We start from the raw sequence: 225,587 nt of genomic DNA on the forward strand, positions 1-225,587 counted from the left end.
ACAAACGCCGCCCTCAGGGGCGGCTTTTGCGTTTCCAACACCACAATAGTCCAAACAAATACGCCCGGCCTGGGACTGTTGAAACAGGGTGAGCACAGACCTTCAATTCCCGCTCGTTTTCTGCTGCTGATTCAGCCTTTCGACATTGCGATAGACATGGATTTGGCCATGATGCGCAAACCGTCCAGATCAGAAGAAAGTCGCCGTGACCACCGATCCTTTGCAGATTCTCAAGACCGTCTATGGTTACGACGCGTTTCGCGGGCAGCAGGCCGAAATCATCAGGCATGTGATGGCGGGTAACAATGCGTTCGTTTTGATGCCGACGGGTGGTGGAAAGTCACTTTGTTACCAGATTCCGGCGCTCGCCCGTAATGGCATGGGACTTGTCGTTTCGCCACTGATCGCGCTGATGGTCGATCAGGTGGCTGCCCTGCGTCAGGCCGGCGTACGGGCCGAAGCACTCAATTCAGATCTGTTGCCGGATGAGCGCAGGGCGCTGTGGCGGGAGATGCGGGCCGGCAATGTCGATATTCTCTATGCGGCGCCTGAAACCCTTCTCAAGCCGGATGTTCTGGACGCGCTTCAGCCCATTGGCCTGTCGCTGATCGCGATCGACGAGGCCCACTGCCTGTCGCAATGGGGGCATGATTTCCGCCCGCCTTACCGTCAGCTCGACACGCTGATCGAGCGCTTCCCGGATACGCCGCGCATGGCGCTGACGGCGACTGCCGATGAGCCGACCCGCGCCGAAATTCTGGGTCATCTCGGGATCGACGAAAACGACGCCTTCATCGCGGGATTCGATCGTCCCAATATCCGTTATGCGATTATGGAGAAGGATAATCCCCGCGCGCAGCTGAAACGCTTTCTCAAAGGACGGGAGCACGAAAGCGGCATCGTCTACTGCCTTTCCAAACGCAAGGTGGATGAAACGGCGGCATGGCTGCGGGAAGAGGGGCGCGACGCGCTGCCCTATCATGCCGGCATGGACAAGGCCGCCCGTGAGGTGAACCAGACCCACTTCCAGCACGGCGAGGCGGTCATTATCGTTGCGACCGTAGCCTTCGGCATGGGCATCGACAAACCGGATGTACGCTTCGTTGTCCATGTCGATCTGCCCGGCAGCATCGAGGCTTATTATCAGGAAACCGGTCGCGCCGGCCGTGATGGTCTGCCGTCCGAGGTGCTTATGCTCTACGGTTATGAAGACATCGCATTGCGTAATCGCTTTATCGAAGAGTCGGATGCCGCCGATCAGCGCAAATATATGGAGCGTCAGAAGCTCGATGCACTGCTTGGCCTTGCGGAAACCGCAGGTTGCCGCCGGCAGGTGCTGTTGTCCTATTTCGGTGACGGGTGCGAGCCCTGCGACAATTGCGACACCTGTGCGGAACCGCCGGACCTGTTTGACGGAGCCATCGCCGCGCAAAAGCTGCTCTCCTGCATTTATCGCACCGGTGAACGTTTCGGCCAGGCCTATGTCATCCGTGTATTGCTGGGCATGGAGGATGAGCGGATTTCCAGTTTCGGGCATGATCGCATCACGACCTATGGGATTGGCAAAGAGCATGACAATCGCACATGGCGGGCCATTCTGCGTCAGATGGTTGCGCTGCGCCTGATTGAAGTGGATCTGTCCGGGCATGGCGGATTGTCAATTTCCGAAGACGGAAGGCGGTTCCTGCGCGAAAAGCCTTCGCTGATGTTGCGGATACCCTCCGCACCCCGTTCGGCACGACAGCAGGCACCTCGCAGCTCCGCGTCGACGGCTTTGCCGGAGGCTGATCGCAGCCTTTTTGAGGCGCTACGCGCGAAGCGTATGGAAATTGCCCGCGCGCAAAACGTTCCGCCCTACGTGATTTTCCACGACAAGACGCTGGTTGAGCTCGCTGCGGCGAAACCGGCCACGGTGACGGAAATGGCGCGGATACCCGGAGTAGGGGACACCAAACTGGAACGTTACGGTCCGGCCTTTCTGACCGCGATCATGCAGCATGCCGCCGGCGACTGACCGATAGAAAAATTCAGAAAATAGCCGGGTAAGGAAACGGCGGCGAGGCCTTAAGCTTCACCCCGTCGTGTCCTTGAACAGAACGTTCTGGTCTATGAGATAACGGGAAAACAAGGGCAGACTTGCTCCCCCGATCGCCCGGGCCTGGCTGCCGACGACGCCCTCGACGATCTCCGGCAGCGTGACGCCCTGAAGATCGTGATGCTTGAGGGCAAGTCGGGTGGCGGAAACGATTCTCGTTCTCACCCAGTCTGGAAAACCGCCATCGATAATGACGCTGGAAAAATCGATGATGGAAGCTGCGGCGATGACGGCCTGGGCCAGGGCGGCGGCGGTTTTTCCGATCCAGCTTTCCAGTGGTTCGCCGAAATCGATCCACTCATCCGGCGAGAACCACAGGGGGCGCGGATCGATGCCGCGTTCGCGTAGCATGTTTTCCAGAACGAAGATCGAGGCAATTTTCAGAAGCTGGACCGTATTGCCGTCCTGTCCCTGAACCGGCAGGGGGCCGATTGCGCCGGCGGTGCCCGTCTTTCCGGAAAACAGTGCGGAATTCAAAACGACGCCGCCTCCAATGAAGGAACCGATGAACACGTATAGGAAATCGGGATAGTTCTGGCCCGCGCCAAAAACAAGTTCTGCACCGCAGGCGCTGGTCGCATCGTTCTGTAGAAAAACCGGGTAACTGATGCCGTCCGCAATTTCCGAACGGATATCGACGTCCCGCCACCGCTCCATTTCATTTTGCGGCGCGCCCACTTCCTGCGCCCAATTCCACAGTTCGAACGGGGCAGCGATGCCGACGCCGGCAATTTTTTGCCGTTGTGCCGGTGAGAGCTTCGATTCGAGTTCGGCTATGCCCTCGATCACGAACGGTAAAATCCACTCCGGCATGGGGTATGGATAGGTTCTGCGGAGCTTGAGCTTGATCCGGCCGACAAAATCCATCAGCACGAGATCGACGCTGCGCCGGCCAATTTTTACGCCGAAAGAGAAAACGGCATCGGGATTGAGGCGCATCGGCGTCGAAGGTTGTCCGACTTTGCCGCGCAGTCTTTCACCACGAATAAGCAGGCCGTCACTTTCCAGCGAGCGCATGATGACCGATACGGTCTGCGCCGAGAGGCCGCAAAGTCTGGATATTTCGGCTTTCGACAATCCGCCGTGGCGGCGAACGAGAGACAGCACGAGCCGCTCGTTATAAGCGCGCACGCCGATCTGGTTTGCACCGCCGCTCATATCCATAATGGTGGACGGCGCGGGCGGCGCCGTCTCGACAGATTGTGTCATAGTCTCATCCTCCCGCCCGCCATATCCGCCGCGACCGATACGTCCAGGCTTTATGGCAATCTTGCTATCGCAACGTAAACGACGCGGCGATATTCCTCCCTGCCGCATATTAGAATGCCATACGGAATTAATAATTCAATCGGATTTATTTATTGACAGCCGTTTCCTTTGATGGTTCCATCTATGCAACGGTCGTTATTCTCGGAGGAGAAGAGATCGTCGGGTAACCGTAACGGTACTCAAATATTCAATGGGAGGATTACAATGAAGACAACTGTTTCCGCTCTTCTGGGCGCGCTCGCGCTTGGCGTTTCTTTTGCGTCCGTGGCGTCCGCTGCCGATACTTCGGTTTGCCTCGTTACCAAAACCGATACCAATCCCTTTTTCGTCAAGATGAAGGAAGGCGCAACCGCCAAGGCTAAAGAACTCGGCGTGACGCTGAAGTCCTACGCCGGCAAGATCGACGGCGATTCCGAAAGCCAGGTTGCCGCCATCGAGACCTGCATCGCCGATGGCGCCAAGGGTATCCTGATTACCGCATCGGACACGAAGGGCATCGTTCCGGCCGTGCAGAAGGCGCGCGATGCCGGTCTTCTGGTCATCGCCCTCGATACGCCTCTCGAACCCGTCGATGCTGCCGATTCCACCTTCGCTACCGACAATCTTCTGGCCGGCGAGCTGATCGGAAAATGGGCGGCCGGCTCCCTCGGCGACAAGGCCAAGGATGCGAAGATCGCCTTCCTCAACCTCACGCCTTCCCAGCCAACCGTTGACGTGCTGCGCAACCAGGGCTTCATGAAGGGCTTCGGCATCGACGTGAAGGACATCAACAAGATCGGTGATGAAGACGACAAGCGTATCGTCGGTCATGATGTTACCAATGGTAACGAAGAAGGCGGCCGCTCGGCGATGGAAAATCTGCTGCAGAAGGATCCGACCATCAACGTCGTCCACACCATCAACGAGCCTGCAGCCGCCGGTGCTTACGAAGCGCTGAAAGCAGTCGGTCGCGAAAAGGACGTTCTGATAGTTTCCGTCGATGGCGGTTGCCCGGGCGTCAAGAACGTCGCGGAAGGCGTGATTGGTGCAACGTCTCAGCAATATCCGCTGCTGATGGCGGCGCTTGGCGTGGAAGCCGTCAAGAAATTCGCCGATACGGGCGAAAAGCCGAAGCCGACAGCCGGCAAGAACTTCTTCGACACCGGCGTGACGTTGGTGACGGACAAGCCGGTCAAGGGTCTCGATTCGATCGATACCAAAGAAGGCCTGAAGAAGTGCTGGGGCTGATATCTCACCGCTGAAACCCGCGGGGGCATGTTGCCCCCGCCCTTGAACCGGAATGATTTAAGGCACGATCTGGGTGATCGGACAGGAACAAAACAGCGCGCCGGGCATCCGTGGACGGAACTGAGGCACGCTTCTCAACAGTTTGAATCTACGCATTGTCCCTCTGGAGAGCGATCCCTGTTTCGGGGATGATGCGATGGAGCGATCGGGAGGAAAATCCATGAGCGATCAGCCAGTGCGGGCTCAACCGCATAATGAATTTGAAACGGTGCTGTCGGGAAGCTCGACCCAGGTCGCCGCTTTCGATACGCATAACAAGAGTTTGCTTGAGAAATTCCAGCACTTTCTGCATTCCAGCCCGGCGGCTGTGCCGTTGATCGTGCTGGTGCTGTCGTTGGCCGTCTTCGGCATGACCCTGGGCGGCAAGTTTTTCTCGGCTTTTTCGCTGACGCTTATCCTTCAGCAGGTGGCAATTGTCGGCATCGTCGGTGCGGCACAGTCGCTGGTCATTCTGACCGCAGGCATCGATCTTTCGGTCGGTGCGATTATGGTCCTGTCCTCCGTCATCATGGGGCAGTTTACCTTCCGCTATGGCTTGCCTGCGGAACTCTCGATTATTTGTGGCCTCGCCGTCGGCGCATTTTGCGGTTTTATCAATGGCGTGCTGGTGTCGCGCATGCGGCTGCCGCCCTTCATCGTCACGCTCGGCATGTGGCAGATCGTTTTGGCCACCAATTTTCTCTATTCGGCCAACGAGACGATCCGCGGGCAGGACATCGCTCAGCAGGCGCCCATCCTGCAATTCTTCGGCAACAATATCCGTATCGGCAGCGCCGTCTTCACCTATGGCGTAATCGCCATGGTTCTGCTGGTTGCCCTGCTTTGGTATGTGCTCAACCGCACCGCCTGGGGCCGCCATCTTTATGCGGTGGGTGACGATCCCGATGCTGCCGAACTAGCCGGCGTCAACGTCAAGCGTATGCTGACGACGGTTTACACGCTTTCCGGCCTTATCTGCGCCTTCGCCGGCTGGGCCCTCATCGGCCGCATTGGCTCGGTATCGCCGACTGCCGGCCAATTCGCCAATATCGAATCCATCACCGCAGTGGTCATCGGCGGCCTGTCGCTGTTCGGCGGACGCGGTTCCATAATGGGCATGATCTTCGGCGCCCTGATCGTTGGTGTCTTTTCGCTGGGCCTCAGGCTTATCGGAACAGACCCGCAATGGACCTATCTGTTGATCGGCGTCCTTATCATCTTGGCTGTCGCAATCGACCAGTGGATCAGAAAGGTAGCAGGCTGATGACAAAAGAACCTATCCTCACAGCACGCAATCTCGTCAAACGCTACGGTCGCGTGACTGCACTCGACAATACCGACTTCGACCTTTATCCGGGCGAAATCCTCGCCGTCATCGGTGATAACGGTGCTGGAAAATCCACTCTGATCAAGGCGATTTCCGGTGCGGTGACACCCGATGAGGGCGAGATCAGGCTGGAAGGCCAGACCGTGCAGTTCCGCTCGCCCATTGAGGCGCGCAAGGCGGGCATCGAGACGGTCTATCAGAACCTTGCGCTTTCCCCTGCATTGTCCATAGCTGACAATATGTTTCTCGGCCGTGAAATCCGCAAACCCGGCATTCAGGGCAGCCTGTTCCGGGCGCTGGACCGCCCGGCCATGGAAAAGTTCGCCCGCGAGAAGCTGTCGGAACTCGGCCTGATGACGATCCAGAACATCAATCAGGCGGTGGAAACTCTCTCCGGCGGTCAGCGTCAGGGCGTCGCGGTGGCGCGTGCTGCTGCTTTCGGTTCCAAGGTCGTCATTCTTGACGAGCCGACGGCGGCACTCGGCGTCAAGGAAAGCCGCCGCGTTCTCGAGCTTATTCTGGATGTGCGCTCGCGCGGTCTGCCGATCGTTCTCATCTCGCACAACATGCCGCATGTTTTCGAGGTTGCGGACCGCATCCATATCCACCGGCTAGGCAAGCGTCTGTGCGTCATCAATCCGAAGGACTACACCATGTCCGACGCCGTCGCCTTCATGACCGGCGCCAAGGAAGCGCCAAAGGAAACGCTCGCCGCATGACGCTGAAGCTTGAAACGATCGCCGAAGACGTTCTTCGGCGGGCGCAGGATAAATCCCGTTTCATTATTGCCATTGCCGGTCCCCCTGGGGCCGGCAAATCCACACTGGCGGATGCCCTGTGCGATGCCCTCGTGAAGCGGGGCGAGGCGGCAGCTGTCCTGCCGATGGACGGCTTCCATATGGACAATGGCATTCTCGAGGAACGGGGGCTTTTACCGCGAAAGGGCGCGCCTGAAACCTTCGACGTGCGCGGTTTCCTCGATATCGTCTCCGCCGTCCGTGAGGGCGGGCAGGAGGTTCTTGTCCCGGTTTTCGACCGCTCCCGCGAAATAGCCATTGCCTCTGCCCGCGCCATCGCGCCGGAGACACGCTTCATTCTTGCCGAAGGCAACTATCTGCTGCTGAACGAAGCGCCGTGGACAAAGCTCTCCACCAGTTTCGATCTCACCATCCTCGTGGGTCCATCCGTCGCAGTGCTCGAGGAGCGCCTGTTGAAAAGATGGCAGGGCTATGGCCTCGATACGACTGAGATCCATGCCAAACTTTTCGAAAACGATCTTCCCAATGGAAAACGGGTGATCGAGAACTCCCGGCCCGCCGATATTCACATCGATATCTGGGAATAAGCCAACCTTCCGCAGCGGCGGCCAGCATTTTCCGTTAAGCCTTTATTGACCATGTGTTGAATCTTTTTGATCCACGGGCAGGGCTTTCGTATGTCTATTTATTGACGAAAAAAAATCCTCATATACTATATGTGGTGTTCAAGGTTCTTCCGATTCGCAAGAGTTGGGAGCTAAGATGGGAATTCGGTGCGCAACGCCATCATGGCGGAGTAATGCCGAGACTGCCCCCGCAACTGTAAGCGGTGAGCATCGTTCCAATTTGGGTCACTGGAGCCGAAAGCTGCGGGAAGGCCGGAATAGATGTTGTGACCCGCAAGTCAGGAGACCTGCCTTGAGCGAAAACGTCCACGGGCGGGGTGTCCGGAAGGAAGGTGTATGACGCAAATGAATTGCGTGCGCCCTTTTCTGCCCCTCCAGAACAAGCTTCGGGGTGAAGTCATGCCAGTGCATTTTTTTGAGTTCCTGCGCTCGTCGGCGTAGAGAGTGAGCCTATGCGGCTGGAGCCGCACGCCTTTTCTGATGACAGAACACCATCCCCACCCGATTGCGATTGCAATCGGCAATGTGAAGCCGTGTCCGAAATCGGCTTTGAAAGAGGAAACAATGACCGTTACCGTTTACAGCAAACCCGCTTGCGTTCAGTGCACCGCCACCTATCGCGCGCTTGACCGTATCGGCGTCAGCTACGAGATCATCGACATCTCCGAAGATGCGGACGCGCTCGATCACGTTCGAGGCCTTGGTTACATGCAGGTTCCCGTGGTCGTTGCCGGCGAACGCCATTGGGCGGGTTTCCGGCCGGACATGATCGGCTCGATCTGCTGAGGAGGCAGCGCTATGGGGCTGATCGTCTATTATTCCAGCCGGTCTGAAAACACTCATCGCTTCCTTCAAAAACTTGGACGACGGGTGCTTCGCCTGCCGCTTGGCACCGAGGAGGACGTGCCGCACGTCTCGGAGCCCTATGTGCTCGTCACCCCAACCTATGGCGGGGGCGGCACAAAAGGTGCGGTACCGAAGCCGGTCATCCGGTTTTTGAACGAGCCCTCGAACCGAAATCTCATTCGCGGCGTCATCGCGGCGGGAAATACGAATTTTGGCGCAGCTTTCGCATCTGCCGGAGATATCGTGTCGCGTAAATGCGCGGTGCCGTTTCTCTATCGCTTCGAGCTTCTCGGCACGGAGGAAGATGTCGCCAACGTCAACCATGGATTGGAACGATTTTGGACACGCTGACCTCGAATGCCGCGCTTAACAAGGATGTCAAACAGCAGGCATCCGCCCCCCATAAATCCCTGGACGTGGGCGTGGACTATCACGCGCTGAACGCGATGCTGAACCTCTATGACGCTGAGGGGAAAATCCAGCTCGACAAGGACCGCCTTGCCGCGCGGCAATATTTCCTCCAGCACGTCAACCAGAATACCGTCTTTTTCCATAACCTTCGCGAAAAGCTCGATTATCTGGTGACCGAGGGATATTACGAGCGCGACGTTCTGGATCAGTATTCCTTTAATTTCGTCCGCGACCTTTACGATGAGGCCTATGCCAGAAAGTTTCGCTTTCCGACCTTTCTCGGCGCCTTCAAATATTACACCTCCTATACGCTGAAGACTTTCGACGGAAAGCGCTATCTGGAGCGTTACGAGGACCGCGTCTGCATGGTGGCGCTGGCTCTGGCGCGTGGCGATGAGCAGCTTGCCCGCGATCTGGTCGATGAGATCATCTCCGGCCGCTTCCAGCCGGCAACCCCCACATTTCTCAACGCGGGCAAAAAGAGCCGCGGTGAACTGGTCTCGTGTTTTCTGCTGCGCGTGGAAGACAATATGGAAAGCATCGGCCGGTCCATCAATTCGGCCTTGCAGCTTTCCAAGCGCGGCGGCGGCGTAGCGTTGTCGCTGACCAATATTCGTGAAGCAGGCGCACCGATCAAGCATATCGAAAACCAGTCTTCCGGCGTCATCCCTGTCATGAAGCTGTTGGAAGACAGCTTTTCCTATGCCAACCAGCTTGGCGCGCGCCAAGGTGCTGGCGCGGTCTATCTGCATGCCCACCATCCGGATATCATGCGTTTCCTCGATACGAAGCGGGAAAACGCCGACGAAAAAATCCGCATCAAGACCCTGTCGCTTGGCGTGGTGATCCCGGATATCACCTTCGAACTCGCCAGGAACAACGAGGATATGTACCTGTTTTCGCCCTATGATGTGGAGCGGGTCTATGGCGTGCCGCTTACCGAGATTTCGGTCAGCGAAAAATATCAGGAAATGGTCGCCGACAGCCGCATTCGCAAGAAGAAGATGAAGGCGCGCGAGTTCTTTCAGGTGATCGCCGAAATCCAGTTCGAAAGCGGTTATCCCTACATCATGTTCGAAGATACGGTGAACCGCGCCAATCCGATCGCCGGCCGTATCAGCATGAGCAATCTCTGCTCGGAAATCCTGCAGGTCAGCGAGGCGAGCGAGTTCAATGCCGATCTCTCCTACAGCCATATGGGCAAGGATATTTCCTGCAATCTTGGCTCGCTCAATATCGCCTCGGCGATGGATTCGGCCGATTTTGGCAAGACGATCGAAACATCCATCCGGGCGCTGACGGCGGTTTCGGATATGAGCCACATCTCCTCGGTTCCGTCAGTGGAAAAGGGCAATGACGCCAGCCACGCCATCGGCCTTGGCCAGATGAACCTGCACGGCTATCTGGCGCGCGAGCGGATTTTCTACGGTTCCGAAGAAGGCATCGATTTCACCAATATCTATTTCTACACGGTGACCTATCACGCCATCCGCGCCAGCAACCGCCTTGCCGCAGAGAGGGGCCAGAGCTTCAAGGGCTTTGAAAACTCCAAATACGCCTCGGGCGAATATTTCGACAAATATACCGACCGCGAATGGCTGCCCGCGACAGAGAAGGTCCGCGACCTGTTCGAAAAAGCCGGCATTTCCATTCCGACGCAGGAGGACTGGAAGGCGTTGAAGCAGGCCGTCATGACATCGGGTCTCTATAACCAGAACCTTCAGGCCGTTCCGCCGACCGGCTCGATCTCCTATATCAACCATTCGACCTCCTCGATCCATCCGATCGTCTCGAAGATCGAAATCCGCAAGGAAGGCAAGATCGGCCGTGTTTATTACCCGGCTTCCTATCTTTCGAACGACAATCTCGAATATTATCAGGACGCCTACGAAATCGGCCCGGAAAAGATCATCGATACCTATGCGGCGGCCACCCAGCATGTCGATCAGGGCCTGTCGCTGACGCTGTTCTTCCGCGATACGGCAACGACACGCGATATCAACCGGGCGCAGATCTACGCCTGGAAGAAGGGCATCAAGACAATCTATTACATTCGTTTGCGCCAGATGGCGCTGGAAGGCACGCAGGTTCAGGGCTGCGTCTCCTGCGCGCTCTGAATTGAGGGACTGACCATGAACATTGCCGTAAAATCCGTGTCCCGCATTCGCGCGGTTAATTGGAACCGCATCGAGGACGACAAGGATCTCGAAGTCTGGAACCGTCTGACATCGAACTTCTGGCTTCCGGAAAAGGTGCCGCTCTCCAACGATATTCCCTCCTGGGGAACGCTGAAGCCGGAAGAGCAGAAACTGACGATCCGCGTCTTCACCGGGCTGACATTGCTCGACACGATCCAGAACGGCGTCGGCGCCGTGCGCCTGATGGCGGACGCCGCCACGCCGCATGAGGAGGCGGTGCTTTCGAACATCTCCTTCATGGAGGCCGTCCACGCCCGCTCCTATTCCTCGATTTTCTCGACGCTCTGCTCCACGCCGGACGTTGACGACGCCTATCGCTGGTCGGAGGAAAACGAGTTCCTGCAACGTAAATCCGCACTCATCATGCGCGAATATGACAGCGGCGATCCGCTGAAAATGAAGGTCGCCAGCGTGTTCCTGGAGAGCTTCCTGTTCTATTCCGGCTTCTACCTGCCGATGTTCTGGTCAAGCCGTGCGAGGCTCACCAACACGGCGGATCTGATCCGCCTCATCATCCGCGACGAGGCCGTGCACGGCTATTACATCGGCTACAAGTTCCAGCGGGCGCTGGAGCGTCTGGGCGAGAGCGAAAAACAGGAGATCAAGGATTTCGCCTTCGATCTCTTGCTCGAGCTTTACGACAACGAGGCGAAATATACGCAAGACCTCTATGATAGTGTCGGCCTGACCGGGGACGTCAAGCAGTTCCTGCATTACAACGCCAACAAGGCCCTGATGAATCTGGGTTACGAGGCGCTGTTTCCCGCCGAGGCCTGCCGGGTCAATCCGGCGATCCTGTCGGCGCTCTCGCCCAATGCCGACGAGAACCACGACTTCTTCTCTGGCTCCGGCTCGTCCTATGTCATCGGCAAGGCGGTCGCGACGGAAGATGAGGATTGGGATTTCTGAAGTCGGACGCGCGTCTCTTTGTTTTTACGCATATTCCGGACGTAAAACCGCTGCGCACTTTTATTGAAAATGCTTGAGAACCCGCAAAAACTATCGCGGGTTCACCACCTGGCTCGCAAGGCGGAAGGGGCTGGATACGGTTGCCCCGATCGCATCGAAAACGAAGGCTCCCGCACTGTTGATGCCGCTTCCGCGCCTGCTTGCCTCAAGTTGCGGAACCATGGAGGCCAGTGCGGCATAGCGGTCGTGATTGAGCGGGTCCGACGCCTCCAGATTGGAGATGTCGACGAATTGCACGCCTTCTTTCAGGGCGGCTTCCTGCACCTGATGGTCGGTGACATCCAGCGCGCCGATGCGGGTAACATCCGCGCCCAGTATGGAAGATGCTTTCAGGGCGCGGTCGTCCTTGGATACCAGAACGGTGAGCGGCGGGTTGAGCCGCCCGACCACCTCGATCTGCTTGCGGAACACATCGGCATCGATATCCGGCGCGGCCAGCACCACCTGGAGCTTGGCGATCACGTCGCTCCGACCTTCGAAGCGCAATTGCCGCAGCGCCTCCATCACCAGCCAGCCGCCCATGCTGTGGCCGAAGACGATGATGCTTTTACGTGGCGTCTGCCGGGTAAGGTCGGTCAGTACCGCGGCGAGCGCGTCACGCGAATAGGTCGCAGATTCCTTGTCGGCCACGTAACCGGTGAGGTTGGCCTGCGACGGCCAGGAAAAGACCAGCGGCACGCCGTCAATATTGGCATCGGCGGCCATTTGTGCCGCGCGGAACAGGGCTTCCTGATAGCTGTAATTATAGCCATGCACAAAAAGGGCGATCTGCTTGCCGGATCGCGTGACATCTCCAAGATCGGCGTTGAAGCGCGCTTTCGTCAACATGTCGGCCTTGGTGACGACAAAATCCCTTTTCGGGTCCGGCTTGCCCTGGGACCATTCGACTTTCCCGCTTTTATGGTTGGGCGGAATGGAGACGTCGAAGCGTGCGTAATTCGGCTCGGTCGCCCGCTCGGTGCCGAACCCCTTTTTCGCTTCCTTGTTTTTTTCCCGCGTGCTCGCCACATACGCGGTCACGATTTTAGTATCGCTGGTCTTGGTGTTTATTGCCTGCAGTACGTCCGCTCCCGGCCTACCCGCGCAGGATGAAAGGAGGCCAAAAGCGAGAAGGAGCGAAAAAATCAGGCGCATGAATGGGGGCCACCGTTGCGAGGAACGGCTCATAAATAACCGGACACTAAAAAAGTTGCTACTGGAGAATGGATTGCGCCACTCTGGCGCATCTTCGATGCAGACGGGGCCTTCCCCACCTTGCCATCCATCCATCTTCGTTTTAGGCCGTAAAGATGACGAATAAGGTGTCGCTTTTACGGCTGAAACTTACGGACTTCCGCAACTATGCGGCGGCGGCGCTTACGCTCGATGACCGCCATGTGGTGCTGACGGGCGATAACGGTTCCGGCAAGACCAATCTCCTGGAGGCCGTTTCCTTTCTTTCGCCCGGAAGAGGCCTGCGCCGTGCCACCCTGTCCGATGTGACGCGGGTAGGGGCGGAGGCTGCCGGGTTCTCGATTTTTGCCGATGTTGACGGCATGGATGGTGAAGTCGCCATCGGCACCGGGATCGAAGGTGATGGCGAAGTGGTGTCGCGCCGCCTGAGGCTGAACGGGACTTCGGTGAAGTCGGTCGATGAATTGACGGATCATCTGCGGGTGCTGTGGTTGACGCCCGCCATGGACGGCCTTTTTACCGGTTCGTCTTCGGATCGCCGGCGTTTCCTCGATCGGCTGGTGCTGTCGCTCGATCCCGCCCACGGGCGGCGGGCAAGTGACTTCGATAAGGCCATGCGCGGCCGCAACCGCCTGCTTTCGGAAGGCCGCTTCGATCCGGTCTGGCTGGACGGCATCGAAAAGCAGATGGCGGAACTCGGCATCTCCATGGCGGTCGCCCGTTATGAAATGCTCGGCCTTTTGAAGAGCCTCATCGAAGGGCGAGCCGGCAATGCGGCCTTCCCGTCGGCAGCGCTTTCGCTTTCGGGTTTCATGGACGACGTGCTCAACCGGCCCGCCGTGGATCTGGAAGATGAGTACAGGCTTATGTTGCGCGAGGGCCGATATCGTGACGCTGCGGCGGGCCGCACGCTCGATGGGCCGCACCGCGTCGATCTCTTCGTGCGCCATGCGGAAAAGAACATGGAGGCTGAGCGTTGTTCCACCGGGGAGCAGAAGGCGCTTCTGGTGGGGCTGGTGCTTGCCCATGCGCAACTCACCGCCAATATGACCGGCCATGCGCCGGTTCTGCTGCTGGACGAGATTGCTGCCCATCTGGATGAGGGAAGGCGTGCCGCCCTGTTCGATCTCATTCACGCGCTTGGCGGCCAGAGTTTCATGACCGGCACGGATGTGGCGATGTTCTCCGCCCTTGGTGACCGGGCGCAATTCTTCAATGTCGCCCATGGGGGCATCACGACATGAATGCGAAAAAATGGAGTGCGATATGGATCCGTTGAACCCGGAAGAAATAGAACGCTACAAGCGCCACATTCTTTTACCGGAAATCGGCGGTGCCGGGCAGCAGCGGCTGAAAGCGGCGCGCGTGCTGGTGATCGGGGCTGGTGGTCTCGGTGCGCCGGTCCTTCATTATCTCGCAGCCGCCGGTGTCGGTACGCTTGGCCTGATCGATGACGACGTGGTCTCCCTGTCCAATCTTCAGCGGCAGGTCATCCACGATACCGGCACGGTCGGTGAATTGAAAACCGCAAGCGCCCGCGCAGCCATCACCCGGCTCAATCCGCATGTCCGCACGCTCGTTTACGAGGAGCGCTTTTCGCAGGTCTGGGCGCATGACCATCTGCCATCCTTCGATCTCCTTATCGATGGCTCGGACAATTTCGATACGCGTTATGCCGCAGCCGATGCCGCAGCGGCTGCGAAAAGGCCGTTGGTAACGGGTGCCGTCGGTCGTTTCGATGGTTCCGTAACAGTGTTGAAACCCTATGAAGCGGGTGCCGACGGCAAACTGCTGCCGGGGTATCGCGATTTGTTTCCCGAGCCGCCGCCGCAGGGGCTCATCCCGAATTGCGCGGAAACGGGTATTGTCGGCGCACTGACCGGGGTGATCGGCACCATCATGGCCATGGAGGCGATCAAGGTGATTACCGGTGCCGGTGAGCCGTTGATCGGCCGGCTGCTCCTATATGATGCCCTGGCGGCCCGTTTCGAAACTATCCGTTACAAGCGGCGTCCCGAGACAAAGAAACCATGATCGAAATCGCAAAAATTGAAGAGGGATTTGGTCGCTGGCAGGAGTTGCTTGCGCTCATCATGTCTTCCTTCGCCTATATGGATGGCGTCATCGACCCACCGTCGTCGGCCCATCGCCTGACGCTTGAAAATCTCGAGGAAAAGGCGAAGGCGGAGATCGCTTTCGTGGCGTTGGACGGCGATGAGATAATGGGCTGCCTGTTTTGCCGGCCGGAACCGCCATCCAGCCTTTATGTCGGTAAGCTGTGTGTTTCCACAAAATCGCAGGGAAAGGGCATCGGCCGGATGCTTCTGGAAAGAGCCGAAGCATCGGCCCGTGAAATGGCGTTACCGGCACTGCGGCTGGAAACACGTATCGAGCTTGTCGGCAATCATGCCAGATTCGCTTCCTGGGGTTTCGTCAGGACCGCTGAAAACGCCCATGCCGGTTATGACCGTACGACGTCGATCGAAATGACGAAATTTCTGAGTTGAGACGGCGGCGCGCCTGATTGCCTGCTCGCAGACGCAGGACGAGCCTATCGCAAAAGGCCGGACTGAAGCATTTCGGAGAGAAAGACAGCTGAAACGCGGTCAAGACCCGTCTGCGGTTGGACTTCGGCCGATCCGACCCGCCAAACGCTTTTATCCGGCCCGCTGAATAGCTGGATTTCCGTGGCGACCTTGTGCGTGAGCGGGGCCGTTTTCGTGGCGTCCACCATCTGCTTCATAAGTTTCACGGAAGGCATGCGGCTGGTATCGCCGAGGTCGTTCGCCTTCGCAACAGTCTTCAGCCGCCGGAATGCGGGCCCGACATCCGGCAGGGAGCAGTTCATCTTTATCCGGGTCACAAAGAGACCTAGGGGTGATGGCGAACCCGTACGCGCAGGTTCGGCCTGACAACGCGCCCGCTCCGAACTCGCCACCCAGAGCCGCGCGAACTGCTCCGACTGTTCTTTGGTGGTTCCCTTTGGAGCATGGCCACCCTTGTTTTTGCGCTGCCATGCGACCGGATTGGCAACCAGATCCATGTCGGTGTATCGCGGGCCGCCACCCGAAGATCCCCACTCCTTATTCAGGCGAAGCATGCTGCCGCGATCAAAATTCAACCAGGCGCGATAATAGAGTTCCGCAGTCTGCTCGGGTGAAAGCGAAGCAGCCCGGACTGGCCCATTGATTAGAACGAGCAAAACGGAAATGAGCAGGAAAAGCTTCGTCTGGACTCTCATTGAACTCTCCATCGCATATGACGATTAAACGAGGCTTGTCTGAACCGGCTCAGCTCCGCCCCGGCAGAACCCGGTTCGGCGGGCGGTGCCCGTCGAAAAGCGTGCGGATGTTGATGATGACCTTGTCGCCCATCTCGATACGGCCCTCGATTGTTGCCGAACCCATATGCGGAAGCAGCACGACCTTGCCTTCCCTGGCGAGTTTGATGAGCTTGGGATTGACCGCAGGCTCGTTCTCATAAACGTCGAGGCCGGCGCCGGCGATCCTGCCGTCGCGCAGGCACTGGATCATCGCCGCCTCATCGATGATATCGCCACGGGCCGTGTTGACGATGTAGCTGGTCGGCTGCATCAGCGCCAGCCGCCGCGCGGAGATCAGGTGATAGGTCGCAGGTGTCGAAGGGCAATTGACGGAAACGATATCCACCCGCGCCAGCATCTGATCGAGACTGTCCCAGTAGGTCGCCTCAAGCTCCGCCTCGGTGGCCGGGTTGACGCGTTTGCGGTTGTGGTAGTGAATGGAGAGGCCAAAGGCCTTGGCGCGTCGGGCAACCGCCGTTCCGATGCGTCCCATGCCGACAATGCCGATGCGTTTGCCGGAAATGCGCCGCCCCAGCATCCATGTCGGCGACCAGCCCAGCCATTCGTCCGCGCCATTGGCGAGCACTCGTGTGCCCTCGATCATGCGGCGCGGCACGGCAAGCGCCAGCGCCATGGTGATGTCGGCGGTGTCTTCGGTCAGCACATTGGGGGTGTTGGTAACGGTAATGCCCCGTCGGGCCGCCGCGTCCACATCCACATGGTCTATGCCGTTGGAAAAGCTAGCGATCAGCTTCAGCTGCGGCCCGGCCTTCTCGATCATGGCGGCGGTGATGCGGTCCGTAACGGTCGGTACCAGAACGTCGACCTGCTGCATGGCAGCCACAAGCTCTTCCTCGCTGCGTTGCCTGTCGTCGATATTCAATTCGGCATCGAAGAGTTCCCGCATTCTGGTTTCGACGACGTCAGGCAATTTGCGGGTGATATAGACTGTCGGTCTCTTCTTGTGGGTCATCGTTTGCCGCTGCCTTGTTCAGAAGTCATTAACCAGAAAGAGCGATAATTTCTTTCAATCAGGGCGTTTCTACCAGACCCACCGGCGAAGACAAATAAAACTCGCTGAAGCTTGAGGCGTGTGGAAATGAGCCTCCTCGAATATCATCCGGTTTGCAGAAGGCAGGAAACGGAAAATGGGCATGCGCAGTGTGGTTTCTATGGTTTGCATTGCATTGTCTTTGGGCCTCCCTGGCGTGGCGAACGAAGCCATGGCGCAGGGCGCTGCGAAGGGCGCAAGCGGCTTGCCCTTGCCCCGTTTTGTCAGTCTGAAATCCAAGCGCGTCAACATGCGCATCGGACCCAGCACGGATTATGCCGTATCCTGGATGTATATGAAATCCGGAATGCCGGTCGAAATCATTCAGGAATACGAAAACTGGCGTCGCATCCGCGATGCCGACGGCACGGAAGGCTGGGTCAATCAGGCGCTGCTCTCCGGCGAGCGCACGGCCGTCGCAGCCCCCTGGATGCGTGGCAAGGGCAAGGATGTTTACGTCAACATGCGCCGCGACGCGCAGTCGGGCGCCTCCGTCACTGCGCGGCTGGAGCCGGGCGTCGTCTTCAGGATCGGCGAATGCAACGGCGACTGGTGTCGCGCCGAGGCCGGTCAGGCCTCAGGCTGGGTATCGCAGGGCGAAATCTGGGGCGCTTACCCCGGCGAGGCCTTTAAATAAGGCCGTGTTTCTCGCCCAGCGCCTTCAGGGATGACATCGGGCGCGGCCCGACCTGCTGAATGACGGCCGCGGCAGCAAGGCAGCCGAGTTTGCCGCAATCTTCCAGAGACCGGTCCTGCGTGTAACCGAACAGGAAGCCGGCGGCGAAAAGATCGCCTGCACCGGTTGTGTCAACCACGTCATATACCGGATAGGCGTCTACCTTCACGCGTTCGGTGCCGCGCAGAATAACGGCGCCTTCTTCGCTCATCGTCACCGCTGCGATCTTGCAATCGGCTGCGATTTTCGTCAGCGCCAGCTCGAAATCGTCGGTTTCGTAGAGCGAAAGAGCTTCCTGCTTGTTGGCGAAAACGATGTCCACCGTGCCGGAGCGCATCAGGTCGAGGAATTCTTCGCGGTAGCGATCGACGCAGAAGCTGTCGGAAAGCGTCATGGAGACTTCGCGACCGTTTTCATGCGCAATGCGGGCGCATTCGCGAATAGCGTCCTTGGCGCGCGGCGGATCCCATAGATAACCTTCGAAATAGGTGACTTTCGTTTCCGCCACCACATTCTCTTCGACGTCTTCCGGACCGAGATCGACGCAGGCGCCGAGGTAGGTGTTCATCGAGCGTTCGCCGTCTTCCGTGACGAAGATCATCGAACGGGCGGTCGGCGGAAATGTGCCTTCCGGCTTGGTTTCGAAATAGACGCCCTGCGCGCGGATATCGTGCTGGAAGATTTCTCCGAGCTGGTCTTCCGCCACCTTGCCGAAATAAGCGGCCCTGCCGCCGAAATTCGCCACGCCTGCGGCCGTGTTGCCCGCACTTCCACCGGAAGCTTCGAGAGCCGGTCCCATCAGCGAATAAAGCAGTTCGGCTCGCTCCGCGTCGATGAGGTTCATTGCGCCTTTGGTAATGGCATTGTCATTCAAAAACTGATCATCACAGCGGGAAATGATGTCGACGATGGCATTGCCGACAGTCAATACGTCGAATTTCGTCATAGGCCCTATCCGGTTTGCAGGGATACATATTTTCGAACGGTCTTAAACATTTCTGGCGGCAAGAAAAGCCCATAGGAGAAATATGCGGTTCTCCAGGAGCGCGCGAGATGCGTCATTTGCCTGTAATATGGTTAAGCTATCACTCCGGTCAGAGCAAAAGGTGTGTGAATGCGCACCTGAATGGCGGACATGAGGTCTTCCGGCTCAACCGTTATCTCCGTCACGGATGTACTGGCGGCATATAACGGACATGACAAAAGGCGGGGGAAACCCCGCTTTTTCTTTTTGGTTCGCCGTTTCAGCCGCTCATCTCGAAATGCCACAAGTGAGATCGCTCTGGCGGGTGATGCTTTTGAGCGCCACAGCATCGTTTGATGTCGGACGATGGAGCGAGCTTTCGAGGCAGGCGTTTCGCTGGTTTCGCCAGCTATTGCATGAAAACAAAGGGGTGAAGCGTTTTCGTGATTCCCTTCCCGTGGAAAACGCTCTAAAGCTCGGTATCTCCCGCAAAAGCCGCGAAAGCTTTCCCTTCATGTCTGCCGTTGCCGCGAACGTCGCTCCGATTTTCATTCTCATCCTGATCGGCTGGCTGACCGTCAAGGCCGGTTTGTTCAGGGCCGATGTCGGCGAGATTCTCAGCGATTTCGTGTTCAAGATCGCCGTGCCGACCTTGATCTTCCGCACGCTCGCCGAAGCGAATTTTCACGGCGCATCGCCTTTCCGATTGTGGATCACCTATTTTGCCGGCGTCGCCGTCACCTGGACGGTCGGTCACATCGTCACGCGTTATGTCTTCAAGCAGGATGTCCGCATTGCAGTGATAGCGGGCATTTCTTCGGCCTTTGCCAATAATATCTTCATCGGTCTGCCGCTCGTCGGACGATCCGTGGGGGATGAAGGGCTGGTCGCCCTCTCCATTCTGCTGGCGATCCACCTGCCGGTGATGATGATCGCCGGTACCATCCTGATGGAAAACGCCACGCACAAGGCTGTCGGCGGCGAAAAGCGCGGCATGGCTGCTGTCTTTAAGCAGGTCGGCCGCAACCTCATCACCAATCCGCTGGTGATCGGACTTATCATCGGGCTTTCGACCAATGTTTCAGGCGTATCGCTGACGCCCATCCTCAAAACCGTGGTCGAGCAGATCGCCTCCATGGCGGGGCCTGCGGCGCTTATTTCGCTCGGCATGGCGCTGACGAAATACACCATTCGCGGCAATCTGGGGATCGCCGTCACCATGACGGTCTTCAAGCTGCTGCTTCTGCCCGCCTGCGTGTGGGCCGTGGGCCATGCTCTCGGCCTCAGCCGTGAATGGACAGCCGCACTTGTGCTCACCTCTTCGGTGCCGACGGGGGTGAATGCATGGCTGATCGCCAATCGCTTCGGTATTGGCCACAGCGTTGCGGCCTCCACCATCAGCATTTCCACAGCGACCGGCGTTCTTTCCGTATCGCTATGGGCATGGCTGTTGAGCTGATTATTGTGCCGAGTTGATTATTTCTGCGCGCTCAGGATCTTGAAGCGGGCGTTGCGGCACACCTCTGCGCTGGTGCGGAATTCCGCCGCCAGGACAGGCTCATAGGGCAGGCCGCGATTGGCGACCATCAGCAGCTTTCCACCACTGCGAAGCGCGCCGGCCGCCGTTTTGATGAAGGCTTGACCGAGAGCTGGCTCAGTCGCCTGTCCCGCAGCATGGAAAGGCGGGTTCATGACGATCAGGTCGTATTTTTCCTTCGGCGGCTCGTTTACCAGGTCCTGCCAGAAAAAGCGTGCCGTCAGCCGCGGATTGTTTTCGAGAAGATTGGTCTTGGCGAATTCGAGCGCGTTCCAGTCCGCTTCGAAAAGATCGATGCGGGCCGTGCGCGGCGATTTTTCCGCCAGCATGACCGAGAGATAACCCCAGCCCGCACCGAAATCGGCGGCATTGCCGTCAAAGTCGGTCGGGAGGCGCGACGCGAGAAGCTCCGAGCCGTCATCCACCCGGTCATGCGAGAACATGCCGGGCAGGGCGGTGAAACGGCCAGCAACCGTGACGGAATGTTGGGCAAGCTTCGACACGGCGGATGCGACATCATCAGGCCGTTTGAACCAGAGGGCGACGCCGTGGTACTTCGGCGTCGATTCCGCCTCGATGCCGAGCTTTGCAAGCGTCTTGCGCAGCGTCAGGATGCCGTCTTCCTTTGATCCTGCCGCGACGATCAAACCGCCCGCCTTGACGCGTGAAAGCGCTTCGGCGACGCGGTTTTCGTTCTCGCCGCGGTGTTTACCGCACAGCAGCAGCGCTGCATCGTAATCTTCGCCCGAAATATCCGGGGTGACTTCTGCGGCCTGAGCCTGCAGAGCCCGGTAAAGCGGCCGAAAGTTCTGGACCGCGACGATGTCAGCGTCAAAACCGTCAAGCCTCGGGCCGGCTTCCGCTCCCAGAAACAGCACGCGCTCGCCCTCTTTCGGCATGTCGAGCATCTCTGCGGCAAAGGGATGGAAAAGGGTTTTAACAGCGTCACGGCTCATTGGAGCGTCCTCAAGGTAGGATAGAAAAAAGGCGCGGGCAAAACCCGCGCCTCGATAGGGTCTGGCGACGCGGCCTTATTCGGCAGCGGCTTCGCCGTCTTCCTTCTTCTTGTCGGCGGCAACTTCCTTGCCGGTTGCCTGATCGACAACCTTCATGGACAGGCGAACCTTGCCACGCTCGTCGAAGCCCATCAGCTTGACCCAGACCTTGTCGCCTTCCTTGACGACGTCCGACGTCTTGGCAACGCGGTCGGAGGCGAGCTGCGAGATGTGAACCAGGCCGTCGCGCGCGCCGAAGAAGTTGACGAATGCGCCGAAGTCGGCGGTCTTGACGACCGTGCCTTCGTAGATCTGGCCGACTTCCGGTTCCGCAACGATCGAGTGGATCCACTTGCGGGCCGCTTCGATTTCCTTGCCGGAAGCAGATGCGATCTTCACGGTGCCGTCGTCTTCGATGTTGATCTTGGCGCCGGTCTTTTCAACGATTTCGCGGATAACCTTGCCGCCGGAGCCGATGACTTCACGGATCTTGTCGACCGGAATGTTCATCACTTCGATGCGCGGTGCGAATTCGCCGAGCTGGCCACGGCTTTCGGTGATGGCGTTGGCCATTTCGCCGAGGATGTGCTTGCGGCCACCCTGTGCCTGCTCCAGAGCGATCTTCATGATCTCTTCGGTGATACCGGCGATCTTGATGTCCATCTGCAGCGAGGTAATGCCATCGGCGGTGCCGGCGACCTTGAAGTCCATGTCGCCGAGGTGATCTTCGTCACCCAGGATGTCGGAGAGAACCGCAAAGCGCTCGCCTTCAAGGATGAGGCCCATGGCGATACCGGCAACCGGCTTGGCAAGCGGAACGCCGGCGTCCATCAGTGCAAGCGAGGTGCCGCAGACCGTTGCCATCGACGAGGAGCCGTTGGACTCGGTGATTTCCGAAACGACGCGTAGCGTGTAGGGGAACTGTTCCGCAGTCGGCAGCATCGGACGGATCGCGCGCCATGCGAGCTTGCCGTGACCGATTTCGCGACGGCCCGGGGAGCCCATGCGGCCTGTTTCACCGACCGAGTAGGGCGGGAAGTTGTAATGCAGCAGGAAGCGTTCTTTGTACATGCCGGTCAGGCTGTCGACATACTGCTCATCTTCGCCGGTGCCGAGCGTCGCAACGACGATCGCCTGGGTTTCACCGCGGGTAAACAGCGCAGAACCGTGCGTACGCGGCAGAATGCCGACTTCCGAAACGATCGGACGAACGGTCGACAGGTCGCGGCCGTCGATACGGCTCTTGGTGTCGAGAACGTTCCAGCGAACGATCTTGGCCTGGAGGTGCTTGAAGACGGCGCCGATTTCTTCCGGGCTGTACTTCGCTTCGCCTTCTTCCGGCAGGAAGTGAGCCTTGACCTTCGCCTTCACGGCGTCGACGGCGGTGTAACGGGCAGCCTTTTCGGTGATCTTGTAGGCAGCGCGCAGTTCGGTTTCGGCAAGGCCGAGCATTTCGGTTTCGAGCGCGGAGAAATCTTCCGGTTCGAATTCGCGCGGCTCCTTGGCGGCGACTTCAGCGAGCTTGATGATCGCGTCGATAACCGGCTGGAAACCCCGGTGGCCGAACATGACGGCGCCGAGCATGATGTCTTCGTTGAGTTCCTTGGCTTCCGATTCCACCATCAGGACGGCGTCCTGCGTGCCGGCAACAACCAGATCCAGAACCGATTCATCCATCTCATCAAGATGCGGGTTCAGAACATATTCGCCGTTGATGTAGCCAACGCGCGCGCCGCCGACCGGGCCCATGAAAGGAATGCCGGACAGTGTGAGCGCAGCGGATGCGGCAACCATCGACAGAACGTCGGGGTCATTTTCCAGATCGTGCTGAATGACCGTTACGACAACCTGCGTGTCGTTCTTGTAGCCTTCAGGAAACAGCGGGCGGATCGGACGGTCGATCAGGCGGGAAACCAGCGTTTCCTTTTCAGAAGGACGACCTTCGCGCTTGAAGTAGCCGCCGGGGATCTTGCCGGCTGCATAGGTCTTTTCCTGGTAGTTGACGGTGAGCGGGAAGAAGTCCTGTCCCGGCTTCGGAGACTTTGCGGAAACCACGGTCGCGAGAACCATTGTCTCGCCGTAGGTTGCGATGACGGCGCCGTCAGCCTGACGGGCAACCTTGCCGGTCTCGAGCTTCAGCGGGCGGCCAGCCCATTCGATTTCCACGGAGTGTTTATTGAACATATCTTGTCCTTGTTTGTGTATGCCCGCCTTGCAGGGGGCAACGAACGACGCAATCACGGGCAAGACAGCCGGAGGCTTTCAAAGTCCAAGCATCCGGCAATCCTGCCCCATGACAGGTCTGCGGTTGAAAAGGCTGCACCGGCCCATCCGGGGCTACCTTATCGTCCGGGGGCCATAGCTGCGGCAAACGCCCGGAAATTCAAGATGGCCTGCAAAAGGCCCGATATAAAAACCGGCGGGTATCTTTGCGAAACCCGCCGGATAAGGTTTTAGCGGCGAATGCCGAGAGCACCGATCAGCTTGCTGTAACGGGCTTCGTCCTTCTTCTTCAGATAGTCGAGAAGCGAACGGCGGCTCGAAACGAGCGTCAGAAGGCCACGACGGGAGTGGTTGTCCTTCTTGTGGTCCTTGAAGTGACCGGTCAGGTTATTGATCCGCTCGGTCAGAATAGCGACCTGAACTTCCGGAGAACCGGTGTCGCCTTCGTTCGTTGCATATTCCTTGATGAGGGCGGCTTTGCGCTCTGCAGTAATCGACATCGGACGATCCTTTCTATTTTAAGGAAAAAATGGGACGCCAAGAGCCGGGATGTCGTCCAGCTCTGGCCATTCGGCAGCATAGGCAAAGCCCAAGCTGGCGCTGCCTATAAACTATTCCGGGTACAATTGAAAGAGGCGATTGACTGCGCCGCTTTAGGCTCGCTTCAGCCGAAAACCCGCTTCGGCCGGAATTCGCCCTCACCGATCTCGCCGATGGCAACCAGCTTACCATGCGCGGTGGCATATGCCTCTGGATGATTGGCCGGTGCGTCACGCCCACGCAGCAGGATGGGGTTGCCCATCTTCAGCCGGTGCGCCTGATCGTCGCTGATGACGAGATGGGGAAGTGCCGAAAGCGCCTCCGCCGTGTCGGTCAGAAAGGCATCCAGCGCTTCGAGCCGCTCGTCGCGGTCTTCGATAGCTTCCAGAGCCGTCAAAGTCTCGAGCGGCACCATCATGTCCTCGCCAAATGGCGCGACCATGGTACGGCGCAATTGCGAAATATGACCGTAGCAGCCGAGATCGCGGCCCATGTCGCGCGCAAGCGCACGCACATAGGTTCCCTTGCCGCATTCCACTTCGAAATGCGCGGTGCTGGCGTCGGGGCAGGCGAGCAGCGTCAGGCGGTGAATTTCCACCTCGCGTGCCGGGATATCCACCGTCTCGCCTTCGCGCGCCAGATCATAGGCCCGTTCGCCGGCGATCTTGATCGCGGAAAACTGCGGCGGTGTCTGCATGATCACGCCGGTATAATTGGGCAGAATTTCACGGATCGCCTGTTCGTCCGGGCGCTGGTCGGAGGAATTCATCACCTCGCCTTCCAGATCGTCGGTCGTGCGTTCTTCACCCCAGGTGACGGTAAATTCGTAGATTTTCCGGCCGTCCATGACGTAGGGCACGGTCTTCGTGGCGTCGCCGAGCGCAATCGGCAGCATGCCGGAAGCCAGTGGATCGAGCGTTCCGGCGTGGCCCGCCTTCTGGGCGTTGAACAGCCATTTGATTTTGGAAACGGCTTCGGTGGAGCCGAAATCGAGCGGCTTGTCGAGGATGAGCCAGCCCGAGATCGGACGGCCCTTCGGCTTGCGGGACTGCTGTTTGCGTGGTTTGGACATGCTTCAGTTCTGTTCGTCGTCTTTTTCGTTTGAAGGTCCGAGATCGCGCTGCACCTCCGGTGACCGCAGAAGCGCGTCGATCTTTTGGTAGTTGTCGAAACTGGTATCGTCGCGAAAGCGCAGTTCCGGCATGTATTTCATTTGCCGCAGCTGGGGGCCGAGGCGACCGCGCATGAACTTCGCGTGGCGGTTCAAAGCGGTGATGATGTCGGTATGATCCGCAACGCCAAGCGGCGTCACGTAAGCGGTTGCCATCTTGAGATCGGGCGACATGCGCACTTCCGAAATGGAAATGACGGTGGCTTCAATCAGATCGTCGCGGACTTCGCCGCGCTGGAGAATTTGGGTCAGTGCGGCGCGCACCTGTTCGCCGACGCGCAGCATGCGTTGCGAAGGGGCCGATGATGTTGGTTTTGCCATTGGTAATGCCTCAAACGGAGCGAGCGCCGGTTAAGCCGGCGCCCGACAGATAAATCCTGTTTTGCGGCGAGACGCTTAGAGCGTTCTCGTGATGTGTTCGACGCGGAAGCACTCGATGGTGTCGCCAGCGCGAATGTCTTCGTAGTTCTCGAAGGCCATACCGCACTCCTGGCCAACAGGCACTTCCGAGACTTCGTCCTTGAAGCGCTTGAGGGTCTTGAGCTTGCCTTCGTGGATGACGACGTTGTCGCGCACCAGACGCACACCCGCACCACGTTCGACCTTGCCTTCGATGACGCGGCAACCCGCGACCTTGCCGACCTTGGTGATGTTGAACACCTCGAGGATTTCGGCATTGCCGAGGAATGTCTCGCGACGTTCCGGCGAAAGCAGGCCCGACATGGCCGACTTCACGTCATCCACCAGATCGTAGATGATGTTGTAGTAGCGGATTTCGATACCGGCACGTTCGGCTGCCTGACGAGCCTGCACATTGGCACGCACGTTAAAGCCGATGATGGCGGCATTGGATGCTTCGGCAAGCGAAATATCCGATTCCGTGATGCCGCCTGCGCCCGAATGGACGATGCGGGCGCGAACTTCGTCCGTACCGAGCTTGTCGAGTGCACCGGCAATGGCTTCGATCGAACCCTGCACGTCGCCTTTGACGACCAGCGGGAATTCTTTCAGGCCGGAGGTCTGAAGCTGGCTCATCATCTGTTCCAGCGAGCCGCGCTGGCCGGTCTGACGGGCGACAGCCTTGTCGCGAGCCAGACGCTGGCGGTATTCGGAGATCTCGCGGGCACGGCTTTCGTTTTCGACAACCGCGAAACGGTCACCGGCCGAAGGCGTGCCGGAAAGGCCGAGGATCTCGACAGGCATGGCCGGACCGGCTTCCTTGACATGGTCGCCGAGGTCATTGACGAGCGCGCGCACACGGCCCCACTGATCGCCGGCAACAATGATCTGGCCGGGCCTCAGTGTACCCTTCTGCACGAGAACGGTCGCGACGGCACCGCGTCCACGGTCCAGCTCGGCCTCGATGACCGTACCTTCCGCAGTGCGGCTTGGGTCTGCCTTGAGATCGAGGATTTCCGCCTGAAGCAGGATAGCTTCGAGCAGCTTGTCGAGGTTGAGCTTGTTCTTGGCCGATACTTCGACATCGAGAACTTCACCACCCATCGATTCCACGAAAACTTCGTGCTGCAACAGCTGCTGGCGTACCTTTTCAGGGTTTGCCTCATGCTTGTCGATCTTGTTGATGGCAACGACGATCGGAACGCCGGCCGCCTTGGCATGATTGATCGATTCAATCGTCTGCGGCATCACGCTGTCGTCTGCCGCAACAACCAGTACGGCAATATCGGTCGCCTGTGCGCCACGGGCACGCATTGCCGTAAAGGCGGCGTGGCCGGGGGTGTCGATGAAGGTGATCTTCTGACCGTTCTTCTCGACCTGATAGGCGCCGATATGCTGGGTGATGCCACCGGCTTCACCGGCAACCACGTTTGCCTGACGAATGGCGTCGAGCAGCGAGGTCTTGCCGTGGTCGACGTGACCCATGATCGTCACGACCGGCGGACGGGAAACCATCTCGCCTTCATCGTCGGACTTGTTGAAGAGACCCTCTTCAACGTCGGATTCGGAAACGCGCTTGACCGTGTGGCCGAATTCGACTGCGATCAGTTCCGCCAGATCGGCGTCGATCACGTCGCCCGGCTTCAACATCTGGCCTTCCTTCATCAGGAACTTGATGACGTCAACCGCGCGTTCGGACATGCGCTGCGACAGTTCCTGAATGGTGATGGTTTCCGGCAGGATGACTTCGCGCAAAACCTTTTCGCGGGTTTCCTGCATCTGGCTGCGACGGAATTTCTCCTGACGGCGGCGCATGGATGCCATTGAGCGGCCACGCGGCGTACCGTCTTCTTCCAGATTGGCGGCGGTCACGGTCAGCTTGCCACGACGGCGCTCTTCCTCTGTCTTCAGGCGTGCTGCGGGCTTGGCCGGAACCGGAGCAACGACCTTGCCGCGGGCCGGAAGGCTGCTGCCGCGACGAACTGCTCCGCGATCGTCCTCCTCGTCGCCACCGGTGCGGCGTCCGCGTGGAGCGGCGGCATCGGGCGTGGCGGGAGCGGAACGGGGTGCGGTGACGGCAGACTGCGGACGGGCGTCAGCGCGTGGCGCCGGCGTAGCGGCCGCAGCCGGCAGATCGGACTTTGCTTCCGTGGCAGGCTGGCTCGCCGCAATCTTGGCCGCAGCAGCCTCTTCGGCAGCGCGGTTTGCGGCTTCTATCTTTTCAGCAGCGATGCGGTGTTCTTCTTCGACCTTGCGACGCGCCTCGTCTTCGGCGCGCTGCTTGGCCTCGACAACGTCGCGAGCCTGCGCTTCTATCAGCGCACGGCGACGGGCTTCCATCTCGCCTGCGGAAAGGTCATGCAGAACATTGCCGCGCGGACGGTCAGGCTGGCGCTGCTGCGGCGCGGACGAGCCGGGGCGCTGCTGCGAATGGGAAGAACCCGGACGCTGCTGTTGGCCACCCGGCTGCTGAAGGCGTTGCTGCGGAGCCTGCGGACGCGGTGCCGAAGGCGCTGGGGCCGCCGGCTTAGGCGCCGGTGCCGCCACAACAGGCTGAACCGGCTTCTCGTCTTCGGGACGCAGAGGGCGGCGCTTGCGTGTTTCCACGACAACCGCGTTTGTGCGACCTCGACCCATGTCCTGCCGCACGGTACCCTGATTCATCCCGCCCGGTTTCAGGGTAAGAGTCTTCTTGGCCGGCGCATTGTGTGTCTTGTCGTCGTTGTTGTCGGTCATTCCGTTCCCGTTCCTTCGGACGAAAACCGGATGACGTCCATCAGGCCTCGTCGTTCAATTGCTGCATCGGAACGCGGCGACCGTTCTTGTTCGGTAACCGCGTCATTGTTCTGTCCGGGCAGCGTCGCGTTCCGCTTCGGGCTGACCGCCAAGGCGGTACTGCTCAAGCATCTTTGCGCGCTTCACTACACCCTCACCCGCCTGCCCCGCAAGCGCGCAAGCATGGATAAAAGCATTCTGGCCCATCAACTCGTCCATTTCGGCGCCGCTAAAGAGCCGGAAGGACGGAATCTCATTGCCGGCATTACTGCCGAACGCCCAGGCCTTGCGGGCCTGGTCCAGTTTTCTCACGCCGTCGGCCGCAGCATCGGTCGCATGGAACGCGGCTATCGCATTCCCGGAGCGGATGGCGGCATCGACCTTCGTCGCGCCACTGATGAACTGGCCCGCCTTGCGCGCCATGTTCATCATTCCGGCAACCTGCTGCGCCATCAACCGGTCCAGAAGAGCGAGAAGCTCAGGCCCGGCCTTGACGTCGCGTTTGAGTGCCCGTGCGAAAATCTTCTTCGCTATGGCTTTCTCGATCAGGGCGCGCTCCGGTTTTACCCAGCAGCCGCGTCCCGGCAATTGGCGTTTCAGATCCGGCACGACACCGCCGTCCGGCCCTGCGACGAAGCGGATCAGATCGTCTGGCGATCCGCTTTGCCTTGTTACAATGCACATACGTCCATTGACGTTGCCTTCCAGCCGCCCGTCCTCATCGGTTTCGGGCAGCTCGTCCGGCTCATGCGCCTGCGATGTCATTCCTGTTCGGCGGTATCCGCCTCCTCGGTAGCTTCGACATCGGCTTCCTCTTCGGAAGCGAGATCTTCGGCCGTGATCCAGCCTGCCAGAAGACGGGCCTGCACAACCATGTTTTCAGCCTCGACGCGCGACACGTCGAGTTTGGAGAAGATGCCTTCGAACTTCTTCGTCTCGCCGTCCTTGCGTTCGCTCCAGCCGACCAGATCGTCTGCGGCGCAACCGGCAAAGTCCTCGATAGTCTTGATGCCGTCTTCACCGAGCGCGACCATCATCTGCGATGTCAGGCCGTCGATCTGGCGCAGCTCGTCGGTAACGCCGAGTTCCTTGCGCTTGGCGTCCATTTCGGCTTCCAGGCGTTCCAGATATTCGCGGGCGCGGGTCTGGATTTCATCGGCGGTGTCGTCGTCGAAGCCGTCGATGGAGGAAATTTCGTCGAGATCGACATAGGCGAGTTCTTCGACCTGCGCGAAGCCTTCGGAGGCCAGAACCTGGCCGACCATTTCGTCGACGTCGAGGGCCTCCATGAAGAGTGCCGTGCGCTCGTTGAATTCCTTCTGGCGACGCTCGGATTCTTCCTGCTCGGTCATGATGTCGATATCCCAGCCGGTCAGCTGCGATGCCAGACGCACGTTCTGGCCGCGACGGCCGATGGCGAGCGAAAGCTGCTCGTCGGGAACCACAACTTCGATACGCTCGGATTCTTCGTCCAGAACGACCTTGGCCACTTCGGCGGGCTGCAGGGCGTTGACGATGAAGGAAGCCGGGTCCTGGCTCCACGGAATGATGTCGATCTTTTCGCCCTGCAATTCACCGACGACGGCCTGAACGCGCGAACCGCGCATACCGACGCAGGCGCCGACAGGATCGATCGACGAGTCGTTCGAGATGACGGCGATCTTGGCGCGCGAACCGGGGTCACGGGCAACCGACTTGATCTGGATGATGCCGTCGTAGATTTCCGGAACTTCCATGGTGAACAGCTTCACCATGAACTGCGGATGGGTACGCGACAGGAAAATCTGCGGACCGCGCTGTTCGCGGCGAACGTCGTAGACATAGGCGCGTACGCGGTCGCCATAACGCATGTTTTCGCGCGGAATCATCTCGTCGCGACGGATGATGCCTTCGCCACGGCCGAGATCGACGATGACGTTGCCGTATTCGACGCGCTTGACGGTGCCGTTGACGATCTCGCCGATACGATCCTTGAACTCGTCATACTGGCGGTCACGTTCGGCTTCGCGCACCTTTTGAACGATCACCTGCTTGGCGGACTGTGCGGCGATACGGCCGAAATCCATCGGCGGCAGCGGATCGGCGATGAAATCGCCGATCTTGGCGTCCGGGTTGCGGTCGCGGGCGAGTTCGAGCGGGATCTGGGTCGAATAATCCTCGGCCGTCTCGACAACTTCCAGAAGACGCTGCAGGCGGATTTCGCCGGTCTTGGAATTGATGTCGGCGCGAATGTTGGTTTCCGAACCATAGCGCGAGCGTGCGGCTTTCTGGATAGCGTCTGCCATTGCGGCAAGCACGATTTCGCGGTCGATGACCTTTTCGCGCGCCACAGCATCGGCGATCTGCAGAAGCTCAAGCCGGTTAGCACTCACTGCCATTTTTTTATCTCCGTAAGTCGCATAATTGCGGGGATCGCCCGTTTTCCGGGCTTTTACGTTGGAATTAGTCTTCGTCTGCTTCGTTTTCGTCGTTCTGGTTTGCGGCGGCGGCCTTTGCCGCCTTGTCTGCCCGCAGCGCATCACGAATAAGGTCGTCCGTCAGAATGAGCTTCGCATCGGAAAGCGCGCTGAACGGAACGGTGACTGTCGGTTCCTCGCCATAGGCGATCTGGTCGCGTTCCAGCTTGAAGCCGTCCGCATCGACCTCGACGATCTTGCCGCGAAACCGCTTGCGGTTCTCGACCAGAATGGAGGTTTCGACCTTCACCAGATGACCCTGCCAGCGGGTGAAATCCGATTTGCGAACCATCGGCCGGTCGATGCCGGGCGAGGAAACTTCGAGATGATACGCCTTATCGACCGGATCTTCCACATCAAGAACCGGTGAAATCGCCATGGAGACGGCTTCGCAGCCCTGGACGGTCATGGTGCCGTCTTCCCGCTCGGCCATGACCTGCAGGGTCATACCGTTCTGGTTGGAGAGCCGCACGCGCACCAGAAGATACCCCATGCCCGTCAAAACAGGCTCGATGATCTCGGCGATGCGCTGGTCGATGCCCGTTTCGGTTATCAGTCGCGGTTCATATACGGTGTCTGCCATCTGGCCTTCCGGTCTTTAGTTTTTTCACCGGGCACTCAAGCCCGTGGTTTCCGGTTCGCCTAACGAAAAAGAGCGGAGCCTTGCGGCCCCACTCTTCATCAAGCGATCAAGAATTTCACAGGTCATATAGACCCATCGGGGCAGGATTGCAAGGTTTTCGCGGGCAGGGCGCTTCAGTCGCGGCATCGGCCACATTTTCACCCTTCCCGTGTCGGAAAGGGTGGCATGATTTCCGGCACTGTCTATAGTTGCCGTTTGACAAATCGCAGTTGCATCAAGTGGACTGATCGTGCCTGACCGTAAATCGCCACTCGCGCCTTTAAGGCATTTGACTTACAGACGAATCTGGATCGCGAGCCTTGCGTCGAATTTCGGCGGGCTGATCCAGGCGGTTGGCGCCGCATGGATGATGACCTCGCTGTCGAGTTCCGAAAACATGATCGCGCTGGTGCAGGCCTCCACCTCGCTGCCGATCATGATGTTTTCGCTGATTTCAGGCGCGCTGGCCGATAGTTTCGACCGCCGCCGCATCATGATTTCCGCGCAGCTGCTGATGCTGACGGCTTCCGTGATGCTCACGGTTTTTGCCTGGTCCGGCTGGCTCACGCCGTGGCTTCTGCTCTTCTTCACCTTCATGATCGGCTGCGGTACTGCCCTCAACAATCCGTCCTGGCAGGCCTCCGTCGGTGAAATGGTGCCGCGCGAGGATTTGCCGGCCGCCGTGACGCTGAACAGCGTCGGCTTCAACATTACCCGCAGCGTCGGTCCCGCTATCGGCGGCATCATCGTCGCAGCGGCAGGCGCCGCTGCCGCCTTTTTCGTGAATGCGCTCAGCTACTTCACCCTGATCTACGCGTTGTTTCGCTGGCAACCGCCCAAATATGCCTCGACACTCCCACGCGAGCAGCTTCTCGCCGCCATATCGGCCGGAATGCGTTATGTGGCCATGTCGCCCAATATCGGCAAGGTCCTGGTGCGCGGTTTTCTCTTCGGGCTTTCCGCTAGCGCCATCCTGGCCCTGATGCCGATCGTTGCCCGCGATCTGGTTGAGGGCGGCCCGCTGACCTACGGTGTCATGCTGGGTGCATTTGGCGTCGGCGCAATTGGAGGTGCGCTGGTCAGCGCGAGACTGCGTGAGATCCTGTCGAGTGAATGGATCGTGCGGGTCGCCTTTTTAGGCTTCGCTTTCAGTTCCGGTGTGACGGCGATCAGCACGAGCGCCATCGTCACCTCGCTTGTCCTTGCGGTTGCCGGTGCCTGCTGGGTTCTGGCGCTTTCCCTGTTCAACACCATCGTCCAGCTTTCCGCCCCGCGCTGGGTGGTGGGCCGGGCGCTGTCGCTTTACCAGACGCTGACCTTCGGCGGCATCGCCGTCGGCAGCTGGCTGTGGGGCGAGCTGGCGGAAGATTACGGCATTTCCTATTCACTTCTCTGTTCGTGCGTGCTGATGCTGCTCGGCGTTGTCGTCGGTCTCAAGCTCGCCATGCCGGCATTCGCCTCGCTCAACCTCGATCCGCTCAACCGTTTCGTGGAGCCGCCGCTGAGGCTTGATATCAAGCCGCGCAGCGGGCCGATCGCCATCCTCATCGATTATGAAATCCATGACGAGGATCTCGGCGAATTCCTGCCACTGATGGCCGAGCGCCGCCGCATCCGTCTGCGCGATGGCGCGCGCAACTGGAACCTGATGCGCGATCTGGAAAATCCTGACATCTGGACGGAAAGTTACCACGTGCTGACATGGGTGGAATATGTCCGCCACAATCATCGCCGCACCCAGGCGGATGCGGAAGCCTGGGACCGGCTGCTTGAGCTTCATCGCGGCAAGACCCGGCCGCGCGTGCACCGGATGATCGAGCGACAGACCATTCCGCCGACCGACGATATCTTCCACAAGCCGCATACCGATCAGCACTGAGAGGTATTCGACGCCAACCCACTGGCTACCTGTCATCCCGCCGTTGCAGGATGTGTATAGTACCTCGAACGATCGGGGGACGATATGGAAGACCAGAAGGTTATTTCAAGGCGTGCGACACCTGCAGATGCCGACGATGTCGCCGCAATTTTCCGCACGTCACGCCGGCATTTTCTTCCCTATTTACCAGACTTGCACAGTTTCGAGGAAGACAAGGGCTATTTCAGCAATATTGTCTTTAACGAAACTGAAGTCTGGGTTGCGGAGGAAGACGGCGTTCTCGTCGGCTTTTGTGCCTTTCGGCAGGAATGGTTGGATCATCTTTATTGTCTGCCCGCACGTGTAGGCAGAAATCTAGGTGCGACCCTGCTGGACAGGGCGAAGCAAGAGCAACAACTCCTTCAATTGTGGGTGTTCCAGCAAAATACACGCGCCATAAGCTTTTACGAGCGCCATGGGTTCCGCAAGGTGCAGGAAACGGATGGATCCGGCTGCGAGGAAAAGTTGCCGGACGCGCTCTACGAATGGCGCAGGCAAACCGCCTGACGGATGCAGGGGAAGTCAGCGCAGGCGGCCCTTCAGCGTGGCGTCCGGAAAACACGTCGGGGAAAGGCCGTTTTTCGCCTGCCAGTCGCCGAGCGACCGCCGCGTCTTGAAGCCTGCCAGCCCGTCCGCCTTGCCGACATCATAGCCCTTGGCGACCAGCGCCTTCTGCATGGCAAGAACATCGGAGCGCAGCATCGATCCGACATTGCCCCATTCGCCCTTGAACGGCCCCGCCCCATGGGCGATGCGGTCTGCGAGGTTGCCGATGAACAGCGCGTAGAGATCGGAATTGTTGTATTCCTTGATAACGTAGAAATTCGGCGTCACCACGAATTCCGGCCCGTGCCGGCCGGCGGGAACCAGCATCATGCCGTCGGCGGAGAGGTCATTGGCCGGAAAGGCCTTTCCGGAAATGCGGGTGATCCCCATCTTCGCCCAGTCGGCGACTGGCCGGGCAAGGTCCGGACCTTCCTGTGCGCATGAAACCTTGGCCGGTATCGACACCTCGAAGCCCCAGTCGCGATCCCTCTGCCAGCCGCGCTGCGAAAGATAGTTCGCTATGGATGCCAGCGCGTCCGGCACGGAGTTCCAGATATCGCGGTGGCCGTCACCATCGAAATCCACGGCATATTTCAGGTAGCTCGACGGCATGAATTGTGGCTGGCCGAGTGCGCCGGCCCAGGAACCCATCATGCGCGATGCCGCGATATCGCCGTTCTCGACGATCTTCAGAGCGTCGATCAGCTCGGTGCGGAACATCTCCCTGCGGGTCGACATATAGGCTTTCGTCGCCAGCACATCGACCACCGGATGCGGTAGCTTCGCACGGCCGAAACCGGATTCGCGGCCCCAGATCGCCACGACGATATTGCCGGGCACGCCGTATTTCGCCTCGATGCGGCGAAGCGTGGCGGCGTGCGTCGCCGCCAGAGACCGGCCCGTGGCGGCAAGTCCCTGCAAGCGCTTTTCGGAGAAATATGCGCCTGGCGAGGAGAATTCCGCCTGGCTCTGGCTCTGTTCCTTCGGTGGTTTTTGACCCGGGATAACGAGATCGGGCAGGCTCCAGTTGATGGAAAGACCGCTGAGCGCGGCTTCCAGCGTTTTTTGCGAAATGCCCGCCTTGCGCGCTTCCGGCCAGATTTCCTTTTTCAGCCATGCATTGAAATCGGCATCGTATCGAGCCGCAGCGGCACCCGTCGGTGCGGATTGCGCCAAAGCCGTCGTTACTGAAAAAACGGAAATAATGGCGGCCAGTGCCTTGAAGCTTTTCCAGGAAAAGTGGAACCCGGTTTTCCGTCTGGAAATGCGCCAAAACAAAGAATCAAATCGGTTTTGCATTCGGTCTCCTCTTCGAGTGACGGACAAGGGAGGGGAGGCGTCAGATCGTCGTGCGCGCCCGAAGCGCGGCCGTCAATGTGCCTTCGTCGAGATAGTCCAGCTCGCCGCCCACCGGCACGCCATGCGCAAGCCGGGTGATCTTGACGCCGAGATCGGCCAGACGGTCGGTGATGTAATGGGCGGTCGCCTGTCCCTCCACCGTCGCATTGACGGCGATGATAAGCTCGCGAATACCGCCGACGCTGACACGATCGATCAATCCCTTGATGTTCAGATCTTCCGGCCCGACTCCATCCAGCGGCGACAGCGTGCCACCAAGCACATGATAGGCGGTGTTCATGGCGCTCGCCCGCTCCAGTGCCCAAAGATCCGACACATCTTCCACCACGATGATGATCGACTGGTCACGCCTGTCATCGGCGCAGACAGTGCAGGGGTCGATGGTATCGACATTGCCGCAGCAGGAGCAAATCTTCACCTTGTCATAGGCTTCACCCATCGCATGGCCGAGCGGGCCGAGAAGCTGTTCTTTCTTCTTGATGAGGTGCAGCGCCGCCCGCCGCGCCGAGCGGGGTCCCAGCCCCGGCACTTTTGCAAGCAGCTGGATCAGTTTTTCGATTTCGGGACCGGTGACTCGTTTTGCCATGAGCGCTTTCTACTGCATAAATCGGGAAACGGGAATCATGAAGCGCGAAGGGCAGTCCATGAAAATACGGGCAGTGTGCCGGGGCGAGGCGAAGACCCTGCCGGGAAAGACGGCAAGGACGGGCATTTTCAAACATGCCGTGCAGGGTCCGGTGATTGTGGATGCCGAAGGTATCGTCAGCGACGCTGTCTGCAATCGCAAACATCACGGCGGTCCGGATCAGGCGATCTACGCCATGGGTTCCGTCGATCTCGATTTCTGGTCTCGCACGCTCGGTTTTACGGTTGAGCCCGGATTTTTCGGCGAAAATCTGGTTCTGGAGGGTGTCGACAGCGCGAAGCTGCATGTGGGCGACAGGTTCTCAGCGGCAGAAGTGGTTTTGGAAGTGACCGCCGCCCGCATTCCCTGCGCGACCCTGTCAGCCCGGATCGGCGATCCCGGCTTCGCGCCGCGTTTTCGGCAGGCGGGTCAGCCGGGTTTTTATTGCCGGATCCTGAAAGGTGGAATGCTCGCCGCCGGTGAAGACGTCGCGTTCGAACCCTATCAGGGGACGAAACTGCCCATACCGATTATTCTGCAGCGCTTCCGCCCCATGCAGCTTACCGAGGTCGAACGCGCTGCCTATCTCGGCACGCCGCTTGCGAGCCGGTTCCGCGCCATGTTGGAAGTCTGAATTCGAAAGAAGATCAGAACGGCAGCTTCATGCCGGGCGGGATCGGCAGGCCAGCCGTGATTTCCTTGGTCTTTTCGGCGGTGATGGCTTCGGCGCGCTCCTTGGCGTCATTGTGGGCAGCAACAATCAGGTCTTCGAGAATTTCGACGTCGTCTTCCTTGAAAAGAGACGGATCGATCTTCAGCCCCAGCAGGTTGCCCTTGCCGTTCAGCTTAACGGTGACGAGGCCGCCGCCGGACTTGCCTTCGACTTCAAGCGCGGCGATATCCGCCTGCATCTTTTCCATCTTGGCCTGCATTTCCTTGACCTTGCCCATCATGCCCATGATGTCGCGCATGTGCCAGACTCCTGTTTTTGTTATGTATTAAAATTCGATATCGTCGCCGGGGAGGATGTCGCCTTCGCTCGATTCGGCAACTGAAGGAGATGGAGCGATCTCGTCCGCCTCGTCCTGTACTGCAACACGGATACGCACGTCGGTGATCTTCGCGCCGGGAAACTGCGCCAGAATGGCGGCAACGTCAGGGTCCTGACGCGCATCGACAAGGCGTGCGTCCCGGGCATTGCCTTCGACTTCGACAAGGGTAGGCTCGCCCTGTTCCTTGCTGAGGCTGACGATCCAGTGGATACCGGTCCACTCCTTCAGCCTCACACCAAGCTCGCCGGGGAGCGATCCGGGCGCGCCTTCGCCGAGGCGCATATCCAGCCGGCCCGGCTCCAATCGCACCAGCCGCAGGAAGTTGCGGACCTTCGCCCTCATGACGGGATCGCGATTTTTCTGGCACAGATCGGCAATATCCTGCACGGAGTTGACCGGAACTTTCGGCTCCGGCCGCTCTTCGGTTTTCGGTGCGGCGACCTGCATGTCCTGCGGGCGGCTGTCGGGAACGGCGCGCAGCATCGTGGTTGGTTGAGGTGTGGCCTGCCTGTGTGCGGGAGCATCGACGGGTCTTGCCGCAGCAACGGTCTGCGCTGACGAATAGGCCCGTGCACCACCGCCGTTGCCGCCGCCTGAGGGCGCACCGTTCGAATAGCCGCCATCGCCGGCGGAAAGTTCGAGCAGGCGTCGCGCGGCATCTTCCGGTGCCGGAAGATTGGCAGCATGCGAAAGCCTGATCAGCACCATTTCGGCCGCACCTGCCGGGCGCGAGGCATTTTCCGTTTCCGGAATGCCTTTCAGCAGCATCTGCCAGATGCGTGACAGTGCCGTCACCGCAATCGTCTCGGAAAATTCCGCGCCACGCACGCGCTCGATCTCGGAAAGCGAGGGATCTTCCGCCGCATCCGGCACATATTTCATGCGGGTGACGAGGTGGGTGAAATCGGCAAGGTCGTTGAGCACCACGACTGGGTTCGCGCCCGCCTCATATTGCCCGTTGAATTCCGAAAGTGCCGACGCGACATCGCCCTTGATGATGTGCTGGAAAAGATCGACGATGCGCGCCCGGTCGGCAAGACCAAGCATGCCGCGCACGGCTTCCGCTTCTACACGGCCGCCGCCATGGGCGATCGCCTGATCGAGCAGGGAAAGACCGTCACGGGCGGAACCTTCGGCTGCGCGGGCGATCATCGAGAGAGCCTGCGGCTCCGCTTCGAAACCTTCCTTGCCGGCAATGGCGGTGAACAGACCGACGAGGTCGGCGGCGCTGATGCGGCGCAGGTCGAAGCGCTGGCAGCGCGACAGCACGGTGATCGGTACCTTGCGGATTTCGGTGGTTGCGAAGATGAATTTCACATGCTCCGGCGGCTCTTCCAGCGTCTTCAGGAGGCCGTTGAAGGCCTGCGTCGAAAGCATGTGCACTTCGTCGATGATATAGACTTTGTAGCGCGCCGAGACCGGGCGGTAACGCACCTGCTCGATGATCTCGCGAATATCGTCGATGCCGGTATGGGAAGCGGCGTCCATCTCGATCACATCGACATGCCGGCCTTCCATGATCGCCTGGCAATGTTCGCCGGGGATGCGCAGGTCGATGGTCGGCTTGTCGATGGTGTCGGTCTTGTAATTCAGTGCTCGGGCGAGAATGCGCGCCGTGGTCGTCTTGCCCACGCCGCGAACGCCGGTCAGCATATAGGCCTGCGCGATGCGGCCGGTCTCGAACGCATTGGTCAGCGTGCGGACCATCGGCTCCTGGCCGACCATCAGATCGGAAAAGTCCTTCGGGCGATATTTGCGTGCCAGTACCCGGTAGCCGGTCCCGCTCTGGGATTCGCTTGATGTGGTGGGTACGGTGTCGTTCATCGCCTCGCCAGTTTGTTTTGCCAGTTTGTTTCGGGGCTGAACTGGCCCGGCGAAAGCTGAGCGGCATTTGAAAAGGGTGGGAGGCTGGCACGGCGACCCGTGCCTGGCTCGTTAGGGCTGCTTCCTTCCGGACCTGACCCGGTTGGCGAGTGGCTCGTCCACCACCAACCTCCCGGGGCCACATATCGGCAATATCGACAGCAAATGCAAGCCAAGCCTTCAAAAAACTGCTATCACGATGAAAACAAACATGGAGGACGCCTTGGAGACATTCCGGCTGGACGACAGGCTGGCGCGCGACAGTGTGCTTGTGACGCGTTTGGGACTATGTGAACTGCGTTTGCAGAATGACAGCCGCTGGCCCTGGCTGGTGCTGGTGCCACAGAGAGGCGGTGCCAGCGAATTGTTCGATCTCACCCCGCTCGATCAGGCCGTTCTGACGTTCGAGACCAATCTCGTCGCCTCCGCGCTGAAAGACGTCACCGGTGCCACGAAGATCAATGTGGGCGCGCTGGGCAACATCGTCCGGCAGCTTCACGTTCATATTATCGCCCGCAACGAAGGCGACACCTGCTGGCCCGGCCCCGTCTGGGGCCACGGAACGCCGGTGCCTTATGGTGCGGGCGAAAAGGAAACCTTGATGAAAAAAATCTCCGGCGCGCTCTGATGATCTCCATGACTATTTTTGAAACCACCGCCCCCCATCCCGAAGCAAGCCTGCTGACAGCCTTTTCCAAAAACGCCCTCGACCGTTTCGCCGAAAAACGAACGGAAGATTGCGTTGCCGATGCGCTGAAGGTGGATGGCACCCATATTTTCGCCTTCTCCGGCAATCGGCTTGTTCTGAAGCACGACGAGCAGGTCATCGATCCCCTGTTTTCCGCCTATGAGCTGGCCGAATTGCAGCCGGATTTCGATAATGCCGTTCTGCTTGGATATCGCGAAACCGGCGAACCCAGAATTGCGGTGCCGGTGGCTGTTGCGGAAGATCGGCTGGCGAGCCACTACAAGCTGGCCGACGCGCGGACCCTTTATCGCGACCATCTTCTCGACGAAGAATTGCTGAGCGAGGTTGCCCAGGCCGTCAGCCTCACGCATTGGAATGCCGACAATCGTTTCTGCGGACGGTGCGGCGGCACAATGGAACCACGCATCGGCGGCTACAAGCGTATCTGCGCCGCCTGCAATCACACCATTTTTCCCCGAACCGATCCCGTCGTCATCATGTTGACGATCGATGTCGAGCGCGATCTTTGCCTGCTTGGCCGTGGTGCCCATTTTGCACCCGCCATGTATTCCTGCCTCGCCGGTTTTGTGGAACCGGGTGAAACGATCGAGCAGGCCGTTCGCCGCGAGACGCATGAGGAATCCGGCGTCGAAATCGGGCGCGTGCGGTATCACGCATCCCAGCCCTGGCCGATGCCGCATACGCTGATGATCGGCTGTTATGCCGAGGCGCTGTCGTTCGATATTTCCCGCGACGAGATCGAGCTTGAGGATTGCCGCTGGTTCACACGGGCGGAAGTCGCAAAGATGCTGGAGACGGCAACGGGCGAAGGTTTTTCTGCACCTCCGGGCGGCGCCATCGCACACCGGCTGATGCGCGACTGGGTGGAATGGAGCAAATGACGCCCCTGCGGCATTTCCCGTAAAGGCGGCGGGTTTATCCCCGCCGCTTCAGGCTCAGCTCTGGTTGAGCTTGCCGCGCATGGCATGGCCCTTGTAAACGCCGAGAATATGGACCTTTTCGGAAAAGAAGCGCAACTCGTCCAGCGCATGCCGAACCGGTTCGTCATCCGGATGGCCTTCGATATCGGCATAGAACTGCGTCGCCACAAATTTTCCGCCAAGCTGATAGCTCTCGAGCTTCGTCATGTTGATACCGTTCGTCGCGAAACCGCCCATGGCCTTGTAAAGCGCGGCCGGGATATTGCGGACGTTGAAAACGAAGGTCGTGACGACGACTTCCTCGGGAGATTCGTCGCGGGACGGGCGCTCGGCCCAGTTCTCGTCACGGGACAGGATCACGAAACGCGTGACGTTGTTTTCCGAATCCTCGACATTTTCAGCCAGAATATCGAGGCCGTAGAGACCGGCGGCAAGACGCGGCGCAAGCGCCGCCATGCTGCGGTCGCCCTTTTCGGAAACCAGCCTCGCAGCACCGGCCGTATCGCCGGCCACGACAGGCTTCCAGCCATTCGAGCGGATGATTTTCCGGCACTGGCCAAGCGCGTGGATGTGGCTGTGAACGGTGCGGATCTCATCTTTCTTCACACCCGGCATCACCATCAGCTGGAAGCGGATCGGCATGAAATATTCGCCGATGATATGAAGGCGCGATTCAGGCAGCAGATGGTGAATGTCGGCAACGCGACCGGCCAGCGTGTTCTCGATCGGGATCATGCCGAGATCGGCTTCGCCGTTTTCGACGGCGTTGAAGGCGTCCTCGAATGTCGGGCACGGCAAAGGCTCCATATCCGGGAACATGTCGCGGCAGGCCATGTCGGAATTCGCGCCAAATTCGCCCTGAAAGGCAATGCGGTTTGTGCTCAAGGTCATGGAATTGTCCATTAAAGAGTTCTGCTTGCGAGAATGTTGCGGGCCTTTTCCAAGTCGTGCGGCGTATCGACACCGAGCGGCACGGAACGGACGATTTCGGCGTCGATGCGCATGCCGGCTTCCAGCGCGCGCAACTGTTCCAGCCGTTCGCGCTTCTCCAGTGGCGAGGGCTGAAGGCTGACGAACCTTTCGAGGGCGGCGCGGCGGTAGGTGTAGAGCCCGATGTGATGATAAAGCGGTCCGTCGCCATAGGGCGCGGTCGCGCGCGTAAAATAAAGCGCGCGCAATCGTGTTTCGGAAAGCGGGCTGCCAACTATTTTCACCACGTTCGGATTGGTTTTTTCTTCCTCGTCGGTGATCTCGACCGTCAGCGTGGCAATGTCGACGGCGGCATTTTCCAGCGGGCGCAAGGAGGCACGAATAGTTTCCGCCTCGATGGTTGGAAGGTCGCCCTGAACATTGATGACATATTCGGCGTTGCCATAAGGATCGGCCTTCTGCAACGCTTCGAAAATGCGATCCGAACCGGACTGATGGTCGTCCCGCGTCATCATCACGTCGAAACCGGCATTTTTCACAGCCGCAAAAACCTGTTCGTCATCGACCGCAACGACTATTCGCTCTGCGCCGGCCTCACGTGCTCTCAACGCCACTTGCACGATCATCGGCTTGCCGCCAATATCCGCAAGAGGCTTGCCGGGAAGCCGCGTTGATGCCATCCGTGCCGGTATAAGGACGACAGCTTTCTCGAAATCCCGATTCTTCATCCGACACCCTTCAAATCCCATCCGAAAAGTGTCAAAACGTCACGGAGTGGGGAACATTATTCAAGTTGCGCAGGCTGTGCAAAAGCCATAGCTTTCGAACAATTTCAAGATGCCCGATTATATGGAGCGGATGCGAGGGAGCGCATATAGATGAATTCTTATGTAAATATGGGCGTTGGGGCGTTTCTGGGTACGGTTTTCGTCCTGATGTCGGTGTCAATTGCGTCTGAGGGCATTTTTCATGCTCCCGCCCCGGAGAAGGAAGGTTACGCCATCGTTGCGGAAGCGAGCAGCGGCGACGCTGCGGGCGAACCTGCCGCAGCGGCAACACCGATCGCGCAATTGCTCGCCGGTGCGGATGCCGCCAAGGGCGAAGCGGTCTTTAAGAAATGTACGAGCTGTCATACCGGAGAGAGTGGTGGTGCAAACAAGGTCGGCCCCAATCTCTTCGATATCGTCAACCGGCCGATCGCCAGCCATGAAGGTTTCAGCTACTCCGCAGCGATGAAGGATTTCTCCAAGGGCAGTTCCGTGCATTGGGATTACGAGCATCTCAGCCACTTCCTCGAAGGCCCGAAGAAATACATCGCCGGTACGGCAATGGGTTTTGCGGGTGTGAAGAAGGAAACGGAACGAGCCGACCTCATCGCCTATCTGCGTACGCTGTCGGCAAACCCGGCACCGCTGCCGGATCCGGCTGCGGCTCCCGCGCCGACAAACTGACGGACCATCTGATTTCATAGGAAAAGCCCGGCATCGCTGCCGGGCTTTTTGATTCTGCGGTGCGTTTGCTTTTTACGAGATCAGAAACCCTTGCCGCCACGCAATTCGGAAATGACCGTTCCGATCATGATCTTGATATCCAGCCAGACCGAAAAATTGTCGACGTAATAAAGATCGGACACGATCCGTGCACGCGCCTTGTCGCTGCGGTCTGTCGGGCCGCGCAATCCCCGCATCTGGGCAAGACCGGTAATGCCCGGCCGCATCCGGTGCCGCAGGTGGTAATGGGGAACAAGTTCCTCATAAAGACGGCCGGCGGCCAACATGCCGATGGCATGGCAGCGTGGTCCGACCAGCGACATGTCGCCTTTCAATACGTTGATAAGCTGCGGCAACTCGTCGATATTCGTGCGGCGAAGAATGGCACCGATCCGCGTTATCCTCGGATCGTTCTTCACTGTTTGCGCCACCCCGGTGGCATCGCCCAGTTCGGTCCTCATCGAACGAAACTTATAGACGCGGATCTTCTGCCCGTTCATGCCCCAACGGACCTGCGAAAACAGGACCTGCCCCTTGCTGTCGAGCTTGATCAGCGCTGCGACGGTCAGCAATACGGGGGCGAGTGCGACAAGGGCGATGGACGCCCCTGCAATATCGATCGTTCTTTTGAGCGCGAACTGGCTGCGCAGGAACGCCGATGTGTTGTTTTCCAAAACGGAAGGTTGCGTTTCCGGCGCGTCGAAAGTGACGGCCGTGGGATAAGGGGCGCCGTAAAAAACGGCATGCGATGAGCCTTTAGTACCCAGCATAATATGGAGCCCTGAAAAGTTATTTTGATACAAGAAAATTAATTAATATGATCAGTTAATAATTCATTCACTATAAAAAGTCATCCGAAATGTAACCGACTTTGCGCAAATAGCAATCTACGGTTAACGTCGGCGCACGCATATGTTGTAAACGCAAGCGCCGCCCCCGCTTGTGGCTGCGATGGCCGTCGATCCGATGTCATCAAGCCTTTGGAAAACGGAGGATGTGCGGGAAAGGCGACAAGATCGCTGTCGTCTCACCGCCTGCCAGATACCCGGCCGCCCGGCCACCTGAAGACGACTAATTTCCCATCAGAATATCAAGCAGGGTCGTCTGCTTTGGCCCTGTAGTGGCAGGCGCCCGGCCGCCGATATCGGCTGGAGGCACGGGTCCGTTGCCTGCTGAATAGCCGGGTTCGATGTCGCGGGAGGGAATGTTTCCCGGGGGCATGGGCACACCCGGCTGACCGGCATTCGGCGAAACGGGTGCTTCGGGATAGGCGCGGGTATTTGGCGCTCCGCCACCGCCAAGTGCATTGGAGATGATCTCGCCGATAGAGGAGGAGGGAGCGCTCTCAGGCGCCGGCTGCTGCATTTCCCCGAGCGGCGGCACGCTGCCCGCGCCGAGACCGAAGAGCGGCGAGGGCGAGAGCCCGGAATGGGCAGCGGTCATGAAATCCTTCCAGGCCTTCGCCGGCAGCCCGCCGCCCGTGACCTTTTTCATCGACGCGCCGTCGTCGTTGCCGAACCAGACGCCGGTGGTCAGATTGCTTGTGTAGCCGACGAAAAGCGCGTCGCGAAAGGACTGCGTCGTGCCGGATTTTCCGGCCGCCTGCCAGCCTTGCAGGCGCGCGGCTTTGCCCGTTCCCTCGGTGATGACGCGGGACAGCATGCCGTTCATGGTCGCGGCGATTTCTTCGCTCAGCACGCGCGGCGGGTTGTCGTATCTGTTTTCGTAAAGAACCTTGCCGTCGGCATCGGAGATGCGTTTGACGATATGCGGCGTCGCCTTGTAGCCGCCATTCATGAAGGGAGCATAGGAGGCGGTCAGCTCCATCAGCGACACTTCGGAGGTGCCGAGCGCGATGGAGGCATTGTTCTGTAGCTCCGATTCGATGCCCATGCGATGCGCCACCTGCGTCACCCGCTCCGGCCCGACTTCCATCACCAGCTGCGCCGCGATCGTGTTGAGCGAATTGGCGAGCGCAGTGGCAAGCGTCACTTCGCCACGATATTTTTTCTCGTAATTTTCCGGTGTCCAGTTTCCAATCCGGACAGGTCCGTCATTGCGAATGGTGTAAGGGGTAAGCCCCGATTCGAGTGCAGCCACATACACGAACGGCTTGAACGCCGAGCCGGGTTGCCGTTTCGCCTTTACGGCGCGGTTGAACTGGCTTTCGGCATAATCCGCCCCGCCGACGACGGCTCGGATCGCGCCCGTGCCGTCGATGGAAACGAGGGCCGCCTGCGAGGCGCCCTGTTTTTTGCCATCGCCCTGCAGAACATGGGTCAGAGCTTTTTCGGCATCGCGTTCAAGATTGGGGTCGATGGTCGTGTCGACGACAATGTCCTGCTTGACGTCGCCAATCAGACCGCGGACCTCCTCCAGCACCATATCGGCTGCATAATGTTCGGCGCCCGACCAGAAACGTTTCGCCTTGGTCGGCGGCTGCGACATCGCGGTCTTGATCTCGTCATCGGTGATGAAGCCGACATCGCGCATGGATTTCAGCACGACCTGCGCCCGCTCCTCCGCCGCCTGCGGGTCGCGTGCCGGTGAAAGGCGCGAGGGAGCTTTGAGAAGCCCGGCGAGCGTCGCAGCTTCTCCGAGATTTACGTCGCGTGCGGATTTGTTGAAGTAGCGCCGGGACGCGGCTTCGACGCCATAGGCATTGGACCCGAAATAAACGCGGTTGAGATACATCGCAAGGATCTGGTCCTTGGTGAATTCATGTTCCAGCCAAAAGGATAGAAGCACTTCCTGAACCTTGCGTTCCAGCGTCCGGTCCGGCGAGAGAAACAGGTTTTTCGCCAGCTGCTGCGTCAGCGTCGAGCCGCCCTGCACGGTTCGCCCCGTCAGCACATTGGTGACGATAGCGCGCCCGAGACCAAGGGGATCGACCCCGAAATGAGAGTAAAACCGCCGGTCCTCGATCGCCATCACCGCCTGCGGAAGGTAAGGCGACATGTCTTCGAGTGCGAGAGCCTCGCCGCCAGTGGTGCCGCGATTGGCAAGCACGCTGCCGTTCACCGAAACGATCTTCACATTCGGCGGGCGTTCGGGAATGGTCCAGCTGCTGGCACTCGGCATGCGTGCGCCGTAATAAACGACAAGACCGGCAACGCCGATACCGCCCCAGATGCCAAGCACGACGCACCAGTAAACGAGGGAACGGACGATGCCCGTCGGGCCACGGCCGGAGCTGCGGCTGCGCTTTTCCTTCTTTTGCGGTTTGGCGCGGCCGGATGTGGGCTTCGGTTTCCTGGCGGGTTGCTTTGCGGTCCCGCTGATGCGCTCGCTGGCATCGAGGCGCAGGTCATCACCGGACTCGTGGAAATCCCCGAAGGAAGGTTCTACCCGATCGCGTGATTTACCCTTGCCTGCCATCCAGCCGAAGTCGCTCCTTATATTCGCAAAACCATGCGTAACCCCGTATGGGCTTCAGGCTTCTATGCCTGCGTGATCCTTAATCCAGGATGAAGAGTTTAAATGCGGCAATTTAAGGCGGGGTTAAGCCCTCGCCGGATCAAATCGGCGTCATTGGCAGACGTCGACCCATTCCGCTTCCGTCAGTCGCGCCATCATGTCGGGCGAAATCCGCACCGCCGCATTGGTGGCACCCGCCGCCGGAACCACTTCACTATGGTTTTTCAGGGATATGTCGCAAAACACCGGAAGCGGCGAAGGCAACCCGAAAGGGCACACGCCGCCGACGGGATGGCTGGTTACCGCGACAACCTCTTCCGGCCCGAGCATGCGCGGTTTGGCCCCGAAGCGATCGCGGAACTTGCGATTGTCGAGCCGCTTCGTGCCGGCGACAACGACGAGGAGAATGCTGTCGCCTGCCTTCAGGCAAATCGTCTTGGCAATCTGGTCGGGGTCGACGCCGTGCGCTTCGGCAGCCAGCGCGACCGTCGCCGAACTCGCTTCCGTTTCGATCACGGCAACTTCGGGCGAATTTTTGATGAAGAAGGCTCTGACGGATTCGATGGACATGCGTATTTATTAGGCGGTAAGCGAGGATCCTTCAAGGTGTCGTGAAATAGCTATGCATTTTACGCAATGCTGCGCTGCGATGAAACGCATGTTTTTTAAGCGGGGAACCTGTATGTTCAAAACATCGAAGCGACGCACTCCTCCTCCCAGCGTCGCCCGATTGGACTGACAATACTCCTCCTCCCAATTGTCAGTCAGTTTCAAGAACCCGGCGCACCTCCTCCCGCGCCGGGTTTTTGCTGTTTAAGGCCTTGTTTCTTGCAGTTTTTGTCTCCCGGACGCTCACAAAGATTGCCCGTCTTTTTCAAAGAAACTTGACTTTTAGCCCCTGCCAACCTAGGTGTTCGCGCATCGATATTTGTTTGACGACCAGAGCTTCGGTACCTTTTTTTAAGGTGCGCACGACGATCTTTCCTTCAAATTCGACCCCAAGACCGCACTGCGCGCAGTGCAAATATAATGTGCCAACGGAAGGAAATCGTTATGGCGACTGGTACAGTAAAGTGGTTCAACGCAACCAAGGGCTACGGCTTCATTCAGCCTGACGACGGTTCGCAGGACGTATTCGTTCACATCTCTGCTGTTGAGCGCGCTGGTATGACCTCCCTCAACGACGGTCAGAAGCTCTCCTACGAACTGACGCAGGACCGCCGCTCGGGCAAGATGTCCGCAGGCGACCTCGTCGCTTCCTGATAAGTGGTCTGGCCCCAACGGGTCACTCGCATGAATATGAAAGGCCGGATTTTTCCGGCCTTTTTCTTTTGGAAGACGCTCCGGAGCCGACCGATCTTGAAAAAACAGGCGCGCATACCAATATAGGGTTCAGCAGTGCTCCACACGGACTGTCAGGCTGGTGCTTTTAAAAGCGCCGCTGTTGTCGTGTTAACCAAAGATTAACCGAAACAGATGATCCTGATCGTGAAAGCAGCGTCGATATATTGGCGCGCTCTGGAGCATCAGACCGTTTCAACGCTTTGACCACGGATGTACTGGCACTGACGAAAAACGGATGGAAAGGTCGGGCTTGCCCCGGCCTTTTTGTTTTTTGATTCCCAAAAACGAAAAGAAGAGGAGGCATCGGTAACCGACGCGTCCTCTCTTTTTTGTCTATTTCACGGCCAGGGCATCAAGGATGCGGATCCAGGAGCGGATGCCCTTGTGGAAGGATTGCAGGTCGTATTTTTCATTCGGTGAATGAATGCGGTCGTCGGTAAGCCCGAAGCCGACAAGCAGCGAATCCATGCCCAGCATTTTCTGGAAATCGCCGACGATGGGGATCGAGCCTCCCATGCCGATCACGACGGCAGGTTTGGGCCATTCATCCGAAAGCGCATTTTTGGCCTTGGTCAGCACCGGTGAATCATAGGAAAGCTGGATGGCCGGAGATGCACCGTGCTCGTGAAACTCCACCGAGCAATCTGCCGGGACCTTCGAGTTGACATAGGCTCGGAAGCTCTCGCGAACCGCTTTGGGGTCCTGCTCGCCGACAAGGCGGAAGGAAACCTTGGCGGAGGCCTTGGCGGCGATCACGGTCTTGAAGCCGTCGCCGGTATAGCCGCCGATGATGCCGTTGACTTCCGCCGTCGGCCGCGCCCAGGTCTGCTCCAGCACGGAGCGGCCCTTTTCGCCCGAAGGAACCGAAAGGCCGACTTCGCCAAGAAAGGCTTCGGCGGTGCGGCCCAGCGTTTCCCAGGAGGCCTTGATGTTGGCGGGGGTTTCCTCCACGCCGTCGTAGAAGCCGACAAGTGTTACGCGGCCGGTCTCGTCATGCAGGCCGGCGAGAATATCGGTCAGAATGTGGATGGGATTTGCGGCGGCACCGCCGAAAAGGCCGGAATGCAGATCGCGGTCGGCTGCGGTGATGACGATCTCCTCGCCGACCAGGCCGCGAAGGGCGGCGGCGATGGCGGGTGTATCGCGGTCCCACATGCTCGTATCGCACACCAGCGCATAATCGGCCTTCAGCTCATCGGCATTGGCTTCGAGGAAAGGTTTCAGCGAGGGTGAACCGGATTCCTCTTCGCCTTCGAAGAGAATTGTGACGCGCACAGGCAGGCCGCCATTGACCGCCTTGTAGGCCCGGCAGGCTTCCACGAAGGTCATCAGCTGGCCTTTGTCATCAGCCGTTCCGCGTCCCGTGATCACCTGCCGGCCGGCGCCGATATCCTTGATGGCCGGCTCGAACGGATCGTTTTCCCAAAGATTGAGCGGATCGACCGGCTGCACGTCGTAGTGGCCGTAGAACAGCACATGCGGTGCGTCCTCTGTCGCCGCATCGTGATGCGCCACGACCATCGGATGACCGGCCGTATCACGAACGGAAGCCGTAAAGCCCAGTGAGGAAAGCGTTCTGACCAGCCATTCCGCCGCCTTGCGGCACTCCGCCTTGTAGGCGGGATCCGTGGAAATGGACGGGATGCGCACAAGTTCGAACAGTCGCTCGAGGCTGGAAGTAAGGTTGTCGTCGGCCGTGGAAAGAATAGGGGAAACGTCTGTCATCGCTGATCCTGTCATGTCTGTCGTGACCCGGCGGCATCGTGCATCGCATGGGAACAAGGAGCTGCGTGTCGTTCAACGGCAACAGCGCAGCCGCCGGAAAGATAGAGCAGTTCAGGAAAAGTGCGAAGCGGTTTTCCGCCCGAAACCGTATCGAAACAAAAACCTGGAGGCCTCCGGCGATGAAAGGCTCGGGAGCAAAGAAAGGGCGATTTCGGGTCGTAAATGCTATTTTGCTTTTTTTGCGCGCTCGATCGCCCGGCGCATATATTCCAGCAGAAGCTGCTTTTCGAATCGTCGGAAATCCGCCAGCAACGCGTCTTCGGTGGCCTCGGAGGCGGCGATGGCATTCGCCTCCAGATCCCTGCCGCGCGGGGTCAGTTCGATGATCTGTGCGCGACGATCGCTTGGATGGGATTTGCGGACGATCAGCCCGTCGCGTTCCATGCGGGAAAGCGTATTGGCAAGTGTGGCCTGTTCGACGTCGATCCTGTCGAGCAATTGCCGCTGCGTCAGTCCCTCCTCATGCCACAGTTCGATGAGGATGGGGAATTGCCCGGGGGAGAAACCCAGTGCGGCGGCTCTCTTCTGGAGCGCCATGGTGAATTCCCGCGCCATTTTCGCAGCGAGATAGATCACCGATTCGTCCCTGGAAAAACCCATTCGTCCATCCGTAAAAGCATCGTGGCCGGCGCGTCCGCGCAATTTCAATAGTGGGATATATATCGCATGATATGGTTAGGCCAGCCGGAAACCCGGCACAAAATAAAACCGCCATGGCCGGGAGGGGTCGGCCATGGCGGTCATATAGGAGGACAAAGGCCCGGAGAGGGGGGAAAGGCCTTTGTCCGGTCTGATGCGGCGGGGGACGAGCCTACATTCAGACTACGGCGTGATCAGGCGCCGTCCTCTAAGAAATGTGTTTGCAAATGCGGCTTTTCAAGGGAAAATCTATTACAAATCGGTAACGTTCGGGTGAATTTTCGGGGGCCGTCCAGACGCTTTGCTGCATGCGCTTTGCGGTGCGTTGTTTGAACTTTCTGTGGACGTCAAAACGGCCCCGCGCTATCCATATCGCCATGAAAAAAGGCGATCATCTCTTCCTCGTTGACGGTTCCGGTTTCATTTTCCGGGCGTTCCATGCCATTCCGCCGCTGAACCGCAAGTCGGACGGGCTGCCGGTCAACGCCGTTTCAGGCTTCTGCAACATGTTGTGGAAGCTCTTGAAGGATGCGCGCAATACCGATGTCGGCGTTACGCCGACGCATTTTGCCGTGATTTTCGACTATTCGTCGAAAACCTTCCGCAACGAGTTATACGATCTCTACAAGGCCAACCGCAACGCGCCGCCGGAAGATCTGGTTCCGCAATTCGGACTGATCCGCGAGGCGACGCGCGCCTTCAACCTGCCCTGCATCGAGACGGAAGGCTTCGAGGCGGATGACATCATCGCCACTTACGCCCGTCAGGCGGAGGCGATCGGCGCTGACGTCACCATCATCTCTTCCGACAAGGATCTGATGCAGCTCGTCACGGCCAATGTGCACATGTACGACGCCATGAAGGACAAGCAGATCGGCGTTCCTGATGTCGTCGAAAAATGGGGCGTGGCCCCGGAAAAGATGATCGACCTTCAGGCGATGACCGGCGATTCCACCGACAATGTTCCGGGCATTCCCGGCATCGGGCCGAAGACCGCCGCGCAATTGCTGGAGGAGTACGGCGATCTCGATACGTTGCTGGCGCGGGCGGGAGAAATCAAGCAGCAGAAGCGCCGCGAAAACATCATCGCCAATGCGGAGCTTGCCCGCCTTTCCAGACAGCTCGTGGCGCTCAGAACCGATGTGCCGCTGGAGCAGTCTCTGGAAGAGCTGGTACTCGAACCGCAGAACGGCCCGATGCTCATTGCCTTCCTGAAGGCGATGGAGTTCACGACGCTGACGCGCCGCGTCGCCGAAGCCACGGATAGCGATGCCTCGGCCATCGAGCCCGCCAATGTGCCGGTGCAATGGGGCGTCGATGCCCATGGTCCCGATCTCGATGCATCGCCTGCGTCCGCCGCAGCTGATGAAACGACCGTCGTATCGGCTTTACCTGTTTCGCCGTCAAGGAAGGTGACAGGGGAGGGCAATGCGCCCACCGGTCTGGCCACGGCGCGGCAAACGGTTTTCGCCGCCGCCAAGATCGACACGACCGCTTATACGACGATCAGGGATATTGCGGAACTGGGCCGCTGGGTTGCCGCCGCCCGTGAAACGGGCGTCGTCGCCTTCGACACGGAAACGACCTCGCTCGACCCCATGCAGGCTGAACTCGTCGGTTTTTCGCTGGCGATTGCCGATAACGGCAAGGACGCTTCCGGCACCGATATCCGGGCTGCCTACGTGCCCTTGACGCATAAGACCGGCTCCGGCGGCGATCTTTTCAGCGATGGTATCAAGCTTGCCGAAGGTCAGGTGCCGTTTGCGCAGGCATTGGAGCGTCTGAAGAGTCTTCTCGAGGACACGGCCGTTCTGAAAATCGCTCAGAACCTCAAATATGATTATCTGCTGATGAAGCGCCATGGTGTCGTCATGCAGAGTTTCGACGACACCATGCTGATTTCCTATGTCCTTGACGCTGGCAAGACCACGCATGGCATGGATACACTGTCCGAACGCTGGCTGGGGCATAAGTGTATCGCCTACAAGGACGTGGCGGGATCGGGCAAGTCGAGTGTCACCTTCGATTTCGTCGACATCGACAAGGCGACGGCCTATGCGGCGGAGGACGCGGATGTCACCCTGCGGCTGTGGATGGTGCTGAAGCCCCGGCTTGCCGCCGAGCGGCTGACCAGCGTCTATGAACGGCTGGAGCGCCCTCTGGTGCCGGTTCTGGCGCATATGGAGGAGCGTGGCATCACCGTGGACCGGCAGATCCTGTCGCGTCTCTCCGGCGAGCTGGCCCAGAAGGCGGCAGCCTTTGAAGAGGAGGTCTACCAGCTGGCGGGCGAGCGTTTCAATATCGGCTCGCCAAAGCAGCTGGGTGATATTCTGTTCGGCAGGATGGGTCTGCCGGGCGGCTCCAAAACCAAGACCGGCCAGTGGTCGACATCGGCGCAGGTTCTGGAGGATCTTGCGGCGGAAGGTGCCGAACTGCCGCGCAAGATCGTCGACTGGCGGCAGCTGACCAAGCTGAAATCGACCTATACGGATGCGCTGCCGGGATATGTCCATCCGCAGACGAAGCGGGTGCATACGTCCTACGCGCTTGCCTCCACCACAACGGGTCGCCTGTCGTCTTCGGAGCCTAATCTTCAGAACATTCCGGTGCGTACGGCCGAAGGCCGCAAGATCCGCACGGCTTTCATCTCAACGCCCGGCCATAAGCTGCTTTCCGCCGATTACAGCCAGATCGAGCTGCGCGTGCTTGCCCATGTCGCCGATATTCCGCAGCTTCGCAACGCGTTCGAAAACGGCATCGACATTCATGCGATGACTGCATCGGAAATGTTCGGTGTGCCGGTGGAAGGCATGCCTTCGGAAGTGCGCCGCCGCGCCAAGGCCATCAACTTCGGCATCATCTACGGTATTTCCGCTTTCGGTCTTGCCAATCAGCTCAGCATCGCCCGCTCCGAAGCGGGCGAATATATCAAGAAATATTTCGAGCGTTTTCCCGGTATCCGCGATTACATGGAAGCGACCAAGGCTTTCGCCCGCGAGAACGGTTATGTCGAAACGATTTTCGGTCGCCGCGCGCATTATCCGGAAATCCGCTCCTCCAACCCCTCTGTGAAAGCCTTTAACGAACGTGCGGCCATCAATGCGCCGATCCAGGGGTCTGCGGCCGATATCATCCGCCGCGCGATGGTCCGTATCGAGCCTGTGCTGGAGGCGGAGAAGCTTTCCGCCCGCATGCTGTTGCAGGTGCATGACGAACTCATCTTCGAAGTCGAGGAGGGGGAAATCGAAAAGACCCTGCCCATTGTCGTCTCGGTGATGGAAAACGCGGCCATGCCGGCGATTTCCATGAGGGTGCCGCTCAAGGTGGATGCGCGCGCGGCCGACAATTGGGACGAGGCGCATTGACCGGTCATTGACCGGCGGATGTCATTGCTTTGTCGTGTGCGGGAACTAGGGGAAACGTCTCACAAGGAGTTTCCCATGCACGCCCCGCTCGTTTCAAAAGATCTTGAATTTATTTCCACAGCCAATCAGGATCAGCCGCCACGCCATCTCGGCAGCCGTTACAACTCGGATGGTGAATTTTTGTCCGATCCGGGCAATACGGTTGTTTGCCATCTCGCTGAAGGGTCGCGGACGAAAAGCGCGATCGTCGCGACGCGTCAGCGCTTTCTGGATATGCCCGAAGCGCCGCAACTCGCCTTCACGCCCGTTTCGAGCCTGCACATGACGGTATTCCAGGGCATCAACGGGTTGCGGCGTGCACTGCCCTATTGGCCGAAGGAAATGCCGCTCGATACGCCGGTCGACGCGATGACGGAATATTACCTTGATCGCCTTTCGGCCTTTCCGACTCTGCCGTCTTTCAACATGCAGGTGACCGGCCTGCGTCCGGTCGGACTTATCATGAAGGGGGTCACCGCTGAGGATGATCGGATCGTGGCGCTTTGGCGGGATACTTTCGCCGATTTCTTCGGCTACCGACATCCTGCCCATGACACTTACGAGTTTCACATCACCCTGTCCTACATCATCAGCTGGTTCGAGCCGGAGTGCCTGCCGCGATGGCAGGCGATGCTGGACGAAGAACTGGAAAAACTGCGTGCGGCAGCACCGATAATCGAGATGCAGGCGCCAGCTTTCTGTGAATTCCGTGACATGAACCACTTTAGGGAACTCGTCGTTTTTGATAGTAAGTAAGGCATGATTTGCAAATGCCTGCCGCCTGCTCGTCGCCCCTGTTCCGTTGAATCGGAAAAAATGCGCGTCAGGGCTGGTCAAAGCCAGTTTTGGCATGTATAAGCGCGCCAAATTTCCAATATCGAGACACCCGACATTCGGCCTTTGGTTCTGGCCGGTTACGTTGTTTCGCCGCTAAAGTGGAGTAACAAAAATGGCTGTACCAAAAAGAAAAACAAGCCCGTCCAAGCGTGGCATGCGCCGCTCGGCTGACGGTCTCAAGTCTGCGACCTACGTTGAAGACAAGAACTCCGGCGAACTGCGCCGTCCGCACCATATCGATCTGAAGACCGGTATGTATCGCGGCCGTCAGGTTCTGACGCCGAAGGAAAGCGCATAAGCTTTCTGAAATAATCTTTACGGAAAACCGGCCCTCGTGGCCGGTTTTTTGTTTTGAGGACCGTTCTGCCGCTTTGCCCGGTCTCTTGGAAAATTCGGTCACTCCTCCTACACTCTGTTCGGGAGAGCAGGCCTGGTGCCTGCAACGGGAGGGGAGCTTCGGTGAAATATCGCTGGATTTTGGTGTTGCTTCTCAGCCTCGGCCTCGGTTACGGCGCCGTGACGAGGGGTAGCGGCATTATCGCGGAAAGCTACTTCGGTGAAGTGTCCGATCAGGGCCGCACCACCCTCAGGCTGGCTGTCTCGGCTCTCGGCGGACTTCTGAGCCGTTACGAACCGTTGCCCGCCCTGATCGCCGATCACGACGACATCGAGGAGCTTGTCGCGCATCCACAGGATGAGGCATTGCGCCAGCGCGCCAATGTCTATCTCAAATCCATCAACACCCTGCTGGAATCGTCCGATATCTATATCATCACGCTGGACGGGGAGACGATCGCCGCCAGCAACTACGATGGACCCACGAGCTTCGTTGGCGAGAATTTCAGCTACCGTCCCTATTTTCAGGACGCGGCGAAGGGCTTCCAGTCGCGCTTCTTCGCGCTCGGCACGACCTCCCACAAACGCGGCTATTATTTTTCTGCACCTATCCTTTTCGAAGAGGAGATCAAGGGCGTCATCGTCTTCAAGGTCGATATCGAAGGCATAGAGGCATCGTTCGGCGATGGTGAAAACCGTATCCTCGTATCGGATCCGGAAGGCATCATCTTCATGACCGGAACCCCGCAATGGCTTTATTCCGGCCTGATGCCGCTGACGCCAGAAAGGCTTGCGCGCACAGCGGCGTCCCGCCGTTATGCCAATGCCGATCTGAAGGAACTGCCGCTGAAAAACGGCAACTTCGGCAGCCACCGGCTGATGACGATCACCCAGAATGACGGCGAGAGAGAGTATCTCGTCCTCTCGCAGCCGATGCCCGACGCAGGCTGGACCGTCAGCGTGATGATCGATACCGGCTCGCTCAGAACGCAGGTCAAGACGGCGATGATCGCGATCATCCTCTGCCTGTGTCTTGCCGCTGCCCTGATCGCGGCCATGCTGCAAAGACGGCGGCGTCTGCGCGAACGCCTGATCCATCAGGCGGAGGCACAGGCGGAGCTGGAGCGCCGCGTGGAGGAACGTACGGCCGATCTGGCGCGTGTGAACCGGGAGATCGAACACGAGATCGCCGAGCGCCGCCAGACGGAGAAACAGCTGCGCAAGATGCAGAACGATCTGGTGCAGGCGGGCAAGCTTGCCGCACTCGGCCAGATGTCGGCGGCGCTGTCGCATGAGTTCAATCAGCCGCTCGCCGCCGCCAAAAACTACGCGGAAAACGCCTCGCTACTGGTGGAGCGGGGGCGTCTGGAGGAGGTGACGGAAAATCTCAGGCGCATCTCGGGCCTCATCGACCGCATGGCGTCGATCAGCAGGCACCTGAGGAATTTCGCGCGTAAGCCCAACGAGAAAATGGCCGCCGTCAGTTTGGACGCCGTGCTTCGCGACACGCTGGAAATTGTCGGCGCGCGGCTGAAGGCCGCCGATGCAGTGCTGGATATCGATCTCGGCCCGATGCCGCTTGCGGTGAAGGCCGGGTCGGTACGGCTGCAGCAGGTGCTCGTCAACATCATATCCAATGCCGCCGATGCGGTGGAAGGCCGCGAGGATCGCCGCATAGCGCTGCAGGCGGTGCTGCACGGTCAGACGGTGTCGATTTTTGTTCGCGACCGTGGGCCTGGCGTTCCCGAGGCGATTTCGGAGCGCATCTTCGATCCCTTCTTCACCACCAAGGGCGTGGGGCGCGGCCTCGGTCTGGGCCTTTCAATCTCCTACAATATCATCAAGGATTTCGGCGGCCAGCTGCGGGTCAGAAACCATGAAGAAGGCGGCGCGGAGTTCGAGATCGAATTGCCCGCTGCCGCTTATCGCGTGGAGGCGGCTGCGGAATGACCATGTCGCGGGTTCTGTTGATCGATGATGAGGAGGAACTGCGCTTCTCCACGGCGCAGGCGCTGGAGCTTTCCGGTTTCGCGGTCACCATGCTGGCGAGTGCGGAACATGCGCTCGAACTCATCGGCTACAGCTTCGATGGCGTCGTGGTCAGCGATATCAGAATGCCGGGCATGGATGGCATGACGCTGTTGCAGAAGGTGAGAGAGCTTGACCCGGAAATACCGGTTATCCTGATGACGGGCCATGGAGATGTGCAGCTTGCGGTCAACGCCATGCGCAACGGCGCCTATGACTTCATCGAAAAGCCGTTCACCCCGCAATATCTCGCCGGCATCATCAAAAGGGCCAATGACCGGCGGGCGCTGGTGCTGGAAAACCGCCGTCTGAAGGCGGTTGCCGGCAAGCATGACGATCTCGAAACGCGTCTGCCGGGCAGAACCCAGGTCATGGTCGATCTGCGCTACCGCATTCGCGCCATCGGTGCGACGGACGCCGATACGCTCATCGTCGGCGATACCGGTGCGGGCAAGGAGGTGGTGGCGCGGGCGCTTCACGATATCAGCGCTAGAGCCAACCGACCCTTCGTGGCGATCAATTGCGCCGCCCTTCCGCAAACGCTGATCGAAAGCGAGCTGTTCGGCCATGAGGCGGGCGCTTTTCCCGGCGCGCTCCGCCCGCGCTACGGCAAGTTCGAGCATGCCCGTGGCGGCACCATCCTGCTGGACGAGATCGGCTCCATGCCCTTCGAATTGCAGGGCCGGTTCCTGCGCGTGTTACAGGAAAGGGTTATTACCCGTCTCGGTTCCAATGAAACCGTCGAACTCGATGTCCGTTTCATCGCCACCAGCAAGGTGGATCTGGAGCAGGAAGTCGCGGCTGGGCGGTTCCGTGCCGACCTTCTCTATCGTCTGAACGTGGCGACGCTTCTGGTACCGTCCCTGTCGCAGCGCAGCGCCGATATACCGCTGCTTTTCCTGCATCTGGTGCGCGAAGCCGCCGCCCGTTATGGACGGGAAGACATGGAGGTTCCGCAGCATCTGCTTTCAGTCATTTCCCTGCGCGAATGGCCGGGCAATGTGCGTGAATTGCGCAATGCGGCGGACCGTTTCGTTCTCGGTCTGGAAAGCGATGTTTCCGAAACGTCGATGCCATTTGAGGATGACGGCAAGGCGGTACTCGCGGCACGGGTCGCCGCTTATGAAAAAAGCCTGATCGCGCGGGCGATCGCCGTTCATGGCGGGAATCTGAAGTCCGTCTACGAAGGTCTCGGCATCTCGCGCAAAACGCTTTACGAAAAAATGCAGAAACACGGGCTGCATCGGCATATGACCGAGGTGTAGTGGGTGGATTTCCACCCATGGATCAGCCTGTATGTGTCGAAATCCACCCATTGCCATCCAGGAGAGCGATAAAAGCGCATCTCGCAACAAGACTGTCGTTGCTGAACAATGATTCCGGATCGCAAATAACCCACCCCGGTCGCCATGGAGGAGCATGTGCGGCTGAAGTGGCGAACATTTTCATCCGGGAGGAATCGATGAAAATACTGAAGACAGTTACCGGCCTTGCCGCCGCCGCTGCCGTTTCCCTTTTTGCGCTTTCCGCATCCGCTCAGAACTATCCCGAGCGCAACATCACCATGGTCATACCCTTTGCCGCCGGTGGCCCGACGGATACGGTCGCGCGTCTTGTCGCCGAAGCCATGTCGAAGGATCTCGGCCGGCAGATCATCGTCGAAAATGTCGGCGGCGCGGGTGGCACGCTGGGTGCCGGGCGCGTGGCGGCGGCCGATGCGGACGGTTACACCGTTCTCCTGCACCATATCGGTATGGCGACGAGCGCCACGCTCTATCGCAAGCTCGCTTATGATACCCTGAATGCGTTCGAATATGTCGGTCTGGTCACGGAAGTGCCGATGACCATCCTGTCGCGCAAGAACCTCGAGACCAAGGACCTCAAGGATCTGATCGAATACGCCAAGGCGAACAAGGACAAGGTCACCGTTGCCAATGCCGGCATCGGCGCCGCCTCGCATCTGTGCGGCATGTTGTTCATGAGCGCCATCGAGACACCGCTCGTCACCGTTCCCTATAAGGGCACAGGCCCGGCAATGACCGATCTGCTCGGCGGACAGGTCGACATCATGTGCGACCAGACCACCAATACCACCAAGCAAATCCAGGGCGGAACCGTGAAAGCCTATGCCGTGACCACGGCCAAGCGGCTCGACGTGCTGCCCGACGTGCCGACTGCGGCAGAGGCGGGTCTGTCGAACTTTGAAGTGGGCATCTGGCACGGCATCTACACGCCGAAGGGTACGCCTGCCGAAATCAACGAGAAGCTCTCCAAGTCGCTTCAGGTGGCGCTGAAGGACAAGAATGTCGCTGCCCGTTTTGCCGAACTCGGCACCACGCCTTCGGCCGAAAACGATGCGACGCCCGCAGCTCTAAAAGCCAAGCTCGAAAGCGAAATCGCTCGCTGGAAGCCGGTAATCGAGTCCGCCGGCCAATATGCCGACTGATGGTCAAAGCATTGCCGGCGGCACCCTGCCGCCGGCCTTTGCCGTCATTTTAACGCGCGGAACGGTGTGTCACCGGCCGCAGTGGAGGGGCATCTTTCATGAAGTCGTTTTTCATTGACCCTGCCGAAGCTGCCTGCGGGGCAATTTTCATCGGTCTCGGCGCTTTTTTCGCCTTGCAGTCATTCGGGCTTGAAATCGGGACCGCCTTTCGCATGGGCCCGGGCTATTTTCCGCTTGTCCTGGCGACCGTGCTGATCCTGCTCGGCGGCGTTATATTTCTGCGGTCGACGCGCGTTCAGGGCGAGGCCATCGGCGCCATCGCCTGGCGAGGAATATTCTTCATCCTGCCGGCGCCCATCTTTTTCGGTCTGACGGTGCGAGGGCTCGGCTTCGTGCCGGCGCTGTTTTTCAGCGCGCTCATCGCAGCTTTCGCCTCGCATAAGATGAGCCCGGTCATGGCGGTGCTGCTTTCCACAGCCATCACGGTCTTTTCAGTGGCGGTATTTGAATATGGTCTCGGTCTGCCGTTCCAGCAGTTCGGCCCCTGGCTTAAATTTTGAGGTCTGCGATGGATTTGTTCAATAATCTCGCACTCGGTTTCGCCACGGCATCGTCCCTGGAAAACCTTTTTTTCTGCCTGATCGGCGTGCTGCTCGGCACCCTGATCGGCGTACTGCCCGGTATCGGCGCGACGGCGACCATCGCCATGCTGTTGCCGATCACCTTTCAACTCGAGCCCGTTTCGTCGCTCATCATGCTCGCCGGCATTTATTACGGCGCGCAATATGGCGGCTCCACCACGGCAATCCTCATCAACATGCCGGGTGAATCCTCCTCTGCCGTCACCGCCATCGACGGTTATCAGATGGCGCGCAAGGGTAAAGCGGGGGCCGCACTTGCGATTGCCGCCATCGGTTCGTTTTTTGCCGGTACGGTGTCCACTTTCCTCGTGGCGATCTTCGCACCGCCCTTGACGGCGATTGCCCTGGAGTTTGGTGCTGCGGAATATTTCTCGCTGATGGTCGTCGGCCTCGTCTCGTCCATCGCGCTTGCCCATGGCTCTATCGTCAAGGCGCTGGCCATGGTCGTGCTCGGCCTGCTGCTCGGTCTTGTTGGCACGGATATCTATAGCGGCACGCCCCGCTTCACCCTCGGCATCCGTGAATATGCCGATGGCCTGAACTTCGTGGCCGTGGCCGTCGGCGTGTTCGGTATCGCAGAAATCCTGCGCAATCTCGAAAACGAGCGCACCCGTTCGGTGCTGATCGCCAAGGTCAGCAGCCTGATGCCGACGAAGGAGGACTTCAAGCAGATGATCGGCCCCGTGCTGCGTGGCACGGCCATCGGTTCGGCGCTGGGCATCCTGCCCGGCGGTGGGGCTATCCTCGCGGCCTTCGCATCCTACACGGTGGAGAAACGCGTCTCCAAACATCCGGAGGAGTTCGGCCACGGTGCGGTTGCCGGTGTCGCTGGTCCCGAATCCGCCAACAATGCCGGTGCCCAAACCTCCTTCATCCCGCTTCTCACGCTCGGCATTCCGGCCAATCCCGTGATGGCGCTGATGATCGGAGCGATGATCATTCAGGGCATCGTGCCGGGCCCGAACGTCGCCATCGAGCAGCCGGCGCTGTTCTGGGGCATCATCGCATCCATGTGGATCGGCAATCTGATGCTCGTCATCCTCAATCTGCCCCTGATCGGGCTGTGGGTGAAGCTGCTGACGGTGCCCTATTATGTGCTTTTCCCCATCATCATGGCTTTCTGCGCCATCGGGGTCTACAGCGTCAATTCCAACGTCTTCGACCTCTATGCCGTCGCCTTCTTCGGTTTCATCGGCTATGTGCTGGTGAAGCTGCGCTGCGAGCCTGCGCCGCTGCTCTTGGGCTTCGTGCTTGGCCCGCTGCTGGAGGAAAACCTGCGGCGCGCGATGATCCTGTCGCGCGGCGATCCCAGCACCTTCGTCACCCGGCCGATCAGCGCCACCCTGCTTTTCATTGCCCTGGCCGTGCTGATCGTCGTCTTCCTGCCAAGCGTGAAGGCCAAACGCGAACAGGTCTTCGTAGAAGAGGACTGAGCGAAATCGAAAAATTCAGAACGCCGGTGACGGAAACGTCGCCGGCGTTTCTGCGTTGACGGGATCGGTGTGACGAATCCGGTTCACGAAAGCGGCATATGGTTGACTTGAGGCTTTTTAGGGCGAAGGAAGAGCGGGAAAGAGAGGTCGATATGACGTCGGAAACCGAAAAACGGATCATTGCGCTTGAGGAAACGATCGCGCATCAGGCGAAGGCCATAGAGGAACTGTCCGACCAGCTGACGGAACAGTGGAAGGTGGTGGAACAGGCCCGCGCCAAACTCGACCGGTTGACGGAGCGTTTCCTGAGCCTTGAGGAGCAATCGCTGGATGCGCCCGCAATCACCCGGCCGCCGCATTATTGATGAGGAGGACCCGATGAAAAACGACACAGCCGCGCTCGCCCCCGAAATCGTGGATTTCTGGAAGGAGGCGGGACCAGACAAATGGTTCGACAAGGACGCCGCTTTCGACAGCCACTTTCACGACCGTTTTCGCGATGCCCATTTCGCTGCCGCAAGGCGCGAGCTGGACGGCTGGCTGAGCGACGCGGAAAGCAGCCTCGCGCTGATGCTTCTTCTGGATCAGTTTCCACGTAACTGCTTTCGCGGCACAGCGCATATGTATGCGACCGATCCGCTGGCACGCCTGTTCGCCCGCGACGCCATCCGCCGTGGCCACGATCAGGCGGTGAGCGAAGATTTGCGGGTCTTCTTTTATCTGCCCTTTTCGCACGCCGAGAACATTGAGGATCAGGAGCGCGCCTGCACTCTCAACCGGCCGCTTGGCGGGCTTTACCTCCACCACGCCGAACAGCATCGCGACATTGTTGCGCGTTTCGGCCGCTTTCCGCATCGCAACGGCATATTGCTGCGTGAAACGACGGCGGAAGAACGGCAATATCTGGATGAGGGCGGTTTTACCGGCTGACCTGGAAACAGAAACGCCGCCTGTCCCGAAAGACGGCGGCGTTTTTCACGATGTGAAACGACGATGATCAGCCGTCGAAGAATTCCTTCATCCGGGCAAAGAAACCGGTCGATTCCGGATTATTCTCCTGGGAAGAGAGCTGTTCGAACTCCTGCAACAGCTCGCGCTGGCGCTTGCTGAGCTTCTGCGGCGTCTCGATCTGGATCTGGATGTAGAGATCGCCAGTCTGCGCCGAACGCAGCACCGGCATGCCCTTGCTCTTCAGACGGAACTGCTTGCCGGGCTGGGTGCCTTCCGGAACGGTGACGCGCGACTTCGTGCCGTCGAGCGTCGTGACGTCGAAAGTGCCGCCAAGTGCTGCCGTCGTCATGGAGATCGGCACGGTGCAATAAAGATCGGCGCCATCGCGCTGGAAGAACTCATGCGGACGCACGGACAGGAAGATGTAGAGATCGCCTGCCGGGCCGCCACGCATACCGGCTTCGCCTTCGCCCTGCAGGCGAATGCGGGTGCCATCCTCGATGCCCGAGGGGATGTTGACCGAAAGCGAACGCTCTTCCGTCACGCGGCCCTGGCCATGGCACTTGCCACAGGGATCGGAAATCGTCTGTCCGCGCCCGTGGCAGGTGGGGCAGGTGCGCTCCACCGAGAAGAAGCCCTGTGCTGCGCGCACGCGGCCGGAACCCTGACAGGTGCCGCAGGTCTTGGGCTGCGTGCCGGGTTTTGCGCCCGAACCGGAACAAACGTCGCAGGTGATCGAGGTCGGAACCCTGATCTGCGCCGTCTTGCCGGCGAAGGCTTCTTCCAGCGTGATTTCCATATTGTAGCGAAGGTCGGCCCCGCGCTCACGCCCGCCGGAAGAGCGGCGTGCGCGTCCTCCACCCATCATCTCGCCGAAGATGTCCTCGAATATATCCGAGAAACCGCCATTGGCGAAACCGCCGCCGCCCATGCCGCCGCCGCCCATGCCGCCATTTTCAAACGCAGCGTGGCCGAAACGGTCATAGGCCGCGCGTTTTTGCGGGTCCTTCAGCGTTTCGTAGGCTTCGTTGATTTCCTTGAACTTCCGTTCGGAATCGGCATCATCAGGGTTTTTGTCCGGATGGAATTTCATCGCGAGTTTGCGGAAGGCGCCCTTCAGCTCTTTTTCGTCCGCAGTCCTGCTGACGCCAAGGGTTTCGTAAAAGTCTGCTTTCGCCATTAAGATAACAAGCCTCGCAAATGGATTTCCGGCTGCACGTCGGCAGCCGGATGTCTTGCATATATCGACAGGAGACGGGAAGCCACGCGATTAAGCGGACTTCTTGTCGTCCTTGATTTCCTCATAGTCGGCGTCGACGACGTCGTCCTTGCCGCCTTCCGCAGAAGCATCACCGGCCTCGGCCTGCTGCGCTTCGTAGATGGCCTGACCGAGCTTCATGGAAACTTCCATGAGGGTCTGGGTCTTGGCCTGAATGTCATCTGCATCCGGTTCGGAAGCTTCAATGGCGGTCTTCAGGCTGGCAATGGCGTCTTCGATGGCCTTGCGGTCGGTTTCGGAAACCTTGTCGCCATATTCCTTCACCGATTTCTCGGTGGAGTGAACGAGGCTTTCGGCCTGGTTCTTCGCCTCGACGCCCGCACGACGCTTCTTGTCGGTCTCGGCATTGGCTTCAGCGTCCTTCACCATCTTCTCGATGTCGGCGTCAGACAGACCACCGGAGGCCTGGATGCGGATCTGCTGTTCCTTGCCGGTGCCCTTGTCTTTCGCCGAAACCTGCACGATGCCGTTGGCGTCGATATCGAAGGTCACTTCGATCTGCGGAACGCCGCGCGGTGCCGGCGGCAGGCCAACGAGGTCGAACTGGCCGAGCAGCTTGTTGTCCTGTGCCATTTCGCGCTCGCCCTGCGAGACGCGGATCGTCACGGCCGACTGGCTGTCTTCGGCGGTCGAGAAGGTCTGGCTCTTCTTCGTCGGGATCGTCGTGTTGCGATCGATCAGGCGGGTGAAGACGCCACCCAGCGTTTCGATGCCGAGCGACAGCGGGGTCACGTCGAGCAGCAGAACGTCCTTGACGTCGCCCTGCAGAACACCGGCCTGAATGGCAGCGCCCATGGCAACCACTTCATCGGGGTTCACGCCCTTATGCGGCTCCTTGCCGAACAACTGCTTGACGACTTCCTGCACCTTCGGCATGCGGCTCATGCCACCGACCAGCACGACTTCATCGATCTCGGCAGCGGTAACGCCGGCATCCTTGAGGGCTGCCTTGCACGGTGCGACAGTGCGCTGCACCAGATCGTCCACCAGGCTTTCGAACTTGGCGCGGGTCAGCTTCAGCGTCAGATGCTTCGGACCGGAAGCGTCAGCCGTGATGAACGGCAGGTTGATTTCGGTCTGCTGCGAGGACGAAAGTTCGATCTTCGCCTTTTCGGCAGCTTCCTTGAGGCGCTGCAGAGCGAGCTTGTCGTTCTTCAGGTCGATGCCCTGATCCTTCTTGAACTCACCGGCCAGATATTCGACCAGACGCATGTCGAAGTCTTCACCACCGAGGAAAGTATCGCCATTGGTGGATTTCACTTCGAAAACGCCGTCGCCGATTTCCAGAACGGAAATATCGAAGGTGCCGCCGCCAAGGTCGTAAACGGCGATGGTCTTGCCTTCCTTCTTGTCGAGGCCATAGGCGAGTGCGGCCGCAGTCGGCTCGTTGATGATGCGCAGGACTTCAAGACCGGCGATGCGGCCGGCATCCTTGGTTGCCTGGCGCTGGGCGTCATTGAAATAGGCCGGAACGGTGATGACGGCCTTCTCGACCTTTTCACCGAGATAGGATTCAGCCGTTTCCTTCATCTTCTGAAGGATCATCGCGGAAATCTGCGAAGGGGAATAGTTCTTGTCCTGCGCCTTCACCCATGCATCGCCATTGTCGCCATTGACGATTTCAAAGGGAACGAGGGCCTTGTCCTTTTCGACGGTCGGGTCTTCGTAACGACGGCCGATGAGGCGCTTGACCGCAAACAGGGTGTTGGTCGGGTTGGTGACCGCCTGGCGCTTTGCCGGCTGGCCGACAAGGCGTTCGCCATCGTCGGAAAATGCCACCATGGACGGTGTCGTGCGCGCGCCTTCCGCGTTTTCGATCACCTTAATGTCCTTGCCATCCATCACCGCCACGCAGGAATTGGTTGTGCCAAGGTCGATACCGATTACTTTTGCCATGCTCTTCTCTCCTTGAAGCGAGATGTCGGAACCCCGTGAGGCATTCCATTGACAACTCCTTGACTTGGATTTGCAGTATTCGCTGCAGTTCTGCGGCGTATATAAGGAGCGATTTTTCCTGCTGCAAGGCGCAAGAGAGGGTGAAGCGCAGCAAAAAAGCGGATGAAACCCTTGTCTGTGCAGAAGCATAGCCACCAACGCTCGCGCGAGCGGAAAAACGCGACTTTGACGGCACGTTTCGCGGGCAATGGCAAAGATTGGTTGTATCGGTGAGGATGAGGTGAAATGGCGGACAGGGTGGGATTCGAACCCACGGTACGCTTTCACGCACACACGCGTTCCAGGCGTGCGCCTTAAACCACTCGGCCACCTGTCCTTTTTTCAAATCTGCATGTTTTGAAGAATGCAAATCACTGGAACGGCGCGATATATACCGATGAATTCGCAGGGATCAACACGAATCTGACAGTTTTTTGAATTGTCGGCAATTTCCTGCGTTCCAATGCGATTGCAAACCGGTTTTCCCACCTTTATCGATGCAATATATGTTTCAGAATGTGGCCGTCGAAGCGATGGGCCTTAACCGAGGTGTCCTGATGAAAGCTTTTTTGCGGTTTTTGAGCTTTCTTCTCCTCATTGCGGCGGTTTTCCTCGGCGTGCTCGATTCGATCCGCTCGGTTTCCACATCCTCGGTCAACATCACCGGCATCCTGTCCGTCTGGAACTATCTTCTTCCTGCCTCGCGCACCATGGTGGAAGCGGCCATGGCTCACTATATTCACCCTGAAGCGTGGCGCTTCATTGAAAATGCCCTGTCGGGACTGCCCGCATTTGCTTTTTTCCTCGCGCTGTCCCTGCTTTGCTGGATGGCCGGTTACAGGAAGCGCAAAATGATGAGGCGCTCACCAGTCTGACGGGGAACGGCGCCCGCAGATGTGAAACATGACAAGCGGCGGAACTGGCCGCACGGAGGACCGAATGTTCCTGTTCGATACGCTTTCAAAAAAGACGACGATGCCGACCGAAGAAACGGCCTTGCCCGGCCGTGAAGAGGCGCTCGCGGTGCCGGAAACCCATTTCGTGAATGGCCGGCCCTTGAAAGGGCCTTATCCGGATGGTTTCGAAACCATCTATCTTGGCATGGGCTGCTTCTGGGGCGCGGAACGGCTGTTCTGGAAAACGCCGGGCGTGTGGGTGACGGCGGTGGGTTATGCCGGCGGCTTCACCCGCAACCCCACCTATCACGAGACGACGACCGGCCAAACCGGTCATGCCGAAGTGGTCAAGGTCGTCTACGATCCGGCTGTGATCTCGCTGTCGGGCCTGCTTAAAATATTCTTCGAGGAGCATGATCCGACTCAAGGGATGCGGCAGGGAAACGACGTCGGCACGACCTATCGTTCCGCTATTTATGCCAATACCGAAGGCCAGTTGCATCAGGCGCAGAAGGCGCACGACGCCTTTCAAAAGGCTTTGGACGAGGCGGGCCATGGCCGCGCCATCACCACCGAAATCGGACCGCTTGAAACGTTTTATTACGCCGAAGACTATCACCAGCAATATCTTGCCAAGAACCCAGGTGGCTACTGCGGCCTCAGGGGAACGGGCGTAAGCTGCAATATCGACTAGATTTTTTGCAGGTTGACCCGGCGGAAAGACCAAAAAAGCGCCAGAATAAAGTTTTTCCACCGGGTCAAAAAAACCGGATGAATTTTTCATTGAGCCATGCAAGGATATGCGCCAAGCACAGCCGGGGAAACGGCTGGCGGTTCCGCAGACAATCCCGGTCAACGGGTTGCGGGAGGACCCTTAAAATATCAATTGCAACAACAGGGCTGCACAATGAAAAAATCCCTTCTGACACTTTTTGCGCTTGCCGCGATGTCGGCTTCCGCGCTTGCCGCCGATATCAAGCCAGCGCTGGTCTATGGCACGGGCGGCAAGTTCGACAAGTCGTTCAACGAAGCCGCTGCGACTGGCGCTGAAAAGTTCAAGGCAGAAACGGGCATCGAGTTCCGCGATTTTGAACCGACGAGCGACACGCAGGGCGAGCAGGCCATCCGCAACTTCGCGAGCAAGGGCTTCAACCCGGTCGTTGCCGTATCCTTCGCCTGGACCTCGGCCATGGAAAAGGTTGCTGCCGAATTCCCGGACACCAAGTTCGTCATCGTCGATTCCGTCGTAGAGCTGCCGAATGTCCGCTCCGTCGTCTACAAGGAGCACGAAGGCTCTTATCTCGTCGGTCTTCTGGCAGGCATGGCCTCCAAGACCGGCAAGGTCGGCTTCATCGGCGGCATGGATATTCCGCTGATCCGCAAATTCGCCTGCGGTTATGCGCAGGGCGCCAAGGCGGCCAACGACAAGATCGAAGTTTTCCAGAACATGACCGGTACCACGGGTGCTGCCTGGAACGATCCGGTGCGCGGCGGTGAACTTACCAAGAACCAGATCGACCAGGGCGCCGACGTGATCTACGCGGCAGCCGGTGCGACCGGTATTGGCGTGTTGCAGACCGCTGCCGACAACAAGAAGTTCTCGATCGGCGTGGATTCCAACCAGAACCACCTGCATCCCGGCTCTGTTCTGACCTCGATGGTCAAGCGCGTCGATCTGGCTGTCTACAACGCCTACAAGGATGCCAAGGATGACAAGTTCACCCCCGGCGTCGTTGCACTTGGTGTCAAGGAAGACGGCGTTGCTTACGCGCTTGACGACAACAACAAGGCTCTGATCACGCCCGAGATGACTGCCGCCGTGGATAAGGCCAAGGCCGACATCATTGCCGGCACCGTCAAGGTTCACGACTACATGGCGGATAATTCCTGCCCGAAATGATATGATATGTGTCGGGGGCGCGTGGTGATTTTTCACCTTGCGCCCTTTTCATATCCAGCCTTCGGAGAGGTTTCGGTTTGAGTATGGACCCTGCAATCGAACTCGTGGGCATCGATAAGAAATTCGGTGCCGTTCACGCTAACAAGAATATCAATCTGACCGTTGCCAAGGGTACGATCCACGGCATCATCGGGGAAAACGGCGCGGGGAAATCGACCCTGATGTCGATCCTCTACGGTTTTTACCAGGCCGATGCTGGCGAAATCCGGGTGAATGGCGCGCCGATCACGATCCGCGACAGTCAGGCCGCGATCAATTCAGGCATAGGCATGGTGCATCAGCATTTCATGCTGGTGGAAAATTTCACCGTGCTGGAAAACGTCATGCTGGGCGCGGAAGGTGGCGCATCGCTTGCGAAGGGCCGGGCTTCGGCACGCAGGGAGTTGCAGCGTCTCGAGGACGATTACGGGCTGGAAGTCGATCCGGATGCGGTGATCGAGGAATTGCCGGTCGGCCTGCAACAGCGCGTCGAAATCCTGAAAGCCATGTATCGCGGCGCCGAAATCCTCATTCTCGACGAGCCGACGGGTGTTCTCACGCCTGCGGAGGCCGATCACCTTTTCAAGATCCTCGGCGTCCTGCGCGAGCAGGGCAAGACCGTCATCCTCATCACCCACAAGCTGCGCGAGATCATGGCGATCACGGACTCCGTCTCGGTCATGCGCCGCGGCGAAATGGTGGCGACCCGCAAAACCTCCGAAACCAGCGTCGAGGAACTGGCCGAACTGATGGTCGGCCGTCGTGTGCTGCTCAGGGTGGAAAAGGGCGAGACGACGCCGGGCGAGGTTCTTCTTTCCGTCCGCAATCTCACCGTCAAGGACAGCCGTGGTGTCACCATGGTGGATGATGTGTCGCTCGATGTCCGCGCCGGTGAAATCGTCGGCATCGCCGGTGTGGCGGGCAATGGCCAGTCCGAACTTCTGGAAGCGATCGCGGGCATCCGCAAGCCCCATTCGGGCGAGATATGGGTGGCCGGGCAGAAGGTGGATCGCCCGGATCCGGCGATTTTGCGCGAACTCGGCCTCGCACATATCCCGGAGGACCGCCACCATATGGGCCTGGTGCTGAAATTCGAGGAATATGAAAATTCCATCCTCGGCTATCACCACGACGAGCGTTACGGCAAGGGACCTTTCCTAAACCCCGACGCCATCCGCAGGGGTGCGGTCGAAATGATCGAGAAATACGATATCCGTCCGCCGAACCCGCAGTTGAAGACCGCCAATTTTTCCGGCGGCAACCAGCAGAAGATCGTCGTCGCCCGCGAAATCGAGCGTGACCCGAAGATGCTGATCATCGGCCAGCCCACCCGTGGCGTGGATATCGGCGCCATCGAATTCATCCATCGCCGCATCATTGAAATGCGCGATGCCGGCAAGGCGATTTTGCTGGTTTCGGTCGAGCTCGATGAAATCCGTTCCCTTTCGGACCGGATCATGGTCATGTTCTCCGGGCGTGTCGTTGGAGAAAAAACGGCGGAAGCCGAAGAACAGACGCTGGGCCTGATGATGGCCGGCATCGCCGCATGAGGCATGAATGAGTACCGCTTCCGTACCCCTACCAAACTGGATCAGCTACGGCCTGTTGCCGCTGTTGAACGTCATCACCGCATTTCTGATTTCCGGCCTTGTCGTCTGGTCGATCGGTGAAAACCCGCTGGCGGCGCTTCGTCTGCTGATCGAAGGTGCGCTCGGCCGTGGCGATGCCATCGGCTTCACGCTGTTTTACACGACGAGCTTCATCTTCACCGGCCTCTCCGTCGCGGTCGCCTTCCATGCCGGTTTGTTCAACATCGGTTCCGAGGGGCAGGCCTATATTGGCGGGCTGGGTGCGGCGCTGGTGGCGCTGGCGCTCGACCGTTATGTGCCCTGGTATGTGACGATGCCTTTTGCCGTTATCGGCGCTGCGGTTTTCGGCGCGGCCTGGGCCTTCATTCCGGCCTGGCTGCAGGCAAAACGTGGCAGCCACGTCGTCATCACCACCATCATGTTCAACTTCATTGCAGCGGCCCTGATGGTCTATCTGCTGGTGAACGTGTTGATCGTGCCGGGCAAGATGGCGCCGGAAACGCGCACTTTCCTGCCAGGCGGGCAATTGCCGAAGCTCGACTGGCTGATGGCGCTGTTTGGCCTCAAGCTCGGGCCGGCGCCGTTCAATGTGTCCTTCCTCATCGCGCTGGTGATGTGTTTTCTCGTCTGGGTGCTGATCTGGCGCACCAAGCTCGGTTATGAGATGCGCACGCTCGGCGTCAGCCCTTCCGCCGCCATCTATGCCGGCATTCCCTATGCGCGCACCGTCATCATCGCCATGCTCATTTCCGGCGGCTTGGCTGGCATGATGGCGCTGAACCCGGTCATGGGTGCTTCCGCCCGCCTGCAGGTGGAATTCGTCGGCGGTGCGGGTTTCGTCGGCATCGCCGTGTCGCTGATGGGGCGAAGTCACCCGCTCGGCATTTTGTTTTCGGCGCTGCTGTTCGGCATCCTCTATCAGGGCGGTGCGGATCTCTCTTTTGAGATGCCAAACATTACCCGCGAGATGATCGTGGTGATCCAGGGTCTGGTGATCCTGTTCGCCGGTGCGCTCGAATATATGTACCGGCCGACGATCGTCCGCATCTACCAGCGTTTGGCAAAGGGGTGAGCTGATATGGATTTTTTCGATATGCTGGTCAGCATTCTCGGCTCGACCGTCCGTCTCACCATCCCGCTTCTGTTCACGGCGCTTGCCGGACTGTTTTCCGAACGCGCGGGCGTGTTCGATATCGGGCTTGAAGGCAAGATGCTGGCGGCGGCCTTCGCCTCCGCCTGTGTCGCCTATTTGACCGCAAACCCCTGGGCAGGTCTGCTTGCGGGCATTGCCGTCTCCATCCTGTTCTCGCTGATCCATGGCTTTGCCGTCATCACCAATCGCGGTAACCAGATCGTGTCGGGCGTGGCGCTCAACTTCATCGCCGCCGGTCTGACGGTGGTTCTGGGGCAGGCCTGGTTCGGGCAGGGCGGCCGCACGCCGCAATTGCCGGGCGAGGGCCGTTTCGCACCGATCATCCTGCCCGGCGCGGATGCGATGCGTGAGGTGCCTTTCATCGGCCCACTCTATGCCAATGTCATTTCCGGCAACAATATCCTCACCTATCTCGCCTTTCTGGCGGTGCCGCTGTCCTGGTGGGTGCTTTACCGCACTCGTTTCGGCCTGCGCCTGCGCGCTGTCGGTGAAAATCCGGGCGCTGTCGATACCGCAGGCATTTCGGTGACATGGATGCGCTACCGGGCCGTCATCGTCGCCGGTTTCCTTTGCGGTTTCTCCGGCGCCTATCTTGCCGTTGCGCAATCGGCGGCCTTCATCGCCAACATGTCGGCTGGCAAGGGTTACATAGCGCTGGCTGCGCTGATCTTCGCGAAATGGAAACCGGTGCCGGTCATGTTCGCCTGCCTGCTGTTCGGTTTTCTGGATGCCTTCGCCAATTTCATGCAGGGCAAATCAGTGCCTGGAATCGGCGAGGTGCCGGTGCAGATTTTCCAGGCCATGCCCTATATTCTGACCTGCATCCTGCTTGCCGGTTTCATCGGCGTCGCCAAGCCGCCCAAGGCCGGTGGCGTTGCCTATGCGAAGGAGCGTTAAATCCATGTTCCGTGACCAGATGTCCCATCAGTTGTTCGAGGCGGCGGTTGAGGCCATGGCCTTCGCCCATGCGCCCTATTCGAAATTTCCGGTCGGTGCGGCGATCCGCGCCGAAGACGGGAAAATCTACAAGGGCGCCAATATCGAAAATATCTCCTTCCCGCAGGGCTGGTGCGCGGAGCCTTCCGCCATCAGCGCCATGATCATGGGCGGAGCAAAGAAGATCAGCGAAATCGCCGTCATCGCCGAAAAGCTGGCGCTATGCCCGCCCTGCGGCGGCTGCCGGCAGAAGATCGTCGAATTCGCCTCGCCGGATACGAAAATCTATCTCTGCGACGAAACCGGCGTCCAGAAGGTCATGACCATGGAAGAACTCCTGCCCGCCAGCTTCAAGACCGAGCTGCTTTGATGACAGATACCCTGATCGATATTCTGGTGGAGCGCCTGAACGGTCTGATGCCGCGCATCGCCATCGTTCTGGGGTCTGGTCTGGGATCGCTGGTGGACGAGGTCAGCGATCCGATCCGCGTACCCTATGCCGAGCTTCCCGGTTTCCCTGCAAGCGGCGTTTCCGGCCATGCGGGCGAACTGGTGGCCGGTTATCTCGGCGGTGAGCCGGTGATGATGCTCTCTGGCCGGGTGCATTATTACGAAAAGGGCGATCCGGCCGCCATGCGCGCGGTCATCGGAGCACTCGCTGGTCTCGGCGTGCAGTCGCTCATTCTCACCAACTCGGCAGGCTCGGTCAGGCAGGACATACCGCCCGGTTCGGTCATGCAGATCACCGATCACATCAATTACTCCGGCATGAACCCGCTGATCGGCGAGGAAAGCGACCGCCGCTTCGTCGGCATGACCACGGCTTACGATCCGGACTTGATGCTTGCCATGCGCAATGCCGCAATCCGTGCGACAGTACCTTTGTTCGGCGGTGTCTATATGTGGTTTTCCGGCCCAAGCTTTGAAACGCCGGCGGAAATCCGCATGGCGCGGCTCCTTGGCGCGGATGCCGTTGGCATGTCCACCGTGCCGGAAGTCATCCTTGCCCGCTTTTTCGGGATGCGTGTTGCCGCCGCATCGGTTATTACCAATTACGGTGCCGGCATGACCGGTGCGGAACTGAGCCATGAGGAAACCAAGGACATGGCTCCGGTGGGTGGCAAAAGGCTTGCCGCTATCTTGAAGGAAATGATTGCAGGAGGAGCGTGACCATGGAACTCCAGCGTCCGCGCGAAGCGGCTGCCTTCACATTGTCCTTGCTGGACCTGACCAACCTCAACGAAGACTGCACTCCGCAACAGATTGCCGCCCTGTGCCAACGGGCGCATACCGAATTTGGCAATACGGCTGCGATCTGCATATGGCCGCGTTTCGTGGCGCAGGCGCGGGCTGCGTTCGGCAAAGACCACACGATCCGCATCGCAACCGTCGTCAACTTTCCCTCTGGTGATCTGGATGTCGCGACCGTGGTTGCGGAAACAGAAGTGGCGATCCGCGACGGTGCCGATGAAATCGATCTGGTTATTCCCTATCGCAAATTCATAGCTGGCGATGAAACAGCGGTGTCCGAGATGGTGGCCGCCGTGCGCAGGGTCTGCGTAGCGCCTGTGCTGCTTAAGGTCATTCTTGAAACCGGTGAGCTGAAGGACAAGGCTTTTATTCGCCGCGCCTCCGAACTCGCCATTGCCGAAGGGGCCGATTTTATCAAGACCTCGACAGGCAAGGTTGCGATCAACGCCACCCTGGAGGCGGCCGACATCATGTTGCAGGCGATCCGCGACAGCAGGCAGAAGGTGGGTTTCAAGCCCGCCGGCGGCATCGGTACGGTGGAAGACGCTACGCTTTACCTGCGGCTGGCGGAAACCATCATGGCCCCCGACTGGGCCATGCCATCGACCTTTCGTTTTGGCGCTTCGGGCGTTCTCGATGACATCCTGAACGTGCTGGCCGGTGGCGAACCGGCCAAGATTGCCAGCGGGTATTGAGCTTGATCCCGCAGGAAATCATCCGCCGCAAACGCGATGGTCTGTCTCTTGAGCGGCAGGAGATTGCCGCCTTTATCGATGCGCTCTCGAAGGACGGCATATCGGAAGGGCAGGCCGCCGCTTTTGCCATGGCGGTGTTTTTCCGCGGTATGGACCGTGACGAGATGGTGGCGCTGACGCTTGCCATGCGCGACAGCGGCGATGTTTTGTCCTGGAGCGATATCGGCGGCCCCGTGGCAGACAAACATTCGACCGGCGGTGTCGGTGACAATGTTTCCCTGATGCTTGCCCCCATCGTCGCCGCGTGCGGTCTCGCCGTGCCGATGATTTCCGGCAGGGGCCTTGGCCATACCGGCGGCACGCTCGACAAACTGGAAGCGATCCCCGGCTACAATGTGATGCCGGACGAGACCTTGTTTCGACAAACCGTCAAGACGGTCGGCTGCGCCATCATCGGCCAGACGGGCGATCTCGCCCCCGCCGACAAACGCCTTTATGCCATTCGCGACGTGACCGCGACGGTGGATTCCATACCGCTGATCACCGCCTCGATCCTGTCGAAGAAGCTTGCAGCCGGGCTGCAGACACTGGTTCTGGATGTAAAGGTTGGCAACGGCGCTTTCATGCAGAGTGTGGAGGATGCCCGCAATCTGGCCCGCGCGCTGGTCGATGTGGCAAATGGTGCAGGCTTGCCGACGACGGCTCTGATAACCGACATGAACCAGCCGCTTGGCGATGCTGCCGGCAATGCGGTCGAAATCGTCGATTGCCTGGATTTTCTGGCTGGCCGCAAGGCGGGGACCCGTCTTGAAAAGGTCGTCCTGTCGTTTGCGGCGGAAATGCTGGTGCAGGCCGGTAGCGCCGCCATTCTGGATGAAGGCGAGGTTCTGGCTGTCGCCGCTCTTTCCTCCGGCCGGGCCATGGAAGTCTTTGCGAAAATGGTGGCATCGCTTGGCGGGCCTTCGGATTTCGTTGAACGCCCATTCCATTACCTGCCATCCGCACCGGTCATTCTTCCGGTTCCGGCAGAGCGCAGCGGCTGGCTTACCTCCTGCGCAACGCGGGATTTCGGCATGGTCGTCGTCGAGCTAGGCGGCGGCAGAAGAAAGCCGTCCGACAGGATCGATCCTTCCGTCGGCATCTCGGACATTCTACCGCTCGGCACGAAAGTGGAAAAGGGCGAACCTATCGCCAGCGTCCATGCGACTTCGAAGGAAGAAGCGGAACGTGCCGTCAAAAGGATTGCGGCCTGTTACGGGATTGCTGACGCTGCAACAGAGACCAGCCCTGTGGTCCTTGAGCGGATCACCTGACCAGCCGCATCTCGCCGCCCGATACCTTGAAAGACGACAATTGCTTCAGGAAGCTCATGCCGATCAGCATGTTGCTCAGCGCATTGTCCTTCAGCACCATGGCATCGACATTCTGAACGCGGATCGCGCCGATTTCTACCCGGTCGAGCTTCACATAGGCCGCCATGGTCTGGCCGTTGGCAGTCGAGATTGCATATTTGTAGTCGAGGCTGTTGACGCCGAAACCGAGCCGCCGGGCGATTGTCTCGTTGATGGCAACCATGGATGCGCCGGTATCGACAAGCCCGTCGAAAGGTTTGCCGTTGATGCGGAAGGCGGCGTTGAAGTGGCCGCGTGCGTCCGCTTTCAAATTGACGCCACCCAGCGAAACGGGTTCCGGTTTGGCTGCTTCTGGTTTCACCTGGGATTTTTCAGCCTCAGTAGCCGGGCCTGGCTGAAACCTTTCCACCAGCGCCGGAATTTGCGTGGCGCCGACCGAAAGACCGATAAGCAGAAAAATCGTGCGCGCCAGCAAGTTGTCGCTCCTGAAAAAGGCAGAGTTATCCGCGCAGAATAGACGCAAAACATGCTGAAATCTTAAAAGAAAAAGCCATTCGCCACGTTCAATACGGCGAATGGCTCAAACGGTTAAGCGATGATGAACGGTGTTATTTGGTGCCGTACATACGGTCACCGGCATCGCCGAGGCCGGGAACGATATAACCCTTTTCGTTCAGGTGGCTGTCGATTGCGGCGGTGTAGATCGGCACATCGGGATGCGCTTCACGGAAGTTCTTGATGCCCTCGGGTGCGGCCAGCAGACACAGGAAGCGGATGTTCTTCGCACCACGTTCCTTCAGCTTTTCCACAGCGGCAATGGAGGAATTGCCGGTCGCCAGCATCGGATCGACAACGATGATAAGGCGCGCGTCGAGACTTTCGGGAGCCTTGAAGTAATATTCGACGGCTTCCAGCGTATCGTGATCGCGATAGACGCCGATATGGGCAACGCGTGCCGAAGGCACGAGCTCGAGCATGCCTTCCAGCAGGCCGTTGCCGGCGCGCAGGATGGAGGCGAAAACCAGCTTCTTGCCCTCCAGCACGGGCGCCTCGATGGTTTCGAGCGGCGTATCGATGGTTTCCATCGTCATTTCAAGGTCGCGCGTCACTTCATAGCAGAGCAGCGTCGAGATTTCCCTCAGCAGGCGGCGGAAGCCGGCCGTGGAAGTTTCCTTCTTGCGCATGATGGTAAGTTTGTGCCGCACCAGCGGATGTTCGATGACTGTGACGCCGTCCATGAAACTGGCCTTCCTTTTTATCCTGTGCCCCTGTAATTCACCGAAAGTGCGCTTTTCGCAAGCCTTCTTCGCGGTTTTACCCCGCGAACCGCCGTGTCAGGCACAATCGAGTTTTGCGAGCAGCCGGTCGCGTGTTTCCTCGTCCACGAAGGCGCATTCGAGCGCAGTCCGGGTCATGCGATTGATCTCGGTATCGCTGAAACCGAATGCGTCTGATGCAAGTGCGTATTCCCGCGCAAGCGAGGTGAAGAAAAATGGCGGATCGTCGGAACTGACGCAGACGCGCACCCCGGCGTCGCGCAACGCCTTGAGCGGATGGCTGCCGAAATCGGGATAAACGCTGAGGGCAATGTTTGATCCGGGGCAGACCTCCAGAACCGTTCCCGTCTCAACCAGTCGGGCGACGAGCGCGGCGTCTTCGATGGCGCGCACTCCATGCCCGATGCGGGCCGGCTTGACGAGATCGAGCGCGTCGGCAACGCTTTCAGGCCCGCAAACCTCACCCGCATGGATGGTCAGTCCGAGGCCGGCATCGCGGGCGATGTCGAAGGCGCGCGCATAATCGGCAACACGACCCATGCGCTCCTCGCCCGCCATATTGAAGCCGGTCACCAGCGGATGCCGGGCGCGCGCCGCATATTCGGCCGCCGCGATTACCCTTTCAGGGCCGAAATGCCGCTCACCCGTGACGATGATGCGGGCCTCGATGCCGGTCTTTTCTTTTGCGATCCTGATGCCTTCGGCGATACCGGCGAGATAGGCGTCAGCACCTAGCCCGATGCGGTCGCCATGGTCGGGCGAGATGATCAGTTCGCTGTAGATCGTGTTGGCCTCGGCAAGTTCGGTCAGATAGGTTTCGGTCAGAACCGCATAATCCTCATCCGTCTTGAACACCTGCGCCACCGCATCGTAGCACTGGATGAATTGCGCGAAATCCGACCAGACATATTGGCCGTCGCGCAGGAAGCCACTGGTATCTATGCCGTATTTCTCCGCCTGTTTTGCGACAAGCGCGGGCGCTGCTGCCCCTTCGAGGTGGCAGTGAATTTCCGCTTTCAGCAAATGCGATGTCAAATGAAGCTCCTGCCGTGTGAACCGGCTTCGATGCCAAGATGGTGGGCGATGCTTTCGCCTATATCGGCGTAGCTTGAACGGACGCCGATATCGCGGGAACGGATACCCGGCCCGAATGCCATGATAGGCACCCTTTCCCGTGTATGGTCCGTACCCCGCCATGTGGGATCGCAACCATGGTCGGCGGTGAGAATGGCGATGTCGCCCGGCGCCATCTTGCGATGGATTTCGGGAATGCGCGCATCGAAGGCCTCAAGGGCCGCCGCATAACCGGCAACGTCGCGGCGGTGGCCATAAAGCATGTCGAAATCGACAAAATTGGTGAAGACGAGATCGCCGTTTTCGGCTTCATCGATGGCTTGCAGCGTCGCATCCATCAAGGCGGCGTTGCCATTTGCCTTGATGACGCGCGAGACACCCTGATGGGCGTAGATATCGCCGATCTTGCCGATCGCATGCACTTTCCGGCCCGCTTCTACGAGGCGGTCGAGCAATGTCGGTTCGGGTGGAGGAACGGAGAAGTCGCGGCGGTTGCCAGTGCGTTCGAAGGTCGCGACCGTCTCGCCGATGAAGGGTCGGGCGATGACGCGGCCGATATTGAGCGGATCGAGCAGTTTGCGCACCGTCTCGCAAAGCGCGATGAGCCGCTGCAACCCGAAATGCGTCTCGTGAGCGGCGATCTGGAATACGGAATCGGAAGAGGTGTAGCAGATCGGCTTGCCGGTCCTGATGTGCTCTTCGCCAAGCTGCGCGATGATCTCGGTGCCGGAAGCATGGCAATTGCCAAGAATGCCTGGAATATTGGCTTGTTCGCAAATGGCCTCCACCAGTTCAGGCGAAAAGGCGTCACCCTCCGTCGGGAAATATCCCCAGTCGAAGCTGACGGGCGTGCCCGCGATCTCCCAATGGCCGGAGGGCGTATCCTTACCCTTGGATATTTCGCTGGCGGAACCGTGCAGGCCGAAAATACGCTCCGGCCGCTCCATGCCGGCGGGAATATCGCCGCTTGACTGGCTGGCAATCTCGATCAGGCCAAGCGAACACATGTTCGGCAGCTTCAGGGGACCGGACCGAAGTCCGGCTTTGTCGGCGGCGCCTGCTGCGCAAAATTCGGCGATGTGGCCGAGGGTGTTGGCACCGAGGTCGCCGTAACGCTCCGCGTCAGGCGCACCGCCGACGCCGAAGGAATCCAGAACGAGAAGAAATGCTCTTGCCATAACTCACCGAAACAAAATGCGCCGACGGGCAATGTCAGGCCAAGCTATCGTTATAGATCAGCAAAACGTGAAGAAGGAAGTGATTTTATGAACCATCCGGTAAAACCGGCTGCTCACTCCGCGTCCCGTTTCGATTTCGGTGCGTTGAGATTGCGCAGGACATACCAGCCAGCCGCAACCACCATGGCCGCCAGAATGTACCATGTGATGGCATAGGACAGGTGGTTGTTGGGGAAGGTGAGCATGGTTTTGCCGCCAACCGGCAGGCCGCCCGGATTGGGCGTGGCATCGGCATCGACGTAAAAAGGCGCCACGTTGGAAAGGCCGGAGGCCTGCGATATCTGGGGGATGTTGCGGGAGTACCAGCGGCCATTTGCGGGATCGTTGGTTCGAAGGAAAAGCCCGCCGGTTTCCGGCGCACGCATCAGCCCGACGATCTCAACTTGCCCGGTTGGTTCGCCTTCCCGGCGCGATGACGGATCACGTTTGTCGGAGGGGACGAAGCCACGGTTGACGATGACGTTCGAGCCGTCGTCGCGCGCAAGCGGCGTCATCACCCAATAGCCGGGGCCGAGATCGCTGACCGTATAGACCTGGATTTCCTTGTTGTTGAGGAAGGTGCCGGAGAGTTTCACGCGGCGATATTCGTATTCCGCCGGATCGGCAAGCGTCGGCCATCCGGCCGCCGCCGGTGCATCGACGGGGGTTGCATGGGCGCGGGCTTCGACGCGTTCGATCAGACCGAGCTTCCAGGAAAGACGTTGGACCTGCCATGTTCCGAGCGCCAGCAGAAAGCCCGTCAGCACGACGGTCAGAAACAGGACGACGATTGCGGCAGGGCGAATGCGCCGGTTGCGCGGGGGTGTTTTCGACAGATCGGTCATGGTTCACAGTCCTTGCAAGGCCATGCGGCTTGCTGCAGCAGCATTGTTGGCTGCCGGCACGCGGCGTCTTCCAGCAAATAACCCCATAAATCGCGCCACGATTCATGGGGTTATGTGTTGGCGCAAAAAGCGGCCCGCCGGAGGTCCGGCAGGCCGTTGATTTATGGCTGCTCAAGGCAGGTTTTTTACATCCTCGATGTGCAGCGGCATCATGTTCTTGTTCATGTTGTACATGACCCAAAGCGAACCGGAGAGCGTGATCAGCAGCACCACGACGGTGAAGATCAGCGCCATGAAGGTCCAGCCGCCTTCCGACTTGGTGTCCATGTGCAGGAAGTAGATCATGTGCACGAAGATCTGGATGACGCCGAGACCCATGATTGCGATGACCAGCAGGGTCTTGTTTTCAAGAACGTCGCCCATGACCAGCCAGAAGGGGATCGCCGTCAGGATGACCGACAGGACGAAGCCGATCATGTAGCTTTTGAACGTGCCGTGGCTGGCGCCATCATGGTGATGATGGTCGTCGCCATGCGCGTCTTGGTGTGCGTGTGCTTCGGAACTCATCAAAGAACTCCCATGAGATAAACGAAGGAGAAGACGCCGATCCAGATGACGTCAAGGAAGTGCCAGAACATCGACAGGCACATCAGGCGACGCTTATTGGCGGCGATCAGGCCATGCTTTCCAACCTGGAACATCAACGTGACGAGCCAGATGGTGCCGAAGGTGACGTGCAGACCGTGCGTGCCAACCAGCGCGAAGAAGGCGGAAAGGAACGCCGAACGTTGCGGGCCGGCGCCTTCCTCGATCAGGTGATGGAACTCGTAAAGTTCGACGGCGAGGAAGGCGAGGCCGAAGAGGCCGGTAATTCCAAGCCACACCAGCGTGGACTTCACCTTCTGCTTTTCCATTTCCAGCATGGCAAAGCCATAGGTGATGGAGGAGAAAAGCAGGAACGCAGTGTTGATCGCCACCAGCTTGAGATCGAACAGGTCCGCACCCGAGGGGCCGGCCGCATAGTTGCGGCCGACAACGGCATAGGTGGCAAACAGCGTTGCGAAGATGAGGCAGTCGCTCATCAGATAAAGCCAGAAGCCCAGCGAGGTGCCGTTCTCCGGGTGATGATCTTCCTTCAGGTAGAAGACCGGTGTTTCCGCGCCGGCGGCGCTTTGTGCAGGTGTATGAGCCATGTTCGTTACGCCTGTTCCGCAAGCAGCTTCGTACGTTCCGTCTCCACTGTCGAAACATCGGAAGCCGGAATGTAGTAATCGCGGTTGTAGTTGAAGGTATGGGCGATCGAGACCGCGATGATGGCGATCATGGACAGAGCCGCAAGCCACCAGATGTGCCACACCAACGCAAAGCCGAGCACCACGCTGATGGCGCTGATGATGACGCCCGCACCGGTGTTCTTCGGCATATGGATCGGGATGAAGCCTTCCTTGGGACGCACGTAGCCGCGCTTCTTCATATCCGCCCACGCATCGACGTCATGCACAACCGGCGTGAAAGCGAAGTTGTAGGCCGGCGGCGGAGATGAGGTGGACCATTCCAGCGTACGGCCATGGTAGGGATCGCCGGTCACGTCACGAAGCTGATCGCGCTTCAGGAAGCTGACGATGAGCTGGATGACGAAGGAGGCGATGCCGAGCGCGATCAGGAAGGCGCCGAAGGCTGCGATCAGGAACCAGATCTGCAGCGAATTGTCCTCGAACTGGCTGATACGGCGGGTCACGCCCATCAGGCCGAGAATGTAGAGCGGCATGAAGGCGAAATAGAAGCCGATGAACCAGAACCAGAAGGACAGCTTGCCCCAGAACGGGTCGAGGCGGTAGCCGAAGGCTTTCGGGAACCAGTAGACGATACCCGCAAGCACACCGAACACCACGCCACCGATGATGGTGTTGTGGAAGTGGGCGATCAGGAACAGCGAGTTGTGGAGCACGAAATCCGCCGGCGGAACGGCGAGAAGAACGCCGGTCATGCCACCGATGACGAAGGTGATCATGAAGCCGATCGTCCACAGCATCGGAACGTCGAACTTGATGCGGCCCTTATACATGGTGAAGAGCCAGTTGAAGATCTTCGCACCCGTCGGGATCGAGATGATCATCGTGGTGATACCGAAGAAAGCGTTGACGCTTGCGCCGGAACCCATGGTGAAGAAGTGATGCAGCCACACGATATAGGCAAGGATGGTGATCACGCCTGTCGCGTAGACCATCGAGGCATAACCGAAGAGGCGCTTGTTGGAGAAGGTCGAGACGATTTCCGAGAAGACGCCGAAGGCCGGCAGCACCAGAATGTAAACTTCGGGATGACCCCAGATCCAGATGAGGTTGACATACATCATCGGATTGCCGCCGAGATCGTTGGTGAAGAAATTGGTGCCAACGTAACGGTCAAGGGTCAGAAGGGCGAGCGTGCCGGTCAGGATCGGGAACGAGGCCACGATCAGGATGTTCGAACACAGCGATGTCCAGACGAAGATCGGCAGGCGCATCATGGTCATGCCGGGCGCGCGCATCTTGATGATCGTCACGATCAGGTTGATGCCCGAAAGCGTCGTTCCCACACCGGCGATCTGCAGACCCCAGATGTAGTAATCGACGCCGACACCCGGACTGCCGTCAATGCCGGAAAGCGGCGGATAGGCGAGCCAGCCGGTCTGCGCATATTCACCGATGAACAGCGAGATCATGGTGATGATGGCGCCGGCCGTGGTCATCCAGAAGGAGAAGTTGTTGAGGAAGGGGAACGAAACGTCGCGGGCGCCGATCTGCAGCGGTACGACGAAGTTCATCAGACCGGTGATCATCGGCATGGCCATGAAGAAGATCATGATGACGCCATGGGCCGTGAAAATCTGGTCGTAATGGTGCGGCGGAAGATAACCTTCCGATCCGCCGGAGGCGATCGCCTGCTGGACGCGCATCATGACGGCGTCGGCGAAACCGCGCAGCAGCATGATCAGCGCCAGAATGATGTACATGATACCGATCTTCTTGTGATCGATGCTCGTGAACCATTCCTTCCACAGATAACCCCACAGGCGGAAATAGGTGAGGGCGCCGATAACGGCGATCCCGCCCAGAGCCACAGCCGCAAAGGTGGCGACAAGAATGGGCTCGTGAAGCGGGATGGACTCCCATGTCAGCTTCCCGAACAGGAACGACGTTTGATCGGAATTGACGATCATTTTTAGCCTCTTGCGATTCAAGAACGTGGGTCGGCGCGGACAGGCCGCGCCGCAGAAAGCCGGGACGTATCGTCAGCCAGCGACTTGTTTCGTCTCCGGCAGCGCCGCAGGTTCGAAAGTCTGTCCTTCGATCGCAGCCGGAGTGGATTGGGGTCCGCTGGCAACACCGTAAGGTGAAAGCGGTGTACAGACGACGGAGTTCAGCGCTTTGGCGATGTCGATGCCTTCCTTGCCGCCGCCGCCCTTGGCGTCGATATGCATCATGTCGCGCATGCAGAGCTTGTTGGGCTCGACGCAGCGGTTGAGGATCGCGTCGTAAAGCTGCGGATCGACGGAGGCGAAATATTGCACCGGCTCACGCTCCGAAGGCTTGGCGAAGTCGAGATATTCCTGACGGCCGAAGCCCTTGCCGCCATCCTTGATCTTCGCAACCCACTGATCGAAGCCCTGCTGGCTGAGGCCATGGAACTTGAAACGCATGTGCGAGAAACCGGGGCCGGAGAAGTTGGCCGAGAAGCCGTCATAAACGCCTTCCTTGTTGATGACGGCGTGCAGCTTGGTCTGCATGCCGCCCATGGCATAGATCTGGCCGGCGAGTGCGGGAACAAAGAAGGAGTTCATCGCGGTCGTGCCGGTGATCTTGAAGTTGATCGGAACATCGACCGGAGCGGCGAATTCGTTGACGCTGCCGATGCCGAGTTCGGGATAGAAGAACAGCCACTTCCAGTCCATGGCCACCACCTCGACCGTGAGCGGCTTGATATCGGCGGTAACCTGGCGGTTCTCGTCGATACGCTCCAGCGGGCGATAGGGATCAAGCCGGTGGGTGGAAATCCAGGTCACCGTGCCGAGCATCAGGATGATGGCGACCGGGGCCGACCAGATCACCATTTCAAGGCGCGTGGAGTGATGCCACTCGGGATCGTAATCCTCGGCTTTCGCCGATTCGCGATACTTCCAGGCGAAGAACAGCGTCAGGGCGATGACCGGGACGATGATCAGCAGCATCAGAACCGTGGACGTGATGATAAGGTCGCGCTGCTGGATGGCAACGTCACCCGAAGGATTCATGACAACGAGGTCGCAACCGCTGAGCAGCAGCAGCGACGAGATTGCCAGAAGGGCGGATGGAATTTTTTTGATCGTGCGCACGTTCTTTGAACTCGTACAGTTTGGATTATGCCGCGATTAATTGCCGAACATCATTTTTGAAATGAGGTATATTGTCGCGGTGCAGCGAAACCTTCGCGATGCACCATGGGCTGGCAGAGCTGCGTTTGAAAGCGAAGCGGCTGCATTATCGCATAGCGCGCTTCCGGGGCAAGCCTTTCTTATCAAACTTCAATTGACGTTACGTAGGGTGCGTGTGACAATCCGCCGCATAGTAACGCAACGGAAGAGGAGCCCGCGCGTTACAGGAATGGTTCGTCCATGACGCAGGAGGGATATTATGAGTTACACTGATGCTGCCCCATCTTTTGGGCAGGCGCCGGAAGCGAACGGGCATGGGGCCGATCCGGTCAAGGTTGATCCCGATCGCATTACCATTGCGGTCATTCTTGCGAGAATGACGGAGTTTTTCGACTTTTTCATTTACGCCATCGCCTCCGCGCTCGTTTTTCCGCACGTCTTCTTTTCCTTTGTGGACCCGCTGACGGCCACGCTTTATTCCTTTGCTGTCTTTTCGCTGGCCTTCATCGCAAGGCCGATCGGCTCGCTGATCTTCCTCCAGATCGACCGCAAGTTCGGCCGCGCCGTCAAGTTGATGGCGGCGCTGTTCACGCTCTGCGGGTCCACGATGGCGATCAGCTTTCTTCCCTCCTATGCGGAAGTCGGCATGCTTGCCCCCTGTCTTCTGGCGGTGTTCCGCATTGGCCAGGGTCTCGGTCTTGGCGGCGCCTGGGATGGTCTCGTCTCGCTGCTCGCCATGAATGCACCGCCGAAGCAGCGCGGCTGGTACGCCATGATGCCGCAAATCGGTGCGGCCATGGGTTTTGGTCTCGCCAGCGCCTTCTTCATCGTCTTCGTAACGCAGCTTTCCAACGCGGAATTCCTCGCCTGGGGCTGGCGTTTCCCCTTCTTCGTTGCATTGGCGCTCAATGTTCTGGCGCTCTTTGCCCGCCTGCGCATGATCGTCACACCGGAATTCCAGTCCATGCTGGCGCAGCATGAGCTGGAGCCTCGGCCAATGTTCAAGATGCTGCGCTCGCAGTTTCCGGTGGTGGTAACGGGCGCATTCGTGCCGCTGGCCAGCTTCGCGCTCTTCCATCTCGTCACGGTTTTCCCGCTGAGCTGGGTTTCGCTTAATACCACCCAGCGTGTTTCGGACTTTCTGTTCGTGCAATTCGTCAGCGCCATCATCGCCGGCGGCATGATCGTGGTGTCCGGCATTCTGGCTGACAAGATCGGTCGTCGGAAGCTTCTGGCTGTCGCGGCGGTGATGATCGGTCTTTTCAGCCTCGTTGCGCCGGTTCTCCTGAGTTCGGGCGATATTGGCCGCTATCTCTTCGTGCTCATCGGCTTCTCGTTGCTTGGCCTCTCCTTCGGTCAGGCGGGCGGTGCGCTTGCTTCCCGCTTCAGCCGTGAATACCGCTATACCGGCGCATCCATCACTTCGGATATTTCCTGGCTGATCGGCGCCGGTTTCGCGCCGCTCGTGGTACTCGGATTTTCGTCCAAATTCGGACTGTTCGCGGTCGGAATTTACCTGATGTCCGGTGCTGTGTGTACGCTGGTCGCGCTCTGGTTCAGTCGCACGCTGGAAATGCCTTCGGACTGAACAGGGCAATTTAAATATCTCTGCAGCCATTGCGCCGCGGAATCCTGTCGGATTTCGCGGCGTTTTTGTTTTTTTATTGCGTGAGGCCGATTTTAATCTTGACTCGGTCGTTCATGAAATATTATGTAAGCAATACTGACATAATTCAGTGTGTCTCATTGCCGGAAATACTGGCCATCAGGGAAAGCGATGCGAACGACGACGATCATTATTTGCGAAATAGCGGCCAATGCCGCCACGCCGTTTGACGGCCGCAAAACAACCGTTCGCGCCATTAAACGCCGATAAGCAGAAAAAGAGGAGCAGCTAGGTCGCCTGCGGCTCCGCCCGCAGAGTGCCGGCTGACGCGCCGGGTTTCGGGAAAGAGGGCGATGCCGCGCGAAATGCGCAACGAGAGGAGAGAACCTTGAGCGTGACGGAGCAAAAATTCGGCCTTTACGATGCGGCTTTTGAAAAAAGCAGCTGTGGCGTCGGTTTCATCACCCGCAAGGACGGGGTGCAAACCCATGATGTGCTGAAGCGCGGGCACGAGGCGCTCTGTGCCGTGCCGCATCGCGGCGGCATGTCGGCCGAAGGTGTGGGCGACGGTGCCGGCGTGTCCCTCGACCTGTCGCTCTCTTTTTTCCGGAAGCTGACGGGCAACGATTCCCTGCAGCCCGGCCGCTTTGGCGTCGGCAATTTTTTCCTGCCGCAGAACCCGGCTTTTCATGATCAGGCGATCGGCATCATCGGCAGCGCTCTGGAAGAACAGGGCTTCGCAATCCTGCTGGTCCGCGACGTGCCGGTGAATGACGCAGCCATCCGCGCTGCCGCCATTTCCTATCAATTGCCGATCCGGCAATGGGTCTTTTCGGCACCGGTGGAATGCGCAACTCTTGCCGAATTCGACTGGCGCATTCACAAGGCGCTTCTCGCCATCGAAGCGCTCGCCTACACCGCGCCGGAACTTGCCGGTTTTTATCCGCTGTCGCTCAGTGCCCGCACGCAGGTTCTGAAGGGTCGTCTGAACTCCCATGAGGTCATGCCCTATTTCTGCGACCTCATCGATCCGCGCCATGAAGTGCATACGATGTATTTCCACACGCGGTTCTCCACCAATACCGATCCGCATCCCTCCATGGCGCAGCCTTTCCGGCTGATGGCGCATAATGGCGAACTCAACACCGACAAGAAGAACCGGCTGTCGGAAGCGGCTGTGGCGCTGGCGAAGAACGCCAGCATCATCCGGCCGAAGGGCCAGTCGGACAGCTGCCGTCTGGACCAGACATTGCAGGCGCAGGTGATGGAAGACGGTCTCGATCTGGTGACCGCCGTGGTTTCAATGATGCCGCCGGCATGGGAAAACGACGACACGCTGTCGCCCGGCGTCAAGGCGATGCTGGAATATTTCTCGCTCTACGAAGAGAAGAACGACGGCCCGGCCGCGCTGATCTTCGGCGATGGCACCATCATCGGCGCACGTCTCGATCGGCTCGGACTGCGCCCGTTGCGCACCGTCGAGACGGAAGAGTATCTCTGCGTCATGTCCGAGGCGGGGCAGATCGCCTTTCCGGCAGAAAATGTCATCCGTCGCGGCCGCATCGAAGCTGGCGGCATGCTTTATTACGACCACACTGAGCGCCGCGCCTTTTCCACCGTCGAGGCGCTGGAGCTTCTGGCCTCGCGCCGGGATTACCCGTCGCTATTATCCGAAGCGCGGGTGATGCTTGCGGATCTGCCGGAAGTGCCGGCGGAAAAGCATGGCTCGCCGCTTCGTTACAATGGCGATCTGGAACGGCATCAGCGTTACGTCGCCTATTCGCACAATCAGGAAAGCTTCAAGTTCCTGATGGACCCGATGCTGGCCTCTGGTGCGGAAAAAATCTCGGCGATGGGTTATGGCAATGCCATCAACGCCCTTTCCGATCAGGAAGGCGGCGTCGCCAAATATTTCTCGCAACGCTTTGCGCAGGTCACCAATCCGCCGCTCGACAGTATTCGCGAGGCCGATGGCATGACGCTGCGTGTGGCGCTGGGCGCAAAACCGAACAGCGGTGCAAAGGCGGCCCGCCAGATCGTCGTGCGCTCCCCGATCCTGACCCATCTCGACATGCTGCGCATTCGCGAACAGTCCGAGACGCCCGTTCGTCGTTTCGAGATGCTTTATACGCCGATCTTTGATGCAGCGGATGCCAACGAAGCAGCCTTGCGGCAGGCGATAGATGGCCTCTGCGATGAGGTCGTGGCTTTCGCGGCCGAGCAAGGCGGCATTGCCGTCATCACTGACCGGCACGTTTCGGCAGGCCGTGCGGCTCTGCCGATGATCATGGTCGTCTCCGCCATCAACCAGCGGCTGATCGAGGAAGGTCTGCGGTTGCGCGTTTCCCTGATCGTCGAAAGCGGGCAATTTTCCTCCTCGCATCACATAGCAGCGGGCCTTGGTTTCGGAGCTTCGGCGGTCTATCCGCTCGGTGTCCAGTTCCGTGCGGAAGAAAAATTCGGTGCCGATGCCGACAAGGCGTTCAAGCGGTTTGCCAAGGCTGCTGAAAAGTCGCTGATGAAGACCATGGGCAAGGTCGGGCTGTGCACGGCGGAAAGCTATATTGGCGGCGAATTCTTCGAGCCGAACTTCCTCGATACCAACGATCCGGTGCTGAAGCGTTATTTCCCCAATGTGAAGACCCCGGTCGGCGGCGTCACCTTCGCCGTCATCGCGCAGGCTGTGGCGGACTGGCATCGCAAGGCGCTGTCGGTAAGGGGTGAAAACGACATTCCGCTGCTCGGTCTTTTCAAGGAGCGCGCTGAAGGTGCCGGTCATTCCTATGGCACGACGGCCGTTCGCGGTTTCGTTGACATGACGGAGGAAAAGATCGGTTTCGACAAGGGAACCGAAAACGAGGAAGTGCTGCGTCTCTTGCCCCTCAACCGGTTGGAGGATGCTTTCGGTCTCAACGACGCGGCCTATTATCACAACAGCTTCGATCGGCTGACGCCGGAGGCGATCGACGCATTCGAGGTGACACCGGGTTATCGAGCTTTCGCACGCATGATGTCAGAAGAAAGGTCGCGCCGCCCCGCCGCCCTGCGCGACGTTCTGGAATTGCCGGCCGATGTGACCTTTGCCAGTTCGGCGGACGAGTTTCACCGGGAAATGGGCCGCTTTTCCAGGCGTGGCAATAACAGCTTCATGGTGCGGGGGTTATCCTGTGAGAGTGCGGGCGAAGGCGCGTTCCGGCTGCAATTGACTGGTCCACACGGTCACGAACTTGCTCGCCTTGCCGCACTCGGCCAGTCGCTGCTTGATCGCTTCGGAGACGATATCGCCGGCCATTGGCTGGAAGGCGGGGCGCTTCTGGTTCAGGCGAAGGGCGAGGCATTTGCCTATCTGTCACTGATCCGCACCGCGCCGGAAAGCATTCCGCTCGACGCCGTGCAAAAGGCGAGCGACATCACCAAAACCCTCGCATCCGGCGCAATGAGCCACGGCGCGCTCGTCGCTGCCGCGCATGAGGCTGTCGCGCACGGGACCAACATGGTCGGCGGCATGTCGAATTCGGGCGAGGGCGGCGAGCATATTTCCCGTTACGGCACCATTCGCGCTTCGCGTATCAAGCAGTTTGCCTCCGGCCGTTTCGGCGTCTGGGCCGGCTATCTTGCCGATCCGATGCTGGAGGAGATCGAGATCAAGATCGGCCAGGGCGCAAAGCCCGGCGAGGGCGGGCAATTGCCGTCTCCCAAGGTGACGGTGGAAATCGCCGCTGCGCGCGGCGGCACGCCGGGCGTCGAGCTTGTCTCGCCACCGCCGCATCATGATACCTATTCGATCGAGGATCTGGCCCAGCTCATCCACGACGCCAAGGCGGCGCGCGTGCGCGTCGTCGTCAAGCTTGTTTCTTCCGAAGGCATCGGCACGATCGCGGTCGGCGTCGCCAAGGCGGGCGCAGATGTCATCAACGTCGCCGGCAATACCGGCGGCACGGGTGCGGCGGCCGTCACCAGCCTCAAATATACCGGCCGCGCGGCGGAAATAGGCATTTCCGAGGTGCATCAGGCGCTTTGCGCCACGGGCCTTCGCGCCAAGGTGCTGCTGCGTTGCTCCGGCGCGCACCAGACGGCGAGCGACGTGGTGAAATCAGCGCTCCTCGGCGGCGACAGTTTCGAGTTCGGCACCACAGCGCTGATGATGCTGAAATGCGTCATGGCGAAGAACTGCAACATCAAGTGCCCGGCCGGTCTTACCACCAATCAGGAAGCCTTCAACGGCGATCCGCGCGCACTGGCGCAATATCTCATGAATATCGCCCATGAAACGCGCGAGATTCTGGCGTCGCTCGGGCTTGCCTCGCTGCGGCAGGCACGCGGACGTTCCGATCTTCTTCACCTCCTCGATCATCCGGCGAGCGTCGGTCAGCTTGACCTCCGGGCGATGCTTACCGTGGTCGAAGAGGTGAAGATCGACAGCCCCGTCTATATGGAAAAGGATTTCGCGCTGGACGACGCCTTCATAGAACTCGTGCGCTCGGCCCTGATCGACAGCAAGCGGGAAAATATTGAGCTTGGCGGCAACCGTTTCCTCAACAATTGCAACAAGAGCGTTGGCGGGCAACTCGCGGTCGATATCGAACGCATGTTGAACCACGAGCTTTCCGACGAGCAGATGGATGTGCTTCCAGCCGTGAAGCGTGACAGTCGTGGGCGTCGTTTTCTGGAGGCGGGTTCGGTACGCATCGATACATCCGGTTCGGCCGGGCAGTCTTTCGGTGCTTTCTGCAATGACGGCATGGTCATGGTCCATACCGGCACCTGCAATGACGGTGTCGGTAAAAGCGCCTGCGGCGGCACCATCGTCGTGCGCTCTCCGGGCGGCGGCTCGGACGAGGCTGGTGGCAATGTGCTGGTCGGCAATTTCGCGCTGTTCGGCGCCACCGGTGGCCGCACCTTCGTGGAAGGGCAGGCGGGCGACCGTTTCGCGGTGCGCAACTCCGGTGCGACTGCCGTGGTAGAAGGCGTGGGCGATTTCGCCTGCGAATACATGACCAACGGCGCGGTGCTCAACCTCGGCAGTTTCGGCAAGGGCTTCGGCAACGGCATGAGCGGCGGTTTCGTTTATCAGTACGATCCCTACGGCGATTTGCCGAAGAAGGTCAGCCACGATTCGATCCTGCTCGGTTTGATCACCGGCGAGGACGAACAGGCCGGGATCCACAATCAGGCAGTTCATCAGCTTCTGACCTGGCATGCTGCGGAAACCGGCTCGGCCAAGGCGGCATGGCTTCTGGAGAACTGGGAGAGCGAACAGCACAATTTTGTCTACGGCATGCCACGCGCCCTGCTGCTCTATCAGGACAGCGACGAAATTCTGAAGGCCAAGCCCCGCAAGGAGCTTCTGGAAGAATTGGCATCTGCGCTTGCCGCCCATCAGGTGCGGAAGTTCAAGCTTGCCTATCGCGACCGCAAGGCCGTCTTGAACGGAACGGTGCCGGGTCATAGTGAGACCGATACGGAGGGCATGTACGCGCTCATCAACAATTACACGGTGTTGAGCATGGCGCAGGCCATTGCCCTGCAACGGTCGCCGCTGGCGTCCGGTCCTTCCGATCCCGCTATCGAAAAAGCCGTGCGCAACCTCATCCTCACGGAAGATTATGCGCTGATGCAGCGGCTGCTGAAATATGCGCGTGAGGCCCTTTCCAACCATAGCGACGAGCAGCTTGCGGTGATGATCGCCGCCAAGCGTCTCGAGGATTACAAGCAGGCGCTGGCGCGCCGCAACATCTGGTCGGTGGACAGCCCGGGTACCTATGGCTGGATCATTCAGCAGAACCGCAAAAACATCGAGAGGATCGGCCGTTTGCCGGGCTTCGAGGAGCTTTTCGCAGCCCGCGCCATTCCAGACCTTGCCGTCGCATCCAGCCAGAACAGGGCAGCATGATGAAGATACCTTACATTCCGCAGGATGCGCCCTTCAATGGCGATCAGCGCGCCTGGCTTTCCGGCTTTCTGGCCGGACTTCACTCCCGCACCGCCATGGGCATGGAAACATCGGTTGCCGCTGCCGCTCCGAGGGCGGCGGCCAGCGTGCTGAACATCCTCGTCGGCACCCAGACCGGCAATGCGGAGGCCTTGGCGATGGATATTGCCGACGCTGCCCGTGCGCAGGGCATGCAGCCGGTGGTGACGGCGCTGGACGATGTCTCGATGGACAGTCTCGGCGGCATGAAGCGGGTCATTGTCGTCACTTCGACCTATGGTGAAGGCGAAATGCCGGATAATGCCGAATTGTTCTGGGAAGCGCTTTCCGCTGATACTGCGCCAAGGCTGGACGATATGAATTTCGCCGTGCTTGCTTTGGGCGATACCGGCTATGACGGTTTCTGCCAGGCGGGCAAGCTCATCGATACGCGGTTCGAACAACTCGGCGGCAAGCGCATGAAGACGCGTATCGATTGCGATATCGACTTCGAGGATGCGGCCGCCGCATGGATCGGCGAGACCCTGCCGCTTGCGCTCGCCATCGATGGCGGCACTGCGGCAGTAGCTACGCCTGCAATTGCCGAGTTGCCGGCGCGGGCAAAACAGGGCTGGGGCCGCAAGAACCCCTATGCCGCGCGAGTGAGTGTCAATCGCCTTCTTTCCGGACCTGCATCGTCGAAGGAAATTCGTCACTACGAGTTCGATCTCGGCGAAAGCGGCCTCGACTACGAGGCGGGCGATGCTCTGGGTGTCGTTCCCCTCAACGATCCGAAACTGGTCGGTGCGCTGCTCGAACGCTTCGGAGCAAGCGCGGATAGTGAAGTCGCAGGGTTCGACCGGCCGATTGGCGACGCGCTTCTGAACATGTTCGAGATATCGACGCCCTCACGTGAACTGGTCACCGAAATCGGCAGGCGCGCAGGACATGATGAACTCAGCCATATCCTTGCGAATGGAGACAGGGAGCAGCTTGCCGCCTTTCTCTGGGGCAAGGATATTCTTGACCTGCTCGATCTCGGCGGCAAGCCCCTATTCGACCTTGCCGAATTCGTGACGTTCCTGAAACCGTTGCAGCACCGGGCCTATTCCATCTCCTCCAGCCCCCTGGTTGCGGAAAACAGCGTGCATCTGACAATCGCCAGCGTGCGTTATCGCGCCGAGGGGCGGGAGCGTGGCGGAGTGTGCTCCACCTACCTCGCGGACCGTGTGGAGGCCGGTCGGAATGCCGGAATTTTTGTCTCGCCCAACAAGGCGTTTCGCGTGCCGCAGGACAATGACGCGCCAATGATCATGGTTGGGCCGGGCACCGGTATCGCGCCCTTCCGGGCGTTTTTGCAGGAACGGCAGGCAAGAGGCGCGAAGGGCAAGAACTGGCTGTTCTTCGGCGACCAGCACCGGCAGGCGGATTTCATCTACGAAAACGAGCTTGGCGATATGAGCCGCGATGGTGTGTTGACCCGTCTCGATCTCGCTTTTTCACGGGACCAGGCGGAGAAGATCTATGTCCAGACCCGCATGCGGCAAAACGGCAAGGCGCTCTATCAATGGCTCGAAGAGGGCGGCCATTTCTACGTCTGCGGCGATGCCACCCGCATGGCGAAGGATGTCGATGAGGCTCTGCACCGGATCATTGTCGATGAGGCCGGTATCACTGCGGAAGCGGCAAGCGACTATGTGAACCGGTTGAAGCGGGAAAAACGCTATCTGCGCGATGTTTATTAGAGCAACGTCCGATGTGGCTCAGCAATTGGAGCAGGTGATCTCCGCGTCGCGCTGCTTGAAGAAATAATCTCGCCCGATTGTAATCGACTTCACGCCTGACGAGGCGATGTCGGGCATGAACATCAGCAATTCATGCGGAATGGAAAGCTCGACGTGGACGAGGAAAGTGTCCGCTACGAGCAGCCGGCTTGGAGCCGCTGCAGGCGATCCCACAGCATAGGGCCTCTCGTTTTTCTCGTCCCAGGACCAGGCAATTTTCGCCTGTTTCTGCTTGTCGATCGTTATGCCGCTGATTTTCAGCTTTAGTTCTTTCGTGCTGTAAGGCGCGAAGACAGCTTCCGAGACACGCAGCGTGCTTTGGAGATAGGCCTTGTCAACCGAAGCCGTTTTCGAGATCAGGTCGTTGACCGTTGCGGCGGCAATGCTTGCCCGTTTGTAGGTGTTGTAGCCGATGGTGAACTCGAAGGACGTCAGATAAAGCGCGAGCAATATCGGAAAAATGATCGCGAATTCGACCGCGCCCACGCCACGGCGATCTTTTGCGAAGCGCGTGACGAGCGCGACGAAACGAAGTCGGCCGTTCGTGACGGCGGACACCAGCCCTGCCATCATGAGCCTCCGCTTGAGATGTATTTTTCGTTCATATAGGCATCTGTCGCGACGATGAGGAAATGCGAAGGCATTGATCCGTCGGCCGGACGTATTTTTGTGAGATACGGCCGGATGATATCGGCGACCACGCCCCAGCGATAATAGACGCGCAGCATATTGATCGTTTCCGGCCCGCCCGGCTTGAAGCCGAATTGCGCTGTATCGAGATCGTAATATTCACCATAGGCTTTCAAGGGGATGGTGGTCGGAATATCCTTGAAGGCGGTGAAGGAGCGCAGATCGATATATAGTTTCTGTTCGGTTTTGATCTCGTCCGCCGAGCAGGTGATCATCACCGAAACTTCATCGCAGAAGCTCTTGCGAAAATCCTCTTTCGTAATCGAGCTGCTGATCTGCCCGGTGCGCAGGCGGCGCGCCATGGTGTCGGTGGCATTGACGACCACCTGTTCCGCCATCATGGCGATGAAGGTCTCGATGATCGCGAAAACGACGAGGAAATAGGGAAAGGCAAGGATCGCGAATTCGATCGCCGCCGTCCCGTCACGCGAGAGCCCGAATTTTTCCAGCAATGGCTTCAGTTTGGCCAGGCGCATATGGCAGTGTCGATCTTTAGAATATGCGGCAAGCGCAACCGGTGAATTTGTTGCGGACCATAACCAGCCGGTGTTTAAATTCAGTTACCCCGACGCGTTATACTTTAGCGGTTCGCAAAAATGACACAGGCTATAAATGCAAAAAGCCCGGCATATTGCCGGGTTTTTTACTAATCGGAAAACTATAGCTTATTCCGCATCCGCCTTTGAGAGAACCTCAAGGGTGGGCGTGGAGGTGATGTTGAAGCCGCAATCCACATAATGGCACTCGCCGGTGACGCCGCGCGACATGTTGGACAACAGGTAAAGCGCCGATCCGCCGATATCGTCGATATCCGCCGTCCGCCGCAGCGGTGCGTTTTTCTGGTTCCAGGCATAAATTGCACGTGCATCGGAAATGCCGGCGCCCGCCAATGTGCGAACCGGACCGGCCGAGATGGCGTTGACGCGAATATCGCGCGGGCCGTAATCGGCGGCGAGATAACGCACGGACGCCTCGAGAGCAGCCTTGGCGACGCCCATGACGTTGTAGTTAGGAATGACCCGCTGCGAACCGTTATAGGTCAGCGTCAGCATGGATCCGCCATTCGTCATCAGTTCCGCGGCACGTTTGGCAATTTCCGTGAAGGAGAAACAGGAGATGACCATGGTGCGGCTGAAATTCTCGCGGGTCGTATCGCCGTAGAGACCCTTCAGCTCGTTCTTGTCGGAAAAGCCGATGGCGTGCACGACGAAATCCAGCGAGCCCCATTTTTCGCGGATCGTCGCGAAAAGCGCGTCGACCGAGGCGATGTCCTCGACGTCGCAAGGCACGATGAAGTCGGACCCCAGTTCGGCGGCCAGCGGCTTTACGCGCTTGCCGAGCGCCTCTCCCTGGTAGGTGAAGGCGAGTTCCGCGCCCTGCGCCGCCAGCGCCTTGGAGATACCCCAGGCGATCGAGTGATTGTTTGCGACGCCCATGATGAGGCCGCGTTTACCCTGCATGATGCCGTTCATGGGCAATTATCCGTTATGACGCTGGAAGACCAGCGTGGCGTTGGTGCCGCCGAAGCCGAAGGAATTGGAAAGGATGGTGTCGATCTTGGCGTTGTCGATGCGTTTACGAACGATCGGAACGCCCGCAAATTCCGGATCAAGTTCGGAAATATGCGCGCTTTCGCCGATGAAACGTTCCTGCATCATCAGCAGGCCGTAGATCGATTCCTGAACGCCTGCAGCGCCCAGCGAGTGACCGGTAAGGGACTTTGTCGACTGGATATGCGGGATTTTGTCGCCGAAGACTTCCCGGATCGCGCCGATTTCCTTGCTGTCGCCAACCGGCGTCGAGGTGCCGTGGGTATTGATGTAGTCGATATCGCCCTTGACGGTGGCAAGAGCCTGACGCATGCAGCGGATCGCGCCCTCGCCCGAAGGTGCCACCATGTCGTAACCGTCTGAGGTCGCGCCATAACCGACAATCTCGGCGTAAATCTTGGCTCCACGCGCCTTTGCGTGTTCCAGCTCTTCGAGAACCAGTACGCCCGCGCCGCCGGCGATCACGAAACCGTCGCGGTTGACGTCATAGGCGCGGGAAGCAAGGTTTGGCGTGTCGTTATATTTGGACGACATCGCGCCCATGGCGTCGAAGAGGTTGGACATGGACCAGTCGAGGTCTTCATGGCCACCTGCGAACATCACGTCCTGCTTGCCCCACTGGATCATCTCGGCGGCGTTGCCGATGCAATGCGCCGACGTGGAGCAGGCGGAAGAGATCGAATAGTTGACGCCGTGGATCTTGAACCAGGTCGCGAGTGTGGCCGAAGCGGTCGAGGACATGGCCTTCGGCACGGCGAAGGGGCCGATGCGCTTCGGGCTGTTGTTCTTCAGCGTGATATCGGCGGCTTCAACGATGGTGCGGGTGGAAGGACCGCCCGAACCCATGATGATGCCGGTGCGCTCATTGCCGCTGATGACGCTTTCCTCAAGGCCGGAATCGGCAATCGCCTGCTTCATCGCGACATGGTTCCATGCGCCGCCCTGCGACAGGAAGCGCATGGCGCGGCGGTCGACCAGCTCCGTCGGGTCGAGAGACGGCTTGCCCCAGACCTGGCATTTGAAGCCGTGTTCGGCAAAATCCGGCGAAAATGAAATGCCGGATTTGGCATCGCGCAACGATGCGGTGACTTCGGCGGCATCACCGCCGATGGAAGAAACAATGCCGAGGCCGGTGACAACAACTCGTCTCATGAAAGGGACCTTTTCTTAAGATTTCGGCTGGACGACCGAAGCCGCCCGGCGTTTTCCAGGACTATTCCGTCTGCTTCAGGCGGTCTTTTCCTTCGACAGCCCTACACGAAGGTCCGTCGCTTGATAAATGGTTTCTCCGTCCGCCTTCAGCCATCCGTCGGCGGTTCCCAGAACGAGACGACCGCGCATCACGCGCTTGAAGTCTATGCCGTACTGGAGGAGTTTCGTCTCCGGGCGAACCATGCCCTTGAATTTGACTTCGCCGGTGGAGAGCGCCATGCCGCGGCCTTCTTCACCCAGCCAGCCGAGGAAGAAGCCGGTCAGCTGCCACATGCCGTCAAGGCCGAGGCAGCCCGGCATGATCGGGTTGCCCTGGAAATGGCAGGGGAAATACCAGTCATCGGGGCTGACATCGTATTCGGCGCGGATGAAACCCTTGTCGAACGCGCCGCCGGTTTCGGATATTTCGGTGATGCGGTGGACCATGAGCATGGGGGGCAATGGAAGCTGGGCATTTCCCGGGCCGAACAATTCGCCGCGACCGCAGGAAAGGATCTCTTCGTAATTGTAACTTGATTGCCTCGTTGCCATACCGCTTTCACTTCCCCAAACACTGGTGTTGATTGACTTCACTAGAGCAAGTTAGGTTTAAAATGAAGCGCTGCAAGGGCAGAGGCCGCTCTGCCCCCATTCTTTGTCTTCGAACCTTCCTTACAGAAGTCATTACCTCAATATGCCGTCCGCATACAGGAACCATCCGGCAGGAACCAGAGGAAATTTGCAAGAATGGCCGGTTTGCCGCCATTTGCGACACTCGGTGGCGCTGAAACTATTGAAAGCATTCCCCGCAAAAGATATATGCTATTGCAATTGGTGGGTTTCTCCCCTGTGTTTGGAATGGGATTGCATGGCATTTGACGCCACATTGGATATTGGAACGAGGCTGCGGCGCTCCGGCTTGCGCCCCACGCGCCAGCGCGTGGCTTTGGGCGATCTTCTTTTCGCAAAGGGCGACCGCCACCTGACGGTTGAGGAACTGCATGACGAGGCGGTCACCGCCGGCGTGCCGGTTTCTCTCGCCACGGTCTACAATACCCTGCATCAGTTCACCGAAGCCGGCCTGATCCGCGTTCTCGCCGTGGAAGGTGCCCGCACCTATTTCGACACCAACGTGTCCGATCACCATCACTTCTTCGTAGAGGGCGAGAACGAGGTTCTCGACATTCCCGTCAACAATCTCCAGATCGGCAATTTGCCCGCAGCGCCCGAAGGCATGGAAATCGCCCATGTGGACGTGGTCATCCGTCTTCGCCGCAAGCGCAGCTGAGGCTCTGGCGGGGTAACCTAGACAAATATGGCGCCTGTGGGCGCCATTTCTGTTTCAGGCCGTCTTTGTGTCCTATTTCAATATATCTTCCGGCCGTCTGCCGGGTTTGGTTTTGTAGGGCGGGAAAGTCCATCCGAAAATCAGCGCCCCTGACCGGACGCCGAAAGCTGTGAGGGCGCCGACGCCTGACGCGACATAAAGCGGTGCGCCGAGGAAATAAGCGCCGGTGAAGATGGAGGCCCCCAATAGCGCGCAGGTGATGTAGATTTCCGGGCGCAGGAGCACGGACGGTTCTCCTGCGACAACGTCGCGCAGCACGCCACCGAACGTTGCAGTGAGAACACCCGTGACGATGGCCACGGTTGCGGAGCCGCTGGCGGCCAGGCCCTTGGCCGCTCCCATGACGCAATAGGCGGAGAGGCCAACGGCATCGAGCCAGATCAGCACCCGATATCGGGATTCGAACAGATGCGCGGTGAAGAAGAGCAGAACCGCAACCGATACGCAGACGAGAATATAGGTCGGGTTCACCACCCAGAACACCGGCGTCCTGCCCAGCACGAGATCGCGCACCGTGCCGCCGCCGATCCCGGTCGCGGCTGCGAAAAACAGGAAGCCGATGAGGTCGAGCTGCTTGCGCGAAGCCGCCAATGCGCCGGTTGCGGCAAACACGGCGACGCCCGCATAATCGAGAAAACCCAGCAGTGTCATGAAAAAGGTCCCCCCGGAAGTTTGGATGAGCGCGCGTCAGTGTCGCGCAAGCACGGAACTCTAGGCTGGCCGCCCGGATGATCGCAACATCCATAAACGAAACGGATGCAAAGGAAAATGCCGTGCGAATCGCTATCGTTGCCGCTCTTCAGGTGCTGGTATTGTTGTTGTTTCCGGCGGCGCTCTCGGCGCAGCAGCAGCTGGTGAGCGATCCCGAGATCTATGAAAAGGATCATTTTCGCAACGAGTGCAAAGTAGCTACCTTCGGCGATGATTTCGTCACCAGGCTGGATATCAACAATGACGGCCTGATGGACGCCGTCGTCAATCACGGTGTGCTGGACTGCGATGGCGAAAAAGGCCGCAGCTGCGACGAGGAAGGTTGCCCCTACAATTTCTACGTCCAGGTAAAAGAGGGCGGATATCTGATGATCGCGACGGCCCGGATTTACGGCTACGATTTCATCAAGCGTTTCGGCAACATGGTCTTCGTGCTGAAGATGCACCCGCGTTATTGCGAACGCACCGACAAGGAAACCTGCCTGATGACCGTGCGGGTTCGCGGCACGAAATTCGTCACCATATCGCGCAAGTAACGGCGAGGTTTGTGACGGCGCGCTCCGTCAGGGCGCGATGCGCCTGATCCGGACCCTTTGATTGTAGCGGTGGCGAAGCGAACGCGGAATGACGAGCGTGGCTATGGCGACGGCGAAAACCGTTGCTGCGACCACCCATAAGGCATCGGATTGCAGCGTGGCGCCCAAGACAGCGCCGGAGATTGCCCCTGAGATCATGCCGAGCCATGGCACGATCTGTATGCTCCAGTCGAGACTTCGGTCCCCCAGAAGAAAGCGGCCGATGCCGCGGCCGAAACGGGAGAGAGCACCGGTCACATAGGTGAGGCCGATCGGCAGGCCCTCTATATGCTCGACGGCGGCGTTGACCATGCCCATGGCAAAAACGACGAGATAAAACTGCGCGAGAACGGCCTCGTTGCGCAGCAGCGCGGCAATCGCCACCAGCGACCCCACGGCCGCAAGAACCGCAAAGATGCTCCGGTCGAATTTATGCGCGACCACGATGCCCCCGGCGTTGCCCAGCACGAAGGCGACGATTGCGAAAAGCAATTTTACGGCGTGGGAGTAGATGCCCGCTTGCATCGAGACAGCTGCCCGCGTGGTGTTGCCGGTCATGAAGGAGACGAAATCTCCGGAGACATAAAGTCCTACCGCATCTGTCATGCCGGCGATGAATGAAATGGCGGCGACAAGCGCAATACCGGTGCCGGTGCGCCTTGCCCTGATGATGTTGCGACGTCTTTGTCTGGTCATAGAAAAGCTCGATATGGAAAACAGCGGGCCGATGCGCCGCGCCGTGTTATCCTATGTCTAGAATGCCCGACGGCCCATTTGCAAACTTTCCCGAAGCGCTCGAAGCGTTTCTATTTTGTCTAGACAAATGTAAAATCCCTGCCTACCATGCCCGAAATAAAGCGATAAAAAATATCGCACAAAAATAAATCAAAAGGGGTTCTGATCATGAAGAAAACATGGGTTATTGCCGCAATCGCGACGCTTGTTTCATCCGCTTCCGCCTATGCCGAGACGTCGGTAACGATCGGCATGTCCGGCTGGACCGGCTTTGCGCCGCTGACGCTTGCCAAACAGGCAGGCATTTTCGAAAAGAATGGCCTGAAGGTCGATATCAAGAAAATACCGCAGGCGAGCCGGCATCTGGCCCTTGCTTCCGGTGATATCCAGTGCGCCGCGACCACGGTCGAGACATGGATCGCCTGGAATGCCAATGGCGTGAAGTCCACCCAGATTTTCCAGATGGACAAGTCGCACGGTGCCGATGGTATCGCGGTGCGCAGTGACGTTGCAAAGGTATCGGACCTCAAGGGCAAGACGGTCGCCGCTTCCACGCCGGGCACGTCGCCCTATTTCTTTCTGGCCTGGATACTCAAGGAAAACGGCCTGACCCTCAAGGACGTGAAGGTCGTCAACCTTGAACCGGGACCAGCAGCACAGGCCTTCGTCGCCGGCCAGAATGATGCGGCGATGACCTATGAACCCTATCTGTCCACCGTGCGCGCGGCACCCGACAAGGGCAAGATCCTCGCCACGACGCTGGATTATCCCGCCGTCATGGATACGTTCGGCTGCACGCCGGATTTCCTGAAGGACAATCCGCAGGCGGCGAAAGCACTGGCGGACAGCTATTTCCAGGCTCTCGACCTTATCAAGGCCGAGCCTGAGAAGTCCTATGCGACGATGGGCGCGGATGTGAAGCAGGCGGGCGAAGCATTCGCAGCCTCGGCAAAATTCCTGGAATGGCAGGACAAGGCCGCCAACCTGAAGTTCTTCGAGGGGGAATTCAAGACATTCTCCGAAAAATCGGCTGATCTGCTTCTGGAAATCGGCGTGATAAAGTCGAAACCCGATCTTTCGACACTCGCGGATACTTCTTTCATCAAGTAACAGAAGAAAGCTGCTGTTTTCCTTTCAGGGAATATTGCAGCCAGTGAGAAGTCTTACAGCGTCTGTGCGTCATGGACGATGCACGGCGCTTTGATGGCGCGGCGATAGAGTGCCGCGCCCGTTTTCCGGACAGGCGAGATGATGCAACCTCTTCAACCCATAAAGAACAGCACCAGGATTTTTCTCGGCATTCTGTTCTTCGTGCTTTTTTTCTCCACCTGGGGTTTTGCCACGCTGGGCGGCTTCGTATCGCCCACCTTCCTGGCCGATCCAATCACCATGCTGAAGGACGGCATCTATCTGCTGACCGATCAGGGTTTTGCCGGCGATATCGGCATGACGATCTGGCGCGTGGTGGGCGGTTTCGTGCTGGCATCGGCCGTCGCCGTGCCTGTCGGCATCGCCATGGGGGCTTACAAGCCTATCGAGGCGCTGCTTGAGCCCTTCGTCTCCTTCGCGCGCTATCTGCCGGCTTCCGCCTTCGTGCCGCTGCTCATTCTGTGGGCTGGTATCGGCGAAATGCAGAAACTGCTGGTGATTTTCATCGGCGCCGTCTTCCAGATTATCCTGATGGTGGCCGTGGCGGTTGCCGGCACAAGACGCGATCTGGTGGAGGCCGCCTATACACTTGGCGCAAAAGACCGGGGCGTGGTTCGCCGTGTTCTCATTCCCGCCAATGCGCCCGATATTGCGGAAATCCTCCGTCTCGTCCTCGGCTGGGCCTGGACCTATGTCATCGTTGCGGAACTGATCGGCGCCTCCTCCGGCATCGGCTATATGATCATCAACAGCCAGGCGCTGATGGCAACCGGGCAGATCATCTTCGGCATCATCCTCATCGGCGTCATCGGCCTTATTTCGGACTTCGCGTTCAAATCGCTGAACCGGAAGCTTTTCGCCTGGAGGCTTGCCTGATGAACGAACTCGTTATCAAGGGCGTCAGCCGAACTTTCCCGGGTGTTCAGGGCGGGCAGCCGACACTGGCCTTGCAACCAACTGATCTGGAAATTCCCCGCAATGATTTCGTCACCATTCTCGGCCCATCGGGATGCGGAAAATCGACACTGCTGCGCATCATCGCCGGGCTTGATCGCCCGACAACGGGTGAGGTCCTGCTATCGGGCCGGGCGGTGACGGGACCGGGGGCGGATCGTGGCATGGTGTTCCAGTCCTACACGCTGTTTCCCTGGCTGACGATCCGTGAAAACGTCGCCTTCGGTCTGCGCGAACGCGGCGTTGTCGAGAAGGAAAAATCGGAGATCGTCGACAGCTATATCGACAAGGTCGGCCTGCGCGGCTTCGAAAACCATTGGCCAAAACAGCTTTCCGGCGGCATGCAGCAGAGAACGGCCATTGCCCGCGCTTTGGCGAACGGCCCCAAAATCCTGCTGCTCGACGAGCCTTTTGGCGCTCTCGACAACCAGACGCGCGGACTGATGCAGGAATTGCTGCTCGGCATCTGGGAGCGCGAGCAGAAGACCGTCATTTTCGTGACGCACGACATCGAGGAGGCGGTGTTCATGGCGTCGCGTGTCGTGACCATGTCCGCAAGGCCGGGGCGCATCAAGTCGATCACGCCGGTCGACCTGCCGCATCCACGTCACTACACCGTCAAGGCCAGCCCGGAGTTTTCGCAGCTGCGCGCTAGACTGACGGAGGAAATTCGCAGCGAGGCGATTGCCGCCGCTGCCCATGGATAATTGATCCAAACTGGGAGGATGGAAGCATCGGGATGGGGAGCACGGGCGTCGATCTTCAGGAAAAATCACTGCACGAGCGCATCCGCAATGATGTCGAGCGCCATATCATGTCGGGCGAATGGCCGCCGGGGCACCGTATTCCCTTCGAACACGAGATGACCCGGCTATATGGCTGTTCGCGCATGACGGTGAACAAGGCTCTCGGCGAATTGGTGCAGCGTGGCCTGATTGAAAGACGCCGGCGTCTCGGCACCTTCGTTCGCCAGCCGCATGCGCAATCGGCCGTGCTGGAAATCCATGATATCGAACGGGAGGTGCAGGCGCTCGGTCTCGTTTACGGCTACCGTCTCGACAAGCGACGCCTGCGCCCCGCGGGTGAAAAAGATGGCGCGGCGATGGCGCTCGCCATTGATGCCCAGGTTCTGGAACTCACCAGTACGCATTTTGCCGGCGGCGTTCCCTTTTGCCTCGAAGAGCGCATCATAAATGTCACCGCCGTTCCGGAGGCGGAATTCGCAGATTTTTCACAGGTCGGGCCGGGCACATGGCTGCTGAAAATGGTTCCCTGGAGCGCCGCCGAACATCGCATCAGCGCCGTTGCCGCGGACCGTAAAAATGCGGTGGCGCTGGGCATAACGTCCGGTGCGGCATGTCTCGTCATCCATCGCCGCACCTGGCATGGGGCGGATTACATCACCAGTGTCAGGGTCACCTATCCCGGTGACCGTCATGCCCTCGTGGCGCAGTTCTCGCCTTCGCAAAACGCTTAAATGCGCTCCGGCGGTCAATTTTTTGTAAAGAAGAGTTTACGGGTCGTCTTTTGACAATATAATAGTTGTCAAAAGAACTCAGGTTTATTATCGGAACGTCAAGCTTTCACGACGGTATCCGTTCATGGCCCCGGTTTTCAGGAACCGGTCAATCTGCGGATGAGTTCATCGACGGAAATCCGGGATAAAAATTATGTCAGCTGAGACCTCAACTTCTTCCGCGTCCTTCAACAAGGCAAACAAAACACGGCATATCTCACTTGCCATGACGGTCACCTTGCTGGCCGGCTTGAGTGCCGGTGCGGTTTTTGCTCAGTCGGCACCCGAGAACCAGATCCAATCAGCGCCCGCAACGGAAACGGTTCAGCCCGCACAGCAGCCGGCGACGCCGAACATTCCGGCCGCCCAGCCTGCGCCACCTTCCGCAATAGCACCGGAACAGCCCGCCCCCGCCGCGCCCGCACAGAACGCCCCGGTCCAGTCCGTGCCTGCCGCAACTAACCCCGCACCGACGAATGGTACGGCCCCTCCGAACGAAGCCTCCACCCCTATTGAGCCCGTAAGCGCCGAGCCCGCAAGCGCCGGGCATCGTGCCGACATTCCGCACAATCTGTCCCCCTGGGGCATGTTCATGGCGGCGGACTGGGTGGTGAAGGGCGTTATGATCGGCCTCGCCTTTGCATCGCTCGTGACCTGGACGGTCTGGGTCGCGAAGTCGATAGAGCTTGCCGGTGCGCGGGTGCGTGCCGGTGCGACGCTCAAGGTCATTCGCAAGGCAAAATCCTTGAACGAGGCGACCGAGGCAGTTGAAAAGAAGGGCGGACCGGCGGCGCTGATGTTGCGCATGGCGACCCACGAAATGCAGCTTTCCGATGCGGTGGTGGAGCACACGGACGGCGGCGGCATCAAGGAACGGGTATCCTCGGCGCTGTCGCGCATTGAAACCCATGCCGGTCGCCGCATGTCGCGCGGAACGGGCGCTCTGGCGACGATCGGTTCCACCGCTCCGTTCGTCGGCCTCTTCGGCACGGTCTGGGGCATCATGAACTCCTTCATCAGCATTTCGGAATCGCAAACCACCAATCTTGCTGTCGTGGCACCCGGCATTGCCGAGGCGCTGCTCGCCACCGCCATCGGCCTCGTCGCCGCTATTCCGGCCGTTGTGATCTACAACGTCTTCGCTCGCTCGATTACGGGATACCGCCATTTGCTGGCGGACGCTGCTGCAGGTGTGGAGCGTCTTGTCAGCCGCGACCTGGATTTCCGGCGCATACCACCGGGCAGCAGCAAGCCCGCAGTATCGCTGGTTGGACGGTGATCGGTCATGGCTGGCGGCATTCGCGAAAATAGCGGAGACGAGCTCTCCGAAAACCACGAGATCAACGTCACACCCTTCATCGACGTGATGCTGGTTCTGCTCATCATCTTCATGGTCGCCGCACCTCTGGCGACCGTGGATGTGAATGTCGATCTTCCGGCATCTACTGCCAAGCCGGCGGAGCGGCCGGAGGAGCCACTTTATCTGACGGTCAAGGACGATCTCTCGCTCAATCTCGGCAATGACATGGTTGCCCGCGAAGCGCTGGCGGCCGCAATCGACAGGCAGACGGGCGGCAAGAAGGATACGCGTATTTTCCTGCGCGCCGACAAGGCCGTCGACTACGGTCACTTCATGGAAATCATGAACCTGCTCAGGGATGCCGGATATCTGAAGATCGCCCTGGTGGGACTGGAAAATGCGGCGGCGGCATCGCAGCCAGCTGGTTCTGTACAACCCTCTGGCCAACCCGCAGCCCAACCTCTTGGCCAGCCCGCAGCGCCGGGAACGGCGCCATGAGCGAAAACGGCTACCCACAGTCCCGACATTCCCGTCTCGGGGAAGTGACGCTGTGGTCCATCGCAGCACTGCTTATGCTGGGCGTTCATGCCGGTTTTGCCTATTATCTGATGCAGGAACCCGAAGAACTGGAAGCCGGCGGGCCGCCGCCGGCCGCGATCATGATCGAGATGGCGGCGATACCGGAAGCTGTCAACACCGAGGAAACGACGCAGGCGCAGGACGTCGAAGATACGCCGGACGTACAGAGCGACAATAACAAGCCTGTGGAAGAAGCCGCACCGGAGGAACCGCCACCGCCTGAACCGGTTGCGGAAACACCGCCGCCTGAACCCGTGCAACCGCCGGAGCCCCCGGTTGAAGAGATCGTCGAGCCGCAGGAAATCCCCGAACCTGTAGAGCAGATCGACCCCGTTCAGCAGCAGATGATGGCTGAACTCGAAAATGTCGAGGTTCCCCTGCCGGTCATGCGGCCACCGCCGCCGCCGGTCGAAAAAAAGGTGGAAAAGAAAGAGCCTGACGACAAAAAGAAGGTCGAGCGCCAGCGCCCCAAACCGGAGCAGGCTTCGCAACTGCGCGAAACGGCGAAGGCCGAAGCCCAGCAATCGGATCGGACGGCGGCAACGCGCAGCAATGCCGGTTTCTTCTCTTCGTCGTCCGCTTCGCCGGCAAAATGGGGATCTCAGGTCCGCTCGCATATCCAGCGGCGCAAGCCTCGTTCGCTTCGCAGCGATGCGATGACGGCGACGGTGCGGTTCCGGGTCAATGATGCAGGTGCCATCAGCGGGGTCAGCGTGGTGCAGTCCACGGGCGATTCCTCTATCGACCAGCAGATCGCGGCCTGGATCCAGAGCGCCTCACCTGTGCCTGCGCCGCCGCCGGAGGCAAGCAAGACGATCACGCTGCCGATCAGCATCCGCTAGGTTGGCCGCTAGCAAGGTGGCGTCGCGAAGTCTGCCCGATATTCCCTATGCAGTACCGGTTTGCGCCTTAAATAACATTTCGCGAATGTTTTCGATGGTGTAGGTCTTGTCGACTTTACAAGCAGAGGCATCCCGGAATGAAATTCTCAATCGCAGAGGCGGAGGATCTCGTATCCTCTATCTTTGAGCGCAACGGCGTTCTGCCGCAAAATGCCCGTTCGGTGGCGAAGGCGCTCGTCGCATCCGAGGCTGCAGGCCAGGGCGGTCACGGTTTTCGCCGTATCCCCGTTTATGTCCGCCAGGCGCGGGTCGGAAAGGTCGATGGCATGGCCCGGCCGGTGGCGACGCGCGTCAAGCCGGGTGTCCTGTCGATCGACGCCAATCACGGTTATGCCTATCCGGCGATCGATTGCGCCCTGGAAGAGTTGCCCGATATGGCCCGGCAGCAGGGCATTGCGCTTGCGGCGATCCATCGCTCCCATCATGCGGGCGTCATGGCGCTTACCGTCGAACGTTTTGCGGAAATGGGCCTCGTAGCGCTCATGTTCGCCAATGCACCGGCATCCATGGCGCCCTGGGGCGGCACCAAACCGCTCTATGGCACCAATCCGATTGCATTCGCCACCCCTGTTGGCGAGGCCGATCCGCTGGTGATCGATCTGGCTTTGTCCAAGGTCGCGCGCGGAAAGATCATGGCGGCGCGCCAGAAGGGCGAAACCATTCCGGGCGACTGGGCGCTTGACAGAAATGGCCGGCCGACGACCGATCCTGAAGAAGCCATAGCCGGAACGATGGTGCCTGCGGGCGAGGCCAAGGGTGCCGCTCTGGCGCTGATGGTGGAGATCATGGCTGCCGCGCTGACCGGCGGAAACTTCGCGTTCGAGGCCTCTTCCCTTCTGGACGACAAGGGCGCACCACCCTCTCTCGGCCATACGATCATCGCGATAGACCCCGTATCGTCGGGCGGTGCGGCCTTTACCGAGCGGCTGGCGCTTATTGCCGGAGAGATAGAAAAGCAGGAGAATGTGCGTTTGCCGGGTCGACGCAGCCAGGGCATTCGCCGGCAGGCGCTGGAAAACGGCATTGTCGTCGAAAGCGATATTCTCGCCGAGATTCAGTCGCTTTGACGAGTCGAAAAATAAAAAACCGGCGGATCGGATCCGCCGGGTAAACCGTATATGGCCGCTTTGCATTCGCACCGATAGGTCGGAAATCATTTCCGATCCATCTTTTGGTCCGCCGTCCCACCATCGAAATGGTGGGTTTTTTTGACGCGGAAAGCGGCGCATCCGGTTTTCGGCTTACGGGAAGGGGACGATTTCGCGTAAGCTTTTGGTGCGGGAAAGAAGCGCTAAATATCCTGTTCGATCAGTCCACGCAGCAGGGCGGTGCTGACGGCATTCAGCAGATTGGCTGCGCCCAGCCTTTGGCGTACCCGTTCCAGAGTATCCTTCACGTCCGCTTCGTCCGCGCCGGTTATCAAGGCGATGTGAGAAGGATGTCGGCCCCGCGCCACCAGCCCCAGATATTGCCGTTCACGATCCGAAAGGACGATTTCACGCGTCTGACGATGTGCATGCGGTGTTTTTGACGACATATTGATGTTCTTTCAGCCTCAAAGCTGCATTGTTATTTACAAAAACCGGGATAGGTTTTGTCCAGAACAATGTAAAAAATTCAAAGCTTTGGAATGTTTTCCGTCATACCGGAAGCGATACGAGGCGCTCTATTAGGCGATATCCCGTATCAGGAGAATAACATCTCGCGCCAAGTTCCGCGTCTTTATTGTTATGTTTCGAGAGATAAGTTGCTTAGCGCCGACATATTCTACAATATTATCTTGGAGTTTCGAAATATTGATGCTGGATATATGCTCTATACGGCGGAATGATGCGCATGTTTCCTGCGAATATCCGTGGGCGTCGCCCCGAACCAGCGGGAAACCGAGCGGGAAAAACGCACCCGGCGTCGAATAGCCGAGCCTGTAACTGATGTCGGAGACCGGAAGATCGCTTTCCACGAGCAGCTTGAACCCGGCATTTTTGCGAATGACGTCCTTTATCTCGTTGAGATTGGTTCCAAGCTCGGCAAGCCGCCGTTGAAAACTGCGTTCCGAAAGGTTGAAATAAGGAGCGATCTCGCCCAGCGAAAGCTCCGCATCCGACAGCCGCATCTGCATGTAGCGTTTCACCTGGTCGATGAAATGCGTGGCGTCCGTCGATGTTTCCGGCCGCAGCATCCGGCATTGCAAATTCATCAGTTCGAACAGGCGCTCATCCGCGTTCGGATTGACCACATCGAGAAGTGATACCGGCAACCGCATCGTATGGATGGGCTGGGAAAAACTGACGCGCTTGGTCATTCTTTCCTTAAATAACTGAATATTATTCGGTTTCTGCCGCTCCAGGCCGATTTCAATCTGATTGATGCGCTCCCCGAGAATATCGCGAAGGCGCTGGATCAGAACGCCAAGCGATAAATCCACATATTGATCGCGCTTGGCGATGACAGGCGCAAAGGACCAAGACAGGGTTACCTGTGCGGCATCCGTGACCGTGGTGAAGTTGCTGTTGTTGGTCGCGTAATAAACGTGGTCCTGAAGAAATCGCAAAAAAGCCCGAACCGTCGGCGCACTGATCAGGCCATAACCGAAGGCGCCGGATGCGCCGGCGGGAAAGGTGGAAGCGCATTGCAGGCCGAAGGTATCGTCACCGGAGATCAGCGCGCAGGTCTCGAGCAGGCGGCACAATCTGTCGAGGCTGATGCGCTCCGTCAGGCTGTCGAATGTGGCGTGATCGATGTCGAGAGCCTTGCAGATGGGGACAATATCGATGCCGCGCGACCGTGCATAATTGGCGACGCCGGCGGCCAGGCCGGCCACCACAGTTATCTCGTCGCTGACCCTCTTTTCGGGCATCCCTCGCCTTGGCGTACCATGTTTGGAAATTGTCGCCTGATGCTAAGCTTTGCGAGGCCGTTTGTCGAGCAGCCGGGCCTGTGGATTTTAAACGCGGCCAAGGCAGGCGCTTTGTTCCAGCACCTGCATGATGGTTTTGCCCGCATCCTCCATGGCGCCGCTATTGTCCACGGTCGTCACGTCGAAATCCCCGGCGACCGTCAGCGAGCTGCGTTCCAGCCGTCGGAGGATATCCTCACGGCTCTCCCGCCCGCGCTGTTCCAGCCGCTTCGCCAGCACGTCCGGCCGTGCGACGATGTTTACGACCTTGAGATGGGAAAAGGCGGTGCCGAACTGGGGCAGAGCCGAGCGGGAGCCATTGGCGATAACCACGTCTCCCGCATTGAGATGGCGATAGACGGCGGCCGGAATGCCGTATTTCAGCCCGTGTGCGTGCCAGGAGACGGCAAAGGCGCCCTCATCTTCCAGCCGGTTGAATTCCTGCATGGAAACCGCGTCGTGATTTTCGCCGCCCGCATCACCGCTGCGGGTAATGACCCGGCGGGTGAAATGGAAGCCCGGCCGGCCGGATAATTGCGTCGCCGCATAGTCCATCAGCGTGTCCTTGCCGGCCCCGCTCGGGCCGACAATCACGATCATGGTTCCGGGCGTCCTACCCAGCGTCGCACCGTCATGGCGATTATCCTGTTCGTTGCCGGTCATGCGACACGTTTGCCCTGACGCCAGACGGAACGGGCAACGGGGACGCCATCTTCGCGGTGAACCCGGACCAGATCGGCCCGCAATCCCGTTGCGATGCGACCACGATCATGGAGACCCACCGTTCGTGCCGGCGTGGCGGTGACCATGCGGAGCGCTTCCGGCAGGGTGATGGCTTCCACCTGGTCGGCAAGCAGGAACGGTGCGTAAAGCAGGCTGAACGGCACGTAGTCGGATGAGAGAACATCCAGCACGCCCAGTTCCGCAAGATCGCGGGCGGCGATGTTGCCGGAGTGGGACATGCCGCGAACGATGTTCGGCGCACCCATCAGTACGCTCATGCCGGCGCTGTGCGAGGCTTTTGCGGCCTCGACGCTGGTGGGGAACTCCGCCAGTTTCACACCATGCCCGATCGCTTCGCCCACATGCGCTTCGGTTGCGTCGTCGTGGCTTGCAACGGTTATGCCGCGCTCGGCGCAGCGGGCGGCAAGATAGTCCCGGTGCTTTGCGGAAAATTTCGCAGATGCCGTCTGCCGGCGTCTGACGAACTCGGCGAATGCCTCGTCGCTCAGTCCGCGCTTCTTCTGATAATAGAAGACATACTGATCCATCGACTGGAACTGGCGCTGCCCCGGGGAGTGATCCATCATCGAAATCAGCCGTACGCGCGGATCGGTTTCGAAGTCCTCGAAATGCTCAAGCACATCTGATGAGGCGACTTCACAGCGCAGATGCAACATGTGGTCCGCCCGCAGGCGGTTTTGATCGGCAGCGGCTTCGATGGCATCCGCCATTTCCCGCATCTCGCCTTTCTTGAACCCGCCATCTTCATCGGAGCCAAGTCGAAGGCAATCGAAGACGGTGGTGATGCCTGATGACGCCACCTGTGCATCATGAGCCTGGATGGCCGCGATCTTGTCCCAGAGCACGCCGGGGCGTGGCGAATAGTGCTGTTCCAGATGGTCGGTGTGCAGTTCCACCAAGCCGGGAATCAGGAAATCGCCTTCGATATCCTCTCCGGTTTTTGATGCGCCTTCGCTGATATCGGCGATCTTGCCGTCACGGATCAGAACGGATCCCAGAATAATATCGTCTTCCAGAACGATACGGGCATTGGAAAGGGCGTGCTCGGTCATGGGTCAGCATCTTTCTTTGGCTGCTGGCCAAGCGGGTGCCAGCGATGAACGGTAAAGGGTTCGCCGCGCGTTTTCTCAATGAACAAAGCGAGGCCGGAAATGGTGAGAGGCCGGTCGACGAATTCGGAAAACCGGGCCGAAAGCACATCGCGGATAGCGGGCGCGTCGTTTTCATCGATACGGCCGGTCAGCGTCATATGAAAGCGAAAGTCGTCCATGACATGCGGATAACCCCAGAGCGACAGATTTTGCCGCTGGCTTTCCGTCAGGTTTTGCGGCCGCCGCCGGGCAATATCGGTCTCGGACAGCGGCGCGCGAAACCGATCGAAATAATCGACGATCTCTGCTGCGAAATCCTGTAGCGGCTGGTAGGTGCGGTCCGGTACGAGCGCGAAAAACGGGCCGAGCGCACCGACGACGATACGCGGAATATCGAAGGCGGACTGGCCGGCCGCAAACTGCTCGACGGCCGCGACGAGATCCAATTCACTGTATTTTTCGGCAAGCTCGAAGGGGGCTTTGAGGGTAGCGTGGAAGCCGTAACGGCGTGGCTCTTCCGTCATTTCAGCATAGGCGTCATGGTCGTCATGCTGCGCACCGGAAAACGCATTGCGCCCGAGCCAGCGCGATGCTGCTTCGGTCAGTGGATGATCTTTAGCCGGAGAAAAATAGATGGCGTAGCGCACGACGAGCACTCTTCAGTATCATGGGAAACCAGGATGAAAAGCTATTTGGCGTGACTCGCCCGCTTCTCGCAAGGTCAGGAGTGCGAGGTAATGGTTTTCCGTGACAGAATGATGATGCCCGCGCAAAAAAGTGCGCATGAAACACGGCGCATGTCTCGAATGTGCCGAAGACGCATCCTGACATATCGAATAGATGCATCAGGTTTTGCAAAAAGTTCCAATTTTACGACGGTGCCGAGAAGCGGCACAGCAAAACCGGGGGCTTTCTCGTGAGAAAGCCCCCGGCATTGTGATCTAGTGCTGTGTTTTCCCGATCAGACGTGAACGCAGGGCATTCGAGATGTGATCGAACAGGAATACGATGAAGAGGATGAGCAGGACCATGTAGGCGACCTTGTCCCAGTCGGCGTTCGTGCCCATCGCTTCCAGCAGTTTCAGGCCGATGCCGCCCGCACCCACCGCGCCGATGATTGTGGCGGATCGGATGTTGCTTTCCCAGAAATAAAGCGACTGGGAAATGAAGACCGGCAGAACCTGTGGCAGCACGCCGAAACGATTGACGGCTATCGGGGGCGCGCCAACGGATTTAACGCCCTCGCGCTGCTTGTCGTCCACATTCTCCAGCGCCTCGGCATAGACCTTGCCGAGCGCTCCGGTATCGGTGAAGAAGATCGCAGCTATGCCGGGTATCGGGCCGGGGCCAAAGCTGCGGGTGAAGAACAGCGCCCAGATCAGCATGTCGATCGAGCGCAGAAAGTCGAACAGGCGCTTCATGCCCCAGTTGGCAGCCCTGTTGGCGGTGATATTGCGTGCGGCGAGAAAGGCGAGCGGCAAGGCGACGAGCGTGCCGAGCAATGTACCCACGAAGGCCATCACCAGCGTCTGTATCAGCTTGGAAAAAATATCGGCGTGCTGCCAGACACCGTTATCGAGGAAATCATCGACCATGTGGCTGATATTGGAGCGTTGGGGATCGAGCCTCTCCCCCCACAGCGCCAGCGCGGCAAGGTCGCCGTAGCCCTTACCCCAGAATTCCGATTTGGTATCGAACAGGAAATTCGCCCATCCGAGGAAGCGACGCTGCACATAGACCTGGCTGGTACGGATTTCCGCCTGGCCAGCGAAACCATAATGCACGAGAACCTTGTTGCCGTCCTGCTGGATCTGTTGCGGCAGGACCTCGGGCGCCAGAGCTGCCTCGCCGTCGATGATGACGGGATAGTTCTTGCCGTCAACATAGACATCCACCCGCGCCGGCGTCACGTCGAGACGATTTTCGGTTCCTGCATAAACTACGCTGTAACCGCCGTCCGGCAAGGGTTGCAGCCAGTCGATCGGCGCATCGGCGGGATATTGCATGCGGCTTGACCACTGCGGGTTCACCTTGCCGTCTTCGAAACGAAGGCGTGGCTGGGCGCGCCAGGAATACCAGTCCTGAATATAGCTCGAAGCCCGATCCCACCGGCCCTGCATGAAAGCGGGACCAACATTGAAGAAGAAAAAGCAGGCGGTGAGATAGACGAGGACAGCGACAATACCGGTCAGAAAGCCGTATCGCTGCATGAACCCGCGATTGAAAATTGCGGGATGTGCAGCAGTCAGCCTTTCACGGTCAGCGGTGTTGAGAATGAAGCTGGAGGACATCAGGCCGCTCCCCGTCCGAATTCGAAGGATTGATGACCGATCAGCCTGCGGCGCAGCCAGCCGGAAAACTGGTCAACGGCGATGATGGTGATCAGCAGCAGGATGATGATGGCATAGGTCTTGGATGCGTGGTCGTTACCGATCGAGAGCCGGAAGACCTCGCCGATGCCGCCGCCGCCGACCGCACCGATGATGGTCGAGGCACGCACGTTGATTTCGCCGCGCAATAATGCGTAGGAAACGAAATTGGGCAGAACCTGAGGCACGATGGCGAAACGCACCCGCTCCAGCCAGTTGGCGCCGGCGGCGCGAAGGCCTTCATCCGCCTTCATATCGGCATTTTCCACGACTTCGAAGAACAGCTTGCCCAGTGCCCCGATCGTGTGAACGGAAATCGCGATGATCGCAGCGATCGGTCCGATCGATAAAATGGCGGTCAGCAATCCGGCGACGACGATCTCCGGAAAGGCGCGCAGGACTTCCATCACCCGACGCACGACCCAGCGGACGATCCCCGAACCGACAAGATTGGTGGAAGCGAAGAAGCAGAGCACGAAAGCAAAGCTCGTGCCGATGATCGTCGAGACCAGCGCGATGTTGAGGGTGATGATCAGCTGGTAAATGAAATGCGGGATGTAAAAGCTGTCGGTGACGTAAACGCGATCCGCGACATAGTTGTATTTCATCGAACCGTTGTCATACGGCGAGGGCAGGTCGAACATCGCGCGGAAGATTTCAAGCGGGCTGTCCGGCACGAAGGTTTTCAGGAAGTCGAAGAAATACGGCAGGCGCTCGAAGAATTTTCCCGAATTCGCCTCATTGGCGAAATTCAGCGACGCTGCGAGAATGATCAGAAAGACCACGAGCGAAATGACGGTATAAATCCGCCGTGTCGCAAGCTGCTGTTGATAATGACGCATGACCGTTCGGGACGATGCGCTCAACCCCTCGGGCTTGAGGTTACCGGGTTGCAGTGTGGTCGCCATGCCGCTCTTCCTTTATTGGCAAAAGCGGCGATGCCGCAAGGCACCGCCGCTTTCGGAATATGATGTCAGGATCAGCCGCCGATAACGGACTTACGGGCGTCGATGATCGTCTGGTAGAAGGACGGATCGACCTTGACGTAGCCGGTGTTCTTGCCCTGGCTGAAGCCCTGGAAGCAAGCGAGGTCCTTCTTCGGCAGTTCCATGAAGAAGTTCTCGACCTTCTGCTTCATGCTGTCGCCGATCTTGTTTGCGACCATGAGCGGACCGTTCGGGATCAGCGGGGACTTCCAGACTTCGACGAGATCGTCCATGTCGAGGTTGCCCTTCTTGACCATCTGGTAAAGGTTGCCGGCGGTGTAGCCTTCTTCCCATTTGCCTACGCCCGAACCGAACGTCGTGCCGACGTCGAACTTCTTGTCGAGAACCGCGAGAACGAGGTTCTCATGACCGCCGCCAAAGCCGGTTTCAGCGAAATATTCCTTGACCGGAACGCCGGTTTCTTTCGGGATCGCCACGTTCGGGACGAGGAAGCCCGAGGTGGAGTCAGGATCGGCAAAACCGATCTTCTTGCCCTTGGCGTCCGCCAGCTTCTTGATGCCGCTGTCCTTGCGGGCAACCATGATCGTGTAATAGCCGGTCGAACCGTCGGCGCCGGCAGTGGTGAGGATCGGATCGACAGCCTTCGGATCGGCAAGGGCGATCTTGGCGTAAGAGGAAGCGCCCATGGAAGCGATGTCGATGGTGCCGCCGAGCAGGCCCTGGATCACGCCGTTATAGTCCGGCGACGGGAAAACCTGAACTTCGGAAACGCCGGTCGCGGCTTTCAGGCCATCGGCAACGCATTTCGTGTTGCGGATCTGGTCGGCTTCGTTTTCGGAACCGTCGAGACCGATACGCAGGACCTTGACGTCCTGAGCCATGGCGGAACCGGCCAGAACGCCAAGGGCGACTGCCGAAAGAAGGATTTTCTTCAACATGGACTTTCTCCTGTTTCCCGGCGAGCCGGAGTTTGTTGTGAAGTATCGGCCCTTGACGCGGGCGCAAACGATGCTGAGCGGTTCCTCAGAGCCCGGCCAGAGCCAGCGGTTCGGGACCGGCAGATTGCTGTACCGGACGCGTGGCAAGCTGCGCGCCGGGAATATTGATGCTGGTCGAGGTCATGGTCTCGTCGATGCCGGCCCCGTGCGAATCCGTGCCGTAGATTTCCGTGACGGCCGCAGCCGTCAGCTCGGCAGGCGTTCCGTCGAAGACGACGCGGCCATGCGACATGCCGATGATGCGTTCGCAGTAATTGCGCGCGGTATCCAGCGTATGCAGATTGGTGATGACGGTGATGCCTTCACGCTCATTGATGTCGCGCAGCGCATCCATCACGATCTTTGCGTTCAGCGGATCGAGGGAGGCGATCGGCTCGTCGGCCAGAACCATCTTCGGAGACTGCATCAGCGCCCGGGCGATGGCGACGCGCTGCTGCTGGCCGCCGGAAAGCGTGCCTGCCGCCTGCATCGCCACATGTTCGATGCCGAGCCGCTCGAGGGCGGCGATCGCCATCAGACGTTCGTCATTCGTGAAGATGTTGAAGAGGCTGAGTGCCGTCGAACGGTGGTTGAGGCGGCCGAGCATGACATTGGTGAGCACGTCGAGGCGCGGCACCAGATTGAACTGCTGGAAGATCATGGCGCAATCGCGCTGCCAGTTGCGCAGGGCGGCGCCCTTCAGCGACGAGACTTCAATGTCGTTGAAATGGATGGAACCCGAGGAAGGGTCAACGAGGCGATTGATCATACGCAGCAGCGTCGATTTCCCTGCGCCCGAACGTCCGATCACGCCAACCATCTGGCCTTGCGGAATTTTCACATTCACGGCATCGACCGCAGTGTGGTTGCCGAAACGGCGCGTGACCTGCTTCAGGTGAAAGCTCATTTCCCCGTCCAATCTTCTTGTTACGGGGTTCGACCTAACAGCGGAGCATGAAGCGTGAATGTCAGTTTGATGAAGAAAATATTACAGAATCCGCAGACACGGGATCCGTGTGTTCGCCGACAAAACTTTTTGCAGCCGTGCCAATGGGTTGAAACCCACCCGACGCCTCGCAGACGTGGCTGTGCAGACCCCGGAGCATGGCCCCGGGATCTGCTATTTCTTCCGTGCGGGGTCGTTTTTACCCGGCGTATTTCGCCACGAAATCCTCGGCGGCGAGGGTGCGGAAATCATCCAGCGCACCGCGCAGCCTTGTGTGGTCCCAGTCCCACCATTTGAGATCGTCCATGCGGCTCCCAAGGTCCACCGGGAAACGTTCGCGGATCAGCCGGGCGGGCACACCACCGACGATGGTATAGGGTGCGACATCTTTCGATACGACCGCGCCGGCGCCGATCACCGCGCCGTTTCCAACGGTCACGCCGGGCAGGATTGTCGCGCCATGGCCGATCCATACATCGTGGCCGATCACCACGCGCTTGGCGCGGCGGGCGGCGAAGAAGTCCGTTTCATCCTCGGCGTCGTCCCAATAGCTGCGGGCACGGTAGGTGAAGTGGTGGAGCGTGGCGCGCGACATCGGATGATTGGTCGCGTTGATGCGGACAGCGGCGGCGATGTTGACGAATTTGCCGATGCTGGCGCACCAGATGGCGCCATCCTGCATGACATAGGAATAGTCGCCCATCTCCACTTCCTCGATGCGGCACCGTTCCGAAACTTCGGTATAACGGCCGATCGATGAATTGGTGACGCGGGCGGTTTCGTGGATGACGGGTTCGAGACCGACCTTGACACTCATGCCGCTGCCTTCCGTGGCGAAAATTTCGAAACGTCCAGAATGCGGTCGGCCACGGCTTCCCGCACTTCCTCGTCATGGAAAATGCCGAGCAGCGCGGTGCCCTTCTCTTTTTTCTCGACGATCATGTCGACAACCACGCGCCGGTTGACGGCGTCCAGCGAGGCGGTCGGCTCATCGAGAAGCAGGATTGCATGGTCGGTAATGAAGCCGCGCGCAATGTTCACGCGCTGCTGTTCACCGCCGGAAAAGGTGGCTGGTGGAAGCGACCACAATTCCCGTGGCAGGTTGAGTTTCGAAAGCAGAACGGCGGCCTGCTCGCGCGCCTCTTCTGCGGCGACCTTGCGTGCGAAAAGCGGTTCCGCGACGACGTCGATAGCCGGAACGCGCGGCACCGTGCGAAGAAACTGGCTGACATAACCGATGGTGCGGTGGCGAATATCGAGGATGGTGCGCGGCGAAGCGCTGCCCATGTCGATGACCTGACCCTCGTGACGGATGAGGATCTGCCCGCTGTCGATGGCATAATTGCCATAGAGCATTTTCAGGATCGAGCTTTTGCCGATGCCGGACGGGCCGCCGAGCACGACACATTCGCCGCCGGAAACGGAAAAACTGACATCGCGGACAACAGGCAGTTCGATGCCGTCGCGAAGATGCATGGTGAAGCTTTTGAAGACTTCCGAAACGATAAGAGGCGTCGGCATGGCATCAAACCTGCAAAATGGAGGAAACAAGCAATTGCGTGTAGGGCTCGCGCGGATCGTCCAGCACCCGGTCGGTCAGGCCGTGCTCGATGACGTCGCCGCCCTTCATCACCATCATGCGGTGAGAAAGAAGCCGCGCGACTGCCAGATCATGGGTGACGACGACGACGGCGAGGCCGAGGTCGTTGACGAGGCCGCGCACGAGATCGAGCAGGCGTGCCTGCACGGAGACATCGAGGCCGCCGGTCGGTTCATCCATGAAAACGAGACGCGGCGAGGTCACCAGGTTGCGGGCGATCTGCAGACGCTGGCGCATGCCGCCGGAAAAGGCGCGCGGCTGGTCGTCGATACGGTCGGTGCCGATTTCCACCCGCTCCAGCCACTCGCTGGCCGATTGCCGGATGTTGCCGTAGTGTCGGTTGCCGACGGCCATCAGGCGCTCGCCGACATTTGCGCCGGCCGAAACCGCCATGCGCAGCCCGTCCGCCGGATTCTGGTGCACGAAACCCCAGTCTGTCCGCATCAGGAAACGCCGTTCAGCCTCGCCCATATGATAGAGGTCGCGCACCGAGCCGTCGCGCATACGATATTCCACGCTGCCCGCCGTCGGCATCAGCCGGGTGGAAATGCAGTTGAGAAGCGTGGTCTTGCCGGAGCCGGATTCACCGACGATTGCCAGAACCTCGCCGGGAAAAAGCTCGAAGGAGACGTTGCGGCAACCGGCCCGGTCGCCGTAATATTTGGAAACGTCCCTGACTTTCAGAAGCGGTGTGTCGCTCATTCTGCGGCCTCCTTCACATCCGCCAGCAGGTGGCCCTTGTGGCCATGGGCGCGGCGGTCCTCACAATGGTCGGTATCGGAGCAGACGAACATCCGCCCGCCCTTGTCGTCCAGCACCACCTCGTCCAGATAGACGTTCTCCCCACCGCACAATGCACAGGGCTTGTCGAAGCGTTGGATTTCAAAGGGATGGTCTTCGAAATCCAGGCTGACGACATCCGTATAGGGCGGAACGGCGTAAATGCGCTTTTCGCGCCCGGCGCCGAACAATTGCAGGGCGTCCGACAGGTGCATTTTCGGATTGTCGAATTTCGGGGTCGGCGAGGGGTCCATCACGTAACGTCCGGCAACTTTCACCGGATAGGCATAGGTGGTGGAGATGCGGCCGTTGCGGGCGATGTCCTCATAAAGCTTGACGTGCATCAGGCCGTATTCCTCCAGCGCGTGCATGACGCGGGTTTCGGTCTCGCGCGGCTCGAGGAAACGCAAAGGTTCGGGAATGGGAACCTGATAGACGAGAACCTGCCCCGAATGCAGTTCTTCCTCGGGAATGCGGTGCCGCGTCTGGATGATGGTCGCGTCCCTGGTGCGGGTGGTAACGGCCACATTCGCCACCTTCTGGAAAAAGGCGCGGATGGAAACGGCATTGGTGGTGTCGTCGGCCCCCTGGTCGATCACCTTCAGCACATCGTCGGGACCGAGGATGGAGGCCGTCACCTGCACGCCGCCGGTGCCCCAGCCATAGGGCATGGGCATTTCACGGGAGGCGAAGGGAACCTGATAACCGGGAATGGCAATCGCCTTCAGGATCGCCCGGCGGATCATCCGCTTGGTCTGTTCGTCCAGATAGGCGAAGTTGTAGGCAGCCAGCCCGTCGTCGAATGAAACTTCTTCAAGCATTGCGCGTTAACCTTGCGAAAAAAGGAGTACAAGCTCATGGAGATTGGAATTCTTGCAGCCGTGTTCTTTGCTGTATTTGCAGCATCGACCGTGTTTTGCGCCTATTGGTTTGGCGAGCAGGGCAACCGCTGAGCTATTCGGCCGCATCGCCCATCCACTCCGCACCATTGGAGTTGATCGCGTCGAAATCGGCGCGCATCTTCCTCACCAGATCGAGTTCAGCCTGAAAATCCACGTAGTGCGGCAATTTCAGATGTTCGACGAAACCCGTCGCCTGCACGTTGTCGGCGTGTGAGATGACGAATTCCTCGTCCTGCGCCGGGGCAACGACATCCTCGCCGAATTCACCGGCGCGCAACGCACGGTCGACCAGCGACATGGCCATCGCCTTGCGTTCGCTCTGGCCGAACACCAAACCGTAACCGCGGGTGAATTGCGGTGGCGCCTTGGCCGAACCCTTGAACTGGTTGACCATCTGGCATTCGGTAACTTGAATATCGCCGAGGGAAACGGAAAAACCGAGTTCCGGCACATCCAACTCCACCTCCACTTCGCCGATGCGGATTTCGCCGACAAACGGATGCGTGCGGCCGTAACCGCGTTGCGTCGAATAGGCGAGCGCGAGAAGAAAACCCTCGTCACCGCGCGCGAGCGATTGCAGGCGCAGGTCACGCGGCATTGGAAACTCCATCGGTTCCCGCGTCAGATCGCCGGCAATATGGTCGTCCGCCATGTCGCCGTCGTTTTCGATCAACCCTTCTTCGGCCAGAATATCGGAAACGCGCATGACATATTCGGGCTCCCCTTCACGTCGGGCGGCAGTCTCTACGCTCTCGTCTTCGAGAAGCGAGGGATCGAGCAGGCGGTGGGTGTAGTCGAAGGTCGGTCCCAGCAATTGCCCGCCCGGCAGATCCTTGTAGGTCGCGGAAACGCGGCGGTGAACTGTCATCTTGGCGGTATCCACCGGGACCGAATAGCCGAAACGGGGCAGGGTCGTGCGGTAGGCGCGCAGCAGGAATATGGCTTCGATCATGTCGCCGCGGGACTGCTTGACGGCAAGGGCGGCAAGCGACTGATCGTAAAGCGAAGCCTCCGCCATCACCCGGTCGACGGCGAGTGAAAGCTGCGAGACGATCTGCGCCACCGTCATGGCGGGCAGGTCGCGGTCTCCGCGCCGCTTGTCGGCCAGAAGCCGGTGTGCGTTGGCGATGGCGGTTTCGCCGCCTTTGACAGCAACATACATCTTATGCCTCCACGGGTTGAATGCGCGTCGTGCGCGGCAGGCAAACGAACTTGTCGCCAGCCGTCAGAATGATGTCGATGCCGCGCGGGAAGATGGCGTTGTTCTCCGCCCACAGCCTCGGGAACATATCCGGCAGGCCGGAAGGGCTGATGACGTTGATGTGACGGATGCCGGGACCGGACAGAAGCAGTTCGCGTCCGCCGTCGAGATCGGGCAATTCGATGATGACCGTCGTGGAACGGTCAGGATATTCCTGAGTTCCCTGGGCAAAGAGACCGAAGGAGGCAATTGCGCTTCCGGCCTCGATGACGGCAAAATGCGCAGCACTCTTTTCTTCCGTCGCAACCGCCCCGGTGTGAAATCCGATCCATCCCGGTACTGCGGTTTTGCGAAGCGCGCCGCTCAGCCAGACCGGCGTATCATGGTCGCAAATTGCCAGAAGAACGGCACCGGTCGCGGTGCCAAGCGGCAGCGGTGGGGCAACCGTTGTTTCGATCGTCTGCGGCGTGCCCGGCCGGGCCATGCCATCCATGAGTTTCTTGAAAATCCGTTGTGAATCGAAGACGGCGTCGGAAAAACCGCCCGTCAATGCTTCGGCCTTGACGCTCATCAATCCTCTCCTCGAACCATGGTGAAGAAATCGACCCGGGTTGCGGCGGTTTCTTTGGCTTTTCGGTTCGTCTCTTCGGTCAGCCTTTTTTCGACCGGTGAAAGAAGCTCGGTCTCGATGAAGTCGCGGGTCGGGCTTTCCTGCCAGAGCGCGTCGAAAACCGCTGCATACCAGGCCTTCTTGCGGCCGGTGCCGAGAACATGCGCATGGCCGACGGTGCCGGATGCAAGCTTCACGGTTGCCCGGGTCACGGTCGTTTCGCCCAGATTGAAAGGCGCGCCGCCGCCGCCGATACGGCCCTTGACCATGACGAGACCCGTTTCAGGTCCGCGCACGTTTTCCGTCTGCGGGCTGGCATCCTGCCGGGTCCAGACCGTCTCAAGTTCCTGAACGGTGGCGCGGGCAAGAAGTGCTGCCACCCGCTTCCTTTCCGCATGTGAATTCGCCGCTTCGTTATTCATCGCTTGACCTCTAATGTCTATTGATATAGACAACCATACAATATAAGCTACAATTAACGTCGATGAATGACAAGCGTGTGACATGAGCCCTTCAGCAGCGATGAAAAGAAAGAACGGTGTGGCGCTGTGGCGGCAGATCGCCGACAGGATCAGGGCTGAGATCGCGGCGGGCGATCACGACGAAACCGGCATGTTGCCACCGGAAATCACGCTGGCCGAAAAATTCGGCGTCAACCGCCACACGGTCAGAAGCGCCATTGCCACGCTGGCAAGCGAAGGTATCCTCGAGCCGAGGCAGGGGCGCGGCACGATGATTGCGCGCAAGGAACGCCTGAGCTTTCCGATTTCACTGCGCACGCGGTTCACGGCGGGTATCAGCGATCAGGTGAAGGAAATGCAGGCGCTGCTTCTGTCCCATACCACCGAGCCGGCAAATGCCGATCTGGCGGCACGGCTGCAATTGCAGCCGGGCGCACCGCTTGTGCGTCTGGAAACCCTGCGCAAGGCCGACAGCCGGCCGGTTTCCCGCTCGACCACATGGTTTCCGGCGGACCGTTTTTCAGGGATAGGGGAAGCCTATCAAAAAAGCGGGTCGATCACCGCCGCCTTCGAAATGCTGGGCGTCGCGGATTATGTGCGCATCTCCACCGTCATTTCCGCCAGCCACGCGGATACGCAGGATCTGGCCGATCTCGAATTGTCGCCGGGCGCAATCCTGCTCGTCACTCAGGCGCTGAACGCGGATATGGACGGCATCCCGGTGCAATATGCCATCAGCCGGTTTTCAGCCGATACGGTCGAGTTCACGGTGGAAAATTAAGGAGCAGCCGGAGGTCCTATTCCGTCTGCGAAAGACCGAGCACATCCAGCATCGAATAGAAGCCCGGCTTTTTGTCGAGCGCCCAGACGGCTGCCGCAATCGCGCCGCGTGCGAAGATGGAGCGGTCACCGGCATAGTGGGAAAGCTCGACGCGCTCACCCTCACCGGCGAAGATCACCGAATGTTCGCCGATCACCGAACCGCCGCGCAGCGTGGCGAAACCGATGGTTCCCGTCTCACGCGCACCCGTATGCCCATCGCGCACGCGAACGGAAGAGGTTGTCAGATCGACCTTGCGGCCCGCCGCCGCCGCTTCACCGAGCAGCAATGCCGTCCCGGAAGGCGCATCCACCTTGTGTTTATGATGCATTTCAAGGATTTCGATATCCCAGTTCTGCGTATCGAGTGCTTGCGCCGCCTGCTGCGTCAGAACGCTGAGCAGATTGACACCAAGGCTCATATTGCCCGACTTGACGATGCGGGCATGGCGCGAAGCTGCCTTGAATTTCTCCTCGTCTTCCGGCGTGCAGCCCGTGGTGCCGATGACGTGCACGATGCGGGCCTGTGCGGCGAGGCCGGCGAAAGTGACGCTGGTTGCGGGCGAGGTGAAATCGATCACCCCTTCGGCATGCAGAAAGGCCTGCAGCGGATCGCTGGTGATTTCGACGCCGATAGGTCCAAGGCCTGAGATCTCGCCGGCATCGCGGCCGACAAAGGCGGACTCTTCGCGTGCGACGGCGGCATGCAATGTCACACCAGGCGTCTGGTGAATGAGGCGGATCAATGCCTGTCCCATGCGGCCCGCCGCACCAACCACGACCAGTTTCATCTCGCTGCCACCCATGCCGTCACTCACTTTTTCATGTCCTGCCGTTCAAGGCAGCCATCCATTACATCGACCTATACGTCGTCGACGTTAAAGACCGTCCGCCCGCTTCGCAACCCTATCCTGTCCCGGGACCGATCAGGCTCTCCAGCGCCGTCCGTCCAGCGAAAGGCCGAAATCCGAAGGCGTGCGGGCGTAAGTGGCTAGACCCGAAAGGGCCGCCTGCGGATGGGTGACGACGAAGGTCGGAATGCTGCGCATCAGGGCGCTGTGCGGCGCCTTGTCCTCGAACGCCGCCCGGAATTCCGGGCTTTTCAGCGCCGGAATGATTTTCTGAGAAATGCCGCCGGCCAGATAGACGCCGCCCTTGGCCATGAAGATCAAGGCAAGGTCGCCTGCCAGGCGGCCGAGATAGGTGCTGAAAAGCGAAAGCGTTTCCTTCGCCTGCGGGTTCTGGCCCGAAAGCCCATGCGAGGTGATGTCGGCCGGATCGGAAAAGATAGGTTCGATGCCATCGGCAGCGCAGATGCCCCGGTAAAGATTGACCAGTCCGCGCCCGCACAGGATCTGTTCGCCCGCAACGCGGCCCTCGATGGTTTCGATATGCGGGAAAACCGCATAGTCGCGCGCACTTCTGGGGCCGATGTCGATATGGCCGCCTTCGCCCGGCACCGGGAACCACATATGGCGGGCATAGACCAACCCGGCGACGCCAAGGCCCGTGCCCGGTCCGAGAACCACGCGCGACGCCAGCATGTCCTTCTTGCCGGAGCCGATGGACTCCCGGTTGTCGTCGTCAAGGGCGGCGATTGCCAAAGCCTGCGCCTCGAAGTCGTTGATGACGATGACGTCCTTCAGGCCAAGTTTGGCCAGCATATCCTTCGGTTTGACGACCCAGTCGCAATTGGTCAGCGGAATCTCGTCGCCCTCGATGGGACCGGCGATCGCAAGGATGGTCGAGACGGGCTGAAGCGATGTCTTGTCCAGAACCGCCTGCTGGATGGCGTCGTCGATCGTCTCGTATTCCGCCGTCTTGACACTGGTGAGATGCATGGGTTCGGCGAAGGAATCGAGCAGGATGGAAAAGCGGGCATTGGTGCCGCCGATGTCGCCAAGAAGGATCGGGAAGGAAAGATATTCGGTATCGGACGTCTTCGGCATTGCCTGTTCCATATTGGTGGGGGCTGGAGCGGGATGGCGAAAAATATGTGCGGTTTTCGCCTGAAATCCCGCGTCTTATATTTATGAATTATCCGGCGACGTTGAAGTCCACCAGTTTTTCTGCGGTGGCGCGGTTGAGCGCCATGGGAATGTCGTAGACCGTGGCAAGCCGGGTCAGCGCCTTCACATCCACATCATGCGGCATCGCCGTCAGCGGGTCCGTGAAGAAGATCAGCATGTCAACTTCGCCGGTGGCGATCATCGCGCCGATCTGCTGGTCGCCGCCAAGCGGGCCGCTTTTGAGACGAATGACGCTCAGTTCGGGACAGGCTTCCTGAACGCGACCGCCGGTCGTCCCGGTGGCGACGATTTTAAAGTTCGAAAGCACTTTTTGATGATGACGTGCGAAATCCGCCATATCGTCTTTTTTCTCGTCGTGAGCGATGAGCGCGATACAGCGTTGTCCTGCCATGTCCCTGCCTGTCTCCGGTAAAGAATTAAATCGATTTGAAGCCTTCTATAACAGCTTGCCGCCATTTGAAAAGGGAAGCTGTTTAATGCCCCATTTCTGTTTCAGTTCAATGTCGGGCGCTGGGTCGGGAGCGGAATATCCGAAGGCGGCTGAATGGCCACCGGAGCACTTTGAATGATCTGTTCCACGCCTTGCTGCCGCACGGCTTGCGCCGGGGAATATGCCTGAGCAGCAAAACCTTCCGGATTGGCGGATGGGGCGGCAGCCACGACGGCGCAGGCTGCGGGCAGATCGGAGACCATGACCGGACGGGGTTTCACCGGCTTGGCATTGGGGTCTTTCTTCGGAGGCGCCCATGGTTCCTTGGTGAACCACCAGGCAAGCGACTTGTCGCAACCGTCGCCTTTGCCGACCTCCGCCTGCGGTTTGCAGTTTGCAGCACCGGGCGGGCATTCCAGCCGGATGTGGAAATGTTCGTCGTGACCGTAGATCGGCCTGATCTTGCCCATGAAGGTGCGGTCGCCGGTCCATGTCTGGCAAAGTTTCTGCTTGATCGCCGGGTTGACGAAGACCCGCTCTACCTGCGGATAGCTTGCCGCCATCATCACCAGACGGGCATTGAGCGGCGACCATTTGCGGTCATCCACCGTCAGGAACTTGGCCTTGTCCAGCATGGAGACGAAAGGCAGCGTCTCGCGCTGCTGCACGCTCAGCCTGGGGTTCGGCATGGGCCGCCACCAGACGTCGACATCGAGGCCGATCTGGTGCGAGGCATGGCCGGTCAGCATCGGCCCGCCGCGAGGCTGGGAAATATCGCCGAGCAACAGCCCCGGCCAGCCGATTTTCTGCGCATCCTGCGAAAACCGTTCAAGGAAGGAAATCAGCTGCGGCTGGCCCCAGTTGCGATTGCGGGAAAGACGCATGGCTTGCCATGTAGGGCCATCCGGCGGCATGGCGATGGCGCCGGACTGGCATCCCTTGGCATAGGAGCCGATGGGCTGCGAAGCGTTGGCGGACGGTAGGTCGAGATGGCCGAACACTTCTTTCGCGGGCCTGTCCTCGGCAAATGCGGTTTGCGTCTGCAACTGAAGCGCGGAAACGACCGAAATCGCCAGCATGGCCGCCTTGAAAACTCTCGATGATCCCGCCGTCATATATTTGTGCCCGCTCCGACCAAATGATTCTCTCGCCCCTCAGGATAAACTGGAACGGGATTTTGTTGAAACCATGTTTCGCCGCGCTTGCGCCAAAGCATGCGGATAAAGGCGTCAATAAAGAGCTTGTGAGCCGGGGCATCTGTTTTTTGCCAATCTTTGTTTTATGCTCTCTTCAACAAACACGAAAACAGGGAACATCCCGAATGATATTGGCACCATTGAAATCCCGCCTCCTCATCGCTCTTGCGGCGTCCGCCATGCTGATACCGGTGGTGGCCTCCGCCCAGTCGGCAGATGTGTGGCGAAAGGGGATTTCGACGGTCGGGGTGCTGAAGCATCCTGATGGTTTCGATCATTTCGACTATGTGAACACTAAGGCGCCGAAGGGTGGCACGTTGCGCATGTCGACGTCGGGAACTTTCGACACGCTCAATCCGCTGCTCGCCAAGGGCGAGGTGGCGACGGGTCTTTCTCTGGTTTTCGACACTCTGATGAAATCGACGGAAGAGGAACTATCGGCCTCCTACGGTCTTCTGGCCGAGGGCGTGAGCTATCCGGATGATATCTCGAAAGCCACCTTTCGGTTACGCGCGGAGGCAAAATGGGCGGACGGCAAGCCGGTAACGCCTGAGGATGTCGTCTTCAGCTTCGAAAAGGCCAAGGATCTCAGCCCGCAGCTTGCAACCTATTACACCCACGTCACCAAGGCCGAGATCAGCGGCGAAAGGGACATCACCTTCACCTTCGATGAAAAGAACAATCGCGAATTGCCGCAGATCGTCGGGCAATTGCTGATCGTTCCCAAACACTGGTGGGAGAGCGCTGGTCCGGATGGCAAGCCGCGCGACATATCGCGCGGCACGCTGGAGCCGGTCATGGGGTCCGGTCCGTACAGGATCGCGGTCGCGTCGCCCGGCTCGACGATGACCTATGAGCGCCGCGACGACTATTGGGGCAAGGACGTCAATGTGAATGTCGGCCAGCACAATTTCAAAACAATCGCCTATACCTTCTTTGCCGATCAGGACGTCGAGTTCCAGGCTTTCAAATCCGGCACGGTCGATTTCCGGCAGGAAGCCTCATCCAGCCGCTGGGTCACCGGTTATGATTTTCCGGCCGTCAAGGAAGGCCGCGTCAGACAAGAGGAATTGCCGAACATCTACCGCTCCGTCGGCATCATGCAGGCTTTCGTGCCGAACATGCGGCGGGAAAAGTTCCAAAACCCGAAACTGCGCAAGGCGCTCAACTACGCTTTCGATTTCGAGGAGCTGAACCGGACGCTGGCTTATGGCCAGTTCCAGCGCATCAACAGCTTTTTCATGGGCAGCGAGCTGGCTTCTTCCGGCCTGCCGACCGGCCGCGAGCTGGAGATTTTGCAGGAGCTGAAGGATCAGGTTCCGCCGGAGGTCTTCACTACCGAATACCGCAACCCGGTCGCGGGTGAACCGGCCAAGCAACGTGACAATCTGCGCGAGGCGGTCAAACTCATGAAGGAGGCCGGCTACGAGCTGCGTGGCAACCGCATGGTCAATGCGGCGAGCGGGCAGCAGCTGGACATGGAATTTCTGATCGACTCCTCCGGTATGGAAAGAACCATCCTGCCCTATGTCCAGAATTTGAAGAAGATCGGCATCAATGCGACAATCCGCACGGTCGATGCCTCGCAATATACCAACCGCACCCGCAGCTTCGATTTTGACGTCACGATCAAGCTCTGGGCGACATCGGCAAACCCTGGCAACGAGCAGGCTGATTTCTGGGGTTCGGCGGCAGCCGACCGGCAGGGTTCAAACAACCTCGCCGGCATCAAGAACCCCGCCGTCGACGCTCTGGTCAGAAAGGTCATATTTGCGCCTAATCGGGATGAGCAGGTGGCCGCCGCGCGCGCGCTCGACCGGGTGCTTCTGGCAAACAGCTATGTCGTACCGCAATTCTACCGCGGCGAGATGTTCGTTGCCTACTGGAACACACTCGTCCGGCCGGAAAACCTGCCCGAATATGGCATCGGTTTTCCGGAGGCATGGTGGTCCAGCCAGGCCGCAAACTGACGCCGGCCTTGCTTTCGCGCCGAAGGCTTGATTCACATAGGGCGAAACGAATCGCTTAAAGCGCGCGCAGCGCTTTCAGGAAAGGACCGGGTTTGACAGAAACGAAGACCGCTGACGTATCGGCCGGGAGCAAGGGCTGATGGGCGCCTATATCCTCAGACGTCTGGCGCTGATGATCCCGACCATCGTCGGCATTATGGGCATTTCGTTTCTTGTCATCCAGTTCGCGCCAGGCGGGCCGGTGGAACAGGTCGTCGCGCAGCTGACGGGGCAGGGCGACAGCGCCTCCGACCGCCTCTCGGGCGGCGGCGATCTTCTTGGCCAGTCAGGCGGTTTCGATGAAAGCGGCTCGAAATATCGCGGCGCACAGGGCCTCGATCCGGAACTCATCGCCAAGCTTGAGAAACAGTTCGGTTTCGACAAGCCGCCGCTCACCCGTTTTCTCGAAATGATGTGGAATTACATCCGCTTCGATTTCGGCGACAGCTTCTTCCGCAACTCGTCGGTAATCGATCTCATCATCGACAAATTGCCGGTCTCGATGTCGCTCGGCTTCTGGATATTGATCATCTCCTACATGATCTCCATTCCACTCGGCATCAAGAAAGCCGTTTCCGACGGCTCGACCTTCGATATCTGGACATCAGGCATCATCATCATCGGTTATGCCGTGCCGAGCTTCCTGTTCGGCATTCTTCTCATCGTGCTTTTTGCCGGTGGATCGTTCTTCGACTGGTTCCCGCTGCGCGGTCTGGTGTCGGATAATTTTGCCGAGCTGAACTGGTGGCAGAAGATCATCGACTATTTCTGGCACCTGACCCTGCCATTGATCGCGCTGTCGCTCTCGGCTTTCGCGACGACGACGCTTCTGACGAAGAATTCCTTCATCGACGAGATCAAGAAGCAATATGTCATCACCGCCCGTGCCAAGGGCCTTAGCGAACGCAAGGTTCTTTATGGCCACGTCTTCCGCAATGCGATGCTGATCGTGATCGCTGGTTTTCCGGGCGCCTTCATCTCGGCCTTCTTCACCGGTTCACTGCTGATCGAGAATATCTTCTCGCTGGATGGCCTTGGCCGCCTCGGTTATCTGTCGGTCGTCAACCGTGACTATCCGATCGTGTTCGGCACGCTCTTCATCTTCTCGCTGATGGGCCTCGTGGTCAGCCTCATTTCCGACCTCATCTACACGTGGATCGATCCGCGCATCGATTTCGAGCGGAGGGACGTGTGATGACGCTTGCCCATACCGCCGCAACGGAAACGTTGGTAAAGCCGAAGCGCCCATGGTTTTCGCCGACCACCAAGCGCCGCTGGCAGAATTTCAAGGCAAACCGGCGCGGTTACTGGTCCTTCTGGCTGTTCCTGATCCTGTTTTTCCTGAGCCTGATCGCGGAATTCATCGCCAATGACAAACCCATTTTCGCCTCCTACAAGGGCGAGTTTCTGGTGCCGGTCATGGTCGATTATCCGGAAGAAAAGTTCGGCGGTTTTCTTGCCCAGACCGATTACAAATCCTCCTTCATTCAGGACGAGATCAACGCCAATGGCTGGATGATCTGGCCACCGATCCGCTATTCCTATCAAACGGTCAATTCCAATATTCCGCATTCCGCCCCCACTGCACCCTTCTGGCTGATGGACGAAAAGGACCGTTGCTCCGCCTATCCTCAGGGCAATGCCGATCCCGGCTGCACGCTCGGCAACCTCAATTGGCTCGGAACCGACAATCAGGCTCGCGACGTCACGGCGCGAATGATCTACGGATTTCGCATTTCGGTACTGTTCGGCCTGACGCTGACGATTGCGTCGGCTCTCGTCGGGGTGACCGCCGGCGCTATCCAGGGTTATTTCGGCGGCTGGACGGACCTGCTGTTGCAGCGTTTCATCGAAATCTGGTCGTCGATGCCGGTGCTTTATATTCTGCTGATCATCGCAGCCATTTTGCCGCCCGGCTTCTTCGTGCTGCTTGGCATCATGCTGCTGTTCTCATGGGTTGGGTTCGTCGGCATCGTCCGCGCGGAATTCCTGCGCGCCAGAAACTTCGAATATGTCCGCGCCGCCCGTGCCTTGGGCGTCGGCAATGGCACGATCATGTTCCGGCATCTTCTGCCCAACGCCATGGTGGCAACGCTGACCTTCCTTCCGTTCATCCTTTCCGGTTCGATCACCACTTTGACCTCGCTCGATTTCCTCGGCTTCGGCATGCCGCCGGGGTCGCCGTCGCTGGGCGAGATGATCGCGCAGGGCAAGAACAACCTTCAGGCGCCCTGGCTTGGCCTCACCGCCTTCTTCACCATGTCGATCATGCTGTCGCTCCTGATCTTCGTCGGCGAGGCGGTGCGAGACGCCTTCGACCCACGCAAGACGTTCCGGTGATCGCCATGATGGAAACAAAGACCCAGCCGCTTCTCTCCGTCCGTGACCTCTCCGTCGCCTTTCATCAGGGCGGCGCGACCAGTATCGCCGTTGATCAGGTCTCCTTCGACCTGATGCCGGGCGAGGTTGTCGCCCTTGTCGGGGAATCCGGCTCCGGCAAGTCGGTCACGGCGAACTCCATTCTCAAATTGCTGCCCTATCCGGCGGCGAGCCATCCCTCAGGCAAAATCCTGTTCGACGGCAAGGATATGCTGACGCTGCCGGAACGGGCGCTGCGTGCGGTCCGCGGCAACGACGTCACCATGATTTTTCAGGAGCCGATGACCTCGCTCAACCCGCTCCACAGCATCGAGCGGCAGATCGGCGAGATTCTGGAGTTGCATCAGGCGATCACCGGAGCGGAGGCGCGGGCGCGCACGCTGGAACTGCTGCTGCAGGTGGGTATCCGCGAGCCGGAAAAGCGTCTGAAGGCCTATCCGCACGAACTGTCCGGTGGCCAGCGGCAACGCGTGATGATTGCCATGGCGCTTGCCAACCGCCCGAAACTGCTGATCGCCGACGAACCGACGACAGCGCTCGATGTGACCGTTCAGGCGCAGATCCTCGAATTGCTGAGCGATCTCAAGAACCGGCACGGCATGTCCATGCTGTTCATCACCCACGATCTCGGCATCGTGCGCAAGTTCGCCGATCGTGTCTGCGTCATGACCAAGGGCAAGATCGTCGAGACCGGCACGGTGGAACAGGTGTTTACCGATCCGCAACACGCCTATACCCGCCATCTTCTGGCAGCCGAACCCAAGGGCGAGCCGCCGCTTTCCGATACCAGCAAGCCCGTGGTCATGCAGGGCGACGACATAAAGGTCTGGTTCCCGATCAAGGCAGGGCTGATGCGCAGGGTGGTCGATCACGTCAAGGCGGTTGACGGTATCGATATCACCCTTCGCGCCGGACAGACGGTTGGTGTCGTTGGCGAATCCGGCTCCGGCAAGACCACGCTTGGTCTGGCGCTTTCCCGGTTGATTTCCTCGCAGGGGCGGATCAGCTTCATCGGCCAGTCGATCGACAGCTATTCCTATGAAATGATGAAGCCGCTCAGAAACCGGCTTCAGGTGGTGTTTCAGGACCCCTACGGTTCGCTCAGCCCACGCATGTCAGTGGGCGAAATCGTCGCCGAGGGCCTGAAGGTGCATGAACGGTCGCTTTCGGCCGATGAGCGTGACATCCGCGTTGCCAAGGCACTCGAAGAAGTCGGCCTCGACCCGGCGACGCGCTGGCGGTATCCGCATGAATTTTCCGGCGGCCAGCGCCAGCGTATCGCCATTGCCCGCGCCATGGTGCTGAAACCCCGCTTCGTCATGCTGGACGAGCCGACATCGGCGCTCGACATGAGCGTGCAGGCGCAGGTGGTCGATCTGTTGCGCGATCTCCAGGCCAAACACGAACTCGCCTATCTCTTCATCAGCCACGACCTGAAGGTGGTCAAGGCGCTTGCCAATGACGTGATCGTCATGCGCAACGGCAAGGTGGTGGAGAGCGGCCCGGCGGCGGATATATTCGCCGATCCGCAGCAGGAATACACCAAGGCCCTGCTGGCCGCCGCTTTCAATATTGAGGCGGTCGAAACCAAAGCAGTGAGCCAGTAGCGGGCACATTGCTGTTTCTATTAAGGCGATGATTTTTCTGTTGCTTTGCTGAAAATGCCGACCCATGTTGCGGAAGACGTGATGCGGAAACGGATTGAATGCCATGGCAGCGGATGTGATCGTTTTGGGGGCGGGGATCATCGGGGTCTCCGTCGCTTTGCAACTGGCCCGCAGGGGCAAATCGGTCGTCCTGGTGGACCGGCGGGGGCCGGGTGAAGAAACTTCCTTCGGCAATGCCGGGCTGATCCAGAGAGAGGGCGTTGTGCCTTACGCCTTCCCGCAGGAGGTCAGCCGGCTGCTCCGATATTCCCTGAACAACAGCATCGATGCCCGTTATCATCTGTCGGCCCTGCCCAAGATCGCGCCCTTTCTCAGTCGTTACTGGTACAACTCTTCGGCCACACGCCACGCCACGATTGCCCGCGCCTATGCGCCGCTGATCGAACATTCGGTTTCCGAGCACAGCGTCCTGATCGACGAGGCCAAGGCCGGTGATCTGATCGTGAAAAATGGCTGGATGGAGGCCTATAGGACCGCCGAAAAGCGGGATGCCGATTATGCTTTCGCCGAGCGGCTGGCGCGCGACCACGGCATTTCCCATACGAAACTCGACGCTGAAGAACTCGCCGCTGCGGAACCGCATCTCAGCCGCGATTTCGTCGGTGGCCTGAAATGGAACGATCCCTGGTCGGTGCTCGATCCGCATGCGCTGACGCTCGCCTATCTACGACTGTTCGAAAGCCTCGCCGGAACCTTTGTCCGGGGCGATGCATCCACGCTCAGCCAGACGGTGAACGGCTGGACGGTGCGTACCGAAACCGGCGCAGTCGAGGCGGAACAGGCCGTCGTGGCACTTGGCCCGTGGGCGGATACCGTGACGGAGCGGCTGGGTTATCGCTTCCCTCTCGGCGTGAAGCGCGGCTATCACATGCACTATGCGGCGCAGGAGGGCACGAAGCTCAACAATTGGCTGATTGACGCGGAGCGCGGTTATTTTCTGGCGCCGATGCGAAAAGGCATCCGCCTGACGACCGGTGCGGAATTCGCCGAACGCGATGCGCCGAAATCCCCCGTGCAGATCGAGCGGGCGGAACGGGTCGCCCGCACCGCCTTTCCTCTCGGCGGCAGGCTGGATGCGGAACCGTGGATGGGAGCGCGCCCCTGCACACCGGATATGATGCCGATCATCGGCAAGGCGCCGCGTCATAAAACACTATGGTTCGCTTTCGGCCATGCCCATCACGGGCTGACGCTCGGGCCTATCACCGGCCGTGTGCTGGCGGAAACCATGCTGGGAGAAACGCCGGTCATCGCCATCGATGCCTACCGCCCCGAAAGGTTCAATCCCTAGATTCTGATGACCTAGAGTCATCATGATATAGATTATACGTTTGGAGCGGGATCTCAGGCGAAAACCGCGCACACTTTTCGCCATCCCGCTCTAGTGGCCGAATCCGCTGGCCTTCCTGCAGCGGGCCACGTAACATGGGCTTATCCAAGGGGAAAAAGGGCGAGCGTCATCATGACGGCGAGGTTTCTCATCTATCAGCAGCAGGACGATTTTCGTTAGCGAAGCGCTTTTGCGCGCGAAACAGAAGAGAAACGGCCTACTGGTGCATGATGTATGATATTGAAGACGCAAAGAAATTTTTCGCCGATAACCCCGATATCGAAATTCTCGAAGCCTTCGTCATAGACGCAAACGGCGTGCCGCGCGGCAAATGGATTCCGCGCGAACGGGCGATCGATGTTCTTGAAAAGGGAATGGCGATCCCGCGCTCGGTCTATGCGCTGGATATCTGGGGCCGCGATGTGCACGCCGCAGGCCTTGCCGAAGGTACGGGCGATCCGGACGGGTTCTGCTTTCCTGTTCCCGGCACGCTGTCGCGGGTGACATGGCTTGGCCGACCGACCGCGCAGGTCCTGCTCGCGATGAAAAATCCGGATGGAACAGGGTTTTACGGTGATCCGCGCAATGTTCTGGCGCGGGTTCTGGAAGCATACAAAAAGGCCGGTCTCACACCGGTCGTGGCCACCGAACTCGAATTCTATCTGATCGACCCGGTTCGTTCCGCGCTCGATCCCGTTCGTCCGCCACACAGCCGCGAAGGCCGTTGGCACACGGGCCAGACACAGGTTCTGTCGATTTCCGAATTGCAGGATTTCGAGGATGTCTTCCACGATATCGCCACCGCTTGCCGCGCGCAGGGCGTTCTTGCCGATACGACGTTGCGGGAAAACGGCCCCGGACAATATGAGATCAACCTCAATCACGTACCGGACGCATTGCGGGCCGCCGACTTTGCGGTCTTCCTGAAACGCATCGTCAAGGGTGTGGCGCGGCGGCATGAACTTGACGCCACCTTCATGGCCAAGCCCTACGGGTTGCAGGCCGGCAACGGCATGCATGTGCATTTCTCCGTTCTCGATGGTGACGGCACCAACATCTACGGTGGGGAAAATGGCCCGTCCGACGCGCTGATGCATTCGGTCGGCGGTCTCTTGGAAAATATGGGGGAAAGCATGGCGATCTTCGCTCCCCATGCCAATTCCTATCGCCGCCTGACGCCCAGCGAGCATGCGCCCACCTATGCCTCCTGGGGCATCGACAACCGTTCGGCGGCGGTGCGCGTCATCACAGCCAGTAAAGCTGCAACGCGTATCGAACATCGCGTCGCCGGTGCCGATACCAATCCCTATCTCGTCGTGGCGATGATCCTGAGTGCGGCGCTCGCCGGCATGAAGGAAAAACGCCAGCCCGGTGGCGCGATTTCCGGCGACAGCCACGCCATCAATCACGAGCCCCTGCCCACCAACTGGGATTATGCTCTTCAGCGCTTCACGCGTTCGAGCTTCGCTTATGCAACGCTCGGCCAGCGCTATCGCACGTTGTTTTCTGCCTGCAAGCAGCAGGAACTTTCCGAATTTTCCCTGCGTGTAACCGACGTCGAATATGACGCCTATATCAGGACGGTGTGAGATGGCTGAGGTGACGAATATTCCCAACCCCGGCCACGCATCCTCCTGGTATGCGGCCTCCGCCAATGTCAAATCCGTGCGGCCCTCGCTGGAAGGTGCGCTGGAAGCGGATGTCTGCGTCATCGGCGGCGGGTTTACCGGCATTTCCGCCGCCCTCGAACTCTCCGAACGCGGTTACTCCGTTATCGTGCTGGAGGGGGTGCGGGTCGGCTTCGGTGCCTCGGGCCGCAATGGTGGCCAGATCGTCAATGGCTACAGCCGCGACCTCGAAACAATCGCCAGTCGTTACGGTCATGAAAAGGCGGTGAAACTCGGGGAAATGTCGCTGGAAGGCGGCGCGATCATCCGCGAGCGCATCGCGAAATACGCCATCGATTGCGATCTCGTTGATGGCGGCTTTTTCGCTGCTTTTACGCCGAAACAGATCCGCGAGATGGAGGCTCACAACACCCATTGGGAAAAACACGGCCATGGCGGACTTGAGATGGTCGCTAAAGCCGATGTCGGAAAATACGTGCAGACCGACCGTTATGCTGGCGGCATGATTGACCGCTTCGGGGGCCACATCCATCCGCTCAATCTGGTGCAGGGGGAAGCGGCGGCGGCCGAAAGCCTCGGTGCGCGTATTTTTGAAAACTCGCGGGTCATTTCGCTGGAGCAGGGTGCGAACCCCGTTGTCCGCACGGCAACGGGCAGCGTGAAGGCGAAATATGTTCTCGTCTGCGGCAATGCCTATCTCGGTAAGCTGCTGCCGGAAATCGGTGACCGGATGATGCCGGTCTCAAGTCAGGTCATGGCGACAGAGCCGCTCGATGCCGATCTGATCGAGGAACTCCTGCCCGCCAATTATTGCGTCGAGGATGCCAATTACATTCTCGATTATTATCGCCGCACCTCCGACAATCGCCTGCTTTATGGCGGTGGCATCGGCTATGGCGGCAGCGACCCGGCGGACCTGACGGGCGTGATCCGTCCGAACATGCTGAAGACCTTCCCGCAACTGGAACAGACCAGGATAGATTTCGCCTGGAGCGGCAATTTCGCGCTGACACTGACGCGCATCCCGCATATGGGCAGGCTGTCGGATAACGTCTATTTTTCGCATGGTGATAGCGGCCACGGCGTCACCACCACGCATCTGCTCGGCAAGATACTGGGCGAGGTGGTTGCAGGCCACGCTGAGCGTTTCGATGTCTGGAGTTCCCTGCCGAACTACCCGTTCCCGGGCGGCAAGACCTTCCGTGTGCCGCTGACCGTGCTTGGCGCATGGTGGTACGGCATGCGCGACAGGCTCGGATTTTAAAACGTCACCGCTTGCAAACCGGAAAGCGCGTTTGCGGTGATATCCTCCGGCGTGGCGTCGATGCTGACGGTCACGACACCGGGTTCGCCGGTCGGCACTTCCAGCGTCGCAAGCTGGGTCTGGAGCAGCGAGAGCGGCATGAAGTGGCCCTTGCGCTCGCCCATGCGTCGGCTGAGAAGTTCCAGGCTGCCGTCCAGATAGACGAAAGCGAGCGAGCCACCTGCGGCTTTGCGAAGTCGGTCGCGATAGATTTTCTTGAGCGCCGAGCAGGAAACGACGACGCCGTTATTTTCACGGCCCTTGTGCAGTTCCGCGCCGATGAGATCGAGCCACGGCCAGCGGTCTTCGTCGGTCAGCGGAATGCCCTCCGACATTTTGTCGACATTGGATTTCGGGTGAAGCTTGTCGCCCTCAATGAAGGCAATGCCCAGTTTTTCCGCCAGTTCCTCTGCGACCGTGGACTTGCCAGAGCCGCTCACTCCCATCACGACGATTGCCTGTGTCACCCGAACCTCGAATGTTTCTGTTTCGACGGTCTGCCCCTAACATGTGCGGCGGGTGTCGGGAACATAAAAATGAGGCGCTTCCTGCCGCTAATGCCCTGTTTTCCGAGCTGCCACCCTTTCCAGCGCTGAAAAAGTAGCATGGATCAGGATCGCGAGAGCGGCGACGATCAAGCCGCCCTGGAGGATGAAGGCGAGATTGTTGGATTGCAAACCGGCGATGATGACTTCCCCGAGCGTTCGGGCGGCAACCGTGGAGCCGATGGTCGCGGTCGAAAGGCTGATGACCGCCGAAAGCCTGACGCCTGCGAGAATTGCTGGAAGGGCAAGCGGCAGTTCGACTTTGACAAGCCGTTGCCAGCCGGTCATGCCGCTGCCTCTGGCGGCATCCATCACGGCGGCGGGCAGGGTCGTCAGCCCGGTCAGCGTATTTTCGAAAACCGGCAGCAGCGCATAGAGAAACAACGCGATGAGCGTGGGTTTTTCGCCAAAACCGATCATCGGCACCGCCAGCGCCAGCACCGCCACCGGCGGAAAGGTCTGGCCGATATTGACGATGCTGCGTGACAGCGGCAGAAAATCCGCGCCGAACGGGCGGGTGACGAGAACCGCAAGAGCGCCCGCCACCAGAGTGGCCAGCCCCGTGGCGATCCCGACAATGGTCAGATGCGAAAGTGTCAGGGAAAACAGATTGGCCTGGACGTAGATCGCCGGCGCGTTGGCCTGCACGAGAGGGCGGAATACCGGCGTGAAGATTTGCGGCGCCGCGAGAAAGACGATCAGCGCCAGCACCAGAAGTCCGGGGGCGAAAAACGAAGCGGCGTTTTTCATGGGGTTCCGGCAGCACGCTGGAGGAGAACATCGCGCCGTACCCGGCCCGCCGGCTGACCATCGTCTTTGAGCACCGGCAAGGCATCGCAGCCCGCCCATAACATCGCCGACAGGGCGTCGCGCTGGCTGGTGTGCTCGTTCAGCGGTTCGCCTTCCGCATGTCCCGGCTCCACGATATCAGCGACGGACAGGACGGAAAGCAGCTTAAGCGCGCGCTCGTTTTCGCCGATCATGGTGCGGACGAAATCCGTTGCGGGTTTCAGCACTAGTTCCGCCGGCGGGCAGTCCTGAACGATACGGCCCTTGTCCATGACGGCGATGCGGTCCGCCAGGTGGAAGGCCTCGTCCATATCATGCGTGACGAGAACGATCGTGACGCCGAGCTTCTTCTGGATATCGAGAAGATCGTTCTGGGCCTTGGCACGGATAACCGGGTCCAGGGCGCCGAAAGGTTCGTCCATCAACAGGATGTTCGGTTCGGCCGCCAGCGCACGGGCCACGCCGACGCGCTGCTGCTGGCCGCCGGAAAGCTCATGCGGAAAGCGGTCGGCATAAAGCGCGGGATCAAGCTGGAAGAGATGCATCAGCGCATCGATTTTCGCATCGATGCGCTTGCGGTCCCAGCCGATCAGTTGCGGAACAGTTGCGATATTCTCCGCCACGGTGCGATGCGGAAACAGCCCATGGCCCTGAATGGCATAGCCGATCTGACGGCGCAGCTTGTAGCCCGGCATAGTGCTCACATCGTCTCCGTCGATGCGGATCGTGCCGGAGGTCGGCTCCACCAGTCGGTTTATCATGCGAAGCAGCGTAGTTTTTCCCGACCCGGAAGTGCCGACGATGACGGTGACGGTGCGGGGCGGGACGGTCAACGAGACTTGGTCGACCACGGTCGTATCGCCATACCGTTTTGTGATGGTGTCGATCTCGATCATGCTTTTTGCCTTCCGCCTGCGCTGAAGAGATTGCTGTCGATGAGGGCGTCGAGCGTGATCGCAGCGGCAAAGCCGAGCAGCACGGTCGGCACGGTGCCGAGCAGGACGAGGTCCATCGCCGTCTGCCCAATGCCCTGAAACACGAAAACACCAAATCCGCCGCCGCCGATCAGCGCCGCGATGGTCGCCAGCCCGATATTCTGCACCAAGACGATACGAATGCCGGTAAGAATGACCGGCATGGCCAGCGGAAACTCCACCCGCAGCAACCTTTGCACCGCCGTCATCCCAAGCCCACGCGCTGCTTCCCGCACCGCTTGCGAGACGCCGGAAAGGCCGACCACCGTATTGGAGACGACAGGCAGCAGCGAATAGAGAAACAGCGCCACGAAAGCGGGCGCCATACCGATGCCGGCGATGCCGATCTTCGCCGCGCCCGGCACGTTGGCCGCCATCCATCCGAGCGGCGCGATCAGAAGACCGAAAAGGGCGATGGAGGGAATGGTCTGGACGATGTTGAGAGCGTTCAGCACACCGGAGCGCAATCGCTCGACCTTGTAACAGAGAATGCCGAGTGGGATACCGGCCACGGTCGCCGCGACCAGCGAGCCGATGGCAAGCTCGACATGTCGGCGTGCCTCGGTCCAGAAGGTATCGGCCCGGCCGGTATATTCTTTGATGATGGAGAGATCGCCCCAGAGGCCGCTTGTCAGAACCGCTGCAAGCGCTGCCATGGCCATCAACAGCAGCAAAATCCGCAAGCCCGGCTTCGGCTGGAGGCGGGCGATACAATCCGTGGCGAGTAAGGCCAGCCCCGCAAACATCAGCCAGAAACCGCTCGCCGGCGAAACGCGCGCAAAGCCGTTACCATCGGGTGTCAGGGCAGACGCCGCCTGCCCGACGAAGATTGCCAGCGCCGCAAGGCTCGCCAGCGCGGCTGCGAGTTTCAGGCGCGCCGGAAAGCGGAAAAAGGCGACGAAGGCAGCGAGGAGGATGATCGCGACGAGGATGGTCGCGGCAGAAGCTGGAAGGGCTTCGAAGATCGTCCGGGTTTCGCCCTGAACGATCCGGTTGGCGCGCAATGTCATGAAGGGAGACGCGAAAAGCGCGTAGAGAAGCAGGCACGAAATCAGCACGCCCACCTTGTCAGGCCATTTCGTCAAATTTCGCTCCCTCTGGACCATGGATACGGCGGGATAACGAAACCGCGCGTGGTTTCCGCTATCCCGCTCGTTAGAGGCAATTACTTAAGGAAACCGTTCTTCGTCAGGAAGTCGGTCGCGACGGTCTTGGCCTGTTCGCCGCCCACTTGTACGCGGGCGTTCAAGTCCTGCAAGGTCGCCAGATCCAGCTTTTCAAACACGGGTTTCAGCAATTCTTCGATATTGGGGTGCTTTTTCAGAACCTCTTCGCGGATGATCGGCGCTGGCTGGTAGACGGGCTGCACATGCTTGTCGTCCTCAAGCACCACAAGACCGGAGGGGGCGATGCCGCCATCGGTGCCATAGACCATGGCGGCATTGGCATTGTTCGTCTGATTGGCGGCGGCGGCGATCGTGGCGGCGGTATCGCCGCCGGAAAGCGTGATCAACTGGTCCGGTTTCATGGTGAAGCCGTAAGTGGTCTGAAATGCCGGCAAGGCGGCGGCGGAGTTGACGAATTCCGAGGATGCGGCAAGAACCACCTCACCGCCACCGGCGATATATTTGCCGAAGTCCGAAAGCGTCTTCAGATTGTTTTTGTCGGCAACATCTTTGCGCAGCGCGATCGCCCAGGTGTTGTTTGCCGGTGATGGTGCCAGCCAGACGATCTTGTTGACGTCGTAATCGAGCGTTTTGGCTTCCTCATAACCCTTGGCGGCATCCTTCCAGAGCGGGTCGTCCGCCTTGGAGAAAAAGAAGGCGGCATTGCCGGTATATTCCGGATAGATGTCGATCTCGCCCGCCGTGATCGCCTTTCTGACGACCGGCGTTGCGCCGAGCTGGATGCGATCCGTTGTCTCGATATTGTTCTGTTTCAGAACGGCGAGGATGATGTTGCCGAGAACGCCGCCTTCCGTGTCGATTTTCGACGAGACGACCACCTGCGCCTGGGCAATGGAGCCAAAAAGTGCAAGCGCAAGTCCGGCGCCCGTCAACGTCATCAAGCGGTTCATGAAAGTTCCTCCGGTGGGTCAGCCTGCCAAACAGGTGAAAAGTCGCCGCCGCAATTGCGGCCAAGCCGTAACGGCCCGGAGGAAAAATGGTTGCAAGGAAGGCCGCATTTTTATGTGCGTGGCTCAGGCTGCTGACCCCTCGCTATGTTTCGCCGTCTTGCTTGCGCGCGCCTTTGCCCATGACGAGCGGCATGAGAACCGACAGAAACAGGAGCCTGAGGACGTGATGCGAGCCGACATAGGCGGTATCGGCATGCATCATCACGGCCATGGCCGCCATGGTTTCAAGACCGCCCGGCGAATAGGCGATCATGACGGCATTGAGCGGAACACCGGTGATGTTGGAAATCATCCAGGCGATGCTTCCGGCAATCAGCATGACGGCGATGGTGACAACGAAACCCGCCAGAAAGCCTTTCCGCACATCCATCAGCGACACATTCGAAAAGCGCGTGCCGATGAGACAGCCGATCAGCACATAGACCGGCAGGCTGAGCCAGGTCGGAACGCCGCCCTCGGTCAAGCCGGTAATGTGGGTGCCGATGGAAACGGCGACGCCGCCGAGCAGCAATGCTGCCGGAAATTTCCATCGCAGGAAGAGCCATCCCATCGCAAGCGACGCGCCGATGGTCAGCGCCAGTGTGAACAGGCCCATAGGCGGGTTGACGATGAGCGGTTCCGTGCTGACCAGATCGAAATATTCGACGATCAGCGGCACGGAAAGCGTCAACGCCAGCACCCGCACGCTTTGCACGATGCTGACGGTCGCAAGGTCGCTTTTGGTCTCGGCGCCGAGGCTGATGATATAGCTGAGGTGCCCAGGTGAAGCGCCCAGCATCGCCGTCGTCCGGTCGTATCCAAAGCCGTAATGCAGGATCCAGTAGGCGACATAGAGCATGATGACGACGGCGGCGAGCACGACGACGAAGCTCAGGGGCCACGTCTTTGCGGCATCGATCACCGAGGGCGTCACGCTCGTTCCCATCGAAATGCCGACGACGACAAAACAGGCATTGCGGATAGAGGCCGGAATTCCAAGTTTTGCGCCGGCCAGCCCCGTGATCGTTACGGCGAGCGCCGGACCGGAAAGAAAGGGTGCGGGAATATCGAGCAGGCTGGCAAGCAGCGCACCCATGCTGCCGACGAGTGCGGTAAGCGCAAATGTGTGGAATTCAGGCTTGATGATCATTGCGACGCTGGCTGATTGCTTCAAAAAAGCTCGCGACCAAATGCGCCGCTTCGTCGCGCGACGTCAACACGCGAGGCCAAAAATATTGCATTTCAGGAGTATTCCATAAAAGAAAAGCCCGTGACCTGCGGACACGGGCTATGGCAATTGCCGGTTGGGCAATGGGCCGATCAGGCGGCCGGAAGGGCGACGATCTTCGGCATTTCCGTGTCGATGCCGAGCAGGAAGTTGATCTGGGGCCGCGCCTTGACGAGATCGTCGATCGAATAGTCCGCCAGCACATCGAAGAAGGCATTAAGCGCCTTGCGAAGCGCCGTGTTCAGGCCGCAGCTGTCCACGAGCGGACATTCGACAGCGCCGTCTTCGAAACATTCGGCCATGGCAAAGCTGTCTTCGGTGACCTTCACCACGTCGAACAGGCTGATCTTCTCGGCAGGCTTGCCAAGCCGCACGCCGCCATTGCGGCCGCGCACGGTTTCCACCAGGCCGGCCTTGTTGAGCGGTTGCAGAATTTTGAAAAGGAACAGCTCAGAGACGCCGTAAGCCCTGGCAATCTCCGGAATGCGGCTCAACTTGCCTTGGTTTGCGGCGCAATACATCAACATGCGAACCGCATAGTTGGTCTGTTTGGTCAAACGCATGCTGGTCTCCTAACTCTCAATGTGGAGTTATATAGTCTCTTTTTCAGTTTAGAACAATTCCAGAAACCGAAAAAACTGGTGTCCATCAGATATTTCTCAAACAGCCTTGTTGACCGTTCTGATGATTCATGAACAAACAAGTCAAGAATTTGAATGTAATGGAGACATTCGTAATGGCAAGCTTGAAATCCTGTTTTTCCGCTGCCGTTTTTTCGGGCCTGACGATCCTCTCGGCCGCGCCCGCCGCTTTTGCGGATGGTGAGGTGAACGTCTATTCCTACCGGCAGCCTGAATTGATCCAGCCGCTGCTCGATGCCTTCACCAAAGAAACGGGCATAGAGGCCAACGTTCTTTTCCTCGACAAGGGGCTGGTGGAGCGCATTCAGGCCGAGGGCGTCAATTCGCCGGCCGACGTGCTGCTGACGGTCGATATCGCCCGGCTTGTCGAGGCGAAAGAAGGCGGCGTCACGCAGCCGGTGCTGAACGATCCCGTTATTGAAAAGGATATCCCTGCCAATCTGCGCGATCCGCAGGGCGAGTGGTTCGGCCTGACGACGCGCGGCCGTGTGGTCTATGCCTCGAAGGAACGGGTAACCCAAAAGGACATCACCTATGAGGAGCTTGCCGACCCGAAATGGAAGGGCAAGATTTGCATTCGCGACGGCCAGCACTCCTACAATATCGCGCTGATCGCCTCGATGATCGCCCATCATGGCGTCGATTATACCCGGACATGGCTGACCGGCCTCAAGAACAATCTGGCTCGCAAGCCTGATGGAACGGATCGCAGTCAGGCGAAATCGATCTTTTCCGGCGAATGCGATATCGCGCTCGGCAATACCTATTATGTCGGCCTGATGCTGACAAACGACCGTGAGCCGGAAGAACAGGAATGGGCTGGGTCGGTGCGGGTGATCTTCCCCAATGCGGGCGATCGTGGCACGCATGTGAATATTTCCGGCATGGCGCTCACGAAATACGCACCCAACAAGGACAATGCGCTGAAGCTGATGGAATTCCTGGCATCGCGCGAGGCGCAGGAAATCTACGCCAAGCAGGTCTTTGAATATCCGGTGCTGTCCGGCGCGGAGCCTTCCGATGTCGTCAAGGGTTTCGGCCCCATCAATCCCGACAAGCTGCCGCTGACGGATATTGCTGCCCATCGCAAGCAGGCATCCGAACTGGTGGATGAAGTCGGTTTCAACGACGGCCCGACCAACTGACGGCTTTCTCTACAAGGGTCAGGGTACCGGCGGGTCAGTTGCCCGCCGGCTTGTTGTTCAAAGACGCACCGCTTATTTCATCGTCGGCATGACGAATTCGGCGCCCGACTTGATGCCGGACGGCCAGCGCGAGGTGATCGTCTTGGTCTTCGTCCAGAACTTGATCGAATCCGTTCCGTGCTGGTTGAGGTCGCCGAAGCTCGAGGCCTTCCAGCCGCCGAAGGAATGGTAGGCGAGCGGAACCGGGATCGGAACGTTGATGCCGATCATGCCGATGTTGATGCGGCTGGCGAAGTCGCGGGCCGCGTCGCCGTCACGGGTGTAGATCGCGACGCCGTTGCCGTATTCGTGCTTCATCGGCAGTTCGAGCGCGTCTTCGTAATTCTTGGCGCGAACGACGGAGAGAACCGGTCCGAAGATTTCCGTCTTGTAGATGTCCATATCAGGGGTGACGTGGTCAAACAGGCAGCCGCCGACGAAATAGCCGTCTTCATAGCCCTGCAGCTTGAAGTCGCGGCCGTCGACCAGAAGCTTTGCACCCTGTTCGATACCGCTGTCGATCAGTGCCTTGACGCGCGTCTGCGCCTCCTTGGTGACGAGCGGGCCCATATCGGCCTTGTCATCGGTGTAGGGGCCGATTCTCAGGCTTTCGATCTGCGGGATAAGCTTTTCAACGAGACGGTTGGCCGTCTCTTCGCCAACCGGAACCGCAACGGAAACGGCCATGCAGCGCTCGCCTGCCGAACCGTAACCTGCGCCCATCAATGCGTTTACCGCCTGATCGAGATCGGCATCCGGCATGATGATCATGTGGTTCTTCGCGCCGCCGAAGCACTGCGCGCGCTTGCCGTTCATGGCGGCTGTGCCGTAGACGTAGCGGGCAATCGGCGTCGAGCCGACGAAGGAGACCGCGCCGATATCCGGGTCGGTCAGGATGGCGTCGACGGCACCCTTGTCGCCGTTGACGACGTTGAGGATACCGGCGGGAAGACCGGCTTCGATCATCAGTTCAGCAAGGCGGATCGGCAGCGACGGATCGCGCTCGGAGGGCTTCAGGATGAAGGCGTTGCCGCAGGCGATCGCCGGCGCGAACATCCACATCGGGATCATGCCGGGGAAGTTGAACGGCGTGATGCCCGCGCCGATACCGACCGGCTGGCGGATAGAATACATGTCGATGGCCGGACCCGCGCCCTCGGTGAACTCACCCTTTTGCAGATGCGGAATGCCGCAGACGAATTCGCAGACTTCGAGGCCGCGCACGATGTCGCCCTTGGAATCTTCGACGGTCTTGCCGTGCTCAGTCGAGAGAAGCGTCGCCAGCTCGGTCAGGTCCCGGTTCAGAAGTTCGACGAACTTGAAGAACACGCGGGCGCGGCGCTGCGGGTTGGTGGCAGCCCACTTCGGCTGTGCAGCCTTGGCACTTTCGACCGCGGCGCGCAGCTCGGCATCGCTTGCAAGTGCGACGGTTGCCTGCACTTCGCCCGTGGCCGGGTTGTAGACATTGGATGTGCGGCCGCTGGTGCCGGGCACATGCTTGCCGTTAATGAAATGACCGATTTCCTTCATGGGTGTTCCTCCAGAATGTGATAGCGCAGCATTACCTTTCGATTTGCACAAATCAATCGCCTGAAATAAGCATCCATTGTGCAGAAATAGATACAATGAGGCCGCCATGAACTGGGATGATGTGCGTTTGTTCTTAAGCGTGGCACGAAGCGGGCAATTTCTGTCGGCGGCTCGAAAGCTCGGCGTCAACCATGCCACCCTCAGCCGGCGGGTTTCCGCGTTGGAAGCCGCCATCGGCACACAGCTGTTTTTGCGAAGCACCAATGGCTGTGAACTGACGGAGGAAGGCCAGCGTCTTCTCGAGGGGGCCGAGCGCATGGAAACCGAAATGCTGAATGCGCAGGCAAATCTCGGGCGTGTCGATACGGCGGTTGCCGGAACGGTGCGCATCGGCGCGCCGGATGGTCTCGGCGTTTCCTTTCTTGCGCCACGGCTGGGCCGGCTGACCGCGCGCTATCCCGACCTGAAGATCCAGCTCGTGCCGGTACCGCGCTCCTTTTCCCTGTCACAGCGCGAGGCCGATATCGCCATCACCATCGAGCGGCCGGAACAGGGCAGGCTGATGTTTTCAAAGCTCACCGATTATTCGCTCGGGCTTTATGCCTCGGCGGAGTATCTGGCCGAATACGGAACGCCGACGGATGTCGAAGCGCTGAAGCGCCATCGCAGGATCGGTTACGTGGAGGATCTGATCTTCTCCCCCTCGCTTAATTACACCGGCGAGATCATGCGCGACTGGGATGCCGCCTTTGAAATATCCAGCGCCACCGGCCAGACCGAGGCGGTGCGCTCCGGTGCCGGCATCGGCATCCTGCACAATTACATCGCCGGGCAATATCCCGAACTTCTGCGGATCATGCCGCAAATGAGCATAAGCCGGTCCTATTGGACGGCCTATCATGAATCCGCACGCCAATTGGTTCGTGTCCGCACGGTGGTCGATTTTCTTCAGGAACTGGTTGCCGAAGAAAGGCGAATGTTCACATGACATCCGCATTGGTCGATTTATTAGTACTATTAATGCGCGAGTCCTGCGGCTCCGGGCTTGACAAGGTATGGTTGGCTGAACGACCAATGCAGCCATTGGGAGAAATCGGAATCTGACATGTCGAATATGATAAGAAAGCTTTCGCCGACCGGCCTTGGCGTGGCCGTCATGCTGCTTGGAATGCTGCTTTTCGCGTTGAACGACGCCATGGGAAAATGGCTCGTATCGACCTATAGCCAGGGTCAGGTGATCCTCATCCGAAGCGCTGCGGCTCTTGTCATCCTCGTTCCCATCGTCTGGAGAGCCGGTCTCTCCGGCCTCGTGAAAATCGAGCGGCCATCTCTTCAGGTGGCGCGCGTATTCTTCTCCACAGCCGAGCTTTTCTGCTTTTATTTCGCGGTCGCGAGCCTGCCCCTGGCCGACGTCATGACCTACTGGCTGGCAGCGCCGATCTACGTGGCGGCGCTCTCGCCGTTTCTGCTCGGCGAAAAGGTCGGCTGGCGTCGCTGGACGGCCATTGCCATCGGTTTTGTCGGCGTTCTCATCGCGCTGAGGCCAAGTTCGGCAAGCCTCACCTCCGCCGCACTGTTCTCCATTGTCGGCAGCGCCGCATTCGCCTTCATGATGTTGTCCGGGCGCCAGCTGCGCAACACGCCCGATACGGTGCTCGCCTTCTGGCAGATCATCGGCGCCGCACTTGCGGGCATTGTTGCGGTGTTCCTGACGCCGTCGGGCTGGTTGCCGGTCCAGTCCGGCTTCGATCTGGCGTTCCTCGGCCTGCTCGGCGTGGTCGCCATGGCGGCGCATGTGCTGGTCAACCGGGCTCTGAAGCTCGCAGATGCCGCCACCGTCGCGCCGCTGCAATATACATTGCTGCTCTGGGCCGTGATCTTCGGCTGGCTGTTCTTCGGCGATGTGCCGCAGAGTAGTATCGTCGTCGGTGCGGGTCTGATCGTTCTTTCCGGGCTTTATATTTTCTTCCGCGAAAATACCCTCAAACGACGCCAGGGAACTGCCGAAAACCTGGCTGCGGAACAGGTCTGATCCGTTTTACCAGACGCAGACACAATCACGGGACTTGACGAAGAGGTGATCTTCGGGGAGTAAGAGGGGGTCCTGCGATCATATGTCTCGCAAGGACAGAGGAAACAAAGGTGCCGGGCCCCTCTGGCGAGAGTTTTACGGCGCTCTCGCGATGTCGGTACCGCCTGCAAAAATTGGCCGGCGGATTAAAAACTATGAAAAACCTGAATGTGCTTCGCGCGCGTGCTTTCTGCGTGCGGCCCGACGCCCTGCGTCGTTCCGCTATCGTCTTCGTGACCGGAGGTGACCGGACATGAGCACCGCCCAGAAAACCACGCTTTCCTACTTCAAGTGGGCTTTTATCGTCACCATCATCGGTCTCATTCTCGGCGGTTATCTCGGCTGGGAAATGACCGGAACGGTCAGTGGCACAGCCACGATCTTCTTCATCTGCGCGGTGCTTGCCGTGCTGGAAATCTCGCTTTCCTTCGACAACGCCATCGTCAATGCCAACAAGCTGAAAGAGATGACGCCGGTCTGGCAACATCGCTTCCTGACCTGGGGTATCCTGATTGCCGTTTTCGGCATGCGTATCGTTTTCCCGCTGCTGATCGTGGTCGTTGCCGCCAATGTCGGCCCCTGGACGGCGCTCGTCATGGCCGCCACGCAGCCGGAACGTTATGCCGAAATCATGCGTGACGCCCATCTGCCGATCGCTGCTTTCGGCGGCACCTTCCTGATGATGGTTGGCCTGAACTTCTTCTTCGACCATGAGAAGGACGTACATTGGGTGCGCTGGATCGAGGAAAAGGCTGCGATCTATTCCTCCGTCAAGGGCATCGAGATCGCCTTCGTGCTGGTCGTCATGCTGGTCTTCTCCCGCATCATCGGTGCGAGCGACGATCCGGCACTTGGTCCGGTCGCGGCCAACACCTTCTTCCATTCGGCGATCTGGGGTCTTTTGACCTTCCTGCTGGTGGAAGTCGTCGGCGGCATTCTCGATCGTAGCCAGGAAGTGCTGGAAGGTGCTGCAAAGGGCGGCTTCGGCGCGTTTCTCTATCTCGAAGTGCTGGATGCCAGCTTCTCCTTCGATGGTGTGATCGGCGCTTTTGCACTCACCCAGAACCTGTTCATCATCGCCATCGGCCTCGGTATCGGCGCCATGTATGTGCGCTCGATGACGATCATGCTGGTCGAAAAGGGGACGCTTGCCGAATATCGCTATCTGGAGCACGGCGCTTTCTACGCGATCCTCATCCTGTCCGTCATCATGTACGTGCAGACGATGTTCCACATACCGGAGGTCATCACCGGCCTTGGCGGTGCGGCGCTGATCGGCATCTCGCTCTGGTCGTCGATCCGTTATAACCGCAAGCAAAATGCCGATGCGGTCGATGCCACACGCGGCGCGGAAATCTGATCCGCAACGATCCTTGCCTTCCGCTGTTGTGGCGGAAGGCGGTTTTTAAGCACTGAATTGCTGATTGCCTGTTTTTATTGCTGTTTCCGTCTTGCGGAAAATTTGGCCACAAAGCCGGAATCATACTCTAAGCAACTGTTTTTGCTCATATTTGTGCGCCGCAATAAAACTGGCACACTTCCTGCATGTTATGTTGCAAGTCCAGAGGGGACGTTGAAAGCCCGGAAACCGGGTCGAGAAACACCGCCGCGCCGCGCGATCTTTTATGGTCTGCGATAGCGCGGCGGTTTTCGTTTGTGCGGTATGGTTCTTGAGTTTTCCGTTCTGTTGAATGAAAACGGTAGGATAACAACTGGAAGGTTTACCGGTTTGCCTGCAGAACTTTCGCCTACGGAGGCCTTGGGGCTTTGGCATCGCGTGTCCACGGTACAGGTAATTGCCGATGCGCCGGATTTGACCTTGCGTCAGACCGCGATCCTGCTGCAGATTTATCTCGTGCCGCCACCGCATACCGTCAGGGGCCTCGCCGCAATGCTGGGCGTGACCAAACCGGTCATCACCCGCGCACTCGACAGTCTCGGCGCGCTCGGGCTGGTTGACAGGATGCGGGACGAGCGGGACAAGCGTAATGTCGTGATAAAACGCACGGTCGCAGGTGCGCTCTATCTGGAAAAATTCGGCGATCTGATTATTGATCAGGCGCGCAAGATCTAACCTCTGGATGTGAAACCATGATGCTCGACCGCCGCCTGAATGTCTTCCGCTCCGATCTGGCTGATGAGAAACTGCAGGGCGTGGTTCAGGCCGAGCGTTTCGTCAGCGGCACGCCCGCGCAAATCGCGATACCCGTTATTGGCCTTCGCCCCACGCCCGATCTTGCCACCGGCATCGATACGGAGCTTCTGTTTGGTGAAACCGTGCGTGTCTTCGATAGGGCGGATGACTGGGCATGGGTGCAGGCGGATGCGGATGGCTATGCCGGCTATGTGCCGGAGACGGCGATCGGCGATGTGGTTGCCGCCACCCATCGGGTGACTGTGCCGCGCACCTTCCTCTATCCTTCCGCCGAACTGCGCAAGCCGCCGGTCACTACCCTTTCCATGGGTAGCCTGATCCGGATTGTCGGTGAGGCGGAGACGCGCGGCACCCGTTATCTGCTGACCGAAAAAGGCGAAGGCATCATTGCCTCTCATTGCCGTGCGGTCGAGGATGCTCTTGAAGAGGACTATGTTGCGGTGGCGTTGCGCTTTATTGAAACGCCCTATCTCTGGGGCGGGCGCTCCGGCTTCGGCATCGATTGTTCGGGCCTGGTACAACTCTCCATGGCGATGACGGGCCGGCGGGTTCTGCGCGATACCGACATGCAGGTGAAATCGCTCGGTGTGGAAATAGAGCGTGACGAATTGAAGCGTGGCGATCTTGTGTTCTGGAAGGGCCATGTCGGCCTCATGGAAAACGAAGAAACGCTGCTGCACGCCAATGGCCACACGATGAATGTCGCGCGCGAAAATCTCGATGCGGCCATAGAGCGTATCGGCTGGCTTTATGAAAAGCCGACGGCTTTCCGGCGTCTCGAAGGCTGAGAAGACTGCTCTCACGAAATTGTGCCTGCCCCGCCCTTTGTACGACCGCCACCGAGAGCCTACATCGGGTAAATGATGGTACGGGACCGGCATCGATGAAGACAAAGACGGCGACACGATTGGCAGCTATCCTGGCAGCGGTTCTACTGAGCGCTTCTGCGGAGGCGCAGACCGTTTTTCAGAACGGTTTTGCCCCGGCGCCTGACGCCTATGCGAACCTGCCAGGCGTCAAGGACCCGCGAACGCTGCAACCCAAGGTCCGCTACAACTGTCATAGCGAACTTGGTACGACCGGCTATTCACGAGGTCCCCACCGGGATGTTTTCGGCAGCCGCGGGCTTCCCGTTCAGGGTTACCGGTGCACCGATGAAAACGGCGTTTCCAGCTTCGGCGGCAGAAATCCGGTCTCCAAGGATTGGTATCCCGGCATCAATCCCGTTGATCCGACCTTCTGAAGTAATATGACTTAAAGCGGCGTTTGCGCCGCCCGCACTCTGGACTTGTCGTCGCTTTTTCAGATAAATCTTTGACATGACAGGTTGATACCTGTCGAGGCGCGGGGTGACGTCGGCCCTGCCGATGTTACGGCCGATGTTAGGGAATGCGAGCATGACGAAGACCGATATAGCAACCCGTGTCCACAATCACACCTGGAAGCTCGATCCGATCGTCCGCAGCCTGATCGATACGGATTTCTACAAGCTTTTGATGTTGCAGATGATCTGGAAGCTCTATCCGGAAGTCGACGCGACATTTTCTCTTATCAATCGCACCAAGACGGTGCGGCTAGCGGAAGAGATCGACGAGATGGAACTGCGCGAGCAGCTCGATCACGCACGCACCTTGCGCCTCTCCAAGAAGGAGAACATCTGGCTTGCGGGCAACACCTTTTATGGCCGCTCACAGATATTCGAGCCGGAATTCCTCTCTTGGCTTTCGAGCTATCAATTGCCGGAATATGAGCTTTTCAAGCGCGACGGGCAGTATGAGCTGAATTTCCATGGTCGCTGGATGGACACCACGCTCTGGGAGATTCCGGCGCTTGCAATCATAAACGAGCTGCGTTCGCGCAGCGCCATGCGCTCGCTCGGTTATTTCACGCTGGATGTTCTCTATGCCCGCGCCAAGGCCAAGATGTGGGAAAAGGTTGAGCGGCTGCGGGAACTGCCGGGTCTGCGCATTTCCGATTTCGGCACCCGCCGCCGCCACAGCTTCCTGTGGCAGCGCTGGTGCGTCGAGGCTCTGAAAGAAGGCATCGGGCCTGCCTTTACCGGCACGAGCAACGTCCTTCTCGCGATGGATTCCGATCTCGAAGCCGTCGGTACCAATGCACATGAATTGCCGATGGTGGTTGCAGCGCTCGCCCAGACGAATGAGGAGCTGGCCGCAGCGCCCTATCAGGTTCTGAAGGACTGGAACCGGCTTTACGGCGGTAATCTGCTGATCGTGCTGCCCGATGCCTTTGGCACGGCGGCTTTTCTGCGCAACGCACCGGAATGGGTGGCGGACTGGACGGGCTTCCGTCCCGACAGCGCGCCGCCGATCGAAGGCGGGGAAAAGATCATCGACTGGTGGCAGAAGATGGGCCGTGACCCCCGTAAGAAGATGCTGATCTTCTCCGATGGTCTCGATGTCGATGCCATCGTCGACACCTACCGGCATTTCGAAGGCCGGGTGCGCATGAGCTTTGGCTGGGGCACCAATCTGACGAATGATTTTGCCGGATGCGCGCCGAAGACCATCGCCAGCCTCAAACCGATCTCCATCGTCTGCAAGGTCAGCGATGCCAATGGCCGGCCGGCGGTGAAACTCTCCGACAATCCGCAAAAAGCGACGGGTGAGCCGGCCGAAGTGGAGCGCTATCTGAAGTTCTTCGGCGAGGAAGACCTCAAGGAGCAGAAGGTTCTGGTTTGAGAGAAATGGAAGCGTTTCCCGTGAGGGGAAACGCTCCGTGGCAGTTCCGCTAAGAAACCATTTCTCGCTTTTTCACTTTACGAAGTGATGCGCGATGTAATGGAAGAGCGCGCGGATGCCCTGGGCTTCTCCGCCGATGGAGGAGTGATGCCTCTCGCTCAAGGACCAGCCGTAAATATCGAAATGCGCCCATTTTTTCGTGTTGGTGACGAAACGCTTGAGGAACAGGGCGGCGGTGATCGATCCGGCCATGCCGCCGGAAGGTGCATTGGTGATATCGGCGGCGCGTGAGCGAATATCCTTATCGTATCCCATGTAAAGCGGCATGCGCCACAACGGATCGTCGGTATCGATGCTGGCTTCGGCGATGTCATGGGCCAGATCGCTGTCATCGGTGTAGAACGGCGGCAGGTCCGGGCCGAGAGCGACACGGGCAGCACCCGTCAGCGTCGCCATGTCGATCATCAGGTCCGGCGCATCCTCATCGGCATAGGCCAGCGCATCGGCCAGAACGAGACGGCCTTCAGCATCCGTATTGTCGATCTGTACCGTCAGCCCCTTGCGGCTCTTGTAGATATCGCCGGGACGGAAGGCGTTGGCGGAAATGGAGTTTTCGACGGCGGGCACGAGGACGCGAAGATCGACCGGCAGCTTCGCATCCATGATCATCAACGCCAGACCGAGGACATTGGCCGCACCCCCCATATCCTTCTTCATCAGCGCCATGGAGGCGGCTGGCTTGATATCGAGACCGCCGGTATCGAAGCAGACGCCCTTACCGATGAGGGTCAGGCGCGGATTACCCTTCTTGCCCCAGTTCATCTCCAGAAGGCGCGGCGCGCTTTCGCTGGCGCGGCCGACGGCGTGGATGAGCGGGAAGTTTTCCTTCAGTAGGTCGTCGCCGGTAATGACGCTCACCTTTGCCTTGTAGTGGGCGGCAAGGCTGCGGAACGCGATTTCAAGCTCGTCCGGCCCCATGTCGTTGGCCGGGACATTGATGAGGTCGCGTGCAAGGAAGACGCCGGCCAGGACGCGTTTGATCTCGCCATCTTCGGCATCCTGCGGAATGAGAAGCTTTGCCCCGCTGGTTTTGGTGGTCTTGTATTTGTCGAAGCGGTAGCTGCCGAGGCCGAAACCGAGCGCCAGACGATTGGCCGTCAATGGTGCGGTTTCGATATGCCACTCGCCTTCGGGCAGTTCGCGGGCCAGTTTCCCGGTGATGAACGGGATTTCGGACGGATTGCCGCCGAGGCCGAGAAGAACCCCGCCCAGCGAACCATCGGAGGAGGGAACGAGCAATACGGCGCCCGCCTCTGCCTTGAAGCCCGCTTTTTTCGCCCAGTCCAGAGCAACAGGATCGATGGCGCCCTGTTCGATATGGGCTGGCGTGACGGCGAAAACCGGCAGGGTGCTGCCGGCCTTGGAGCTGAAAGGGGTCGGGCGTTCGATGAACTGATAGGGCGCCATGGTCTGCTTTCGTAACTGTCGAGAATCGGTGCGATTAACGCTCTGTTAGGGTTAACAGATTATTGCTTAAGCGAAAGTTGCGTCATGTGAGTCTGTCGTATGTCGGGCGCAAGATCGATAATTCTTGGGCGGGGGCGCTGCCATGACTGCATTTTCTTTGAGAGAGACGGGTCGGGCAGGATTGCTGCGGGGAGCATGTCTCGCGGCGCTGGTTCTAACCGTTTCCGGCTGCGCGAGCACCAACAAGCCGGATCGCATGTCGACCGGCTCCATTCCCGCTGCCACGCGCTCCTATGACCACATGAACATGGATCAGCTGCGGCAGGCGGAAGAGACGGCGGGCAAAGCCTATGAACGTAGACCCAAGGACAGGTCCGTCGGCATGAACTATGCCAACGTGCTGATGATGACCGGCAAGAACACGCAGGCGCTCGCGGTGATGCAGCAGATCGCCATCGCCAATCCGGCCGACCGTGAAGTCCTTGCCGCCTATGGCAAGGCGCAGGCAGCGTCAGGCCAGCTCGAACAGGCCCTTTCGACCATCCAGAGAGCGCAGACACCCGACCGTCCCGACTGGCGCCTTTATTCCGCCGAAGGCGCCGTGCTCGACCAGCTTGGACGGTCGAACGAGGCGCGCACCAAATACCGGCAGGCGCTTGATCTCAAGCCGAACGATCCGAGCGTGCTTTCGAACCTTGGAATGTCCTACGTCCTGTCGAGCGATCCCCGTACCGCCGAAACATATCTGCAATCGGCCATCGCCCAGCCTGGCGCCGACAGCCGCGTCCGCCAGAACCTTGCACTCGTGGTGGGTCTCCAGGGACGCTTCGCCGAAGCCGAACGCATCGCGGTTCAGGAACTCTCGCCACAGCAGGCGCAGGCAAATCTCGGTTATCTGCGTGCAATGCTTTCGCAGCAGAATTCCTGGCAGCAACTGGCGAAGAAAGACAAAAAGCCGGCAGGCTGATGAGTTTTTAGATGTCCCCCATCAATGCCGGCACGCGGATAAATTATTCACAGTTCCGCTTCGCGTTGCGCTGCCGCCTGAAATGCCGGCGCGTTTCCTGTGTCAGAACGTATCGGCAACGCGAATCCCGGCCGGCCCAAGAATGACCGCGATGAGCACCGGCAGGAAAAATATTATCATCGGCACTGTCAGTTTCGGCGGCAGGGCGGCGGCCTTCTTTTCAGCCTCGTTCATCCGCTCGTCGCGACCTTCCTGCGCGAGAACACGCAGCGCCTGAGCCAGCGGCGTGCCGTATCTTTCCGCCTGGATAAGCGCCTGTACCACGCTTTTGACGCCATCCAGCTGGGTACGCATGCCAAAATTCTCAAGGGCGATGCGCCGGTCCTGAAGGAAGGACAGTTCCGCTGTCGTCAGCATCATTTCCTCCGCCAGTTCGGGTGACTGCTCGCCCATCTCTTCCGCCACGCGACGCATGGCAGCCTCCATGGACACGCCTGATTCGATGCAGATCAGCATCAGGTCCAGCGCATCCGGCCACGCCCGCTTGATTGACGCCTGCCGCTTGTTCATGCGGTTCGAAACATAGATATTGGGTGCATAGAAACCCAGATAGCCGAAAATAAGCACCGCCATCAGCCGGACGACGAAAGCCTTGTCCGCGAGGTTTCCAAGAACGAAGACCCAGGTAAAGGCCACAACAAGAAAAACGAACGGCAACAGGAACCGGGCGGCAAGAAACGTGTTGAGTGCGTTTTGTGAACGAAAACCCGCTGCGCGCAGCTTGTTCATCGTGTTCTTGTCAGCAAGTGCTTCCTGGAGGTTGAATTTCTCGACGATACGGCGTGCGGATTTGTTGTTGTTGCCACGCAGGGAAGCCTTACCGTCTCTGGTGGCGGTGGCCAGACGTTCGCGCTCGCGGCTGCGAATGAGATCGCGCTCCGATGACACGGCTTTCATGCGCTTGGCGAAGTCTTTTCGCTCGAAGAACGGCATGATGAGCGTATAGAGGGTCGCAAAAACCGCAAGCGTGACGAGAATGGCGATGATCGTCTGCGGGTCCGTCAGGCTGGAAAAGAAGCTTCCTGTCATGGTCGTGCCCTCATATGTCGAAATTGATCATTTGGCGCATGATGAAGATCCCGATCAGCATCCATAACCCCGACGCGCCCAGAATGATGTGCCCGCGTATGTCGGTGAAGAGCACCGACAGATAGTCGGGCGAGGTGAAGTGGACCAGCATCATGACGATGAAAGGCAGTGCGCCAATGATAACGGCTGAGGCCTTCGCCTCCATCGACAGCGCGTTGACTTTCGCACGCATTTTCCTGCGGTCACGCAGGACTTTCGACAAGTTGGACAGTGCTTCCGAAAGGTTGCCGCCCGCCTGCGCCTGAATATTGATGACGGTGCTGAAGAAACTCACTTCGAAAAGCGGCATGGTCAGCATCATGCGCTCGATGCCCTGAGGAATGCCGATCCCGACCTGTTGTGCATCGACGACACGCTGAAACTCCGATTTCACCGGTTCCTGGCCGTCCGATGCGATCAGTCGCACGGCGTCGTTCAGCGGCAATCCGGATTTGATCGACCGGCACATGACATCCAGCGCATTGGGAAATTCCTCGAGGAATTTTTTCTGCCGTCGCTTGAGTATAAACGCCAAAACCCATCGCGGCAGTCCCAACGCCACGACGGCTCCTATGAGCAGAGCGATAAGCAACGACAGGCCATAAAGAAGCGCGATGAGAATGGAGAAGGCGGCCGCGCCTGCGCTCAGCAGGTGGAATTGCCGAACGGAAAGTTGCAGCCCCACCTGAACCAGCTTGTCACGCAAACCGACATTCTTTGCTTTCTTCGCCTTTTCGCTTTGTTTCTTTTCCATATCGCGCAGGTTGTCCTGCATGGACTTGCGGCGTTTGCCGAGTTCCTGGACCCGGTCCCGCGCAGCTTTGATGTTTGCGTGATCCGTTTCGGCGGCCTTGACCCGCTTGAAGCGGCTGGTGGTCTTTTTTTCGACCTCTATCTGCTGGAAAAGGAAGGCGTAAGCCAGCGCCCCTGCCGAAATTGCGACAAGTGCGGCCAGTAACAGGATTGTGGGGTCCATGGCGGTCGCCTTCCCTTAGGATGTCTTTTCCATTTCATCGAGCGCGGTCGCCAGGCGTTTTTCCTCGCCGTAATAGCGGGCGCGATCCCAGAAATGGGGTTTGCTGATGCCCGTGGAGACGTGTTTGCCGATCAGCTTGCCATGCGCGTCTTCACCGTCGATTTCGTATCGCATCAGATCCTGGGTCACGATGACGTCGCCTTCCATGCCCATCACTTCGGTGATCTGCGTTATCCGGCGCGAGCCGTCGCGCAGGCGTGCGGCCTGAATGACGATATCGATCGAGCCCGAAATGATCTCGCGCACCGTCTTTGCCGGCAGAGTGAAGCCGCCCATGGCGATCATCGATTCGATACGGCTGAGGCATTCCCGCGGCGTATTGGCGTGGAGCGTGCCCATCGAGCCGTCGTGACCGGTGTTCATCGCCTGAAGAAGGTCGAAAACCTCCGGTCCGCGGACTTCGCCGACGATGATGCGTTCGGGCCGCATGCGAAGGCAGTTCTTGATCAGATCACGCATGGTGATCTCACCTTCTCCTTCGATATTCGGCGGGCGCGTTTCCAGCCTCACCACATGCGGCTGCTGAAGTTGCAGTTCGGCGGTGTCCTCGCAGGTGATGACGCGTTCATCCTTGTCGATGAAGCTTGTCAGGCAATTGAGAAGAGTGGTCTTGCCTGAGCCGGTGCCGCCCGAGATGACGACATTGCAGCGGACGCGGCCGATGATCTTGAGCAGGGTTGCGCCTTCGGGCGTGATCGCGCCGAAACGCACGAGCTGGTCAAGCGTGAGCTTGTCCCGTTTGAATTTTCGGATCGTCAGCGCCGGACCGTCGATGGCGAGCGGCGGCGCGATGACGTTGACACGCGATCCATCCGGCAGGCGGGCGTCACATATCGGGCTCGATTCGTCCACGCGCCGGCCGACCTGACTGACGATGCGCTGGCAGATGGAAAGCAATTGATTATTGTCGCGGAAGCGGATGTCGGATTCGATGGTCTTGCCGCCGACTTCGATGAAGGTCTGGCCGGAACCGTTGACCATGATATCGGCAATGTCGTCGCGTGCCAGAAGCGGCTCCAGCGGCCCGTAACCAAGAACGTCGTTGCAGATGTCTTCGAGCAGCTCTTCCTGCTCGGCGATGGACATGGCGAAATTCTTGATCGTGATGATGTCATTGACGATATCACGAATTTCCTCGCGCGCGCTCTCCGCGTCCAGCTTGGCGAGCTGTGAAAGGTCGATCGTATCGATGAGCGCGGAAAACACCTGGCTCTTGGTATTGTAATAATCTTCCGTGCGGGCGCGTTTTTTCTGCGGCGATTGCGCCGATGCCTGCGTGTGGCGCGTTGCCGGCGATTGGCCGGGCTCCAAAGTGTCGATCGTCAGAGACCGGGGCTCGGACGTCGTCGTCGCCTGCGGCATGGCAGGCACGACAAACTCCGGCTTTATGGTTCTGACCGGGCCTTCTGGCCCCCGTTTTCCGAACATTGGCGTTTCCGTCTAAAGGCGCAAAAGGGAGCCTATTTGCGCTTGAGAATATTCTTGAGCTTGTCCAGGCCGCCGCGCCTGCTTTTGCGCAGAACGGTACGGCCTGTGATGGTATGGGCGATTTGCGAGAAAGTTTCCGCGATCTGGGATTTTTCATCCATCTCGCTGATCATGCGCCCGCTGTTGGCAGCGTTTCCGAAGAGCACGGTGTCGAATGGAATGATGGCGATCGGTTCGATTTCCAGCGGGTCGAGAAAGTCAGCCGGGGCGATTTCCGGGCGTTTCGGCATGCCGACCTGATTGAGAATGAGGTGCGGCAACTTGTCGTTGGGCCTCAGCTTTATCAGCGCATCGAACAGGTTCTTCGTGTTGCGAAGATTTGCGAGATCCGGCACTGCCGTAATGACCACCTCGTCCGCTTCCGCAAGCACTGCCCGCGTCCAGTCGCACCATTGGTGGGGAAGGTCGAGGACCGCGACGGGCGCGCTACGCTGCAAAACCTCCAGGATCGGCAGAAACGCCTGGCGATCGAGATCGTAGGTCCTGTCGAGGAGCGACGGTGCCGCCAGCAGCGACAGATGGTCGGAACATTTCGTTAGCAGACGGTCGAGGAATACCTCGTCCAGCCGTTCCGGCGAGAAGACCGCTTCCGCCATGCCCTGTGCGGGATCCTGATCGAAATCGATGTTGGCCGTGCCATAGGCAAGATCCATATCCGCCAGAATGGTTTCGGTGGAAAACAGGGTGGAGATGCCGAAGGCGCAATTATGCGCGATCGTCGACGAACCCACCCCGCCTTTTGCACCGATGAAGGCGATGTTGCGGCCAAGCGGCTCTGCCTCCGGATCAACGAAGATCGTCGTGATCGAGGCCAATAGATCGGCCATGTTGATTGGGGCGACGAGATATTCGGATATGCCGTTGCGGATGAGATCGCGATAAAGCGTTATGTCGTTGTGCCGGCCGACGATGATGACACGGGTGGTGGGGTCGCAAACTTCCGCCAGGGGTGCGAGATCATCCAGCAGCGAAGCGGGTGAACCCGCCGTTTCGAGAACGATGAGATTGGGCGTGGGTGAGGCGGAGAACATGGTCGCCGCCGCGTTGATATCGCCCTTGGTTACCCGCAGCGTGACCTTGCTCATGCGCCTGTCGCTGGACAAGGCATCCATCACGCGCTGCATGTTTTCACTGACGCAGAATGCATGGACGGAGATGCGGGGCAGGGGCCGCAGGCGATCCATATCCGCGGCACGCGCAGGCTCGGCTTCTGCGTCGCCGCCTGACTTGATATCGTATTCTACAGCGCTCATCGTCTTTCCTGCCGTGACAGTTGTTGAAACCGCATCAATCTGTTGCCGCCGGAGTCTTGCCGCGATAGGTATCGATGACGACCGCACGGCGCTCCGCATCGATCGGGCTCATGCCGCGCGGGCCAACCAGATCCATCGGATTGGCAATCTGTGCCGCGAGATTGCTTTGGGATGCGCATCCGAAATTGTACCAGTTCTTGTTGGCAGAGGTGTTGTCCGAAAGGTCTTCGGGCCACTGACCGCATTGGCCGGTCATGGCGGTCACGGCCACGTAGCTCAGGCGAATGGGGGCGGCGTCGCCGTTCGGGGATGCGGAGTAACGCGTTTCCATGATCTTGCCCGAGGGCACACCGGCGCCGGAAAGCGTGGAGCGGATTTGTTTCGCCATTCTGGATGCGGTTGCCGAATTGGCCGAACCCGATGGCGTCTGAATATTGATGATCCCCGTCGACATCGAGGCATAATTCTGGGCGAAACCTCGGACGTTATCCGCCATCGCTGTGGTCAGCCGGCCATCACCCGCCGAAACCGGAATATCCAGCGAATGCTCGGCTTCCGACAGGGTGATCGGATGGCGTGTGCGATAATCGTCGGGAATGGCGTTGGTCGTCATCGGGTCTCGCGCGCAGCCCTGCAACAGGCTGGCGGCAAGCGCGACCATGGCGACGAGACCGGCCCGTCTGCCGGACAGGTTGAGGGAAAAGGAGGAAGAGGTTTCCTGCATGACGTTTCCTGCCCGGACCGGGCTTGCTCTGAGAAAGGGATTTCGTGCGCGTGTCGTCATTTGTAGATGAACCCCACTGATCCCTGATAGGGAGCCGCCTGAACCTGATCTTTGCGGCCATAGACCTTGTTGACACGGTTCATGAAATACATGGCGGCATCGTTTTCCGGGTTGAAGTTGTCATCCGGCCGGGCGATCTGGTTGCGCGCAACGGGTCGCACCAGATAGGGCGTTGCAATGATGACGAGTTCCGTCTCGTTGCGGATGAAATCCTTGCTGCGGAAAAGCGTGCCGAAGATCGGTATCTTGGAAATGCCGGGCAGACCCGACATCGCCTGACGGACGTTATCCTGAACCAGACCCGCGATCACGATCGAGCCGCCCGACGGAAGTTCGACGGTTGTCGATGTCTCGCGTTTGCGGATGGACATATAGGTCGAACCTGGAATGGTACGGCCCGCATTTCCGGTTACAGCGTTGCCTTCATATGTCGGCTCGGAAACATTGGTCTCAATTTTAAGACTGATCCGCCCCGGCGAAAGCACCACGGGCTTGAAGTTCAGCGTGATGCCGTAGTCGACCGTGTTGGTGGTCCGAGTTATGGTCGGCTGACCTGTTTCCTTGTCGATGGTGACTTCCTGTTCCGCTGGCAGGCGGAAGTCGCCCCCGACGTAGAACTTGGCCTGTTCGCCGGAGATGGCGGTGAGGCTTGGTTCGGCAAGAGTGCGCACGACACCCGCCTGCTCCATCGCGTTCAGATAGGAAGCAAAGTTGAGCGAGCCAGAACCAATCGCGCCGCTGGCTATTTGCGAGGCGCCACTAATTGCATTTCCAAGATTGGACGGATTTGCGAATTCGAAACCGTTATTGCTCGTCGAGCTACCGATCATGCCGCTAAAGCCGAGCTGTTTCAGCACTTGCCGGCTAACTTCGGCGACGGTGACTTTCAGCGTTACCTGATCTTCGCCTTCGATCGTCAGCATATTAACGATCTGCGATGTCTGACGCCGTTCCGCAAAAATTGCCGCATCGCCGCCATTGTCGCCGCCCGTCAGCGATATGTTACGGGTGGTGGCTTCGCCGCCCTTCAGAAAAGCGTCGGCGAGCTGTACGGCGCGTGCGGAATCCTGCGGTGTACGCACCGATCCCGTGAGAACGATATTGTCGGAAACGATTTCGATCTTGATGTCGGATTCGGGAATAAACCGGCGAATATTGGCCTCAAGGCCGGCGATATCGCGCTCGACTTCGAGGTCGAGACTGACGATTTCCCGACCGCCTTCGCCGAAAATGAAAATATTGGTCTGCCCGACCGTCTTCCCGAACAGGTAAATCCGTCTGGACGTGCGGGTCACGGCATCGGCAAGGCTTGGATCGGCGACAAGAATGTCATGGGCATCGTCCGGCAGGTCGATGACCAACGCCTTGTTGAGGCCGAGCTTCAGGCGCTTGCGAATGCCTGTGCCGCTTTCGGTGATCCGCACGATGCTGGCGGTTTGTGCCTCCGCTTCGCTGATACGCAAAAATGCGGGCGAGTGCTGACCCGGAATGCCTGAAAAAGCCAGGCAAAATGCAAGGCCGCCCGCGATCGAGGAACGCAGGTGTTTTTTGGTGCGCTTTGCCATTGAAACCCCGGTCATTGCGATGCTCCCTGTCCGCCCTTGACGATCGAACCGGATTTGATCACCTGAATTTCCGGCTGCCCGGTGCCGCCGTTGAGAAGGTAACCGGCCGAAAGCGTGTCGTTTTCCTGCGCATCGGCAACCGAGCGCAAAGCGAGCGTGAGGCGATCCGCCATCTGTTGCGCCACGGTTATGATCTTGGCCTGCTCGGGTGTCAGTTCCAGCGTTGCGGTGGCACCTACGACTGCGGAGATGCCGTCCTCGCCTTCCTTGATCTGCTGATCGATCGCCAGAACGCGGACATTATTAAGAACATTCTCGGTCAGAAAGTTACCCGTATCGCCCTTGCGGACCATGATGACGTCAACCCGGTCATTTGGCAGTACGAAACCGCCGGCACCCGTCGAGACGGAAATCTCGGTGGCGACGGCGCGTTTGCCGGCTGGCAAAAGCGAGGACATGATGCGGGTGCTGGAATCAACCACTTTTTCCGGCCGCACCGGCTCGCCCTCGAACAAAGGGAGCCGTACGACGGCGCCGGAAAGTTCGGTGATGGCGTTCGGGCTTTTTGTTTCCGTTATGAAACTGTCGATGACATTGCCCCTTGGCCAGGGCGTCCAGCGCACGGAACTATCGTTGAGACGGCTGCCGACGGGCAGGTTGACCGAGGAAACGAGAACGTTGACCGTCGGTTCCTTCTCGATGATCGTTTCCGCTTTTTCGATGACCTGCTTCGCGCCGGAAATCTGCATGGCGACGATACCGGCAAGACCGGCGGCGACCAGGGCAACGGAGAGGATGACGATACGCGACGGTTTCATGCTCGATCCTTGAGGGAATCAGGTTGTTCTCCCCTCAGGATGGCGCGCGATTGGTATAATTATGGTTAATATTATGCTTGGATTTCTGGTTAACGGGCCTTTAACCTGTGAGGGGCGCATCTTTTTTCAGGAAAGACTTGCGATGGCGGCTTTTACCAGCGGTGTTTCGCCATAGGTCAAGAGCCCGGCGACGGCGATACCGATGCCATAGGGGATTTTTTTCGCCACCATCAGGGAATCCGGAATAGGAATACCGGCTGCCATGATTTGTTGCGAGCGCGAGCGCAAAAGCAGGATGCCGATCGTCAATACACCGCCGAGGAATGCCACTGCGAGTAGAAAATCCACCAGCGATATGTTGAAACCATACCAGATTGTCGCGGCGGTTAGCAGTTTTGCATCTCCGCCGCCCATTGCATTAGCTGCGAAAAGTGCAAAACAGGCTAAAAATACCACAGCGGCGGCCGCCATGCTCATTGCGAAAGTCTGCCAATCCATCCCCGTAAAGGGTGCTACCACTATGAAGGAAGACAGCAATATAAGCGGTATCCTGTTGGGTATGGTCATGCTGAATAGATCGTTCAGCGCAGCAAAAGCGAGGCACAACGGCAAAGTCAAAAAAATTGCTGCTACGACCATTGGATCAATTCCACAAAGGGTTTTGTATGTAAGTGGCAACCAATGCAGGGAGGGTGCCCAAAAATACTAAGATGGCCGCACCTCTTTAGGAGCGGCCACCAAAGGAGATACTGCAGTTATTAGCCGGCTGATTTGGTCGTAGCTGCCGTCATTTTCGTAGCAATGTTTCCGAAAAGTAGTTTGATTTGGGAGCCGACGGTCGTAGCGCCGCCAACAATAGCAACAGAAATAAGCGCAGCAATCAGGCCGTATTCAATTGCCGTGGCGCCGGACTCATCTTTAAGGAAACGAGTGAAAATCTTGGTCATGGGTCTCTCCTAATTCTTGTGTTGGTTCAGCACGCCGACAACTGTTTTCCGTTGTTCGGTTGCATTCAAATTACAGGCGAGCGATTTCCAAGCGCTTAAAGAAGAGGATTAATCCAAAGTAAACGGCAGGATGAGTTTCTGTTGGTAAATAAAAACAAAAAGTATTGCCTTTATTTTTATAGTTGCTGATAAACAAATATATTCCGAGGTTGGCCATTTCCCGTTTCTGGTCAAGTGTTCTCTTAACGGGACGCAGATGTTCAATTTTGATGCGGGGCAGTGCGAACCGGGAAAATGCCGTGACATCGCGAATGGTTACCGCCAGCACTATGGATTTCCGTCATTTAACGCTTCATTCACTAAAACCGCGCATCCTATCGCGTAGTAAAGTGTAGATAGTGAGCAAGGGCCAAACGCGTGTCATCCGGAAAACTGACGAAAATCGTGGTCGGCTTGTCCGTCATTCTAGGGGCGGCGTCGCAACCCGTTTTTGCTCAGGAAGACATATTGCGCGTTTCTATGAACCACGCCCGTGTCCTTCGCCTCGACCGCCCCGTGAGCAAGGTTATTGTCGGCAATTCGAAAGTCGCCGACGCCACGGTTGCCGATGCCACCACGATCGTACTGACCGGCCGCAGTTTCGGCACGACAAATCTTGTTCTTCTCGATGCCGAGGGCAATCCGATCGTGGACGAACGCATTCTCGTTTCCATCGACGAGGGCAACACGGTCCGCGTTTTCCGCCAGACGGAACGAACCGTGCTTTCCTGTACGCCGAACTGCGAACAGCATTCGCAAAACAGCGGCGACAAAGACACCCAGCCGTAACTAGGCCAATCAAATCTGAGCAATAGATTGCAATTCCGCATGCGAGAGCAGCGGGCTTTTGTCCAAGGCGACAAAGGCCTCGCAATCGTCATGGGCGGCTGTTTTGCATGGAAAGATTTGGGCTGATCATCAGCAGAACGAAAAACCGCAACATGTTCCCCTGCGTTCTGCAGGAGGACTGAATGTTGCTGTTTTTTCGTCTAAGTATTTGATCTGGCTAGGATCAAAAAAGGAATGGTGCCCAGAAGAGGACTCGAACCTCCACACCCTTGCGAGTACCAGCACCTGAAGCTGGCGCGTCTACCAATTCCGCCATCTGGGCGACGGAGAGCGATGTACGAGGGCAGCCGCCCGGTGTCAACAGACTTTTTGAAGTTTTATGACGATCATTGATTTTAAAGGGAAAAAACTTGTTTGACGCTGTTGAAACATTTCGCTGCGTCAATTGTCGAGTCCTTCATGCTTCGTCCTGTCCACATGACCGAGGTCGCGTTCCGGGTCGATGACATCGCGGATTCTCTGTTTGAGTTCTTTAGGACCGGGAAAACCGCCATCGCGTTTGCGCTCCCATATGGTTTCGCCATCGACAGTGATCTCGAACAGACCGCCCGTTGAGGGAACAAGGGTAACTTCGCCGATGTCCGAGGCGAAGGTTTGCAAAATCTCCTGCGCCATCCATCCCGCACGAAGCAGCCAGTTGCATTGTGTGCAGTAGCGGATGGTGATGCGGGGCTTGGTCTCGGTCATAGTCATGTCTCCTTCAACGCCCAGCGACAATAATGCTCACGATAATGTCAACTACAACACTCATGTTTTTACCCGGTGCATGCTTGTTCTTATCATGGAGCTTTGCGAACAGATAAGCCATCGAAGGCTGAAACGTGGAGATCCTATGGCCCAGTTCGACAATAATCGTCAGCGTCTTTTCGTTCCGGCGGCCGCACCGCTTTATAATGCGACGCATGATCTGGTGGAGACCGTTCTGCGCGTCGTGGCCGGGCTTCTTCTCGTCACCCATGGTTTCGGCAAAATCCTCAATCCTTTCGGGGCTGCCGGCATGGTGGAGAGCCTCGGCTTTTATCCCGGTGTATTCTGGTCGCCCCTTCTGGCCGCCACCGAGTTTTTCGGAGGAATTCTCGTGGCCATCGGCCTGTTCACGCGGCCGGCGTCGTTTGCCGCGATGATCGTCCTTTTGGTAACGGTCTATTTCCACGGCATCGTAAAGGCGGAAGGCCTGGGCGGCGTGGAAAAATCAGTTCTCTGGGCTGCCATTTTCCTGTTCTTCGCCGTTCGCGGAGGCAACCGGCATTCGCTCGACGCCAAGCTGGCGCGGGAATTCTAAGGCGCATCAGGCCGGCCTGTCCCGCTTTTTGTCCTGCTGACGATGTTGCGCCTCTTGAAAATCCGTTTTTCTCGTGGTGAAGCTGAATCGATCGGCGATCTCAGTCGATCGAATCCCCGTCGTCAGCAAGAGGCCCCATGCGCGTTGCAATTATCGAAAACATGGCGGGCACCCCGCATGGACAGCTGGGCGTCGCTCTGGAGGAGGCCAAGGCGCAAGTAGATGTCATCCGCGCCTATGCGGGAGAGCCTCTTCCCGCCGATGCAGGTGGTCATGATGCGCTTATCGTTCTCGGCGGTGAGCAGAACGCCCTTGACGATGTGCTTTATCCCTATCTTCCGGACCTTGCGCTTTTGATGAAAGCCTTTGGCGATGCGGGCAAGGCCGTGATGGGCGTCTGCCTCGGCAGCCAGTTGCTGGCGCGCGCCTATGGCGGAGAAAATATTCTGGCCGGCCCGCCCGAATTCGGTTGGGAAGACGTATCCCTGACGGAGGAGGGCGTGTCAGATCCTCTATTGTCAGGGCTGGAGAAAGTGTTCCCCATTTTTCAGTGGCATTGCGACACATTCACGCTTCCGCCCGAGGCGGCGCGGCTCGCGACCAATGGCGCGACGCGAAATCAGGCTTTTCGTGTCGGCCGGGCGGCCTATGGCACGCAATTTCATTTCGAGGCGTCCGCGGCCGTCGTCGATGGCTGGTGTGAGACATTCCCGGCTTCCGTCGAAAAAATGGCGCCCGGCTGGATAGACAATTACGGTGAGCACCGTGGCCGGCGTGCGGATATGGCCGATGCGGCCGGTCTGGAAATTGCCCGCGCATGGGTTCGGCTTGTCTGATCTGGCAATTTGTCTGATCCGGCAATTATCGGTTGCGAATATCGCCGGGGCCGCTCAGAATTGGGACCGGTTCACCTCAGGAGGCGCAAGGATCATGTACAAATTCGAGATCTATCAGGACAGGGCAGGTGAATATCGCTTCCGTTTCAAGGCATCCAACGGAGAAACGATGTTTTCGTCCGAAGGCTACGAGACGAAGGCATCGGCCATTCACGCCATCGAATCGATCAAGAGAAATTCCCCCGGCGCCGATACCGCCGATCTGACCACAATGACCGCCTGAATCTTCCCGTTTTGCAAAACCTCGAAGCATTTCGCCTGTCAGAATTGACGGGCGCATAGGCGGGTGCCGGCGTAAAGATAAGATTCAGTCTTTTTTGATAATCTTCCGTTAGCAATTGTATTTCGAGGTCCCCGGGCGGCGTCAGAGTGCCCCCGATTGTTTTGCGTACGGGTTTTCATGCGTTCATCGGCTGTGCCAGCACTTCTCTTCGGTTGCCTTCTGCTTGGTGGCTGCACGTCCAGTTCCGGGCCGGAAAGCCTGATGGCTGGGCTGCCTTCGAAGGAAACGACGAGTTCGGTCACGCCATCCGCGCCGGTGCCGCAGGCAAGCGTGGGCAGCCAACCCATCTCCGCCCAGCCGCGACAGCAAGTTCTGGCGTGGGGTGGGCCGGTACCCGAAGAACCCAAAGCCTTTTCCGCCATCACCCCACGGGCGTCCGTGCCGCAGAACGCCCCTGAAATCCGCTTGCCGGTCCCGTCGCAGGCCGGAATGGTGCCGCCTGTGGAGCGCCCGATGGAACGTCCGGTGCAATTGGCGATGGCCGTCGCCCCGGCGGCGAGCGCCGGCGCCCAGATCCGCTCGCGCATTTTCCGTTCCAGCTTCAGCGATGCCAAGCCGATCAATTTCGGCAGGGTTCAGCCGCGCCATTTTCAGGTCCACGGGGTGGATGTGTCGCGCTGGCAGGCAAATATAAACTGGCCGCAGCTGCGCACGCGCGGCGCCAACTTCGCGTTCATCAAGGCGACGGATGGCGGCGATCATCTTGATCCAATGTTCCGCACCAACTGGCAGCGGGCAAAGGAGGCGGGTATCCGTCGCGGCGCTTATCACTTCTTTTATTGGTGCCGATCGGCCAGCGAGCAGGCGGACTGGTTCATTCGCAACGTGCCGCGTGATCCGGATGCGCTGCCGCCGGTGATCGACGTGGAATATAACGGCGAATCGAGCTGCAAGATGCGCCATTCCCGCGAGCGCATCCTGGAAAAGATGCGCGTGTTCATGGACAAGCTCGAGCGCCACTATGGACAGCGCCCGATCATCTACACGGCGCCCGATTTTTATAAGGACAATCTTACCGGCGAGTTCCAGGACTATCCCTTCTGGCTGCGGGCCGTCGCCCAGCATCCGTCCGTGGTCTATCCCGGTCGCAAGTGGCTGTTCTGGCAATATTCCGGCTCGGGCCTGTCGCATGGCGTCGATGGCCGCATCGATCTCAATGTCTTTAACGGCAACGAGGAAGCATGGCATCGCTGGGTGGGCCGCCGCTCCAGTTGACGACGGCGGGGCATCAGCGCGCGAATTTTCGCGCACCCGCAACGCAGAGCACCACGACAAGGGTAATGCCGATCATCGCCGGACTGACCTCCTCGTGAAGCAGGGTCGCTGCAAGCACCAGCCCGAAGAACGGCTGTAGCAATTGCAATTGGCCCACCGCGGCGATGCCGCCAAGCGCCAGCCCGCGATACCAGAAGATGAAACCGATCAGCATGCTGAACAGGGAAACATAGGCAAGGCCACCCCAGGCCTGCGGATTGATGTCGGCAAGCGTTTCCGGCCCTGTGAAAAAGGCAAGCGGCAACATCACCGGCAGGGACAGAACCAGCGCCCATGAGATGACCTGCCAGCCACCCAGTTTGCGGGAAAGGGCCGCACCTTCCGCATAGCCAAGCCCGCAGACGATAATCGCACCTAGCATCAGCAGATCGCCGGTAAGCGAGGCTCCGAGCCCGGAGGCCAGCGAATTCGACAATGAAAAGCCGGCTACCAGAATGCTGCCCAGGCAGGAAAAGAACCAGAAGGCAGGGCGCGGGCGCTCTCCGCCGCGCACCACGGCAAAAACCGCGGTTGCAAGCGGCAACAGCCCGACAAAGACGATGGAATGCGCCGATGTGATGTGCCGCAGCGCCAGCGCGGTCAACAGCGGGAAGCCCACGACCACGCCGAAGGAGACGATGAAAAGAGATGTCAGATCATCGCGCGCCGGGCGTTTCTGCCTGAACAGTAAAAGCAAAGCGAGCGCCAGAACGCCGGCAATGCTGGCGCGGGCGAGGGTCAGGAATATCGGGTCGAACCCCGTCACCGCAACGCGTGTGGCGGGCAGCGAACCGCTGAATATCACCACCCCGGCCAGACCGCTCAGCCAGCCGCTTGTCGTCTTGTCCATGATCGTCTCCTGCGTCTCGCCTTTCTTGATCCGGAATGGCTGGTGAAAACAGCGACAGTCCTGTACAATTTCAAGAAACTGTTATGGTTGTTAAGGCAATACGGTTGGAGAATAACGTGGACGGGCAAGTCGTTGCGGGAACGCGCATAGAAAGGGTGATGGCAAGTGTGCGGCAGCGCATTGCCTCACGCAGCCTCGTTCCGGGGGCCAGATTGCCGTCCGTCAGGGCGCTGGCAAAGGCCATGCAGGTGTCCACCTCCACCGTTGTCGAGGCCTATGACCGCCTTGTGGCGGATGGCACCATTAACTCACGTCCGGGCTCGGGTTTTTTCGTGGCGGGTCCGCTCGCGCCCCTGTCGCTCGCCGATATCGAGCCCCGGCTGGACAGGGCGGTGGATCCGCTCTGGGTGTCGCGGCAGGCGCTGGACGAGGGGGCGAACCTTGCCAAGCCGGGTTGCGGCTGGCTTCCCACATCATGGATGCCGGAACAGGCGCTGCGGCGGGCGATGAGGGGACTTGCCCGCGCGGATGCCTCGTTGCTGACGGATTATGCGAGCCCCATGGGCCTGCTGCCGTTACGCCAGCTCTTGTCCCGCAGGCTTGCCGAACATGGCGTGCAGGCGGGCGCCAGCCAGATCATGCTCACCGATTCCGGCACGCAGGCGATCGATCTCCTGTGCCGTTTCCTGCTACAGCCGGGGGATACGGTGATTGTCGACGACCCCTGCTATTTTAACTTCCACGCCCTCTTGCGGGCGCATCGGGTGAAAATCGTCGGCGTGCCCTATACGCCGGTAGGACCGGATCTGCCGCTTTTCGAGCAGGCGCTGAAAGAGCACCAGCCGCGTCTTTATATCACCAATTCCGCGATCCATAATCCGACAGGCGCGAGACTTTCCGCTGTTTCCGCCCATCGCCTGCTGGTGTTGGCCGAACAGGCGGGGCTCACCATCATCGAGGATGATATTTTTGCCGATTTCGAAACACAGGCGGCACCACGGCTGGCAGCTTTCGATGGCCTGAACCGGGTGGTGCAGATCGGTAGTTTTTCAAAAACACTGTCTGCCTCCGTGCGGTGCGGTTTCATTGCTGCGCCTCCGGCATGGGTGGAGGCCTTGACTGATCTGAAGATCGCCACCGCTTTTGGCGGAGCGCATTTTTCGGCAGCTTTGATCCTGTCGCTTTTGACGGATGGCAGCTATCGGAAACATGTCGAGGCTCTTCGGCAGCGTCTTGCGGCGACGGTGCCAGAGGTCGCAGCGCGTTTGAAGGCGATCGGATGTGTGCCCTGGATCGAACCGCAGGCGGGCATGTTTTTATGGTGCCGACTGCCGGAAGGTGTCGATGCCGGCGATGTCGCGCGCCGGGCCCTGTCGCAGCAGGTGGTTCTGGCGCCAGGTAATGTCTTCAGTTCCTCCCAGAACGCATCGGGTTTCATGCGCTTCAATGTGTCGCAGATGGATGGCCCACAGGTGATGGCGGTGCTGACGGATGCCCTGCGCCAGGGGCTGGATCGTCGCCCATCCTGATAGCGCGGAGGAGAGGCGGAACAAAATCCTGTGAACGCCGTTTTCTCCCCAGAGTGAAGAGGAGGAAATACCATGACATTCGATCCCAACAACCCGCGCCCGGACCGCGATCTTCGCCCGGAACTGAATATCAGCAATGAACCGCGTGCGCGCACGTCGCCGTCCTGGGTGCCGTGGCTGGCGATTATCGTCGTCGTATTGGTGGGCGTTTTCGCCTGGTCGCAGATGAGCGGCCCGACCACTGATCCGGCCACGACGTCCTCAACCACAACGCCGCCTGCGGCAACGGATCAGGCACCGGCGCCCGCGACGCCGACAGTCCCGGCAACGCCGCCTGCCAACGATGCCGCACCGGCGAGCCCGAATACCGGCGGCACGCAGACGCAGCCGTAACCGGTTCAATGAACTGATAAAACCGCCTGCCTTCGAGGCAGGCGGTTTTGTGGCGACGTCTCTCTGGCCTCAGAGTTGCTCCATGGCGGAGGGGTGGTTGGACAGTTCGGACCAGCGGGTGATCGATTGTTCCGCGAGCGACGCAAGCGTAATGCTTCCGAACCGGGACAGGAGAATTGTCTCCGCTTCGTTCATCGCGTCGAAAAGTGCGGCATTGACGGCCTGCTCGATGACGCAGTTCGGATTGTCGCCCGCCAGCCCGATCGAGAACAGTTCCGGCGCGCCGAGCGCCCGGTAGATATCAAGCAGCGTGATTTCGCTGAGCGGCCGTGCCAGAACCCAGCCGCCGCCATGGCCTTTTTCCGACGATACATAACCGCGCTCCCGCAGGCCTGCCATGGTTCTGCGCACCACCACCGGGTTGGTCTGAAGCATGGCCGCAATGCTTTCGGAGGTCGCGGCGCCCTCATGTTTTTCCATATGGATCAGAATATGCAGCACCCGTGAAAGGCGCGTATCGTGTCTCATTGCTGCGTCCGTCTGTTTTTTGGCGACGCTACCAGTTTCCATGTGACGTAACAATATAAGTTGCGTGACTATTGACTCCAAAAATCACGTAACAATATAAGTGTCGTGAAATTGAACGAGCGCTTCCGGCTCGGTTTTTAAACGATAGGTGCATCATGAAATACGACGTCATCATCATCGGCGGCAGCTATGCCGGCCTGTCCGCCGCCTTGCAGCTCGGCCGCGCCAGAAAAAACATTCTGGTGGTGGATGCGGGCGAGCGGAGAAATCGCTTCGCCAGCCACTCCCACGGTTTTCTCGGGCAGGACGGCAAGGCGCCGGGCGACATCATCGCTGAGGCTCGGCGTCAGATCGAGCGCTACCCGACAATACACTGGGCAAAGGGCAGGGTGACCGATGCCGAAGGGGCCTTCGGTGATTTCGTCGTCGAGATCGACGGCGCCCGCCGCGAAAGGGCGGCCCGGCTCGTCCTTGCCATGGGCGTTACCGATGAATTACCTGAAATCGCCGGGCTGAAAGAACGTTGGGGCCTCTCCGTCTTCCATTGCCCCTATTGCCATGGATACGAGCTGAACCAGGGCAAGATCGGTGTCATCGCGGCCTCTCCGCTGGCCATCCATCATGCGCTGATGCTTCCCGACTGGGGCGAGACGACCTTTTTCACCAACGGCGTTTTCGTGCCGGATACAGATCAGAATGCGCTTCTGTCGGCGCGGGGCGTTCGGATCGAAAAAGACCGCATCGAAGAAATCGCGGGGCATGCGGATGTCGTTCTCGCGGACGGTCGCAGCATTGCGTTGGCCGGCCTCTTCACTCAGCCGAGATTGAGGATCGCCTCGGACTGGATCGAAAAGCTCGGTTGCACCATTGAAGAGGGGCCGATGGGATCAACCATCGTGACGGACGCCATGAAACAGACCGTGGCCCGCGGCGTCTTTGCCTGCGGCGATGTGGCAAGGCCCGCCGGCTCGGTCGCCCTTTCGGTGGGCGACGGCGCCATGGCAGGTGCTGCGGCTCACCGGTCGATCCTGTTTCCCGAATGACTAGAGCATTTCCAATAAAAGTGCGTAACGGTTTTACGTCCGGATAATGCGATAAAACAAAGAGATAGAGCACGTCCAACGATTCTGTTTAGACGGACGTGCTCTAGTGCGAAACAAGGTTTAGCCAACGTCCCGGAGGCATGCCGAAGGCGTTCTTGAAGTGGCGGGTAAAATGCGCCTGATCCGCAAAACCACAGGCAAATGCCGTTTCGGCAAGGCCCGCACGCGCGCGCATCATGTCTTTGCATTTTTGCAGGCGTCGCATGATGAGATAGCGGTGTGGGCTGGTGCCGAACAGGCAGCGGAAGTGCCGAAACAGCGTAAAGCGATCAAGCCCGCTTATTTGCTCCAGCTCCTCTGAGCTGACCGTGACGGCGCTGTTCTCCAGCAAATAGTCCCGGCAACGGAGCACGGCGATCCGGTCCAGCCGCTTGATGGCTCTCTCGCTTCCGTTCGAATGTTTCCAGAGCAGATCCGCCAATCGCGATTGCCAGTCGGTCAATAACAGACTGTCCGGCTCGCCTTCGAGATTACCGAGAGCCTCTATCAGACATTGTCGGAATTCGTGGTCCTCAATAACGGGATTTCTTGCGAAGGGCAGTGAGTGAAATCCGGTTACGGCCTCCGTCGTTTTTTCCGGCGGAAGATAGAGCATGCGGTAGCGCAGGCCTTCATCGGTGCCCGCGCCGCCATCGTGAACTTCGTCCGGATGCAGCACGATCACCTTTCCGGGCGTGCTGAAATGCGATGTGCCACGATAGGAAAAGGTCTGGACACCGGAAAGCGTAACGCCCAGCGCATAGGTGTCATGGCGATGCGGCGCATAGGCGTTGCCGTGAAAGCGCGCTTCTATGCGTTCAATGCCCTCGCTGGAAGGCGCCTGCACGATCCCCTCGAATTTGCACGAACGTTCAAGATCGATGATGCGCGAAGCGTCTAGGGTCGTTTCTCTTTCGTAACCACAGCCAGATTGAGTTCGCATGTTTGATACCAAGATCGCCGTCATCCTTCGTGATGACCTTGCCGTGTGGCAAAAACTGAACGTCACCGCATTTCTTATGTCCGGGATTGTCGCCCAGACCAGGGAAATCATCGGGGAACCATACCGCGACGGGGCGGGCAACGTCTACAATCCGCTTTCCGTCCAGCCGATTGTCGTTATGGCCACGGATCAGGAGGCGCTGCGCAAAATTCACCAACGATCCCTGGAACGCGACGTTACGATATCGCTCTACATCGAGGAAATGTTCGCCACCGGTCATGATGTCGCCAACCGTCAGGTATTTTCGGAGTTTTCTCCTGAGAATGCCAAGGTCGTCGGCATGGCGCTGAGGGCAGACAAGAAAACCGTCGACAAGATCACCAAGGGCGCGAAGCTGCACGCTTAAGGATCGTGTCCCAATACGAAAAAGGGAGGCTGCAAGCCTCCCTTTAAAACGCAATCGCGATATGGGTACCGCTTATTCGTCGTTCATCTTCAGCGCAGCGATGAAAGCTTCCTGCGGAATTTCCACCTTGCCGAACTGGCGCATGCGCTTTTTGCCTTCCTTCTGCTTGTCCAGAAGTTTGCGTTTGCGCGTCGCGTCGCCGCCGTAGCACTTCGCCGTCACGTCCTTGCGTAGCGCACGTACCGTCTCGCGGGCGATGACCTTGCCGCCGATGGCCGCCTGGATCGGGATCTGGAACATGTGTGGCGGAATGAGTTCCTTCAGCTTTTCGCACATGCCACGTCCGCGCCGGTCGGCAGCCGAGCGGTGCACCAGCATCGACAGCGCATCCACCGGATCGCCGTTGACGAGGATCGACATCTTGACGAGATCGCCGGCGCGGTAGTCGGAGATGTTGTAGTCGAACGAGGCGTAACCCTTGGAGATGGATTTCAGCCGGTCGTAGAAATCGAACACCACTTCGTTGAGCGGCAATTCATAGGTGATCATCGCGCGGTTGCCGACATAGGTCAGCTCGGTCTGCAGGCCGCGCCGGTCCTGACAGAGCTTCAGGATACCGCCGAGATATTCGTCGGGCGTCAGGATCGTCGCCTTGATCCACGGCTCGCGGATTTCCTTGATCTTCACGACGTCAGGCATGTCGGCCGGGTTGTGCAGTTCCTTCTCGGTGCCGTCGGTCAACGACATTTCATAGACAACCGAAGGCGCTGTCGCGACGAGGTCGAGATTGAACTCGCGCTCGAGGCGTTCCTGAATGATTTCGAGGTGCAGCAGACCGAGGAAGCCACAACGGAAACCGAAGCCGAGAGCGGCGGACGATTCCATTTCGAAGGAGAAGGAGGCGTCGTTGAGGCGAAGCTTGCCTACCGCTGCGCGCAAATCTTCGAAATCCGCAGCGTCGACCGGGAAGAGACCGCAGAATACCACGGGCTGCGCAGGCTTGAAGCCGGGCAGGGCCTGCGCCGTCGGACGCTTGTCGTCGGTAATCGTGTCACCCACGCGCGTGTCGGCGACTTCCTTGATCGAGGCGGTGATGAAGCCGATTTCGCCGGGGCCGAGGCTGTCGACATTGACCATCTTCGGGGTCAGCACGCCGATGCGTTCGATGCCATATTTCGCACCTGAGCCCATCATGCGGATCTGCTGACCCTTGGTCAGTACGCCGTCGATGACGCGCACCAGAACCATGACGCCGAGATAGGTGTCGTACCAGCTGTCGACCAGCAGGGCCTTGAGCGGTCCGTTTTCGCCAACTTCGCTCTTCGGCGGCGGCAGGCGGTTAACGATTGCTTCCAGAACATCGGGAATACCAAGCCCGGTCTTGGCCGAAATCAGCACAGCTTCGGAAGCATCGATGCCGATCACTTCCTCGATCTGTTCCTTGATACGGTCGGGTTCGGCGGCCGGCAGATCGATCTTGTTCAAGACCGTCACCAGCTCGTGATTGTTGTCGATCGCCTGATAGACGTTGGCGAGCGTCTGCGCTTCGACGCCCTGCGACGCATCCACCACCAGCAGCGAGCCTTCGCAGGCCGAAAGCGAGCGGGAAACCTCATATGCAAAGTCAACGTGACCGGGCGTGTCGATGAGGTTCAGCACATAGATTTCGCCATTATTCGCCTTGTAGTGCAGGCGCACGGTCTGGGCCTTGATGGTGATGCCGCGCTCGCGTTCGATATCCATCGAATCGAGAACCTGTTCCGACATATCGCGCTCGGCAAGGCCGCCCGTCGACTGGATCAACCGGTCGGCCAGCGTCGATTTGCCGTGATCGATGTGGGCAACGATCGAGAAGTTGCGGATATGGTCCAGGGGCGTGCGGGTCGAATTTGTGCTCATGTCCCGCGCTATAGCAGGGGCTTCTCATGCCGCAAAGCGGGAATTTGGTTAAAAGCCTTTTAAAATGGGCTTTTTAGATCGCAAATTGCTCTGGCCAGTCGCGGCGGGTGGCAACCTGCCCCTCGGTTCGGAGCCTTGCGACAGTGGCAAGATCGATATCGGCGATCAGCAGGCTGCTTTCCGTCACCGCGTTGCTCTCGCTTTCCGCAACGATGCCGGATGCCGGCATGCCATAATCAGGCGGCACGTAAAGTGCGGCGCGGCCACGATTTTCATCGACGGCGGGAGACCATGGGGCCTCGCCGGCGGTGGGGGAGGAGAGGACGGCATATTGGTTTTCCAGCGCCCTGGCCTGCGCGCCGATGCGCACCCGGTAAGCGCCCGCCAACGTGTCGGTACAGCTGGGAGCGAGAACCAGTTCGACGCCAAGCTCCGCCAGCCTGCGGCCAAGCATCGGAAACTCGTTGTCGTAGCAAATGAGGATGCCGAGCCTGCCGACCGGCGTCTCGAAGGCTTTCAGGCCCTCGATGCCGGCATGGATGTTCCATTGCTCCCGCTCGAAGCGGGTCATGATCTGCTTGTCCTGATAGCCGATCAACCCGTCCGGGCCGAACAGCCAGGCGCGGTTGCGGAACTTGCCATCGGCGTCTTTAACCGGTGCGCTGCCCGGCTGGAACAGGATTTGATGTTGCCGCGCCAGCTCTTCGCAAAGCTCGACCCATGACGGGATAAGCGGCTGTATCTCTTCGATGGAACGGTGCAGATCCGAGCGTGTGCCGGGCGGCAATTGCCCGGTCAGCGTCATGGCCGAATATTCCGGCAAGAGCAGCAACTCGGCGCCTTTTTCCTTCGCCTCGCGCACGATGGCGGAAAGATGCGCGGCGTAACCTTCCCATGTCTCGATCAGTTCGATGGCGTATTGGCTGGCGGCGAGTCTCGTCATCTGTTTCCGTCTCCGGCGGCGATGTTCTTCATCCAGAAAGACAGGGGTTTAGGACTTTCGGTGCTCTCGTCGAGGTCCCGCCAGGTGAAGCTGGTGCGCAGTTCGGGGTGATGGCGATAGCCGCGTTTTTCCCAGAAGGCATTCAGCGGCACGTAATCCGCCGGTCGGCGCGGGTGGTTGGCGGGCCGCTCGACCGCGCAGAAGGTGCACCAGTCGAAGCCGAGCCTCTTTGCATGGGCCTCCCGCTCCTTGAAGAACCGCACGCCGAGGCCGTGACCGCGATAGCTGGGCAAAAGCACACTTTCACCGAAGTAAAATATCCGGTCCGTATCGTGACCACCTTCAACGAAGGGCGCCTGCACCTCGTGGGTTTCCGCAGCCATCGGCATGCCGGTCGACATGCCCACCACCTGCTCGCCATCGAGCGCCAGCACGAAAACCGAGCCTTTCGTGTCGGCATAGGTCGCGAGATATTTGCGCTCATGCTCCAGTGTGCCGTCATAGAGATAGGGAAAGGCGCGGAACACCTCGATCCGCAGGCGCGCAAGGTCATCGAAATAGGGCGCGGCGTCGATGCCGGAAAGAGACTTGATTTCGACGGTCATGGGCATTTCACTTTCGGTTGCACTGGTTATACCGTCATGGAAAACCCGCGCAAGCATTGAACGGAGAAGACGATGACCGCTGCCGAGACCATCCGCGCCTATTACGATGCCTTCAACCGTCAGGACATGGATGCCTTTCTGGCGCTTCTTCACGACGAAGTGGTGCATGACATCAATCAGGGCGAGCGCCAGACCGGCAAGGCAGCTTTCGCCTCCTTCATGGATCACATGAACCGCTGCTACAGGGAAAATCTCACCGACATGGTCATCATGGCGAGCGAGGACGGCAAGCGCGCCTCGGCGGAATTCATCGTGAACGGTGAATATCTCGCAACCGATGAGGGTCTGCCGGAAGCCGATGGCCAGACATACGTGCTGCCGGCCGGTGCATTCTTCGACCTGAAGGACGGGAAAGTTAGCCGAGTAACGAACTACTATAATCTGAACGACTGGATTGCCCAGGTCGGCGCCTGAGAAATCTTTTGCCGTACGGAATCGGCGTCAAAAGATCAGCATATTTCCATTATAGTGGATATTGACTCTATCATCTGAGAATGCAATTCTCCCATGATGGAAAACCAAGACGACATTCTCGAACGTTCGATCGGCGACCGGATCAAGACGTTGCGCGCTGAAAACGGCCTGACGCTGGACCGGCTCGCATCCGAATCCGGTGTCAGCCGCGCCATGATTTCCCGCATCGAACGCGGCGAGGCGAGCCCCACGGCATCGCTGCTTGCCCGCATCTGCGCAGCGCTTGGCCTGTCGCTCTCCGGCTTTTTCGCCGAAAACGAAGAGGCCGTTTCACCGCTGGTCAGAAAGCGCGACCAGCAGCTCTGGAAAGACCCGGAGACCGGTTATGTGCGCCGGTCCATATCCCCGCCACGCATCGGTTCCGATGTCGATATCGTTGAGATCGAGTTTCCGGCAGGCGCGCGCGTCGGTTTTCCGCCGCATGCGGCAAGCCGTGGAATGACGCAATATGTCTGGCTTTTCGAGGGTGTGCTGGAAATGACGAGCGGCGGAGACGTCCACCGGCTGGAACCCGGCGATTGCCTTTTTATGCCGGTTGGTGAAGGGCATGTTTTCCACAATCCCACCGAAAAACCCGCCCGTTATGCCGTCGTGCTGGATCAAAGACAGCGCTGATTTTTCCCGACAGGAGTTATTATGACCACCATCCGTGTGTTGAACGGGCAAGAGACGATCGATGCCCTGCCGGAACTTTGCGACGTTCTTGCCGCCTGCGTGAACGGCGGCGCATCCGTCGGTTTCATGTTACCCTTTTCCCCGCAAGATGCAGAACCCTTCTGGCGGACCGTCGCGGAAACGGTGGGCGAGGGCGGTACCATTCATGTGGTGGCGGAAGTGGACGGCAAGGTGGTGGGCACCGTACAGGTCGGCCTTGCTTCCAAGCCCAACCAGCCACATCGCGGCGACCTGATGAAGCTTCTCGTCCACCCCTCGGCGCGTGGGCTGGGGCTTGCCCGCAAGCTCATGCAAAAAGTCGAGGAGGAGGCGGCAAAACGTGGCCGTACCCTTCTGGTGCTGGATACGGCCACGGGCAGCGATGCCGAGGCGATTTATCCCCGTCTCGGCTGGGAACGGGTCGGTGTCGTCCCCGATTACGCGCTGTTTCCCGACGGGCGCTTTTGCGGCACGACCCTGTTCTACAAGCGGCTTGGTTAGGCCTTTCAGGCCGCTGTCTTATTGGCCCGGTTTAAGTGTGCGGTTGAAGGCGGTGACGATCATCGTCTGCAATTGGGCATGAATATCCTTGCGGTCGCGCGGACCGGCCGGTTCGCAGATCGGATCGCGCTCGCCGACGGATTTGAGAAATGCATCGGCATCCGGCTTGCAAAGGGGCAGGAAGCTGAAGTGATCGGCCTCATCAACCTGCTGATAGGTGGCGGCGGGCACCTGCGCCGCAAGCTTGTCCGCAAGTACGGCCGGCGGTATTTTGCCCTTGCTGCCAAGATTGATGAAGGTCAGCGGAATATCGATCTGTCTCAGGCTGTCCGGCTGGAAGGCCAGCGCCAGACCCGGATCGACCAATATGGCGGAACGGATGCGCGGATCGCGGTTCTGTTGCTCGAAGCGGGCCTTGTCGATGGTTCTGAGATCGAGCTTTGGCACGCTGACCGACGCGTCGTTCACATAACCGCGCCCACCTGCAAACCACTGGCAATCCATCATTGCCGCATCCTTTTCACAATAACGCACATAGGCGTCGAGATCGGCGCGTGCACCTGATATCTCCATTGCCGCGCTGCCGCCGAGAGAGAAGCCGAGGACGCCAATGCGCCGCGCATCGATCGCACCGGACCAGTTGTCTTGCGTGGTCAAGGCCGTGACGATCGTGGAAAGGTCGTTCGTCCGCTCCCAGATTTTTGGTGTATCGGCAGGGGTGGAATCGCCGCTGGTCGTGCCGGGATGATTGGTTCCCGCAACGATGAAACCTTCGCTGGCGAGTTTCGCTGCTATCCAGGCCATACCCTCAACGCGAGAGCCGGACCCGTGCGAAATCAACACGAGGGGGAAATGGCCGTCCTTGATGGTCGCGTCCTTCCGAACCGCCGTTCCCTGAAAGATGCGGTTCTCGGCGGAAAGCGCCGGTGTGCCGTCTCCACCCTTGGCCGGGTACCAGATCGTGACATCAAGGTTTGTGTTCCGTGCCTTGGAAGAAACCGGGATCGTGGTAGACCCGACATCCTCCGCAGCAAATGCCTGCGAGGAAAACGCCGCACAGATCAGAAGTGCGGCAAGGGTGCTTTTCAGTGTCATGAGAGTCTCTCCGTTTGACAAAGTGATGTTCCCGTTTTCTCTTTGGGGTGAATAAATGCGTCCTTGATCGCGTTAAAGGTCGTACCGAAACACGATCTGGTCCATGAACGTGCAATTGTCGTCGCTCCGGGATCTTTCGGCCGTGCTTTTCATTCCCCTGCCTTTCGTCGTCGCACTTCTGCTGGTCGTCATGTTCATCGTCTTTTTTAGAGGCGGAGACGATGTGCGGGCCAACCGGGCTTTTCTGGCGCTTATCGCGCTTTGCGCCGTGCAGTCCGTTCTTGTCGGCCTGCGCTGGGGTTATGGCGTGAGCGAAGCGCGTTATGTTTTGCCGGTCCTGGCCGCCTGCCTGCCGCCTCTTGTCTACATCGCCTTTCGTGGATTGATGGGGGTTGCGGCGGAAAGCAGGAGAGCGATGCTTGCCGGCCTTCTCCTGTCACCGCTGTTTGTCGTCTTTCTGGAGTTCGTTTTCCCTGTCGCGATCGACTTTGCGCTGATTGTCATTTTTGTCGGGCACGCTGTTGCCCTGCTTTTTCTGGCAGGAAAAGGCCCGGATGGGCTGGACGAGGCGCAATTTGCCAGCGTCGCATCGGCGCACAAGGCGCTCATTATTGCCGCGGTCGCTCTTTGTGTTTCCGCGCTGTTCGATCTTCTGGTGTTTTTCGATTTCGAGTGGGCGCACGGGGAAAATGTCGCCGCACTTGTCAGCAATGCCAATCTTCTCGGGCTTCTGCTGATCGGCCTCATGGCCGCTCTGGCCGGCAAAAGCAAAGCGCCACAAATGGCGGCAGAACCGGCCACGGAACTGCCAGCGCCGGCGGAGCCTTCGGAGCAGGACCGGGATGTCGTCGAAAGGCTCGGTCTCTTGATGGAGGCGCAGACGCTCTACTGCGACGAGAACCTCAACCTGTCACGGCTTGCAAGACGCCTCGGCCTGCCGAGCCGGCAGATTTCCGGCGCCATCAATCGCTCCCTCGGCGTCAATGTCTCGCAATATGTCAATCAGCTCCGCATCCGCGAGGCCTGCCGCCTGCTGGAGGAGACGGAGCAGTCGGTGACTACGATCATGCTGTCATCAGGTTTCCAGACGAAATCCAACTTCAACCGGGAATTTCGCCGCGTCACCGGCATGAGCCCGGTGGAATGGCGGGAACGGCAAGTGTGGAAGCTGGTCTCGCCCAACAAAAACGGCCACCCGGCAAATGCCGGATGACCGTTTGACGATGGGTCGCACAATGACCGGAATGGCGATCAGAGCGTGCCGTTGCGCTGCTGGATCATCATGTAGGTGTCATAGGTATATTCGGCGATCTGGGCCCAGAGATAGGCATCCTTCTTGAACGCCTGCTGGCTCTCGTAGATTTTCTTGAAGCTTTCGTTCTTGGCCGAAATCTCGGCATAGGTCTCCAGCGCCGCCTTGTGGCAGACGTCGAGGATTTCCTGGCTGAACGGCCGCAGGATTGCGCCCTGTGCCACGAGTTCCTTCAGCGCTTTCGGATTGCGCGCGTCGTAACGCTCCAGCATGCTGGCGCTGCCGGCGGCGCAGGCGTCTTTCAGGATGCGCTTGTAGTTATCCGGCAGCTCGTTGAATTTCTGCAGGTTCACGAAAGCATGCACGGCCGGGCCGCCTTCCCACCATGCCGGGTAATAGTAATATTTCGCGACCTTGTAGAAACCGAGCTTCTGGTCGTCATAGGGGCCGACGAATTCGGTGGCGTCGATCGTGCCTTTTTCCAGAGCGGCATAAACATCGCCGCCGGCGATCTGCTGCGGTGTCACGCCGACCTTCTGCATCACCTGGCCGGTCAGGCCGGCAATGCGCATCTTCAGGCCCTTCAGGTCATCGATGGTGTTGATTTCCTTGCGGAACCAGCCGCCCATCTGGGCACCTGTATTGCCGAGCAGGATCGAGTAGATATTGTGCTGGGCGAGAAATTCGTTGAGCAGCTCGTTGCCGCCAGCCTGGTTGAACCAAGCATTGGTCTGGCGCGCATTGAGACCGAAGGGAACCGATGTCCCGAGCGCGAAGGTCGGATCCTTGCCGACGTAATAATAGGAGCAGGTATGCGCCATTTCGACGGTCCCGGCCGTCACCGCATCCGCTGCCTGAAGCGCTGGCACGATTTCGCCACCGGCGAAATGCTGGATGACGAAGTTGCCGCCGGAGGCTTCCTTGACGTGATCGGCGACGATCTGGCCTGCGCCAAAAAGAATATCGAGGCCCTTGGTGAAGGACGACGTCATGCGCCAGGTGATTTTTGGATTTTCCTGCGCAATGGCCGGAGCGGCCAGCACAGTTGCGGTAACACCGGCGCCAACTGCGCCAGCCTTGCGAATAAATGATCTGCGATCCATGTTGATAAGCCCTAATATGTCTGCATATTGCAGGCGAACCGCACGGTACGCCTCCCGCCGGCTACTAAACATTTATCCTTGTCGCCATCAAGAGGGAATGTCGACCCTGTCGGGTTCCAGGCAATGCCGCTCGCCTGCTATTCCGGGCGCGATCATGTCCTTCCGCGACTATCGCCGGCGGTGGCTATGGATGTGGGCGTTTTAATGCCGGGTCATCCATTGCAGGATTGTAAAACAACGAAAGCGTCAGGCTTTTTGCGATGCGCTCCGCAGTTTCCATGAACCAGTCATGGGCTTGCCTGCTTGGCGCGATATCGTCAAGCGTGGCGGAAAAAAGCGCCAGCCATTGCGGAAACAGTTCCGCCGACATGCCTTTTACGCCGAGATGCGCCTGTACGGGCTTGCCGCCGTAACCGCCGTTTTTGAAAGCGATGGCCATCCAGAACTGTTTCATTCTGGCCATATGTTCTGGCCAGCGTCCAGCAAGCCGCGCATCAAAGACGGGGCCGAGCGTGGGATGTTCCAGAATGCGACCGTAAAATGTCTCGACCAGCAGGTCGATGAAACCGGCGTCGACGCCGATAGCTGCCATGGCTTTTTCAGCCCTGTCCTGAATTTCCGCGTTGTGGGCGGCCTTTGCCGTGATCTGGTCCTGCATCGTGTTTCCTTTGCTGCAAACCTACGCGGCCAGGACGTGCTCCGCAATGCGACCATTTGGCGTATTAGAATAATTCTAAAAAGCTTGATCGGGATGCGATCCGGATGTATTTAGAATTATTCTAAAAAGGTCTCAGCCATGTTCCGCAATCTTTTCTCCCCGTCCAAACGCCCGTTCTCCTCGCTTGGTGAACAGGAAATCCTCGCACTCGCCATCTCGTCCGAAGAAGACGATTCCCGTATCTACCGCTCCTATGCCGATCATCTGCGCGTGCAATATCCGCAATCGGCGAAAGTCTTTGATGATATGGCCGAGGTCGAGCAGCAGCATCGAAACGTGCTGATCGACATGCATCGCCGCCGCTTCGGGGAAACGATCCCCCTGATCCGCCGCGAGCATGTGCGTGGTTTTTACGAACGCACACCGGATTGGCTCGTGAAGAACCTGTCGCTCGAGAAAATTCGTGCTCAGGCCGAGTTGATGGAAGCCCAGGCGATCCGTTTCTACGATGAGGCCGTCAAGCGTACGAGCGATGCCTCGACGCGCAAGCTGCTGGGCGATCTGGCCGAGGCGGAGCGTGGTCACGAAGACATTGCACATATGCTGGAAGAGAAACATCTCGACGAAAACGGCAAGACCGAAGAAGAGGAAACCGCAAAGCGCCAGTTTCTTCTGACCTATGTGCAGCCTGGCCTTGCGGGATTGATGGATGGCTCCGTCTCCACGCTGGCGCCAATCTTCGCGGCCGCCTTCGCCACGCAGGATACCTGGCAAACCTTCCTGATTGGCCTGTCGGCCTCGGTCGGCGCAGGTATTTCCATGGGCTTTACCGAAGCCGCCCATGACGATGGCAAGCTTTCCGGCCGTGGCTCTCCGGTAAAACGTGGTTTTGCTTCAGGCATCATGACGGCCATCGGCGGCCTCGGCCACGCGCTGCCCTATCTCATTCCGCATTTCTGGACGGCCACCGCCATCGCCGCCATCGTCGTCTTCGTGGAACTCTGGGCCATAGCATTTATCCAGAACCGTTTCATGGAAACGCCGTTCCTGCGGGCGGTGTTTCAGGTGGTGCTTGGCGGGTCGCTGGTGCTCGCGGCCGGTATCATCATCGGCAACGCATAATGAAAAAGCCCGCAGCGTCTGCTGCGGGCTTTGTCGATCCTATGATCTCACTCGATCAGCGCAATGCGCCGACCAGAACGTCGCGGCCATCCTCGATGGAGACCCAGCGGCCCGAATTGAAGGACGCCTGCCGCTTCAGATAGGTGTAGTTGGTGTCGGTCCAGAGCTTCACGTCGTCGGTAAGATTGTCGAGAATGTAATCGCCGTCGGTGGTGCGGAGCGTCAGTACGGCATGGCCTTCGCCGTCCGGTTTACGCACGACGGTAATCAGCAGGTCAGCCACGGAAAACCCGCGCTCGATCAGCTTTTTACGCTTCAGCAGCACGAAGTCCTCGCAGTCGCCGGCGGTCGTGGGATATTCCCAGACCTCTTCCTTGCCATAGATTTCCATATCGGTCATGGCGACGACCGTGGTGTTGACGGAGGCGTTGATCTCGCGGACAACATCCCAGCCATATTCGGTAACGCGCGGCGGCGGCGTCAGCTTGCTGCGAATGTTGCACTCGCTCGCATATTTCTGACAGAACTCATAATGGCCGATCGGCTGGGACGTAATCCCGCCCGTGACCATGGCAGGGCTTCCCTTGGTTTCCGCCATCGCGGAAGCAGCAGTCATTAGCCCGGCGGCAACTGCAAACAGCAGCGCACGCGCCAGCGGTGCGTTCATCATGAAACCCGTCCCTTAATTCTTAACGAAAAGTTAAGAGGGTTGGGGGTCATGAGTCAATCATTTGCATTCGATGGCCCGCAAGACTCGTTGAATATGGTTAAGAGCGTTGCGCAAATGCCTATGTTGCAAGGGCTCTGACGGCGGCCAGCATCCTGTCGATATCCTGCGGCCGGGAAAGCCGGTGGTCGCCATCGCGGATCAACGTCAGGACGACGTCATCGGCGGGAAGGTGTTCGAGGAGCTTCAGCGCGTGCTGATAGGGAACATCGGGATCGCGCATTCCCTGCAGGATGTGAACAGGGCAGCCTGTGGTGATGATGCCGGTGAGGACGCGGTTTTGTTTTCCGTCTTCCATCAGCGCGCGGGTGAAGATGTTTGGCTCGGGGCTGTATTCGGAATGTTCCTCGAAATACCCGTTCTCCTCAAGCGACCTCCTTTCAGCCTCCGTCAGGCTGGGCTCTATCAGCTCCGCAGTAAAATCGGGCGCAGGCGCGATGAGGACGAGACCGGCGACCGATGGCGTGCCGCCCTGCTTGCGCAATTCCTCGACCATGCGAAGGGCGATCCAGCCGCCCATCGAAGAGCCTATGAGGATAACGCGCGAATGCGCCTTCGCGCGCACGACGGCAAGTGCCTCTTCCAGCCATCTCGAAATCGTGCCCTTCCTGAAGTCGCCGCCGGAAGCGCCGTGGCCGGAATAATCGAGCCGCAGACAGGCAAGGCCGTTTTCCGCCGCAAATCGGTCGAGTTCCACTGCCTTGGTTCCCGTCATGTCGGAACGATAACCGCCGAGCCAGACGAGCGTGGGAGCGTTCTCGCCTGGTGTCGCCCGGCGATGGAGGAAGGCGATGTCGCGGGCGTCGTCGTCAGCGCCTATGCGCAGGAATTCAGCGGCTTGTTCCGTCATGTATATGCAATTCTCCTGATTTTCATGCGACAAAGGCGGCGTATTTGCAAAATCCGTGGCAACAGGTGATCTTTTCGGGCAGATATGCTATTGACTTCGCCACGGCAATAACGACATTTCCGCCGCTTGTACCAAACAAGCTGTTTTTTGCCGACGCGATCCAGAAACAGATCAGGAGAATACGACCATTCGCAGACCTTTCAAAGCCGATGCCCCCGTCAAGGAGGGCCCGCGCTCCAACCGGGAAATCCGGGTTCCAAGAGTTCAGCTTATTGATGAAGAGGGCCAGAACCTCGGTAGCATGCCGACGGACGAGGCTTTGAAAATGGCGGAGGAGTCCGGCCTCGATCTCGTTGAGATTTCGCCGAACGCTGAGCCGCCTGTATGCAAGATCCTCGATCTCGGCAAGCTTAAATACTCGACCCAGAAAAAGGCCGCTGAAGCGCGCAAGAAACAGAAGATCGTCGAGGTCAAGGAAATCAAGATGCGCCCCAACATCGACACGCATGACTATGACGTGAAGATGAAGGCGATGAACCGTTTCTTTGAAGAAGGTGACAAGGTGAAGGTGACGCTGAAGTTCCGTGGCCGTGAAATGGCCCACCAGGAACTTGGCATGAAGCTTCTCCTTCAGGTGAAGGAAGATACCCAGGTGATTGCCAAGGTTGAAGCCGAGCCCAAGCTGGAAGGCCGTCAGATGATGATGGTTCTTGCGCCGAAATAACCCTTTTGCGCAGGCCGCTCCGGCGGCATGTGGCATTACCGCAAGGGGAAGTTCTCATTCCCCGTTGCGCTTTTAGCCGACTGCGGTTATAAGCGCGCGTCCGAACGGTCCGGCAGGGCATGCCGTGGCCGTTCCTGAATAGCTTGAAATAGGCCTCGTCTGCCTGTTTCGATACAAAAAATGGAGTAGCAAAATGCCCAAGATGAAGACGAAGTCCGCTGCAAAAAAGCGGTTCAAGATCACCGCTACCGGCAAGGTTGTTGCAGCCGCCGCCGGTAAGCGCCACGGCATGATCAAGCGTACCAACAAGTTCATTCGCGACGCGCGTGGAACCATGGTTCTCGCCGAAGCTGACGGCAAAAAAGTCGTCAAGAACTACCTGCCGAACGGTCTCTGAGACTTTTCCGCGTATTTGGACACTTTAAGGAGATCATGACATGGCACGCGTAAAACGTGGCGTAACTTCCCGCGCCAAGCACACCAAGACACTCAAGGCAGCCAAGGGCTTCTACGGCCGCCGCAAGAACACCATCCGCGCAGCAAAGGCTGCCGTGGATCGTTCCAAGCAGTACGCTTACCGCGACCGCAAGGCTAACAAGCGCAACTTCCGCGCTCTGTGGATCCAGCGTATCAATGCTGCTGTTCGCGAATTCGGCCTGACCTACGGCCGCTTCATCGACGGCCTGAACAAGGCTGGCATCGAAGTTGACCGCAAGGTTCTGTCCGACATGGCTATCCATGAGCCGGCAGCATTCGGCGTGCTCGTCGAAACCGCGAAGAAGGCTCTTGAGTACCTCAAGGATGCTGGTACGACCAACGAGTTTGAAACCGCTGTAAAGTAATTACGGCGCGGACAATCTGTTGTTCATTTGAAACCCGCGCCGGTCTCCGGCGCGGGTTTTCTTTTTGAAATCCATGGCAGTCGGGCAAGAGCGTGCATCGCTTCACATTCCGACGGGCAAAAACCAAAAGGGTAAGGCATCCGGCCAGGTCTCGGCCGGGCAGGTTTCAGGGGGCAGAAAATGCTGGTTGCCGCAAGTGAGGCGGAAAAAGCGAAGGGTTTCCAAGTCCATCTCGAAGATGGCGATATCGCGGCTCTGATGCGGGTGCTGCTCAAGAACGAGCGTCGCGTACAGAAACTCGAGCTTTCCACAACGACAGTCTGGATCAAGCGTCAGGGCACGGAAACGCGGTCCTGGTGGATGAAGTTGCTGACCGTTCTCGCCAAACTCCTTCCCTACACCTTCATGCGGCCTTCGACGCGGCTCGATGGCGCCGGCCTGATGCGCCGCGAACTTGAAACGCTGCAGGCCTTCAGGGGCCGGGGTTTTCCCGTTCCGCCCATTATCTATACCTCCCGCACTGCGGTCGTGCTCGGAGACGTCGGCCCCACCGTGATGGAGCGCATGGATGCGATGAAGGCCACCACCCCCGTGGAACACGATGCCCTGCTGGTGAAATCCGCCGAAGCGCTCGGCGAGTTGCATGGGGCCGGCCTATGTCACGGGCGGCCGCATGTGCGCGATTTCTTTCTTGAAAATGGACGCATCGGTTTCATGGATTTCGAGGAGCATCCGCAGGAGGTCATGCCGCTTGCGACGGCGCAGGCGCGCGATATCTGGCTGCTGTTTTTCCAGGTCGCGACACGCGCCTGCAACCCGCCTGAAACGTGTGATGCGGCCCTTGCCGGCTGGCGTGAAAACGCCCCGCCCCGGGCACAGGACGAATTGTGCCGCCTGATCGGCATTCTCGGGCGATTTTTACCGCTTGCCCGGTTGATCGGGCGCGTGCGGATGGGTAGTGATCTGCGACGCTTTATCATGGCGACCGACTATCTGATGAATGCTGTGAACCCCGAAGCCGTTGTTAGAACAACCGGCAAGGCAGGAAAAGATGACTGAACTTGATACCTTGAAATCGCAATTGATGTCGGAGATCGCCGCCGCCGCCGATGAGCCGGCCATCGAAGCCGTGCGCGTCTCCGCGCTTGGCAAGAAGGGCTCGGTTTCAGAGCTTCTGAAGACGTTGGGATCGATGACGCCGGAAGAGCGCCAGACCCGCGGCGCTGCCATCAACCAGTTGAAGACCGAAATCACCGACCTTATCGGCGAACGCAAGAGCGGCCTGAAGGATGCGGCGATTGCCGCCCGCCTGAAGGCGGAAACGCTGGATGTCAGCCTGCCGGTCCGCCAGTCTCCCGCCGAGCGTGGCCGCATTCATCCCATCAGCCAGATCGTCGACGAGATCACGGCGATCTTCGCGGATATGGGTTTCTCGATCGCCGAAGGTCCTGACATCGAGACCGATTATTACAATTTCACGGCGTTGAATTTCCCCGAAGGCCATCCGGCCCGCGAGATGCACGATACCTTCTTCTTCCAGCCGGATGAAAACGGCGAGCGCAAGGTGCTGCGCACCCACACCTCGCCCGTGCAGATCCGCACGATGGAAAGCCAGAAGCCGCCGATCCGCATCGTCATTCCCGGCAAGACCTATCGTCAGGATTCCGACGCCACCCATTCGCCGATGTTCCATCAGGTCGAAGGTCTGGTGATCGACAAAAAGGCGCATGTCGGCAATCTGCGCTGGATACTGGAAGAGTTCTGCAAGACCTTCTTCGAGGTGGACAGCGTCGTCATGCGCTTCCGCCCGTCGTTCTTTCCCTTCACGGAGCCGAGCTTCGAGGTGGATATCCAGTGCGACCGTTCCGGCCCCATCGTCAAGTTCGGCGAAGGCAAGGACTGGATGGAAATCCTGGGCTGCGGCATGGTGCACCCGAATGTGCTGCGTGCCGGCGGGCTGGACCCGGATGAATATCAGGGCTTTGCCTGGGGCATGGGCCTCGACCGCATCGCCATGCTGAAATACGGCATGCCGGACCTGCGCGATTTCTTCAACGCCGATGTCCGCTGGATGAACCATTACGGCTTCCGCCCGCTCGACATGCCGACGCTGTTCGGCGGTCTGAGCGTTTAATCCGGTTAGCCAAGGAGCAAAGACATGAAATTCACTCTTTCCTGGCTGAAAGAGCATCTCGAAACCGATGCGACGCTGGACGAGATTTGCGAGCGGTTGACGGCTATCGGTCTTGAGGTCGAGGACGTTGACGACAAGGCGGCCTACAGGCCTTTCGTCATCGCCAAGGTCGTTTCCGCCGAAAAACATCCGGAGGCCGACCGCCTCAAGGTGTTGATGGTGGATGCCGGTGACGGCAAGCCGGTGCAGATCGTTTGCGGTGCGCCGAATGCGCGCGCTGGCCTTGTCGGTGCGCTCGCGCGTCCGGGCGTTTATGTTCCGGGCATCGATGTCACGCTTGCTGTCGGCAAGATACGCGGTGTCGAAAGCCATGGCATGATGTGCTCCGAAAAGGAGCTGAACATTTCCGACAGCCACGACGGCATCATCGACTTGCCGGAAGACGCGCCGGTCGGCACATCTTTTGCCACCTATGCCGGGCTTGACGATCCGGTCATCGAGATCAATCTGACGCCAAACCGTCCGGACTGCACCTCGATCTACGGCATCGCCCGTGATCTCGCCGCTTCCGGTCTCGGTAAGCTCAAGACAAGGCCCGCGCCGTCCTTCAAGGTGGAAGGTGCAACACCGGTCGACGTCAAGCTGGAACTGGACGATGCAGCGCTCTGCCCCGGCTTTTCGCTGCGCATCGTGCGCGGTGTGAAGAACGGTCCTAGCCCGAAGTGGATGCAGCAGCGCCTGATGGCGATCGGCCTGCGCCCCATCAATGCGCTGGTTGATATCACCAACTACATGACCTTCGATCAAGGCCGGCCGATGCACGTCTTCGATGCCGCCAAGGTGAAGGGTGACCTCACGGTTCGCCGCGCCAAGGAAGGTGAGAGCATCCTTGCGCTCGACCAGCGTGAATACAAGCTCGGCCCGAACAATGTTGTCATCGCGGATGAAAAGGGCCTCGAGTCGATTGGCGGCGTCATGGGCGGCGAACATTCCGGCTGCGACGAAAACACCGTCGACGTGCTCATTGAGTCTGCCCTTTGGGATCCGATCAATATCGCCAAGACCGGTCGTTCGCTCGGCATCATCACCGATGCGCGTTATCGCTTCGAGCGCGGCGTCGATCCGGAATATATGGTTCCGGGTCTGGAACGCACCACCGAACTGGTTCTGGAACTGTGCGGTGGCGTCGCCGGCGAAGCGAAGGTCGTTGGTTACAAGGGTCATCAGCCCAAGGTGGTGGATTTTCCACTGGCGGAAGTAAAGCGACTGACCGGTTTGGAAGTCTCAGCGGAAGAGAGCCTCACCATTCTTAGAGGTCTCGGTTTCGGCGTCGAGGGAACGGGCGAGCGGGTTTCCGTTACCGTCCCATCCTGGCGTCCGGATGTCGATGGCAAGGCCGATCTGGTGGAAGAGGTCATGCGCATCCATGGCGTTGACAACATCAAGCCGGAACCGCTGGAAAGCTTCGGTGCCGTCAACGGCCGTATTCTAACCACGCTGCAGATCCGCACCCGCACCGCGCGCCGTGCGCTCGCGAGCCGCGGCATGCTGGAGGCCGTCACATGGTCCTTCATCCCCGAAGCGCAGGCAAAGCTTTTCGGTGGCGGTTCGCCGGCGCTGAAACTGGCCAACCCCATCGCAGCCGATATGTCGGACATGCGGCCCTCTTTGTTGCCGGGCCTTCTGGCCGCCGCACAGCGCAATGCCGACAAGGGGCACGGCGATGTGGCGATCTTCGAGGTCTCCGGTACCTATGAGGGCGATACGCCGGAAGCCCAGCGCCGTGTCGCCGGCGGCGTTCGCCGTGGTACAGCCTCGCTCGCAGGCAGTGGCCGCATGTGGTCCAATGCTGTAAAGGGCGGCGGCAAGCCGGTGGATGTCTATGACGCCAAGGCCGATGCGCTTTCGGTACTCGAAGCCTGCGGCCTGCCCATGGCCAATGTGCAGATCGAGGCCGGCGCTCCGGGCTGGTATCACCCCGGCCGTTCCGGCACCATCAAGATGGGTCCGAAGGTCGTGCTCGGTTATTTCGGTGAATTCCACCCGAAGACATTGTCCGAACTGGATGTTTCCGGCGCCTATTGCGGTTTCGAGATCTATCTCGACGCCATGCCGGAGCCGAAGAAGAAGGCGACCCGCACCAAGCCGGCGCTTGAACTTTCGCCCTTCCAGGCGGTCAAGCGCGACTTCGCTTTCGTAGTCGACAAGTCGGTCGAGGCAGGCGCCATCATCAAGGCGGCGACGAGTGCCGATCGCAAGCTGATTACCGGCGTCAATGTCTTCGATATTTTCGAGGGCGCATCGCTTGGCGAGGACCGCAAGTCTGTCGCCATCGAGGTTCAAATCCAGCCGGTCGACAAGACGCTGACGGATGAGGATTTCGAGGCGCTCACGGCCAAGATCGTAGGTAACGTCGAGAAATCGACGGGCGGCGTTTTGAGAGCATAGGGCCTCGTCGCATAGATTGGAAAAAGCCGCGGCGGCTGCCGCGGCTTTTTGTTTTTAACGGTTCGCCATCTGTGACATGCGCTCGGGATAACGTTGGCCGGCGACCTTTGTTGGAGCCAGCAACGTGCCGAGGCTGGCGACCTCGTCCGCCGTCAGCGATACGTCCGCCGCAGCCACGTTTTTCTCCAGATTGGCGATTTTTGTCGTGCCGGGGATTGGAACGATGAAGTCGCCCTGTGCCAGAACCCAGGCGAGCGCCAGTTGTCCGGCAGTGATGCCCTTTTGGGCCGCCATATCTTCCAGAAGCTTGATGAGAGCCAGATTGGCGTCGAAGTTCTCGCTTTGAAAGCGTGGCAGGCTGCGGCGGAAATCATCGGATGCAAGGCCGTCAAGCGTCTTCAGTGCGCCTGTCAGAGCACCGCGACCGAGCGGACTGAAGGGCACGAAACCGATGCCGAGTTCACGGCAGGTTTCCAGCACGCCATTCTCTTCGGGATCACGGGTCCACAGCGAATATTCGCTCTGGATGGCCGCGATCGGGTGAACGGCATGCGCCTTGCGGATGGTCGCGGCACTGGCTTCGGAAAGCCCGAGCGCCTTCACCTTGCCCTCGCGCACCAGATCGGCCATCGCGCCCACCGTCTCCTCTACCGGCACGTCGGGGTCGACGCGATGCTGGTAATAGAGATCGATGACATCGATATCGAGCCGTTTCAGCGAGGCTTCCGCAACAGCGCGGACATTTGCAGGCGAGCCGTCAACACCCTGGATCATCTCCGCCGCTGAAGGTTTGCTGCCATCGATGCGGAAACCGAACTTGGTGGCGATGACCACCTTGTCGCGATAGGGCTTCAAAGCCTTGCCGACGAGGATTTCGTTTTTGAAGGGGCCGTAGATTTCCGCCGTATCAAAAAATGTGACGCCAAGCTCCACGGCGCGGTGCAGTGTGGCGATCGCGCCGCTTTCGTCGGCTGAAGGGCCATAGGCATGGCTCATACCCATGCAGCCAAGCCCCAGTGCGGAAACGGAGAGGTCTTTTCCGAGAAATCTGTTTTTCATCTGTCTGTCCTTTATTAGAGTATGTCTCCCAAAAGTGTTCAGCGGTTTTGGGACAAAGACATGCGTCAAAACAAAAACTTAAATGCCCTCTGTCGAGCATGACGAGAATATAACGCCGCAAGGCGGCAAAAATAATCGCTGCAAATCCGTGCGGGTTGTTCTATCATTTAGAACAATGAACCGCGTGCAACTCTCTCAGCTGGCCGTCCTCGCCGCCGTCGCCGAAGGCCGCAGCTTCCGCAAGGCTGCGGCTGAACTTGCCATTGCACCATCGGCGGTCAGCCATGCGGTGTCGTCGCTGGAGGCGAGCCTTGGCCTGCGTCTGCTTCACCGCACCACCCGCAGCGTTTCGCCGACAGAGGAGGGCAAGCGACTTCTCGAAACGCTCGGACCGGCTCTTGCCGATATAGATACGGTCATTCAGACACTCGCCGAACATGGCGGAAGAGTTGCCGGCCCTCTGCGCGTCACCCTGCCTCGGCTTGCGACCGAGGACCTCATCATGCCGAGGCTCGGTAAGTTCCTGCGGCTTTACCCGGATATCTCCCTGGAGATTTCGACGGATGATCGCTTCGAGGATATCGTTGCGAAAGGTTTCGATGCGGGTTTTCGGCTCGGTGAGCATCTCGAAGCGGATATGATTGCCGTGAAAGCCAGTGGCCCATGGCGTGGCGCGATTGTCGGTGCGCCCTCCTATTTCGCAGAAAATCCTCCGCCGCGTGAGCCGGGGGATTTGATGCGGCATCGCTGCATCCTCCGCCGCTTTTCCAGCGGCCTTCTTTACCGCTGGGAGCTTGAAAAGGACGGCAAACCTTTGGTGGTTGATGTGCGGGGACCACTCATCCTGTCGGACCAGAGCCTCATCCGCCGGGCGGCGATCGACGGGTCGGGTCTGGCCTTCGTTTTCGAACAACGCGTGGAGGACGATATAAAAGAGGGCAGGCTGGTCCGCGTGCTGGAGGACTGGTGCGCGCCCTTTGACGGTTTTTATATCTATTACCCCTCGCGCCGGCAGATGCGCCCGGCGCTGAGGGCTTTCGTTGATTTCTTCCGCTTCAGAAGTTGAGGCGCTCCGTGTCAGATCGTGATGCGATAGCGGATATGGCCGTCGCTCTTTATGTAGCTGTCGTAGAGCTTTTGGGCGCGATGGTTATGCTCGTCCGTGTTCCAGTAAAGCCGTGACCAGCCCTTTTCCTTGCAGATGGCGATGAGGTCGTCGATCAGCGCCCGGCCCGTTCCTTTGCCGCGGATCGCGCCGTCGACAAACAGGTCCTCCAGATAGCAGTCCGGCGTTTTGACCCAGGTGGAATCATGGAAGTGGTGGATGGCGAAACCTGCCATGCTGTCGCCGAGAAAAGCCGCACGCATGGAAACACGCGACGCAGGGTCGATGATGCGCTGCCATGTGTGGGCCGTCACGTCGTCGGCAAGATTTACATTGTAGAAGGCGAGATAGTCGGTCCACAGACGCAACCATTCCGCATGGTCGCCCGGCTGCGCGTCACGAATTGACAGGTCCATATTACGCACCTGCCTTGTCGAGAAGCGCCATCATCTCATCGGTCAGCTTCAGATCGACGGCGCGACTGAAGCTTTCGAGCTGCGACAGGCTGGTGGCGCTGGCGATCGGCGCCGTCACGGCCTTCTTCCGCAACAGCCATGCCAGCGCGATATCGGCAAGCTTGGCCCCGGTTTCCGCAGCAACCGCATCCATGGCGCCCAGAACGGCAAGGCCGCGTGTGTTGAGATATTCGCCCACCCGGTAGCTGCGGGCGACGCCTTCCGTATCGGCCTTGGCGCGATATTTTCCGGTGAGGAAACCGGCCGCAAGGCTGTAATAATTGATGACGCCGATCTCTTCCCTGGCGCAAAGTTCGGCAAGCGGACCTTCGAAATCCGCGCGGTTGTAAAGATTATACTCCGGTTGCAGCACGTCGTAACGCGGAAGATTATTCTTCGCAGCCGTGTCCAACGTCTCCTGAAGCTGGCTCGCCGAATAGTTGGAGCAGCCGATGGCACGGATTTTCCCCTGTTCCTTCAACTTTGCGAAGGCGGCAAGCGTTTCCTCCAGCGGCACGTCCGCGTCCGGCTTATGGGCGAGGTAAAGATCGATATAGTCGGTTTGCAAACGCTTGAGCGAAGCTTCGACGGCCTCTGCGATCCATTTGGCGCCAAGGCCCGTCTTCTGGCCGCGATTGTCAAAACCGACCTTGGTGACGATCACCGCATCTTCGCGCTTCACGCTCGACTGTTTCAGCCATTTTCCGATAATGGCTTCGGACTCGCCGCCCTCATGCCCATCCACCCATGCCGAATAGACATCCGCCGTGTCGATGGCGTTGAAGCCGGCGTCGAAAAATGCATCGAGCAGGGCAAAGGAAGTTTTCTCGTCCGCCGTCCAGCCGAACACGTTGCCGCCGAAGACGATCGGGGCGATGGAGAGGCCGGTGCGGCCAAGGCTTCGTTTTTCCACGGGGAATGCTCCTGTTGCTGTCTTGTGGCAAGATTAGCAACTGCTTGCCGTCATAACCATTCAATTCCTTTGATGGCATTCATCAGGCAACGGGAAAAAGCGGCTGAAATCAGGCCTGAAAGCCGCGATAGTGGCTGGGCGGGAGGCGATTGTGCTGTTGCCACACGCGCCGCAAATGTCGGGCAGAGGCAAAGCCCGCCCGCTCAGCAATGGCTTCCATATCCAGGCGGCTGTTTGCAAGAATGTCACGGGCGAGATTGACCCGCATCAGGTTGACGTAGTCGATGACACTGATCCCGGTATGCTCGCGAAACAGGCGGGACAGATGCCTTTCGCTGAGTGCGGCAATATCCGCCAGCCGTTCCAGCGACCAGTCCTGAGCCGGCTCAGTCATCACCCGGTCCTGCACCCGGTGAATGGCGGGGTGGATGTGATTGCGGCCGGTAAGCCAGGGGGAGATTTGCGGATCATTACCGCTGCGTCTGAGATAAACTACCATGTTTTTGGCAATCCGCGCCGCGACCGCCGGCGATGTCAGGCGGGAAACGACATGCAACATCAGGTCGGTGCCGGTAGAAATACCGGCGCTTGAGAAGCGGTTGCCATCCTCCACGAAAAGGCGGTTTTCGGCCACCTGCGACAGCGGTGCGATGCGTCGCAGCGCTTCGACGCAATCCGCATGTGTCGTGCAGCTCCGCCCGTCGAAAAGCCCGGCGTCGCCCGCCAGAAGCGCGCCGGAGCAGATGGAAATGACTGTGGTGTCCGCGCGCACTGCGCGGCGTAGCCATGCCACCAGCGCCTGCCGCTCCCGTCGCATCTCCGGCGCGTTGTCGAAGTGGGAGATGCTGCCGGAAATCAGCAGGAAGGCATTTTCCGGCAGGGTTGCGGGCAGGGTCTCCAGCCCGCAGAGCCCAAGGCCGATGGAGGATTGCTGTTGATCATGTGCTGCAATGTAGCGGCAGTCGAAATGGATGTCGCGCTGTTCCGTGTTGGCGTAACGGATCACCTCCAACGGGCCGGCAATGTCGAGCAACAGCGCGTGCGGCGGCACAAGCGTGTAAAAGGGAATGATACGTGTGCCGCCTTTGTCCATCAGGCGGCCTTTTTGACGGTTTCGAGAATGTCGTCGACGGTCGCAATGCGCGCGAAGCGGTCGGCCAGTACCAGTTCGGTCCGTGTGCGGATATCGTCCGCACTGAACACGGTGCCGGAGGCGTGCGTCATCGGAAAGGTAAGCGTCGCCTCGGTGACGTAATCGACGGTGTAACCGAGGTCAGATGCATGACGAGTAGTCGTTTCGCAGCATTGTTCGGTGCGGATGCCGGAGACGATCAGCCGGTTGATGCCCTTCTGCGTCAGCCAGATATCAAGACCGGTGCCAGCGAAAGCCGAATGGCGGTTCTTGTGAAAGGTGACGTCAGGGGTGATGCGCACACCCTCCAGCGCGCGGATATACCCGCTCTCCTCTGCAAAGGCCCGGTCGCCATCGACGTGGTAGATTTGCACGACGGGAATTCCGGCGGCTGTCGCGCCATCGATCAAAGTCTGTTGTTTCTCAAGATAGGCGGCAAGTCCGCTTTCCTCGAAATAAGGGGTATGCCGGAAGGACTCCTGAACGTCGATGACAAGAAGAGCGGTGTGAGAAGAGGACATTTCATGATTCTCCATTGGGTTCATGCATAGCATAATCCACCCTAGAAAGGATGGAGAAAAGCAGGAAAACCGACAAAGGAGGGACAAATCCAGCCATCCACTTTCGCCGTCTCGCTTTCGCACGGCTTGCCACGCTGCACGACAATGGTAAGTTTCCAGAAATTGCAGAGTGGGAGAATGGAATGTTGCGCTTCGGAATAATTTCAACGGCGAAAATCGCTCAGGATCATGTCATTCCGGCGATACAGGATGCGCAGAACTCTGTGGTCAGCGCCATCGCCAGTCGCGATCACGCCAAGGCCCGCGTGGTTGCCGACCGGTTTTCCGTACCCCATGCCTTCGGCTCCTATGAGGAGATGCTGGCGTCGGATGTGATCGATGCGGTCTATATTCCGCTTCCCACCGCTCAACATGTGGAATGGGTCATAAAAGCCGTCAATGCCGGTAAACATGTTCTGTGCGAAAAGCCGATTGCTCTGAAAGCTCAGGAGATCGACGCCCTCATCGAGGCGCGGGATCGCAACGGCGTCGTCGTGTCGGAGGCCTTCATGGTCACCTATTCTCCTGTTTGGGCCAAGGTGAAGGAATTACTGGCCTCGGGCGCGATCGGAACGCTGAAGCATGTGCAGGGTGCTTTCAGCTACTTCAACCGCGATCCTGACAATATGCGCAATATTCCCGAACTGGGTGGCGGGGCCTTGCCGGATATCGGCGTTTACCCGACCATCGTGACCCGTTTTGCCACCGGTGCCGAGCCGAAGCGCGTACAGGCAAGCGTCGAGCGCGACAGGGAGTTCGGCACCGATATCTACTCCAGCGTCAGGGCCGATTTTGGCGATTTCGAACTGAGTTTTTATCTGGCGACGCAGCTTGCCGCCCGCCAGCTGATGGTTTTTCACGGTACTGACGGTTACATCGAGGTCAAATCTCCCTTCAACGCCAATCGCTGGGGTGCGGAAGAGATCGAGCTGACCAATCAGGCCCATAACCAGTCGCAAATCTTCCGGTTTCAGGATAGCCGCCAGTACAAGCTACAGGTGGAAGCCTTTGCCCGAGCAGTGAAGGGCGAGGGTGAAGTCGTTACGCTGGAAAGCTCGAAGAAGAACCAGCTTTTCATCGACGCCATTTATCGGGCGGGCGAAAAGGACGGTTGGGAGACGGTTTAATCCCGGTCCGTCTGCTGCTTTTGCAGTCGCCTGTAGCCGTAAAGCGCCAGCACCAATGCCGCGAGTGCCGAAAAGGCAAGCGGAACTAGCGGCTGCACCAGCGGATTGCGCCATTGCAGCAGGACGAATAGTCCGACGCCGACGATTCGAGAGATAAGCGTGACGGCGTTCGTTGGAAAGCCGTTCACCTTGCCGGGTCCATCGCCGTTCGAACGGTTCAGCCGCCAACTCGTCGCAAGCCCTGCCAAAGCTCCCGGCAGACGGGCGGCGAGTGGGTCGACTCCGATATAAAAAATCAGCAGACAGGTGATGGCGAGGTCTACGGTCAATCCGTAAATCTCGGTCAGGGCAAAGTGGGGAAGCCGCAAGGCCGTGCGCTTTTAAAGCGTCGGCTGTGTGGAGCGCGGGCGTTGCAGCACGAGAAGGCTGATGACGACACCCACGACGCCGAAATTGTAACCGGCAAGCGCCAGGAGCGGCGACATCAGGGGCACGGCCGTGGAAGAGAGCGCCATTGCGACACCATAGGCGCCGATAATCATCAGGCAGATGAAAACGATGCTGAATACCGAACGCAACGCAACTGCGGTTACGCCGAGCACTGTGGCGGTAAGAAAAATCATGGGTGCCGCCTCCTCTTTGGTTGCCGGGTCTGGGACAAGACGTAGCGTCTCCTTCCCTAACGAACCCTTGTTTTCTCCCCCATTCCTCATTTTCCTAACCCGTTAGTTGAGGATATGGTTTCATCGCCGTTAAAACAGGGCCGATCAGCGTCGGCATTTCCGAATCGACGGGTTTTGGTTACAAACAGGCATGAGTGATTTCTTCTCCAATGCCGCATTGAGCAATCTTGCCGAGTTTTCGGTGTCCGAACTGTCGGGTTCCATCAAGCGAACGGTGGAGACGGCTTTCGATCAGGTGCGGGTGCGCGGCGAGATTTCCGGCTATCGTGGTCCGCATTCCTCGGGACACGCCTATTTTTCGCTGAAGGACGATCGCGCCCGCATCGATGCGGTGATCTGGAAAGGCACTTTCTCGCGGCTGAAGTTTCGCCCGGAAGAGGGCATGGAAGTCATCGCCACCGGCAAGGTCACCACCTTCCCGGGTTCCTCGAAATATCAGATCGTCATAGAAAGCCTCGAACCGGCCGGTGCCGGCGCGCTGATGGCGCTGCTGGAAGACCGCCGCCGGCGTCTGGCGGCGGAAGGGCTGTTCGATCCGGAACGCAAGCGCCGTCTCCCGTTCATGCCGCGTGTCATCGGTGTCGTCACCTCGCCCACGGGCGCGGTTATTCGCGACATTCTTCACCGCATTTCGGATCGTTTTCCCGTCCATGTCGTCGTCTGGCCGGTCAAGGTGCAGGGCGAAGGCTCGGGCGAGGAGGTGGCGAATGCCATTCGCGGTTTCAATGCGCTTCAACCCGGCGGGGAGATTGCGCGTCCCGACGTGCTGATCGTCGCCCGTGGCGGCGGCAGTCTGGAAGATTTGTGGAGCTTCAACGACGAAATCGTTGTGCGTGCGGCTGCCGAAAGTGAAATCCCGCTGATTTCCGCCGTGGGGCATGAGACCGATACGACATTGATCGACTACGCTGCCGATGTGCGCGCGCCGACGCCGACAGGTGCCGCCGAAATGGCCGTACCGGTGCGGGCTGAGCTGGAAGCGCAGCTTTCCGGCCTTGCCGCGCGCCTTTCAGGTTCGGTCTCGCGGCAGATGGACAATCGCCGTCAGGGCGTGCGGGCGCTGGTGCGCGCGCTGCCGTCGCTCGATCAGCTTCTGGCGTTGCCGCGCCGCCGGTTCGACGAGGCTGCAAGCGGTCTGGGTCGCGGGCTTGAAATGACGACGCTGAACAAGCGCCGCGCCTTCGAACGTTCCGCCTCGGGTCTCAGGCCGGAAACCTTGCTGAATGGTCTCAAGCATCACAGGCAGCGGATTACCGAGCGTATGCACCGCGCCGAAACCTTGGTGGAGCGGCGTCTGTTGCAGGGAAAAGGCCGCGTCGATTCGTTCGACTCATCGCTGCGTTCGCTCCCCGCCCGCCTGCTCGGCCAGCTGGAGCGGCAGAAGGAGCGGGTGGTCACCGCCGCGCGCCGGGCCGATACCGCTGTGCTGCATCGTATGGCGCAGAACCGATCCGGCCTTGCCGCCCATGACCGCATCCTGCAATCGCTCTCCTACAAGAACGTGCTCAATCGCGGTTACGCCGTGATCCGTGACGGGGAAAACCGGCCGCTGACCCGCGCTGCCGCTATTGCATCCGGTGCTGTGGTATCGATGGAATTTGCCGATGGCCGCGTATCGGCGCTCACCACGGGCGAGGCGGAACCGTCTCCGGAGGCCGCCGTGGCACCCAAAAAGAAGCCGGTAAAACCGGCTTCTTCTGGCCCGGGCAATCAGGGCAGCCTGTTCTGATCAGATCGACGCCGCATCCGAAAAACGGCGGCTGACGGTGAAGGTCTTTTCGATATCGGGGTGCAGCTCCATGCCGAGACCGGCGCCCGGCGGCACGGTGATCATGCCGTTTTTCACTTCCGGCAATGCGGTGACGAGGTCGCGATACCAGGTCTTGTAGAAGGCGCGCACACTTTCCTGCACCAGCGCATTCGGTGCGTTGAGCGACAGATGCGTGGAGGCGCACAGCACCACCGGGCCGGTGCAATCATGCGGCGCGACCGGCAGATGCCAGGCCTCCGCCATCGACGCGATCTTGCGCGCCTCGGAAAGCCCGCCGCACCAGCTGATATCCAGCATCACCACGCCGGCAGCACCGGTTTCCAGAAGATCGCGGAAGGCCCAGCGGGAGCCGAGTGTCTCCGATGCGGAAATCGGCGCTGGCGAAACGGCGGCATAACGCGTCAGGCTGGAAAGGCTGTCCATCTTGATCGGGTCTTCGTGCCAGAAGGTCTGGTAGGGGGTAAGTGCCTTGGCGATCTGCATGGCGGGCAGAAGCTGCCACATGGAGTGAAACTCCACCATGATATCCATCTTGTCGCCCACTGCCTTGCGGATTTTTTCGAAAGGCTCGAGCGCGCTTTTCAGGTCCGGCATCGAGATATATTGCCCGCGCGTCTTTTCCGCCGCCGCATCGAAAGGCCAGATCTTCATGGCGGTGATGCCGTCTTCCAGAAGCGAATGGGCAAGTTCGTCCGCCCGGTGCAGGAAGCCGTTCAGATCGTCATAATCCTTACCGCCGGAAAGGCCGTAATTGGCCGTCTGCTGGCCGGTGGCCTTCTTGATATATTCGGTGCCGGCGCAGGTATTGTAGGTGCGGATTTCCTTGCGGCTGAAACCGCCGAGCAATTGGGCGATGGGCTGGTTGGTGGCCTTGCCGAAAATATCCCACAGCGCGATATCGAAGGCCGAATTGCCGCGTACTTCCGCACCCGATGAACGAAAGCCGAGATAACCGACGAGATCCTGCGCCAGAAGGTCGATCTGCAACGGATCGCGGCCGATCACGCGGGGTGCGATATATTCGTGCACATAGGTTTCCACCGTCGCCGCGCCGTAGAAGGTTTCGCCAAGCCCGGTAATGCCCTCATCCGTATGGACCAGAACCCAGAGCAGGTTTGCCCGTTCCGCCACGCGGACGGTTTCAAGTTTGGTAATTTTCATGAAGTGTCTCCTCCAGAGGCAGGCAGTTTTCCATCTGGAACTGCGTTGAAAAATCAGGCGATGCCGGCGGCCAGAAGCGCATGCACGCTTTCATCGAAATGCCGCGCCATAAGCGTTGCGGCCGTTTGCGGGTCGCCCGCGGCAATGGCCTGTCCGATGGCGACGTGAAGTTCACCTGCGGCATGGCGCTGCGCGTCGGATGTGCGGCTTTTCCAGCCGATCGGCCATGTTCGGCGTGTCACATTCTGGAAGGCCCCGAGAATGAGTTCGAAAACCGGGTTCTTGGAGGCTTTGGCAATGGCGAGGTGAAAGGCCAGATCGTGTTCCATGACCTTGTCGTTGTCGCCGAAATCCCGCTCCATATTGTTGGCATGACCGAGAATGGTGAGCGCTTCCGCATCCGTTCGCCTGAGCGCCGCCAAGGTCACGGTTCTGACTTCGATGGTGCGGCGCACGTCGTAAATCTGCTGGATGTTGATCTGCTCGGTGTGAATGCCATGTTCGAACATCAGCGACATCGCGCCGTGATCCAGCGTCGCCACGGTGGCGCGCTTGCCGGCGTTGACATCGATCAGCCGCATGGCTGACAAAGACCGGAAGGCTTCGCGGACAACTGTGCGGGAGACGCCGAGCTGTTGCGAAAGCGAAAGTTCGCTTGGCAACTTTGCGCCGGGGGCAAGTTCGTTTTCGCGAATGTGGCGAGTGATTGCGCCAATCGTGCTGCTGACGAGACCGGTTTCATGCGAAATGGCGTTATACATTTTTCCTCCAACCTGTAGTACAGGTTTACGGAAAATTGCTTACAGGATTTTTTTCACGGAAACAAGCATCATCGCCGGCGCGATTGCCGGTTCCTGTCCGCGCCGCAAGCCTATTCCTCGAAATCCTGCAAGAACCGCTTGAGAAGCCGGTTCAGCGTCGTGCGTTCTTCCTCGCTGAGGTGGGCGACCAGCCGTTTCTGGTTCTCGACATGGGCGCTGACCGCGTCCTCGACAATGGCAAATCCCCGCTCGGTCAATGATATCAGCACGCTGCGACGATCCTGCGGGTTGTGGATGCGCTCCACCAGCCCGGCTTTTTCCAGCTGGTCGATCCGGTTGGTCATGGTGCCGGAACTCACCATGGTCATGGCCAGCAGATCGCCAGGAGAAAGCCGGTAGGGTGGCCCCGCGCGCCGTAATGTCGCCAGCACATCGAAGGCGGAGGAGGAAAGGCCGTGTTTCAGCAGCACCGCCTCGACCTCGCGGCCAAGATGCGTGCTGAGCCGGTTCAAACGCCCGAGTAGCCCCATGGGCCCGACATCGAGATCGGGTCGCTCTCTGCGCCATTGCGCCAAAATATGATCGACGTGGTCCAGCGGTTCTTTGCTCATCACCAAGGCATAACAATTGGTATCTTGACGTCAAGATAAAATTACCTAGATTGTATTTATCTTGATATAGAGAATCTTGAAATGAAGAAAAATACGACATATGCAGCCGACGTGCTGGTGACCGCACTCGCCCCCGCAATCTGGGGGACAACCTACTTCGTCACGACCGAATTTTTGCCGCAGGGATATCCATTCCATGTCGCGATGCTGCGTGCATTGCCGGCCGGCGTGCTGCTGCTGTTTCTCGTCAGAAAACTGCCGGAAGGCATCTGGTGGCCGCGCAGCTTTATTCTCGGCGCACTGAATTTCTCGTTTTTCTGGGCGATGCTCTTCGTGTCGGCCTACCGATTGCCCGGCGGTGTCGCGGCGACGGTTGGCGCGGTCCAGCCCCTGATCGTGATCGGCCTTTCCCGACTGTTTCTCTCCGCGCCGGTCCGGCCGCTCGCCATCGCCGCTGGTTTTCTCGGCATTGTCGGCGTTGCGCTTCTGGTTCTGGCGCCGGGTGCTGTTGCGCTGGATGGTATCGGCGTGGCTGCGGGTCTTGCCGGTGCCGTATCCATGGCCTTCGGAACTGTGCTGACCCGGAAATGGCGGCCACCGGTATCGAACCTCACCTTTACGGCCTGGCAATTGACGGCCGGCGGCATCCTGCTCCTGCCGGTCGCATATTTCCTGGAACCGGCGTTACCTGCACCGACCACGGCCAATATTCTCGGCATGGTCTATCTCGGGATTATCGGTGCGGCCTTGACCTATTTTCTGTGGTTTCGTGGGCTCGCCCGCATCGAACCCTCCGCTGCCGCATCGCTCGGTTTTCTAAGCCCTGTCGTTGCGACTTTGCTCGGCTGGCTGGCGCTAGGCCAAAGCCTCACGCCAGCGCAGATCGTTGGGTTTGTTGCGGTGCTTTTCAGCATCTGGCTCAGTCAGCGCAGCCAGTTGCCGAGATAGGCCTCGTCAGGCCCATTCGCCTTTGCGCATTACCGGAACCGTGGAGCCATCCGGCTTCACGCCGTCAATATCCACCTCGTCGGAACCGATCATCCAGTCGATGTGGATCAGGCTGGAATTGCCGCCCTGCGCCTTGATCTGATCCTGCGACAGCGAAGCGCCATCGACGAAGCACTTCGAATAGCACTGACCCAGCGCAATGTGGCAGGAGGCGTTTTCGTCGAAGAGCGTGTTGTAGAACAGGATGCCGCTTGCCGAGATCGGTGAGGAATGCGGCACAAGCGCCACTTCGCCGAGACGCCGCGCGCCCTCGTCGGTATCGAGCACCTTGTTCAGCACGGCTTCGCCCTTCGAAGCCTTGGCTTCCACGATACGGCCAGCCTCGAATTTCACCTGGATATCGTCGATCAGCGTTCCCTGATGTGAAAGCGGCTTCGTGCTGGACACGTAACCATCCGCGCGCAGCGCATGAGGTGTGGTGAACACTTCTTCCGTCGGGATGTTCGGATTGCAGGTCACGCCGTTCTTGGCGGTGGATGCGCCGCCATGCCATTCGTGGCCGTCCGCCAGGCCGATTTTCACATCCGTGCCGGGACCGGTGAAATGCAGCGAAGCGAAGTGTTCTCCGTTCAACCATGCCGAACGCTTGGCGAGATTGGCGTTGTGCTCCGCCCATGCCGCAACCGGATCGGCCAGATCCACCCGCGAGGCGGCGAAAATGGCGTCCGCGAGTTTGCGGACCGCTTCGTCTTCCGTCACATCGGGAAAGACCTGCCTCGCCCAGGACGGGTTCGGATAGGAGATGATGTTCCAGTTGATGTCGAAATTGGAAATCTTCTCCAGCGCCGGCTTGTAGGCCGTGGAATTGGCCTTGTTGGCGCGCGCCACCTTGGAAGGGTCCTGTTCGGCCAGCAGCATCGGGTTGTCGCCCGCGATCGCAAGACGTGCCGCGCCGTTGGCATAGGCCTTCGCCATGCCGTCATAAAGCCAGCCGGAAGCCCGGTCGAAATTCGCGTCACTGGCGTGGCGGTAGCGGGAAAGCGTGGTTTCCTCGTCGGAATAGAAGGTGGTGACCAGCCCGCCGCCGGCAAGATAGGCGTGTTTGGTCAAGAACCGCACCAACGGCAACGCCGCCAGCGGAGCAGTAATCACCAGATCCTGATCTTTCTGTAATTGCAGGCCGACCTTGACGGCGACTTCGGCAAGTTTTTCGAGTTTGACGGGATCGATGGGGGAAACGGTCATGATCTGCCTTCGTATATGTCAATCTGAGGCGCCGACCATAGCCCATTCTTTTCGAAAGCCAAATGCTTTCAAAAGCGGTCTGAGAGCATCAGTCGGCCACAAGCGGCGCGGCGATCGCCTTCAGCGCCGCCTGCGCATCGAGTGGGGAAAGTCTTACCTGCAAGCCACGCTGCCCGCCGTTTATGTATACATATTCGTGGGTCATGGCTTGCGCCTCCATGGCCGTCGGCACCTGCTTCTTCTGCCCGAAAGGGCTGATGCCGCCGACATGATAACCGGTTGCCCGTTCCGCATCGGCAGGCTTCATCATGCTGGCGGATTTGCCGCCGAATGCTGCCGCGAGCTTCTTCATGCTCACCTCGCGGTCGGAGGGCACGACGACGCAGACCGGCTTGCCGTCCAGCTCCGCCATCAGCGTTTTCAAGACCAGATGCGGCGCCTCACCGATCGCCTCGGCCGCCTGCAAGCCGATCCGGTCGGCATTCGGGTCGTAGTCATAGGTGACCGTGGTGAAGCTTATGCCGGCCTTGGTCAGCATCTGCGTCGCGCGGGTTGTCCTGGACATGGCGGGCGGCGCTCACGCAAAGAGGGTCTGATAGGTTTCCGGCTTGAAACCGACGGTTATTTTATCCTTCGCCTCCAGCACTGGGCGCTTGATCATGGAGGGTTGCTCCAGCATCAGCCCGATGGCCTTATCGCGGTCCAGTTCGGCCTTCTTGCCGTCATCCAGCTTCTTGAAGGTGGTGCCGCCGCGGTTGAGAACCGTTTCCCAGCCTGCGGCATCGCACCATGTTTCAAGATGGGCCCGGTCGATACCCGCTGACTTGTAGTCATGGAAAGAATAGTCGATGCCGGTGGCTTCCAGCCAGCTTCTCGCCTTTTTCATCGTGTCGCAGTTCTTGATGCCGTAAATGGTGACCGTCATGTTGTCCGCCTCTTTGCCTTGGCCCACCGGCATAACAAAATCTTCGTCTTATTCAAGCCGCCGCCTGTGGGTGCGCTTTAAGCTATGCAAAAACGCAAAAGCTGACATCCAAACGAGCGCGAGCAAAGCTGCATGGCTTCCTTGCTACATCATGAGTTGTAGAACAGGCCGAAAATACCCATTATTTGGCTATCAAATATGGAGAGAAAAATGCGTCAGGTTGCAAAGACATCGCGTAACTTCTTCGGCGAAACTTTCGCCGTTCTCGGTGCAGCACTGTCGGTTTCGGCCGCTGTTCGCGCGCATCGCAAGCCGGCCCGCGCCGACCTCGAAGCCCTTGGCATCGACGGCAAGGCTTTCGACAAGGTCCAGCTCTAAGCTGGTTATCGTTTGCAGCGAGGCGATACTGCCTCGCTCGTGCATGGGCTCTGGTGGCGTTACCGTACCGCCAGCTTTCGATTGGACCGTTTTTTTGGGCCGATCACTTTTTCCGGTAAAGGTATCTGGCTTTCGAGCGGCTCGTAGCGATCGGCTTTCGCCGAAAGCGCGAAGCGTCCAAGTGACTCGTGCCGTGTTTCGCCATTGTGGCTGAAAATCAGCTCAAAATTGCCAGCCAGCCAGCTATAGGGTTTTCCTTCCGGCATCGGCTCTATCTTCCCGCAGCCGTAAATCATGGTGATGTGCGGCGTGAAAGACGATGCCGCAATATAGGGAAGATTTGCCCGCCAAAGCGCGCGCTGCAACATCTTCACCAGAGCGCTCATCTCCGGCATGTCACGGCTGCTTCGCAGCACCAGGCTGTTTCGATTGCCGAAAAGCGAGCTTGCATCCAGCGTGATCGGAACGGGCCGTGCCCTGACTTCCCCCAATGCCGCCTTCAGCCTATTTGTCAGGCCGTGAGGGACGGTATCGAAACATCCGATACACATCAGCGTTATATGCAGAAGCTCTGCGGGATAGGCCTCACGCAGCGTGCGTCCTTCCGCGTGGTGTGATGCATCGGCAAAAATTCTCGCCGCGAGGGTCGGCGGCGGCTTCAAGACCAGCAACAGCTTGCTGAGAAATCGCGGACTGAAGCGCCGTATTTTCTGCGGCTCCAGCCCATCAAAATAGAGCTGCCTTAAAGCTCCTCCATCCGTCAACTCGCAACCCATGACGATGCTCCACAGCCTTATGCCAAGGCCGGGAAACTATCATCGTGCGGCGACGAAATAAAGAACAAAAGAAGAACAAAAGGCGGAATTGCTCCGCCTCCGTTTTATTCCCACTCGATCGTGCCGGGCGGCTTGCTCGTAACATCATAGACGACACGGTTGATGCCGCGGACTTCGTTGATGATGCGGGTTGCCGCGCGGCCGAGGAAATTCATGTCGTAGGGATAGAAATCCGCCGTCATGCCGTCCACGGAGGTCACGGCGCGTAGCGCGCAGACGAAGTCATAGGTGCGGTAGTCGCCCATCACGCCAACCGTCTGCACCGGCAGCAGCACGGCGAAGGCCTGCCAGATGGTGTCGTAAAGACCGGCCTTGCGGATTTCGTCGAGATAGACCGCATCGGCCTTGCGCAGAATATCGAGCTTCTCGCGGGTGACCGCGCCGGGGCAGCGGATCGCCAGACCCGGACCGGGGAAGGGGTGGCGGCCGATGAAGCTTTCCGGCAGGCCGAGTTCGCGGCCAAGCGCACGCACCTCGTCCTTGAAAAGCTCACGCAGCGGCTCCACCAGCTTCATGTTCATGCGCTCGGGAAGACCGCCGACATTGTGGTGGCTCTTGATGGTGACGGAGGGGCCGCCGGAGAAGGAAACGCTTTCGATGACGTCAGGGTAAAGCGTGCCCTGTGCCAGGAATTTCGGAGCGCCCTTGCCATCTGCGGCAATCTTCGCCGCTTCGGCTTCGAAGACTTCGATGAACAGGCGGCCAATGGTCTTGCGCTTCGCTTCCGGGTCGGAAACGCCCGCCAGTTCCCCGAGGAACATGTCTGCGGCATCCACATGTACCAGCGGAATGTTGTAATGATCGCGGAACATGCCGACGACCTGCTCGCTTTCGCCAAGCCGCATCAAGCCGTGGTCCACGTAAACGCAGGTCAGCTGGTCGCCGATCGCCTCATGGATGAGGATCGCCGCAACCGAGGAGTCGACACCGCCGGACAATGCGCAGAGCACGCGGCCGGTGCCGACCTGATCGCGGATCTTGCGGATCATCTCGGCGCGATAGGCCGCCATCGTCCAGTCGGATTTCAGACCGACGATCTTGTGCACGAAATTGGAAAGCAGCTTGCCGCCGTCAGGCGTATGCACCACTTCCGGGTGGAACATGGTGGTGTAATAATGGCGCGTCTCGTCTGCGGCGATGGCGAAAGGCGCGTTCTCGGAGGTCGCGATGACCTCGAAACCTTCCGGCAGTTTCGTCACGCGGTCGCCGTGGCTCATCCAGACGGGATAGCTCTCGCCCTGTTCCCAGAAGCCTTCGAAAAGTGGGCTTGCCTTTTTGATGTCGATGTTGGCGCGGCCGAATTCCGCCGCATGACCACCCTCGACAACGCCGCCGAGCTGGGTGCAGAGCGTCTGCTGGCCGTAGCAGATGCCGAGGATCGGAACCTTGCTGTCGAACACCGCCTGCGGCGCGCGCGGGCTTCCTTCAGCCGTCACCGACGCGGGGCCGCCGGAGAAGATCACGCCCTTGGGCTGAAGCTTCTCAAACGCCTCTGCGGCATTCTGGAACGGATGGATTTCGCAGTAGACCCCGGCCTCGCGGATGCGGCGCGCAATCAGCTGCGTCACCTGGCTGCCGAAATCGATGATGAGAATGCTGTCGGGATGGGCTATCTGGGTCATGGCGAGCCTTTAAAGAAAATGGCGGCTTTAGGCAACCCGGAAGCGGGCGTCAAACAGCAGAAAATCGCGAAAATCGCAAGGTTTCAAAGGGAGATCGCACCGTCTTCGATGGCGTGGCAAAGCCGGTCGACGGCATCTGCGAGCTTTTCATCGATGATGTGCAGATATTCCGTCCAGTCGTCCACATGGTTTACATCGGCCTTGCCATCGGAAATACCGCGCAGGCCGACGAGCGGCACGCCGAAGCGCTGGCAAGCCCTGAGCACGGCATAGGTTTCCATTTCCACCATATCTGCGTCGATCAGCCCATAGGCCTCGCCCGAGATGACGTTGGCGCCGGTGGAAAGTCGCGCCTCGGCAAGACCGGGTATGCGCAATGGCAAGGCCACCTCGGCGGGTAGATCGAGAAACGGCGTACGGCCCTTTTCGAAACCGAAGGCGGAAGCATTCATATCGCGATAGGAAACCGAGATCGCTTGATAGACGCCCGTTTGCTCCAATGTCCGCGATCCGGCGGAGCCGAGCGAAACGACGAGGTCAGGCAGATGGTCTGCCGCATCGAGACCGGCAAGAACGGCCGTGACCGAAATCGCCGCCTCGACCGGGCCGACGCCGGTCATCAAGGGCGCAATGCGCGCCTGGAGATGCGGGCCGTATTCGGCGGAAGCCGCCATGACGAAAAGAACGGATTTGTCGGCAACATGTAAAAGCCGGTAGCTCATTCGGTAATATCCTCGCGGCCCTTCACCACCATCATCGTGCCCGTCATGGAGGCGATCAGTTTCGCCGGCCCATCCGAAAGCGCATAGGCGCGGCCGTCTGCCACAATCAGGTTGTTGCCCGGCTTGATGATTTCGCCACGAAACAGGAAGCGTTCGCCGCGTCCGGGTGACATGAGGTTGACCTTGAACTCGATGGTCAGCAGCGAGGCTTCCGGCTCGATAATCGTATAGGCGGCATAGGTGCAGGCGGTGTCCAGACCGGCGGCAATGACGCCCGCATGCAAGATACCGTGCTGCTGCGTCAGCTTTTCATGAAACGGCAGCTCGATTTCCACCAGCCGATGTTCGATACGGCTGATCTGCGCATCGATTGCCTGCACGACACCCTGCCGCGCAAAGCTTCTTTCTATCCGCTGACGAAAATCGCCGGGATCCGTGATCTCCATGGTCTACCTGCCTGCATTAAGTCCCCATCGCAAACTGACATGGCCTGTGGCGACGGGCAAGGCAAGGATTGCTCGGGCAAAATTTAGTTCAGCAAGACGATACTCGCGTTCAGCACGGTGGCGAAGGCGACCCAGACGGCATAGGGCGCGAATAGCCACATCGATATCCTGTCACGGCTGTAGGTGAGCGTGATGAAAGCGACGATGCAGATGAACATCGGAATGATGATGACAAGCCCGCCTGTCGGGCTTTGCATGCCGAAAAAGATCGGCGACCACAGGAAATTCAGCACCATCTGCGTGAACCAGAGACGCATGCGCGTCCCCATCAGTTTGCGGATCCATGTCCGCGCGCCGGCGATGCCGATCATCACGTAAAGCGTTGTCCAGACCGGGCCGAATATCCAGTTGGGCGGGTTGAAGAATGGTTTCTGCAGCGATTGATACCATTCGCCGGGCACGTTGTTGACGCCGATCAGCGCTCCAATGGCAACGACTGCAACCACGAAAATAATGTACACGGCAAGGTTTTTCATGACGCATCCAATGCACCGGCCGTGCTTTTGTTCCCGTGCCTTTTCAGTATTTTAGCCGGAGATGCGCACGATGTGCTGATCCCATGCCACCTCGCTGCGAACGGTCTCGAAAAATCCGTCATAGGAAGAAACCGCAATGCCGCTCTCGGCAGGGGCGACGCCCGCTGCCTCACGCACCGTCGTCTCCGATACGACGCGCCCGGTTTTCGCGTCCAGTGTCACGGCTGCGTTGCCGTTGGGCGAGGTCAGGCCGACCAGTCCGTCGCGTCGGTTAACGGCGATGGCCCCGACATAATTGGCAAGCCGCACCGTCGTTTCCTCCGGCAGATAGACGAAGGCCAGGTCCTCGCCCTTCGAGAAATGGCCGACAAGCGGCGGAAGATCGTTGCGCGGCCCCTCATATTGGCAGGCGAACCAGACGCGTCCGTCATCACCGAGGTCGACATGGCGGGTGGAAAGCTGACGCAGCTGCTCCGGCATCGCATGTTTCTGGATCAACTGGCCGCTGGCAGCATCAAGAAGCACGAGCGACGGCTGCATGTTGTCGATATTGAGTTTGGTACGGCCGAAATCCGGGTGTGTCTCGATGCCGCCATTGGCGATCACGATCAGCCGCCCGTCATCGCTCACCGTCATGTCATGGGTGCCGACACCGTGAGCGTCGTATTCGCCGATGCGGACAAATCCGTTGTGGGCATCATAGAGCCCGATAACGCCGCGATTGCCGTCGAAGTCGTTTTCGCTGGCATAGAGGATCGCGCCGTCGGGGGAAAATTGCCCGTGGCCGTAGAAGTGGCGGTTTTCCGGCGTGTGCATGACGATAGGCTCGCGACGCCGCGCCGGGTCGAAGGCCATGAAGAAGGTGCCGGGCCTGCGCGCGAAGGCCACCGTCATGCCCGTCGCATGGCTCGTCGCCATTCCATGGGCACGGGACGGCAGGGCGACGCGGTCGATGATCTCGCCGCGTTCGCTTACCGTTGCGATGCCGTAGGACCCGTCACGGGCCCGGAAGGCGGAAGCGAAAACGGCATCGGCGCGTTCGAGCGCATACAGCGAGCCGGGGGCAAGCGCTGCGAGAAAGGGAATTCCCGCCGCCTTGATGAAGCTGCGCCGGTCTATCAGCATCGGCTTTTTGCCTGATATCACCGGCTCAGTCTCCGTCAGCGAAGGAAAAGCCGGAACTGAGGCCGATCGCGCCGCCATACTGGTCGTTGAGGCGGTAGATCAGGTCCTTGCCGTTGAGCAGCAGATAATCGACCTTGGCGCGCTGCTGATTGTCATCAAGCGCTTTTTCCACGTTGGTATCGATCGTTCCGGCAATGCGGATCATCGATTTGGCAATGAAGTCGATGGAGTTGACGATGGAACGCTGGTCGGGCGGCACGAGTTCCACCATATCCGCCGTGTGCAGCAAGGTCTGAACGGCCTTGATGTTTTCGGCAATGCTCTTCCAGGTCAGGCCGGACCGCCAGTAGATGGCCGTGCGGGGAAATCTGGCCTTGTCCGGCCCCTTGTAGAAGGTCTCGATACGCTGGTCGCGGATCGCTTCGGAGCCGTGCACGAGAATGCCGAGCAGGGCGACCAACGCCTCGCGTTCATCGCGAAATACGGGATTGTCCGCTCCGGGCTGCGTCCAGTTTTTCTGCGCGCCATCAGGTGCGTTCCAGCTCTCCGAAAGCTCCGCCGCCACATTGGCGATATTGCCGGCAATCGCTGCGCCGTAGCGGCAACGGAAATCGCCTTTTTTGTCGAGCAACTCATCCGCGCCGGTGCCGTAGAGTACGAATTCCAGTGCGCCAAGGCCCTGCGCAGCGACACTCTTGCCCTTCAGGCTGTCGGCGCTGGTGACGCTTTCATCTTTTTCCGCAAGATAGCGCTGTACCTGCTTCAGGCCGAGACCCTTCTTGTCGGGGTAATAGAGCACGCGTTCGAAACGGTTATGTTCGATCACCGGGCCAACGCGCACGATCTCGATGGTCGACCAGTTTGAGACCGTATCGGCAAAAGCTGCCTTGGCCATCTCATTCGTCGTTTTGGAAGGGGCGGCGCAGAAAGCCTTCATGCTGTCTTCCAGCCTGTCGGCTGATCGCCGGAAACGATCATAGCCGGGACGGATGAAACCGTTCACGGCTTTTTCCATCACGCCCCGCACCTGCACCGGGTCGAGCGGCGGCGGCGGCATCAGTTCCACGTCCTGCGCCATGGCGGGCTGCATGGTCAAAAACAGCAGCACGGAGATAAGGCCGGAGATTTTTCGCATGGCATTTTTCATCAAAGGGACTCCAGAAAAGCCAGCAAAGCCTGCCGGTCGGATTTTTGCAAGGCGGCAAAGGCGTCGCGCGCGCTCTCGCCTTCGCCGCTGTGCCATAATATCGCTTCTGTCGGGCTGCGCGCCCGCCCGTCATGCAGGTAGAAACCGTTGCCGTTCACGCTTTGCGTCAGGCCGATACCCCAGAGCGGCTGGGTTCGCCACTCGCGTCCGCTTGCTTCGCCTACTTGCTGGCCGTCCGCAAGCGCCTCGCCCATGTCGTGCAGTAGAAAATCGGAATAGGGCCAAATCAGCTGGAAAGAATGCATGGGGTCGGCGTCGTCACGGCGAGTGACGAATTTCGGTATATGGCAGGATGCGCAGCCGGATGCGTAGAAAAGCTGCTTCCCCTGCAAAACGGCGGGATCACCCACATTGCGACGCTGTGGCACTGCGAGGTTCTCGGTGTAGAATGTCACGAGATCGAGAATGGGGTCGGGGGCTTCCACTGGCCCTAGCCGCGGCTGCACGCCGGTCGGCATGGCAAGACAGTCCTTCTGGACATCGGTGCAATCGCCAGAGGCGTTTGGAGCCTCCGGCGTGGAGATGCCGATATCGTGGGAAAAGGCGCCGGCGCTTTGATCGCGCACGCTGGCATTCTGGGCTTTCCAGCCAAACCGCCCGAGTTTCACCTCGCCGGTCCGGTGATCCCGCACAAAGGCCGGACGACCGGAAATACCATCGCTATTTTTGTCGTCCGGATCTGCGCCGGCCAGGATGTCGGCCTCGGCAATGGCCTCGATCAGCCCAAGCCCGAGGGTGGGCATGGCGACGCGTGCCGACAATGTCGTATCGGCGCCTAGCGGGCCATATTGCAGGTCCGCCACGGCGTAGTCGGGCTTGCGCAGCATCACCACCTCGCCATCGGCCAGCCGCACGGGCTTTTCGGCATAGGTGACGAGAGGCTTACCCTCTGCCGCGAGGCCGGGAATGGCAAGGTTCTGAAGCTGCCTGCCATAGGTCTCGTCGGGAAAATTCAGCACCTCATGGCGCGCAATCGCCGCCCGTTCCGCCTCACTGTGGGCCGGTCGGGCCAGCCGCAGAAACATCGAGACGGCATCTTCTCCGGCACGCGGCGGACGGCCTCTACCGTCCTTCACATGGCAGGTCTGGCAGGATCGGGCGTTATAGAGCGGCCCCAGCCCGTCCGAGGCCTGTGTGGAGGAGGGGGAAGACACCCAGAGCTTCTGGAACAGCGCGTTGCCGAGCTTGAAATCCTGTTTCCGCTCGAACGTCATCGTGGCGGAAGGATGCGAAAACGCGCCGCTGTCGGGTTTATTGGTGCTGGTCGTTGCCCCGGCGGACATCGCTTCGAAGGGTTCCGGCCGGGTAAAATCCGTCGTCGGCGCGGTCACGGTGTCAACGCGCCTGCGGTCTTTCTCCGTCAGATCGTCACGAAGCGGCGCGGCAAGCGTCATCGATGCCACAAGGCAGGCTGCCCCGGCGAAGAAGAACGGCTTGCTGATCGACGGCGGCAAAAACTGCATGGGAGTAACGGGCCGCAACGGGTTGCGGCCCGTCCGCTGCCTACTTGAAGACAGTGTTCGGATTGTCGAGGCTGTCGGAACCTTCAAGCTCGATCTTGCCGAGATCGAGCGCCGCGATGACACGTTCGACGGTTTTCGTCTGGTCGAGGAGGCCGTCGATGGCTGCCTGAACCACGGCGTTGCCTTCCTTGTTGCCTTCGCCGATCATCTGGTCGTAGGCCTCGACGGTCTGTGCGCGCTTTTCCATCGCATGCATGGCGTCGAGCGTCTTGTTCAGCTTCGCCGTCATCTCGTCGTTCAGTGCCTTGTCCTTGGCGCCCACCAGTGCCGACAGCGAGGCGCCGGTCATCTTCGTGCCGTCCACGCGGGTATATTCGCCGGTATAGGCCGAAGCGATGCCGATGGCGTCGTTAAGATGCGAATTATAGGTGTTGTCGGAGAAGCAATCATGCTCCTCTTCCGGATCGTGCAGCAGAAGGCCGAGCTTCATGCGTTCGCCCGCCAACTCGCCATAGGAGAGCGAGCCCATGCCGGTGAGAATGGCCGTGAGACCCGCTTTCGGATCGGCTTCCACGGTTTTTGCGGCTTCGCCTTCCGGCGCCCAGGCGTCCACCATTTCCTGAAGATCCTTGATCAGCAGGGTGGAGGCGGATTTCAGGTAGTCGGCGCGGCGGTCGCAATTGCCGTTCGTGCAGCTTTTCTTGTCATAGTCGGTATAGGGGCGGTTGCCCGCGCCGGGTCCGGTGCCGTTCAGGTCCTGACCCCAGAGCAGGAACTCGAGGGCGTGATAACCGGTCGTCACATTGGCTTCGACATCACCAGCCTCGTGCAGGCTTTCGATCAGTTCGGGCGTGATCTTCGAGGCATCTACCTCTTCGCCGCTGATCTTGATCTTCGGATTGGCGATGATGTTTGCGACATACAGCTCGTTCTCGTCGCTTTCGGTGCCGTAGGAACCGTCGACATAATCGATCAGGCCTTCATCCAGCGGCCAGGCGTTGACCTTGCCTTCCCATGCGTCGACCACAGGGTTGCCGAAACGGTAGACTTCGGACTGCTGGTAGGGAACGCGCGCCTTGATCCAGGCTTCGCGTGCGGCCTTCAGCGTTTCTGCGCCCGGCGTTGCGATCAGGGCATCGATCGCCTTGTCCAGCGTCTTCGCCGTGGTGAGCGAATCCTCGTATTTCGCATGCGCGACATCGGCATAATGCTTGACGACAGCGGCGGCGTCGGTCGCGGCGCGGGCGGGAAGCGCTATGAAAGCCGCCGATGCGGCCAGAAGCGCGAAAGACGCGCTGAGAATTGTTTTGCGGATCATGATCCCTCTCCTTGGGCAGGCATGAAATTACTTCACGCTGCGGCAAGCGAGTTCTGACCCAATCACAAACTTGTGTCAAACATTCTAGTTTAGAATGCTTTGAAACAAGCTGTGCGGCATTTTCCAAGTAAAATCAGCGCGTGCAAAACCTGTTTCAGGCTTTGCGTTTCATCACGCAGAAGAAGAAACCATCCGTATCTGTGGTTGCAGGCGTCAGCGTCACAGTCTTTCCGTCGGAGGAATGCGGTTTGTTCGCATTGCCGCCAAAAGTCGTCTGCCAGCGTTCCAGTGCCGAGCCGATGTAGAATTGCGGATTTTCCTCGCAGAAGCGCCTGACCTGCTGTTCGTTTTCTTCGGGCAGAACCGAACAGGTGACATAAAGCAGCTCGCCGCCCGGGCGCACGAAACCCTTGGCTTGCGACAGCGCTTCGCCTTGCTGCTGCACGCGTTCTTCCAGATTGCGTGTCGTCAGCCGCCATTTGGTGTCGGGGCGCCGGCGCCATGTGCCCGTGCCGGTGCAGGGTGCATCCACCAGAACGCGGTCGAATTTTTCATGGAATGGGACAAGCCCGGCTGCGCGGTCATGAACCTGCACATTGCGGGTGCCAGCCCGCTTCAGCCGCTCGATGATCGGCGCGAGCCGCTTGCGATCGGCGTCGAAGGCGTGGACCTGACCTTTGTTGTTCATGCTGGCGGCCATGGCCAGCGTCTTGCCGCCACCACCGGCGCAATAGTCGAGGATCTGTTCGCCCTCATGCGCGCCGGCAAGATCGGCGACGATCTGCGATCCCTCGTCCTGCACTTCGAACCAGCCTTTCTGGAAAGACAGTTCGGCGGTCACGTTCGGCAGGCGGGAGGCACCTTCGCCGGCGGGGATGCGTACACCCTGACGGGCGATATGCGTGGCTTCCGCACCGCTCTCCGCCAGCGCCTTTAGCACCTTGTCGCGGGTGGCTTTCAGTGTGTTGGCGCGCAGATCAAGTGTCGGGCGCTGGTTCAGCGCCTGTGCCTCGGCAAGCCAGCCCTCTCCAAACGCCGTCTCGAAAGAGGATTGAACCCAGTCGGGAATGTCGCCCTGAATATGGGCTGGTGCATCGGAGAGAGAACGGGAAAGAAAGGCCTGTTGCCTTTCTTCGTCGGGCGCGGCGGGGGCAAACTTGTCGCCGTCGAATTCAGCCGCCAATCCCGAAAAGTTTTTGCCCCATTGCCGCAGCAACACGGCATAGCCAAGCGAGGCGGCGCTGTCGTCATCCATCAGCCAGGCGTGCGACAGTTTCATGCGCAGTGCGTCGTAGACGATGTTGCCGATCGCGGCCCTATCACCGGATCCGGCAAAACGGTGCGCAAGTCCCCAGTCCTTCAAGGCATCGGCAACGGGACGCCTGCGTCCCTCAATATCCGCCAATACTTCGATTGCTCCGGCCAAACGCCCGCCTAAACGCATTGTCTACCTCATTTTGCTGATAAGCCGGTTGGTAGACGCGAATGGCGGCAAGGGCAAGGCTCAATCGGCGCTGACGATCTCGTAGCAAACCTTGGCGGTGCCGGAATTGATCATACCGATGTTCTTTGCGGCCGCCTTGGAGAGATCGAGAACGCGACCCTTGATGAACGGGCCGCGGTCGTTGATGCGCACTACCACGGCCTTGCCGTTGCGGGCGTTCGTTACCTTGACCTTGGTGCCGAACCGCAGCGAGCGGTGAGCGGCGGTCATGTTGGCGGCGTTCATGCGCTCGCCAGAAGCAGTCTTGGAGGTCAACGCATACCACGATGCCCCTCCACAACCATTTGCCGCATTCGCCTGAAGAGGCGCGATGATCGAACAGGCGGCTATAGTTGCAGCGGTGAAAGTTATACGACGGATATTCAACAAACTGTGCTTCCCTGAAAATCGGCCCCGCGCCGATTGATTGTGCCCTTGCTAAACGGCCATAAACTGGCCTGAACGCCTTTTGATGCGAGATTGTAGGGCGAGGGAAAAATGGCGAAAAAAAGCTAAGCTCAAATCACGAAGTGTTACAGCCTGTAATATTCGTGATCATTAGCCGGAAATGCGTCGTCTGGCTCTTCCTGTCACAATTCAGGAAAAATAATGCAGAATCAACGCTCAATGGGAATGCTATTGCAAGTCACGGCTTCGTGAATCCACTTCACGAAAAGTGAGTGAAATATTTTTCTAATGACTACGATTTTAGCGAATTTTGTTGGGTTAATAAAATCTTAATTGGCTAAAATGCGACGAAAACCATCCGCAAAACCGGGTTTGGAAGGATTTTTCATCGCTTTCCGTGAGGGGATTCCTCAGCCTCGCCAGAGACCGTTTTTCCACAATTGGGTCAGCGATATTTTATATTCCGGGAACCTGAAATTGAAGCCGAGACCACGGATTTTGGCGTTGGAAACGCGCTTGTTCTCACCATAGAAGGAACGGGCCATCGGCGTCAGATCGGCGGTCTCGAATGCCTGTTCAGGCGGCGGTTCGACGCCCATCAGCGTGGCGGCGAAGCTTACCACATCCTGCGGCGGGCCGGGCTCGTCATCCGTCACATTGAAGATGCCGTGTTGGTTTTTCCCTGCCAGGAAGGCAAGGGCCGCGCCGATATCCTCGACCCGGATGCGGTTGAACACCTGATCTTTCTTCACCAGCCTTCGCGCAGTGCCCTTCTCGAAATTCATGAAGGCATTGCGTCCGGGGCCGTAAATTCCGGAAAGACGCATGATGGCAAGCGGCAGATCGGCCTTTTGAGCGGCCGCAGCCCAGGCGGTTTCGGCGACAACCCGCTCCATCGAACGGGCGGAGACCGGGCGGCACGGAGTTTCCTCGTCCACCCATGCGCCGTCATGGTCGCCATAAACGCCGACGGTGGAGAGATAGGCCAGCCATTTGAGGTTGGGCAGGTGCTTTTTCAGATCGTCGCCCAGAAGCGCAACCAGCGGGTCGCCATCCTTGCCGGGTGCGATGGATTGCACGAGATGGGTGACATTGGCCATTGCGGCGACGAGGTCGTTATTCAGATGGGCGCCATCGAACAGCAACGGCGTCATGCCAGCCGCCGCAAGGCTTGCGAACTTGTCTTTACTGCGCGTGGTGCCTGATATCGTTGCGGCCTCGGTTTTCAGCGCGTTTGAAATGGCCTTGCCCGAATATCCCGCGCCGAAAATCATCACATGCATGGTTCACGCCTCTGCCAGTTGCCATTCCATTTCCGCTTCCGGATCAGGCTCCGGTGCGCGTCCGGCAGAGTATGTACGGAATTCGTCCCTGTCCATAAGCCGCGACAACGCCCATGCGGCCATGCCGCGCACCTCCGGCGAAGGGTCTCTTTCAGCAAGCGACTTGCATTGCTCCACGAATTGCCGGTCGCCAGAGTTTCCCGCCGCGATCAGCACATTGCGGATGAACCGGTTGCGCCCGATGCGCTTGACCGGTGAACCGCTGAAGAAGCTGCGGAATGCAGCATCGTCCAGCGTCAGCAGGAAGGCGATGGAAGGTTCCTGCAAATCCTCGCGCGCCTGCAACTTCATCTCGGAGGCGCTGGCCGCGAACTTGTTCCAGGGGCAGGCGGCAAGACAATCGTCGCAGCCATAGATGCGGTTGCCGATCATCGGCCGGAACTCGTGCGGGATCGTGCCCTTGTGCTCGATGGTGAGGTAGGAGATGCAGCGGCGCGCATCGAGCTGATAGGGGGCGGGGAAGGCGGCTGTCGGACAGGCATCGAGACAGGCGCGGCAGGAACCGCAATGGTCCCTCTCCGCCTCGTCCAGACAGAGTTCGGCGGTGGTGAACATGCTGCCGAGGAACAGCCAGGAGCCATGGGTGCGGCTGACCAGATTGGTATGCTTGCCCTGCCAGCCGAGACCTGCGGCGGCGGCGAGCGGCTTCTCCATCACCGGCGCGGTATCGACGAAGACCTTCACATCCTCACCGGCGCGAGCAGCAAAACGGGTGGCGATCTCCTTCAGCCGTCCTTTGATGACGTCGTGATAGTCGCGATTGCGGGCATAGACCGAAATGGCTGCCTTGTCCGGTTTGGAAAGTATACCGCGCGGGTCTTCCTCAGGCCCGTAGTTCAACCCGAACATGACGATGGAGCGCACGTCGCCCCACAGCGTTTTCGGCTCGGCGCGACGGGCTTCCGTTTCCTCCATCCACGCCATCGTGCCATGGTAACCCTTGTCGAGAAACTGTCTCAACCGCTCCGGCGCGAGCGGAATGCTGTCCGGGGCGGTGATGCGGCAGAGATCGAAGCCGAGCGAAAGCGCTTCCTGACGAACAAAGTCCGTCAGTTTGCGCGCGCGTATCCGCTGCTTGTCGCTGGCAACGTCGATGGTCGTTTCTCCTGCGGGTTACTCTGCGACATATATATGCGTAGCTACACGCCGCAGCAAATAACCGGGAGGCCGGAATTTAGAAATCCAGATCGGCGTAGTGGGAGGAGGGGGCAAGGCGCGGAATGCGCTCGCTGAGGAACGGCCGGAAGGACGGGCGTGATTTCAGCCGCTGGTACCATTCCTTGGCGATGGGCGCTTCGAGCCAGTTGATCTCGCCGAGATAGTCCAGCACCGAAACACCGGCGGCGGCGGCAAGGTCGGCATAGCTCAGCCGGTCGCCGGCAAGCCAGGTGCGCGAACCCGCTAGCCATTCCAGATATTTGATGTGCTGACGAACATTATTGCGGGCAGTACGCAGAAGCTTGGAATCCGGCGGTCCGCCACCCTGTGCGGCCGTCATCTGCAATTTATAGACCCGTTCCCGCACCAGCGGCCGGGTCACGTCGTTCTCCATCTTCTGCAGGAACCATTCCGTCAGGCGGCGGATTTCCGCCCGCTGAAACGGGTCTTCCGCCAGCAAGCGCCTGTCGCGCTTCAAGACCCCGTGCGTTTCGTCGAGAAACTCGGCAAGCACGTAGGGCCCGCTGAGGGATCGCATATTATCATCAAGATAGACCGGCAGGGTGCCCGCCGGGTTCAGCGCCAGAAACTCCCGCCTTCTTTCCCACGGCTGTTCCTCGACGAGATCGGTCTGGAACCCGTATTCCGAAAGGATCAGACGAACGAACCGGGATGCGGTCGACATCGGAGAATGATAGAGAGTTGGCATCGGTACTCAATTTTTACGATTGGTTGTCATGATCGGCATTTGCCGGAAAACTTTTTCAGTTTCGCTTCATCAAGACGCTATAAGAGCTTGGCTACTTTAAAACAAGTTTAACGCAATTGCTTTCCATTGCCGCTTCCCCCTGAAAAAAAGGATACCTCATGGGTGACCAATCGATCATCAGCGCGCTTCTGCTGGGCATCATCGAGGGTCTGACGGAGTTCATTCCCGTTTCCTCAACGGCGCACGTCCTGCTGGCCGGCCATTTCCTCGGCTTCAAATCGCCGGGCAACACCTTTGCCGTGCTCATCCAGCTCGGCGCGATCCTTGCGATCCTTCTTGTGTATTTTCAAAAGCTTGTATCGATCGCCACGGCGATGCCGACAAGCGCCAAAGCGCGCCGCTTCGTGCTGGCCGTCGCCGTTGCCTTCCTGCCAGCGGCAGTCATCGGCGCTCTGGCGCATGATTTTATCAAGACGGTGCTGTTCGAAACGCCGATGCTCATTTGCGTCGTCTTGATTGTCGGCGGAGTGATATTGCTCGCCGTCGACCGGATGCCGCTTAAACCGAAATATACCGACATCATGGATTATCCGCCGTCGCTTGCCTTCAAGATCGGCCTGTTCCAGTGCCTTGCTATGATTCCCGGCACCTCCCGGTCCGGCGCCACCATTGTCGGCGCGCTATTGATGGGCACGGACAAGCGCTCCGCCGCCGAATTCTCGTTTTTCCTGGCGATGCCGACCATGCTCGGCGCTTTTACCCTCGATCTCTACAAGAACCGGGATGCGCTGAGCTTCGATGATGGCGCGCTGATCGCCGTCGGTTTCATTGCCGCTTTTGTTTCCGGCCTTTTCGTCGTGCGCTCGCTGCTGGACTTCGTCTCGCGACGTGGCTTTGCACCCTTCGCCTGGTGGCGCATCGTCATCGGCTCGCTCGGTCTGGTAGCGCTTCTGGTCTTCGGCTGAGCCGGTTTTAGAAATAGCCGCCCGTTTTCGATGGCCGGACTGAAAATAAAAAAAAGCGCCCCGGAAAACCGGAGGCGCTTTTTCTTTGAAGCTTATGAAAGCTGATCAGTTCGCGCTGATCGAAGCCGTTGCGCAAGGGTCGACGCCGTAGGCGGGAGCGCAGCCGCTCTTGCCCGCTGCAACCGTTCCCGGCGCCATGAAAGAACCCGCCAGAACCACCAAAGCCGCACACGCAAAAAAGAGTGCGATAGATCTGCCCATTTTATGATTGCCTTTCAGACGTTCGTTCGCGCGGAACATGCCGCCGTGTGTGAAGTGAGGGTTCGGGATATGTTTGGAATGTGGCGAATATCAATAAAGCAGCTTCTTGAATACCGGGTTAATGCGAAGTCTTTTCCACAGTTGCGCTTGTGCCACGCTTGCATATGGAGACCAGACTGCCGTTAAATTTTACCCGGCTTACCAAAACAGCCCCGGTCGATGCCGCACTTCCCTTTCAGTTGAGGGAAAATGTGCCAATAGCGGATTGGTTGCAATTGGATTGTGCAAAAACAAAAAGCGGGAATGGTCCCGCTTTCGTTTAAATCGTTAAGGCCAGAAAAATGGGTTCAGGCCGCTTTTCCCGCATTGGCGAACTGGCCGTGCTGGCGATACTGCACCATGTAGGATGGCAGGACCGAGGCAACGCGAACGGGTGTGATGCCGATGCCTTCCAGCGTCAGGCCATTCTTTTCTGCGTCAGCGGAAACGATATTGTCCTTTTTCAGCATCGTCACCTGATCGACCGTCAATGGCGGCGTAATCAGCGGCACCAGCGAAGCGATCTTGCCGATCATTGAGGCGACGCCAAAAGGCAGATTGACGAAGGGACGCTGACGGTAGGTCGCGGCAAGAACCGCCTCGAGACAGTCGCGGAACGTCATCACGTCCTGGCCGCCGAGTTCATAGATCGTGCCGGGCTTCAGCTTGCCATCGACGCTGCGGGCCACAGCTTCTGCGACATCCTCGACATAGACCGGCTGGAACTTCGTTTTTCCGCCGCCGATCAACGGCAGGAACGGCAGGCTGCGGGCCATCTTGGCAAATTTGTTGAAGAAATCGTCTTCCGGCCCAAAAATGATCGACGGGCGCAGGATCACAGCGCCGGGCAATGTGGAATGGATGGCGGCCTCGGCGCGGCCTTTGGTGCGGCCGTAACCGGTCGGCGAATTCGCCTCCGCACCGATGGCGGAGATGTGTGTCAGTGTGGCGCCGACGTCACGGGCGGCTTCGGCAATCGCCTTCGCGCCGAATTCCTGCACGGCGTCAAAGGTGTTGCGGCCGCTTTCGGTAAGGATGCCGACGCAATTGACCACATGATCGGCACCTTCGACGGCTTTGACGACGGAAGCGCGATAACGCAGGTTCGCCTGGGCAAACGAGATCTGGCCGACATTGCCGAGCGGCTGGAGGAAGCCAGCGAGATCCGGGCGACGCACGGCCACGCGGATGCGGTAACCGCGCCTGGCGAGCATTCTCACGACATGCCGTCCGACAAAACCCGAACCGCCGAAAACGGTGACGAGGGGGGGAAGGTTGGCCAAGGTCATGGGAGGCTCCTCAGAAGCTGTGAATTAAGCGTTTTTCAGTCTCTTAGCCCAAAGCCGTGCGCGCGTGAAGAGATGTTGTGGTTGGGCTTCGGGCAAGTTTACGGCGCGGTTCCGGAAACCGCGTTGAAGATGATCAAATACCTTCTACAATCATCATATTGGCATCCGCGACTTCCTGACGGATTTTGGCGGCAGCCTGGTATTCGGGCGAGTTGTAGCAATCGATGGCGTGCTGCACCGAGGGAAACTCGATAACGACGTTGCGCCCGCGTGCTTTGCCCTCCAGTTCAGTCACCGAGCCTCCCCGGGCCAGAAAATTGGCGCCGAAGCGTTCGAATGCAGGCTTCGCTGTCGTGACGTAGTCTTTGTAGCGCTCATTGTCGCGGACATCGACCTGAGCGATCCAGTACCCCTTGGCCATTTCGTTTCCTCCGATTAGTCTTTATTGGTTTGCCGGAAAGCTGGCGCGCAGCATGTCATCAAGAATGGCGCGGGCAGCCGCTTTCGGGTCTTCCGCCCTGACGATCGGGCGGGCGACGACCAGGTGGCTCGAACCGGCCCTGATGGCGTCGAAAGGCGTCATCACACGCTTCTGATCGCCGGCCTCGGAACCCGCCGGGCGGATACCCGGGGTGACGACGGCAAGATCGGGACCAAGGATTTCACGCACCGCCGTCGATTCCTCCGCAGAACAGACGATACCGCCCATGCCCGCCTCGCGCGCCTGTTCCGCACGGCGCAGCACCAGCGAACGGGCATCGGAGGCGTAACCGGCCTCGGCAAGATCGGCGTCGTCCATCGAGGTCAGCACCGTGACGCCCAGCAGGCAGAGACCGGAACCTTCGGCTGCCTTGACTGCGGCGCGCATGGCTTTGGGATAGGCGTGCAGGGTCAGCATCGACATGCCCATGCGAGCAATGTTTTCGACGCCGGAGGCGACGGTGTTGTCGATGTCGAGCAGCTTCATGTCGAGAAAGACCTTCTTGCCGCTCTGGACAAGGTCGCGGGCGAATTCAAGACC

Annotated in this window: 219 protein-coding genes, 2 tRNA genes, 1 other RNA gene, 2 pseudogenes and 1 riboswitch (1 of these 225 running past the window's edge); of the genes and pseudogenes, 97 read left to right on the forward strand and 127 right to left on the reverse strand. The window is 59.1% G+C overall.

The window, feature by feature from the left end; all coding sequences use genetic code 11:
- The first annotated feature begins 205 nt into the window (after positions 1-205).
- The gene (recQ, locus tag RS75_RS04685; protein WP_045017909.1) at positions 206-2,014 is read left to right on the forward strand and encodes a DNA helicase RecQ; all 1,809 of its coding nucleotides are present in this window, start codon (positions 206-208) and stop codon (positions 2,012-2,014) included.
- 57 nt (positions 2,015-2,071) lie between these two features.
- Here recQ and RS75_RS04690 read toward each other — a convergent pair whose 3' ends face one another.
- Positions 2,072-3,304 (reverse strand): ROK family transcriptional regulator, encoded by a 1,233-nt coding sequence (locus tag RS75_RS04690; protein ID WP_045017911.1) that lies wholly within the window; start codon positions 3,302-3,304, stop codon positions 2,072-2,074.
- Between the two features lie 264 nt (positions 3,305-3,568).
- On the opposite strand from RS75_RS04690, the gene RS75_RS04695 reads away from it, so the two are divergent.
- From RS75_RS04695 to nrdF, 8 genes are all read left to right on the forward strand, one after another.
- Positions 3,569-4,591 carry a sugar ABC transporter substrate-binding protein gene (locus tag RS75_RS04695; protein WP_045017913.1) on the forward strand — a complete coding sequence of 341 codons (1,023 nt, stop codon included), beginning with the start codon at positions 3,569-3,571 and terminating at the stop codon, positions 4,589-4,591.
- 220 nt (positions 4,592-4,811) lie between these two features.
- Positions 4,812-5,894, forward strand: a complete 1,083-nt coding sequence (locus RS75_RS04700; RefSeq protein ID WP_045017915.1) for an ABC transporter permease — start codon at positions 4,812-4,814, stop codon at positions 5,892-5,894.
- The gene (locus tag RS75_RS04705) at positions 5,894-6,676 is read left to right on the forward strand and encodes an ATP-binding cassette domain-containing protein (RefSeq protein WP_045017917.1); all 783 of its coding nucleotides are present in this window, start codon (positions 5,894-5,896) and stop codon (positions 6,674-6,676) included. The genes RS75_RS04700 and RS75_RS04705 overlap by 1 nt, the downstream gene beginning before the upstream one ends.
- Entirely contained in the window at positions 6,673-7,302 is a 630-nt protein-coding gene (locus RS75_RS04710) for a nucleoside triphosphate hydrolase (RefSeq protein WP_045017919.1), read from the forward strand. Before RS75_RS04705 ends, RS75_RS04710 begins: the two co-directional genes overlap by 4 nt.
- 124 nt (positions 7,303-7,426) lie before the next feature.
- Positions 7,427-7,650, forward strand: a riboswitch (cobalamin riboswitch).
- Between the two features lie 255 nt (positions 7,651-7,905).
- On the forward strand, positions 7,906-8,127 hold the full coding sequence (gene nrdH, locus RS75_RS04715; protein ID WP_045017921.1) for a glutaredoxin-like protein NrdH: 222 nt from the start codon (positions 7,906-7,908) through the stop codon (positions 8,125-8,127).
- Between the two features lie 12 nt (positions 8,128-8,139).
- Entirely contained in the window at positions 8,140-8,538 is a 399-nt protein-coding gene (gene nrdI, locus RS75_RS04720; protein ID WP_045017927.1) for a class Ib ribonucleoside-diphosphate reductase assembly flavoprotein NrdI, read from the forward strand.
- Complete coding sequence (gene nrdE, locus RS75_RS04725) at positions 8,526-10,715, forward strand: class 1b ribonucleoside-diphosphate reductase subunit alpha (protein ID WP_045017929.1); 2,190 nt, start codon at positions 8,526-8,528, stop codon at positions 10,713-10,715. Before nrdI ends, nrdE begins: the two co-directional genes overlap by 13 nt.
- Positions 10,716-10,730: 15 nt before the next feature.
- Complete coding sequence (gene nrdF, locus RS75_RS04730) at positions 10,731-11,705, forward strand: class 1b ribonucleoside-diphosphate reductase subunit beta (RefSeq protein ID WP_045017931.1); 975 nt, start codon at positions 10,731-10,733, stop codon at positions 11,703-11,705.
- A gap of 90 nt (positions 11,706-11,795) precedes the next feature.
- Here the strand turns inward: nrdF and RS75_RS04735 are convergent, their stop codons facing one another.
- Entirely contained in the window at positions 11,796-12,899 is a 1,104-nt protein-coding gene (locus RS75_RS04735) for an alpha/beta hydrolase (RefSeq protein ID WP_045017933.1), read from the reverse strand.
- Between the two features lie 155 nt (positions 12,900-13,054).
- On the opposite strand from RS75_RS04735, the gene recF reads away from it, so the two are divergent.
- The 3 genes from recF to RS75_RS04750 are packed head-to-tail and all read left to right on the forward strand — an operon-like array spanning position 13,055 to position 15,445.
- Entirely contained in the window at positions 13,055-14,182 is a 1,128-nt protein-coding gene (gene recF / locus RS75_RS04740; RefSeq protein ID WP_045017935.1) for a DNA replication/repair protein RecF, read from the forward strand.
- 22 nt (positions 14,183-14,204) lie between these two features.
- On the forward strand, positions 14,205-14,972 hold the full coding sequence (locus RS75_RS04745) for a molybdopterin-synthase adenylyltransferase MoeB (protein ID WP_045017937.1): 768 nt from the start codon (positions 14,205-14,207) through the stop codon (positions 14,970-14,972).
- A complete protein-coding gene (locus tag RS75_RS04750) occupies positions 14,969-15,445 on the forward strand; it encodes a GNAT family N-acetyltransferase (protein WP_045017939.1) in 477 nt (158 codons plus the stop codon). The genes RS75_RS04745 and RS75_RS04750 overlap by 4 nt, the downstream gene beginning before the upstream one ends.
- A 44-nt stretch (positions 15,446-15,489) precedes the next feature.
- Here the strand turns inward: RS75_RS04750 and RS75_RS04755 are convergent, their stop codons facing one another.
- Together RS75_RS04755 and RS75_RS04760 are read right to left on the reverse strand one after the other, a co-directional pair.
- A complete protein-coding gene (locus RS75_RS04755) occupies positions 15,490-16,179 on the reverse strand; it encodes a hypothetical protein (protein WP_045017940.1) in 690 nt (229 codons plus the stop codon).
- Positions 16,180-16,228: 49 nt separating this feature from the next.
- On the reverse strand, positions 16,229-17,233 hold the full coding sequence (locus tag RS75_RS04760; protein ID WP_045017942.1) for a 2-hydroxyacid dehydrogenase: 1,005 nt from the start codon (positions 17,231-17,233) through the stop codon (positions 16,229-16,231).
- A gap of 181 nt (positions 17,234-17,414) precedes the next feature.
- Between RS75_RS04760 and RS75_RS04765 the strand changes: the two genes are divergently transcribed.
- Positions 17,415-17,948, forward strand: a complete 534-nt coding sequence (locus RS75_RS04765) for an SH3 domain-containing protein (protein ID WP_045018326.1) — start codon at positions 17,415-17,417, stop codon at positions 17,946-17,948.
- Here RS75_RS04765 and RS75_RS04770 read toward each other — a convergent pair.
- On the reverse strand, positions 17,941-18,933 hold the full coding sequence (locus RS75_RS04770; protein ID WP_045017944.1) for an adenosine kinase: 993 nt from the start codon (positions 18,931-18,933) through the stop codon (positions 17,941-17,943). The two genes, RS75_RS04765 and RS75_RS04770, sit on opposite strands and share 8 nt — an antisense overlap.
- Before the next feature lie 532 nt (positions 18,934-19,465).
- On the opposite strand from RS75_RS04770, the gene RS75_RS04775 reads away from it, so the two are divergent.
- Complete coding sequence (locus RS75_RS04775) at positions 19,466-20,410, forward strand: AEC family transporter (RefSeq protein ID WP_045018328.1); 945 nt, start codon at positions 19,466-19,468, stop codon at positions 20,408-20,410.
- A 17-nt stretch (positions 20,411-20,427) separates the two neighbouring features.
- Here RS75_RS04775 and RS75_RS04780 read toward each other — a convergent pair whose 3' ends face one another.
- The 9 genes from RS75_RS04780 to rimP all read right to left on the reverse strand — a co-directional run bounded on the left by RS75_RS04780 (position 20,428) and on the right by rimP (position 31,630).
- A complete protein-coding gene (locus tag RS75_RS04780) occupies positions 20,428-21,444 on the reverse strand; it encodes a class I SAM-dependent methyltransferase (RefSeq protein ID WP_045017946.1) in 1,017 nt (338 codons plus the stop codon).
- 75 nt (positions 21,445-21,519) lie between these two features.
- The gene (gene pnp / locus RS75_RS04785) at positions 21,520-23,667 is read right to left on the reverse strand and encodes a polyribonucleotide nucleotidyltransferase (RefSeq protein WP_045017948.1); all 2,148 of its coding nucleotides are present in this window, start codon (positions 23,665-23,667) and stop codon (positions 21,520-21,522) included.
- Positions 23,668-23,936: 269 nt separating this feature from the next.
- Positions 23,937-24,206 carry a 30S ribosomal protein S15 gene (rpsO, locus tag RS75_RS04790; RefSeq protein ID WP_003514294.1) on the reverse strand — a complete coding sequence of 90 codons (270 nt, stop codon included), beginning with the start codon at positions 24,204-24,206 and terminating at the stop codon, positions 23,937-23,939.
- Between the two features lie 164 nt (positions 24,207-24,370).
- On the reverse strand, positions 24,371-25,318 hold the full coding sequence (gene truB, locus RS75_RS04795) for a tRNA pseudouridine(55) synthase TruB (RefSeq protein ID WP_045017950.1): 948 nt from the start codon (positions 25,316-25,318) through the stop codon (positions 24,371-24,373).
- A gap of 3 nt (positions 25,319-25,321) precedes the next feature.
- Complete coding sequence (gene rbfA, locus RS75_RS04800) at positions 25,322-25,738, reverse strand: 30S ribosome-binding factor RbfA (RefSeq protein WP_045017952.1); 417 nt, start codon at positions 25,736-25,738, stop codon at positions 25,322-25,324.
- Positions 25,739-25,813: 75 nt separating this feature from the next.
- Entirely contained in the window at positions 25,814-28,552 is a 2,739-nt protein-coding gene (gene infB / locus RS75_RS04805) for a translation initiation factor IF-2 (RefSeq protein ID WP_045017955.1), read from the reverse strand.
- 102 nt (positions 28,553-28,654) lie between these two features.
- Positions 28,655-29,356, reverse strand: coding sequence for an RNA-binding protein (locus RS75_RS04810; protein WP_045017957.1), 702 nt, complete (start codon positions 29,354-29,356; stop codon positions 28,655-28,657).
- Complete coding sequence (gene nusA, locus RS75_RS04815) at positions 29,353-30,969, reverse strand: transcription termination factor NusA (RefSeq protein ID WP_045017960.1); 1,617 nt, start codon at positions 30,967-30,969, stop codon at positions 29,353-29,355. The genes RS75_RS04810 and nusA overlap by 4 nt, the downstream gene beginning before the upstream one ends.
- A gap of 64 nt (positions 30,970-31,033) precedes the next feature.
- Entirely contained in the window at positions 31,034-31,630 is a 597-nt protein-coding gene (gene rimP, locus RS75_RS04820; protein WP_045017961.1) for a ribosome maturation factor RimP, read from the reverse strand.
- 289 nt (positions 31,631-31,919) lie between these two features.
- On the opposite strand from rimP, the gene RS75_RS04825 reads away from it, so the two are divergent.
- Positions 31,920-33,548, forward strand: a complete 1,629-nt coding sequence (locus tag RS75_RS04825; RefSeq protein WP_084686461.1) for an MFS transporter — start codon at positions 31,920-31,922, stop codon at positions 33,546-33,548.
- Positions 33,549-33,632: 84 nt separating this feature from the next.
- Positions 33,633-34,094 carry a GNAT family N-acetyltransferase gene (locus RS75_RS04830; RefSeq protein ID WP_052679657.1) on the forward strand — a complete coding sequence of 154 codons (462 nt, stop codon included), beginning with the start codon at positions 33,633-33,635 and terminating at the stop codon, positions 34,092-34,094.
- A gap of 15 nt (positions 34,095-34,109) precedes the next feature.
- Here the strand turns inward: RS75_RS04830 and RS75_RS04835 are convergent, their stop codons facing one another.
- Both RS75_RS04835 and recR read right to left on the reverse strand, forming a co-directional pair.
- On the reverse strand, positions 34,110-35,432 hold the full coding sequence (locus RS75_RS04835) for a lytic murein transglycosylase (protein ID WP_162484789.1): 1,323 nt from the start codon (positions 35,430-35,432) through the stop codon (positions 34,110-34,112).
- Positions 35,433-35,472: 40 nt separating this feature from the next.
- Positions 35,473-36,078 carry a recombination mediator RecR gene (gene recR, locus RS75_RS04840; RefSeq protein WP_045017965.1) on the reverse strand — a complete coding sequence of 202 codons (606 nt, stop codon included), beginning with the start codon at positions 36,076-36,078 and terminating at the stop codon, positions 35,473-35,475.
- Positions 36,079-36,115: 37 nt separating this feature from the next.
- Here recR and RS75_RS04845 point away from each other — a divergent pair, with 37 nt between their 5' ends.
- Positions 36,116-36,751 carry an MOSC domain-containing protein gene (locus RS75_RS04845; protein WP_045017966.1) on the forward strand — a complete coding sequence of 212 codons (636 nt, stop codon included), beginning with the start codon at positions 36,116-36,118 and terminating at the stop codon, positions 36,749-36,751.
- 13 nt (positions 36,752-36,764) lie between these two features.
- Here RS75_RS04845 and RS75_RS04850 read toward each other — a convergent pair whose 3' ends face one another.
- From RS75_RS04850 to ffs, 3 genes are all read right to left on the reverse strand, one after another.
- On the reverse strand, positions 36,765-37,088 hold the full coding sequence (locus RS75_RS04850) for a YbaB/EbfC family nucleoid-associated protein (protein ID WP_045017967.1): 324 nt from the start codon (positions 37,086-37,088) through the stop codon (positions 36,765-36,767).
- Between the two features lie 27 nt (positions 37,089-37,115).
- The gene (locus RS75_RS04855; protein ID WP_045017968.1) at positions 37,116-38,993 is read right to left on the reverse strand and encodes a DNA polymerase III subunit gamma/tau; all 1,878 of its coding nucleotides are present in this window, start codon (positions 38,991-38,993) and stop codon (positions 37,116-37,118) included.
- A 76-nt stretch (positions 38,994-39,069) separates the two neighbouring features.
- Positions 39,070-39,166: signal recognition particle sRNA small type (gene ffs / locus RS75_RS25445), an RNA gene on the reverse strand.
- A 65-nt stretch (positions 39,167-39,231) separates the two neighbouring features.
- On the opposite strand from ffs, the gene RS75_RS04860 reads away from it, so the two are divergent.
- A complete protein-coding gene (locus tag RS75_RS04860) occupies positions 39,232-39,660 on the forward strand; it encodes an HIT domain-containing protein (protein WP_162484790.1) in 429 nt (142 codons plus the stop codon).
- Complete coding sequence (gene nudC / locus RS75_RS04865; protein WP_084686463.1) at positions 39,660-40,622, forward strand: NAD(+) diphosphatase; 963 nt, start codon at positions 39,660-39,662, stop codon at positions 40,620-40,622. Before RS75_RS04860 ends, nudC begins: the two co-directional genes overlap by 1 nt.
- A gap of 54 nt (positions 40,623-40,676) precedes the next feature.
- On the opposite strand, the gene RS75_RS04870 is transcribed toward nudC, so the two are convergent.
- Positions 40,677-41,552: a prephenate dehydratase gene (locus RS75_RS04870; RefSeq protein ID WP_045018335.1), complete on the reverse strand. Its 876-nt coding sequence runs from the start codon at positions 41,550-41,552 to the stop codon at positions 40,677-40,679.
- Positions 41,553-41,563: 11 nt separating this feature from the next.
- The gene (locus RS75_RS04875; protein WP_045017970.1) at positions 41,564-42,319 is read right to left on the reverse strand and encodes a 3-deoxy-manno-octulosonate cytidylyltransferase; all 756 of its coding nucleotides are present in this window, start codon (positions 42,317-42,319) and stop codon (positions 41,564-41,566) included.
- A gap of 150 nt (positions 42,320-42,469) precedes the next feature.
- On the opposite strand from RS75_RS04875, the gene RS75_RS04880 reads away from it, so the two are divergent.
- Positions 42,470-43,042, forward strand: a complete 573-nt coding sequence (locus RS75_RS04880; protein ID WP_045017971.1) for a c-type cytochrome — start codon at positions 42,470-42,472, stop codon at positions 43,040-43,042.
- An 80-nt stretch (positions 43,043-43,122) separates the two neighbouring features.
- Here the strand turns inward: RS75_RS04880 and RS75_RS04885 are convergent, their stop codons facing one another.
- The 3 genes from RS75_RS04885 to RS75_RS04895 all read right to left on the reverse strand — a co-directional run bounded on the left by RS75_RS04885 (position 43,123) and on the right by RS75_RS04895 (position 47,068).
- Positions 43,123-43,851: a sugar transferase gene (locus tag RS75_RS04885; protein WP_045017972.1), complete on the reverse strand. Its 729-nt coding sequence runs from the start codon at positions 43,849-43,851 to the stop codon at positions 43,123-43,125.
- Between the two features lie 301 nt (positions 43,852-44,152).
- Entirely contained in the window at positions 44,153-46,459 is a 2,307-nt protein-coding gene (locus RS75_RS04890) for a transglycosylase domain-containing protein (protein WP_045017973.1), read from the reverse strand.
- Positions 46,460-46,609: 150 nt separating this feature from the next.
- Positions 46,610-47,068, reverse strand: a complete 459-nt coding sequence (locus tag RS75_RS04895) for a YbaK/EbsC family protein (protein ID WP_045017974.1) — start codon at positions 47,066-47,068, stop codon at positions 46,610-46,612.
- 483 nt (positions 47,069-47,551) lie between these two features.
- Here RS75_RS04895 and RS75_RS04900 point away from each other — a divergent pair, with 483 nt between their 5' ends.
- The gene (locus RS75_RS04900) at positions 47,552-47,761 is read left to right on the forward strand and encodes a cold-shock protein (RefSeq protein ID WP_045015438.1); all 210 of its coding nucleotides are present in this window, start codon (positions 47,552-47,554) and stop codon (positions 47,759-47,761) included.
- Positions 47,762-48,175: 414 nt separating this feature from the next.
- Here RS75_RS04900 and RS75_RS04905 read toward each other — a convergent pair whose 3' ends face one another.
- Both RS75_RS04905 and RS75_RS04910 read right to left on the reverse strand, forming a co-directional pair.
- Complete coding sequence (locus RS75_RS04905; RefSeq protein ID WP_045017975.1) at positions 48,176-49,567, reverse strand: dipeptidase; 1,392 nt, start codon at positions 49,565-49,567, stop codon at positions 48,176-48,178.
- Positions 49,568-49,792: 225 nt separating this feature from the next.
- Complete coding sequence (locus tag RS75_RS04910) at positions 49,793-50,227, reverse strand: MarR family winged helix-turn-helix transcriptional regulator (RefSeq protein ID WP_045017976.1); 435 nt, start codon at positions 50,225-50,227, stop codon at positions 49,793-49,795.
- Between the two features lie 416 nt (positions 50,228-50,643).
- Here RS75_RS04910 and polA point away from each other — a divergent pair, with 416 nt between their 5' ends.
- The 10 genes from polA to RS75_RS04960 all read left to right on the forward strand — a co-directional run bounded on the left by polA (position 50,644) and on the right by RS75_RS04960 (position 62,321).
- On the forward strand, positions 50,644-53,631 hold the full coding sequence (gene polA / locus RS75_RS04915; protein WP_045017978.1) for a DNA polymerase I: 2,988 nt from the start codon (positions 50,644-50,646) through the stop codon (positions 53,629-53,631).
- A gap of 75 nt (positions 53,632-53,706) precedes the next feature.
- Positions 53,707-54,426: a DUF1868 domain-containing protein gene (locus tag RS75_RS04920; RefSeq protein WP_045017980.1), complete on the forward strand. Its 720-nt coding sequence runs from the start codon at positions 53,707-53,709 to the stop codon at positions 54,424-54,426.
- A gap of 193 nt (positions 54,427-54,619) precedes the next feature.
- Complete coding sequence (rpmF, locus tag RS75_RS04925) at positions 54,620-54,805, forward strand: 50S ribosomal protein L32 (protein WP_003507205.1); 186 nt, start codon at positions 54,620-54,622, stop codon at positions 54,803-54,805.
- A 161-nt stretch (positions 54,806-54,966) separates the two neighbouring features.
- On the forward strand, positions 54,967-56,793 hold the full coding sequence (locus RS75_RS04930; protein ID WP_045017982.1) for a sensor histidine kinase: 1,827 nt from the start codon (positions 54,967-54,969) through the stop codon (positions 56,791-56,793).
- Positions 56,790-58,136, forward strand: coding sequence for a sigma-54-dependent transcriptional regulator (locus RS75_RS04935; protein WP_045017984.1), 1,347 nt, complete (start codon positions 56,790-56,792; stop codon positions 58,134-58,136). Before RS75_RS04930 ends, RS75_RS04935 begins: the two co-directional genes overlap by 4 nt.
- A 197-nt stretch (positions 58,137-58,333) precedes the next feature.
- On the forward strand, positions 58,334-59,317 hold the full coding sequence (locus tag RS75_RS04940; RefSeq protein ID WP_045018337.1) for a tripartite tricarboxylate transporter substrate-binding protein: 984 nt from the start codon (positions 58,334-58,336) through the stop codon (positions 59,315-59,317).
- 98 nt (positions 59,318-59,415) lie between these two features.
- Complete coding sequence (locus RS75_RS04945) at positions 59,416-59,877, forward strand: tripartite tricarboxylate transporter TctB family protein (protein WP_045017986.1); 462 nt, start codon at positions 59,416-59,418, stop codon at positions 59,875-59,877.
- An 8-nt stretch (positions 59,878-59,885) separates the two neighbouring features.
- On the forward strand, positions 59,886-61,391 hold the full coding sequence (locus RS75_RS04950; protein ID WP_045017988.1) for a tripartite tricarboxylate transporter permease: 1,506 nt from the start codon (positions 59,886-59,888) through the stop codon (positions 61,389-61,391).
- Between the two features lie 152 nt (positions 61,392-61,543).
- Positions 61,544-61,756 carry a SlyX family protein gene (locus RS75_RS04955; RefSeq protein ID WP_045017990.1) on the forward strand — a complete coding sequence of 71 codons (213 nt, stop codon included), beginning with the start codon at positions 61,544-61,546 and terminating at the stop codon, positions 61,754-61,756.
- 13 nt (positions 61,757-61,769) lie between these two features.
- Entirely contained in the window at positions 61,770-62,321 is a 552-nt protein-coding gene (locus RS75_RS04960; protein ID WP_045017992.1) for a DUF924 family protein, read from the forward strand.
- 67 nt (positions 62,322-62,388) lie between these two features.
- Here RS75_RS04960 and dnaJ read toward each other — a convergent pair whose 3' ends face one another.
- The 3 genes from dnaJ to RS75_RS04975 all read right to left on the reverse strand — a co-directional run bounded on the left by dnaJ (position 62,389) and on the right by RS75_RS04975 (position 65,893).
- Positions 62,389-63,522, reverse strand: a complete 1,134-nt coding sequence (dnaJ, locus tag RS75_RS04965; protein WP_045017995.1) for a molecular chaperone DnaJ — start codon at positions 63,520-63,522, stop codon at positions 62,389-62,391.
- 90 nt (positions 63,523-63,612) lie between these two features.
- Positions 63,613-65,517: a molecular chaperone DnaK gene (gene dnaK / locus RS75_RS04970; protein ID WP_045017997.1), complete on the reverse strand. Its 1,905-nt coding sequence runs from the start codon at positions 65,515-65,517 to the stop codon at positions 63,613-63,615.
- Positions 65,518-65,803: 286 nt separating this feature from the next.
- Positions 65,804-65,893, reverse strand: a tRNA-Ser gene (locus RS75_RS04975).
- A 220-nt stretch (positions 65,894-66,113) separates the two neighbouring features.
- Between RS75_RS04975 and RS75_RS04980 the strand changes: the two genes are divergently transcribed.
- The 10 genes from RS75_RS04980 to deoA all read left to right on the forward strand — a co-directional run bounded on the left by RS75_RS04980 (position 66,114) and on the right by deoA (position 75,328).
- A complete protein-coding gene (locus RS75_RS04980) occupies positions 66,114-66,431 on the forward strand; it encodes a hypothetical protein (protein ID WP_045018339.1) in 318 nt (105 codons plus the stop codon).
- 64 nt (positions 66,432-66,495) lie between these two features.
- On the forward strand, positions 66,496-67,146 hold the full coding sequence (msrA, locus tag RS75_RS04985) for a peptide-methionine (S)-S-oxide reductase MsrA (RefSeq protein WP_045017999.1): 651 nt from the start codon (positions 66,496-66,498) through the stop codon (positions 67,144-67,146).
- 213 nt (positions 67,147-67,359) lie between these two features.
- Entirely contained in the window at positions 67,360-68,352 is a 993-nt protein-coding gene (locus RS75_RS04990; protein ID WP_045018001.1) for a BMP family lipoprotein, read from the forward strand.
- Between the two features lie 83 nt (positions 68,353-68,435).
- The gene (locus RS75_RS04995) at positions 68,436-69,941 is read left to right on the forward strand and encodes an ABC transporter ATP-binding protein (RefSeq protein WP_045018003.1); all 1,506 of its coding nucleotides are present in this window, start codon (positions 68,436-68,438) and stop codon (positions 69,939-69,941) included.
- 7 nt (positions 69,942-69,948) lie between these two features.
- The gene (locus RS75_RS05000; protein ID WP_045018005.1) at positions 69,949-71,052 is read left to right on the forward strand and encodes an ABC transporter permease; all 1,104 of its coding nucleotides are present in this window, start codon (positions 69,949-69,951) and stop codon (positions 71,050-71,052) included.
- Between the two features lie 6 nt (positions 71,053-71,058).
- Positions 71,059-72,030 (forward strand): ABC transporter permease, encoded by a 972-nt coding sequence (locus RS75_RS05005; protein ID WP_003514401.1) that lies wholly within the window; start codon positions 71,059-71,061, stop codon positions 72,028-72,030.
- 19 nt (positions 72,031-72,049) lie between these two features.
- Positions 72,050-72,439, forward strand: coding sequence for a cytidine deaminase (locus tag RS75_RS05010; protein ID WP_045018341.1), 390 nt, complete (start codon positions 72,050-72,052; stop codon positions 72,437-72,439).
- Positions 72,439-73,239 carry a purine-nucleoside phosphorylase gene (locus tag RS75_RS05015; protein WP_045018007.1) on the forward strand — a complete coding sequence of 267 codons (801 nt, stop codon included), beginning with the start codon at positions 72,439-72,441 and terminating at the stop codon, positions 73,237-73,239. The genes RS75_RS05010 and RS75_RS05015 overlap by 1 nt, the downstream gene beginning before the upstream one ends.
- A 2-nt stretch (positions 73,240-73,241) precedes the next feature.
- On the forward strand, positions 73,242-74,015 hold the full coding sequence (deoC, locus tag RS75_RS05020) for a deoxyribose-phosphate aldolase (RefSeq protein WP_045018009.1): 774 nt from the start codon (positions 73,242-73,244) through the stop codon (positions 74,013-74,015).
- Positions 74,012-75,328 (forward strand): thymidine phosphorylase, encoded by a 1,317-nt coding sequence (gene deoA, locus RS75_RS05025; protein ID WP_084686467.1) that lies wholly within the window; start codon positions 74,012-74,014, stop codon positions 75,326-75,328. Before deoC ends, deoA begins: the two co-directional genes overlap by 4 nt.
- Here the strand turns inward: deoA and RS75_RS05030 are convergent.
- The 9 genes from RS75_RS05030 to cyoA all read right to left on the reverse strand — a co-directional run bounded on the left by RS75_RS05030 (position 75,321) and on the right by cyoA (position 84,134).
- Positions 75,321-75,842 carry a TIGR02281 family clan AA aspartic protease gene (locus RS75_RS05030; protein WP_045018012.1) on the reverse strand — a complete coding sequence of 174 codons (522 nt, stop codon included), beginning with the start codon at positions 75,840-75,842 and terminating at the stop codon, positions 75,321-75,323. The genes deoA and RS75_RS05030 overlap by 8 nt on opposite strands.
- 133 nt (positions 75,843-75,975) lie before the next feature.
- Positions 75,976-76,605 carry a uracil phosphoribosyltransferase gene (gene upp, locus RS75_RS05035; RefSeq protein WP_045018014.1) on the reverse strand — a complete coding sequence of 210 codons (630 nt, stop codon included), beginning with the start codon at positions 76,603-76,605 and terminating at the stop codon, positions 75,976-75,978.
- Positions 76,606-76,701: 96 nt separating this feature from the next.
- Positions 76,702-77,679: an adenosine deaminase gene (locus RS75_RS05040; protein ID WP_045018016.1), complete on the reverse strand. Its 978-nt coding sequence runs from the start codon at positions 77,677-77,679 to the stop codon at positions 76,702-76,704.
- Positions 77,676-78,896 (reverse strand): phosphopentomutase, encoded by a 1,221-nt coding sequence (locus RS75_RS05045; protein ID WP_045018018.1) that lies wholly within the window; start codon positions 78,894-78,896, stop codon positions 77,676-77,678. Before RS75_RS05045 ends, RS75_RS05040 begins: the two co-directional genes overlap by 4 nt.
- Positions 78,897-79,009: 113 nt before the next feature.
- Positions 79,010-79,780: an SURF1 family protein gene (locus RS75_RS05050; protein ID WP_045018021.1), complete on the reverse strand. Its 771-nt coding sequence runs from the start codon at positions 79,778-79,780 to the stop codon at positions 79,010-79,012.
- 171 nt (positions 79,781-79,951) lie between these two features.
- Entirely contained in the window at positions 79,952-80,347 is a 396-nt protein-coding gene (gene cyoD / locus RS75_RS05055) for a cytochrome o ubiquinol oxidase subunit IV (protein ID WP_045018023.1), read from the reverse strand.
- A complete protein-coding gene (cyoC, locus tag RS75_RS05060) occupies positions 80,347-80,973 on the reverse strand; it encodes a cytochrome o ubiquinol oxidase subunit III (protein ID WP_045015413.1) in 627 nt (208 codons plus the stop codon). The genes cyoD and cyoC overlap by 1 nt, the downstream gene beginning before the upstream one ends.
- A gap of 5 nt (positions 80,974-80,978) precedes the next feature.
- Entirely contained in the window at positions 80,979-82,982 is a 2,004-nt protein-coding gene (gene cyoB, locus RS75_RS05065; RefSeq protein WP_045018025.1) for a cytochrome o ubiquinol oxidase subunit I, read from the reverse strand.
- Between the two features lie 72 nt (positions 82,983-83,054).
- A complete protein-coding gene (cyoA, locus tag RS75_RS05070) occupies positions 83,055-84,134 on the reverse strand; it encodes a ubiquinol oxidase subunit II (RefSeq protein WP_045018027.1) in 1,080 nt (359 codons plus the stop codon).
- 298 nt (positions 84,135-84,432) lie between these two features.
- Between cyoA and RS75_RS05075 the strand changes: the two genes are divergently transcribed.
- The 3 genes from RS75_RS05075 (at position 84,433) to RS75_RS05085 (ending at position 93,435) form a co-directional block, all read left to right on the forward strand.
- Positions 84,433-85,761: an MFS transporter gene (locus RS75_RS05075; protein WP_045018029.1), complete on the forward strand. Its 1,329-nt coding sequence runs from the start codon at positions 84,433-84,435 to the stop codon at positions 85,759-85,761.
- 406 nt (positions 85,762-86,167) lie between these two features.
- A complete protein-coding gene (locus RS75_RS05080; protein ID WP_045018031.1) occupies positions 86,168-91,672 on the forward strand; it encodes a glutamate synthase-related protein in 5,505 nt (1,834 codons plus the stop codon).
- Positions 91,669-93,435 (forward strand): sulfite reductase subunit alpha, encoded by a 1,767-nt coding sequence (locus RS75_RS05085; protein ID WP_084686469.1) that lies wholly within the window; start codon positions 91,669-91,671, stop codon positions 93,433-93,435. Before RS75_RS05080 ends, RS75_RS05085 begins: the two co-directional genes overlap by 4 nt.
- An 18-nt stretch (positions 93,436-93,453) precedes the next feature.
- On the opposite strand, the gene RS75_RS05090 is transcribed toward RS75_RS05085, so the two are convergent.
- The 5 genes from RS75_RS05090 to fabA all read right to left on the reverse strand — a co-directional run bounded on the left by RS75_RS05090 (position 93,454) and on the right by fabA (position 97,457).
- Positions 93,454-94,047, reverse strand: coding sequence for a TadE/TadG family type IV pilus assembly protein (locus RS75_RS05090; RefSeq protein ID WP_045018033.1), 594 nt, complete (start codon positions 94,045-94,047; stop codon positions 93,454-93,456).
- On the reverse strand, positions 94,044-94,640 hold the full coding sequence (locus RS75_RS05095) for a TadE/TadG family type IV pilus assembly protein (RefSeq protein ID WP_045018035.1): 597 nt from the start codon (positions 94,638-94,640) through the stop codon (positions 94,044-94,046). The genes RS75_RS05090 and RS75_RS05095 overlap by 4 nt, the downstream gene beginning before the upstream one ends.
- A gap of 189 nt (positions 94,641-94,829) precedes the next feature.
- A complete protein-coding gene (fabI, locus tag RS75_RS05100) occupies positions 94,830-95,636 on the reverse strand; it encodes an enoyl-ACP reductase FabI (protein ID WP_045018037.1) in 807 nt (268 codons plus the stop codon).
- Positions 95,637-95,642: 6 nt separating this feature from the next.
- A complete protein-coding gene (gene fabB, locus RS75_RS05105) occupies positions 95,643-96,866 on the reverse strand; it encodes a beta-ketoacyl-ACP synthase I (RefSeq protein ID WP_045018039.1) in 1,224 nt (407 codons plus the stop codon).
- Positions 96,867-96,941: 75 nt separating this feature from the next.
- Positions 96,942-97,457, reverse strand: coding sequence for a 3-hydroxyacyl-[acyl-carrier-protein] dehydratase FabA (fabA, locus tag RS75_RS05110; protein WP_003514441.1), 516 nt, complete (start codon positions 97,455-97,457; stop codon positions 96,942-96,944).
- A 316-nt stretch (positions 97,458-97,773) separates the two neighbouring features.
- Between fabA and irrA the strand changes: the two genes are divergently transcribed.
- Positions 97,774-98,193, forward strand: a complete 420-nt coding sequence (irrA, locus tag RS75_RS05115) for an iron response transcriptional regulator IrrA (protein WP_045018042.1) — start codon at positions 97,774-97,776, stop codon at positions 98,191-98,193.
- Between the two features lie 72 nt (positions 98,194-98,265).
- Here the strand turns inward: irrA and RS75_RS05120 are convergent, their stop codons facing one another.
- A complete protein-coding gene (locus RS75_RS05120) occupies positions 98,266-98,904 on the reverse strand; it encodes a trimeric intracellular cation channel family protein (protein ID WP_045018044.1) in 639 nt (212 codons plus the stop codon).
- A 77-nt stretch (positions 98,905-98,981) separates the two neighbouring features.
- Between RS75_RS05120 and RS75_RS05125 the strand changes: the two genes are divergently transcribed.
- Positions 98,982-99,500 carry a hypothetical protein gene (locus tag RS75_RS05125; RefSeq protein WP_045018047.1) on the forward strand — a complete coding sequence of 173 codons (519 nt, stop codon included), beginning with the start codon at positions 98,982-98,984 and terminating at the stop codon, positions 99,498-99,500.
- 27 nt (positions 99,501-99,527) lie between these two features.
- Here the strand turns inward: RS75_RS05125 and RS75_RS05130 are convergent, their stop codons facing one another.
- Positions 99,528-100,235 (reverse strand): YoaK family protein, encoded by a 708-nt coding sequence (locus RS75_RS05130; protein ID WP_045018048.1) that lies wholly within the window; start codon positions 100,233-100,235, stop codon positions 99,528-99,530.
- Between the two features lie 207 nt (positions 100,236-100,442).
- Here RS75_RS05130 and RS75_RS05135 point away from each other — a divergent pair, with 207 nt between their 5' ends.
- From RS75_RS05135 to RS75_RS05170, 8 genes are all read left to right on the forward strand, one after another.
- Positions 100,443-101,384: an ABC transporter substrate-binding protein gene (locus RS75_RS05135; protein ID WP_045018051.1), complete on the forward strand. Its 942-nt coding sequence runs from the start codon at positions 100,443-100,445 to the stop codon at positions 101,382-101,384.
- A gap of 141 nt (positions 101,385-101,525) precedes the next feature.
- Positions 101,526-102,299 carry an ABC transporter permease gene (locus RS75_RS05140; RefSeq protein ID WP_045018344.1) on the forward strand — a complete coding sequence of 258 codons (774 nt, stop codon included), beginning with the start codon at positions 101,526-101,528 and terminating at the stop codon, positions 102,297-102,299.
- A complete protein-coding gene (locus RS75_RS05145; RefSeq protein ID WP_045018053.1) occupies positions 102,299-103,084 on the forward strand; it encodes an ABC transporter ATP-binding protein in 786 nt (261 codons plus the stop codon). Before RS75_RS05140 ends, RS75_RS05145 begins: the two co-directional genes overlap by 1 nt.
- A 32-nt stretch (positions 103,085-103,116) precedes the next feature.
- A complete protein-coding gene (hutC, locus tag RS75_RS05150) occupies positions 103,117-103,854 on the forward strand; it encodes a histidine utilization repressor (RefSeq protein WP_045018055.1) in 738 nt (245 codons plus the stop codon).
- Between the two features lie 193 nt (positions 103,855-104,047).
- Positions 104,048-105,172, forward strand: coding sequence for a tonB-system energizer ExbB (gene exbB / locus RS75_RS05155; RefSeq protein WP_045018057.1), 1,125 nt, complete (start codon positions 104,048-104,050; stop codon positions 105,170-105,172).
- Between the two features lie 6 nt (positions 105,173-105,178).
- Positions 105,179-105,691: a TonB system transport protein ExbD gene (exbD, locus tag RS75_RS05160; RefSeq protein ID WP_045018059.1), complete on the forward strand. Its 513-nt coding sequence runs from the start codon at positions 105,179-105,181 to the stop codon at positions 105,689-105,691.
- The gene (locus RS75_RS05165) at positions 105,688-106,614 is read left to right on the forward strand and encodes a TonB family protein (protein WP_045018061.1); all 927 of its coding nucleotides are present in this window, start codon (positions 105,688-105,690) and stop codon (positions 106,612-106,614) included. Before exbD ends, RS75_RS05165 begins: the two co-directional genes overlap by 4 nt.
- A gap of 137 nt (positions 106,615-106,751) precedes the next feature.
- Entirely contained in the window at positions 106,752-107,741 is a 990-nt protein-coding gene (locus RS75_RS05170) for an Ldh family oxidoreductase (protein ID WP_045018063.1), read from the forward strand.
- Positions 107,742-107,965: 224 nt separating this feature from the next.
- Here RS75_RS05170 and RS75_RS05175 read toward each other — a convergent pair whose 3' ends face one another.
- From RS75_RS05175 to phnG, 16 genes and pseudogenes are all read right to left on the reverse strand, one after another.
- Positions 107,966-108,211: a helix-turn-helix domain-containing protein gene (locus tag RS75_RS05175; RefSeq protein ID WP_045018065.1), complete on the reverse strand. Its 246-nt coding sequence runs from the start codon at positions 108,209-108,211 to the stop codon at positions 107,966-107,968.
- Between the two features lie 278 nt (positions 108,212-108,489).
- A pseudogene (locus RS75_RS05185) lies at positions 108,490-109,531 on the reverse strand (AraC family transcriptional regulator ligand-binding domain-containing protein).
- Between the two features lie 87 nt (positions 109,532-109,618).
- Positions 109,619-110,233 (reverse strand): phosphonate metabolism protein/1,5-bisphosphokinase (PRPP-forming) PhnN, encoded by a 615-nt coding sequence (gene phnN, locus RS75_RS05190; protein WP_045018069.1) that lies wholly within the window; start codon positions 110,231-110,233, stop codon positions 109,619-109,621.
- Positions 110,230-111,366, reverse strand: coding sequence for an alpha-D-ribose 1-methylphosphonate 5-triphosphate diphosphatase (locus RS75_RS05195; protein WP_045018070.1), 1,137 nt, complete (start codon positions 111,364-111,366; stop codon positions 110,230-110,232). The genes phnN and RS75_RS05195 overlap by 4 nt, the downstream gene beginning before the upstream one ends.
- Complete coding sequence (locus tag RS75_RS05200; protein WP_045018072.1) at positions 111,363-112,061, reverse strand: DUF1045 domain-containing protein; 699 nt, start codon at positions 112,059-112,061, stop codon at positions 111,363-111,365. Before RS75_RS05200 ends, RS75_RS05195 begins: the two co-directional genes overlap by 4 nt.
- A 285-nt stretch (positions 112,062-112,346) precedes the next feature.
- Entirely contained in the window at positions 112,347-113,696 is a 1,350-nt protein-coding gene (gene phnE / locus RS75_RS05205) for a phosphonate ABC transporter, permease protein PhnE (RefSeq protein ID WP_045018074.1), read from the reverse strand.
- On the reverse strand, positions 113,696-114,682 hold the full coding sequence (gene phnE, locus RS75_RS05210) for a phosphonate ABC transporter, permease protein PhnE (RefSeq protein ID WP_045018076.1): 987 nt from the start codon (positions 114,680-114,682) through the stop codon (positions 113,696-113,698). The genes phnE (RS75_RS05205) and phnE (RS75_RS05210) overlap by 1 nt, the downstream gene beginning before the upstream one ends.
- 71 nt (positions 114,683-114,753) lie before the next feature.
- Positions 114,754-115,659: a phosphonate ABC transporter substrate-binding protein gene (gene phnD, locus RS75_RS05215; protein ID WP_045018078.1), complete on the reverse strand. Its 906-nt coding sequence runs from the start codon at positions 115,657-115,659 to the stop codon at positions 114,754-114,756.
- Positions 115,660-115,744: 85 nt separating this feature from the next.
- A complete protein-coding gene (gene phnC, locus RS75_RS05220) occupies positions 115,745-116,605 on the reverse strand; it encodes a phosphonate ABC transporter ATP-binding protein (protein ID WP_045018080.1) in 861 nt (286 codons plus the stop codon).
- Positions 116,606-116,843: 238 nt separating this feature from the next.
- On the reverse strand, positions 116,844-117,461 hold the full coding sequence (locus RS75_RS05225) for a transferase hexapeptide repeat family protein (RefSeq protein ID WP_045018082.1): 618 nt from the start codon (positions 117,459-117,461) through the stop codon (positions 116,844-116,846).
- A complete protein-coding gene (gene phnL / locus RS75_RS05230; protein ID WP_045018083.1) occupies positions 117,458-118,165 on the reverse strand; it encodes a phosphonate C-P lyase system protein PhnL in 708 nt (235 codons plus the stop codon). The genes RS75_RS05225 and phnL overlap by 4 nt, the downstream gene beginning before the upstream one ends.
- 4 nt (positions 118,166-118,169) lie before the next feature.
- Positions 118,170-118,946, reverse strand: coding sequence for a phosphonate C-P lyase system protein PhnK (phnK, locus tag RS75_RS05235; protein WP_045018085.1), 777 nt, complete (start codon positions 118,944-118,946; stop codon positions 118,170-118,172).
- Positions 118,943-119,845: an alpha-D-ribose 1-methylphosphonate 5-phosphate C-P-lyase PhnJ gene (locus RS75_RS05240; RefSeq protein WP_045018087.1), complete on the reverse strand. Its 903-nt coding sequence runs from the start codon at positions 119,843-119,845 to the stop codon at positions 118,943-118,945. Before RS75_RS05240 ends, phnK begins: the two co-directional genes overlap by 4 nt.
- 133 nt (positions 119,846-119,978) lie before the next feature.
- Positions 119,979-121,088 (reverse strand): carbon-phosphorus lyase complex subunit PhnI, encoded by a 1,110-nt coding sequence (locus RS75_RS05245; RefSeq protein WP_045018088.1) that lies wholly within the window; start codon positions 121,086-121,088, stop codon positions 119,979-119,981.
- 1 nt (position 121,089) lies between these two features.
- Positions 121,090-121,698 (reverse strand): phosphonate C-P lyase system protein PhnH, encoded by a 609-nt coding sequence (phnH, locus tag RS75_RS05250; protein WP_045018090.1) that lies wholly within the window; start codon positions 121,696-121,698, stop codon positions 121,090-121,092.
- On the reverse strand, positions 121,698-122,159 hold the full coding sequence (gene phnG / locus RS75_RS05255) for a phosphonate C-P lyase system protein PhnG (RefSeq protein ID WP_045018092.1): 462 nt from the start codon (positions 122,157-122,159) through the stop codon (positions 121,698-121,700). Before phnG ends, phnH begins: the two co-directional genes overlap by 1 nt.
- A gap of 82 nt (positions 122,160-122,241) precedes the next feature.
- On the opposite strand from phnG, the gene phnF reads away from it, so the two are divergent.
- On the forward strand, positions 122,242-122,979 hold the full coding sequence (gene phnF, locus RS75_RS05260; RefSeq protein WP_045018094.1) for a phosphonate metabolism transcriptional regulator PhnF: 738 nt from the start codon (positions 122,242-122,244) through the stop codon (positions 122,977-122,979).
- Positions 122,980-122,995: 16 nt separating this feature from the next.
- On the opposite strand, the gene dapB is transcribed toward phnF, so the two are convergent.
- The 4 genes from dapB to mepA all read right to left on the reverse strand — a co-directional run bounded on the left by dapB (position 122,996) and on the right by mepA (position 126,592).
- Entirely contained in the window at positions 122,996-123,823 is an 828-nt protein-coding gene (gene dapB / locus RS75_RS05265) for a 4-hydroxy-tetrahydrodipicolinate reductase (RefSeq protein ID WP_045018096.1), read from the reverse strand.
- A gap of 120 nt (positions 123,824-123,943) precedes the next feature.
- A complete protein-coding gene (locus tag RS75_RS05270) occupies positions 123,944-124,966 on the reverse strand; it encodes a glucokinase (RefSeq protein WP_045018098.1) in 1,023 nt (340 codons plus the stop codon).
- A gap of 88 nt (positions 124,967-125,054) precedes the next feature.
- Positions 125,055-125,438, reverse strand: a complete 384-nt coding sequence (locus RS75_RS05275; RefSeq protein WP_045018100.1) for a methylglyoxal synthase — start codon at positions 125,436-125,438, stop codon at positions 125,055-125,057.
- A gap of 101 nt (positions 125,439-125,539) precedes the next feature.
- Positions 125,540-126,592, reverse strand: a complete 1,053-nt coding sequence (mepA, locus tag RS75_RS05280) for a penicillin-insensitive murein endopeptidase (protein WP_045018102.1) — start codon at positions 126,590-126,592, stop codon at positions 125,540-125,542.
- Positions 126,593-126,798: 206 nt separating this feature from the next.
- Between mepA and RS75_RS05285 the strand changes: the two genes are divergently transcribed.
- The 7 genes from RS75_RS05285 to RS75_RS05315 all read left to right on the forward strand — a co-directional run bounded on the left by RS75_RS05285 (position 126,799) and on the right by RS75_RS05315 (position 136,950).
- On the forward strand, positions 126,799-128,643 hold the full coding sequence (locus tag RS75_RS05285) for an extracellular solute-binding protein (protein ID WP_045018105.1): 1,845 nt from the start codon (positions 126,799-126,801) through the stop codon (positions 128,641-128,643).
- Between the two features lie 139 nt (positions 128,644-128,782).
- A complete protein-coding gene (locus RS75_RS05290) occupies positions 128,783-129,877 on the forward strand; it encodes a microcin C ABC transporter permease YejB (RefSeq protein WP_045018106.1) in 1,095 nt (364 codons plus the stop codon).
- Positions 129,877-131,022: an ABC transporter permease gene (locus tag RS75_RS05295; RefSeq protein ID WP_045018108.1), complete on the forward strand. Its 1,146-nt coding sequence runs from the start codon at positions 129,877-129,879 to the stop codon at positions 131,020-131,022. Before RS75_RS05290 ends, RS75_RS05295 begins: the two co-directional genes overlap by 1 nt.
- A 5-nt stretch (positions 131,023-131,027) precedes the next feature.
- Positions 131,028-132,668, forward strand: coding sequence for an ABC transporter ATP-binding protein (locus RS75_RS05300; protein WP_084686504.1), 1,641 nt, complete (start codon positions 131,028-131,030; stop codon positions 132,666-132,668).
- A 103-nt stretch (positions 132,669-132,771) separates the two neighbouring features.
- Positions 132,772-134,019, forward strand: coding sequence for an NAD(P)/FAD-dependent oxidoreductase (locus RS75_RS05305; RefSeq protein ID WP_045018112.1), 1,248 nt, complete (start codon positions 132,772-132,774; stop codon positions 134,017-134,019).
- 266 nt (positions 134,020-134,285) lie between these two features.
- On the forward strand, positions 134,286-135,647 hold the full coding sequence (locus tag RS75_RS05310) for a glutamine synthetase family protein (protein WP_045018113.1): 1,362 nt from the start codon (positions 134,286-134,288) through the stop codon (positions 135,645-135,647).
- A 1-nt stretch (position 135,648) separates the two neighbouring features.
- Entirely contained in the window at positions 135,649-136,950 is a 1,302-nt protein-coding gene (locus tag RS75_RS05315) for an NAD(P)/FAD-dependent oxidoreductase (RefSeq protein ID WP_045018114.1), read from the forward strand.
- Here RS75_RS05315 and RS75_RS05320 read toward each other — a convergent pair.
- From RS75_RS05320 to rirA, 7 genes are all read right to left on the reverse strand, one after another.
- Positions 136,947-137,435 (reverse strand): gluconokinase, encoded by a 489-nt coding sequence (locus RS75_RS05320; protein ID WP_045018116.1) that lies wholly within the window; start codon positions 137,433-137,435, stop codon positions 136,947-136,949. The two genes, RS75_RS05315 and RS75_RS05320, sit on opposite strands and share 4 nt — an antisense overlap.
- A gap of 108 nt (positions 137,436-137,543) precedes the next feature.
- Positions 137,544-138,284 carry an ABC transporter permease gene (locus RS75_RS05325; RefSeq protein WP_045018117.1) on the reverse strand — a complete coding sequence of 247 codons (741 nt, stop codon included), beginning with the start codon at positions 138,282-138,284 and terminating at the stop codon, positions 137,544-137,546.
- The gene (locus RS75_RS05330) at positions 138,281-139,219 is read right to left on the reverse strand and encodes an ABC transporter ATP-binding protein (protein WP_045018118.1); all 939 of its coding nucleotides are present in this window, start codon (positions 139,217-139,219) and stop codon (positions 138,281-138,283) included. The genes RS75_RS05325 and RS75_RS05330 overlap by 4 nt, the downstream gene beginning before the upstream one ends.
- Positions 139,216-140,382 carry an ABC transporter permease gene (locus RS75_RS05335; RefSeq protein ID WP_045018346.1) on the reverse strand — a complete coding sequence of 389 codons (1,167 nt, stop codon included), beginning with the start codon at positions 140,380-140,382 and terminating at the stop codon, positions 139,216-139,218. The genes RS75_RS05330 and RS75_RS05335 overlap by 4 nt, the downstream gene beginning before the upstream one ends.
- An 80-nt stretch (positions 140,383-140,462) precedes the next feature.
- A complete protein-coding gene (gene osmF / locus RS75_RS05340; protein ID WP_045018119.1) occupies positions 140,463-141,374 on the reverse strand; it encodes a glycine betaine ABC transporter substrate-binding protein OsmF in 912 nt (303 codons plus the stop codon).
- 142 nt (positions 141,375-141,516) lie between these two features.
- Complete coding sequence (locus RS75_RS05345) at positions 141,517-142,563, reverse strand: AbrB family transcriptional regulator (protein ID WP_045018120.1); 1,047 nt, start codon at positions 142,561-142,563, stop codon at positions 141,517-141,519.
- Positions 142,564-142,733: 170 nt separating this feature from the next.
- Positions 142,734-143,204, reverse strand: a complete 471-nt coding sequence (rirA, locus tag RS75_RS05350) for an iron-responsive transcriptional regulator RirA (RefSeq protein ID WP_045018121.1) — start codon at positions 143,202-143,204, stop codon at positions 142,734-142,736.
- Between the two features lie 173 nt (positions 143,205-143,377).
- On the opposite strand from rirA, the gene RS75_RS05355 reads away from it, so the two are divergent.
- Positions 143,378-144,427 (forward strand): Fe(3+) ABC transporter substrate-binding protein, encoded by a 1,050-nt coding sequence (locus RS75_RS05355; RefSeq protein ID WP_045018122.1) that lies wholly within the window; start codon positions 143,378-143,380, stop codon positions 144,425-144,427.
- A 72-nt stretch (positions 144,428-144,499) separates the two neighbouring features.
- Here the strand turns inward: RS75_RS05355 and RS75_RS05360 are convergent, their stop codons facing one another.
- Positions 144,500-145,996, reverse strand: a complete 1,497-nt coding sequence (locus tag RS75_RS05360; protein ID WP_045018123.1) for a CoA-acylating methylmalonate-semialdehyde dehydrogenase — start codon at positions 145,994-145,996, stop codon at positions 144,500-144,502.
- Positions 145,997-146,102: 106 nt separating this feature from the next.
- On the opposite strand from RS75_RS05360, the gene RS75_RS05365 reads away from it, so the two are divergent.
- From RS75_RS05365 to pncB, 7 genes are all read left to right on the forward strand, one after another.
- Positions 146,103-146,984, forward strand: coding sequence for a LysR family transcriptional regulator (locus tag RS75_RS05365; protein WP_045018124.1), 882 nt, complete (start codon positions 146,103-146,105; stop codon positions 146,982-146,984).
- A 117-nt stretch (positions 146,985-147,101) separates the two neighbouring features.
- Complete coding sequence (locus tag RS75_RS05370; RefSeq protein ID WP_200893615.1) at positions 147,102-148,028, forward strand: DMT family transporter; 927 nt, start codon at positions 147,102-147,104, stop codon at positions 148,026-148,028.
- 292 nt (positions 148,029-148,320) lie between these two features.
- Positions 148,321-149,427, forward strand: coding sequence for a DUF475 domain-containing protein (locus tag RS75_RS05375; RefSeq protein ID WP_045018127.1), 1,107 nt, complete (start codon positions 148,321-148,323; stop codon positions 149,425-149,427).
- A gap of 369 nt (positions 149,428-149,796) precedes the next feature.
- Positions 149,797-150,141, forward strand: coding sequence for a MarR family winged helix-turn-helix transcriptional regulator (locus RS75_RS05380; RefSeq protein WP_045018129.1), 345 nt, complete (start codon positions 149,797-149,799; stop codon positions 150,139-150,141).
- A gap of 17 nt (positions 150,142-150,158) precedes the next feature.
- A complete protein-coding gene (locus tag RS75_RS05385) occupies positions 150,159-151,010 on the forward strand; it encodes a C40 family peptidase (protein ID WP_045018131.1) in 852 nt (283 codons plus the stop codon).
- 95 nt (positions 151,011-151,105) lie between these two features.
- Positions 151,106-151,465, forward strand: a complete 360-nt coding sequence (locus RS75_RS05390) for a hypothetical protein (RefSeq protein ID WP_045018134.1) — start codon at positions 151,106-151,108, stop codon at positions 151,463-151,465.
- Between the two features lie 154 nt (positions 151,466-151,619).
- A complete protein-coding gene (gene pncB / locus RS75_RS05395; RefSeq protein WP_045018136.1) occupies positions 151,620-152,924 on the forward strand; it encodes a nicotinate phosphoribosyltransferase in 1,305 nt (434 codons plus the stop codon).
- A 72-nt stretch (positions 152,925-152,996) separates the two neighbouring features.
- Here pncB and RS75_RS05400 read toward each other — a convergent pair whose 3' ends face one another.
- Positions 152,997-154,391, reverse strand: coding sequence for a leucyl aminopeptidase family protein (locus tag RS75_RS05400; protein ID WP_045018138.1), 1,395 nt, complete (start codon positions 154,389-154,391; stop codon positions 152,997-152,999).
- A gap of 142 nt (positions 154,392-154,533) precedes the next feature.
- Between RS75_RS05400 and RS75_RS05405 the strand changes: the two genes are divergently transcribed.
- Positions 154,534-155,358 (forward strand): tetratricopeptide repeat protein, encoded by an 825-nt coding sequence (locus tag RS75_RS05405; protein WP_045018140.1) that lies wholly within the window; start codon positions 154,534-154,536, stop codon positions 155,356-155,358.
- Positions 155,359-155,460: 102 nt separating this feature from the next.
- Here the strand turns inward: RS75_RS05405 and RS75_RS05410 are convergent, their stop codons facing one another.
- The 10 genes from RS75_RS05410 to RS75_RS05455 all read right to left on the reverse strand — a co-directional run bounded on the left by RS75_RS05410 (position 155,461) and on the right by RS75_RS05455 (position 164,705).
- Positions 155,461-156,447, reverse strand: coding sequence for a type II secretion system F family protein (locus tag RS75_RS05410; RefSeq protein WP_045018142.1), 987 nt, complete (start codon positions 156,445-156,447; stop codon positions 155,461-155,463).
- A 10-nt stretch (positions 156,448-156,457) separates the two neighbouring features.
- Positions 156,458-157,462 (reverse strand): type II secretion system F family protein, encoded by a 1,005-nt coding sequence (locus RS75_RS05415; protein WP_045018144.1) that lies wholly within the window; start codon positions 157,460-157,462, stop codon positions 156,458-156,460.
- A 15-nt stretch (positions 157,463-157,477) separates the two neighbouring features.
- Positions 157,478-158,950 carry a CpaF family protein gene (locus RS75_RS05420; RefSeq protein WP_045018146.1) on the reverse strand — a complete coding sequence of 491 codons (1,473 nt, stop codon included), beginning with the start codon at positions 158,948-158,950 and terminating at the stop codon, positions 157,478-157,480.
- Between the two features lie 32 nt (positions 158,951-158,982).
- Positions 158,983-160,263 (reverse strand): AAA family ATPase, encoded by a 1,281-nt coding sequence (locus RS75_RS05425; RefSeq protein WP_045018147.1) that lies wholly within the window; start codon positions 160,261-160,263, stop codon positions 158,983-158,985.
- A 34-nt stretch (positions 160,264-160,297) separates the two neighbouring features.
- Positions 160,298-160,987 carry a CpaD family pilus assembly protein gene (locus tag RS75_RS05430; RefSeq protein WP_045018148.1) on the reverse strand — a complete coding sequence of 230 codons (690 nt, stop codon included), beginning with the start codon at positions 160,985-160,987 and terminating at the stop codon, positions 160,298-160,300.
- 56 nt (positions 160,988-161,043) lie between these two features.
- Positions 161,044-162,627: a type II and III secretion system protein family protein gene (locus RS75_RS05435; RefSeq protein WP_045018149.1), complete on the reverse strand. Its 1,584-nt coding sequence runs from the start codon at positions 162,625-162,627 to the stop codon at positions 161,044-161,046.
- On the reverse strand, positions 162,624-163,430 hold the full coding sequence (gene cpaB / locus RS75_RS05440; RefSeq protein ID WP_045018150.1) for a Flp pilus assembly protein CpaB: 807 nt from the start codon (positions 163,428-163,430) through the stop codon (positions 162,624-162,626). The genes RS75_RS05435 and cpaB overlap by 4 nt, the downstream gene beginning before the upstream one ends.
- Positions 163,431-163,556: 126 nt before the next feature.
- On the reverse strand, positions 163,557-164,069 hold the full coding sequence (locus tag RS75_RS05445; RefSeq protein WP_045018151.1) for an A24 family peptidase: 513 nt from the start codon (positions 164,067-164,069) through the stop codon (positions 163,557-163,559).
- Positions 164,070-164,188: 119 nt separating this feature from the next.
- On the reverse strand, positions 164,189-164,377 hold the full coding sequence (locus tag RS75_RS05450; RefSeq protein WP_045018152.1) for a Flp family type IVb pilin: 189 nt from the start codon (positions 164,375-164,377) through the stop codon (positions 164,189-164,191).
- Between the two features lie 70 nt (positions 164,378-164,447).
- Entirely contained in the window at positions 164,448-164,705 is a 258-nt protein-coding gene (locus tag RS75_RS05455; protein WP_045018154.1) for a hypothetical protein, read from the reverse strand.
- An 89-nt stretch (positions 164,706-164,794) separates the two neighbouring features.
- Here RS75_RS05455 and RS75_RS05460 point away from each other — a divergent pair, with 89 nt between their 5' ends.
- On the forward strand, positions 164,795-165,205 hold the full coding sequence (locus RS75_RS05460) for a pilus assembly protein N-terminal domain-containing protein (RefSeq protein ID WP_162484791.1): 411 nt from the start codon (positions 164,795-164,797) through the stop codon (positions 165,203-165,205).
- A 235-nt stretch (positions 165,206-165,440) separates the two neighbouring features.
- Here RS75_RS05460 and RS75_RS05465 read toward each other — a convergent pair.
- A tRNA-Leu gene (locus tag RS75_RS05465) sits at positions 165,441-165,527 on the reverse strand.
- A 119-nt stretch (positions 165,528-165,646) separates the two neighbouring features.
- Entirely contained in the window at positions 165,647-165,952 is a 306-nt protein-coding gene (locus RS75_RS05470) for a SelT/SelW/SelH family protein (protein WP_045018158.1), read from the reverse strand.
- Positions 165,953-166,097: 145 nt separating this feature from the next.
- Here RS75_RS05470 and RS75_RS05475 point away from each other — a divergent pair, with 145 nt between their 5' ends.
- The 4 genes from RS75_RS05475 (at position 166,098) to RS75_RS05490 (ending at position 168,941) form a co-directional block, all read left to right on the forward strand.
- Positions 166,098-166,547 (forward strand): DoxX family protein, encoded by a 450-nt coding sequence (locus tag RS75_RS05475; protein WP_045018160.1) that lies wholly within the window; start codon positions 166,098-166,100, stop codon positions 166,545-166,547.
- Between the two features lie 137 nt (positions 166,548-166,684).
- Positions 166,685-167,383, forward strand: coding sequence for a type 1 glutamine amidotransferase (locus RS75_RS05480; RefSeq protein ID WP_045018162.1), 699 nt, complete (start codon positions 166,685-166,687; stop codon positions 167,381-167,383).
- 94 nt (positions 167,384-167,477) lie between these two features.
- The gene (locus tag RS75_RS05485; protein ID WP_045018164.1) at positions 167,478-167,666 is read left to right on the forward strand and encodes a YegP family protein; all 189 of its coding nucleotides are present in this window, start codon (positions 167,478-167,480) and stop codon (positions 167,664-167,666) included.
- Between the two features lie 177 nt (positions 167,667-167,843).
- Positions 167,844-168,941 carry a glycoside hydrolase family 25 protein gene (locus RS75_RS05490; protein ID WP_045018166.1) on the forward strand — a complete coding sequence of 366 codons (1,098 nt, stop codon included), beginning with the start codon at positions 167,844-167,846 and terminating at the stop codon, positions 168,939-168,941.
- Positions 168,942-168,954: 13 nt separating this feature from the next.
- Here RS75_RS05490 and RS75_RS05495 read toward each other — a convergent pair whose 3' ends face one another.
- Complete coding sequence (locus RS75_RS05495) at positions 168,955-169,830, reverse strand: DMT family transporter (RefSeq protein ID WP_045018168.1); 876 nt, start codon at positions 169,828-169,830, stop codon at positions 168,955-168,957.
- A gap of 116 nt (positions 169,831-169,946) precedes the next feature.
- Here RS75_RS05495 and RS75_RS05500 point away from each other — a divergent pair, with 116 nt between their 5' ends.
- Together RS75_RS05500 and RS75_RS05505 are read left to right on the forward strand one after the other, a co-directional pair.
- Positions 169,947-171,359, forward strand: a complete 1,413-nt coding sequence (locus tag RS75_RS05500; RefSeq protein WP_045018170.1) for an aminotransferase-like domain-containing protein — start codon at positions 169,947-169,949, stop codon at positions 171,357-171,359.
- Between the two features lie 72 nt (positions 171,360-171,431).
- Positions 171,432-171,752 carry a hypothetical protein gene (locus RS75_RS05505; RefSeq protein WP_045018172.1) on the forward strand — a complete coding sequence of 107 codons (321 nt, stop codon included), beginning with the start codon at positions 171,432-171,434 and terminating at the stop codon, positions 171,750-171,752.
- A gap of 69 nt (positions 171,753-171,821) precedes the next feature.
- Here RS75_RS05505 and RS75_RS05510 read toward each other — a convergent pair whose 3' ends face one another.
- A complete protein-coding gene (locus RS75_RS05510; protein ID WP_045018174.1) occupies positions 171,822-172,280 on the reverse strand; it encodes an Rrf2 family transcriptional regulator in 459 nt (152 codons plus the stop codon).
- 155 nt (positions 172,281-172,435) lie between these two features.
- Here RS75_RS05510 and RS75_RS05515 point away from each other — a divergent pair, with 155 nt between their 5' ends.
- Positions 172,436-173,323, forward strand: a complete 888-nt coding sequence (locus RS75_RS05515) for an NAD(P)/FAD-dependent oxidoreductase (protein WP_045018177.1) — start codon at positions 172,436-172,438, stop codon at positions 173,321-173,323.
- A 103-nt stretch (positions 173,324-173,426) separates the two neighbouring features.
- On the opposite strand, the gene RS75_RS05520 is transcribed toward RS75_RS05515, so the two are convergent.
- The gene (locus RS75_RS05520) at positions 173,427-174,209 is read right to left on the reverse strand and encodes an AraC family transcriptional regulator (protein ID WP_045018350.1); all 783 of its coding nucleotides are present in this window, start codon (positions 174,207-174,209) and stop codon (positions 173,427-173,429) included.
- A 94-nt stretch (positions 174,210-174,303) separates the two neighbouring features.
- On the opposite strand from RS75_RS05520, the gene RS75_RS05525 reads away from it, so the two are divergent.
- A complete protein-coding gene (locus tag RS75_RS05525; RefSeq protein WP_045018178.1) occupies positions 174,304-174,711 on the forward strand; it encodes a DUF2000 family protein in 408 nt (135 codons plus the stop codon).
- 72 nt (positions 174,712-174,783) lie between these two features.
- On the opposite strand, the gene lepA is transcribed toward RS75_RS05525, so the two are convergent.
- The 3 genes from lepA to RS75_RS05540 form a co-directional block, all read right to left on the reverse strand.
- Positions 174,784-176,622 carry a translation elongation factor 4 gene (gene lepA / locus RS75_RS05530; RefSeq protein ID WP_045018180.1) on the reverse strand — a complete coding sequence of 613 codons (1,839 nt, stop codon included), beginning with the start codon at positions 176,620-176,622 and terminating at the stop codon, positions 174,784-174,786.
- 61 nt (positions 176,623-176,683) lie between these two features.
- Entirely contained in the window at positions 176,684-177,553 is an 870-nt protein-coding gene (locus RS75_RS05535) for a carbon-nitrogen hydrolase family protein (RefSeq protein ID WP_045018181.1), read from the reverse strand.
- Positions 177,550-178,158 carry a GNAT family N-acetyltransferase gene (locus RS75_RS05540; protein ID WP_045018183.1) on the reverse strand — a complete coding sequence of 203 codons (609 nt, stop codon included), beginning with the start codon at positions 178,156-178,158 and terminating at the stop codon, positions 177,550-177,552. Before RS75_RS05540 ends, RS75_RS05535 begins: the two co-directional genes overlap by 4 nt.
- Positions 178,159-178,230: 72 nt before the next feature.
- On the opposite strand from RS75_RS05540, the gene RS75_RS05545 reads away from it, so the two are divergent.
- The 3 genes from RS75_RS05545 (at position 178,231) to RS75_RS05555 (ending at position 179,847) form a co-directional block, all read left to right on the forward strand.
- Positions 178,231-178,632 carry a ketosteroid isomerase-related protein gene (locus RS75_RS05545; protein ID WP_045018185.1) on the forward strand — a complete coding sequence of 134 codons (402 nt, stop codon included), beginning with the start codon at positions 178,231-178,233 and terminating at the stop codon, positions 178,630-178,632.
- A 93-nt stretch (positions 178,633-178,725) separates the two neighbouring features.
- Positions 178,726-179,307, forward strand: a complete 582-nt coding sequence (locus RS75_RS05550; RefSeq protein WP_045018187.1) for a helix-turn-helix domain-containing protein — start codon at positions 178,726-178,728, stop codon at positions 179,305-179,307.
- A gap of 21 nt (positions 179,308-179,328) precedes the next feature.
- A complete protein-coding gene (locus RS75_RS05555) occupies positions 179,329-179,847 on the forward strand; it encodes a GNAT family N-acetyltransferase (protein WP_045018189.1) in 519 nt (172 codons plus the stop codon).
- A gap of 18 nt (positions 179,848-179,865) precedes the next feature.
- Here RS75_RS05555 and RS75_RS05560 read toward each other — a convergent pair whose 3' ends face one another.
- Positions 179,866-180,942, reverse strand: coding sequence for an alpha/beta hydrolase family protein (locus RS75_RS05560; protein ID WP_045018191.1), 1,077 nt, complete (start codon positions 180,940-180,942; stop codon positions 179,866-179,868).
- Positions 180,943-181,084: 142 nt separating this feature from the next.
- On the opposite strand from RS75_RS05560, the pseudogene RS75_RS05565 reads away from it, so the two are divergent.
- A pseudogene (locus tag RS75_RS05565) lies at positions 181,085-182,162 on the forward strand (helix-turn-helix domain-containing protein); the annotation flags it as partial.
- A gap of 31 nt (positions 182,163-182,193) precedes the next feature.
- Here the strand turns inward: RS75_RS05565 and RS75_RS05570 are convergent.
- Positions 182,194-183,297: a TRAP transporter substrate-binding protein gene (locus RS75_RS05570; RefSeq protein ID WP_045018193.1), complete on the reverse strand. Its 1,104-nt coding sequence runs from the start codon at positions 183,295-183,297 to the stop codon at positions 182,194-182,196.
- 184 nt (positions 183,298-183,481) lie between these two features.
- Positions 183,482-183,955 (reverse strand): group III truncated hemoglobin, encoded by a 474-nt coding sequence (locus RS75_RS05575; RefSeq protein ID WP_045018195.1) that lies wholly within the window; start codon positions 183,953-183,955, stop codon positions 183,482-183,484.
- Positions 183,956-184,093: 138 nt separating this feature from the next.
- Here RS75_RS05575 and mbfA point away from each other — a divergent pair, with 138 nt between their 5' ends.
- Positions 184,094-185,077 (forward strand): iron exporter MbfA, encoded by a 984-nt coding sequence (mbfA, locus tag RS75_RS05580; protein WP_045018197.1) that lies wholly within the window; start codon positions 184,094-184,096, stop codon positions 185,075-185,077.
- 55 nt (positions 185,078-185,132) lie between these two features.
- On the opposite strand, the gene RS75_RS05585 is transcribed toward mbfA, so the two are convergent.
- Positions 185,133-185,747, reverse strand: coding sequence for a transglutaminase-like cysteine peptidase (locus RS75_RS05585; RefSeq protein ID WP_045018199.1), 615 nt, complete (start codon positions 185,745-185,747; stop codon positions 185,133-185,135).
- A 118-nt stretch (positions 185,748-185,865) separates the two neighbouring features.
- A complete protein-coding gene (locus tag RS75_RS05590; protein WP_045018201.1) occupies positions 185,866-186,654 on the reverse strand; it encodes an alpha/beta hydrolase in 789 nt (262 codons plus the stop codon).
- Positions 186,655-186,841: 187 nt separating this feature from the next.
- On the opposite strand from RS75_RS05590, the gene infC reads away from it, so the two are divergent.
- The 6 genes from infC (at position 186,842) to pheT (ending at position 192,802) form a co-directional block, all read left to right on the forward strand.
- Positions 186,842-187,378 carry a translation initiation factor IF-3 gene (gene infC, locus RS75_RS05595; protein ID WP_084686487.1) on the forward strand — a complete coding sequence of 179 codons (537 nt, stop codon included), beginning with the start codon at positions 186,842-186,844 and terminating at the stop codon, positions 187,376-187,378.
- Positions 187,379-187,571: 193 nt separating this feature from the next.
- On the forward strand, positions 187,572-187,775 hold the full coding sequence (gene rpmI / locus RS75_RS05600; RefSeq protein ID WP_003493355.1) for a 50S ribosomal protein L35: 204 nt from the start codon (positions 187,572-187,574) through the stop codon (positions 187,773-187,775).
- A gap of 40 nt (positions 187,776-187,815) precedes the next feature.
- On the forward strand, positions 187,816-188,220 hold the full coding sequence (gene rplT, locus RS75_RS05605) for a 50S ribosomal protein L20 (RefSeq protein ID WP_045018205.1): 405 nt from the start codon (positions 187,816-187,818) through the stop codon (positions 188,218-188,220).
- 180 nt (positions 188,221-188,400) lie between these two features.
- Complete coding sequence (locus RS75_RS05610; RefSeq protein WP_045018207.1) at positions 188,401-189,279, forward strand: phosphotransferase; 879 nt, start codon at positions 188,401-188,403, stop codon at positions 189,277-189,279.
- Positions 189,272-190,354 carry a phenylalanine--tRNA ligase subunit alpha gene (gene pheS, locus RS75_RS05615; protein WP_045018209.1) on the forward strand — a complete coding sequence of 361 codons (1,083 nt, stop codon included), beginning with the start codon at positions 189,272-189,274 and terminating at the stop codon, positions 190,352-190,354. The genes RS75_RS05610 and pheS overlap by 8 nt, the downstream gene beginning before the upstream one ends.
- A gap of 24 nt (positions 190,355-190,378) precedes the next feature.
- Entirely contained in the window at positions 190,379-192,802 is a 2,424-nt protein-coding gene (gene pheT, locus RS75_RS05620) for a phenylalanine--tRNA ligase subunit beta (protein ID WP_045018211.1), read from the forward strand.
- A 54-nt stretch (positions 192,803-192,856) separates the two neighbouring features.
- Here the strand turns inward: pheT and RS75_RS05625 are convergent, their stop codons facing one another.
- Positions 192,857-193,861, reverse strand: coding sequence for an aldo/keto reductase (locus RS75_RS05625; protein WP_045018213.1), 1,005 nt, complete (start codon positions 193,859-193,861; stop codon positions 192,857-192,859).
- Positions 193,862-194,036: 175 nt separating this feature from the next.
- Here RS75_RS05625 and RS75_RS05630 point away from each other — a divergent pair, with 175 nt between their 5' ends.
- The gene (locus tag RS75_RS05630) at positions 194,037-194,927 is read left to right on the forward strand and encodes a LysR family transcriptional regulator (RefSeq protein ID WP_045018214.1); all 891 of its coding nucleotides are present in this window, start codon (positions 194,037-194,039) and stop codon (positions 194,925-194,927) included.
- Between the two features lie 11 nt (positions 194,928-194,938).
- Here RS75_RS05630 and RS75_RS05635 read toward each other — a convergent pair whose 3' ends face one another.
- The 4 genes from RS75_RS05635 to RS75_RS05650 all read right to left on the reverse strand — a co-directional run bounded on the left by RS75_RS05635 (position 194,939) and on the right by RS75_RS05650 (position 197,987).
- Positions 194,939-195,382: a GNAT family N-acetyltransferase gene (locus RS75_RS05635; protein WP_045018217.1), complete on the reverse strand. Its 444-nt coding sequence runs from the start codon at positions 195,380-195,382 to the stop codon at positions 194,939-194,941.
- A gap of 1 nt (position 195,383) precedes the next feature.
- Positions 195,384-196,334 (reverse strand): aldo/keto reductase, encoded by a 951-nt coding sequence (locus RS75_RS05640; RefSeq protein ID WP_045018219.1) that lies wholly within the window; start codon positions 196,332-196,334, stop codon positions 195,384-195,386.
- 109 nt (positions 196,335-196,443) lie between these two features.
- The gene (locus RS75_RS05645; protein ID WP_045018220.1) at positions 196,444-197,427 is read right to left on the reverse strand and encodes a GlxA family transcriptional regulator; all 984 of its coding nucleotides are present in this window, start codon (positions 197,425-197,427) and stop codon (positions 196,444-196,446) included.
- The gene (locus tag RS75_RS05650; RefSeq protein WP_045018222.1) at positions 197,427-197,987 is read right to left on the reverse strand and encodes a cysteine hydrolase family protein; all 561 of its coding nucleotides are present in this window, start codon (positions 197,985-197,987) and stop codon (positions 197,427-197,429) included. The genes RS75_RS05645 and RS75_RS05650 overlap by 1 nt, the downstream gene beginning before the upstream one ends.
- Positions 197,988-198,169: 182 nt before the next feature.
- On the opposite strand from RS75_RS05650, the gene RS75_RS05655 reads away from it, so the two are divergent.
- Positions 198,170-199,153 carry a Gfo/Idh/MocA family protein gene (locus RS75_RS05655; protein ID WP_045018224.1) on the forward strand — a complete coding sequence of 328 codons (984 nt, stop codon included), beginning with the start codon at positions 198,170-198,172 and terminating at the stop codon, positions 199,151-199,153.
- Here the strand turns inward: RS75_RS05655 and RS75_RS05660 are convergent.
- Positions 199,150-199,521, reverse strand: coding sequence for a hypothetical protein (locus RS75_RS05660; RefSeq protein ID WP_045018226.1), 372 nt, complete (start codon positions 199,519-199,521; stop codon positions 199,150-199,152). The genes RS75_RS05655 and RS75_RS05660 overlap by 4 nt on opposite strands.
- A gap of 12 nt (positions 199,522-199,533) precedes the next feature.
- A complete protein-coding gene (locus RS75_RS05665; protein ID WP_045018228.1) occupies positions 199,534-199,776 on the reverse strand; it encodes a hypothetical protein in 243 nt (80 codons plus the stop codon).
- A gap of 190 nt (positions 199,777-199,966) precedes the next feature.
- On the opposite strand from RS75_RS05665, the gene xseA reads away from it, so the two are divergent.
- A complete protein-coding gene (gene xseA, locus RS75_RS05670) occupies positions 199,967-201,565 on the forward strand; it encodes an exodeoxyribonuclease VII large subunit (RefSeq protein WP_045018229.1) in 1,599 nt (532 codons plus the stop codon).
- Here the strand turns inward: xseA and RS75_RS05675 are convergent, their stop codons facing one another.
- The 3 genes from RS75_RS05675 to RS75_RS05685 form a co-directional block, all read right to left on the reverse strand.
- Positions 201,566-202,768: a mandelate racemase/muconate lactonizing enzyme family protein gene (locus RS75_RS05675; protein ID WP_045018231.1), complete on the reverse strand. Its 1,203-nt coding sequence runs from the start codon at positions 202,766-202,768 to the stop codon at positions 201,566-201,568.
- Between the two features lie 53 nt (positions 202,769-202,821).
- Entirely contained in the window at positions 202,822-203,529 is a 708-nt protein-coding gene (locus RS75_RS05680; RefSeq protein ID WP_045018233.1) for a FadR/GntR family transcriptional regulator, read from the reverse strand.
- A 110-nt stretch (positions 203,530-203,639) separates the two neighbouring features.
- Positions 203,640-204,140, reverse strand: coding sequence for a MarR family winged helix-turn-helix transcriptional regulator (locus RS75_RS05685; RefSeq protein ID WP_045018235.1), 501 nt, complete (start codon positions 204,138-204,140; stop codon positions 203,640-203,642).
- A gap of 81 nt (positions 204,141-204,221) precedes the next feature.
- On the opposite strand from RS75_RS05685, the gene pecM reads away from it, so the two are divergent.
- The gene (gene pecM / locus RS75_RS05690) at positions 204,222-205,088 is read left to right on the forward strand and encodes a 4-hydroxybenzaldehyde efflux transporter PecM (RefSeq protein ID WP_045018237.1); all 867 of its coding nucleotides are present in this window, start codon (positions 204,222-204,224) and stop codon (positions 205,086-205,088) included.
- A gap of 6 nt (positions 205,089-205,094) precedes the next feature.
- Here pecM and RS75_RS05695 read toward each other — a convergent pair whose 3' ends face one another.
- From RS75_RS05695 to RS75_RS05705, 3 genes are all read right to left on the reverse strand, one after another.
- Complete coding sequence (locus RS75_RS05695) at positions 205,095-206,333, reverse strand: aminopeptidase (protein ID WP_045018239.1); 1,239 nt, start codon at positions 206,331-206,333, stop codon at positions 205,095-205,097.
- Positions 206,334-206,421: 88 nt separating this feature from the next.
- On the reverse strand, positions 206,422-206,898 hold the full coding sequence (gene ybaK / locus RS75_RS05700; protein WP_045018241.1) for a Cys-tRNA(Pro) deacylase: 477 nt from the start codon (positions 206,896-206,898) through the stop codon (positions 206,422-206,424).
- 12 nt (positions 206,899-206,910) lie between these two features.
- The gene (locus RS75_RS05705; RefSeq protein WP_045018354.1) at positions 206,911-207,258 is read right to left on the reverse strand and encodes an ArsC family reductase; all 348 of its coding nucleotides are present in this window, start codon (positions 207,256-207,258) and stop codon (positions 206,911-206,913) included.
- A 210-nt stretch (positions 207,259-207,468) separates the two neighbouring features.
- Between RS75_RS05705 and RS75_RS26845 the strand changes: the two genes are divergently transcribed.
- The gene (locus RS75_RS26845; protein WP_003503889.1) at positions 207,469-207,636 is read left to right on the forward strand and encodes a hypothetical protein; all 168 of its coding nucleotides are present in this window, start codon (positions 207,469-207,471) and stop codon (positions 207,634-207,636) included.
- Between the two features lie 59 nt (positions 207,637-207,695).
- Here the strand turns inward: RS75_RS26845 and RS75_RS05710 are convergent, their stop codons facing one another.
- The 14 genes from RS75_RS05710 to RS75_RS05775 all read right to left on the reverse strand — a co-directional run bounded on the left by RS75_RS05710 (position 207,696) and on the right by RS75_RS05775 (position 222,012).
- Positions 207,696-208,412, reverse strand: coding sequence for a 2'-5' RNA ligase family protein (locus RS75_RS05710; RefSeq protein WP_045018243.1), 717 nt, complete (start codon positions 208,410-208,412; stop codon positions 207,696-207,698).
- Positions 208,413-208,516: 104 nt separating this feature from the next.
- The gene (gene guaA, locus RS75_RS05715) at positions 208,517-210,094 is read right to left on the reverse strand and encodes a glutamine-hydrolyzing GMP synthase (protein ID WP_045018245.1); all 1,578 of its coding nucleotides are present in this window, start codon (positions 210,092-210,094) and stop codon (positions 208,517-208,519) included.
- 83 nt (positions 210,095-210,177) lie between these two features.
- Positions 210,178-210,816: a 5'-methylthioadenosine/S-adenosylhomocysteine nucleosidase gene (locus RS75_RS05720; protein ID WP_045018248.1), complete on the reverse strand. Its 639-nt coding sequence runs from the start codon at positions 210,814-210,816 to the stop codon at positions 210,178-210,180.
- A complete protein-coding gene (locus RS75_RS05725; RefSeq protein ID WP_045018249.1) occupies positions 210,813-211,262 on the reverse strand; it encodes a PaaI family thioesterase in 450 nt (149 codons plus the stop codon). Before RS75_RS05725 ends, RS75_RS05720 begins: the two co-directional genes overlap by 4 nt.
- An 83-nt stretch (positions 211,263-211,345) precedes the next feature.
- A complete protein-coding gene (locus tag RS75_RS05730) occupies positions 211,346-211,798 on the reverse strand; it encodes a TspO/MBR family protein (protein ID WP_045018252.1) in 453 nt (150 codons plus the stop codon).
- A 51-nt stretch (positions 211,799-211,849) separates the two neighbouring features.
- Positions 211,850-212,944, reverse strand: coding sequence for a DUF1513 domain-containing protein (locus RS75_RS05735; protein WP_045018258.1), 1,095 nt, complete (start codon positions 212,942-212,944; stop codon positions 211,850-211,852).
- A 4-nt stretch (positions 212,945-212,948) separates the two neighbouring features.
- Positions 212,949-214,070: an imelysin family protein gene (locus RS75_RS05740; RefSeq protein WP_045018260.1), complete on the reverse strand. Its 1,122-nt coding sequence runs from the start codon at positions 214,068-214,070 to the stop codon at positions 212,949-212,951.
- On the reverse strand, positions 214,070-215,593 hold the full coding sequence (locus RS75_RS05745; RefSeq protein WP_045018261.1) for a di-heme oxidoreductase family protein: 1,524 nt from the start codon (positions 215,591-215,593) through the stop codon (positions 214,070-214,072). Before RS75_RS05745 ends, RS75_RS05740 begins: the two co-directional genes overlap by 1 nt.
- Before the next feature lie 40 nt (positions 215,594-215,633).
- Positions 215,634-216,911 (reverse strand): imelysin family protein, encoded by a 1,278-nt coding sequence (locus tag RS75_RS05750; RefSeq protein WP_045018264.1) that lies wholly within the window; start codon positions 216,909-216,911, stop codon positions 215,634-215,636.
- Positions 216,912-217,065: 154 nt separating this feature from the next.
- A complete protein-coding gene (locus RS75_RS05755; RefSeq protein WP_045018266.1) occupies positions 217,066-218,355 on the reverse strand; it encodes an RsmB/NOP family class I SAM-dependent RNA methyltransferase in 1,290 nt (429 codons plus the stop codon).
- 60 nt (positions 218,356-218,415) lie between these two features.
- Positions 218,416-218,784, reverse strand: coding sequence for a septal ring lytic transglycosylase RlpA family protein (locus RS75_RS05760; protein WP_045018268.1), 369 nt, complete (start codon positions 218,782-218,784; stop codon positions 218,416-218,418).
- Between the two features lie 428 nt (positions 218,785-219,212).
- Positions 219,213-220,085: an SDR family oxidoreductase gene (locus tag RS75_RS05765; RefSeq protein WP_045018270.1), complete on the reverse strand. Its 873-nt coding sequence runs from the start codon at positions 220,083-220,085 to the stop codon at positions 219,213-219,215.
- A 3-nt stretch (positions 220,086-220,088) separates the two neighbouring features.
- Complete coding sequence (gene queG / locus RS75_RS05770) at positions 220,089-221,240, reverse strand: tRNA epoxyqueuosine(34) reductase QueG (protein ID WP_045018272.1); 1,152 nt, start codon at positions 221,238-221,240, stop codon at positions 220,089-220,091.
- Between the two features lie 79 nt (positions 221,241-221,319).
- Entirely contained in the window at positions 221,320-222,012 is a 693-nt protein-coding gene (locus RS75_RS05775; RefSeq protein ID WP_045018274.1) for a glutathione S-transferase family protein, read from the reverse strand.
- Positions 222,013-222,170: 158 nt separating this feature from the next.
- Here RS75_RS05775 and RS75_RS05780 point away from each other — a divergent pair, with 158 nt between their 5' ends.
- Positions 222,171-222,977 carry an undecaprenyl-diphosphate phosphatase gene (locus tag RS75_RS05780; RefSeq protein WP_045018276.1) on the forward strand — a complete coding sequence of 269 codons (807 nt, stop codon included), beginning with the start codon at positions 222,171-222,173 and terminating at the stop codon, positions 222,975-222,977.
- Positions 222,978-223,585: 608 nt separating this feature from the next.
- Here the strand turns inward: RS75_RS05780 and RS75_RS05785 are convergent.
- The 3 genes from RS75_RS05785 to pyrF form a co-directional block, all read right to left on the reverse strand.
- Positions 223,586-224,566, reverse strand: coding sequence for a complex I NDUFA9 subunit family protein (locus RS75_RS05785; RefSeq protein WP_045018279.1), 981 nt, complete (start codon positions 224,564-224,566; stop codon positions 223,586-223,588).
- Between the two features lie 133 nt (positions 224,567-224,699).
- Positions 224,700-224,987 (reverse strand): DUF1330 domain-containing protein, encoded by a 288-nt coding sequence (locus RS75_RS05790; RefSeq protein WP_045018281.1) that lies wholly within the window; start codon positions 224,985-224,987, stop codon positions 224,700-224,702.
- A 21-nt stretch (positions 224,988-225,008) separates the two neighbouring features.
- Positions 225,009-225,587, reverse strand: the 3' portion of a protein-coding gene (pyrF, locus tag RS75_RS05795) for an orotidine-5'-phosphate decarboxylase (protein ID WP_045018283.1). The gene runs 129 nt beyond the window's last position; only the last 579 of its 708 coding nucleotides appear in the window; the start codon falls outside the window, past its right edge; the stop codon is at positions 225,009-225,011.

Source organism: Rhizobium nepotum 39/7 (genome assembly GCF_000949865.1).
Taxonomy (GTDB): domain Bacteria; phylum Pseudomonadota; class Alphaproteobacteria; order Rhizobiales; family Rhizobiaceae; genus Agrobacterium; species Agrobacterium nepotum.

What these genes read in the sequence shown, in the direction of transcription:
- RS75_RS04690 (WP_045017911.1), bottom strand. Translation starts at nt 3,304, where the DNA reads ATGACACAATCTGTCGAGACGGCGCCGCCCGCGCCGTCCACCATTATG.
- RS75_RS04695 (WP_045017913.1), top strand. Translation starts at nt 3,569, where the DNA reads ATGAAGACAACTGTTTCCGCTCTTCTGGGCGCGCTCGCGCTTGGCGTT.
- RS75_RS04700 (WP_045017915.1), top strand. Translation starts at nt 4,812, where the DNA reads ATGAGCGATCAGCCAGTGCGGGCTCAACCGCATAATGAATTTGAAACG.
- RS75_RS04705 (WP_045017917.1), top strand. Translation starts at nt 5,894, where the DNA reads ATGACAAAAGAACCTATCCTCACAGCACGCAATCTCGTCAAACGCTAC.
- RS75_RS04710 (WP_045017919.1), top strand. Translation starts at nt 6,673, where the DNA reads ATGACGCTGAAGCTTGAAACGATCGCCGAAGACGTTCTTCGGCGGGCG.
- nrdH (WP_045017921.1), top strand. Translation starts at nt 7,906, where the DNA reads ATGACCGTTACCGTTTACAGCAAACCCGCTTGCGTTCAGTGCACCGCC.
- nrdI (WP_045017927.1), top strand. Translation starts at nt 8,140, where the DNA reads ATGGGGCTGATCGTCTATTATTCCAGCCGGTCTGAAAACACTCATCGC.
- nrdF (WP_045017931.1), top strand. Translation starts at nt 10,731, where the DNA reads ATGAACATTGCCGTAAAATCCGTGTCCCGCATTCGCGCGGTTAATTGG.
- RS75_RS04735 (WP_045017933.1), bottom strand. Translation starts at nt 12,899, where the DNA reads ATGCGCCTGATTTTTTCGCTCCTTCTCGCTTTTGGCCTCCTTTCATCC.
- recF (WP_045017935.1), top strand. Translation starts at nt 13,055, where the DNA reads ATGACGAATAAGGTGTCGCTTTTACGGCTGAAACTTACGGACTTCCGC.
- RS75_RS04745 (WP_045017937.1), top strand. Translation starts at nt 14,205, where the DNA reads ATGGATCCGTTGAACCCGGAAGAAATAGAACGCTACAAGCGCCACATT.
- RS75_RS04750 (WP_045017939.1), top strand. Translation starts at nt 14,969, where the DNA reads ATGATCGAAATCGCAAAAATTGAAGAGGGATTTGGTCGCTGGCAGGAG.
- RS75_RS04755 (WP_045017940.1), bottom strand. Translation starts at nt 16,179, where the DNA reads ATGAGAGTCCAGACGAAGCTTTTCCTGCTCATTTCCGTTTTGCTCGTT.
- RS75_RS04760 (WP_045017942.1), bottom strand. Translation starts at nt 17,233, where the DNA reads ATGACCCACAAGAAGAGACCGACAGTCTATATCACCCGCAAATTGCCT.
- RS75_RS04765 (WP_045018326.1), top strand. Translation starts at nt 17,415, where the DNA reads ATGCGCAGTGTGGTTTCTATGGTTTGCATTGCATTGTCTTTGGGCCTC.
- RS75_RS04770 (WP_045017944.1), bottom strand. Translation starts at nt 18,933, where the DNA reads ATGACGAAATTCGACGTATTGACTGTCGGCAATGCCATCGTCGACATC.
- RS75_RS04775 (WP_045018328.1), top strand. Translation starts at nt 19,466, where the DNA reads ATGTCTGCCGTTGCCGCGAACGTCGCTCCGATTTTCATTCTCATCCTG.
- RS75_RS04780 (WP_045017946.1), bottom strand. Translation starts at nt 21,444, where the DNA reads ATGAGCCGTGACGCTGTTAAAACCCTTTTCCATCCCTTTGCCGCAGAG.
- pnp (WP_045017948.1), bottom strand. Translation starts at nt 23,667, where the DNA reads ATGTTCAATAAACACTCCGTGGAAATCGAATGGGCTGGCCGCCCGCTG.
- rpsO (WP_003514294.1), bottom strand. Translation starts at nt 24,206, where the DNA reads ATGTCGATTACTGCAGAGCGCAAAGCCGCCCTCATCAAGGAATATGCA.
- truB (WP_045017950.1), bottom strand. Translation starts at nt 25,318, where the DNA reads ATGTCCAAACCACGCAAACAGCAGTCCCGCAAGCCGAAGGGCCGTCCG.
- rbfA (WP_045017952.1), bottom strand. Translation starts at nt 25,738, where the DNA reads ATGGCAAAACCAACATCATCGGCCCCTTCGCAACGCATGCTGCGCGTC.
- infB (WP_045017955.1), bottom strand. Translation starts at nt 28,552, where the DNA reads ATGACCGACAACAACGACGACAAGACACACAATGCGCCGGCCAAGAAG.
- RS75_RS04810 (WP_045017957.1), bottom strand. Translation starts at nt 29,356, where the DNA reads ATGACATCGCAGGCGCATGAGCCGGACGAGCTGCCCGAAACCGATGAG.
- nusA (WP_045017960.1), bottom strand. Translation starts at nt 30,969, where the DNA reads ATGGCAGTGAGTGCTAACCGGCTTGAGCTTCTGCAGATCGCCGATGCT.
- rimP (WP_045017961.1), bottom strand. Translation starts at nt 31,630, where the DNA reads ATGGCAGACACCGTATATGAACCGCGACTGATAACCGAAACGGGCATC.
- RS75_RS04830 (WP_052679657.1), top strand. Translation starts at nt 33,633, where the DNA reads ATGGAAGACCAGAAGGTTATTTCAAGGCGTGCGACACCTGCAGATGCC.
- RS75_RS04835 (WP_162484789.1), bottom strand. Translation starts at nt 35,432, where the DNA reads ATGCAAAACCGATTTGATTCTTTGTTTTGGCGCATTTCCAGACGGAAA.
- recR (WP_045017965.1), bottom strand. Translation starts at nt 36,078, where the DNA reads ATGGCAAAACGAGTCACCGGTCCCGAAATCGAAAAACTGATCCAGCTG.
- RS75_RS04845 (WP_045017966.1), top strand. Translation starts at nt 36,116, where the DNA reads ATGAAGCGCGAAGGGCAGTCCATGAAAATACGGGCAGTGTGCCGGGGC.
- RS75_RS04850 (WP_045017967.1), bottom strand. Translation starts at nt 37,088, where the DNA reads ATGCGCGACATCATGGGCATGATGGGCAAGGTCAAGGAAATGCAGGCC.
- RS75_RS04855 (WP_045017968.1), bottom strand. Translation starts at nt 38,993, where the DNA reads ATGAACGACACCGTACCCACCACATCAAGCGAATCCCAGAGCGGGACC.
- RS75_RS04860 (WP_162484790.1), top strand. Translation starts at nt 39,232, where the DNA reads ATGAAAACAAACATGGAGGACGCCTTGGAGACATTCCGGCTGGACGAC.
- nudC (WP_084686463.1), top strand. Translation starts at nt 39,660, where the DNA reads ATGATCTCCATGACTATTTTTGAAACCACCGCCCCCCATCCCGAAGCA.
- RS75_RS04870 (WP_045018335.1), bottom strand. Translation starts at nt 41,552, where the DNA reads ATGACCTTGAGCACAAACCGCATTGCCTTTCAGGGCGAATTTGGCGCG.
- RS75_RS04875 (WP_045017970.1), bottom strand. Translation starts at nt 42,319, where the DNA reads ATGAAGAATCGGGATTTCGAGAAAGCTGTCGTCCTTATACCGGCACGG.
- RS75_RS04880 (WP_045017971.1), top strand. Translation starts at nt 42,470, where the DNA reads ATGAATTCTTATGTAAATATGGGCGTTGGGGCGTTTCTGGGTACGGTT.
- RS75_RS04885 (WP_045017972.1), bottom strand. Translation starts at nt 43,851, where the DNA reads ATGCTGGGTACTAAAGGCTCATCGCATGCCGTTTTTTACGGCGCCCCT.
- RS75_RS04890 (WP_045017973.1), bottom strand. Translation starts at nt 46,459, where the DNA reads ATGGCAGGCAAGGGTAAATCACGCGATCGGGTAGAACCTTCCTTCGGG.
- RS75_RS04895 (WP_045017974.1), bottom strand. Translation starts at nt 47,068, where the DNA reads ATGTCCATCGAATCCGTCAGAGCCTTCTTCATCAAAAATTCGCCCGAA.
- RS75_RS04900 (WP_045015438.1), top strand. Translation starts at nt 47,552, where the DNA reads ATGGCGACTGGTACAGTAAAGTGGTTCAACGCAACCAAGGGCTACGGC.
- RS75_RS04905 (WP_045017975.1), bottom strand. Translation starts at nt 49,567, where the DNA reads ATGACAGACGTTTCCCCTATTCTTTCCACGGCCGACGACAACCTTACT.
- RS75_RS04910 (WP_045017976.1), bottom strand. Translation starts at nt 50,227, where the DNA reads ATGGGTTTTTCCAGGGACGAATCGGTGATCTATCTCGCTGCGAAAATG.
- polA (WP_045017978.1), top strand. Translation starts at nt 50,644, where the DNA reads ATGAAAAAAGGCGATCATCTCTTCCTCGTTGACGGTTCCGGTTTCATT.
- RS75_RS04920 (WP_045017980.1), top strand. Translation starts at nt 53,707, where the DNA reads ATGCACGCCCCGCTCGTTTCAAAAGATCTTGAATTTATTTCCACAGCC.
- rpmF (WP_003507205.1), top strand. Translation starts at nt 54,620, where the DNA reads ATGGCTGTACCAAAAAGAAAAACAAGCCCGTCCAAGCGTGGCATGCGC.
- RS75_RS04935 (WP_045017984.1), top strand. Translation starts at nt 56,790, where the DNA reads ATGACCATGTCGCGGGTTCTGTTGATCGATGATGAGGAGGAACTGCGC.
- RS75_RS04940 (WP_045018337.1), top strand. Translation starts at nt 58,334, where the DNA reads ATGAAAATACTGAAGACAGTTACCGGCCTTGCCGCCGCCGCTGCCGTT.
- RS75_RS04945 (WP_045017986.1), top strand. Translation starts at nt 59,416, where the DNA reads ATGAAGTCGTTTTTCATTGACCCTGCCGAAGCTGCCTGCGGGGCAATT.
- RS75_RS04950 (WP_045017988.1), top strand. Translation starts at nt 59,886, where the DNA reads ATGGATTTGTTCAATAATCTCGCACTCGGTTTCGCCACGGCATCGTCC.
- RS75_RS04955 (WP_045017990.1), top strand. Translation starts at nt 61,544, where the DNA reads ATGACGTCGGAAACCGAAAAACGGATCATTGCGCTTGAGGAAACGATC.
- RS75_RS04960 (WP_045017992.1), top strand. Translation starts at nt 61,770, where the DNA reads ATGAAAAACGACACAGCCGCGCTCGCCCCCGAAATCGTGGATTTCTGG.
- dnaJ (WP_045017995.1), bottom strand. Translation starts at nt 63,522, where the DNA reads ATGGCGAAAGCAGACTTTTACGAAACCCTTGGCGTCAGCAGGACTGCG.
- dnaK (WP_045017997.1), bottom strand. Translation starts at nt 65,517, where the DNA reads ATGGCAAAAGTAATCGGTATCGACCTTGGCACAACCAATTCCTGCGTG.
- RS75_RS04980 (WP_045018339.1), top strand. Translation starts at nt 66,114, where the DNA reads ATGAAAGCTTTTTTGCGGTTTTTGAGCTTTCTTCTCCTCATTGCGGCG.
- msrA (WP_045017999.1), top strand. Translation starts at nt 66,496, where the DNA reads ATGTTCCTGTTCGATACGCTTTCAAAAAAGACGACGATGCCGACCGAA.
- RS75_RS04990 (WP_045018001.1), top strand. Translation starts at nt 67,360, where the DNA reads ATGAAAAAATCCCTTCTGACACTTTTTGCGCTTGCCGCGATGTCGGCT.
- RS75_RS04995 (WP_045018003.1), top strand. Translation starts at nt 68,436, where the DNA reads ATGGACCCTGCAATCGAACTCGTGGGCATCGATAAGAAATTCGGTGCC.
- RS75_RS05000 (WP_045018005.1), top strand. Translation starts at nt 69,949, where the DNA reads ATGAGTACCGCTTCCGTACCCCTACCAAACTGGATCAGCTACGGCCTG.
- RS75_RS05005 (WP_003514401.1), top strand. Translation starts at nt 71,059, where the DNA reads ATGGATTTTTTCGATATGCTGGTCAGCATTCTCGGCTCGACCGTCCGT.
- RS75_RS05010 (WP_045018341.1), top strand. Translation starts at nt 72,050, where the DNA reads ATGTCCCATCAGTTGTTCGAGGCGGCGGTTGAGGCCATGGCCTTCGCC.
- RS75_RS05015 (WP_045018007.1), top strand. Translation starts at nt 72,439, where the DNA reads ATGACAGATACCCTGATCGATATTCTGGTGGAGCGCCTGAACGGTCTG.
- deoC (WP_045018009.1), top strand. Translation starts at nt 73,242, where the DNA reads ATGGAACTCCAGCGTCCGCGCGAAGCGGCTGCCTTCACATTGTCCTTG.
- upp (WP_045018014.1), bottom strand. Translation starts at nt 76,605, where the DNA reads ATGGACGGCGTCACAGTCATCGAACATCCGCTGGTGCGGCACAAACTT.
- RS75_RS05045 (WP_045018018.1), bottom strand. Translation starts at nt 78,896, where the DNA reads ATGGCAAGAGCATTTCTTCTCGTTCTGGATTCCTTCGGCGTCGGCGGT.
- RS75_RS05050 (WP_045018021.1), bottom strand. Translation starts at nt 79,780, where the DNA reads ATGACCGATCTGTCGAAAACACCCCCGCGCAACCGGCGCATTCGCCCT.
- cyoD (WP_045018023.1), bottom strand. Translation starts at nt 80,347, where the DNA reads ATGAGTTCCGAAGCACACGCACACCAAGACGCGCATGGCGACGACCAT.
- cyoC (WP_045015413.1), bottom strand. Translation starts at nt 80,973, where the DNA reads ATGGCTCATACACCTGCACAAAGCGCCGCCGGCGCGGAAACACCGGTC.
- cyoB (WP_045018025.1), bottom strand. Translation starts at nt 82,982, where the DNA reads ATGATCGTCAATTCCGATCAAACGTCGTTCCTGTTCGGGAAGCTGACA.
- RS75_RS05075 (WP_045018029.1), top strand. Translation starts at nt 84,433, where the DNA reads ATGAGTTACACTGATGCTGCCCCATCTTTTGGGCAGGCGCCGGAAGCG.
- RS75_RS05085 (WP_084686469.1), top strand. Translation starts at nt 91,669, where the DNA reads ATGATGAAGATACCTTACATTCCGCAGGATGCGCCCTTCAATGGCGAT.
- RS75_RS05090 (WP_045018033.1), bottom strand. Translation starts at nt 94,047, where the DNA reads ATGATGGCAGGGCTGGTGTCCGCCGTCACGAACGGCCGACTTCGTTTC.
- RS75_RS05095 (WP_045018035.1), bottom strand. Translation starts at nt 94,640, where the DNA reads ATGCGCCTGGCCAAACTGAAGCCATTGCTGGAAAAATTCGGGCTCTCG.
- fabI (WP_045018037.1), bottom strand. Translation starts at nt 95,636, where the DNA reads ATGAACGGCATCATGCAGGGTAAACGCGGCCTCATCATGGGCGTCGCA.
- fabB (WP_045018039.1), bottom strand. Translation starts at nt 96,866, where the DNA reads ATGAGACGAGTTGTTGTCACCGGCCTCGGCATTGTTTCTTCCATCGGC.
- fabA (WP_003514441.1), bottom strand. Translation starts at nt 97,457, where the DNA reads ATGGCAACGAGGCAATCAAGTTACAATTACGAAGAGATCCTTTCCTGC.
- irrA (WP_045018042.1), top strand. Translation starts at nt 97,774, where the DNA reads ATGGCATTTGACGCCACATTGGATATTGGAACGAGGCTGCGGCGCTCC.
- RS75_RS05120 (WP_045018044.1), bottom strand. Translation starts at nt 98,904, where the DNA reads ATGACACTGCTGGGTTTTCTCGATTATGCGGGCGTCGCCGTGTTTGCC.
- RS75_RS05125 (WP_045018047.1), top strand. Translation starts at nt 98,982, where the DNA reads ATGATCGCAACATCCATAAACGAAACGGATGCAAAGGAAAATGCCGTG.
- RS75_RS05130 (WP_045018048.1), bottom strand. Translation starts at nt 100,235, where the DNA reads ATGACCAGACAAAGACGTCGCAACATCATCAGGGCAAGGCGCACCGGC.
- RS75_RS05135 (WP_045018051.1), top strand. Translation starts at nt 100,443, where the DNA reads ATGAAGAAAACATGGGTTATTGCCGCAATCGCGACGCTTGTTTCATCC.
- RS75_RS05140 (WP_045018344.1), top strand. Translation starts at nt 101,526, where the DNA reads ATGCAACCTCTTCAACCCATAAAGAACAGCACCAGGATTTTTCTCGGC.
- RS75_RS05145 (WP_045018053.1), top strand. Translation starts at nt 102,299, where the DNA reads ATGAACGAACTCGTTATCAAGGGCGTCAGCCGAACTTTCCCGGGTGTT.
- hutC (WP_045018055.1), top strand. Translation starts at nt 103,117, where the DNA reads ATGGGGAGCACGGGCGTCGATCTTCAGGAAAAATCACTGCACGAGCGC.
- exbB (WP_045018057.1), top strand. Translation starts at nt 104,048, where the DNA reads ATGTCAGCTGAGACCTCAACTTCTTCCGCGTCCTTCAACAAGGCAAAC.
- exbD (WP_045018059.1), top strand. Translation starts at nt 105,179, where the DNA reads ATGGCTGGCGGCATTCGCGAAAATAGCGGAGACGAGCTCTCCGAAAAC.
- RS75_RS05165 (WP_045018061.1), top strand. Translation starts at nt 105,688, where the DNA reads ATGAGCGAAAACGGCTACCCACAGTCCCGACATTCCCGTCTCGGGGAA.
- RS75_RS05170 (WP_045018063.1), top strand. Translation starts at nt 106,752, where the DNA reads ATGAAATTCTCAATCGCAGAGGCGGAGGATCTCGTATCCTCTATCTTT.
- RS75_RS05175 (WP_045018065.1), bottom strand. Translation starts at nt 108,211, where the DNA reads ATGTCGTCAAAAACACCGCATGCACATCGTCAGACGCGTGAAATCGTC.
- phnN (WP_045018069.1), bottom strand. Translation starts at nt 110,233, where the DNA reads ATGACCGGCAACGAACAGGATAATCGCCATGACGGTGCGACGCTGGGT.
- RS75_RS05195 (WP_045018070.1), bottom strand. Translation starts at nt 111,366, where the DNA reads ATGACCGAGCACGCCCTTTCCAATGCCCGTATCGTTCTGGAAGACGAT.
- phnE (WP_045018074.1), bottom strand. Translation starts at nt 113,696, where the DNA reads ATGTCCTCCAGCTTCATTCTCAACACCGCTGACCGTGAAAGGCTGACT.
- phnE (WP_045018076.1), bottom strand. Translation starts at nt 114,682, where the DNA reads ATGGCGACCACACTGCAACCCGGTAACCTCAAGCCCGAGGGGTTGAGC.
- phnD (WP_045018078.1), bottom strand. Translation starts at nt 115,659, where the DNA reads ATGTTGAAGAAAATCCTTCTTTCGGCAGTCGCCCTTGGCGTTCTGGCC.
- phnC (WP_045018080.1), bottom strand. Translation starts at nt 116,605, where the DNA reads ATGAGCTTTCACCTGAAGCAGGTCACGCGCCGTTTCGGCAACCACACT.
- RS75_RS05225 (WP_045018082.1), bottom strand. Translation starts at nt 117,461, where the DNA reads ATGAGTGTCAAGGTCGGTCTCGAACCCGTCATCCACGAAACCGCCCGC.
- phnL (WP_045018083.1), bottom strand. Translation starts at nt 118,165, where the DNA reads ATGCCGACGCCTCTTATCGTTTCGGAAGTCTTCAAAAGCTTCACCATG.
- phnK (WP_045018085.1), bottom strand. Translation starts at nt 118,946, where the DNA reads ATGAGCGACACACCGCTTCTGAAAGTCAGGGACGTTTCCAAATATTAC.
- RS75_RS05240 (WP_045018087.1), bottom strand. Translation starts at nt 119,845, where the DNA reads ATGCTTGAAGAAGTTTCATTCGACGACGGGCTGGCTGCCTACAACTTC.
- RS75_RS05245 (WP_045018088.1), bottom strand. Translation starts at nt 121,088, where the DNA reads ATGTATGTTGCTGTCAAAGGCGGCGAAACCGCCATCGCCAACGCACAC.
- phnH (WP_045018090.1), bottom strand. Translation starts at nt 121,698, where the DNA reads ATGAGCGTCAAGGCCGAAGCATTGACGGGCGGTTTTTCCGACGCCGTC.
- phnG (WP_045018092.1), bottom strand. Translation starts at nt 122,159, where the DNA reads ATGAATAACGAAGCGGCGAATTCACATGCGGAAAGGAAGCGGGTGGCA.
- phnF (WP_045018094.1), top strand. Translation starts at nt 122,242, where the DNA reads ATGAGCCCTTCAGCAGCGATGAAAAGAAAGAACGGTGTGGCGCTGTGG.
- dapB (WP_045018096.1), bottom strand. Translation starts at nt 123,823, where the DNA reads ATGGGTGGCAGCGAGATGAAACTGGTCGTGGTTGGTGCGGCGGGCCGC.
- RS75_RS05270 (WP_045018098.1), bottom strand. Translation starts at nt 124,966, where the DNA reads ATGCCGAAGACGTCCGATACCGAATATCTTTCCTTCCCGATCCTTCTT.
- RS75_RS05275 (WP_045018100.1), bottom strand. Translation starts at nt 125,438, where the DNA reads ATGGCAGGACAACGCTGTATCGCGCTCATCGCTCACGACGAGAAAAAA.
- mepA (WP_045018102.1), bottom strand. Translation starts at nt 126,592, where the DNA reads ATGACGGCGGGATCATCGAGAGTTTTCAAGGCGGCCATGCTGGCGATT.
- RS75_RS05285 (WP_045018105.1), top strand. Translation starts at nt 126,799, where the DNA reads ATGATATTGGCACCATTGAAATCCCGCCTCCTCATCGCTCTTGCGGCG.
- RS75_RS05290 (WP_045018106.1), top strand. Translation starts at nt 128,783, where the DNA reads ATGGGCGCCTATATCCTCAGACGTCTGGCGCTGATGATCCCGACCATC.
- RS75_RS05295 (WP_045018108.1), top strand. Translation starts at nt 129,877, where the DNA reads ATGACGCTTGCCCATACCGCCGCAACGGAAACGTTGGTAAAGCCGAAG.
- RS75_RS05300 (WP_084686504.1), top strand. Translation starts at nt 131,028, where the DNA reads ATGATGGAAACAAAGACCCAGCCGCTTCTCTCCGTCCGTGACCTCTCC.
- RS75_RS05305 (WP_045018112.1), top strand. Translation starts at nt 132,772, where the DNA reads ATGGCAGCGGATGTGATCGTTTTGGGGGCGGGGATCATCGGGGTCTCC.
- RS75_RS05310 (WP_045018113.1), top strand. Translation starts at nt 134,286, where the DNA reads ATGATGTATGATATTGAAGACGCAAAGAAATTTTTCGCCGATAACCCC.
- RS75_RS05315 (WP_045018114.1), top strand. Translation starts at nt 135,649, where the DNA reads ATGGCTGAGGTGACGAATATTCCCAACCCCGGCCACGCATCCTCCTGG.
- RS75_RS05320 (WP_045018116.1), bottom strand. Translation starts at nt 137,435, where the DNA reads ATGGGAGTGAGCGGCTCTGGCAAGTCCACGGTCGCAGAGGAACTGGCG.
- RS75_RS05325 (WP_045018117.1), bottom strand. Translation starts at nt 138,284, where the DNA reads ATGAAAAACGCCGCTTCGTTTTTCGCCCCCGGACTTCTGGTGCTGGCG.
- RS75_RS05330 (WP_045018118.1), bottom strand. Translation starts at nt 139,219, where the DNA reads ATGATCGAGATCGACACCATCACAAAACGGTATGGCGATACGACCGTG.
- osmF (WP_045018119.1), bottom strand. Translation starts at nt 141,374, where the DNA reads ATGAACCGCTTGATGACGTTGACGGGCGCCGGACTTGCGCTTGCACTT.
- RS75_RS05345 (WP_045018120.1), bottom strand. Translation starts at nt 142,563, where the DNA reads ATGATCATCAAGCCTGAATTCCACACATTTGCGCTTACCGCACTCGTC.
- rirA (WP_045018121.1), bottom strand. Translation starts at nt 143,204, where the DNA reads ATGCGTTTGACCAAACAGACCAACTATGCGGTTCGCATGTTGATGTAT.
- RS75_RS05355 (WP_045018122.1), top strand. Translation starts at nt 143,378, where the DNA reads ATGGCAAGCTTGAAATCCTGTTTTTCCGCTGCCGTTTTTTCGGGCCTG.
- RS75_RS05360 (WP_045018123.1), bottom strand. Translation starts at nt 145,996, where the DNA reads ATGAAGGAAATCGGTCATTTCATTAACGGCAAGCATGTGCCCGGCACC.
- RS75_RS05365 (WP_045018124.1), top strand. Translation starts at nt 146,103, where the DNA reads ATGAACTGGGATGATGTGCGTTTGTTCTTAAGCGTGGCACGAAGCGGG.
- RS75_RS05370 (WP_200893615.1), top strand. Translation starts at nt 147,102, where the DNA reads ATGTCGAATATGATAAGAAAGCTTTCGCCGACCGGCCTTGGCGTGGCC.
- RS75_RS05375 (WP_045018127.1), top strand. Translation starts at nt 148,321, where the DNA reads ATGAGCACCGCCCAGAAAACCACGCTTTCCTACTTCAAGTGGGCTTTT.
- RS75_RS05385 (WP_045018131.1), top strand. Translation starts at nt 150,159, where the DNA reads ATGATGCTCGACCGCCGCCTGAATGTCTTCCGCTCCGATCTGGCTGAT.
- RS75_RS05390 (WP_045018134.1), top strand. Translation starts at nt 151,106, where the DNA reads ATGAAGACAAAGACGGCGACACGATTGGCAGCTATCCTGGCAGCGGTT.
- pncB (WP_045018136.1), top strand. Translation starts at nt 151,620, where the DNA reads ATGACGAAGACCGATATAGCAACCCGTGTCCACAATCACACCTGGAAG.
- RS75_RS05400 (WP_045018138.1), bottom strand. Translation starts at nt 154,391, where the DNA reads ATGGCGCCCTATCAGTTCATCGAACGCCCGACCCCTTTCAGCTCCAAG.
- RS75_RS05405 (WP_045018140.1), top strand. Translation starts at nt 154,534, where the DNA reads ATGACTGCATTTTCTTTGAGAGAGACGGGTCGGGCAGGATTGCTGCGG.
- RS75_RS05410 (WP_045018142.1), bottom strand. Translation starts at nt 156,447, where the DNA reads ATGACAGGAAGCTTCTTTTCCAGCCTGACGGACCCGCAGACGATCATC.
- RS75_RS05415 (WP_045018144.1), bottom strand. Translation starts at nt 157,462, where the DNA reads ATGGACCCCACAATCCTGTTACTGGCCGCACTTGTCGCAATTTCGGCA.
- RS75_RS05420 (WP_045018146.1), bottom strand. Translation starts at nt 158,950, where the DNA reads ATGTTCGGAAAACGGGGGCCAGAAGGCCCGGTCAGAACCATAAAGCCG.
- RS75_RS05425 (WP_045018147.1), bottom strand. Translation starts at nt 160,263, where the DNA reads ATGAGCGCTGTAGAATACGATATCAAGTCAGGCGGCGACGCAGAAGCC.
- RS75_RS05430 (WP_045018148.1), bottom strand. Translation starts at nt 160,987, where the DNA reads ATGCAGGAAACCTCTTCCTCCTTTTCCCTCAACCTGTCCGGCAGACGG.
- RS75_RS05435 (WP_045018149.1), bottom strand. Translation starts at nt 162,627, where the DNA reads ATGACCGGGGTTTCAATGGCAAAGCGCACCAAAAAACACCTGCGTTCC.
- cpaB (WP_045018150.1), bottom strand. Translation starts at nt 163,430, where the DNA reads ATGAAACCGTCGCGTATCGTCATCCTCTCCGTTGCCCTGGTCGCCGCC.
- RS75_RS05445 (WP_045018151.1), bottom strand. Translation starts at nt 164,069, where the DNA reads ATGGTCGTAGCAGCAATTTTTTTGACTTTGCCGTTGTGCCTCGCTTTT.
- RS75_RS05450 (WP_045018152.1), bottom strand. Translation starts at nt 164,377, where the DNA reads ATGACCAAGATTTTCACTCGTTTCCTTAAAGATGAGTCCGGCGCCACG.
- RS75_RS05470 (WP_045018158.1), bottom strand. Translation starts at nt 165,952, where the DNA reads ATGACCGAGACCAAGCCCCGCATCACCATCCGCTACTGCACACAATGC.
- RS75_RS05475 (WP_045018160.1), top strand. Translation starts at nt 166,098, where the DNA reads ATGGCCCAGTTCGACAATAATCGTCAGCGTCTTTTCGTTCCGGCGGCC.
- RS75_RS05480 (WP_045018162.1), top strand. Translation starts at nt 166,685, where the DNA reads ATGCGCGTTGCAATTATCGAAAACATGGCGGGCACCCCGCATGGACAG.
- RS75_RS05485 (WP_045018164.1), top strand. Translation starts at nt 167,478, where the DNA reads ATGTACAAATTCGAGATCTATCAGGACAGGGCAGGTGAATATCGCTTC.
- RS75_RS05490 (WP_045018166.1), top strand. Translation starts at nt 167,844, where the DNA reads ATGCGTTCATCGGCTGTGCCAGCACTTCTCTTCGGTTGCCTTCTGCTT.
- RS75_RS05495 (WP_045018168.1), bottom strand. Translation starts at nt 169,830, where the DNA reads ATGGACAAGACGACAAGCGGCTGGCTGAGCGGTCTGGCCGGGGTGGTG.
- RS75_RS05505 (WP_045018172.1), top strand. Translation starts at nt 171,432, where the DNA reads ATGACATTCGATCCCAACAACCCGCGCCCGGACCGCGATCTTCGCCCG.
- RS75_RS05510 (WP_045018174.1), bottom strand. Translation starts at nt 172,280, where the DNA reads ATGAGACACGATACGCGCCTTTCACGGGTGCTGCATATTCTGATCCAT.
- RS75_RS05515 (WP_045018177.1), top strand. Translation starts at nt 172,436, where the DNA reads ATGAAATACGACGTCATCATCATCGGCGGCAGCTATGCCGGCCTGTCC.
- RS75_RS05525 (WP_045018178.1), top strand. Translation starts at nt 174,304, where the DNA reads ATGTTTGATACCAAGATCGCCGTCATCCTTCGTGATGACCTTGCCGTG.
- RS75_RS05535 (WP_045018181.1), bottom strand. Translation starts at nt 177,553, where the DNA reads ATGACGAGACTCGCCGCCAGCCAATACGCCATCGAACTGATCGAGACA.
- RS75_RS05540 (WP_045018183.1), bottom strand. Translation starts at nt 178,158, where the DNA reads ATGACCGTCGAAATCAAGTCTCTTTCCGGCATCGACGCCGCGCCCTAT.
- RS75_RS05545 (WP_045018185.1), top strand. Translation starts at nt 178,231, where the DNA reads ATGACCGCTGCCGAGACCATCCGCGCCTATTACGATGCCTTCAACCGT.
- RS75_RS05550 (WP_045018187.1), top strand. Translation starts at nt 178,726, where the DNA reads ATGATGGAAAACCAAGACGACATTCTCGAACGTTCGATCGGCGACCGG.
- RS75_RS05555 (WP_045018189.1), top strand. Translation starts at nt 179,329, where the DNA reads ATGACCACCATCCGTGTGTTGAACGGGCAAGAGACGATCGATGCCCTG.
- RS75_RS05560 (WP_045018191.1), bottom strand. Translation starts at nt 180,942, where the DNA reads ATGACACTGAAAAGCACCCTTGCCGCACTTCTGATCTGTGCGGCGTTT.
- RS75_RS05570 (WP_045018193.1), bottom strand. Translation starts at nt 183,297, where the DNA reads ATGGATCGCAGATCATTTATTCGCAAGGCTGGCGCAGTTGGCGCCGGT.
- RS75_RS05575 (WP_045018195.1), bottom strand. Translation starts at nt 183,955, where the DNA reads ATGCAGGACCAGATCACGGCAAAGGCCGCCCACAACGCGGAAATTCAG.
- mbfA (WP_045018197.1), top strand. Translation starts at nt 184,094, where the DNA reads ATGTTCCGCAATCTTTTCTCCCCGTCCAAACGCCCGTTCTCCTCGCTT.
- RS75_RS05585 (WP_045018199.1), bottom strand. Translation starts at nt 185,747, where the DNA reads ATGATGAACGCACCGCTGGCGCGTGCGCTGCTGTTTGCAGTTGCCGCC.
- RS75_RS05590 (WP_045018201.1), bottom strand. Translation starts at nt 186,654, where the DNA reads ATGACGGAACAAGCCGCTGAATTCCTGCGCATAGGCGCTGACGACGAC.
- rpmI (WP_003493355.1), top strand. Translation starts at nt 187,572, where the DNA reads ATGCCCAAGATGAAGACGAAGTCCGCTGCAAAAAAGCGGTTCAAGATC.
- rplT (WP_045018205.1), top strand. Translation starts at nt 187,816, where the DNA reads ATGGCACGCGTAAAACGTGGCGTAACTTCCCGCGCCAAGCACACCAAG.
- RS75_RS05610 (WP_045018207.1), top strand. Translation starts at nt 188,401, where the DNA reads ATGCTGGTTGCCGCAAGTGAGGCGGAAAAAGCGAAGGGTTTCCAAGTC.
- pheS (WP_045018209.1), top strand. Translation starts at nt 189,272, where the DNA reads ATGACTGAACTTGATACCTTGAAATCGCAATTGATGTCGGAGATCGCC.
- pheT (WP_045018211.1), top strand. Translation starts at nt 190,379, where the DNA reads ATGAAATTCACTCTTTCCTGGCTGAAAGAGCATCTCGAAACCGATGCG.
- RS75_RS05625 (WP_045018213.1), bottom strand. Translation starts at nt 193,861, where the DNA reads ATGAAAAACAGATTTCTCGGAAAAGACCTCTCCGTTTCCGCACTGGGG.
- RS75_RS05630 (WP_045018214.1), top strand. Translation starts at nt 194,037, where the DNA reads ATGAACCGCGTGCAACTCTCTCAGCTGGCCGTCCTCGCCGCCGTCGCC.
- RS75_RS05635 (WP_045018217.1), bottom strand. Translation starts at nt 195,382, where the DNA reads ATGGACCTGTCAATTCGTGACGCGCAGCCGGGCGACCATGCGGAATGG.
- RS75_RS05645 (WP_045018220.1), bottom strand. Translation starts at nt 197,427, where the DNA reads ATGGACAAAGGCGGCACACGTATCATTCCCTTTTACACGCTTGTGCCG.
- RS75_RS05650 (WP_045018222.1), bottom strand. Translation starts at nt 197,987, where the DNA reads ATGTCCTCTTCTCACACCGCTCTTCTTGTCATCGACGTTCAGGAGTCC.
- RS75_RS05655 (WP_045018224.1), top strand. Translation starts at nt 198,170, where the DNA reads ATGTTGCGCTTCGGAATAATTTCAACGGCGAAAATCGCTCAGGATCAT.
- RS75_RS05665 (WP_045018228.1), bottom strand. Translation starts at nt 199,776, where the DNA reads ATGATTTTTCTTACCGCCACAGTGCTCGGCGTAACCGCAGTTGCGTTG.
- xseA (WP_045018229.1), top strand. Translation starts at nt 199,967, where the DNA reads ATGAGTGATTTCTTCTCCAATGCCGCATTGAGCAATCTTGCCGAGTTT.
- RS75_RS05675 (WP_045018231.1), bottom strand. Translation starts at nt 202,768, where the DNA reads ATGAAAATTACCAAACTTGAAACCGTCCGCGTGGCGGAACGGGCAAAC.
- RS75_RS05680 (WP_045018233.1), bottom strand. Translation starts at nt 203,529, where the DNA reads ATGTATAACGCCATTTCGCATGAAACCGGTCTCGTCAGCAGCACGATT.
- RS75_RS05685 (WP_045018235.1), bottom strand. Translation starts at nt 204,140, where the DNA reads ATGAGCAAAGAACCGCTGGACCACGTCGATCATATTTTGGCGCAATGG.
- pecM (WP_045018237.1), top strand. Translation starts at nt 204,222, where the DNA reads ATGAAGAAAAATACGACATATGCAGCCGACGTGCTGGTGACCGCACTC.
- RS75_RS05695 (WP_045018239.1), bottom strand. Translation starts at nt 206,333, where the DNA reads ATGACCGTTTCCCCCATCGATCCCGTCAAACTCGAAAAACTTGCCGAA.
- ybaK (WP_045018241.1), bottom strand. Translation starts at nt 206,898, where the DNA reads ATGTCCAGGACAACCCGCGCGACGCAGATGCTGACCAAGGCCGGCATA.
- RS75_RS05705 (WP_045018354.1), bottom strand. Translation starts at nt 207,258, where the DNA reads ATGACGGTCACCATTTACGGCATCAAGAACTGCGACACGATGAAAAAG.
- RS75_RS26845 (WP_003503889.1), top strand. Translation starts at nt 207,469, where the DNA reads ATGCGTCAGGTTGCAAAGACATCGCGTAACTTCTTCGGCGAAACTTTC.
- RS75_RS05710 (WP_045018243.1), bottom strand. Translation starts at nt 208,412, where the DNA reads ATGGGTTGCGAGTTGACGGATGGAGGAGCTTTAAGGCAGCTCTATTTT.
- guaA (WP_045018245.1), bottom strand. Translation starts at nt 210,094, where the DNA reads ATGACCCAGATAGCCCATCCCGACAGCATTCTCATCATCGATTTCGGC.
- RS75_RS05720 (WP_045018248.1), bottom strand. Translation starts at nt 210,816, where the DNA reads ATGAGCTACCGGCTTTTACATGTTGCCGACAAATCCGTTCTTTTCGTC.
- RS75_RS05725 (WP_045018249.1), bottom strand. Translation starts at nt 211,262, where the DNA reads ATGGAGATCACGGATCCCGGCGATTTTCGTCAGCGGATAGAAAGAAGC.
- RS75_RS05730 (WP_045018252.1), bottom strand. Translation starts at nt 211,798, where the DNA reads ATGAAAAACCTTGCCGTGTACATTATTTTCGTGGTTGCAGTCGTTGCC.
- RS75_RS05740 (WP_045018260.1), bottom strand. Translation starts at nt 214,070, where the DNA reads ATGAAAAATGCCATGCGAAAAATCTCCGGCCTTATCTCCGTGCTGCTG.
- RS75_RS05745 (WP_045018261.1), bottom strand. Translation starts at nt 215,593, where the DNA reads ATGCAGTTTTTGCCGCCGTCGATCAGCAAGCCGTTCTTCTTCGCCGGG.
- RS75_RS05750 (WP_045018264.1), bottom strand. Translation starts at nt 216,911, where the DNA reads ATGATCCGCAAAACAATTCTCAGCGCGTCTTTCGCGCTTCTGGCCGCA.
- RS75_RS05755 (WP_045018266.1), bottom strand. Translation starts at nt 218,355, where the DNA reads ATGCGTTTAGGCGGGCGTTTGGCCGGAGCAATCGAAGTATTGGCGGAT.
- RS75_RS05765 (WP_045018270.1), bottom strand. Translation starts at nt 220,085, where the DNA reads ATGCATGTGATGATTTTCGGCGCGGGATATTCGGGCAAGGCCATTTCA.
- RS75_RS05775 (WP_045018274.1), bottom strand. Translation starts at nt 222,012, where the DNA reads ATGCCAACTCTCTATCATTCTCCGATGTCGACCGCATCCCGGTTCGTT.
- RS75_RS05780 (WP_045018276.1), top strand. Translation starts at nt 222,171, where the DNA reads ATGGGTGACCAATCGATCATCAGCGCGCTTCTGCTGGGCATCATCGAG.
- RS75_RS05785 (WP_045018279.1), bottom strand. Translation starts at nt 224,566, where the DNA reads ATGACCTTGGCCAACCTTCCCCCCCTCGTCACCGTTTTCGGCGGTTCG.
- RS75_RS05790 (WP_045018281.1), bottom strand. Translation starts at nt 224,987, where the DNA reads ATGGCCAAGGGGTACTGGATCGCTCAGGTCGATGTCCGCGACAATGAG.